This is a genomic window from Pseudomonas sp. E1BtOHC1 (assembly GCF_058744285.1).
In genome coordinates this window covers 4,204,254-4,433,835 of the sequence record NZ_CP196023.1, presented here as the reverse complement: position 1 = coordinate 4,433,835, position 229,582 = coordinate 4,204,254, and the positions used below count along the sequence as shown (strand labels likewise).

Here is a 229,582-nt window from a genome sequence, read left to right as displayed (position 1 = left end):
TCAGCCTGGCCACCGGGCGTCCGCCGCGGGCCATGCAGCAACAGATCGAGGCCCTGGGTGTGGATCTGCCGACTGCCGGGTTCAATGGTGGCAGTATCGTCAATCCCGATGGCAGCTTCCTGGTTCGCCATCATGTACCGGTGGAGGCGGCGGTCACCGCCTTGCTGCTGTTCCAGCCGTATCCGCAGATCGAAACCTGGGTCTTTGCCGACAACGAGTGGCTGGTGCGCGACCTCGACGGTCCCTTGATGCCCCTTGAGCGCCAGGCGCTGGGCTATGGGCCGAAGGTGGTGGACAGTTTCGCGGATTACCTGCCGCGGATCGACAAGATCGTTGCCGCCAGTAATGACCACCGGCTGCTGCTGGAGCTGGAAGCGCGCTTGCAGGGAAAAACGGCCGGGCTGGCCCAGGCCTCCCGTTCGCAACCACGGTTCCTTGATGTCACTGCCGTGCAGGCGGACAAGGGACAAGCCCTGGTGACCCTGGCCGAGCACCTCGGCGTGCCCCTGGAGCGTACAGCGGCCCTGGGGGATGGCGGTAATGACCCGGCGATGTTTCAGCGTGCCGGGTTGTCGATTGCCATGGGCCAGGCCGAAGAGCAGGTCAAGGACCAGGCCGACGTGATCACCGGCAGCAACCAGGATGATGGTGCTGCCGAAGCGATCGAGCGCTACATCCTCCTGCGTTAAAGCCAGTAACTCACCGCATACCAGCCCAGCAGGCCCATCACCACGGTGTAGGGCAGGGCCATCCACACCATCCGTCCATAGGACAGGCGCACCAGTGGCGCAATTGCCGAAGTCAGCAGAAACAGGAAGGCGGCCTGACCATTGGGGGTGGCGACGCTGGGCAGATTGGTGCCGGTGTTGATGGCGATGGCCAGGGTCTCGAAGTGTTCGCGACTCATCTGCCCGGAGACAAAGGCCTGTTTCACTTCGGTGATGTAGATGGTGGCGACGAACACATTGTCGCTGATGGCCGACAGCAGGCCATTGGCAATGAACAGCATGCCTGGCTGCTGGTCCGCCGGCAGCGCCAGCACCCACTGGATCAGTGGCACGAACAGCTGTTGCTGGTGAATCACCGCCACCACGGCAAAGAACACCACCAGCAGGGCGGTGAAGGGCATGGCGTCCTTGAAGGCGTTGCCCAGCCGGTGTTCGTCGGTAATTCCGGTGAAGGCGGTGATCAGCACAATCACCAACAGACCGATCAGCCCGACTTCCGCCACGTGCAGGGCCAGGCCGACAATCAGGATCAGCGCCGCCAGCCCCTGGACCAGCAAGGCTGCCCGTTGCCGTGCGGTGCGCTGGGCGTCGTCTTCGGCGGCGTAGTTGGCCAGTACCTGGCGCACGTTGTCCGGCAGTAAGGTGCCGTAGCCGAACCAGCGCAGTTTTTCCAGGAGCACACAGGTCACCAGCCCGGCGGCTAGCACCGGCAGGGAAACTGGCGCCACCTTGTGGAAGAAATCGGCAAAGTGCCAGCCCATTTCATGGCCGATCAACAGGTTCTGTGGTTCGCCCACCAGGGTGCATACGCCCCCCAGAGCCGTGCCCACGGCACCGTGCATCAGCAGGCTGCGCAGAAAAGCGCGGAATTGCTCCAGGTCGTCGTGGTGCAGGGAAGGCAGATGCTGATCATCGCCATAGCCGCTGTCCTGGCGTGGGTCATTGCCGGAGGCCACCCGGTGGTACACCGAGTAGAAGCCCACGGCGGCACTGATGATCACTGCGGTAACGGTCAGGGCGTCGAGAAAGGCCGAGAGAAAGGCTGACAGAAAGCAGAACAGCAGCCCCAGCAGCGCCTTGGACCGTACCCCCAGCAGCAGGCGCGAGAACAGGAACAGCAGCAGTTCCTTCATGAAATAGATGCCCGCCACCATGAACATCAGCAGCAGGATCACCGGGAAGTTGTGCACCAGCTCGTCGTACAGCGCCTGGGGCGTGGCCATGCCCAGCAACAGCGCTTGCACCAACAGCAGACCGCCGGGCATCAAGGGGTAGCACTTCAGGGCCATGGCCAAGGTGAAGATGAATTCGATCACCAGGCACCAGCCGGCCGCTGCCGGGCTGACACAGAAGAACAGCAGGGGGTTGAGCAGCAGGAAGGCGATGATGCTTGCCTTGTACCAGCGGGGTGAGTGGCCGAGAAAATTGTGCGCGAACGCCTGGGCCATTGAGCCGGACATGGGCTGCTCCTAGTAGTGAGAAGCGCGCAACTTGCCGCAAGCCGGATCGAGAATCAAGAATCCATGAAATCTTTTGCCACAATCTCCCCTCACCTGTAGGAGCCAGCTTGCTGGCGAAGGCCTTCTCAAGTTCGACATCGTCGTGAGCGCCATTCGCCGGCAAGCCGGCTCCTACGGTGGGTGGTGTTGCGGCCGGCTCCTACGGTGGTCGGTGCTGCGGCCAGCTCTTGTAGGAGCCAGCTTGCTGGCGAAGGCAACCTCAAGGTCGACCTCGTCGTGAGGGCCTGTTCGCCGGCAAACCGGCTCCTGCGGTCAGGTGGTGCGTTTGGCGACCAGGGTCAGGATGTCGTAGCTGGCCACCAGTTCACCCAGTTGATTGGTCACTTCCACGTCCCAGGCCACCACCCCTTGCGGGGTGCCCTGGGGGCTCTGTTTGCCCTGGTCGATCTTGCGCTTGCAGGTCAGGCGCGCCTGCAGGGTGTCGCCAATGCCCACCGGGCTGATGAAGCGCAAGGTATCCAGGCCATAGTTGGCCAGCACCGGGCCCGGTGCCGGGGACACGAACAGCCCGGCCGCCGCAGAGAGCACGAAGTAGCCGTGGGCAATACGCTTGCCGAATTGCGACTCCTTGGCGGCGATCTCGTCGAAGTGCATATAGAAGTGGTCCCCTGACAGGCACCCGAAGTTCACCAGATCGGCCTCGGTGACAGTGCGCCGGTGGGTCAGCAGGGATTCGCCGATCTGCAGGTCCTGGAAGTGCCGGCGAAACGGGTGGACCTGCGTCTCGATAACCTTGGCGCCACGCACGTGTTCGCCGGTTACCGCGGCCAACATGCTCGGGGAGCCCTGGACGGCTGCACGCTGCAGGTAGTGCTTGACCGCCCGCAGGCCGCCCAGCTCTTCGCCGCCGCCGGCGCGGCCCGGGCCACCATGCTTGAGTTGCGGCAGCGGCGAGCCGTGGCCAGTGGATTCGCCGGCGCATTCGCGGTCCAGCACCAGCAGCCGGCCATGCCAGGCTGCGGCCCGGGGAATGACCTGGGCAGCGATGCCCGGGTCCTTGGTCACCAGGCTGGCCACCAGGCTGCCCTTGCCGCGAGCGGCCAGGTCCAGGGCCTGGTCCAGATCGTCGTAGGCCATCAAGGTGCTGACCGGGCCAAAGGCCTCGATATCGTGGGCACCACCCTGTGCCAGGGGATCACGGGACAGCAGCAGGGTCGGGGCAAAGAACGCGCCCTGGCTGACATTTCCCCCCCGGGGTTCGAAGCCGTCCCGGGCGCCGAACAGCAGATCACTGCTGTGCAGCAGGCTTTCCAGGCGCGCGGTCACGTCCCGCTGTTGCTCATGGGAGGCCAGGGGGCCCATGCGCACGCCTTCCACCGACGGATCGCCCACCACCACCCCGGACAGGCGCTCGCGCAATCCCGTGGCCACGGCATCCAGGTGTTGTGTCGGGACCATGGCGCGGCGGATGGCGGTGCATTTCTGACCGGCCTTGACCGTCATCTCTCGCACCACTTCCTTGATGAACAGCTCGAACTCCGGGTCGTCCGGGGTCACGTCCGGCGCCAGGATCGCGCAGTTCAGGGAGTCGGCTTCGGCATTGAAGGGCACCGAGTGGCGGATCAGGTTGGGGTTGGATCGCAGTTTGCCGGCGGTGACGGCGGAACCGGTGAACGTCACCAGGTCCTGGCCTTGCAGGCGATCCAGCAGGTCGCCGGTGCCGCCGATCACCAGTTGCAGGCTGCCTTCTGGCAGCAAGCCGGATTCATGCATCAGACGCACGGTGGCTTCGGTCAGGTAGCTGGTGGCGCTGGCGGGTTTGACGATGCACGGCATGCCGGCGAGGAAGCACGGGGCAAACTTCTCCAGCATGCCCCAGATGGGAAAGTTGAACGCGTTGATGTGCACCGCCACGCCGCCACGGGGCACCAGGATGTGGGTGCCGGCAAAGCTGCCGAGCTTGCTCAAGGATTGCGCCGGGCCTTCATGCAGCAGGTTGCCCGACGGCAGCTCCCGAGAGCCGAGTCCGGCGTAGCTGAACAGGGTGCTGTTGCCGCCTTCGATATCGATCCAGCTGTCGGCCCGGGTTGCGCCGCTGTGGTGGGACAGGGCGTACAGCTGTTCCTTGCGTTCGCTGAGGTACAGCGCCAGGGCCTTGAGACGCTGGGCCCGCTGCTGGAAATCCAGGGCCAGCAAGGCGCGGCCACCCTGTTGGCGCCCGTGCTCCAGGGCCTCGGCGAAGTCCAGGGGCTCTTCGTGGGTGCGGGCCACTTCATGGCCATCGATGGCGCTGCGCAGTGCCTGGGCCGGGTGTTGGCCAACCCAGCGGCCGGCGATAAAACTTTGCAGGGTAGGAGACTGTGACATGGCAGAACGCTCCGAACGGTGAATTAAGGCCGGCGCGGAGTGCTCCGTGCCGGTGAGTGGACCCAGTGACTGCTGGCACCGGAGGCACCAGTGCCAATCCGGGATCTTCGTGAGGGCAGGGTTCAGAGCTGGTCGAAGTCCAGCACCACCTTGGCGCTGACCGGGAACGACTGGCAGGAAAGCACGTACCCGGCCGCCACTTCGTAGTCTTCCAGCGCGTGGTTGCTGTCCATTTCCACTTCACCTTCGATGACCTTGCATTTACAGGTGGAGCAGACTCCGGCCTTGCACGAATAGGGCAGTTCGGCGCCTTGGGCATTGCCGGCGTCCAGCAGGCTCAGGCTGTTGCGCGGCAGGTCGAAGGCCAGGGCCCGGCCATCGCTGATCACGGTGATCCGGCTGACCTGGGCGTCCAGCACTCGGGCGGCTTCACGGGCCTGGCGTTTGTGTCCGTCGCCGGTTGCATGAAACAGCTCGAAGTGGATTCGCTCGGCGTCCATGCCCGCGGCCTTGAGACTGTCGCGCACGCTCTCGGTCATGGCCTGGGGGCCACAGATAAAGGCCGCGTCCAATTGCCGGACATCGAGCCAGCGGGCAAACAACTGCTGGCATTTGTCCTGGTTGATATGGCCGTTGTAGAGGTCTATGTCCTGCTGCTCGCGGCTGAAGACGAACACCAGGTTGAGGCGCTGCAGGTAGCGGTTCTTCAGGTCCTCCAATTGTTCGCGAAACAGCGCCGAGGCGCTGGAACGGTTGCCGTAGAGCAGGGTGATGCGGCTGTGGGGCTCGGTTTCCAGGGTGCTCTTGATGATCGACAGGATTGGCGTGATGCCGCTGCCTGCGGCCACCGCCAGGTAATGGCCGCGACGCTGGGGGTCGAGCTCTACATGGAAACGCCCGGCGGGGGGCATCACTTCAAGAGACTGTCCGGCTTGCAGCCGCTCATTGGCGAAGGCGGAGAAACGCCCACCATTGATGCGCTTCACCGCGATGCGCAGTTCACCGTCATTGACCCCGGTGCAAATGGAGTAGGAACGGCGCACTTCCTCGCCATCCAGCTCGGTACGCAATACCAGATGCTGGCCCTGGGTGAAGTGGAACTGCTGCTGCAGGTGCTGGGGAATCTCGAAGGCAATGGACACCGCGTCGCGGGTTTCGCTGCGTACGTCCTTGATGGTGAGGCGGTGGAACTGGCTCATGGCGGTTCTCCTCTGAGGCGGCTGGCGGCTCAGATGCACTTGAAGTAGTCGAAGGGTTCCAGGCAGTCACGGCAGCGATACAGGGCCTTGCACGCGGTGGAACCAAACTCGCTGAGGCGTTCGCTGTGGGCACTGCCGCACTGCGGGCAGTGCACCGCAGGCGCTTCCCCCAGCAGGCTGCGCTTGCTGCTGCCCGAAGGTGGCGCGATGCCGTAGGCCTGCAGGCGCTGGCGGCCACGCTCGGTGATCCAGTCGGTGGTCCAGGCCGGGGTCAACTGGCGCAATAGTCTGGGTGCCGCGAAGCCTGCCTGTTCCAGGGCCTGGCGAATGTCGCTCTCGATCACTTCCGTGGCAGGGCAGCCGGAATAGGTCGGAGTGACCGATACCTGCAAGTGGCCCTGTTGCCAGCCAAGGTCGCGAACGATGCCCAGGTCCAGCACGCTGACCACCGGCACCTCGGGGTCCATCACCCGATCCAGGGTGGCCCAGGCCAGGTCCAGGTCCCCAGGCCGCATCGGCCGCGCGCCCTGGTCGCTGCCGATCAACTCACCAGACCGCATCGGGGTAGGCCCTCGGCAGGAATTGCATCTGGGCCAGCAGCGGGCCCAGGTGTTCGCTGTGCAGGCCCCGGCGCGCGTCCAGGTAGAAAGGGCTCGGGGCCTCGGGCACGGGCAGGGTCGCCCGGCAGAACACGGCTTCTACGGTGGCGCGCCAGGCTTCGGCAACCCGGGCCGGGTCCGCCCACAGACCCGCCTGATGCAGCTGGATCTCACCGGCGTGGTGCTCAATCAGCTCGCCAGTGAAGCGCCACAGCCGCGGGGTCGCCTGCAGCATGCGCTGGTGGCTTTCCTCGGTGCCGTCCCCCAGGCGCTCGACCCATTCGCTGGAGCGGCGCAGGTGGTAGGTGACTTCCTTGAGCGCCTTGGCGGCGATTCCGGCTAGGCGCGGGTCGCTGGACTGGCTCAGGCCCTGGAGGGTTTCCAGGTGCCAGGCGTCATAGAAGAACTGCTTGAGCATGGTAAGCGCAAAATCACCGTTGGGCTGCTCCACCAGCAGCAGGTTGCGGTAGGCCCGCTCGTCCCGGCGGAATGCCAGATGGTCGGCGTCGCGCCCATCGGCCAGCAGCTCGGCGGCATAGTCCAGCCAGTTGCGGGCCTGGCCCACTAGGTCGAGGCCGACATTCATCAGCGCCAGTTCTTCTTCCAGGGCCGGCGCCCGGCCGCACCATTCGCACAGGCGCTGGCCCTGGATCAGGGCGCTGTCGCCCAGGCGCAGCAGGTGGTCGATCAGATCGTTTGTAGGGTTCATGGCCGGCCTCACATGTGTCCGACTTCGGGGGGCAGCTGATAAAAGCTGGCGTGGCGGTAGACCTTGTCGTCCGCAGGGTCGAACAGCGGGTCCTTGTCATCGGGGGAGGAGGCGACTATCTGCGCCGAGGGCACCACCCACAGGCTTACGCCTTCGCTGCGCCGGGTGTACAGGTCCCGGGCGTTGTTCATGGCCATGGCGTCGTCGGCGGCATGCACGCTGCCGACATGCTTGTGATTGAGGCCGTGCTTGCTGCGCACGAAGACTTCGTAGAGGGTCCATTCAGACATTGCATTGACTCCGGATCAGGCTGGGCGCGCGCTCAGGCGGCGTTCTTGTTGGCTTTCTTCTGTGCATGGGCCACGGCGGCGGCCCGTACCCAGGCGCCGTCGTCGATGGCGTTGCGGCGAGTCTCCAGGCGTTCCTGATTGCACGGGCCATTGCCCTTGAGCACCTCGTAGAACTCTTGCCACTGAATTTCGCCGAAGTCGTAATGGCCGCGCTCGGCGTTCCATTTCAGCTCCGGGTCGGGGCAGGTGCAGCCCAGCAGCTCCAGCTGCGGGATGGTCTGGTCGATGAAGCGCTGGCGCAGTTCGTCATTGCTCTGGCGCTTGATTTTCCAGGCCATGGACTGGGCACTGTTGGGGGAGTGTTCGTCGCTGGGGCCGAACATCATCAGGGCCGGCCACCAGAGGCGGTTGATGGCGTCCTGGACCATCTCCCGTTGTGCCTGGTTGCCCTCGCGCATCATGGTCAGGAGGATTTCGTAGCCCTGGCGCTGGTGGAAGCTCTCTTCCTTGCAGATGCGCACCATGGCCCGGGAGTAGGGGCCGTAGGAGGTGCGCTGCAGCACCACCTGATTGACGATGGCGGCGCCGTCCACCAGCCAGCCCACGGCGCCCATGTCGGCCCAGTTCAGGGTTGGGTAGTTGAAGATGCTGGAATACTTGGCCCGGCCGCTGTGGAGTTTGGCGACTTCTTCGTCGCGATCGGCGCCGAGGGTTTCCATGGCGCTGTACAGGTACAGGCCGTGGCCGGCTTCGTCCTGGATCTTGGCCATCAGTTGCAGCTTGCGCTTGAGGGTCGGCGCGCGGGTGACCCAGTTGCCTTCGGGCAGCATGCCGACGATTTCCGAGTGGGCATGCTGGGAAATCTGCCGGATCAGGGTCTGGCGGTAGGCATCGGGCATCCAGTTCTTGGCCTCGATCTTGATTTCCCCGTCGATCTTTTCCTGGAAGGTGCGCTCCTGCTCGGACATTTCTGCCAGCGGCTTGATGCGCTTGACCCCCGTCTCTACCAGCTGTGCGTACATGCAGTGTCTCCCGGGTTGCAGGTGTGGGTGAGGCTGTGAATGTTTATATGTGATACATAAATAAATATCAAACACAAAATAACGTGTCATGTTTTGTTTCTGTATCGCTTTGCCTCCATACCCGAATGACAGACGAAAAAAAGCCCCGTCATCACGGGGCTCCAATGCTTGCGCTAAAGCTATTTACGGCTGTCGACCACCCGGCAGGCCTTGCCTTCCGAGCGCTTGATGCTGAAAGGGGGCTGCAAAACGATACGTGAGCTGATACCTATGTGGGTTTTTATGTGGCGACTCAGTTCGCTGCAGATGGCCCTTTGCTGCTCATCCCCCAGCTGCTGGTACTCGCTCTTGAGCTCGACGTGGATGTCGACGCTGTCGAGGTTGCCGTGTCGATACAGATGGATCTCGTAACAGGGGGCCAGGTGTACGGCTTTGAGCACTTGCTCCTCTACCTGAGTCGGAAACACATTGACCCCGCGAATGATCAGCATGTCGTCGCTGCGTCCGGTGATCTTGTCGATGCGCCGCATGGGCCGCGCCGTGCCCGGCAGCAGGCGGGTCAGGTCGCGGGTACGGTAGCGGATCATCGGCAGTGCCTCCTTGGTCAGGGAGGTGAGCACCAGCTCGCCCAGTTCACCATCGGGCAGTACCTGACCAGTCAATGGGTCGATGATCTCGGGATAGAAATGATCCTCCCAGAGGGTCGGTCCGTCGCGGGTCTCGGCGCATTCCATGGCCACTCCCGGGCCGATGATCTCCGACAGCCCGTAGATATCCAGGGCTTTGATGCCCAGGCGCTGCTCGATGGCGTCGCGCAGTTCGTCGGTCCAGGGTTCGGCGCCGAAGATTCCCAGGCGCAGGGCCAGCTTGTGGGGATCAAGGCCCTGGCGTTCGATCTCGTCGGCGATGTTGAGCATGTAGGACGGCGTGACCATGATGATGTCCGGCTGGAAATCCTTGATCAGTTGCACCTGTTTCTCGGTCTGGCCGCCGGACATGGGAATCACGGTGCATCCCAGGCGTTCGGCACCGTAGTGTGCCCCCAGGCCGCCGGTGAACAGGCCGTAGCCATAGGAGACATGCACCTTGTCTCCGGGCCGGCCGCCGCCGGCGCGGATCGACCGGGCCACCACCTGGGCCCAGGTGTCGATGTCGTTGCGGGTATAGCCCACCACGGTGGGCTTGCCGGTGGTGCCGCTGGAGGCATGCAGGCGCACCACCTCCTGCATGGGCACCGCGAACATGCCGTAGGGGTAGTTGTCCCGCAGGTCGGACTTGGTGGTGAAGGGCAGTTGGGCAAGGTCCTCCAGGCGCTGGATGTCCTGGGGATGCACGCCCAGGGCGTCGAAGCGCTGGCGATACAGGGGCACCTTGGCGTAGGCGTGGTTCAGGCTCCAGCGCAGGCGCTCCAGCTGATGCTGGCGCAGGTGGTCGATGCTGGCGGTTTCCATCGGGTCCAGCGGCACTTCGGGCACGGTTCGGGCTATCGGCATGTTCATGGTGTCACTCGTATTGTTGTTGTCTTTCAACCCGCCGCTGCGGGTTCTGAGTGCATGACCCGGGAGCGCCACGGCTGGCTCCCGGGAGAGTCCTGCAGGCGCGGGTTAGCGCCTCTGAATGATCAGGGTGATGGACGCTCGTGCCCCGGCAACGACTGCGGCAGTCTCTGCGATATCGGGCAGCGGGGCCATTTCAGCGTCCCTTGAACACGGGAGCGCGTTTCTCCATGAAGGCACTGACGCCTTCTCGGTAGTCGTCGCTGCGCCCTGCCAGGCGTTGCAGATCGCGCTCCAGCTCCAGTTGCTGATCGAAGCTGTTGTGCAGGCTGGCATTCAGGCTGCGCTTGATCAGCGCCAGGCCATAGGTAGGTTGGGTCGCCAGGTGCCGGGCCAGGCTCAGGGCTTCATCGCGCAGCAAGGCGTCGTCCACGCACTGGTAGATCAACCCCCATTGCTCGGCCTGTTCGGCGCTCAGGCGGTTGCCGAGCAGGGCCAGGGCCTTGGCCCGGGCCATGCCCACCAGGCGTGGCAGCAGCCAGGTGCCGCCGGAATCGGGAATCAGTCCGAGTTTGCAGAAGGCCTGGATAAAGCTCGCGGAGCGCGCCGCCAGCACCAGATCGCAGGCCAGGGGCAGGTTGGCGCCGGCGCCGGCGGCCACACCATTGACTGCACAGATCACCGGTAACGGCAGGTCGCGCAGCTCGCGCACCAGCGGGTTGTAGAACTGTTCGATGGATGCACCCAGGTCCGGCGCTGCGTCGCCGGGTGCGACGTTGCGCTCGCCCAGGTCCTGCCCCGCGCAGAAGCCGCGGCCTTCGCCGGTCAGGAGCAGGACCCGCACCTCGGGGTTGTTGCGCACGTGTTTGAGGGCCGCTTGCACCTCGCCATGCATCTGCGGGTTGAAACTGTTGAGCTGTTCGGGGCGGTTGAGGCTGAGGAGGGCGACGCCCTCGCTGATGGAGAACAGGATGGTGGCGAAGTTCATGGTCGGGACACTCTGTTCAGGGTTTTGACGGCAAGGTATTGAGGCATGGTGGATGTCCTCGGCGTGATGCGGCCGTTTGCCGGCTCGATTGTTGGGTCGGCCCGGGAGCCGGTTTTCGCCGAGTATATCGCCAATGCGATACATAAAATCAAGATTAAAAGATTATTAATGTGTCCTATTATTCGCTCTCGACTGCGACCTGTTCGGGACGGAAGGTCGACGGGATGCTGCCTGGCGCCCTTGATTCAGGCTGCATCCTTTATGGTTTGCCGGTTGTGGGGTTAGTGGCGGAGCAGGCCAGTGTTTTTCAAGGGCTGTTGTGTGCCGAGAATAATCTGATACAAAATGCCGTCCGCGTTGTATCGGTATCCTGGGGGGACTGGTGTCGTGCATTCTCGGCGGTGTATTCGCGGGTAAGTGGACCGCCTCCCCGGTCGCTCCAACAACAGCAGCTCCTGTTGATCAGAGAGAGAAACAGCATGACGTGCTACAGCCTTGACGGATTGACTCCGGTGGTCGATCCCAGTGCCTATGTACACCCTTCGGCGGTGCTGATCGGCGATGTGATAGTCGGCCCCCACTGCTATGTCGGCCCCCTGGCCAGCCTGCGGGGGGATTTCGGCCGGATTGTCCTCGAAGAGGGGGCCAATCTGCAGGACACCTGCGTCATGCACGGCTTCCCCGATAGCGACACGGTGGTGGAGCGCAATGGTCATATCGGTCATGGCGCTGTGTTGCACGGCTGCCGGATTGGCGCCGATGCGCTGGTGGGCATGAATGCGGTGGTGATGGACAACGCCTTTATTGCGCCACGCTCCTTCGTCTCGGCGGCAGCGTTGGTCAAGGCCGGCTTCGAATGCGCACCGCAATCGCTGGTCATGGGCGCGCCGGCGCGGGTCACGCGTCAGTTGAGCGACAAGGAAGTGGCCTGGAAACTGGCCGGCACCCGGGAGTACCAGCATTTGACCCGTCGCTGCCTGGAGCGGATGCAAGCCTGTGAGCCGCTGTCTCGGGTCGAGGTCGATCGGCCGCGAATCGCTGACGGCGGCTTTCGTCCCAAGGCAGGCCAATGAACCCCCATGAATACGCCGGGCCGCTGCAACGGCCTTAAACCGGCTATATTCCTTCCTTTTTTTCCGGTACGTCCATGTCGTCCCTAGCGCCACTGAATCACCTGATCAAACGCTTTCAGGAGCAGACCCCGATCCGCGCCAGTTCGCTGATCATCACCCTGTACGGCGATGCCATCGAGCCCCATGGCGGCACCGTCTGGTTGGGCAGCCTGATTCAACTGCTGGAGCCCATGGGGATCAACGAGCGGCTGATCCGTACCTCGATTTTCCGCCTGAGCAAGGAGGGCTGGCTGACTGCCGAAAAGGTCGGTCGCCGCAGTTACTACAGCCTGACCCTGGCCGGTCGCCGTCGTTTCGACAAGGCCTTCAAGCGGGTCTACAGCGCCGGTGTGCCGGCCTGGGACGGTTCCTGGTGCCTGGTGATGCTCGGGCAACTGCAGCCGGAGTTGCGCAAGCAAGTGCGTGAAGAGTTGGAGTGGCAAGGGTTTGCCGCGATGTCGCCGCTGATGCTGGCATGCCCGCGCAGCGATCGCGCCGATATCAATGCCACCTTGCTGGAGCTTGGCGCCCAGGACGACACCATCGTCTTTGCCACCACGCCCGAGGATGCGCTCGGTTCCAGAGCCCTGCGCCAGCAAGTGCGCGAGAGCTGGAACATTGATGAGCTGGCGGCCCATTACAGTGAATTCATCCAACTGTTTCGCCCCCTCTGGCAGGCCCTGCGGGAACAGGAGCAACTGCAGCCGTCCGACTGTTTCCTGGCTCGCCTGCTGCTGATTCATGAGTACCGCAAGCTGTTGCTGCGCGACCCGCAACTGCCGGATGAACTGCTTCCCGGCGATTGGGAGGGCCGGGCAGCACGCCAGCTGTGTCGCAACATCTATCGCTTGATCCAGGCCAAGGCCGAGGAGTGGCTGGCCACGGCTCTGGAGAGCGCCGATGGTCCACTACCGGATGTAGGCGAGAGTTTCTATCGGCGCTTCGGCGGATTGCTCTAGTTTAAATAAGGATTGACCTTGGAAATTGACCTGTTTTAGGGTCGCCAGGGGCTGCTGGGCAACTAAGTTTGAAATGTTTAAGCGTTGTTGCAGTTGGATGAAGTTCAGGTGATTGGCAGTAAGAGGGGCACGGCCGTGAGGGAGTATTCGGTCATGCAGGGAACGCAGGTAGATAAAGGACTTATCAATGAGATCGATACGCAAGGTGGCAGTGCAACTGTGTTTGGCCGGTCTGTTCATTACTAGCGGGAGTCTGGCTGGTGCCTCGCAACTTGTTCCGGCGCTGGGGCTGGCCAATGATCAATATGCCAAGTCGCCGGGGCCCTACAAAGTAACTACCAATGCGGTCCTGAGTGATTGTCGTGGTTTGTTGGGGGTGTTGGCGAAGATCATGCTGTTGGACAACAGCGTTCAATGTAACTCGTCCTTTCCATATGGTTTTTCCAGTCCGATTTCCACCAGCGTTTATTACCCGAGCAATATAAAGAATCTGGACAAGTTGCCGGTGGTCAACTTTGTTGGCGGCATCCTTTCCAATCAGGGGCAATACACCGATCTGCTGAGGCTGTGGGCGAGTTACGGCTTTATCGTGATCATCTCCTCCGACTTCATCAATACCGCGCCCAGCATGCATGTACTCGGCGCTCTTGAGTTGAGCAAGCTCAACCAGGACCCAACCTCACCGTTGTTCGGTAAGGTCGACCTGTCCCGCACCATAGTAGCGGGGCATTCCGCCGGCGGCGGGGCGTCGATCCTGTCGTCGAGTCTGCTGCCTGGCACCTTGAAGGACATCGATCCACAGCTGCGCTACATCGGCTCGCTGCCCATCGAGCCCGGGCCCATAGGCCTTGGCTCTACCGTCAAGACTCCGACCCTGGTGCTCACCGGGGCCGCGGATGTGGTGGTGCCGGCCTGGGCCTGGCCGCGGCTCTGGCAGGGTGGGTTGATCAAGGCAGTGCCGGGATGGAGTGCCACGGCCCATAACGCCACCCATTTCAGTCCGGTGCGAAGTGTCCGGGAAAACGAGTTCGCCGGTATTACAACGGCCTGGATTCTATATCTTGGCCAGAATGATCCGGAGGCCAAGGAGTACTTTGTCGGTCCGGACTACAAACTCGCACGGGACCCGCAGTTTATCCGGCTGGTATTCAATCCGTTGCGGGTTCAACGCAATGAAGTGGCGGACAATCTTCAATAAGGCCACGGGTCGATATTGTTCCTGGGTCTGGTTGTCCAAGACGGCTTTGCAAGCTCGGGTGTTTTATTCATGAAATATTCTTCTGCAACCTTGAGAACGTGGAATGTTTGTGAGGCAGCAGGCCTGAGCAATATCGACTTGATGCAAGTGCAATGACAATGTCACTGCATTGTTACTTGAGGTGAATACTTTTATTGCAGCGTCATATATCGCGCTGCAACCATAAGGATTCAATCACCCATGCCCAGTCTTTCACGCAGGAAGCTATTGCAAGCGGCCGCTATCGGTTCATTCTTTTCATCCTTGCCAGTGGCTATTCGCCAAGCCCTGGCAATACCGGCGAATAACCGTACGGGGACGATCAAGGACGTCGAACACGTAGTGATCCTGATGCAGGAAAATCGCTCTTTCGATCATTACTTCGGTACTTTTCCCGGGGTGCGGGGTTTCAGTGACCGCTTTACCATTCCGCTGCCCGGTCAGCGCGAGGTTTGGGAACAACAGGGCAAGGGCCGGTTGGTGATGCCGTATCACCTGGACAGCACCAAAGGCAACGCCCAGCGCGTCAGTGGCACGCCCCATTCGTGGGCAGATGCACATGCGGCCTGGGGCAACGGCCGCATGAATGCCTGGCCGACCCACAAGACCACCACGTCCATGGGTTATTACCGTGAGCAGGAATTGCCGTTCCAGTTCGCCCTGGCCAACACCTTCACCCTGTGCGACGCCTATCACTGTTCGGTGCACGCTGGCACCAACCCCAATCGGCTGTTTCTCTGGACCGGTTGCAACGGCCCGACAGCGGCAAAGGTCGCCGCGGTGGTCAACGAATGGGATGGTCCGGGCGCGGTAAACGTCGGCTACAGCTGGAAGACCTATCCTGAACGCCTGGAAGAGCAGGGCGTCAGCTGGAAGGTCTACCAGCACCTGCCGGACAATTTTGGCGACAACCCCCTGGCCGGCTTCCGTCAGTACCGTGCCGCCAGCGTGCAGGTGGGCAATCCGGCCCAGCCGCCCAAGGACTTCAATGCCTTTGTGCCCTACAGCGATGCCTTGAACGCCGTGGCTCCGCTGTACAAGGGCAATGGCAATACCTTGCCGGCCAGCAGCGGCAGCAATCTGGAGACCATCATTGGTGGATTTCGCAATGACGTGCAGGCCGGCAAGTTGCCCCAGGTCAGCTGGATTGTTGCGCCGGCCGCCTATTCCGAGCATCCCGGCCCATCGAGTCCGGTCCAGGGCGGCTGGTTCACCCAGGAGATCCTCCTGGCGCTGACCAGCAATCCCGAGGTCTGGAGCAAGACTGTGCTGTTGCTCACCTACGATGAAAACGATGGCTTCTTCGACCATGTGCCGTCGCCGTCGGCACCTTCCCAGCGCCAGGATGGCAGCTTTGCCGGCAAGTCCACGCTGGGTTTCGACAGCGAACTGTTCAAGCATCCGGCGCCACCCGGCTCGACCCAGCAACCACTGCCCGATGGCGGCGTGTATGGCCCTGGACCGCGGGTGCCGATGCTGGTGCTGTCTCCCTGGAGCCGGGGAGGCTGGGTCAACTCCCAGGTGTTCGATCACACCTCGGTGCTGCAATTTCTGGAGAAACGCTTTGGTGTGCGGGAGCCGAATATCAGTGCATGGCGGCGTGCGGTATGTGGCGACCTGACGTCGGCGTTGAATTTCGTCGACCCCAACCATGAGCCATTGCCGGCGCTGCAGACCACCACCCGCCAGGCCGCCGATGGTTTGCGCCAGCGCCAGGAAAAACTGCTTCAGGTGCCGGTGCCATTGGCCAGCCAGCAGCTGCCACCGCACCAGCCGCGGCTGGCCCGACCTTCACGGGCATTGCCTTATCGTCTGCATGTCGACAGCCAGGTAGACCCCAAGGCCAAGACGCTGTCACTGAGCCTGCAGAACACCGGCGGGCAGGGTGCAGTGTTCCATGTCTATGACGGCCTGCACCTGAGCGATATTCCGCGTCGTTACACAGTGGAGGCCGGCAAGGCGCTTCAGGACAGCTGGCCGGTGGTGGAACGCTACCAGCTGTGGGTATTGGGTCCCAATGGCTTCCACCGCAGTTTCAGCGGTCAACTGCAACAGTTGCAGCCGGAGCTGTTGGTGACGTCCAGCAATAACCAGCTGCAACTGACGCTGAGCAATCCGGGGACGCATGGGGTATCGGTCACTGTCGATCGCTGTCCCTACACTCAACAGGGGCCCTGGACCCTGGCCGTGCCTGGGGGAGCAGAGGTGCGCCAGGTCTTTGCCTGTGAATCCAGCGGTGGCTGGTATGACTTGACGCTGCGCAGTGACGCAGGCTGGTTGCGCCGGGTGGCCGGACGGTTGGAAACCGGGGCGCACAGCATCAGTGACCCACTGATGGGGCGGCCCTGAGAGGTCATTGGAGAGGCAAAGGGCACAACAGCTGGAAACAGCGAAGAGGTGGCGCTTCTGCAACAGCCAAAACAACCACTACCCTGAAGGTAAAAGTTGTAGCGAAGGGGAAATAGATAGCGTGCTTAGTTGTTTTGCTTAAATAGCGGATCACCTGTTCGGGTGATCCGCTAACAGCATCGCTTACTTGGGCATGGCCCAAGACTGCAAGATATAACCTTCCTGGCTCAGTTCAGCGCGGGCTTGTTTGAGCAGGTCTTCCAGCTGGGCTGGATCAGAGTAGGCACTGCTGGGAATCCGGGTTTGACCGATACGGGTACTGGTACGGTCGATGACGGTCAGGCTCAGCTCGCCGTTCCCGTCCTGTGGGGCCCAGGCCACGCATTGAAAAGGCTTGAATGCGCGGTCGGCGATCAAAAGTGCTTCGTTTCTACGGAGCGGGGCGTTCATGGGGTCTTCTCTCTATGTGCCCAATCAGATGATGTGCCGTCGGTTGGGCTTACCGTTCGGCTGGTCACTTGTACTGATGCACTGAGGTAGTGATCGGGTCACACGGAAAAACAAGTTTTTACAACTTTCGCGTCTGAGCCCTGTGACAGGGCCATTAGTTACGGGGTTTCTAAAAAACAACTGCGACAATCAGTCACTCTGGGCGAAGTTCTGGCGGCACCTTAGTTCCTTTGGGAAGAAGCGCTATAAGCAATTGGTACATTCACGCGTCAAGTTCTTGCTAGTGTTACAGCCAGGTTAGCCAAACCACTGTTTCTAATAACTTTTCCATCCTCTTGGCGCCAAGGTACAGTCATGCTCGAAGCTCCCGTGCAGCGCCGCTTGCTGGTGGTCGATCCCTGTGACGACTGCCATCGCCTTCTACCCGGTCTGCGCGCCATTGGCTGGGATGTGGATAGCTGTGACCTGGAGTCTGCCCGTGAGCGTTCCTGCGATGTCGGCTTGCTGCGCCTGCAACCCTTTCACCTGGAGCGCCCGGAAGCGGTCAAGGACCTGATCAGCCACAGCGGCACCGAGTGGATTGCGGTGCTGAGTCCGGAAGTCCTGCGCCTGCAAAAGGTCGGTGACTTTGTCTGCGAATGGTTTTTCGACTTCCATACCTTGCCGTTCGACGTATCCCGGGTTCAGGTGACTCTGGGCCGGGCCTTCGGCATGGCCCGCCTGAGGGGCCAGGGCTCGATCCATGTGGACCAGCCCGAGCACGAGTTGCTGGGGAACAGCCGGCCGATCCGCGACCTGCGCAAGCTGCTGAGCAAACTGGCGCCCACCGAGTCACCGGTCCTGATCCGTGGCGAGAGCGGCACCGGCAAGGAGCTGGTGGCGCGGACTCTGCATCGCCAGTCCCAGCGTCACGACAAGCCCTTTGTGGCGATCAACTGCGGGGCGATTCCCGAACACCTGATCCAGTCCGAGCTTTTCGGCCATGAAAAGGGCGCTTTTACCGGGGCACACCAACGCAAGGTCGGGCGCATCGAGGCGGCCCACGGCGGCACCTTGTTCCTCGATGAGATCGGTGATTTGCCGCTGGAACTGCAAGCCAATCTGCTGCGCTTCCTGCAGGAAAAGCACATCGAGCGGGTAGGCGGCAGCCAGCCGATACCCGTGGATGTACGGGTGCTGGCTGCGACCCACGTGGACCTGGAGGCGGCCATCACCAGTGGTCGTTTTCGCGAGGATCTGTATTACCGGTTGAACGTGCTGCAGGTGATCACGGCGCCGCTGCGTGAGCGTCACGGCGACCTGGGGATGCTGGCCAGCCACTTTGCTCACTTCTACAGCCAGGAAACCGGGCGCCGGCCTCGCAGTTTCAGTGAGGACGCTCTGGTGGCCATGGGCAAACATGACTGGCCGGGCAATGTCCGCGAACTGGCCAACCGGGTGCGCCGGGGCCTGGTGCTGGCCGAGGGGCGACAGATCCAGGCCAGTGACCTGGGATTGCAGGGCCTGCAAGCCCAGGATCTGCCCATGGGCACCCTGGAAGACTACAAGCACCGCGCCGAGCGTCAGGCCCTGTGCGACGTGCTCAACCGGCACAGCGACAACCTCAGCGTGGCTGCCCGGGTGCTGGGCATCTCGCGTCCGACTTTTTACCGTTTGTTGCACAAACACCAGATCCGCTAGGGCGGCGAAAACGCCAAGGCCCGCTGCGATTGGGCAATCGCAGCGGGCCTTGGCGTTTTTGCCGATGGATCAGAAGTAGTAGGGGAACTTCAGGCTGAAAGTGAAGGCCGGAGCGTCCTCGGTCATGCCGATGGACAGGTTGGGCACAATGGTCAGGTTTTCGGTGGCCGCGATGGTCATGCCGACGTTGAAGTAACCGGCGTTGGCGTCACTGGAGACCACCGATTGCCAATCGCCACCGTCCTGCTTGAGTTTGCTCTTGCGCTGCACCAGGTCGGACACCGAGAAGGACATGCTCATCTTCTCGTTGAGGGCGAAGGCTACACCGGCACCGATCTGGAAGCTGTCACCCAGGCGGACCTTGCCGGGGGTCTTGCTGCCAACCGTGGAGCTGATGTCATCGAACGACTCTTCCAGGTTGTGGGTGTAGGCCAGGGTCCCGAACAGCACGGCCGGATCGAAGGTCTTGACCAGGGAGATCCCGGGGGTGACCGACCAGACGCCGTTACCGGTGGGCAGGCTTTCAGGCACGTACAGGTTGTTGTTGCCTGCGGATCGAACCAGCTTGATGCCAAACGGTTCCTTGCCGGTGGGTGCCTTGACTCGCAGGGTGGCCACGGCGTCGGGCCAGAACTCCGATTCGTCGAGGAACTTGTAAGCCACGCCGAAGTTCACGTCCCCCAATGTCGGGTCACGGGTCACCGATTCCTCGGTGGTCTGGGTGCCGGAGCCGCCGCCACCACCGGACTGGAAGGTGGACTCGCGATACAGCACGGGTGCGTTGATGTCGAATTGCCAACGGTTGTTGAGGTTGTAGCGCGCGGTCAGGTCCAGGGTCCAGGTATCGGATTTGATCCGGTCCAGGTTGATGTTGCCGAGAAAGATCGAGTCCAGCGCGAGGAAGCCGTTGACCGTGAGTTGTCGGGCGTCGTAGCGGGCGTAGGTCAAGCCGGTCTCGACGCTGAACTTGCCGCCGCCGAAGAAGCCACTGGCTTCGTCGTAAAGGTTGCTGACGCTTTGTGCCGGAGCCGAATCATCCTTGAGCGACTGACCATAGGAAGCGCCCCCGGCTGCTCCTCCGGACGCCGCTCCGGCGCCTGTGCCGGCAACCTGTTGATTGCCTTTGAGGTCCGCCGGCGACTTGGCCAGGCGCTTGGGCGGTGGCGCTGCTGGCTGATCCTCTACCTGACGCACCCGTTGCTCAAGTACCGCCAAGGCCTTCTGCTGTACTTCGTAACGTTGCTTGAGCTCCAGAAGTTCGCGTTTCAGGGTCTCTACATCGGCATCCGGCGCTGCTTGGACCAGCGCCGCCGGTAATAGAGTGCTTAAACACATTACTGCGCGCAGTGAAACCGATCGATACATGAAATAAACCGTCCCTTGTGAACCCCAATGGTCGAGAATCAGCGTAGTTCAAGATCAGAATTTGCGTAGAGCGTCGAGCGTAGTCAGGTTGCAGTCCAAAGCACCGTTGCTGGGACCGTTGTTTCTGAGTACCACATTGAGTTGAGTCAGGTTGTTGACCAGGTTGCTGTTACCCATCAACTGGGTGTTTTGCAGCAGATTGCCCTGGGCCACCTGCTGCAGTGCATTGCCCTGATTGCCGTTGGCCTGTATCGCCATCTGGATACCGCCATTGAGGGCCGATACCGCCACGCTGCCGGCGGCGTTGCTGCCGGTGATGGTCTGGCCGCTCATCAAGGCCTGGCCGACCCCGGCGGCCAAGGCGGGTGCCTGGTTGGCCTCTGTGACATTGATGCTGATGTTGTTGTAGGCAGAGTTGCCGTCGCCGGCAGCCCTCACGCTCTGGGTCACGCCCTGGCTACTGGCCAGGCCTGCACCGCCGATCACGTTGCCGGTGCCTGGGGGCGGCGTAGTTCCGTTACCGGTCTGGGTGATGGTGGACACGTAGAATTCCGGTTTGATGGTGGCTTGCTGGATCTGCAGCGAGGTGGTCGCACCGATCAGGTCACCGCTGGCGTTGCGCCAGGTACTGCTCATGACAATGCCGAAGCTGATAATCCGCCCCGGCATTACGTAACGGCCCCGTAACTGCGATAACTCCTGATCCTGGATGAGTTCGGGCTTGAAACCAGCATGGGCTGGAAGAGCTGCTGCCAGGCAGGCGGCTGCCAGCCAGTATGAAGTCTTCATCTGCTTGCTGCTCCCGGAGCGTCCTGCCCCTTTATGATTGTTCGGGCTTCTAGAACTGCTAGAAGAAGTCACTCTGGATAAAACCGAAGTCCATCAGGTCCGCGTCTTTGACCGGGTAGAAACCATCGAACTTGTTCTTCGCGGTCAGCGGGGCAGGTGGTTCGAGCAAGGCGTTAGTCTTGTCGTAGCCGGGGCCGATGATGGCGAACACGATTCCATTCCAGCCTTTGACGAAGTCTTCGTGGGAGTAACGCTTGTGGCCCAACACCGGGTCACCGATGTAGACCCAGTCTTTCTGGGCCCGCTGCATCACCACGAAGTGCTTGTAGCCGCGAATTTCCATCAGTACCACCACCGGAATGGTCACCGCTTCGAGCTTGTCGGGCGGAATCCGGTAGCCTCGGGCGCGCATGCCGATGCTTTCCACGTAGCGCTTCATATCGAGCATGGAAAAGCCCTGGGTGCGAACCAGGCCCTGATCCGAATTGACCAGCATGCCCTTGATGACGTGCTCCTCATCGACATCAAGCCAGTAGGCTTGACGCAGAATGGTCGCCAGTGCGGCGGCACCGCAGCTGAAGTCGGTCTTCTGTTCGACGATGTCGCTGAACTTGCGCTCACGCACGCTCTGCACCTGTTTGAAGATCAGGTTGCCACCGGGCAGGCCGGCGACGGCCATCTGCGCAGCCTGGACGGGAGCACAGAGGCAAAGCAAGAGAGAGAGGATCGCAGTACGCATGATCGTTACGCCTGAGTCGGACTGTGGAAAAGCCCCGTTTCCGGGGCTTTCGTTACGATCGCGATTACATGCAGGCTTTGCAGCCAGCAGCGATGGACAGCGAGTTGCTTTGTTGGTTGCCCACACCGGCCGAGACGTTGGCGCCGCCGTTGCCGGAGAAGCCGTTCATCGAGTTGGTCATGCTGGCGTTGTTGACCACTGGGTTTTTCCAGCCGTCTTTGGTCAGCACTTGCTGGGTCCAGTAGCCAGCCAGTTCGATGGTGCCTTGTTCCTTGAAGGTGAATTTTTGATCGTCGTTGTCATGACCACCTTTGTTGTCGTGGCCATGGCCGCCGCCATGATCGTCGCCTTCGATTTTGCCGCTGCCGGTACCTTTGTAGCTGCCATGGGCTACGAAGCCGCCAGTGAGGGTGTCTTTTTTGTAGGCTTGGACACCTTTGTTATCCACGACCAGATTGGTCGACTGCTGGTTGGCTGCAGCGGCGGCAGTGGCTACACGGCCACCGGACACGGCGATTGCCAGGTTGTTTTTCTGTTGGTTGAAGTCGCCGGCGGTAACGTTGATGCCGATGTTGCCGGAACCGTTGTTGCCGGAGTTGTTCAACACAGCGTTGTTCTGTGTCGAAGAGTTTTTCACATAGTTATTGTTGTTGACCTGGGTGGCGCTGGAAGCAGCCACGGCGCTGCCGAAGATGAAGCTTTCGTCAGCGGTTGCCAGGGCGGCGGCGTTGTCTTGTTGGTTGCCGTCGCCGGCGGCGACGTTGGCACCCATGTTGCCGTTGGAATTGTTGAGGGAGTTGTCCATCTTGGCGTTGTTGTTGGTGCCTTGGTTTTTCACCACGTTGGTGTTGCTGTTCTGCACGTCGATCACTGCAGCACCGGCCCCGGCGGTGATTTGCAGCAGGGTGCTGAGGTCTGGACCTTGATCATGATCGCCATGGCCATTGCCATGACCGCCGTTGTGACCGTTGTTATTTCCACCTGCCTGGGCGGCCATTGCCATGACTGCGGCCAGTGCGAAAACCAGTGGTTTGAGAGCCATTGTAGGTTTCATGGTGTTTCTCCGGTGCTTATTAGTTGGTTAAGTGTTGGTACTTTCTAATTGCACTACGAGGGGTCAATCTGCGACCCGGATACTCAGGGTGTTAGCCATGCGGTTCCCCACCCCGGCACTCTGGTTCACCTGAATCACTCCGCGGCTGCCGGTGAAGGCCTGGTCGCTGGTAACGACCTGGCGGCTGCCTTGTTGAGTGCCAGTTGCTCCCGAGTTTGGTAACAGCGCCACGTTCTGTTGGGACAGGGCGCTGTCGTCAATGCTTTGCGGATTGGCACTGATGCTGATCCGCAGGGCATTGGCCATCTGGTTGTTGGCCCCGGCCGACTGGTTCATGCCCAGTGCGCCGCTGCCGTTGCTGAAAGAGTTGCCGCCGATGGTGCTGCTGGCATTGACCGAGCGGTCGGCTGGCGTGGTGATGCGTTGGGTGATGCTGGTGGTGGCCGTGGCGTTGGTGCCGATGGCAATGGCCCGCACGTTGGTCTGTTGTTGCTGGTCGCCGGCTGCCTGGTTGACGTTGAAGTTGCCGGTGTAGCCGGCGCCGGAGTTCTGGATGCTGGAGGTGTCGGCGACTTGACTGGCAGAGTCGGCCATGGCCCCGGAGCAGGCGAGCAAGGCAAGGAGCAGGACTGAGCGATTCATCTTATTGGCCCCCGATATTGTTCAAGGGAGCCATGCCGGCGTTGATGCTCCGATTGATCGAGCCGGAAATGCTGGCCCCGGCGCCGCCACCATGACCGACCGCCATGCCGGGCAGGCCATTGCTATTGCTGTTGCTCAGGACATTCATCCCCGGTACACCGTTGTTGCCGGACAGCACGGTGCCGCGGATCAGCGAGCCGGTCCTGATCCCGGCGAAATCGCCATCGGTCATTTCATTGCCGGTCATTTGATTGACCAAAGCCGAAGGGTTGGTATTGACCGATATGGGATTGGGATCTTTTTGCAGAGGCGCACGGCCAATGGGCTGTGCCTGTACGGTGCGCTGGATGATGATCTCGCCATTCCCCGCCGCCAGAACCGGAAGGCTGGACACCGCGCTGACGGCACAGCCGATCAGCAGTAGGCGGGTGAAACTTTGGTTCAGAGTGCCCACGGCGGTATTCCTTCTTCTCAGTGCTGGCCCTAGTCAGCGTTGAGAGGGAGAGAGCAGAAGCCGTGCCGCTTTTGATTTCTTTTGCAGAATCAAGGGCTTGTGAAAATGCAGAGGGGAAGGGCGCAGCAGGTGTTTCAGGATTGAGACAGACGCCGCCGACGGCCATTGGCCATAACCGGGACAATGCTCTGGAACGGGGGTTGCTGCGGGGGTGTATCAGTAGCGCAACAGTTTCGCCGACAGTTGGCCGGGCCCCGGAAAATGGCGGCCTGATCGCCAGGGAGGTGTTTCAGGAATGGACACGTTGGGGGGCGCACGCGCCCGCTACGGGATCAGTCCAGCAGCAGTTGCTGGACCAGGGCGAAGGCCTGCTGCCGGCGCTCCTGCCAATCACCGCGAATGACTCGGTAAGGTTGCGCGTGCAGGTCCAGCCATTGCCGTGTGGCTTCGAAGAAGGCCTGGCGTTGCGCCAGTTGCGGCTGGCAGCGCTGGCCGTCGTCGCTCCAGGCCACATCCTCCGGGGACAGCAACAGGTGCAGGTGGTAATGCCGGGCCAGCAACTGGGGCTCCAGCCACGACGGGCAATCGCCGAACAGGATCCGGCTCCACAGCAGGTTGCTCAGCAGGTGCGTGTCGAGAATCAGTAGGGCGGGTTGCCGGGCCCGGGCCTGGTCCTCCCATGCCAACTGGCCACGGGCGATCTCGGGGATGTCCGCCAGGCAGGTATCGCGGCGCTCCTGCTCAATGAAGTGGCGCACGTACTCACCCACCTGGATGCCGCCGAAGTGCTTTTGCAGCTCGGCCGCCAGCCAGCTTTTGCCACTGGATTCGGGGCCGGTCAGTACCAGTACCTTCACGACTGCAACGCCGGGTCGGCGCGCCAGGTGCGCCAGCCCTGGACTGCCAGCAGGGTGAACAGGGCATAGAGCGCCGCGGTCAGGTACAGCTCCTTGTAGAGGAACAGACCGACGAAGATCACATCCACGGCGATCCACAGCGGCCAGCACTGCACGCGCTTCTGTGCCATCCACCATTGGGCCACCAGGCTGAAGGCGGTCAGGGCGGCGTCGAGCCAGGGTTGCGCGGCATCGGTCCAGTGGGCCATGGCCGCCCCCAATAACAGGCTGCCCAGCGCGCCGAGGGCCAGGCCCTGGAGCAAGCCAACGGCCTGCAGCTGGCTGACCGGGCGCCCCTGATGCTGCTCGCCGCCCCGGGTCCACTGCCACCAGCCATAAAGCTGCAGCACGGCGTAGACCACCTGCAGCAGCATGTCGGAATAGAGTTTGACCTCGTAGAAGATCCAGCTGTAGAGCAACACCATGACCAGGCCGATGGGCCAGCACCAGGGATTCTGTTTGACCGTCAGCCAGACGGCGATGACGCCTAGCGCAGCGGCAAACAGTTCAAGCCCGGACATGGCGGTTCCTTGGGGAAGTGGAGGAGGGGGCGGATTGTACCCAGTCTGGGCCCTGGGCGTTAGCCCGGGGCCATGACCCTGAGGTGACTCAGACGCGGAACTGGCGCAGCAGGTTGTTGAGCTGTTCCGACAGCTCCTTGAGGTGGCGGCTGGCGGCGCTGGAGTGTTGGGCCGCCAGAGCCGTGCCCTGGGACAGGCCAGCTGCCTGACCGACGTTGTGGTTGATGTCTTCCACCACATGGGCCTGTTGCAGGGTGGCGCTGGCAATCGAGGCGTTCAGGCCGTTGAGGGTGCGCAGGGCCTGGCCGATGGCGTTGAGGCTGGCCCCGGCCAGGCCCGCCTGCTCGATGGTCAACTGGGACGCGCGGCTGCTGTCGCCAATCACCTTGACCGCCGCTTCCGAGTGATTCTGCAGGCGCTCGATCATGCCCTGGATTTCCGCGGTCGATTGCTGGGTGCGCTGGGCCAGCAGGCGCACCTCGTCGGCCACCACGGCAAAACCCCGGCCTTGCTCCCCGGCCCGGGCCGCTTCGATGGCGGCGTTCAGGGCCAGCAGGTTGGTCTGTTCGGCAATGGAGCGGATCACTTCCAGCACGGTGCCGATCTGGGTGCTTTCTGCCGCCAGGGTGCGGATCACTTCTACCGCCTGGTCGATGGTGCCCGACAGTTGTTCGATCTGTTGCAGGCTGCCGTCGATATTGACCTGGCCTTGCTGGGCCTGGGCTTCGGCCTCGCGCACTTCACCGGCGGCGTGCTCGGCGTTCTTCGCGACATCCTGAACGCCACTGGTGACCTGACTGATGGCCGCGGCCACCTGTTCCATCTGCTGGGACTGTTGCTGGCTACGCTCCTGGGCCTCGGTGGCATTGCTGCCCAACTCGCTGGAGGATTGTTCCAGAGCGGCGGCGCTGGTCTGTAACTGCGTGACCACGCCACGCAATTTGGCGGTGAAACCGTTGAAGTGCCGGGCCAGCTCGGTGACTTCATCCTGGCCGTGGGTATCCAGGCTGCGGGTCAGGTCGCTTTCGCCGCTGGCGATATTGGCCATGGCGTGTACGGTTTCGCGCAGTGGGCTGACGATGCTGCGCACTATCAGTACCACCAGCCCGGCCATCAGCAGGGCAATCACCAGGCCGATGGAAGAGGCCCGCAGTACCTGGGCATAGAACTCCTGTTGCAGGTCATCGATGTAGACCCCGGAACCGATGATCCAGCCCCAGGGCTGGAACAGCTGGATATAGGAGGTCTTCTGCACCGGCTGCTCGGCCCCGGGCTTGGGCCAGCGGTAGTCCACCATGCCGGCGCCCTTGCTTTTGGCCAGGGCCACCATTTCGTTGAACACCTCGAAGCCGTCCGGGTCCTTGACTGCCGCCAGGTTTTGTCCGTCGAGCTTGGGGTTGGCCGGGTGCATGATCATCACCGGCGTCAGATCGTTGATCCAGAAGTAGTCGTTCTGGTTGTAGCGCAGCCCGCGAATCACCTGCAGCGCCTGCTTCTGCGCCTGTTCGCGGCTCAGGCTGCCGGCGGCCTCCAGGCCCTGGTAGTAGTTCAATACACCGGCGGCGGTCTGTACCACGTGTTGGGTTTTCTGCGCCTTGGCCTGGTACAGGTCACCATGAATCTGCTTGAGCATCATCACGCCCAGGGTCACCAGGGTCAGCACCGCCACGATCAGGATCAGCCACAAGCGCTGACTGATGGACATCTTGCGTAAGCTATTCATCATCCGGTCACTCCAGATTCTTGTTCTTGTCATAAAAGGCCGTGAGCATCCAAGCACGCCTGCCTTCGAGCGCCAACCCTACGGAAGTCCAATAACATCGCGGCGCATTTTGCGCCTGTCTGTTAGGATTTCGGCGCCTTCGCGCAAAACCTGAACCTTTCTGAAGTTTTCACAGAATTTTCATGGGTTTGTGTTGATCTTATGGGCGCCGAAATCTCGGCTACGCTCGTCGCAGTGAACGCTTTGAATACTTAAAAAAGAGGCATGCCTGGTGCATCGCCTTATGGGGGATTGATGGATCTTTGGACCGCCGCGCAGGCATTGATACTTGGGATTGTCGAAGGCCTGACCGAGTTTTTACCCATCAGCAGCACCGGGCACCAGATCATCGTCGCCGACTTGCTCGACTTCGGGGGCGAGCGGGCGATGGCTTTCAACATCATCATTCAGCTGGGGGCAATTCTCGCGGTTGTCTGGGAATTTCGCCGCAAGATCTTCGATGTGGTGCTGGGCTTGCCCACACAACCCAAGGCCCAGCGCTTCACCGTCAACTTGTTGATCGCCTTCCTGCCGGCGGTGGTGCTGGGGGTGATCTTCGCCGACCTGATCCACGCCTACCTGTTCAACCCCATCACCGTGGCCACGGCCCTGGTGGTCGGCGGCATCATCATGTTGTGGGCCGAGCGCCGGCAGCATCAGGTACACGCCGAAACGGTGGACGAAATCACTTGGAAGGACGCGCTCAAGGTAGGCTGTGCCCAGTGCCTGGCGATGATCCCGGGCACCTCGCGTTCCGGCTCGACCATCATTGGCGGGCTGCTGTTCGGCTTGTCGCGCAAGACCGCCACCGAGTTTTCGTTCTTCCTGGCCATGCCCACCATGGTGGGGGCCGCGGTCTACTCCGGCTACAAGTACCGCCACCTGTTCCAGCCGGATGATTTCCCGGTGTTCGCCATCGGCTTCGTCACCGCCTTCATCTTCGCCATGATCGCGGTCAAGGGCTTGCTGAAATTCATTGCCAGCCACAGTTATGCGGCGTTTGCCTGGTATCGCATCGCCTTCGGCCTGCTGATCCTGGCGACCTGGCAGTTCGGCTGGGTTGACTGGACGGCGGTCAAGCCGTGACGACGGGCCGTAGCGAACCGCGTGCCGGCAGCGGCGCGCGTGTCCACAACCTGAAGCTCAAGTTGCTGGTCTTTGTCCTGCTGTGTGCACTGCCGTTGTTCGGCTCGTTGTCTCTATGGTGGCGAGGAATCTCGATCATCCCCCTGGTCGCCTATGGCGCCGTCAGCCTGCTGACCTTCCTGCTGTACTGGCACGACAAGCGTCGGGCCAGGGCCGAGGGGCAGCGCACGCCGGAGAAGGTCCTGCACGCTCTGGAACTGGCCGGTGGCTGGCCCGGCGCCTTGCTGGCTCAGCAGCTGTTGCGGCACAAGACCCGCAAGGTGTCCTACCAGACGCTGTTCTGGCTGATCGTCGCCCTGCATCAGGTCTATTGGATTGATCGGCTGTTCCTGGAAAACCGCCTGCTGAGCCTGTTCTAGAGCAGCAGGCCGACCTGGGTGCGCTTGGGCAGCTTGCTCACCACTAGTTGATGGGACGTTTGCAGCAAGGCCTTGAGTTCCTCGGCCCCCAGCGGGTAGGGGCTGTGCATGATGATCCAGTGAGCCCGGGCCAGATAGGGCGCCGGGGCAATGCCCGGACGGTCGACATGGCCAAGAAACAGTTCCCGGTCGACCTTGAAAGCCAGGGAGTCGCCCCGCAGGTTCTGCAGCGCAAACATCTTGTTGCCGGCAATCGAGAACACTCGTACGCCGCCCCATTTGTAGTCTTCCCGCGCGCCTGGCAGGCCCAGGCAGAATTGCGCCACTTGCTCTTCATTAAGGGTTGCGGCTTTCACAGGGCACGTTCTCCACAGCGTTCAAAGGATTCACTCAGGTGTTCGATCCAGGCCCGCACGGCCGGCAGCACACCCCGGCGGTGAGGATACACCGCTTGCAGCCAGCCGCCGGGCAGTGACCACTGGGGCAGTAGTTGCACCAGCTGACCGCTGGCCAGTTCCGCCTCGCAGTACAGCATTGGCAGTACGGTGCAGCCCAGGCCGGCGAGGGCACAGGCGCGACGGACGATGAAGTCATCGATGCCCAGGCGCGCTTCCAGGGCCAGGTCGCAGGCGTTGCCCTGTTGATCCAGCAACCGCAGGTGCACCAAGCGGTCGGCCTCAAGGGCGCCCAGTATCGGCAGGCGCCTCAGGTCTTGCGGGTGGGTCACCGGGTTGTCCCGCAGGAAGGCCGGGGAGGCGACCACCGCTGTCTGTGCCGGGCGCAGGCGTCGGGTGACCAACAAAGGATCTTCGTCGCCTTGCTCGCGCACCCGCAACGCCACATCTATGCCTTCGGTCACCAGATCGACACGGCGGTTGAGCAACAGCATCTCCAGCTGCACCTGAGGGTATTTCTCCAGAAAACTGCTCACCAGTGGCGTCAGCAATTCATGGGCCAGGCCCACCGGGCTCGACACCCGCAGGCGTCCTCGGGGCTCGCTGGCCATGCTGGCCACGGCCTCGTCGGCCATTTCCGCTTCCAGCAACATGGCTTGGCAATGGCGCAGGTAGCGTTCGCCCACGGCTGTGAGCTTGAGCTGCCGGGTTGTGCGCTGCAGCAGCCGGGCCTTGAGACGCTCTTCCAGTTCGGCGATGCGCCGCGACAGGCGCGACTTGGGAATGCCCAATTGGCGTCCGGCGGCGGCGAAGCCACCGGCTTCCACCACCTTGGCGAAGTAATAGAGATCGTTGAGGTCTTGCATGGGGAAGGGCTCGATTGTCCTGCTGATGGGACGAACTATCGCATTTATGCCGACTAATCAGCTATTGAATTCATCTGTAGGATTGCCAGCATCCGATCGCCCAGTGGCGGTCCTCACTTGGAGATCCCACATGAAACTTTTGCATATCGATTCCAGCATCCTGGGTGACAACTCGGCATCGCGCCAACTGAGCCACAGCGTGGTCCAGGCGTGGAAAGCCGCCCAGCCTGACCTGGCAGTGACCTATCGTGACCTGGCCGGCGATGCCATCAGCCACTTCTCGGCTGCGACCCTGGTGGCCGCCGGCACCGCCGCGGAACTGCGTGATGCCGCGCAAAAACACGAGGCCGAGCTCAGCGCCCAGGCCCTGGCCGAATTCCAGGCCGCCGACGCGGTGGTGATCGCGGCGCCCATGTACAACTTCACCATCCCGACCCAGCTCAAGGCCTGGATCGACCGCATCGCCGTGGCCGGCCAGACCTTCCGCTACACCGAAGCCGGTCCACAAGGCCTGTGCGGCGGCAAGAAGGTCATAGTGGTCTCGACCTCCGGCGGCCTGCACGTTGGCCAGGCCACAGGGGCGGCTCATGAGGACTACCTCAAGGTGCTGTTCGGCTTCCTCGGTATCACCGATATCGAATTCGTTCGTGCCCACGGCCTGGCCTACGGTGAAGATGTGCGCAACAAAGCCATGAGCGACGCTCAGGCTCAGATCAGCGAGCAGCTCTTCGCCGCGGCGTAAGACTTGTGTAAAGACGCTTTCCTGCACGGCAAGCGCCACTAGACTCTGTATTCTGATCACTGTTTGAAGTGATCGGAATGCGGAGTTTTTTTGTTGGCGGTTTTCAGTGTTTCTGGCCCAGGTTATGCAAGTTTTTCGCGGCGGGGAGTCCTGCTCCCTGGCGGTGCATCCGGAGTGACGGGCCAATCTCGCTTCAAGGCCTTGGCGGCAAGGGATGGCAGGGGCAATGGGCTTTCTCGATCCAGCGGCAAAGGTGGGCGTGTGATGAAACGTCTTTGTGCAATGTTACTGATCTGCCTGCTCAGCAGCCTGATTTCGGTGCAGGCCGCCCCTGCGCCACATCCGCACTGGAGCGTGGGCTTTCATGAGATGAGCTTTCTCGATCCCCTGGACCAGCAGCCGATGCGCGCCATCGCCTTTTACCCGTCCACCGGCATCGAGCACCCCAGTCAGGTCGAGGGTTATCAGATCGCCGCATCCCGGGATGCCAAGATCGCCATCGGCCGCTTCCCGATGCTGATGCTGTCCCACGGTAATACCGGCACGCCCCTGGCCCTGCACGACCTGGCCACGTCCCTGGCGCGCAAGGGCTTTGTCGTGGTGGCGGTGATTCATCCCGGTGACAACTCCAAGGACCACAGCCGCCTGGGCACCTTGAGCAACCTCTATGGACGGCCGATTCAGATTTCCGAAGCCATAACCGCCACCCTCGGCGACCCGATGCTGTCGCCCTTCGTCAATGCCGATCAGGTCGGGGTCATCGGCTATTCCGCCGGTGGCGAGACCGCCTTGATCCTGTCCGGCGCCACGCCTGACCTGGACCGTCTGCGGCGTTACTGCCAGGAACGTCCCGATGATCGCGATGCCTGCAATACCCAGGGCGAACTGATTGTCGACCGCGACGATCTGCAACCGGTGGCCGACCCGCGGGTGCATGCGTTGATGCTGATGGCGCCCCTGAGCCTGAAGTTCGGTCGCCAGACCCTGGCCGGGGTGCATGTGCCCGTGCTGCTCTACAGCGGCGATGGCGACAAGCTCGTGGCCCTGGACAAGAATGCTGCGGCCCTGGCGCGCAAGTTGCCCGTGGCCCCGGACTTCAAGCTGCTGGCCGGTGCCGGGCACTTCGTGTTCATGGCGCCGTGCACCGCCCAACAGTTGGCGGCCATGCCGGCCCTGTGCACCGACGCCGACGGTGTCGACCGCGAGGATATCCATCGCAACCTGATTGCCGAAGCCGGCAAGTTCTTCGCCCATACCCTGGGCCGGCCGAGCCGGGCAGGGATGCAGACCGCCGACCAGTGATTCAGGCGCCGGCCCGGCGCTTGAGCAGCAAGGTCAGTCCCAGGCCCGTGATCGAGAGCAGGGCGGCGCAGAAGAAGATCCACGAGTACCCCAGGTTCAAGGCCACCGCTCCCATCAAGGGGCCGGCGATGGCCAGGGCCAGATCGAAAAACACCGCATAGGCACTCAAGCCGGCACCGCGGCTGCTGTTGGGCACTTGCTTGATGGCTTCCACCCCCAGCGCCGGATACACCAGCGACAAGCCGAAGCCGGTGAGCCCGGCACCGATCAGCGCCCAGGCAGTGGAGGGCGCCAGCCATAGCAGGGTCAGCCCCAGGGTTTCGACGCACATGCAAACAATGGCCGAGCGAAAGCCGCCAAAGCGGCTGATGCTGGAGATGAACAGCAGCCGCGAGCAGATGAAGCACACCCCGAACACCGTCAGGCAATAGGCGGCGCCGGTCCAGCCGCGGCTCAGGTAGAACAGGGTGATGAAGGTCGTCAGGGTGCAGTAGCCGATGGAGGCGAGGCTGAGGCTGGCCCCGAAGGGAGCAATGCGTCCGAAGACTGCCCAGAATGGCAGGCGCTCGCCGCGAATCACCGGCACCGAGGGTTTGTTGCGGATCAGCAGCAGGGCCAGCACTGCCAGAATCGACAGGGCGAAGCCGAGGCTGGTGAAACCGTATTGCTGAACCATCACCACCCCCAGCGGCGCGCCAATGGCAATGGCGCCGTAGGAGGCGATGCCGTTCCAGGAAATCGAGCGGGCGGTGTGTTCCACGCCGACCTGGCCCATGCACCAGCTGATGGTCCCGACCCCGATCAAACCTTGGGCCACGCCCAACAGCAGGCGCCCGCACAGGAGGATGGTCAGGCTCAGCAGGGGCAGTTGTTCCAGCAGTACCGACAGCAGCGTCAGCACCCCGCTGAGCAGAATCCCCACCAGTCCGTAGATGATCGAGCGTTTGGTGCCGACCGTGTCCGACATGCGCCCGGCCATGGGGCGGCTGAGCAGGGTGGCCAGGTATTGCGAGCCAATGGTCAAGCCGGCGACCACGGCACTGAAGCCCAGTTGTTCGTGCACATACCCGGGCAATACGGCAATCGGCAAGCCGATGCAGAGGAAGGCGATGAAGGTATAGATGACGATGGAGACGATCTGCAGGGTGATCGCCATGGAGCTTTGAGCGGGGCTGTGTGGCTCGGGCATGAAGGCTCGTTCGCGTGCGGCGGTTAGAGAACCGCATCATCGCGTGCCGCGATAATAAAAGGAAGCAGGCTAACGATATCTCCCCACCGTCCCGTAGGAGCTGGCTTGCCAGCGAAGGCGCCGGCAGGGGCAATGCCGACTCAAGGGCTTTTTCGCCGGCAAGCCGGCTCCTGCGAGAGGAGGGGCAAACGAAAAAGCCCCGTCACAACGGACGGGGCTTTGCTTGACGCTTGTCGCTTGAAACGGCCTGCTGCTTTAGAACATCACGCCCTGGCTACGCAGGTAATCGTCGTAGGTGCCGCTGAAGTCGGTCACGCCACTTGGGCTCAACTCGATGATGCGAGTGGCCAGGGACGATACGAACTCACGGTCGTGGCTGACGAAGATCAGGGTGCCCGGGTAGTTTTCCAGGGCCAGGTTCAAGGCCTCGATGGATTCCATGTCCAAGTGGTTGGTCGGTTCGTCCATCACCAGTACGTTGGGCTTTTGCAGGATCAGCTTGCCGAACAGCATGCGGCCTTGCTCACCACCGGAAATCACCTTGACCGACTTGAGGATCTCGTCGTTGGAGAACAGCATGCGGCCCAGGGTGCCACGGATCATCTGCTCGCCCTGGGTCCACTGGCCCATCCAGTCGAACAGGCTGACGTCGTCTTCGAAGTCATGGGCGTGGTCCTGGGCGTAGTAGCCGAGTTCCGCGCTTTCGGTCCACTTGACGGTACCGGCGTCCGGGGTCAGTTCGCCCACCAGGGTGCGCAGCAGGGTGGTCTTGCCGATACCGTTGGGACCGATGATCGCCACGCGCTCGCCGGCTTCGACGGTGAAGCTGAAGTTCTGGAACAGGGTCTTGCCATCGAAACCCTTGGACATGCGTTCCAGGGTCACCGCCTGGCGGTGCAGCTTCTTGGTCTGTTCGAAGCGGATGAACGGGCTGACCCGGCTCGACGGCTTGACTTCAGCCAGCTGGATCTTGTCGATCTGCTTGGCCCGGGACGTGGCCTGCTTGGCTTTCGAGGCGTTGGCCGAGAAGCGGCTGACGAAGGTCTGCAGCTCGGCGATCTGGGCTTTCTTCTTGGCGTTGTCCGACAGCAGCTGCTCGCGGGACTGGGTCGCGGCGATCATGTACTCGTCGTAGTTGCCCGGGAACAGACGCAGTTCGCCGTAGTCCAGGTCGGCCATGTGGGTGCAGACGCTGTTGAGGAAGTGACGGTCGTGGGAAATGATGATCATGGTGCTGTTACGCGCCGTGAGAATGTTTTCCAGCCAGCGGATGGTGTTGATGTCCAGGTGGTTGGTCGGTTCGTCCAGCAGCAGGACTTCCGGATCGGAGAACAGCGCCTGGGCCAGCAGCACCCGCAGCTTCCAGCCTGGAGCGACTTCGGTCATCGGGCCGAAATGCTGTTCCAGGGGAATACCCAGGCCCAGCAGCAATTCACCGGCGCGGGATTCGGCGGTGTAGCCGTCCATCTCGGCGAATTCGGTTTCCAGCTCGGCCACAGCCATGCCGTCTGCTTCGGTCATTTCCGGCAGCGAGTAGATGCGATCGCGCTCGGCCTTGACCTTCCACAGCTCTTCGTGACCCATGATCACGGTGTCGATCACGGTGAATTCTTCGTAGGCGAACTGGTCCTGGCGCAGTTTACCCAGGCGCACGTTCGGCTCCAGCATGACCTGGCCGCCGGACGGCTCGAGGTCGCCACCGAGGATTTTCATGAAGGTCGACTTGCCGCAACCGTTGGCGCCGATCAGACCGTAACGGTTGCCACCGTTGAACTTGACCGAAACGTTCTCGAACAGTGGCTTGGCGCCGAACTGCATGGTGATGTTAGCTGTGGAGATCAATTACTTACCTACCAATGATTTAGCGCCGGCCTGAATCCACGAAGCGCGATCTGGAGCCTTCCAGGTCGGGCCGGTCTGGGTGTGGAGCTGAGCCAGCGGGCGTACGTCGAGCGCAACATTCCGGCGACGGGGCCGGGTTGCTGAGCAAAGAGTGCGGGGTGCATGTTGGAATTTGTGCGCATTGTCGCATATGTAACCGAGCAGTTGTATGACGCTCGGGTAGGGATTTTTGCCGCAATGGTCGATGTTCAACGGCCGTCGACCGCAACTCGGATCTGTGCCAACTCGTGCATGAACCGCAGCAGGTGCTCGGCGGCCTCAGTCGGTGCGGCCTGGAGCAGGCAGTGGGGGCCGTTGATGGCCACCAGTTGGGCATCGTTGCGCAGTTGCCGGATCAGGGTGGACGCCGAGGCAGGCACCAACCGGTCGTGGCGGGCCTGGAGATACAGCAGTGGTACCTCCGTGGCCACCAGCGCCTGGCTTGCATCCACCGCCATCACTGACTGCAATCGGGTTCGCAGTACCCGGGATTGCACCTGGGCGATGGCTGCGGCCAGTGCGGCGCGTAGCGCGGGCGTGGAAAAACCACCGAGCAACAAGGCATCCATGGGCCAGAACGGCAAGTGTCGCAAGGGCAGAAGCTTGAGCAACGGAGACAGAGGGGCCAGTGCCGAACGCGGATTGCGCACAAAACTGCTGCACAGCACCAGCCCCTTCAACCCGGCTGGACGCCGAGCGGCGATGCTGACGGCCACCGGGCCGGAAAACGACTCGCCCAGCAATACGAAAGGACGGTCCAGTGGCAATTGTTGCCCTACGCGTTCCACCAGGGCGGGGTAGTCCAGCACCTGATCGGCGGGGTAGCGCAGGACCTGCACCGGTACGCTCGGGGGCAGGGCCTGAAGCAGCGGGTCGAACAGCCTGCCGGTGCCATCCATCCCGGGTAGCAGGACCAGGGTCGGAAGTGGGGTGAGGTCGATCAATTCAGCGGTCCTTGCCAGGCAGAAAGGAAAAAGGCGCCCGGCAGGATACCTCGGGAACCCGGCCAGCACAGCTCGATTGTGCCGGCTAGAGGGCTGGAGGGCATTCTCTTGAGCTGAATCAAAACCTGGCGCAATACAGGCAAATTTCGACAGAAGTCGCGCAGCTTTTCACAAATTTGAGTTAACCATTGGTTACAAACTGTGGCTAAAATGCCAGCCGACGGCCGGACGCCGAGGGTCGGATCGGCGACGAAGACGTTCGCCGATTGCGCTTTTTTCAACTCAGACGCTGCCATTTGCCTTTGGCCCTTCGGGCTTTCAGGGGCGCAGCATGCTCTCTTCTGAAGTGTGACAATTTCCGTGAAACTCATCATTGCCGCTGTATACGTTTTATCCATTGCGTACGTACACCTGCGGGGGCGCGTGCGCCATAAGCTGGGTCGCCAACTGAGTGATCACTCCACCTTCCTGGCCCCCATCAACTGCTTTCTTTACCTGTTCTCCAGGTTTCCCAACCGGCCCTACCTGGACCCGGCCGACTTTCCCGAGATGAACAAGCTGCAGGAACACTGGGAAGAGATTCGCACCGAGGGCCAGAACCTGTTGCAGGCCGGTGAGATCAAACGCTCGGACCAGTACAACGATGTGGGTTTCAACTCGTTCTTCAAGACCGGCTGGAAACGCTTCTATCTGAAGTGGTACGGCGACAGCCACCCTTCGGCGATGAAACTGTGCCCGCGCACCACCGAGCTGGTGCAGAGCATCGGCTCGATCAAGGCGGCGATGTTTGCCGAGCTGCCACCGGGCTCCAAGCTGGTGCGCCACCGTGACCCTTATGCCGGTTCCTATCGCTACCATCTGGGGCTGTCCACGCCGAACAATGAAGGTTGCTACATCGAGGTCGATGGCGAGCGCTATCACTGGCGCGACGGCGAAGCGGTGATGTTCGACGAGACCTACATCCACTACGCGGAAAACACCACCGATCAAAACCGCATCATTCTGTTCTGCGATGTCGAGCGGCCGATGAAGTATCGCTGGGCTGCAGCGCTCAATGGCTGGTTCAGCCGCACCGTGATGTCCGCTGCCGGCTCGCCCAATGATGCCGGAGACAAGACCGGTGGCCTGAACCGGGCCTTCAACAAGCTGTACAAGATCCGCCTGCGGGGCAAGGAACTGAAAAAGCGCAACCGCACCCGCTACTACCTGGAAAAGTGGGCGATCTTCGCCGCGCTGCTGTTGCTCTTCATCTATATCTGATCGGCCCATCCTGCCTCTTGGCCTGCTCCAGCGTCTGGATGCGGGCCTGCGACTTGTGTAGGGGCTGGCTTGTGTAGGAGCTGGCTTGCCAGCGAAGGCGTCGGCCCGAGCAATGCACGGCTCAGCGGACTCTTCGCCGACAAGCCGGCTCTTACGCCGCGGCGACTATGGCGCGCCGTGGATACCGGGTGTTACATGTTCTGCAGGATTATTTAATTAACAAAGCCGAACCCTGGGCGTAGCGTGGAATCGAATTCGATACCTTGTCGCTCTTCAGGAGGCTTGTCATGAACAGTCTGGCTCGCGGGTTTGCCGCATTCATCGCGCTGACTTGGGCCAGTGGCGCGATCTGGGCCGCCGTCCCTGAACCGCTCCCATCCCCGCAGTTGCCCAGTGCTCTGTTGCTGGCGCAGACCCTGCCCAACAGCGGCAACAACGATCCCTACAGCAACCCCATTCGCCGGGCCAATCCCAACAGCATGCAGGGCACCCAGCCCAGCAGTCCGCCTGTTCGTGGCCCCAGCACAGCACCCAGCGGACGGCCGCCGACCCTGGAGAACGGCGGTATCGGCAACGGTTACCCCCGGGGCGGTGTACAGCGAGCCAATCCCGATCCCCGAGTGCAAAGCCCCCGAGAAAACGATCCGAGCAACCGGCGCTGAGGCGCCTGTGCACTGCGTTGTCGACCGTCGCCTGTGCGTGGCGCGCGAGGGATTTTCTTGATCCACAGAAGGAAGCGAGCATGTTGCGTAAAACCTTTTTCGCCACCTTGTGCGCCAGCGTCCTGCTGGGCAGCGTGTTGCCGGCCTCGGCGGCGGGCGAACAGTCGTTTCCCAGCGAGCAGGGTACTCTGAGCCTGACGCCGTTGGTGCAAGGTTTGAACCATCCCTGGGCCCTGGCCTTCCTGCCGGATCGCCAAGGGATGCTGGTCACCGAGCGTCCCGGCAACCTGCGGGTGGTGAGCCCGGATGGCAAGCTTTCGGCCCCCTTGAGCGGCGTGCCCAAGGTCTGGGCCAATGGCCAGGGCGGCTTGCTGGACGTGGTGCTGTCGCCGGACTTCAGGCAGGACCGCATGGTGTATCTGTCCTATGCCGAAGGCGGTGGCGAGAACGGCACAGCCGGCACCGCGGTCGGCCGGGGCCGATTGGCCGACGACCTGAGCGGGCTCAAGGATTTCCGGGTGATCTTCCGCCAGGAGCCGAAGCTGTCCACCGGCAACCACTTCGGCTCCCGCCTGGTGTTTGACCGCGACGGCTACTTGTTCATCACCCTGGGCGAGAACAACAACCGGGTCACCGCCCAGGACCTGGACAAGCTCCAGGGCAAGATAGTGCGCCTGTATCCGGATGGCCGGGTGCCGGACGACAACCCCTTTGTCGGTCAGTCCGGGGTGCGTCCGGAGATCTGGAGCTACGGCCACCGCAATCCACAAGGCGCGACGCTCAACCCCTGGAGCGGCACCTTGTGGGAGAACGAGCATGGACCCAAGGGCGGTGACGAGATCAACATCATCGAACGGGGCAAGAACTACGGCTGGTCCCTGGCAACCCACGGGGTCAACTATTCCGGCCAGCCGATTCCCGAGGCCGGTGGCCAGACAGCGCCAGGCACCGTGGCCCCCCATCATGTCTGGGAGAAGTCCCCCGGCATCAGCGGCATGGCGTTCTATGACGGTGATCGCTTCAAGCCCTGGCAGCACAACCTGTTCATTGGCGCCCTGGCCAGCCGCGAACTGATCCGCCTGCAATTCGACGGCGACCGTGTCACCCATGAAGAGCGCCTGCTGGGCGACCTCAATGCGCGCATCCGTGACGTGCGCCAGGGCCCGGACGGTTATCTGTACATCCTTACCGACGAGGAGCAGGGCGGCCTGTACAAGGTTGGCCTGGAATAATCCGCCCGCCCGACACCATTGCTGTAGGAGCTGGCTTGCTAGCAAAGGCGTCAACGAGGACAGCACAAAATCCGAAGGCCTATTCGCCGGCAAGCCGGCTCCTACGGGTTAGCACCGTGCTGTGTAGGAGCTGGCTTGCCAGCGAAGACGTCGGCGAGGGCAGCACAAAATCCGAAGGCCGCTTCGCCGGCAAGCCGGCTCCTACGCTTGGGCGCGCTGGGAGAGGATGACGGCGGCCCGCAGTTTGCTGCTGCCGAAGCTGCACATCTTGTCGAACTCGCTGTGGCTGACCGGCAGGTGCTGGCAGTCCATCGGCTGGCGGTGCTGGCTATGGTCGACATCCGGGTCGTGCAGGTAGACGAAGTCCTCGTCGCAATCGGTGACTATCACCCAGTGAGGCGCCTTGGAACGGGTCAGGCGATAGCTGCTGATCAGCACCAGGGGCTGGCCGCCCTCACTCAATAACCTCGGCAGGTCCAGAGGGCCGCCCAGTACTTGTTGCACATCGCTGGTATCGAGTTCCTTGCAGAACTCGTCGTGAACCAGACGCATGACGTCCTTTTTATGCTCGTCGCGCACGCCGCTGAGAAACAGTGGCCCGGCGCTGTTGACTTGCAGGCGCACGCCAAAGCCCCGGCGCCAGGCGGACAGGGCCAGGCCCTGAGGGCTGCAGCCACCATGGCCGGCGGTCATGAATACCGTGGTGGCTTCACGCCAGATCTGCAGTTCCTCACGTCGCTCCAGGGGCCGCGACGGTTGCAGGGCCGCCATGGCCATCAGCAAACAGGCCGGACCGCAGGTGAAGTCGGTGGTCTGCTGGTAATAGGGCACGCGGATGCTGCGGGTCTCACGGTGCTGGAGAATGCGTTTCTCCAGACGCAGCGCGTCGGCGTGGTCTTCGTAGTAATCATGGATGCGGGCAAAACGCCGGTAGCCGTGGCGTTCGTACAAGGCAATCGCTGCCGGGTTGTCGGTGCGCACTTCCAGGCGTAGATAGGCGCAATCATGGGCCAGGGCACAGGCCTCGATCCGTTGCAGCAGGCGCCGGCCCAGGCCAAGGCCGCGGGCGTCTTCGGCGATAGCGATGGAATACAGCCGCGCCAGGGAGGTGCCGCGATGAAACAGCACCACGGCATAGCCCAGCAACCGCGCCTGATGTTCGGCCACCAGCAGTTGCCCGTGGGCGCGGTTGATCATCCACTGGAAGCTGCGTGGAGTCAGCCGGTCGCTGGTGAAACATTGCTGTTCCAGGGCCACCAGCGCCGGCAGATCGTCGGGGGTTGCAGTGCGAAAGACAAGATCCATATAACCGCCGTAAAAGTTGCGTAACGAAACGAGACTTCGAAAAAAGTTCGTGCTTAATAGAAAGGGTCAGGTTCTTAAGCGAGAGCGAACTTTATGTCAGCGGTACAAGGTCATTGGCGAGAAGTATCCGAGCAAAGTTTGCCGGCGACAATCACTTCGGCAAGTTATTTTTCCCCTGGGGATAAAGTTTCAAGTCAGGTGATTATCATTGTCGAACGCAAGGAAGACTGGGCCTCCTACTTTCCCAGTGAAGATATTCTCACGGCCCAGGAATACCTTGAGCAGAGCCGGGAACACGCCCCGGGAAAAAGGGTTCAGGTGATCAATCTGTGCCGTAGTTACAAGTACCTGGGACACGGTTACTACTGTTCGCTGCTGGCTGAAGCCCGCGGCCACCGGGTGATTCCATCTGTACGCACCATCAGTGAACTGACCCGCAAGGCCCTCTATGGATTGGCCCTGGACGACCTGGACAAGACCCTGGAAAAAGCCCTGAGCAATCACCTCTACAGTGATACCGAAGGTTTTACTCTGACGCTGTATTTTGGTCGGACCCATATCGAGCCGTTGCAGGAACTGGCTCGTCAATTATTTGAGCTCTTTCCTTGTCCGATCCTGCTAGTTGATTTCAAGCGCACTAACACTTGGCATATCGAAGGGGTGAAGTCCGGTGCCCTGCACAAGTTGCGAGAAGATCAGGAAGATCAATTTGCCAACTCCCTGGACAGTTTCAGCCGCAAGGTCTGGCGTATTCCACGCTCAAGGCAGTTGGCCCGTTATGACTTGGCGATACTCCACGATCCCCACGAAATCCTGCCGCCTTCCAATGCCCGGGCACTGGAAAGCTTCATTCGGGTCGGCAAGGGGCTGGGCATCGATGTGGAGTTGATCGAGAAGAAGGATTACTCCCGTCTTGCCGAATACGATGCGCTGCTGATCCGCGAAACCACCAGCGTCGACAACCACACCTATCGTTTTGCCAAGAAGGCCGAAAGTGAAGGTTTGGTGGTGATGGATGACCCCACCTCGATCCTGCGTTGTACCAACAAGGTCTATCTCACCGACCTGCTCAAGGGCCATCAGTTGGGGATGCCCGCCACCGAGATCCTCTACAAGGAGCGACCGGAAGACTTCGAACGGGTCGGCGAACGCCTGGGCTTTCCCCTGGTGCTGAAGATTCCCGATGGGTGTTTTTCCCGCGGGGTGATCAAGGTCGAAAGTCAGCAGGCGCTGCTTACGGCCACAGCCGAACTGTTCGAGCACTCGGTGCTGCTGCTGGCCCAGGAGTTCTTCTACACCGAGTACGACTGGCGCATTGGCGTGCTCAACCGCAAGCCGATCTTTGCCTGCCAGTACTTCATGTCCAAGGGCCACTGGCAGATCTACAACCACAAGGCCAAGGGCCAGGACATCAACGGTGAATGCCGCACCCTGGCGGTCCATGAGGCGCCGCGGGCCGTGGTGGAACTGGCCGTGAAGACCGCCAACCTGATCGGCGACGGTCTGTACGGGGTTGACCTCAAGCAGTCCGGCGACAAAGTGGTGGTGATCGAGGTCAACGACAACCCCAATCTCGACGCCGGCATCGAAGATGCCTACCTGCAGGACGACCTGTATTCCCTGGTACTGGAGGAGTTCGTGCGCCGCCTGGAGCTCAAGCGTCGCGGCCAGGCCTGGTGAGGCGGCGATGATCCACAGCTATCGACTGGCCCATGGCGGCCTGCAAGCCGTCCCTGAACTGGACGCCCAGGTCATGCTGTTCAGCAACCCGGACCTGGCGGAGCGCGACTTGCTGCACAGTGCCTTCAAGCTCGATGAGCACGCCCTGGCTTCGGCGCTGGACCCGGACGAGGTGTCGCGCATCGAGTTTCATCCCGATTACCTGTTCCTGATCTGGAAGCGCCCGGAAAACTATTCCGGCGGCGGCAGCCTGTCCTTCGAGGTGTCGTCCTGCGGCCTGCTGTTTTCGCCAGACCGGCTGCTGGTGATCGCCCCCGACGATACGCCGCTCCAGGGGCTGGGGGCGCGGCACAACCTGCACACGCCGCTGGATGTGCTGCTGGACCTGCTGTTCAACAACATCCATCACTATCTGGGCCATCTCAAGGTGATCAAGCTGGTGGCCCGGGAGCTGCAGCACAAGTTCAACAGCTCGATGGAAAACCGCCACCTGATGCAGATGTTCAATCTCAGCGAGAGCCTGATCTATTACCTCAATGCCTTGCACAGCAACGGCGCGCTGCTGACCCGCCTGCGCAACCACGCCGAGAAGGAGCAGTTCGGCAGCCAGGCCATCGGCCTGATCGACGACCTGATCATCGAGAACAACCAGTGCTACAAGCAGGCGGAGATCTACTCCACGGTGTTCGCCGGGCTGATGGATGCTCGGGGCAACCTGATGAACAACAGCACCAACCAGTTGCTGCGCAAGCTGACCCTGATCAACGTGGTGTTCCTGCCGCTGAACCTGATCGCCAGCATCGGTGGCATGTCCGAGTTCAGCATGATGACCGCGGGCACGCCGTGGTGGATTGCCTACGCGCTGTTGCTGCTGGCCATGTTGCTGGCCGCCGGGGCCATGTCCCTGGGGCTGCGAAGGCTCACCGGCCATGGCGACAAGGTCATATGAGCCTTATTGCGCTTGCAGGGTCAGCACTTCGAAGCCGTCACGAGTCACCGCCACCGTGTGTTCCCACTGGGCGGAAAGGCCATTGTCGCGGGTGACCACGGTCCAGCCGTCCTTGAGCCCGCGGACCCGGGCACTGCCCTGGTTGAGCATGGGTTCGATGGTGAAGACCATGCCTTCGCGCAGTTCCAGGCCGGTGCCTGGGCGGCCGAAGTGCAGGACCTGCGGTTCTTCGTGCATCTGCCGGCCAATGCCGTGGCCGCAGTATTCGCGGACCACGCTGTAGCCCCTGGCTTCGGCGTGAGACTGGATGGCATGGCCGATATCGCCGAGGCGCGCCCCCGGGCGCACCACTTCGATCGCCGCCCACATGGCCTCGAAGGTGGTGTTCACCAGGCGCTGAGCCTTGGGACCGACCTGGCCGATCAGGTACATCTTGCTGGCGTCGGCGATGTAGCCGTTCTTCTCCAGGGTGATGTCGATGTTGACGATGTCCCCGTCCTTGAGCACCGCCTTGGGGTGAGGCATGCCGTGGCACACCACCTCGTTGATCGAGGTGTTGATGCAGTAGGGGTAGTTGTACTGGCCCTTGCTCGCCGGGCGCGCCTTGAGCTCATGGCGGATAAAGTGTTCCACCGCGCTGTCCAGCTCCAGGGTGGACAGGCCCGAGGCGACAAAACCGTCGAGAAAGGTGAACACCTGGGCCAGCAGGCGCCCGGATTCGCGCATCAGCGCCAGTTGTTCCGGGGTTTTGATCAGGGCTTGGGTCATGGGCGCCCCCTGAGCAGGTCGGGTTTGTTCAGCAGCAGTTTGTTGATCAGGTCGTTGTAGGCCAGGTGTGGATTGAGCTCGGCCAAGAGGCCGATCTTGATCCAGAATTCAGCCTGGGCATTGATCGAGCGGTCCATGGCGGCACTGGCGACGCGGATCTGCTCGTGCAGCTCATCGGAGATTTTGACGATACCCATGTTGATAGGGTCTCTCTTGAGGGAATATACGAATCATATATGTTTCGTATAAAGCGACTCAAGCGGCACGCCCTGGGGACAAGGGAGAAATTCACTGCTGGTGGCTTGCGGCTTGCCGGCGAATTCGCTAGTTTCCGTCCATGACTTTGCAAACCCTTCGCTCCCAGCCAAGCATTATTACCGCCATTCCTTATTGGCGGGCTTGCTGACGACTGCACCCAACCCGCCCTCGAGGCGGGTTTTTTCTTTCCGTCTCCCGGGCTCCGAACATAGCCAGGAGATCCATCATGCATTGCCCCAGCCGTCTTGCCAGCACGCCCCAGCCCAGCGCCGACATGGCCCTGCTGGAACGCTATGTGAAGATGATTCTTGCGGCGCCGGTCTACGACCTGGCGATCTGCACGCCGCTGCAGGCGGCACCGGCGCTGTCGCAACGGCTGGGCAACCAGATCCTGCTCAAGCGCGAAGACCTGCAGCCGACCTTTTCCTTCAAGATCCGCGGCGCCTACAACCGTCTGGCCCAGCTCAGCGCTGAGCAACGGCAGCGAGGGGTGGTCACCGCGTCCGCCGGCAATCACGCCCAGGGCGTGGCCCTGGCGGCGCGGGAGCTGGGGATCAAGGCCCGTATCGTCATGCCCGCCAGTACTCCAGAACTCAAGGTGCTGGGCGTACGCAGCCGTGGCGCCGAGGCGATTCTCCATGGCGAGAGTTTTCCCTTTGCCCTGGCCCATGCCCTGGACCTGGCGCAGCGCACTGGGGGCACCTTTGTTTCACCTTTCGATGATCCCCACGTGATTGCCGGCCAAGGCACCGTGGCCATGGAGATCCTGCGTCAGCAACAGGGCGCGCTGGATGCCATCTTCGTCCCCGTGGGCGGGGGCGGACTGATCGCCGGGATTGCTGCCTACGTCAAATACCTGCGGCCGGAGATCCGCATCGTTGGCGTCGAATCCGAGCACTCCAATTGTCTGCAACAGGCGCTCGCGGCGGGGGAGCGGGTGGTCTTGCCCCAAGTCGGGACCTTTGCCGACGGTGTTGCGGTGGCGCAGATTGGCGAGCATGGCTTCCAGATCTGCCGGCATCACGTGGATCAGGTGATCAGCGTCAGCAATGACCAACTGTGCGCCGCGATCAAGGACATCTACGACGACACCCGTTCCATCACCGAACCTTCTGGCGCCCTGGCGGTGGCTGGGATCAAGGAGTATGTGGCCCGGAGCGGAGCCAGGGGCCAAACCCTGGTGGCCATCGACTCGGGCGCCAACATCAACTTCGACAGCCTGCGGCACGTAGCCGAACGCGCAGCCGTGCACAGCGCCCCCTTGTAGCAAGCGTCGACCGGGGCGATGCATGTCTTGCGCGCCTCTTCGCCGGCAAGCCGGCTCCTACGGGGAACTGCAGGGTGTATCCGGCTGCTGTAGGAGCTGGCTTGCCAGCGAAAGCGTCGGCTGAGGCGATGCAAGGCTTGAGGGTTTGTTCGTCGGCAAGCCGGCTCCTACGACGGATTGAGGATCAGGACAGGAGAGGGCGCAGGAAACTGCGCTCGTAACTGAGGATGAATTTCTTCTCCATCACCGATGCCACCAGGGCCACGCTCTCGGCGTCGCTCAGGGCGCTCTGGCGATAGGCTTCGTAATCGGCCAGGGACGGGAAGCTGAACAGGCAATAGGCAATGTTGCTGGCGCCTTCGGACGGCAGGAAGTAACCGTGGTGGGTGCCGCCCAAACGCCTGACCACGGCAATCCAGGCCTTGGAATAAGTTTCAAACTCAGGCAACTGGTAGGGATCGATGACATATCTGACGTGACAGGTAATCAAGGGCGGTACTCCGGTGAGAGGGGCAGGTCATGCCTCGCGGGCTGGCTCTAGATTGCAGGTCTTGCCCCAGGAGCAGAACCGCCATCCGTCTGGATGCAAGCAAAGGAAAAGCCTCGCCGAGGCATTTCGAAGGGCGTCAAAGCACCCATGCAATCCGGTTGCATGACAGGGCATTTTGCAAGGCGAACCAGTGCCTCTATTGCACTTTGCATGGCTGCGGCCATCGCGGCACCGAGCAAGTGGTTGATTTGACGACCCTGTCACGGAGTGCAGCGTGGGCACGTTTCCTGCTCCTTCCAACTGCGCCCGCGAAATCGGCCGAGCCTTGAGACGGGAGGCCTGCGTTCCAAAGGCTGGATCGACCGATTGCTCTGAGAGCTTTGCGCCCTTCAGGCGAAAAAGCCCGGAGCTCAGAGCGAAATCGAATTTAGCGGCGCCCGAAAAGCGGCTTAGTCTGTAACTTGGCCCCGTCTGCAAGGACAACCAAGACTGAGCCGGGAGCGTAGACGAACACGGAAGTCAAAGCTGTGTGCCCATTGATTGGCCGTCTCGAATAAAAGGAGAGAGTCGCCATGTTTTTATCTGCCCTGGAACTGCGCAACATCATTGAAAGCAGTTTTCTGCCCAAACGCTGCCAATGCACCTTGAGTCCCGATCTGTCGATGACGGTCAAGGTGTTCGGTGACCATCAAACCGACCGCGTCGATCTGGTGGTCAGCGGCATTGATGCTTCCCTGCTCAATGGCTGCCGTGAAATCAACGAGCTGATCGCCGAGTTGCGCTACGACCTGGCCCATTCCCCAAGTCAACTGTCCGAGCTCAAACGCAAAGCGCATTAAGCCGGGAAGGTTGGCAGTCCCGATCCTGTCTGGCACAGCCCCGACCCAGCGTGCTGCTTCAGTTCTCGTACATGCAGGCATGGGCATGTTTCTGGTAGGAAATTTCCGCCAACTCCCCGGACTTGTCGATGTAACGCATGTGCGCGGTCACTACCTGGCATTGAGTGGTGTGGGGCTCAGTCATCGACACGACCTTGGCGATGTCCAGGCGCATGCCGTACTGGTAGGGCACGGTTTCGACGTTCGGGGCGTCCGATGCCTGGGCCAGGCCGGCAAAACCCCATACAGCCAGAGTGCCCAGGACCCACTTGATACGGTTATTCATGGTGGTATCTCCGCTACAGATAAAGACGGTTCAGCGTGGTCGCCGAACCTGCTGCACGAAGCGCCAGAAGCATTCCGGGCCAGTGCTGTCCGGAACAGAGTCGATATCGAGGATTAATCTATCGTTAAGAGCTGATCGATAGATTTTGTAAAAAAAATCTTTCGAATTGGCCGATAGGACGGGGGGCCGTCCTATTGGTTAGCGATTTGGCGGGCCTGGGCAGCGGGTGGATCAGTTCTGGTTGCTGCAGGCGTCCGACAGCTTGCTGTAGGTGATTTCCGCGGGCTTGCCGGCCTGGTCGATGTACTTCATATCCGCCGTGATCACCTTGCAATCCTGGGTGTCAGGCTCACTCATGGAAATCACCTTGGCCACATGCAGCGGCATGCCGTAGTGGTAGGGCACGGCCGTGGTGCTGTCCGCCTGGGCCAGGCCGCCGAGGGCACTGAGCAAGAGGGCGGCGGTCAATCCGGTACGCAGGTTCATGGGGGCTCTCCAAAACAGACTGAACGTACAGTTCTGTACCTGATGAGGTGCAGGACTTGCCGCGCAGCTCTTCAGAAAGATCTGATTCGGCGCGGTCAAGCACACTGTTGAGCCGCAGGATTAACGGTTGATTAAATTAGGTAGGGAGCTAATCAATATGCTGAAAATAACCTCCCGCCTACAGCGGAGTTCACAGCTCGCTGTAGGCAATCCGCTGATGGCTGGGCAAGGTGCGGTTCAACAGTTGCTCCAGGGATTGTCCCGGGGGCAGGTAATCGTCGCCAAAATCTCCGTCGGCCAGCTGCGTCGGGTGAGCCACCACTTCGACCACCCCCGTGGGGAGAAAGCCGTCCAGCAGATCCTTGGGCGTGCACACCGCGTTCACCCGGCGTCCGGTGAGCCAGCCAATGCGTCGGTTCAATGCACTTTTGAACAGGCGCTTGAGGGGGCCGATATTGCCGCCAACATTGCGCGCCAGGCGCACAGGCACTCCTTGGCGGGCGGCGAAGCGGGCAACGATGGCCGCCACCGGCCACAGATTGTGCACGTGCTGGTGGGAGTCGATGTGACTGGGCCGCAGGCCCTGGTCGACACAGCGCTGCCATTGCGCCGCCAGCTCTTGCCAGACGGCATCGGCGGCTGCCGACGGCAGGTGCAGGACGGAGCGCGGCAGGTTCAGGTCGAACTGCCCCTGGGCATTGCAGAACAGCGCTTTGCTGCGGATGCCCTGACTCAGGGGCGCACCGTAGGTGAGGTTGAAATGCAGGCCTATGCGTCCCAGCAGGGCGTGCTCGTGGGTGAGGCGGCAGGCATCCTCAAAGGCCGGCATGTTGGCCATCAGGGTGGCGGAACTGATCACCCCGCGCTTGAAGGCACGCAGGGTCAGTTGGTTGTAGTCCAAGTCGAGGCCGAAGTCGTCGGCGTTGACGATGACCCGGTGCGGTCGGGTGACAGCCAGGGTTTGTTTCATGGGCGAGCCCCTTGTGCGGTGGTGGCCTGGCGGCGTTCGCGCCAGGCCTTGAGACGAGGTTTGAGCTGCTGCCAGAGGCGCTCGGCCATACCGGCCAGCAGGCCCCGAGGGCGCCAGGAGTAGAAGCTCCAGCGCTGGTGCTCCACCACGCCGCTCATGCGTTCATGCAACTGATGGCTGGAGCGGCTGAGGCTGACCCGGGAGGCATCCACCCACTGCCAGCCTTCCTCCAGGCCCCAGCGAATCCATTCGTCCAGCAGCAGACGGCCACTGCCCAGGTTGGCGTAGTCGGCGAGGAAGGCGATGTTGTAGTCATACAGGCGACCCCGTTCCAGCAGGCCCAGGCGATAGCTGATGCAGCGGCCCTGGTGTTCCAGCATCACCACCCGCACACAACCCTCGGCAGCCAGGCCGTGCAACGCCGTGTGCATCCATTGTTGGCGTTGTGCTCCCGAGAAGATCCCCAGGCCTTCGGCACCTTTCCAGCTGGCCTGTTCCACCCCGCGGAGCATGTCCAGTACCGCGTCGATGCCATCGGCCTGGGGCGCCACGCGGATCACCCGGGCGTCGATTTGGGCGCAGCGTTTCCTCGCCCGGCGCAGCTCGTAACGCAAGGTGCCGCTGGCTTCCTCGTGGTCGCTGGGGACGATCAGGTGTTCTGGCGCGCGGCAGCTCAGGGACTGATCGCTGTACCCGCTTGCCCGGCGCCAGGACGCCAGCAGGGGGGCGGCATCCACCAGTTCATGGAGTTGCAGCAGGTCATGGGGCAGTTGTCTGCGGATTTCCCGCAGGACTTCGGGCATGGCGCCTTGTGCTTGTGCGTCCACCAGCAGCGCCAGGCGGTCGCTCAAGGGATGGCCCAGGTGGCGCACCACCTGCAGGTTCAGCCCGGCCCTGGGCTCGCGGCCGCGGATCAGTGGCAGGCACAGCAGCAGGCGCTGTTCCTGCCAGCCCAGCAGAATCTGCAACTGCTGATTCTGCAGTGCCTGTTCGGCGCCCCGCAGCCAGCTCAAACGATTGAACGGCGTGGCCTGTTCGACTGTTTGTCGCAGCTGTTCATAAGCCTCCACGGGGAAGTCCTGGGCACTCAGGCTGGTGCACCATTGCCAACGCAGCTTCACATCCGCTCCTTGTCTGTTTGAGTGGCCGGGACCGCTGATTCGGCCAGGCGGCCCCGGCGCAGGTGATGCAGGCGCGTCTGGTGATAGGGGCGACGTCGGTGGAAATGCAGGCAGCGCAACAGGCAATAGACGTGCAGGGATTCGCCGACTTCCTGGAAACCCAGGCGCATGTGCATCTTCAGCGCCGGCTCGTTGCGCACATTGACCAGGGCCCGGGTGGCTTTGAAGCCCCGCTCGCGGTACTCGTCCCAGAGCATCTTCTGCGCCAGGATCACCACCCCCGAGCCGCGAAACGGCGGCGCGCATTCACCGGCGAACTGGTACAGGCAGCCCGGCGGCATGCGCATCCAGCAGCGGTACAGCTGATCGTCGTAGTAATCGCGCTCACTGACCCAGACCATCATCATCACGTTGCCGTCCGGGTCCAGGTGCGCGCTGCCGCGGTTGCCCTTGTCCAGCAGGCCGCGAATGGCCGGCAGCTGGGCCTTGAAGTACTTGTCGAAGGCCGGCAGCAGCTCCCGGGTGATGCGCACCTGGGGCCAGCGGCCGGGGTTGATGGGGCAGGGCACCGGCAAGCTCAGTGAGCGTTCCAGGGTCAGCAGCTCCCAGTGGTAATAGAAGAAGCGTTCAGAAAAGACCCGCAGGCTGCCCCGCAGGCCCTTGCGGCGGATTTTGGCCAACAGGCCGGTCAAGCGACTCATAGGGTTTTCCAGGTCAAGGCAAACAAGGTTTCACCGGGCAGTTGGAAGCTGGCCCGGCCATCGCTGCAGTGCAGCGTGGTGTGACGGCTGCGGCCTTCGGGGCCCAGCAGTTCGAGGGTGGGGTTCGATTGGCAGAGGGCGCTGGCGTCGCCCAGCTCGACGTCTTGAGTACGGGGCGTCTTGGCCACCCCCAGCAGGCTGTGGCGCTGACCGTCCCGCAGGGCCAGGGCATCCACTTCAAAGGAGGAGTTGTCCAGGGCCTGGACCTCACCCAGCCAATGCTGCTGGATGAACTGCTGAGCCACGGCCACCGGCTTCAGGCTGAAGCGCTGGGCATCCTGCTGGGACAGCATGCCCTTGGGGTATTCGGGTTCGTCGGCGGCCTGGAACCAGTTGAGCATGTCCAGCAGGCCATCCTGGGAGGCGTTGATCACCACCGAGGCCCACCACAGGGCGGCGTAGTGCGTGTCCTGCTGATAGGGGCTCAGGTCCGGGCCGCTGGAGATGTTGGTCTGGCTCAGCAACAGCGCCTTGCGTGGCCGGCGCTGCTCATCGAGCCCCACCAGATCGGCGGCGGCACGCACGCTGGTGCGATAGCGACGGGTGGCCAGCAGGTCGCGGACCATCCATTCGTGCCAGGCCAGGGCATCGATGTCGGCACCGTGTTCGGCCAGCAATTGCCGCGCCCAGTCGATGCCCCGACGTTGTCCGGCGCCGATGCGGAAGGGGCCGTCCAGCAGCCGCGAACTCACCGGCATGGCGATGCGCACCCCGGCTGCGCGGGCATCGGGGTTGGCCTTGGTGTGCTCCAGCATCCGCGCAAAATAGTCGGCAAACACCGCGTAGCTGGGGTAGTTGAGGTTGGGTTCGTCGGCAAAGGCCAGGTAATGCAGACCCTGGCTGCCCAACTGCACGCTGTCCGCCAGCCAGGCGTCGAGTCCGGCGAAGCTGGTGCTGTCGGCGTCCAGCACGGCCCGGCGCCCGGTGCCGGCCAGCAAGGTGATGTCGCGGTCGATCTTGAAGTGTTCGCGGTACAGCCGGCGAAAGGTGATTTCCCGCTGGGGTTCTTGCTTGATCACATCGACGAAGCTGTAGAAGTTGGCGGCCCGTGGGCCCAGGGCTCGTAGCAGTTCGAAGGTCGACGACGGTGGCTCGGCATAGGGCAGGGCGATCCCCAGGTGCGGGCTGGGGCCTCGCACTTCAGGCTTGAGGCGCAGCTCGACCCGGGCCGGGGTCCATTGCAGCGGGTGCAGCTGGCGCAGGTCCTGGGCGAACAGGTTGGCGGTGCCATCGAGCCAGAACGCCACCTTGCCGGAGCCGCCCAGGGACAGGCGCCAGACTTCGTCCTGCTGAGCCACCGGCAGGGCGGCCTGGTCGAACTGCCCGTATTGCGCGTGCTCCACCAGCTTCAGGCGCACCTGCTGGCCGTCGCTCAGGCGCGTGGCTTGCAGCACGCTGACGCCGCCGTAGTATTTGCCCGCCAGCAGCGCCTGCTCGCCAGCGGCCACGTGAAAGTACAGCTCGACGCCGCTGGGCACATCGGCACTGAAATGCACCTTGGCCGGCTCGAACTGGGCCAGGGTCGAGCTGTCATGGCCGACCTTGAAGTTGCGAAAGCTGTAGCCCGGCACCTGCAGGCGATAGTCGCCGCGGGCGGCGGGCAGTTGGATCTCCCGCTGGCCGTAAGGCTGGTCGGCGCGGATCTCCAGCTGTTGCAGCAACTGCCCGTTCGGTTGCAGCAGGTACAACTGCTCCTGGTTGGCGTCGCTTTGCCAGGCCGGGCTCCAGCGCAGTTGCAGGGTGTCGGCGCTATCGGCTTGCAGATACAGGCTGCCGTCGCGGATATCCCCCCATTGCATGGGGGCTGCGTGCAGGGATGAGGCCGCCGCGATCAGCATCAGGGCGAGCAGGGAACAGGGTTTCATCAGGCCGTTTCCTTAGGGCGCAGCAAATGGCGCACGTAGACAATGTCTCCAGGCAGCAGGATCAGGGTGCGATACCAGGCCACGCCGCTGAGGTGGCAGTACAGGCCGAGCATCACCAGGCTCACCGCCAGGTAGGCAATCGACGAGGCCAGGCCTGCACCGACTATGCCCAGTGGCCCAATCAATACGGCATTGAGGATCAGGTTCAGCAGTGCGCCCCCAGCCAGCAGCAGTGACAGGCTGCCGGGGCGCTGTTTACCCAGCAGGTCCAGGCGCAGGATGCTGGCGTAGCACAGGCCGAACAGGCCCGGCAGCAGGGCCAGCAGAGCGCCGTAGGCCGGGGCGTAGGCGGCGCCGAACAGGGTGACGATCAGCCATTGGCCGATCAGCGCCATGCCCAGGCAGGCCCCCAGCATCACCGTGGCGGTCAGGCGCAGGGCCAGGGCGGTCAGTTGCTCGATGCCGGAGCCCTGTTGCAGCAGGCGTTTCATCAAGGGGGTGGTCACCGCTTCCGGGATGATCAGCAGCAGTTCGGCGGCGGCGCTGGCCATGGCGTACCAGCCCAGGGCGGCCGGGTCCAGCAGGGCGCCGATGAACAGGTAGTCCGAGCGCAGCATCAATTGCTGGGACAGCACCCCGGGATGGCTCTGGGCGCTATAACGCAGCAGTTGGCGTTGCTCCCCGGCCTGCCAGCGCAGGCGCAGGTCATGCCAGCGCCGCATCCAGCACCAGCCCACTATCACCACCAGCAGGGTGCCCCCCAGCCAACTGACCAGCGCCGCCGACAGCGGCTGGTCGCGCCAGATCCACCACAGGCCGACGAACAGCAGCAGCGGCACCAGGGATTCCAGCAGGCGCAAGGCATTGAAGGCCTCGACCCGGCCGTCGGCGTTGTGCAGGGTCAACAGGCCGCTCTTGAGTACGGTGATCGGCACCGCCAGCAGTAACAGCCAGGCCAGGTCCCCCAGTTGCAGACTCAGGTCCCACTGGCTGCCCAGGGTGTTCATCAGGGTCAGGCCCGCCAGGGTCAGCAGGCTTGCCAGCAGGCAGCCATAGACCAGCACTTGGGTCAGCAGCAGGCCCATGGGCCGCTGGCGCGCAGCCTCATAGCCGACGGCGGTGTTGAGGCCGCCGCTGGTCAGGGCCGCAATCAGGTCCGGCAGGGTGCTGAGCAGGGCGAACAGGCCGCGATCGGCCGGGCCCAGGAGACGCGCCAGCAAGACGTTGCGCAGCAGGCGCAGGCCGATCATCGCCAGTCGGGTGCCCATGCTCAGGGCCAAGTGCCAGAGGTAGCTGCCGCGCTTCATGCCCGGGCTCCCTGGAGCAGGCGCCAGGCCAGCAGCCCGGGGCGGCCGGCGCTGGCGTGGCTGACATCGATGCGCGGCAGGGCCAGGTGCGGATTGCCATCGGCCTCGATCAGGCCCGGACGGGTACCCAGGGCATAGCGATAACCCAGTTCGGCCACCGCGGCGCGGACCTCGGGATTGTGATCGCCGTTGGGGTAGCAATAGACCCCCAGCGGCGCCTCACAGTGTTCTTGCAACGCGTGGTGAGAGCGTTGCAGATCGGCCCGCAACGCGGCGCCGTCGAGACGGGTGAGAATGCCGTGGCTGGCGCCATGGGGTCCAAAGCGCACCAGTGCCGAGCGCTCCAGGCGCTGGACCTGGGCCCAGTCCAGGCTGTGGGGCGCGGTGTCGTCGGGGCAACTGTCGGCCAGGGCTTGCAGGGTCTGGGGCGACAGGCCTTTGAGGTGTTGCAGATAGCCCCCGAGGGCGCGGCTGCGAGCGTGACCGGTCCCGGGCTGCAACAGCTCCGGTGGCGGTGCCAGCGCCAAGGCCCGCAACTGTGCCAATAGCGGTTGGGCTGCGGCGCTGTCGACCTGTTGCCACAGGGTTTCGCCGATGGACTCCCACCAGAAGCCCTGGCGACTGCCGATGAAGTCCGTGGACAGGAAGATGCTCGCCGGCATCTCGTAGCGCTCCAGCAGGGGATAGGCGACTTCGGCGTTGTCGCGCCAGCCATCGTCGAAGGTCAGGGCCACCCGGGGCCGGTCGCCACCGGGGAACTCCAGCAGGTGCTGCAAGGGCACGCAGTCGAAGTGCCGGCGCAGCCAGCGCAGCAGGTGTTGGAAATGCTCCTGGCCGATACACAGCGGCGCTCGATGGGGCAGGCTGGCGGCCGCGGAATCCGCCAGCACCCGGTGCAGCATCAGCACCACTCCGGCTTCGCTCAGGCGGACGCGGCCGAGGCTGTGCAGATAGGCGCTGCCCAGCAGGCGCTTGAAGGATTGTTTGATGGCCATGTCAGCGGTTCTGTTGTGGGTTCCACAGGGCGTAGCGCTGCCCGCGGAGAAATTGCCAGAGGCCCATGCTCATGCCGGCCAGGGTCACCAGCACGAAGCCGGCGAGACGAAATACCTTGGGCAGGCGCCCGCGACTGTCCAGCAGCCCCAGCACGCCGGCCGCGTAACCCAGCAGTTGGGCCGCCAGGCCCAGGCTGTAGAAGGCGCCGGCGTTCCACAGCCACAGATTGCACAGCAGCAACGGCAGCAACAGCACCGGGGCCAGGCGGCGGATCAGCTTGTGGCTGATCAGGGCAATGGCGTAGGCACCGTGGCGCAAGGGGTTCATCAGCTCGCGGCGCTGAGCCAGACTCTGCAGGCCGCCGACCGTGACCCGCAGGCGCCGCCGATACTGCTTGCCGGCTTCGTCCACGCCCTGATCCAGGACCTGGGCCTCCTCCACATAGACGATGCGTTTGCCCGCCACCGGGGCGCAGGTGCTGATGAAAAAGTCATCGTTGACCTCGGCAGGAATCCGCTGGAACAGCTCCCGGCGCAGGGCCAGCAGCGCGCCGTCGGCGGAGACCATGCAGCCGGTGCGGTTCTCGGCCTGGCGCAACCAGGCTTCGTAGTGCCGGTACAGGCTGTCGCCCAGGCTCAGGTTGTGCCCCGGGTTGGGGATGATCATGTGCCCGCCGCAGGCGCCGACCTGTGGATCGGCCAGGGGCGCCAGGAGCTTGCCCAGGGTGTCGCCGGACCATTGGTTGTCGGCGTCGGTGAACACCAGGATGTCGTTGCGTGCCAGTTCCACCGCGGCGTTCAGGGCTCCGGCCTTGCCCACCCGCGGCAGGTCCAGGACCAGCACCCGCGAGTCACGCACCGCCAGGGCGGTGGCCACGGTGTCGTCGCTGGAGCCGTCGCTGGCGAGGATGATCTGCAGGTCCGTGGCCGGGTAGTCCTGTTGCAGCAAGGTGCGCAGCTTGTGCTCGATGTGCGGGCCTTCGTTGTGGGCGGCGATGATCACGCTGACCGACAGCGGCTCGCCCGCTTGCAGCGGACGCGGCCGCACGAACAGGCTGAGCAGGGCCAGCAGTACGGGATAACCGATCCAGGCATAGAAGGGCAGTAACAGGCACAGCCAGAAAATTGTTTTAGCCACGGTCAGGTCTCACGACAGAACGGTTGAACAGACCCTGAACCAGGGCCACGGCGCCCAGGTGCAGGCGCACCCAGTGCAGCAGCCAGAGTTGCAGGACAAACAGCGGATCGCGCTGGCGCAAGCCCTGGCGCAAGGCCAGGACCAGAGGCGCCAGGGAACCCAGCAGCAGGCACAGCGCGGCGCCGCCCGGCTGGCCCAGCAGCAGGCCGAACAACGCCAGCAGGCTCAGCAAGGCGCAGGCCAGGCACAGCAGGGGAAAGCGCAACAGACGCAGGTTGAGGCCACCCCGCTGGAGCAACTGCAGATGGCTGCCCTGGCGCCAGCGCTCCTTGCCGGCCCATTCGCCCCAACTGCCTTCGAAGCCCCAATGCAGCACCTGGGGCTCAGACAGGCTCAACTGGCGGGCGCCGGCAGCGTGCAGACGCAGACCGAAGTCCTTGTCTTCGCCGGTGCGCAGGTGCTCGTCGAAGCCGCCGACCCGCTCGAACCAGACCCGTTTCAGGCACAGGTTGGGGGTCGGCATCCAGTGCAACAGGCGCGCCTGCCGACTGCCGGCGAGGCTGCGGCGCTGCCAGGCCCGGGCGTACCAGGGCGCGCAGTCCGGGGCGGCACAGTCCAGGGCAAAGACCTCGGCGCGGTTATCCGCCAGGGTCTGTTGCCAGAGTTGCAACCAGTTGCCGGGCACCTCGATGTCGGCGTCGAGAAACGCCAGGCAATCGCCGGTGGCCACGCCAGCGCCGCGATTGCGCAAGGCCCCGATGCCCAGGCCCGGGCACAGCAACACCCGCGCCCCCAGCTCTCGGGCCCGTTGCGGCCCCTGGTCGGTGGAACCGTTGTCCACCACGATCAATTCGTAGTCGATGGCCGCAACCCGGGCCGCGAGGATCACGCTGTCCAGGGTCCGGGTGATGTGACGCGCCTCGTTGTACATGGGCACGATCACGCTGATCCTTTGCATCTTTGCCTCCCTTGGCCAGATTTGCATTTATGGGGCGGGCGCTGGCGCGGCTTCGGCCTCGAGCCGCAGCACGCTGGACAGGGCCAGGAAGATCCACAGGTACTTGTGGTTCGGCGCGCTGAGAAACAGCAGGAACACCGCCATGGCCAACAGGCTCAGGCCCAGGTGGGTGGCGATATCCGCCTGTTCTCGAGCGCCCCGGGCGAGGAACGCCTGGCGTGCCCGCTCGAAGTTGCGCAGGCCCATGAGCATCAGCACCACGAAGCTCAGGCCGCCGGGAATGCCCAGTTCGCTGAACAGCTCCAGGTAGGTGTTGTGGGCCCGGCGGAACAGGTCGGGCTCGTTCATGTTTTCCGAGAAGCTGCTGGCGAAGCCGGTCTGCGCGTAGTGGATCGGGAAGGTGCCCAGGCCCGAGCCCAGCAGTGGGTTCTCGCGGATCATCTGGCCGCCCACCACCAGGTAGGAGGTACGTCGGCCCAGGGAGGTGTCCGCCGAATGCGCGCCGGACTTGAGCATGCTCAGGGACTGAATCCGCGCCACGTAGTCCGCCGGCAGCACGGCGATGCCCAGGGGCACGACGATCGCCACGGCGAACATGGCGAACCCCAGGTGCTTGGGCCGCAGGCCCTTGAGCCGGTCGCGGTAGTGCCAGGCGCCGATGACCAGGGTGAACAGCACCACCAACAGGCCGGAGCGCGAGTCGGTCTTGGTCATCCCGGCCATCAGGGTCAGACTGATGCCGACCCAGAACAGCCGCACTGGCCAGTAGGGCGAGCGCAGGGCGAGGAGGATCGCCGGCGGTACCGCCATGGCGATCAGCAGGGCGAAGTAGTTGGCGTCCTGCAGCAGGCCGATGGCCCGGCCACCTACCTGGTACTTGGCGGAGATCAGCGCGATCACACAGGTGATGGCCACGCTGACCGCCAACAGGCGGCAGAGCATCAGCAGGTTGGTTTCCCGGGCGATCAGCAAGGTGACGAAGAACAGCACCAGGCCCACCGCCAGTTCCCGCAGGCTGTCCAGGGACACCATCAGGTTCTCGCTGTACATCAGGCTTAGCAGCAGGCACAGCAGGAATGGTCCCAGGGCCCGCCACAGGTTGCTGCGCAGGCGGGTGTCGGGGATCTGCCGCAACAGCAGCTTGAACAGCATGATCAGGATCAGCGAGGCCCCCAGCAGCTTGGCCCCGGAGAACGCGCTGTCCTTGAACAGGCCCTCGAAAGGCACCAGGGCGCAGATGCCCAGCAGGCCCCAGCCCGGGCGGCGATAGAGCAGGGCCAGGCCCACCAGCCCGACCACCACCAGCGGCGCCAGAAACGGCCAGGGGCTGGCAAGCAGCAGCAGGCTGGCAAGACCCAGGAAGAGGCCGAGAAAAGGGGCGGCGATCATACCGGGATGCTCTCCCTGGCCAGGCGATACAGCTCATCCCAGCTTCGTGCCAGGGTGGGCAGGTGATAGTGCTTGCGCTGGGTGACGCGGGCGGCCTGGGCCAACTCCTCGGCCAGGGCCGGGTCATCCAGCAATTGGCCGATGCGCCGTTCCAGGTCGGCGCTGTCCAGGGGCTTGGCCAGCAAGCCGTTCTGCCGGTGTTGCAGGACATCGGGAATGCCTCCCACGGCAAAGGCCACCACCGGAGTGCCGGCCTGCATGGCTTCCAGCAGGATCATCGGCGTGCCTTCGGTGCGCGAACTGAGCACCAGTACATTGAGGCGCTTGAGCCAGGGCTGCATGTCTTGCTGGTAACCCGGCAACAGAATGCGCAGCGACAGCCCGGCGGCGTCGATGCGTTGGCGCAGGGCCTGGTTCTGTTCGCCGTCACCGAGCAACACCGCCTTGAGCGCAGGGCGCTGCCGGCACAGGCTGATCAGTGCGTCGAGAAACAGGTCCGGGCCCTTTTCCGCACTCAGGCGTCCGACGAAGCCCACCAGTGGCGCCATTTCGTCGCGGCGCACTTCGGCCTCCCGCAGCGGTGGCCCATCCTGATTGACCGGCAGCACCAGCCTGGGCTCCGGCAGCCCGTTGGGAATGACCCGCAGCTTGTCTTCGGCCACGCCGGCTTGCAGGTGCAACTGGGCAATGCTCTGGGCCACACAGGCCACCCGGCGCACCTGAGGGCTGCGGCACAGGCGCAGGCTGATCCAGGTGTAGAGCTTCTGTTTCAGGCTGCGCGGCGTGAAGCCGTGCTGGGTCACCACCAGGGGCAGTTGCAGACGCCGGGCACAGACCCAGGCAAACACCTGGGCCTTGAAGTTGTGGGCGTTGAGTAGGCCGGGCTGCTGCCGCAGATGGGCCAGCAGCGCCTTCAGGCAGTGGCAGTTGTGGCTCGGCACGCCGGCCTCGATGAACCGCTGCAGCAAGGCTTGCGGGGCATTGATGAACACCACCCGGTGCTGCCCCGGGGTGATCCGGCAATGATCCAGCAGCATGCGTTCGGCGCCATAGAAGCCGCCGCTGTGGATCAGGTGCACGATAGGCTGTGCAGCCAGGCTCAGGTCGTTCACTGTTTGGCCCAATACCAGGCCCAGCGCCAGGTCCAGCGTGGATAGGGGTTGACCTGCTGCTCTTCAACCGCGTTGAGCACCATCAGCACCGGCAGGCCGAGGTGATCGCTGACCTGGGCCGGGTGCTTGAAGCGGTGATCGAAGAACTCGTAGACATACCCCAGGGCAATTGCCAGCAGCAGGCCGGTGAGCAGGCCCAGGGGAATGATCAGCATCGGCTTGGGAAAGGCCGCTTCGCTGGGTTCGTAAGGCTGGCTGAGCACCCGGGCGTTGGACAGCTCGCCACTGATCAGGCGCTCGCCGCGGCTCTCTTCGTAACGCTGGGTGTAGGTGAAGAAGGCTTTGTGCAAGGCATCGATCTCGGTGTCCAGCTGGCGCAGCTTGCTCAGCACTTCCTGCAGGTCGCGAACCCGGGCCTTGTAGTCGTTGATCCGCGCGGTTTTCTGCGCGATCACCGACTGGGTGATCTGCAGGTCGCTGCTGCGCTCGCGAACACGGTTTTCCACCACCTTGAGGAACTGCGCCCGGGCCCGCACGATCTGCTCGCGCTGCTGCTGCATGGGCACGCTGTCGGAGCGATAGGTGTCGGCGGTGGTGCCGTACTGGCTGACCAGATTGGTCAGTTGCTCGCCCAGTTGCTTGATCTCGCGGTCTTCGTAAGCAACGTTGTCCACGGTGTTGGCGAAGGCGAAGGGGAAGGTGTAGTCGGTGATGCCGGCCTTGCGTGCGGCGCTCAGGTTCTTCTGCAGGTAATCCAGGCGACGCTGGTTCTCCAGGGCCTGGTCGCGGTAGCCGTTGAGGGACTGTTCCTCGGTGTTGATGGCATTGAGACGGAAGGTGATCTCTTCCTTGGGGTCGGAGGCATGAGCGGCTTCCAGCAGGGCCTGACGCTTGCCTTCCAGATCATCCAGGCGCGACTGGTACTGGGCCTTCTTCTGTTCGTAGAAGGCTTCGGGCAGTTCGTTGGATTGCAGGTCCTGGCGGCTCTTCAGGTAGTTGGCCAGCAGGCGCTCGACGAAGCGCGTGCCTTCGGCGGCATTGGGGCTGGCGTAGACGATGGAGATCACGTTGGAGCCGGGCAGGGTGCCGATCTTCAGGTCCTTGACCGCCTGGTCGGTGAAGGCATCCAGGCTGGTGTCGCGCACCGGGTCCACGGCCAGGCCGAAGAAGCCGCGCACCGGGTTGATCACATGGTTGCGCAGCGGATCGATCAGGCCGTTGCGGATCGGCTTGACGATCAGCCTGGTCAGCAGGCCTTCGCTGCCACCGAACTGGCCTTCGCGGCGCAGCTGGTCGATGGTGTCGCGGATCAGAGTCGGCGAGCGCAGGATATTGCTCTCGGTCTCCATGTCCGCCAGGGATGGCGGGATGAACTTGTCGCTGTCCGGGGTGAGCACGGTATTGGCGTCGGTCTGGGACAGTTTCTTGGACTGCACAATGACTTCGGCGGTGATCTCGAAGCTCTGCTTGAGCACCAGCGGCAGCAACAGCGCAATCAGGGCGAAACCCAGGAACACCCGCTTGATCAGGCGTCGATTGACAAAGAACACGAGCAGGAACTCGTGCAGGTAGTTTTCGATCTTGGTCATCAAGAGGGAACTCAGTTGTTGTTCGTTTCTTTGTTGTCGACGCGGTAGCCGAAGCTGAACCCGACACCCTGGAACATGATCACGTCCGCCAGCTGCTTGCTCAGGGCGCCGGCCTTGGCCAGGCGGGTCTTGGGCACGTAGAGCATGTCGTCCGGTTGCAGGTAGGCGAACTGCAGGGCCTTGCCATCCAGCGCTGCATCGGCGTCATAGACCCGGGCTTCGACCTGATTGCCCTTGCGCCGCATGATCACCACCGAGTCCAGGCGCGCGGTGGGGCCGGCGCCCTTGGCCAGGGTCAGGGCTTCGAGCACCGAGATCGGCCGGCGGATCGGGTAGGCCCCGGGCTGGCCCACTTCGCCCATGACGAACACTTCGTTGGCGGCGGTGGTCTTGAGCAGCACATCGACGCTCACCTGTCCCACTTCCTTGGCATAGCGCTGGTTGATCAGGGTCTGCAGCTCGCTCAGGCTCTTGCCCTGCAAGGACAGGCTGCCCAACAGCGGGAAGCTGGCGCGGCCATCGGAACCCACCACGATCTCCCGGCTCAGGCCGGTGGCCGGGTTGGTCAGGCTGGTGCGCAGGTTGTCCAGCTGGGCCATGGCATGGGAGATCGAGAAGGTGATCTGCGGCTTCTTCAGGACCTTGGCGTACTGGGTTTCCAGGGCCTGTCGCGCCTGTTCGGCGGACAGCCCGGCGACCTGGATGTTGCCCACGTAGGGCATGTCGATGCTGCCGTCGGGCAGGACCAGCTTGCTGCCCCCCAGTTCCGGGGCGGTGAGGAAGCTCACGTCCACCTGATCGCCGGGCTGTACGAGGTAGCGTTGCTGGCTGGTGGTGCCGATATGGAAGATCACGTCCAGCACGTCCTGCGGGCGCAGCACCTGTTCGATGGGCATGACTTCGGTGAGCTGGGCCTGATCGGCCGGGGCGCTGAGGATCTGCACCGGCATCTGCTGCGGCTCGCGGTTGACGCAGCCGCCGAGGGCGGCCAGCAACGACAGGCCCAGCAGGGAAAGTCTTGGCTTGTTCATGGTTACACGGTCCTTGTGCCGGTCAGAGACGGTCATAAACCCACTTGGGCATGTAGTACTTGCGGGCGTTGAACACGCTGCCGATCAGCTTCGCCTCGGCCTGGATCAAGCGCTGCGCCGCAGCCTGGGCCACTTCCCAGCGGGTTTCCTCGCTGCGCACCACCAGCACCACACCGTCCACCTGGGTGCTCAGGGTGAGGATGTCGCCGCTGCTGTACACCGGGTCGCCGTCGATGATCACGAAGCGATAGTCCGAGGCCAGCTCCTGCAACAGTTCCTGCAGCAGTTCCGGGGTCAGGCGCTCGGCGTATTGCTGGCGACGGCCCAGGGGCAGCAAATCGAAGCCCAGTTCATCGCTACTTTCGATGCACGCCGCCAGGAGCGGCGGGGTTTCGGCCAGGGCCAGATCGAGAAAGCCCGGACGCTCGCCAAGGTTCAGGCGCCGGGTCAGGCTGTTGTCCGAAAGGCTGGTGTCCACCAGCAGTACCCGGCCGCGGCTGGTGCGGGCCAGTTCACTGGCCATGCTCAAGCTGCTGCTGGTGATGCCGCTGTTGCGGTTGGCCGCCGTCAGCAGGATCACCCGCAGTTCTTTGTCGAGCACGGTCACCGCCAGGTTGCTTTCGCTGGGACGCTGGATCTTCAGACTGGCAAAGGTTGCTGCCGCCATTTCAACTTGCTCCATGGCCATTGAGGACCTTGAAAGGGGTTTTGATCAGGATCTTCAGGTCGAGCCAGGGGCTCTGCTGGAAGATGTAGGTCATGTCGAGGGTGACCCGACCGTCGAAGTCCACGTCGCTGCGTCCGGACACTTGCCACAGGCCGGTGATCCCGGGGTAGATGCTCAGGCGGCCGAGGTGGTGTTCCTTGTAGGTCTGGGCGTGGAACGAGGTGGGGCGCGGGCCGACGATGCGCATCTGGCCGAGCACCACGTTGATCAGGTTCGGCAACTCGTCGAGGCTGGTGCGCCGCAGGAAGCCACCAATGCCGGTGATCCGCGGGTCGCGATCGATCTTGAAATCCACCGAATCCGGGCCGTGCTTGTTCAGGTGGCGCACCGAGTCCTTCAAGGCTTCGGCGTTGACCACCATGGTGCGGAACTTGTATATGCCGAAGCGCCGACCACGAAAACCGGTGCGCAGCTGCACGAAGAACACCGGCCCGGGGCTGGTGAGCTTGATCAACAATGCGATCGTCAACAGCACCGGCGACAGCAGCACCAGCAGCGTGGCCGCCAGCAGCGCCGAGGTCAGGCGCTTGCTGCGCGACAGGGTCCAGGGCCGCCCGCCGTCGCGGCCACTGATCCAGCCGTGCTGTTGCAGCTCGATGGCGGCCTGGACCTTGCGCCGGAACGGATCGTTGCGCCGGTCGATGCGAGCAGGCGCCGGCACCTCGATTGCAGGCGATGAGAAGGGTCTTTCCATATCCACCGGGAATACTTCCATTGCAAATGGTTGGGTAAAAACGCCCAGGGGCGTGGGCTCAGGACGCGCCGCCCGGGTAGTAGCTCAGGTACCACTGGACGAAATGCTTCAGGCCTTCCTCCAGGGTCACCTGGGGGCCGAAACCGGTGAGGTTTTCCAGGGCGCTGACGTCGGCGCAGGTGTTGAGCACGTCACCGGGCTGCAGAGGCAGGTACTCCACCTGGGCCTGGCGCCCGAGGAGTTTTTCCAGGGTCGCCACGTACTCCTTGAGTTCCACCGGGCGCTGGCCGCCGATATTGAACAGGCGCCAGGGCGCCATGCTGGTGGACGGGTCCGGTTGCTCGCGGTCCCACAGCGGGTCGCGTACCGGCGGCTTGCCCAGCAGGCGCACCAGTGACTCGACGATGTCGTCGACATAGGTGAAGTCGCGCTGGTGCAGGCCGTAGTTGAACAGCTTCAACGGCCGGCCCTGGCTGATGGCATCGGCGAACAGGATCGGCGACATGTCCGGCCGGCCCCAGGGACCGTAGACGGTGAAGAAGCGCAGGCCGGTGGCCGGCACCCCGAACAGGTGGCTGTAACTGTGGGCCATCAGTTCGTTGGCTTTCTTGCTCGCCGCATACAGCGACAGCGGGTGGTCGACGTTGTCGCTGACCTTGTACGGCGTTTGCTGGTTGGCCCCGTACACCGAGCTGGAAGAGGCGTAGATCAGGTGCTCCACCGGGTAGCGTCGGCACATTTCCAGCAGGTTGAGGAAGCCTGAGAGGTTGCTGTCCAGGTAGGCCTTGGGATTTTCCAGGGAGTAGCGCACCCCGGCCTGGGCGGCGAGGTTGATCACCACCTGGGGCCGGATCTCGGCGAACAGCCGCTCCAGGCCCTCGCTGTCCGCCAGGTCCAGGCGTTGCAGGGGGAAGTGCCCCGCTTGCTGTTCGACCCAGCGCACCCGGTCGCGTTTGAGCTGGGGGTCGTAGTAGTCGTTGAAATTATCCAGTCCGGTGACCTGATGCCCATCCTTGAGCAAACGCAGTGCGGTATGGGCGCCGATGAAGCCGGCGGCCCCGGTGATCAGGATATTCATGCGCGCAACGCCTCCGGGACGCGGTAGGGCAGGCCGATGCTCAGGTAATGCAGGCCGGCGTCCGCTGCCTGTTGCGGGTTGTACAGGTTGCGGCCGTCGACGATCAGGCGATCGCTGAGGGTGTCGTGCAGCAGCTTGAAGTCCACCACGCGAAAGGCTTTCCACTCGGTGCAGATCACCAGGGCGTCAGCGCCTTGCAGGGTGTCGTCGCGGGTCGCGCACAGCTGCAGGTCGTCGCGGTAGCCGTACAGCCGTCGGCATTCGGTCATGGCTTCCGGGTCGTAGGCATGGACCTTGGCTCCGGCCTGCCACAGCGCTTCCATCAGGTAGCGGCTGGTGGCTTCGCGCATGTCATCGGTGTTGGGTTTGAAGGCCAGCCCCCACAACGCAATGACCTTGCCCTTGAGGTTGTCCCCCAAGTGCGCCTTGAGCTTGCGAAACAGCACATGGCGCTGCTGTTCGTTGACGTCGCGCACGGTCTTGAGCATATGCGGCTCCAGCCCGTGGCTTTCTGCGGTGTGGATCAGCGCCCGCAGGTCCTTGGGGAAGCACGAGCCGCCGAAACCGGCCCCGGGGTAGATGAAGTGGTAGCCGATGCGCGGATCGGCGCCGATGCCCTTGCGCACCGCGTTGATGTCCACCCCCAGGCGTTCCGCCAGGTTGGCCATCTCGTTCATGAAGCTGATACGGGTGGCGAGCATCGCGTTGGCGGCGTACTTGACCAGCTCGGCGCTGCGGTTATCCATGAACATCAGGCGGTCATGGTTGTGGTTGAACGGTGCATACAGCTCGCTCAACTGCTGGCGCGGCCGCTCGTGGGAACAGCCGACGACGATCCGGTCCGGACGCATGCAGTCGGCCACCGCCGAGCCCTCCTTGAGGAACTCCGGGTTGGAGGCCACGTGCACTCGCAGCTGGGATTTGCCCAGGTCCGCCAGTTGTTCGGCGACAGTCTCGATCACCAGGTCGGCCGTACCCACCGGCACGGTGGACTTGATCACCAGGGTCTTGTCGCTGTGCATCAGACAGGCAATGTTGCGGGCCACCGCCAGGACATGGTCCAGGTCCGCCGAGCCGTCTTCGTTGGAGGGAGTGCCGACCGCGATGAAAATCACCTGGCCGTGGCCCACTGCATCGCTGGCCTGGGTGGTGAAATGCAGTCGGCCGGCCTTTTGATTCTCTTCGATCAGGGTCGCCAGACCCGGCTCGTGAATCGGAGGAATGGAACGTTGCAGCTGGGCAATCTTATGGCTGTCGATATCGACACAGACCACGTTGTGCCCGACATCGGCGAGGGCAACTGCTTGCACCAGACCGACATAGCCAGTACCAAAAACGCTGACTTCCAAGGGAACGACCTCGTCCATGATGAGTGTTGGGTGAGAGAGTTACTCACCTTCTTTAAAAGGCGTATGGCACATGGCCGCTATCGCGCTCTTTTTTTGACACTACCATAGGTGCGAGACGTTTAATTGACGTTTTGCGGTGTTACATAAATGACACAGGTGCTTTCATTGATTTTTATATTGGTAAAAACATCAATAAAAACAATATCTTAGGATTGCTCATGATGGTCATCATGGAAAGCGTCAAATACTTGATCAGGTGTTCAGAAAAAATAATAAAACCGACGAACGGTAGATAAAAATCACAAAAAGATGATGCTTTTTCGCCACTATCGACTACGGCACTGTCCTCGTCAGGTGGCTTTCTGATCATGGCGTCAGGTTTTTTGACAGGTTTTTTCGTGGCAAAAATTAGCGAAATTGATAGGTTTTTTCCTGATTATGCCTGCTTTGTGGCGTAGAGGAATGGCTGCCGGCGCTGCGACCGAGGAGTCAGACTAAAGTCGAGTTGGGGTGGGTGGGGCCATCTGCCATCATTGGCGGTCTTCATTGATTCAATCAATTCAACTTGTGATCGCTGATTCGCAGGATGGATTTCACCTGGGTCTTTCTTTACCTCGCGTCACTGATTTTCTGCTGGAGCCCGTTCATGCGTCCCCCTTTTCCTTTACTCAATCCGTGCCCACTCCTGGGCCTCGGAGCGGTCGTCCTGTGCGCAGGATTTGCCCCGCTGGCCCAGGCCGACGGCTTTTTCGAGGACAGCAGCGCCAAGCTGGAGTCACGTACGGTCTACTTCAATCGGGATTTTCGCGACGGTCACACCAGCACTGACCAGGGCGCTTCCAAGCGCGAAGAGTCGGCCCAGGGTTTCATCCTCAACCTGCAATCGGGGTACACCGAAGGCACCGTGGGTTTTGGCCTGGATGCCTTGGGCATGCTGGGCATCAAGCTGGATTCCAGCCCGGACCGCAGCAACAGTGGTCTCTTGCCTTCCAGCGGACATGACCCACGGGGTTCTGCGGATCAGTACGCCAAGTTGGGCTTGACCGCCAAGGTGCGGATGTCCCAGACCGTGTTCAAATACGGGGCGCAACTGCCGGACCTGCCGTTGCTCAAGTACAACGACGGGCGCCTGCTGCCGACGATGTTCAACGGTGCCGTGCTCACCTCCAAGGAGGTCAAGGGCCTGACCCTGACGGCCGCGCGCCTGAACCAGTACACCGCCCGGGATTCCACCGATGCCCAGGACATTCGCGTGCATTGCAAGAACAAGCGCTATGCCTGCAACACCACGGCGGACCACTTCGACACCTATGGCGTGGACTACAAGTTCAATGAGCGCCTGACCGGCCAGTACCACTACGCCGAACTGGAAGACATCTACCGCCAGCATTTTGTCGGCCTGTTGGCCAACCAGCCGCTGGGCCCCGGCGTATTGAAGGGCGACCTGCGCCTGCTCAAGAGTGCCGACAGTGGCGCCGAGCGCGCCGGCAGCATCGACAACCGTGCCTTGAGCACCCTGCTTGGCTACAGCCTGGGCGGCCATGTGTTCAGTGCCGGCTGGCAGCGTATGTATGGCGACAACTCGATGCCTTACCTCGATGGCAGCAACCCGTACCTGGTGAACTACGTCCAGGTCAACGACTTCGCCGCGATCCAGGAACGTTCCTGGCAACTGCGCTACGACTACGACTTCAAGGCGCTCGGCCTCAATGGCTTGAGCTTCCTGACCCGTTACGTCAGCGGTGACCACATCAAGGTGCCGGGCAGCCTGCGTGAAGGTCGTGAGTGGGAGCGCGACAGCGAGCTCAAGTACGTGGTGCAGAGCGGCACCTTCAAGGACGTGAGCCTGCGCCTGCGCAACGCCACTTACCGCAGCAACTACCAGAAGATTGCCCGTGACATGGACGAGACCCGCCTGATCGTCAGCTACAACTTCTCGCTGCTCTGACCAAGGCCCAGGAAAAGCACCACGGTGGCACTGAGTGTTGCAGGCGCTGGCTTGCCAGCGAAGGCGGCGCCTAGAGTTGATGACGGTAGGGCAGGTCGGGACCGGTCTTGCTGCAGGTGAGGGCCGCGGCGCGCACGGCAAAGCGCAATTGGGCGTCGATCTGTTCGCGGCTCAGCCGTTCCAGGCCTTGCGGTGAATCCAGCCCGTGCTCGGTGAGCCAGGCGATCAACGCCGCCTGGAAGGTGTCACCGGCGCCCACGGTGTCAGCCACTTGCACCTGGGGCGAGGCCACCGACCAGCTGCCATGCCGTGCACTGAATACTGTGGCGCCCTGGCTGCCACGGGTCAGGAACACCAACTGCGCATGCTCTTGCAGCCAGCCCTGGATCAGTTCCTCGGGCGCCTGCCCGGGATACAACTGGGCCAGGTCTTCGTCGCTGACCTTGATCAGGTCGGCATGCTGCACCAGTTCACCGATACGTTGACGCCACAGCTGGATATCCGGCTGCGGGTTGAGGCGCACATTGGGATCGAGACTGATCAGGCGCCGCCCCCGCTCGCGGCGCACCAGGGTCAGCAGGGTGTCGGCAATCGGTTGCACCACCAGGGAAAACGAGCCGATATGCAAGCCGCGCACGCTCGGGTCCAGCTCCGGCAAGTGCTCCTGCAGAAGCTGGCGATCGGCACAGCCTTCGCCACGGAAGCTGTAGTGGGGCGAGCCGTCGGCGCCGACCGCCACCATGGCCAGGGTGGTGGGGGCGTCGAACTCGTGCAGGTATCGGGTGTTCACCCCTTCGTCCTGCAGCACCCGTCGCAGGCGCTGGCCCAGGTAATCCCGGGACAGCCCGGCCAGCAGCGCCACGTCAATACCCAGGCGGCGCAGGCCCAGCGCTACGTTGAAGGGTGAGCCCCCGGCAATGGCCTGGAACTGCACTTTATTGGCTTGGGTACTTGCGTCATCGACGCTGAAAAAATCGAACAGTGCTTCGCCACACACCAGATACATAGTCATTCGCTCTTCAAAGGGTTGCCAGATGCTGTTGATAGCGTTCATACGCGGTCTCGTAGGCCTTCACCTGTTCGGCCCGGGGCCAGGTCTGGCTGTCGAGGTCGAGGCTCACGCAGCGTTCACAGAGTTGCGCCAGGCTAAAGGCCGGGTCCGTTTGCCGTCCATGGCACCAGGCGGCCTGGATCGCCGCACCCAGGGCGGCGGCTTCGGCTTCGCGGGTGCAGATCACCGGGGTGTGCATGATATCGGCGACCATCTGCCGCCACAGCGGACTTTTTGAGCCGCCGCCGATCAGGCGGATGCTCTGGCTTTGCAAACCATTGGCCCGCAGCAGGTCGAGGCCGTAGCGCAGGCCGAAGGTGGTGCCCTCCAGCACCGCGCGGCACAGGTTGGCCTGGGTCAGGTTGTCCAGGGTCATGCCCTGCAGGCTGCCACGGGCGTGGGGCAGGGCGGGGACCCGCTCGCCATTGAAGAACGGCAGCAGGCACAAGCCCTCGGCGCCGATCGGCGCCTGGCCCGCCAAGCGGTTGAAGCTGTCCAGGTCCAGGTCCAGCAGTTGCCGCACCAGGGTGGTGGCGTTGGTCAGGTTCATGGTGCAGACCAGCGGCAGCCAGCCACCGCTGGAAGAGCAGAAGGACGCCACCGACCCATGGCTGACCAGCGGCTGCTCGGCATAGGCATACAGGGTGCCGGAAGAACCCAGGCTCATGGTGATGATGCCGGGCTCGATAGTGCCGGTGCCGATGGCCCCGAGCATGTTGTCGCCACCGCCGCTGGCCACCAGGGCCTGGGGGTTGATGCCCAGGAGCCCGGCTATCTGCGGCAGTATCCGACCCACCGGCTGCTGGGCCTGGATCAGTTCCGGCAAGGCACGTTCCAGGCGTCCGTCGGAGTCGATATGGGCCAGCAGGGCCCGGTCCCAGTCACGGCTGCGGACATTGAAGTAACCGGTGCCGGAGGCGTCGCCGTATTCGCTGCAGCAGCGCCCGGTCAGCCAGAAGTTGAGGTAATCGTGGGGCAGCAGGATATGGGCGATGCGCTGGAACACGGCGGGGTGCTGCTCCCGGGTCCACAACAGCTTCGACAGGGTGTAACCCGGCGCCAGGGCGATACCCAGGCGCTCCAGGGAGCCTTGCTCGCCCCCCAGGTGATCCAGCAGGCGCTGGTTCTCGTCCACGGTTTCGGTGTCGCACCAGAGCTTTGCCGGGCGCAGCACCTGGCCCTGATCATCCAGCAGCACCAGGCCGTGCTGCTGGCCGGAGACCGCGAGGCCAAGAATGTCCCGGCCATCGACTCCGGCCGCTTGCAACGCCTGGTGGGTGGCACTGATGCAGGCTTGCAGCCATTGTCCGGTGTCCTGCTCGCGACGGCCGTTGGCGCCGCTGATCAGGCTGTGGGGCGCGGCGCCCAGGCCCAGGACGGCGCCGCTCTGGCTGTCGAGGATCAGGGCCTTGGTGCCTTGGGTGCCACAATCGATACCCAGGTACAGCGCGGCGGTGCTCATCATGCGCTCCGTGATGGACGCGCCGGCTTCGCCAGCAGGCGTTCCAGGGTCTGGCTGACGCCGTACTCGCGCAGACTGTTGAAGCAGCGCTCAAAGGCTTCGACGAACTCGGCGGACCTGGGAATTGCTGGGCCGAAGATTTCCTCCACCCCCAGCAGGCGCTGGGTCAGCAGGGTATCGTCCGCCACCAGGGCCTGGCAGAACTCGGCCCGTGGATCGGGAATCCTGTAGCTCACGCCGTTTTCGTCCACGCCCCGCAGGTACAGGGCCCAGGCGGCGACCACCAGGGCCGCGCGTTCGGTATCGCGGCCATCGGCGATCAGGCGGTTGAGGGTCGGCACGGTGAACTTTGGAAACTTCGACGACCCGTCGCTGCACACCCGTTCCAACTGGTCGGCGATGGCCTGATTGGAAAAGCGCTGGACCAGCGTGTCCTTGTAGGCCGCCAGGTCAATGCCCGGCACCGGCGCCAGTTGCGGGGTCACGTCCAGGTCCATGTAGGCGCGCATGTAGGCGACGAACAGCGGATCGTTCATGGTTTCGTGGACGAAGCGGTAACCCTTGAGAAAGCCCAGGTAGGTCAGGGCCAGGTGGCTGCCGTTGAGCAGCTTGATCTTCATCTCTTCGTAGGGCGTGACGTCGTCGGTGAACTGCACGCCCACCTGTTCCCAAGCCGGGCGGCCGTTGACGAACTTGTCTTCCAGGACCCACTGCACAAAGGGCTCGCACACCACCGGCCAGGCGTCGTCGATGCCGTGCTGGTCGTGCAGTTGCAGACGGTGGGCGGTGCTGGTCATGGGGGTGATGCGGTCGACCATGGCATTGGGAAAGCTCACCTGGGTGGCGATCCAGTCGTGCAGGTCGGCGTCGCGCCGGGCGGCAAAGGCCAGCAGCGCCTTGCGGGTCACGGCGCCGTTGTGGGGCAGGTTATCGCAGGACATCAGGGTGAAGGCCGCAATGCCCGCGGCGCGACGCTTGGCCAGGGCAGCACAGAGGAAGCCGAACACGGTGCGTGGCTGTTGGGGATAGGCCAGGTCGTGCTGGATCTGCGGCAGGTGGATCATGAACTCGCCGCTGCTGTCATCGATGCAGTAACCACCCTCGGTGATGGTCAGGGAGACGATGCGGATCTGTGGGCTGGCCAGCTTGTCGATCAGCGCTTGGGGGCCGTCTTCGGCCAGCAGCATCTGGCTGATGGAACCGATCACCCGCACTTCATGGTCGTCACCGTCCCCCAGTTCGAACAGGGTGTAGAGGCAGTCCTGGCCCGCCAGATCGTCCCGGGCGCGGCGGTCTTCGGGGCGCAGGCCGACCCCGCAGATGCTCCAGTCCAGGCCCCAGCCCTGGTTCATCAGGGCGTCGGTGTAGTAGGCCTGGTGCGCCCGGTGAAAACCGCCGACGCCGATGTGCACGATGCCCTGGCGGGTGTCGGCGGCACTGTAGGCAGGCACCTGCACCTGGGGCGGGAGCTGGTTGAGGTTGAAGCGATTGAGTTTCATGCATGGGCTCTCGGTAATCAGGCGGCGGCGCGCAGGGAACGGGGAACAGCGACGCCTTGGGCATCGAACAGGTGGCAGTGCTCCGGGTCCAGGCGCAGGTGCAACTGCTCGCCGTAGCGGCTGGCCAGATCGCCGCGGATGCGCAGGGTCAGTGCCTCGCCGGAGGCGCTGAGCACATGGCAGAAGGTGTCGCTACCCAGGCGCTCGGCAACATCGGCGGTGACGTGCAGGCTGCCGGGGCCGGGCTCGCCCAGTTCCAGGTGTTCGGGACGGATGCCCAGGGTCACCGGGCTGCCGACCTGGAGTTGCGGATGGCTTTGGCTCAGGCGCAGGCGTGCCCCGGCCTGCAGTTGCACCTCGCAACCCTGACCGTCCACCTGGCTGACGCTGCCCTTGAGAAAGCCCATCTTCGGCGTGCCGAGAAAGCCTGCGACAAACAGGTTGGCGGGGTGGTGATAGAGCTCCAGGGGCGAACCCACCTGTTCCACCCGACCGCCGTTGAGCACCACCACCTTGTCCGCCAGGGTCATGGCTTCGACCTGATCGTGGGTCACGTAGATCATGGTGGCCTGCAGCTCCTTGTGCAGGCGTGCCAGCTCCAGGCGCATCTGCACCCGCAGTGCGGCGTCGAGATTGGACAGGGGTTCGTCGAACAGGAAAATCTTCGGGTTGCGCACAATGGCCCGGCCGATGGCCACGCGCTGGCGCTGGCCGCCGGAGAGTTGCTTGGGCTTGCGTTCGAGCATCGGACCCAGTTCGAGAATGCGCGCCGCTTCATCGACCTTCTTCTGCACCTGGGCCTTGTCGACCCCGGCCAGGTCCAGGGCGAAGGACATGTTCTTGCGCACGCTCATGTGCGGGTACAGGGCGTAGGTCTGGAACACCATGGCCAGGTCGCGCTTGGCCGGGCTGACTTCGGTGATGTCGCGCCCGTCCAGTTCGATGCTGCCGCCGCTGACTTCCTCCAGGCCGGCAATCAGCCGCAACAGGGTGGACTTGCCGCAGCCCGAGGGGCCGACGAACACCACGAATTCCTTGTCGTTCACCTCAAGGTCGATGCCCTTGATGATGGAAAAGCCTTCAAAGCCTTTTTGCAGATTGTTGATTTTCAGATGGGCCATGACGGGCCTCCACTTTGAATGGGTTATTTCACTGCGCCGAAGGACAGGCCGCGCACCAGTTGCTTCTGGCTGATCCAGCCGAAGATCAGGATCGGCGCGCAGGCCAGGGTCGAAACCGCCGAGAGCTTGGCCCAGAACAGCCCTTCGGGACTGGAGTAGGACGCGATCAGCGCGGTCAGCGGGGCGGCATTGGAGGAGGTCAGGTTGAGCGACCAGAAGGCTTCGTTCCAGCACAGGATCAGTGACAGCAGCGCGGTGGAGGCCAGGCCGCCCTTGGCAATGGGCATAAGCACCCGCAGCATCTCCTGGGCCAGGGTGGCGCCGTCCAGGCGAGCGGCTTCGAGGATGTCCCGGGGGATGTCCTTGAAGTAGGTGTAAACCATCCACACCACGATCGGCAGGTTGATCAGGGTGTAGATCAGGATCAGCGCGATGCGGGTATCCAGCAGGCCGAAACTCTTGGCCAGGAGGTAGATGGGCATGAGCACCCCCACCGGTGGCAGCATCTTGGTGGAGAGCATCCACAGCAGGGTGCGCTTGGTGTTGCGGGTCTCGTAGAAGGCCATGGAGTAGGCCGCCGGCACCGCGATCAGCAGGCACAGAGCCGTGGCGCTGAAGGAGATCACCACCGAATTCCAGGCGAAGGACAGGTAATTGCTGCGTTCGTTGATGTGCAGGTAGTTCTCAAGCGTTGGCGTGAAGATGAACTGCGGCGGTGTGGCGAAGGCATCGATCTCGCTCTTGAAGCTGGTCAGCACCATCCAGAAGATCGGGAAGAAGATCAGGATCGCGATGGCCCAGGCCAGGGTGCCCAGTAGCAGGCTTTGCAGGCGTCGGGATTGTTGCAGGGTCATGGCGGGCACCTCAGCTCTGGTCAGTCAGGTTCTTGCCGATCATCCGTACCAGGATGATCGCGGCGATATTGGCGATGACCACGGCGATCAGGCCGCCGGCGGAAGCCATGCCTACGTCGAACTGCACCAGCGCCTGGTTGTAGATCAGGTACGCCAGGTTGGTCGAGGCGTAGCCCGGGCCGCCGTTGGTGGTGGTGAAGATTTCGGCGAAGACCGAGAGCAGGAAGATGGTTTCGATCATCACCACTACGGCGATGGGGCGCGCCAGGTGCGGCAGGGTCAGGTGCCAGAAGATTGCGATGGGGCCGGCACCGTCCAGGCGCGCGGCCTCTTTCTGTTCCTGGTCCAGAGACTGCATGGCGGTCATCAGAATCAGGATGGCGAACGGCAGCCACTGCCAGGAAACGATGATGATGATCGACAGCAGCGGGTAGTGGGCCAGCCAGTCCACCGGCTGGGCGCCGAACAGTTTCCACAGCGCTGCCAGAATCCCCGAGACCGGGTGCAAGATCAGGTTCTTCCAGATCAGTGCGCCCACCGTGGGCATGATGAAGAACGGCGAGATCAGCAGTACCCGGACAATGCCCCGGCCGAGGAACTCGCTGGCCTCCAGCAGGGCGCTGATCAGCACCCCGAGTACCACGCTGATCAGCAGCACGCTGCCCACCAGCAACAGGGTGTTGGTGGCTCCGGGCACAAAGCCCGAATCGCTGAGGAAGTAGCTGAAGTTCTCCAGGCCCACGAACTGGTTTTCGCCGGGGTACAGCAGGTTGTAGCGGATCAGCGAAAAGTACAGGGTCATGCCCAGGGGCACGACCATCCACAGCAGCAACAGCGCCACCGAGGGGCTGACCAGGAACCAGCCGGGGTTGGCCAGGCGACGCTTGCGGGGGGCCGCCTGCGCTTGCAGATGGAGCTTGGCAGTCGAGGTATTCATGGTGATCACAACCCGTTGGGTACAAGAGTGCGCGACAGCGCGCTGGCATTGTCGGCGGACGGTAGGAGCTGGCTTAAGGGCCACGCAAGGTTCACAGGCCCCTTCGCCGGCAAGCCGGCTCCTACAGGAAGCGCCGGGTTATTTGGGGTAGCCGGCGCGCTTCACTTCCCGCTCGGTGGTCTGCTGCGCCGCTGCCAGGGCCTGGTCCACCGTGGTCTGGCCGATCAGCGCCGCGGAAAACAGCTTGCCGACCTGGGTGCCAATGGCCTGGAACTCGGGAATGGTCACCAACTGGATGCCGATGTAGGGCACCGGCTTGAGGGTCGGCTTGCTCGGGTCCACCGCCTTCAGCGATTCCAGGGTGATTCGGGCGAACGGCGCGGCGCTCATGTAGGCCTGGCTGTAGGTGGAGGCGCGGGTGCCCGGTGGCACGTTGGCGATGCCGTCCTTCTCGGCCACCAGGGCTGCGTATTCCTTGGAGGTGGCCCAGGTGGTGAAGGTCTTCGCGGCGTCCTTGGCCTTGGAACTGGCGGGGATCGCCAGGGACCAGGAATACAGCCAGGCGCTGCCCTTGTCGGTGACCTGATGCGGCGCGTAGGTGAAGCCCACGTGCTCGGCGACCTTGCTCTGGCTCTTGTCGGTGACAAAGGAGCCGGCCACGCTGGCGTCGACCCAGATCGCGCACTTGCCGCTATTGAACAGCGCCAGGTTTTCATTGAAACCGTTGCTCGAGGCCCCGGGCGGGCCGGACTTCTTCATGTTGTCGACATAGAAGCTCAGGGCGTTCTTCCATTCAGGCCCGGCGAACTCGGGCTGCCATTGTTCATCGAACCAGCGTGCGCCGTAGCTGTTGGCCAGGGTGGTGATCAGGGCCATGTTCTCGCCCCAGCCGGCCTTGCCCCGCAGGCACAGGCCGTACTGTTCCTGTTCGGGCTTGTTGAGCTTGGCGGCGAATTCGCCGATCTGCTCCCAGGTCGGCCGCTCCGGCATGCTCAGGCCGGCCTCCTTGAACAGGTCGGTACGGTAGTAGGTCATGGAACTTTCGGCATAGAACGGCAGGGCGTAGAGGGTGCCCTTGACCGACAGCCCTTCACGGACCGAAGGGAAGACATCGTCCAGGTCATAGGCCGCGGGCAGGTCCTGCATCGGTTGCAGCCAGCCCTTGGCGCCCCAGAGCGCGGCTTCGTACATGCCGATGGTGAGTACGTCGAACTGACCGCCCTGGGTGGCGATGTCGGTGGTCAGGCGCTGGCGCAGGACGTTTTCTTCCAGCACCACCCAGTTCAGCTTGATCTCCGGGTGCCGGCTCTCGAAGGTTTTCGACAGCCGTTGCATGCGGATCATGTCACTGTTGTTGACGGTGGCGATGGTCAGGGTCTGGGCGCCGAAGGTGATGCTGCTGAGGGTCATGCAGGTGCTGAGGAGCAGGGCTTGGGTGCAAGTTTTCATCGGTCACTCCACTTCTGCGCCAGTGCTGGCGACAGAAGGACGGTTATTGTTGTTATGTCTTCCGCCAGAGAGGAAGAATGTGGGCTGATTACAGCCCTCAAACGCGGCGCTGACAAATCGTCCATGACACTTGAATTGATACTATTTTGCACTGACGTGAGGCGGCGCTCAGGCATCGGATGCTGGTTTGCGGGGCCTGTCTCGGGTTGAACCCGCTATGGAGTCCGTGAATCCGTATCGGTTTCAAGCTGATCCGGAAGGCGACACTTAGCCCAAAGCCCACTGGCTTTTTCCCGATCACTGCCTAAGATGGCCGTCCTAACCCCAGATCCAGGAAAGCCTTGGTCCCGATGTCCGAAAAAGACACCATCTCCATGCAATTGGTGCGTGAGGCGCTGCTGCAAAGCTGCGCTCCAGGCGCGGCCACCGATGAAGTGCTGCTCAAGGTCGGCATCGACCCGGCGGGCTTGCAGCAGGGCAGGGCACGGGTCCCGGCCAGTGCCTATGCGCGGCTCTGGCGCCTGCTGGCCCGGCGTCTGGACGATGAGTTCTTCGGTATGGACCCGCGCAAGCTGAAATCCGGCAGCCTGGCCTTCCTCTGTCGCTCGGCCATGGCCCAGCCGACCCTGGCCACGGGGCTGGACTCGGTGCTGGGCTTTCTGTCGCTGATGTTCGAGCGCCTGCCGGCGCAACTGGTGCACCAGCAGAGCCTGGCGGAAATCGTCCTGCTGGAGGATGAACACGAGCCGCAGCGGGCCTTTACCTACTTCACTTACTGGATGATCGTCCACGGTGTGGCCTGTTGGCTGGCGGGCCGGCGGATTCCGATCCTGGCCATCGAACTGCGTTGCCCCCAGCCGGATTTCTGCGACGACTACCGGGTGATGTTCTCCGACAACCTGCGCTTTGACCGGCCGCGCACGCGGATGATCATCGCCGCCGACTGCCTGGACCTGCCCATCAAGCGCAGCGAGGCGGAGCTCAAGCGCTTTCTGGCCCATGCCCCGGCCAATATCCTGGTGAAATACCGCGATCCCGAAAGCCTGGCCAGCCGCATCAAGCAGCAACTGCGGCAACTGCCGGGGGAACAGTGGCCGGAAAGTGAAAGCCTGGCCCAGAGTCTGTGCATGTCCGCCTCGACCCTGCGCCGGCGCCTGGCGGAAGAGGGCCAGAGCTACCAGGCCCTCAAGGACAGCGTGCGCAAGGAACTGGCGATTGTCTGGCTGGCGGAGCCGCAACTGAGTTTCGCCGAAATAGCCGGGCGCCTGGGGTTTGCCGATACCAGCTCGTTCTACAAGGCGTTTCGCAAATGGTCCGGTTCCAACCCCGGACACTACCGTAGCCTGATCCTCAACGACCCGGACCTCTCGTAGGAACCGGCTTGCCGACAAAGGGGCCGCGCGCCCTGCGCCGCCCCGGCCGACGCCTTCGCTGGCAAGCCAGCTCCTACAGCAGTCAGATACACCGTGCAGCTCCCCGTAGGAACCGGCTTGCCGGCGAAAGGGCCCTTGAGCCCTGCGCCGCCCCGGCCGACGCCTTCGCTGGCAAGCCAGCTCCTACAGCAGTCAGATACACCGTGCAGTTCCCTGTAGGAGCCGGCTTGCCGGCGAAGAGGCCCGCAAGCCTCGCACCACCCCGCGCTGCCCCGGCAATCTCGCCGGGGCAGCGCGGGCGCTTGGCCAAACCGGTCACGCAACTTGATAGCTTTGACCATTGTTCCGCGAGGGCTCTGGCGCCAGTATTTCCCTGATTTTCATGAGGTTCCCATCCTAATAAGAACAGTGAGGGATTCTGGCAATGCGCAACTACCTGTCCGCTATCAAAGAGTTCAACTATCAGCACACCGTCGAGGCCGCCCTGGCGGGCTCGCTGTCGGCACTCAATGCCTGTGTCGAATGTTGTGACCGGCATGCATTGCCCGGTCGTATTGCGCTGTTCTGGGAAGGCCGGGACGGCAGCAGCGCTACCTACACCTTCACTGAACTGCAGGACCAGGCCGCACGCCTGGCCAACTTCCTCTTGGCCCAGGGGGTCGGCAAGGGCGACAAGGTCGCCGGACTGTTGCCGCGCAATGTCGAACTCTTGATCACGGTGCTTGCCACCTGGCGTATCGGCGCGGTGTACCAGCCGCTGTTCACCGCCTTTGGCCCCAAGGCCATCGAGCATCGCTTGAACAGTTCGGGGGCCAAGGTGGTGGTCACTGACGGGGTCAACCGAGCCAAGCTCTTGGAAGTCGCCGATTGCCCCACCGTCGTCACCGTGGGAGGCGCCAAGGGCCAGGGCATCGTGCGCGGCGACTTCAGTTTCTGGGCCGAGCTGGAGCAATACCCGGCCCAGTGCGAGCCGCTGCTGCTGAGCGGCGAAGACCCGTTCCTGCTGATGTTCACCTCAGGCACCACCGGCCCGTCGAAAGCCCTGGAAGTGCCGCTCAAGGCCATCGTCGCGTTCCAGAACTACACCCGCGACGCGGTGGACCTGCGACCTGAGGATGCGTTCTGGAACGTCGCCGACCCGGGCTGGGCCTACGGCATCTATTTTGGCGTCACCGGGCCCCTGGGCCTGGGCCATCCGATCACCTTCTATGACGGCCCCTTCACCCTGGAAAGTACCTGCCGGGTGATCAACAAGTACGGCATCACCAACCTCACTGGTTCACCTACGGCCTATCGCCTGTTGATTGCCGGTGGCGACCGGTTCGCCGCTTCGATCAAGGGGCGTCTGCGCATCGTCAGCAGCGCCGGCGAGCCGCTCAACCCGGAAGTGATTCGCTGGTTCGCCGAGCAACTGGACGTGGTGATCCATGACCACTACGGCCAGACCGAGCTGGGCATGGTGCTGTGCAACCACCATGGCCTGGAGCATCCGGTGCATGTGGGCGCCGCCGGTTTCGCCTCGCCGGGCCACCGCATCGTGGTGCTGGACGAAGAGTATCGGGAGCTGGGCGTGGGCCAGCCGGGGATTCTCGCCATCGACCGCAGCCAGTCGCCGATGTGCTGGTTCGCCGGTTACGCCGGGGTGCCGACCAAGGCCTTTGTCGGCGATTACTACCTCAGCGGCGACACCGTGGAGTTGAACCAGGACGGCAGCATCAGCTTTGTCGGCCGCAGCGACGATGTGATCACCACTTCCGGCTACCGGGTCGGCCCTTTCGATGTGGAAAGTGCCCTGATCGAGCACCCAGCGGTGGTAGAAGCGGCGGTGGTGGGCAAGCCCGACCCCGAGCGTACCGAGCTGGTGAAAGCCTTCGTGGTGCTCAGCGAGCAGTACCGCGCCACCCCGGAGTTGGCCGAGGAGTTGCGTCAGCACGTGCGTAAGCGCCTGGCGGCCCATTCCTACCCCCGTGAAATCGAATTTGTCAGCGACTTGCCGAAAACCCCCAGCGGCAAATTGCAGCGCTTTATCTTGCGCAACCAGGAAATCGCCAAGGCTCAAGAGGCCGCGGCGTCAACAGCTACCGCATGAACAGGATTTGAATGATGGACATTGCAAACCAGGTGTTTCTCGTCAGTGGCGGTGCGTCCGGCCTCGGTGCCGCCAGCGCCGAAATGCTCGTCGCCGCCGGCGCCAAAGTGATGCTGGTGGACCTCAACGCCGAGGCCGTGGCGGCCAAGGCCCAGCAACTGGGCTGCCAGAGCGTGGTGGCGGACATCAGCCAGGAAACGGCGGCCGAAGCGGCGGTGCAGGCCACGGTCAAGGCCTTTGGCGGCCTCAACGGGCTGATCAACTGCGCCGGCATCGTGCGTGGCGAGAAGGTCCTCGGCAAGAACGGCCCCCACGCCCTGGCCAGCTTCAGCCAGGTGATCAACGTCAACCTGATCGGCAGTTTCAACCTGTTGCGTCTGGCGGCGGCCGCCATCGCCGAAAGCACCGCCAATGCCGAAGGCGAGCGCGGGGTGATCATCAATACCGCCTCCATCGCGGCCTTCGACGGGCAGATCGGCCAGGCCGCCTATGCCGCCTCCAAGGGCGCCATCGCCAGCCTGACCTTGCCGGTGGCCCGTGAACTGGCACGTTTCGGCATCCGGGTGATGACCATTGCCCCGGGGATCTTCGAAACCCCAATGATGGCCGGCATGAGCGATGAAGTACGGGCCGGTCTGGCCGCTGGCGTGCCGTTTCCGCCACGCCTGGGCAAACCCGCCGAGTACGCCGCGCTGGTGCGGCATATCATTGAAAACAGCATGCTCAACGGCGAGGTGATCCGTCTCGACGGTGCCTTGCGCATGGCCGCCAAGTAAGGAGGATTCATCATGTCCATTGCCCACGATCCGATTGTCATTGTCAGCGCCGTCCGCACCCCCATGGGCGGTTTCCAGGGTGAACTCAAAGGCCTGAGCGCTCCGCAACTGGGGAGCGAGGCCATCCGCGCCGCGGTACAGCGGGCCGGCATTGCGGCTGACGCAGTAGAAGAAGTGCTGTTCGGCTGCGTGCTGTCTGCCGGCCTCGGCCAGGCCCCGGCGCGCCAGGCCGCCCTGGGCGCCGGCCTGGACAAGGGCACCCGTTGCACCACCCTGAACAAGATGTGTGGTTCCGGCATGGAGGCCACCATCCTCGCCCACGACATGCTGCTGGCCGGCAGTGCCGAGGTGGTGATCGCCGGCGGCATGGAAAGCATGTCCAACGCCCCATACCTGCTGGACCGTGCCCGCAGCGGCTACCGCATGGGCCACGGCAGGGTCCTCGACCACATGTTCCTCGATGGCCTGGAAGACGCCTACGACAAGGGCCGCCTGATGGGCACCTTTGCCGAGGACTGCGCCGAGGCCAACGGTTTCACCCGTCAGGCTCAGGATGAGTTTGCCGTGGCCTCCCTGACCCGCGCCCAGCAGGCGATCAAGGACGGTCTGTTCAAGGACGAGATCGTTCCCCTGCAAGTGATGATAGGCAAGGAATCGAAGCTGATCAGCGATGACGAGCAGCCGCCCAAGGCCAAGCTGGACAAGATCGCCACCCTGAAGCCGGCGTTCCGTGACGGTGGCACGGTCACTGCCGCCAACTCCAGTTCGATCTCCGACGGTGCTGCGGCCCTGGTGCTGATGCGTCGCTCCGAAGCCGAGAAACGCGGCCTCAAGCCCTTGGCGGTCATCCATGGTCACGCGGCCTTCGCCGACACTCCTGGGCTGTTCCCTGTGGCTCCAGTGGGCGCCATCGAGCGATTGATGAAAAAGACCGGCTGGTCCTTGCAGGACGTGGACCTGTTCGAGATCAACGAAGCCTTCGCCGTGGTCAGTCTGGTGACCATGAGCAAGCTGGAAATCCCCCACGCCAAGGTCAACGTGCATGGCGGCGCCTGCGCCCTGGGCCACCCGATCGGTGCTTCCGGTGCGCGGATCCTGGTGACCCTGCTGTCGGCCCTGCGCCAGAAAGGCCTCAAGCGTGGCGTGGCCGCGATCTGCATCGGCGGTGGTGAAGCCACGGCCATGGCCGTTGAATGCCTGTAACGAGGAATCCCGATGTTGCCCAATGACGAACAACTGCAGATCAGCGACGCGGCCCGGCAATTTGCCCAGGAACGCCTCAAGCCTTTCGCCGCCGAGTGGGATCGCGAGCACCGATTTCCCAAGGAAGCCATCGCCGAGATGGCCGAGCTGGGATTCTTCGGCATGCTGGTGCCTGAACAGTGGGGCGGTTGCGACACCGGCTACCTGGCCTATGTCATGGCCCTGGAAGAAATCGCCGCCGGTGACGGCGCCTGCTCCACCATCATGAGCGTGCACAACTCGGTGGGCTGTGTGCCGATCCTCAAGTTCGGCAGTGACGAGCAGAAAGAGCGTTTCCTCAAGCCCCTGGCCAGCGGCGCCATGCTCGGGGCCTTTGCCCTGACCGAGCCCCAGGCCGGCTCCGATGCCAGCAGCTTGAAGACCCGGGCCCGCCGCGACGGCGATCACTATGTCCTTAACGGCTGCAAGCAATTCATCACCTCCGGGCAGAACGCCGGGGTGGTGATCGTGTTCGCGGTCACCGATCCGGCGGCGGGCAAACGCGGTATCAGCGCCTTTATCGTGCCCACCGATTCGCCGGGCTATAAGGTCGCGCGCATCGAGGACAAGCTCGGTCAGCACGCCAGCGACACCTGCCAGATCCTTTTCGAGGACGTCAAGGTGCCAGTGGCCAACCGCCTGGGGGAGGAGGGCGAAGGCTACAAGATTGCCCTGGCCAACCTTGAAGGCGGGCGCGTGGGCATTGCCTCGCAGTCGGTGGGCATGGCCCGGGCGGCGTTCGAAGCGGCTCGCGATTACGCCCGTGAGCGCGAGACCTTCGGCAAGCCGATCATCGAGCACCAGGCAGTGGCGTTCCGTCTGGCGGACATGGCTACCCAAATCGCCGTGGCGCGGCAGATGGTGCATTACGCTGCGGCCCTGCGTGACAGTGGCAAGCCGGCCCTGGTGGAAGCCTCGATGGCCAAACTGTTCGCCTCGGAAATGGCCGAGAAGGTCTGTTCCGCGGCATTGCAAACCCTGGGCGGCTATGGCTATTTGAGCGACTTCCCGCTGGAGCGCATCTACCGCGACGTGCGCATCTGCCAGATCTACGAAGGCACCAGCGACATCCAGCGCATGGTCATTTCGCGCAATCTCTGACTTTTAGCAGGAGCTGATTCATGAGCTACGAAACCATTTTGTTGGACATCAAGGACCGCGTCGGTCTGATCACCCTCAACCGTCCCCAGGCGCTGAACGCCCTCAACGCGCAGATCGTCGGTGAAGTGAACCAGGCCCTGGATCGCCTGGAAGCCGACCCGCAGATCGGCTGCATCGTCATCACCGGTTCGAAGAAGGCCTTCGCTGCCGGTGCCGACATCAAGGAAATGGCCGAACTCACCTACCCGCAGATCTACCTCGACGACCTGTTCAGCGACAGCGACCGCGTGGCCAACCGGCGCAAGCCGATCATCGCCGCGGTCAACGGTTTCGCCCTTGGTGGTGGCTGTGAACTGGCCTTGATGTGTGACTTCATCCTGGCCGGCGACAACGCCAAGTTCGGCCAGCCGGAAATCAACCTCGGCGTATTGCCGGGCATGGGCGGCACCCAGCGTCTGACCCGCGCCGTGGGCAAGGCCAAGGCCATGGAAATGTGCCTGACCGGACGCTTTATCGACGCCGTGGAAGCCGAGCGTTGCGGCATCGTCGCGCGCATCGTGCCGGCGGATGAACTGGTGGATGAAGCGCTGAAAGTCGCTGCGTTGATCGCCGGCAAATCGATCCCGGTGAGCATGATGATCAAGGAAAGCGTGAACCGCGCCTTCGAAGTCAGCCTGTCCGAAGGCGTGCGCTTCGAACGTCGAGTATTCCACGCCGCATTCGCCACCCAGGACCAGAAAGAAGGCATGGCCGCCTTCATCGCCAAGCGCGACCCGCAGTTCAAGGACCAATAAACCTCCGTAGGAGCTGGCTTGCCAGCGAAGGCGTCCGCAAGACGGGTGCAAGACTCAACGACGCCTGCGCCGGCGAGCCGGCTCCTACAGTGGAATCCGGAAAAAAGATCGCAGCCTGAGCTGCGATTTTTTTTGCCTCGGCGGCACCTGTGATCATCAGGCGACCCTAGTCCGAGTGCCTTTCAGAGAACTCCTACATTTATCGTCCGGGTCCTTTGTTATGGTGCGGCGCCCGCTTTTTTTTGCGCAGCATCAGTGCCACCAAGGAGGACACGCACGATGAATGACGCCGTACGGATGAGGACCATTTGCACCGGTGAAGCGATCACCCTGCCGGGCGGTGGCGACGTACACCTGATCGCGCCTCCCCCCAAGCCCTGCGTGACCATCGTGGTGCATGGCGTCAACGACCTTGCTGGCTGCTACGAGCGCATCGAGCGCGGCCTGTGCGAGGGGCTCAACGAACGCCTGGACATGTCACCGACCCTGCCCAATGGCGTGAGCAATCCAGGCTTGCTGCGCCCGGCCGGCTACAGCTTGCCCGAGGACGATGATGGCAAGGCCAGCAACCCCGACGCGGTGTACTACCGGCGCAAGTTCGGCGCCTCGGCCAACGGCGCCGACAGCCGCAGCGTGGTCATTCCGTTCTATTGGGGCTTTCGTGAGGAAGAGCAGCACATCATCAAGGATGCGCCCCACGGCGAGTGGATGGATCGCAATAAAAACCGCCTGGACAAGGCCGGCACCCTGGAGGGGGGGCATTTCGTCAATGCCACCACCAACCTGCCGGACATGTGGGGCAAGGGCTTCAACGGCAAGCTGTTTGGCTTCATTTCCCTGAATCTGCTTGCCGGAGAGCTGACTCACCCATTGTTCTCCGCACCTGGACGTCGCTACATGGTGCTGGCAGCGATGCGTCTGGCGATGCTGATCAAGATCATCCGCAAGCGCTACCCCAACGACACCGTGAATGTGGTGGGCCACAGCCAAGGCACGCTCATCACCCTATTGGCCCATGCCTTTCTCAATGAAGACAAGGTGCGGCCGGCCGACGGCGTGGTGATGATCAACTCGCCCTATAGCCTGCGCGAACCCAACATGGAGAAGCTTCAGGGCTTTGGCGCGCAGCAGACGGCCGAGGCCCGCCTGGCGACCCTTGATGCCATCCTGAAGTTCATGACCGCAGCGCCCAATCCGTACCCGGCCTTGTCGAGTATCGCCCTCAAGAACTGCCAGGGTTATGGCGCTATTGGCGGGCCTGGCTGGAGCAGTGGCAGCGCCTGTGAAACCACGATTGACGCCAAGCGCATTGCCTTCAACGAGCGCGACAACCGAGGCAGCGTCTACCTGTACTTCACCCCACAGGACCAGACCGTTGGCCTGGCCAACGTCCAGGGGATCGGCTGGCAGGGCGTTGACGAGCACCTGTATGGCAAGCCACTGCGCCGGACTTTGCCGATGAGCTTTCACCAACGAATCTTTACCCTGCGCAAGCGCGGCGGTGAAAAGGAACTGATCGGTTTGCACACGCCGCCCTATGTCTACCCATTGCTGCTCAAGGGGGAGGACACCTGGGAAGACGCCGGTCTGCCGTACAAGCAGCGGATGTCCGTGGCCCGCGCCTCCCTTGAGCAAGGGAAGTCGGTGATGCTGACCGCGCCGTTGTTGCCGGTGCCCGTTGCAACCAACTTTGACGCCGATGGCACGGTGGTCATGCCGGGGGCGGACTCAAACAGTGGCGTCTATCAGGTCAAGGACAAACTGGCGCCTATCGATGCAGCTATCGCAGTAAGCAACAAGGCCTGGTCTCCCGAAAGCGCCAAGCACACCCGGCTGGAGTCGATCGACGAAACCGTCGCCTTCAAGCACGGGCGTGATATTGGCAGCGTTCAGGAGGCCCTCAATGAAGGCAAGGAAATATCTGAAATCACCCACGTGTTTGCCGCCCGAGCGACAGACAGCGGCAAGGTGCTGGTGACGCGTTCAGAGACACCCTACGAGGCACGTCTGCGCCTGCAAAGTGGAGGCAAGAACAAGGAGCACGAGGAAGCGCTGTCTTTTCACTCGGCCATTCCAAACAACCCGGAGCATAGCCGGCGAGTGTTGGCGTATGACGTGGCGATAGGGGCGGGGGAGAGCGTGGATGATGTGACGTTCTATGCGTATTTGTGTCGGGTGGCGGATTGGCGGTTGGATTGGGAGAGAACTAGAGGGGATATCTACAGTGAGGAAGATGTGGATATTGACCTTCCAGACGAAGATGTGGAGGCACTCTATCTTCAAGAGGAGAGTAGTAATCGCGAGCTGATTAACTCAACAGTAACGTACCGAATAAGCGGTGCATTACCAACTACCGTCAAGGACAAAATGCCTTCTCTGGTAGCTACCCAGTCTCTGGCGGGACGCAAAGCGGGAATCCCCGTCAGCTTTGGAGAGACCGTCTGATGCGCCGCGTGCTTACGTACTGGTCTCTTTCCAGCCTGCTACTGACCAGTCACTTGACTCAGGCTGCTGAACCCGAGTTGACATCTATCCGTTGCTTTGCCAGTCCGGCCACGGCCGTGACGGCCTATACCTCAGCCAGGAAGGCTACCACCATGACTGTTGAACCTCGTTACCGTGCCCCCACTACATCGCCGCAATTGGAAACTCTAGATGTGCTCAGCCTCGGTGTAAGTCTGGATGTTTTCCGTCAGGGGCAGATTTGGCAAGCATTGCAAGAGCAGAGTACAAAACAGACGGAGTCACTGCACGTAGGCAGTGTTCTGCCTACGGACCCGAAGCAGTATCCCCAGACTGCTGATGAGAAGAATATGGCCTATGACAAACGGGAAACGGATGCATTGGAACTGGGGTTAAGGGACTTTCTGGAGAAGTGGCCGATTCCTACCATCACTGTGGTTCGAAGTTGGAATCCTAAAACCCCGAACCTTCGCTTTACGCCCGAAAGAACTCGTCGCAGCTTGTCTGTCATGGTCAATGACATGCGAACACCCGCAGGATTGCATTGGCACCGTATTCGTAGTTTTCAGGATGGCATTATCTGTAATGACACGCCTGAGGGAATGATGGAGTCGCTGTTCCAGATATTCGAGAGTAGCCCCGATCTTCCTGCACTTTTGGTGTATGTCAATGAGGGAATAAGCATGGCTGGCGCTCTATCGAGCAGAGATGTTTCTTTGAAGTCGCTAGGGGCTGTCGCGGGCCCACGCCAGCCTGACAAGTTAACCGACGCCATGGTCGCCCTGGTTGTCGGCCGCCCCGAACGTGTCGAATGGTTGCGCTATTACGCCCCCTTCACCAAGGTCAACAAGAACAAGATCGATCCTGAATTCACCGGTTGGGGCTGGCGTAAACCGGCGGTGGAGTTCCAACCTTCGGCGTTCATCCCGCAACCCTGGACCGAGCGCGCTTTTGAACAGTGGGACGCCTTGCCGGTGCTGGCCAGGATTCATCGTCCGGTCACGGTTTCCCTGCAGCGCCCGGACAACGGCGAGCGTCTCAAGCGCGAAGCCTTGACCGCTCAACTGGCTGCTGGCTGGAAAAAAGCCACTGACACAGTTACACCAGCACCGGCCCGGGTGTTCTACGACGGCGGCCTGAACAGCACGCCATTGGCCGAGTTGCTTCCTGCTCTGACGGCTGCCCACAGCTCCCTGGACCTGCTCGATTCCCGCGAAGGCTACGACCTGACCCAGCGCCTGGGTGATACCGGTTCGGCGTCGCCCTTCGTGGGGATTGCCTTGGCTACCATGGCCAGTTACCTGAATGCCGATACCAGCGTGGTCATGCCCATGCGCCGTCAAGACCAGGCGACGATTATTGCCATCACCTCGCCGACTCCGGGAGAAAAACCGGCTAATCAGTATTTTGGCGTGAGGTTGATGCCACAGACCGCCAGCAGTGACGACAGTACCCCTAAAAAACCAGCCTCTGTGGCTTCAGCGTCCCCACTCATGCCGATCGCGGGAGAGGACTATGCGCTGGAAGAGTTTCTGGCTGAACTGAGACCTAAGGACAATTGGATGGATGATCTCTAGCACTAACCCCCGGTAAAAAGCCCCTTGGCAGTCAGCACTTTGGGGTGAAGTTGCAGCCGTAGATCACCGGCGCTGACGGCAAGTCCAGTACCGCCGGTTGTAGGAAGCGGTTTGCGAAGGGGCTGGCTTGTGTAGGAGCTGGCTTGCCAGCGAAGGCGTCCGCCAGGGCGATACCACGCTCAAGGGCCTCTTCGCCGGCAAGCCGGCTCCTATGGGGAGCCGCCATAAAAAATCGCAGCCTGGGCTGCGATTTTTTTGTGGGCGGCGCTGGTGCCTAGAGCTGATAGTGCTTCAGCTCTCGGGCAATCAGCAGCCGCTGGATCTCGCTCGAGCCTTCGTAGATCTGGGTAATCCGTGCGTCACGGTAGTAGCGCTCCACCGGATAGTCCTCCAGATACCCATAGCCACCATGAATCTGCATCGCCGAGGAGCAGACCTTTTCGGCCATTTCCGAAGCGAACAGCTTGGCCTGGGAGGCTTCGGACAGGCACGGCTGGCCGGCGCTGCGCAGGCGCGCGGCATGCAGGATCAGCAAGCGCGCGGCATTGAGTCGGGTGTGCATGTCGGCCAGCAGGTTGGCGATGCTCTGGTGCTCGATGATCGGTTTGTCGAACTGCACCCGTTCCCGGGCGTAGGCCAGGGCCGCTTCGAAAGCCGCACGGGCGATGCCCAGGGCCTGGGCGGCAATGCCGATGCGTCCGCCTTCGAGGTTGGACAGGGCAATGGCCAGGCCCTTGCCGCGTTCGCCCAGCAGGTTGGCTTCGGGGATCGTGCATTGGTTGAGGGTCACGGCGCAGGTATCCGAGGCGCGGATGCCCATCTTGTGTTCGGTGCGGTCGACGATAAAACCCGGGGTGTCGGTGGGCACCAGGAACGCCGACAGGCCTTTCTTGCCCAGTTCCGGGTCGGTCACCGCAAAGACGATGGCCAGTTGTGCACGCTTGCCGTTGCTGACGAACTGCTTGGCGCCGTTGATCACCCACTGGCCGTCCCGCAGTTCGGCGCGGGTGCGCAGGTTGTGGGCTTCCGAGCCGGCCTGGGGTTCGGTCAGGCAGAAGCAGCCGATGGCTTCGCCGCTGGCCAGTCGCGGCAGCCACGCATGCTTCTGCTCCTCGCTGCCGTAGTTGAGGATTGGCCCGCAGCCCACCGAGTTGTGGATGCTCATCAGGGCCCCGGTAGCGCCGTCACCGGCAGAGATCTCCTCCACCGCCAGGGCGTAGGCCACGTAGTCCAGGTAGCTGCCACCCCATTCTTCGGGAACCACCATGCCCAACAATCCCAGTTCGCCCATCTTGCGCACCAGGGTGTCGTCGATCCAGCCGGCCTTTTCCCAGGCCTGGGCATGGGGCGCGATTTCGCCCCGGGCAAAATCCCGGGCCATGTCGCGGATCATGACTTGTTCTTCGGTCAATTCGATGTCGTGCATGAGTTCAGCTCCCGCTGCCGTCGAAACCGCTGAAGAAGCTCGCTACCCGTTCAGCCTCAAGGGCTGCCAGGGTCGGCGGATTCCAGCGGGGGGTCTTGTCTTTGTCGATGATCAGGGCGCGTACGCCTTCCATCAGGTCACCACGCTCGAACCATTGACGGTCCAGATGCAGCTCCAGGGCGAAGCATTGTTCCAGGCTCAACTGGCGGCCGTGGCGCAGCATCTGCAGGGTCACGGCCATGGCCAGGGGCGAGCGGCTTTGCAGCAGGTCAGCGGTGGTCTTGGCCCACTCGTGGCTGTCGGCAACCGTCACGCTGCGCAACTGCTCGACGATGCTGGCCATGTCCGGCAGGGCGAAGAAGTGGTCGATGGCCGGGCGCAAGGCTTGCAGGGGCGCATCGGGCAATGACTGTACCGCCAGCTTGGCCAGCAGGCCCTGCAGGTCCTTGAGCGGTGAGTCGCTCCAGTGCAGGCGATCCAGACGCTGGTCCAGCAGGCTCAGTTTGTCGCTCTCCAGGTGCCAGTCCGCGAGGCCGCAGTACAGGGCATCGGCGGCGCGGATCTGCACGCCGCTGACGCCGAGGTAGATGCCCAGCTCGCCGGGAATCCGTGAGAGGAAGTAGCTGCCGCCCACATCCGGGAAGTAACCGATGGCCACTTCCGGCATCGCCAGGCGGCTTCGCTCGGTGACCACTCGCAGGTCGGCGCCTTGCACCAGGCCCATGCCGCCGCCGAGGACAAAGCCGTCCATCAGGGCCAGCACCGGCTTGCGGTAATGGTGGATCGTCAGGTCCAGGGCGTACTCCTCGACGAAGAAGTCCTCGTGCAGGATATTGCCGCTCTGGTAGCTGTCGTACAGCGAGCGGATATCGCCGCCGGCGCAGAAGGCCTTTTCACCGGCGCCGCGCAGCACCACCGCGTGGATCAGCGGGTCCTGGGCCCAGGTGTCCAGTTGCTGCTGCAAGGTACGCACCATCGACAGGGTGATGGCATTGAGACCGGCGGGGCGGTTGAGGGTCAGGTGACCGATGTGGTTGCGCACCTCGACCAGCACTTCGTCGGGGGTGGCGTCGAGGTCCTGTGTCGCCTGGGATGAAACCTGAGCAGTCATCACTAACTCCCTGCTTTTATTGTTTTTTATATGAGGCTCGCGCGCGAGCATCGGCGGATCGTAACAGTGCAATTTTGCCCAGTACAACCCCGAAAACTGCAGGTTGGCTGTGCATTTTTGCATGTTGAAAAAGCCTCTATCGATCTCGCGTCGGCGCTCTGGCCCTTGGCTTAGAGCGTTGACGACAGAATCGGCTGTGAAATAGCCGTGATCAGCCGATCCCGGCTGTTTCAGGAGCCCCTTACGACACCTGGGTGGGAGTGGCTGTTGGCATTCTGGCGCTCCGTTGCAGCGTAGACCGCGGCAATCAGGTACAGGTCCGGCTCTGCGCGCCGAGCTTGTTCAATCACAACAAGAAACCGACTGCGGTGACCCCGCACACACTCTCTGCCCCTGTCACAAGTGGGGTCCGGCTTGTTCGTCGGACCGCTATAAATCCAAATAATCCGGGACTCTGAAGATGACTAAACAATGGCTGGCCGTGCCGTTACTGGCAATCGCGTGCGTTTCCATGGGCGCCAGTGCCAAAGAGTGGAAAGAACTGCGTTTCGGTGTCAATCCAAGCTACCCGCCCTTTGAATCCACCACCGCCGATGGCGGCGTGCAGGGGTTTGGCGTCGATCTGGGCAATGCTATCTGCGCTGAACTGAAGCTCAAGTGCGTCTGGATCAGTAACGACTTCGACGGCCTGATTCCGGCACTCAAGGCCGGCAAGTTCGACGCCATCGAGTCGTCCATGACTGTCACCGATGCACGGCGCAAGCAGATCGACTTCAGCGATCGCCTGTATGCCGGGCCCACCGCCATCGTCACCCGCAAGGGCGCAGGTCTTGAGCCAACCGGCGAGTCCCTCAAAGGCAAGACCCTGGGCTATATGCAAGGCACCATCCAGGAGACCTACGCCAGGGCCAAGCTGGGGCCGGCAGGGGTCAAGCTGCGGGCCTACCAGAATCAGGATCAGGTCTACGCCGATCTGGTCTATGGGCGCCTGGACGCCTCGATCCAGGACAAGCTGCAGGCACAGATGAGTTTCCTCGCATCGCCACAAGGCGCGGATTTCGAGAACAGCGCCGGGATCAGCGACCCCCTGGTGCCCTCGGAGATCGCCATCGGCCTGCGCAAGGACCAGGACGAGCTCAAGGCCATGCTCAATGGCGCCATCAAGGCCCTGCATGAGAAGGGCATCTACGCCCAGATCCAGCGCAAGTACTTCGGCGACCTCGACCTCTACAACAACTGATTGCCCCTGGCCGGTCCCGGGACTTGCGTGGGCGGTCCCGGGCCGGGCTGCGGCGCCTGCAAGGTGAATGGCGTGAATACCTCGACGACTCTTTTTGGCCTGGACCTGACGGTCCTGCAAGGCTACGGCCCGCTGCTGCTACACGGCACCTGGGTGACCCTGAAACTCTCGGCCCTGGCGCTCCTGGTGAGCATGGCCCTGGGGTTGCTGGGCGCGGCGGCCAAGCTCTCGCCACTGCGCCTGCTGAACCTGCCGGCGACCTGCTACACCACCCTGATTCGCGGGGTGCCGGACCTGGTGCTGATGCTGCTGATCTTCTACAGCCTGCAGGGCTGGCTCACCGCCCTGACCGAACTGCTGGACTGGCCCTATATGGAGATCGACCCCTTTGTCGCCGGGATCATCACCCTGGGCTTCATCTACGGCGCCTATTTCACCGAGACCTTTCGCGGGGCGATTCTCAGCGTGCCCCGAGGCCAGCAGGAAGCGGCGGCGGCCTTTGGCCTCAATCGCTGGCAGCGGTTCCGCTTCGTGGTCTTCCCGCAGATGATGCGCTTTGCCTTGCCCAGCCTGGGCAATAACTGGTTGGTGCTGCTCAAGGCCACTGCGCTGGTGTCGATCATCGGCCTTTCGGACCTGGTCAAGGTGGCCCAGGAAGCCGGCAAGAGCACCTTCAACATGCTGGATTTCCTGCTCCTGGCAGCCGCTTTGTACCTGCTGATCACCAGCGCTTCGAACCAGTTGCTGCGGCTGTTGGAGCGACGTTACAACCAAGGCGAGCGAGGGCTGTCGCGATGATCGAACTGATCCAGGAATACTGGCGTCCCTTTCTGTTCAGTGACGGTGAAAGCCTGACCGGCCTGGCCATGACCCTGTGGTTGCTGGTGGCGAGCCTGGCCATGGGCTTTGTCCTGTCGCTGCCCCTGGCGATCATGCGCACCTCCCACTGGGCTCTGGTGCGTTGGCCGGTGCAGTTGTTCACCTATGTGTTTCGCGGCACGCCTTTGTATATCCAGCTGCTGATCTGCTACAGCGGTCTTTACGGCATCGCCGCCATACGCGAGCAACCGCTGCTGGAAGCCTTCTTCCGCGATGCCATGAACTGCACCTTGCTGGCGTTCACCCTGAATACCTGCGCCTACACCGTGGAAATCTTCGCCGGGGCTATCCGCAGCATCCCCTACGGCGAGATCGAGGCGGCCCATGCCTACGGCCTGAGTGGCTGGCGCCTGTACTGGCGGCTGATCCTGCCTTCAGCCCTGCGCCGGGCGCTGCCGTACTACAGCAATGAGGTGATCCTCATGCTGCACGCCACCTCCGTGGCCTTCACCGCGACCATCCCGGACATCCTCAAGGTGGCTCGGGACGCCAATGCCGCGACTTTCCTGACCTTCCAGGCTTTTGGCATCGCCGGGCTGCTGTACCTGGGTCTGTCCTTCGGCCTGGTGGGCGCATTCCGCCTGGCGGAGCGGCGTTGGCTGAGCTTTCTCGGCCCTGCCCACTGAGTGCATTCATCCCTATTTATCTGTCCAGAGCGTCGTTGACCGTGGCGACGCTCCAGGAGTGTCCGATGTACAAGTTGACCGTTGAAAATCTCTACAAGCGATTTGGTGACAACGAGGTGCTCAAGGGCGTCTCGTTGAAAGCCCGGGCCGGTGACGTGGTCAGCATGATCGGCGCCAGTGGCTCGGGTAAGAGCACCATGCTGCGTTGCATCAATTTCCTCGAGCGGGCCGACGCCGGGGCCTTTACTCTGGATGGCGAAGCCGTGGTCACCCGGGAGGCTCCCGGGGGCATGCAGGTGGCCAGCCCGGCCCAGTTGCAGCGCTTGCGCACGCGCCTGGCCATGGTGTTCCAGCACTTCAACCTGTGGAGCCACTTGAGCGTGCTGGAAAACATCATGCTGGCGCCGTGCCGGGTGCTGGGCAGCAGCCGCAAGGACGCCGAGGCCAGCGCCCGGGCCTACCTGGACAAGGTGGGTTTGCCGCAGCGGGTGGCCGAGCAATATCCGGCGTTTCTGTCCGGTGGCCAGCAGCAACGGGTGGCGATTGCCCGGGCCCTGGCGGTGGAGCCCCAGATCCTGCTGTTCGACGAGCCGACCTCGGCCCTGGACCCGGAGCTGGTAGGGGAGGTGCTCAAGGTGATCCAGGCCCTGGCGGAAGAGGGGCGGACCATGCTCATGGTCACCCACGAAATGGGTTTTGCCCGGCAGGTGTCGAGCCAGGTGGTGTTCTTGCATCAAGGGCGAGTCGAGGAGCAGGGTAGCGCGGCGATCCTCGACCAGCCCCAGAGTGAACGTTTGCAGCAGTTTCTATCCGGCCGTTTGAAGTGAGGGAAGGCATCCATGGCGGACATCCGCGACTTGTCGATCGTGCTTGATCGAATCGACCAGGCGATCATCGAGGTGCTGCGCCACGAAGGGCGCATCACCTACCAGAAACTCTCCGAGCGCGTGCACCTGACGCCCAGGCCCTGCCTGGAACGGGTGCGCAAGCTGGAGCAGCTCGGGGTCATCCGTGGTTACGGCGCGATCCTCGACGAAAAGAAACTCACCCCGGGCCTGTCGCTGCTGGTGTTGGTAGCCCTGTCCAACCAGAGCGGGCGCGCGGCGCAGAAAGCCTTCGAAGCCAAAGTCCGGGGCTGCCCCCAGGTCCTGGAGTGTCGTCTGATCAGCGGCGCCTTCGACTACAGCCTGCGCATGCGTTGCCGGGACATGGAGCATTACCGGGTGCTGACCGAAGTCTGGTTCGACGACCCGGACCTGCACATCGACAAACTGGTCAGCCATCCCGAGCTGGCCATGGTCAAGACCGGCATGGAATAACCGTCGCCCCCCTGTAGCCGGCTTGCCGGCGAAAGGGCCCGCAAGCCTTGCACCACCCTCAAGACCAGCCTTCGCTGGCAAGCCAGCTCCTACGCGTCTGTCGCAACATCCGTGAACCTTGCGTAGGAGCCGGCTTGCCGGCGAAAGGGTTCGCAAGTCTTGCACTGCCCTCAAGACCGTCTTCGCTGGCAAGCCAGCTCCTACGTGCCTGGTGCGCTGATCCTCGAGGGCGGTGTTTGGGGCTGGCGGAATCGGCTGAGCAACCCGCCGCTTTCAGCCGTTTCCTGCCGTGCAGCCCTTGGGATCAGCCGGGTTTTGCCCGCGTACAAAACCACAATGAGCACCTCTGAAACCTCATTGATTGCGTGCCCCATGCAGACCACCCATAGCCTTTTGATGATTCGTCCCACGCGCTTCTCGTTCAATCAGGACACCGCAGGCAACAACAGCTTCCAGCGTCCGGCCGGCCTTGCCGAAGACGTCCAGGCCCAGGCCCTGGAGGAGTTCGACGGTTACGTCGCAGCCCTGCGCGAGCAGGGGGTCCAGGTGCTGGTCCACGAGGACGGTGCCGCGCCCCATACTCCGGATTCGATCTTCCCCAACAACTGCTGGAGCAGCCATCCGGACGGCACACTGGTGCTGTACCCGATGCAAGGCCGCAATCGCCGCCTGGAGCGCTTCAAAGGCGTGCTGGCTCATCTGCATGAGCACTATCAGGTGGCCCGCACCCTGGACCTGACGCCCCTGGAGCAAGAGCAAACCTTCCTCGAAGGCACCGGCAGCATGGTCCTCGATCGCCAGCAGCGGATCTGCTACGCCGGCTATTCGAGCCGCACCCACGCCCGGGCCCTGGATCAGTGGGTGGACCACCTGGGCTACGAGCTGTGCGCCTTTCATGCTCGGGACCGGCATGGGGTGCCGATCTACCACACCAACGTGATGATGAGCGTCGGCAGCCGCTTGGCAGTGGCTTGCCTGCAGTCACTGGACGTTGCGCAAGAGCGTGCCGCTCTGCGCCAGCGTCTGGAAAGCAGCGGCAAACAGGTGCTGCCCTTGACCTGGGCCCAGCTGGAGTCCTTCGCCGGCAATATGCTGGAAGTGCACAACCGTGCCGGTGAACCGCTACTGGTGATGTCCCGCACTGCCTGGCGCTCCCTGGACGCCCAGCAGCGCCAGCTGATCGAGCGCCATGTGCAACCCTTGCCCGTCAACATCGACACCATTGAACGCATCGGCGGCGGCAGCGCCCGCTGCATGCTGGCGGAAATCTACCTGCCCGAACGTCAACCTCAGCTGGAGCATTCGCGATGATTGTCCGTCCCGCCACCCAGGCCGATCTGCCGGCCCTGCTGGCCCTGGCCCACAGCGCCGGTGCCGGCCTCACCACCTTGCCCGCCGACGCCGGGCGCTTGCGTTCACGCCTGCAGTGGGCCGAGCAGACGTTCGCCAGGCAGGCGTCCCGCGCCGATGCCGACTACCTGTTCGTGCTGCAGACGCCCCAGGGCGAAGTGGTGGGCATCTGTGCCCTGGCCGGCGCCGTGGGCCTGCGCGAGCCCTGGTACAACTATCGTCTGGGGCTGTTTGTCGCCGCCTCGAAGAACCTGGGTATCAATCAGCAACTGCCGACCCTGTTTCTCGGCAACGACATGACCGGTCAATCGGAGCTGTGCTCGCTGTTTCTGCATGCCGATCACCGTCAGGGGCTCAACGGCCGGCTGCTGTCCAAGGCACGTTTCCTGTTCCTGGCCGAGTTCCGCGAGCATTTCGGCGACAAGGTGATCGCCGAGATGCGCGGCTATTCGGATGAGCAAGGCGTGTCGCCGTTCTGGGAAGGACTGGGGCGGCACTTCTTCAAGATGGACTTCGCCGATGCCGACTACCTCACTGGCCTTGGCAACAAGACCTTCATCGCTGAGCTGATGCCCAAATTCCCGCTGCCCACTTGCCTGCTGCCAGAGTCGGCCCGAGCGGTGATCGGGCGAGTGCACCCCAACACCGAGCCGGCCCTGGGCATGCTCAAGGCTGAAGGCTTCGGCTTCAAGGATTACATCGATATCTTCGACGGCGGGCCGCTGATCGAATGCGCCACCGGGGAGATCCGTGCGGTGCGCGACAGCCAGATCTTGCAACTGAGCATCGGCACTCCAGGAGACCAGGCCGAAGCCTATCTGATTCACAACCGCCAGTTCGCCGACTGCCGCATCAGCGCCGCGCCGGCACGGGTGGCGGCCGGCACGCTGATTGTCAGCGCGCAGAGCGCCAAGGCTCTGGGGCTCACAGCCGGTGCCTCGGTGCGGGCCGTGAGCCTGGCGGTGCCGGCCCGGCAAATGTCCGCGGCCTAGGGGCACAGCGGGGCGAGCGCCGCTACAATGGCGCTCGAATTTTTTGCCGGCGAGGCACCATGGACATCGATCTGGCCCGCACCTTCCTGGAAATCGTCCGCAGTGGCAGCCTGATTGCCGCCGCCGAGCGCCTGCACCTGACCCAGACCGCCATCAGCGCACGGGTGCAGAACCTGGAAGGCCAGCTCAACTGCAAGCTGCTGATACGCAACCGCGCCGGCGCTCGACCTACCGCCGATGGCGAGGCCTTCATCGCCTATGCCAATCAGCTGGTGCAGACCTGGGAGGCCGCCCAGCGCGACCTGCCGCTGCTGGCGGGTTACCGCAATGTGCTGCACATCGGTGGCGAACTGAGCCTGTGCAACCCGCTGATGCTCAATTGGGTGCGAGGCCTGCGCCAGGCGCTGCCCAACCATGCGGTGCGCACCCAGATCGCCGAAGGCGCGAGCCTGCAGCGGCAACTGGAGTTGGGCGTGCTGGACGCGGCGCTGGTGTTCCAGCCGCTGTATTGCGCGGGATTGCAGGTGGAGCAACTGCTGGAGGAAAAACTGATTCAGGTCCGCCTGGCCGGTCGTCCGGAGCCTTATGTGTACATCGACTGGGGCGATGATTTTCGCCGTCAGCACGACGCCGCATTGCCGGAGCAGGCCAAGGCCGCGGTGGGTTTCAACCTTGGGCCCCTGGCGCTGCAGTTCATCCTCGATGCCGGTGGCAGCGGCTATTTCCGCACCCGGGTGGTGCAGAGCTACCTGGACAGCGGGGTGCTGGAACGGGTGGAAAAGGCTCCGGAATTCAGTTTTCCCACCTATCTGCTGTATGCCCGGGACCGGGATACAGCAGTGTTGCAGCAGGCGTTCGCGGTGCTGCGCGAGGTGATCGAGTGCGACCACGATTGGTCCCAGCGCTGGTCACCGATGGTTTGAACCGGCTGACTTGAATCTTGCGTTGCGCTTGAGAGTGCCTTCGCTGGCGCAATACCGGCGATGCCCTTGCAGGAGCCGGCTTGCCGGCGAACAGGCCATTGAATCTTGCGCCGCTTCTGAGGCTGTCTTCGCTGGGCCGCCCGCGCCAGCAAAGGGAGAGGGTTGAGGCGGTATCAGGGGCGTGAGGACAGGACTTGGCCAATACTGCGCCGGCGGGCGTGGGCTTCGCTGGCGTGGATCAGTTGCTCGAGGTCTTCAGGGGTGACATCAAAGAACTCTTCCATCTCCGCCAACGCCCGCTTCAGGTCTTCGGCGGTGATCGCCAGGCTGTCGGCGGGGGCCGCCGAGGGCAGCATTACCGGAGCTTCGCTCGGGCCCTTGGGGTACCGAATTCGCGTCAGGTTGTTGTAGAGCAGGGCACTGGCCAACAGGCTGGCCGCTGCGAGCATCACCGGACCCAGTTCTCGCCACTCCAGGGCCGCGCTGACCGGGTCCGCCAGCACCAGGGTCAGGGCCAGAGCACCGGCCGGGGGATGCAGGCAACGCAACCAGCACATCAGCACCAGGGCCATGCCCGCCGCAAGGCAGGCGCTGCCCAGGGTCCGGCCCAGGACATGGGCCACCAGCAAGGCCACGACCCCGGCGCACAGGTAGCCGCCCAGGATCGACCAGGGTTGGGCCAGGGCGCCGGAAGACACGGCAAACAACAACACCGCCGAAGCCCCCAGCGGGCCGATCAGGTGCAGCGCCACTGGCATGCCGAACACCTGGGCGCAGAGCCAGACACTGAACAGGGTGCCCAGGGCCATGCCGACAGCGGCGCGGCTCCATTCCAGGGGGCGGGTATTGATGGCGGCGGGTTTCCAGCGGGCAAACATCGGCAAGAACGGTCCAGGGCTAAACGACGGGCAAAAAGAAGGGCTTGTCTGGATCGCCAGAAAGCCCTTGAACGTTCCAACATTTGGGGGAGGAACGGGCACAGTGTGCCGAGCATTCGTGTAGCTGACAAATTCATAATAATGCTGTTTAAGTGCATTTATTTTGAGGTATTGCGCCCCGCGTAGGAGCCGGCTTGCCGGCAAAGGGGGGGGCGAATTGGGTAGCTGGTCTTGAGGGCGCTTTCGCTGGCAAGCCAGCTCCTACAGCCAGCTTCTGCAGCCAGTTCCATAGCCAGCGGTGGCGGTGCGCTTTTTACACGCTCAGGCGCATGGCGCAGCGGCGTGGTGCGGGCAGGCCGTGCTGTGTTTCATCGGCCAGGACCTGGCGCAACCGCGGGCCAAGCTGTGCCGGTTCGAGGGTGACAAAGCCCTGGCGCTGGTAGAAGGGTTCGTTCCAGGCCAGTTCGCGGAAGGTGCTCAGGGTCAGGGCTTCAAGCTGCTGCTCCTCGGCGTATTGCCGTGCCGCCTGCAACAGGCGCTTGCCGATGCCTTGGCCCTGGTGGCCGCTGGCGACGGAAATCTCCCAGACATGCAGTTCCCGGTCACAGATCTGGGCGTTGAGAAAGGCACAGCGGTCGCCGTCCACTGTCACTGCAACCCAGACCGGGTGGTGCTGGATGTTCTCGCGCTGGCTCTGGGCATCGGCCACTTCGGCGTCTGCCAGCCAGGCCAGTTGCGGATCACTGCGAAACAGTTCCGCAGCCGAGGTTTCAATGGCGGGGAGGAAGGCCGCATCGGCCACTCGCGCCCGGCGAATCTGAATAGTCATGGGCGCGAGTGTAAGGAGGCGGCAGGGGCTGCGCAACGCTTTCAGGGTTGTGCCTGAGTGGCCTTGGGCAGGTGCAGGAGCACAAAGTCATTCTTGTCGAAACGCCCGCTCAGCACCGGTTTCAACCCGGCCAGTGGCGTGCCTTGCAGGCTGGGCAGGTCGCTCTGGTCAAGTATCACCCAGGCCGGGGCCGGCACTTGTGCCAAGGCGGTAGCCTGATCGGTGAACTGTGGCTGCAGGTCCCGATCCAGGTTGACCATGAACTTGATCGCCTTGGCGTCCTTGCCCATGCGGTGCAGGACCACCGGCGCCGGTTCGGCATCGATCAATTGCATGGCATCGCGACTGAACGCCTGAGTGTCATAGAGCCGGTGCTCCACCGGTTCGAACACCCCGATGTAACAGGCCCAGACTGCCAGCACCGCGCTGTAGGCCAGACCCACGGCGCGCCACTGGCGCTTGAACAGCAATCCCAGGGACACCGCCTGCAGCAGGCCGAGGATCAGCAGCATGGGCGTGAGTGCCGTGAGTTGTTCGGGGAACTTGCGGCGCAATACCAGCAGCCCCACCATCAGCAGCCCCACCATCAGCAACCCCGGCAGCAGCAACCACAGGCCCTGGATCAACACCCGCAGCCAGCCCATGACCCGCCCGCGGCCGGCCTGGAACGGATACGCCGCGATGATCGCCGCCATGGGCAACATCGGCAGCAAGTAGCGGGCTTTCTTCGCCTGGGGAATCGACAGGCCGATCATCACGATCAACCCGGCAGCGGTGCACAGGCGCAGCAGTTTCAGGGCTGGGCCCTGTTCCGTGGGGCGACTCAGCAGCACCGCGACCCAGGCGAGGATCGCCAGGGGATAGGCCAGGGCGTAGTTGCCCAGGGAGCTGGTGAAGTAATAGAAGACATCGCTGGAGCCTTCGCTGCCGTCCATGCGCCCCATGAACTGCATGCGGATCACATCGTCGACAAAGGCCTGGCCACCGCTGAGCTTGGCCAGCCACAGTAGCAGGCCTACGCAGGCCACCAGCAGCAACAGTGCGCCCAAACCGACGCTGAACAGCCGCCGCCATTGGCCGTTGAGCAAGTAGTAGCTGCACAGCATGCCGGTGGGAATCACCAGGCCGATGGGTCCGCGAATGGCAAAGCCCAGCACCAGCAGCAGGAAGATCCAGCCCAGGTGCCGGCGGGCTCCGAAGTGGTCGTGGGCATAGCCGAGGTAGAACACCGCCAGGGACACCGCGGCAAGCATCTGGTCCAGGGAGACGGCACGGGTTTCGCTGATAAAGGTATTGCTCAGCAGCAGTAAAGCGACGCTGAGCAGGGCCCAGGTGCGGGAGTAGGGCGCCAGCAGGCGATAGATCAGGCTGACGATCAGCGCCGAAGCAATGGCCGTCGGCAGCCAGGCGCTGAAGCTGCTGACCTGCCCGGTGGGCAGGGAGAGCAGCCACACCAGCAGGGTCGAGGCGCTGGAGTAGTCAGCGTAGGGCTGGCCATAGGTGGTGGGGAAGAACCCCGGCCCATGGCGCAGCATTTCCTTGGCGAAGAGCACGAAGCGCGAGTCGAAACCGATGGCCGAATCGTGGCCGGTGCCGGCGCAGAACAGCAGCAAGGCCAGCAGCCCCAGCCCCAACGATTGCCAAAGTAATGTGTTCGAAGGGGAGCTGGAGTGCGGGTTCATTCAAGCCTCGGTGGACCACTGCTGGTAAGGAATCGGCAGGTGGCGCGATTCACCGCGACCGATCGGGAAGTAAGTGAACCCGTTGCGGGCCAGGCGCTCGGCGTCGTACAGGTTGCGTCCGTCGAAGATCACCGGGGCCTTGAGCCGCTGTTGGATCAGGTCGAAATCCGGGGCCTTGAACTGCTGCCACTCGGTGCAGATGATCAGGGCGTCGGCGCCGGTGAGTACCGATTCCGGCGTGCCCATGAGCATCAGGCGCGACTCGTCCGGGTACAGACGTTGGGTTTCCTGCATCGCTTCCGGGTCGAAGGCTCGGACTTCAGCGCCGGCGGCGAACAGCGCGTCCAGCAGCACCCGGCTCGGGGCGTCGCGCATGTCATCGGTGTTGGGCTTGAACGCCAGGCCCCAGAGGGCAAAGGTCTTGCCTTTGAGGTCGCCTTTGTAGAAGGCCTTGATGCGCTCGAACAGCTTGTGTTTCTGCCGCTCGTTGATGGCTTCCACCGCTTGCAACAGGTCGCTGGAGCAGTGGGCTTGCTCGGCGCTGTGGATCAGCGCGCGCATGTCTTTGGGGAAGCACGAGCCACCGTAGCCGCAGCCCGGGTAGATGAAGTGATAACCGATCCGTGAGTCGGCGCCGATGCCCAAGCGTACCGATTCGATGTCGGCCCCCAGGTGCTCGGCCAGCTCGGCGATCTGGTTGATGAAGCTGATCTTGGTGGCCAGCATGCAGTTGGCCGCGTACTTGGTCAGCTCGGCGCTACGCAGGTCCATGAACATGATGCGGTCGTGGTTGCGGTTGAACGGCGCGTAGAGATCGCGCATCACATCCTGCACCGCTTCGCGCTCGCAGCCGATGACGATCCGGTCCGGGCGACGGCAGTCGCTGACCGCCGAGCCTTCCTTGAGGAATTCCGGGTTGGACACTATGTCGAATTCCAGGGCGCGGCCTTCCAGGGCTTTTTCAATGTGCGCCTTCAGGGTGTCGCCGGTGCCCACTGGAACGGTGGACTTCTCCACCAGAATCACCGGTTGCTGGCGGTGGCGGGCTACGGCGTCGCCCACCGACAGCACGTAGCGCAGGTCCGCCGAACCGTCTTCGCTGGAAGGCGTGCCCACGGCGATGAACAGCACCTGGCCGTGTTGCACCGCGAGCTTTTCGTCGCTGGTGAATTGCAGGCGCTTGGCTTCGAGGTTTTCCTTCACCAGGCTGGCAAGCCCGGGTTCGAAGATGCTCACATGTCCCTGTTGCAGTTGCTTGACCTTTTGCTCGTCGATGTCCATGCAGATGACATCGTGGCCGACTTCAGCCAACACGGCGGCTTGTACAAGGCCGACGTAACCACTTCCAAATACGCTGATTTTCATGGGGTATTCCTGGGACTTGTCGCGGGTGCAGATCGAGAGTTGATGGTGATCACGCCGAGGATGACCAAGGCCACTCCAAGGCTTTTGGAAAGCGTGAAGGGTTCGTTGAACAGCGGCAGGCTGGCGGCCAGCAGGTAGACCAGCGCGTAGCTGATGCTCAGCAGCGAGTAGGCCCGGCCCAGGGGCAGATCGCGTAGCGCCAGCAGCCAGCAGAGCATCGACAAGGCGTAAGCGCCGATCGCCGCAACCACCACCGCCAGAGCCGCCAGGTCGACGCTGCCGGCACTCAGCGCCGACAGCCACTGGTCCGGGGCGGGCAGGCGGGTCATGCTCCAGCGCATGCCCAGCTGGGCGCCGCTGACCAGGGCCACACTGCCCAGGGCGAAGGCAAAGCCCTTGACCCGGCTCATGCGTGGCGACTCAACAGCAGCACGCCGCCAATCACCAGGGCGACACCGAACCAATGGCGGCGGTCGATGGGCTCATGGAAGACGAAGCGTGCAATCAGGGTGATGAACACGAAATTCAGGCTGAGCATCGGGTAGGCCACGCCCACCTCCATGCGTTGCAACACCAGGAGCCACACCAGCAGGCCCAGGCCGAGACTGAACAGGGCCAGCCACAGCCAGCCGGAACGCAGTTTTTGCAGGGCGCCGGAAGGTTGGTCACGCCAGCTTTCCACGGCGAATTTCTGCGCCACCTGGCCCAGGCAGGTCAGCCCGCAGGCCAGCAATAGCAACAGCAGGCTCATGGCTGACTCTGGGGAATGATGAAGATCACGATATTGCCTTGCTCGTAGCGCTTGGCATCCTTGGGCAGCAGCTCGACTTCATGTTCCTCGTCGCTGCTCTTGACCCGCATCACCACGCCCACCGAACCCTGCTTGCGGGCTTGGGCGATCCACGGCTGGACCTGGTTCAGGTCGACCTTGCGCGCGACGCTGTCTTCATAGCCCAGGCCGTATTTCACTTCGCCCTCGGTGTTGTACAGGGTCACGTCAGGGCGGCGCAGACGCCAGGCCAGCGCGGAAGCCGCGCCCAGGTCGTTGCTCAGCAGGGCCTTGGCCTGGCCCAGCTCGGCCACGTGATCGATGATGAACTGGTCGGGAATCTTGTTGTAGACCACCTTGTTCGGCAGCGCCGCCGGGGCCAGGGCCACCAGCAGGAAGCTGCCCAGGGCCGGGGCGGCCCACAGGCTCAAGGGGCGCATGGCCTGCAACAGGTTGCTGATGATCCAGCCCAGCAACAAGACGTAAACCAAGACCAAATGCTGGGGTTCGTCCACATACACTGGCTTCTTCAACTGGAAGTACACCAGAGCCAGCAGGGCCACCAGGCCCGCCAGCAGGTTGAGCACACCATTGAGGCTGACGATCCGGGTCTTGCCGGCGGCCAGACGGTCCATCAGGGTGTGGCCCATCAGCAGGGCCAGGGGCAGCAGGCAGGGAAGAATGTAGGCCGGCAGCTTGCCTTTGCTCAGGCTGAAGAAGGCCAGGGGCAGCACCAGCCACAGCAGCAGGAAGCCACTGCTGTTCAGCCGTCGTTGTTCCCAGGCCTGCTTCAGGCTGGCCGGCAACAGCAGCACCCAGGGCACGCAGAAGCCCACCAGCAACGGCAGGTAGTACCACCAGGGGGAGGCGTGTTGCGCGTCTTCACCGGCAAAGCGGCGGATGTGCTCGTGCCAGAAGAAGAACCGCCAGTAGTCCGGTTCCTGGGCGTGCACTGCCAGAGCCCAGGGCAGGCTGACCAGAATCGCCACCAGCACGCCGAGGCCGCCGTAAATCAGCAGCGAGCGCAGGCGCTTCTGCCACACCGCGTAGGGCAGGGCCACCAGCACCGGCAGCAGCCAGGCGAGAAAGCCCTTGGTCATGAAGCCCATGCCGCAGGCCAGGCCCAGCAGTACCCAGGCGCCGATCTGTCCGCGCCGGGTCTGGCAGTCGAAGGTGAACCACAGCGCCACCAGGCTCAGGTTGACCCAGAAGGTAAACTGCGGATCGAGGTTGGCGTAGCCGGCTTGCAGCGCCACCACGGTAAAGCTCATGTAGAGCAGGGCGCTGGCCAGGCTCTTGCGCGGATCGTTCCACAGGCGTCGGGCCAGCAGATAGGCCAGGACCACGCTGAGGCCGGTGCTCAGGGCCGAAGCCACGCGCACGCCAAACAGGTTGTCGCCAAACAGCGCCTGGCCGATGGCGATCATCCAGTAGCCGGCCACGGGTTTTTCGAAATAGCGAATGCCCATGAAGTGCGGCGACGCCCATTTACCGCCGAGGAGCATTTCCTGGCTGATCTGCGCGTAGCGGGTTTCATCGGGAATCCACAGGCCGTGGGTGGCCATGGGCAACAGGTAGAACAGACCGAAAGCGATCAGCAGCAGCGGCAGGGCCCAACGTCTGGTCATGCGCCTTGCACTCCCAGCCAGCCTTCACGGCCTTCCAGCACACCACGCACGACTTTGCCTGCAGGCAGGCTGGAAAGGTCCGTCGGGAGCATTTCGCCCAAGGGCTGGAAATGGATGTCGCGCTGCTTGGCACTGGCCAGCAGCTGGCGGAAATCGTTGGCCATGAGAATCCCTTCTACTTCTGCATGCACGGTGTAGACGTTGAGCTTGTCCGGGCTGAACCGGTCGAGGATGTAGCGATTGAAATCCTTGGCGGTCACCACCGGCCCGACCACTTCGTCGAAGGTCGGCAGGTCCACCGGAATCTGTGGGGCGCCCAGGCTGCCATCCGCCAGTCGCGGCTGGAACAGGCTCTGGCCGCGGCAGTCGCTGTTGTAGCGAAAGCCGAATTGTTGTTTGGCTTCGATAACGCGTTCGTCGGCGCGCCAACCGGCGGACGCCGAGCAGCTCACCGCTTGCCCGAGAATATCGTTGAGGCTGTCGACGCCACGGCGGATCTGTTCGATCAACTGTGCCTGACTCCAGCGCCCGGTGTTGGCCTGCCAGCCGTGGTGATCCCAGGCGTGCAGGCCGACTTCATGGCCGGCGGCCAGGGTCTGGCGCATCAGATGCCCCAGGTCCCGGCCAATGGGTTTACCCGGCCAGGCAGTGCCGGCCAGGAGTATGTCCCAGCCGTACAGGCCCGCGGCATTGGAGCGCAGCATTTTCCAGAGGAACTGCGGACGGATCAGGCGCCACAGGTGGCGCCCCATGTTGTCCGGCCCGACGCTGAAGAAGAACGTGGCCTTGACCCCGGCTTCGTCCAGCGATTCGAGCAGCCGTGGCACCCCCTCCCGGGTGCCGCGGTAGGTATCGACATCAATGCGCAGACCTGCCTGCATCAGCGAGCTTCTTCTTTGGAACGATCGGCGATTTCCAGCATGGCTTCACGCAGGAAGAAGTCCAGGGTGTTGCCGATGGTTTCGCTCATCTCCACGGTCGGCTCCCAGTTCAGCAGGCGCTTGGCGTTGTCGATGCTGGGCTTGCGGTGTTCCACGTCCTGGTAGCCGGCACCGTAGAAGGCCTTGCTTTCGACGTCGCGGAAACCGGCGAACGGCGGGAAGTTGCTGCGCAGCGGGTGAGCTTCGAATTGACGCAGCAGCTCTTCGCCCAACTGACGAATGCTGGCTTCGTTGTCCGGGTTGCCGATGTTGATGATCTGGCCGTTGCAGCAGTCGTTGTCGTTGTCGACGATGCGTGCCAGGGCTTCGATGCCGTCGGCGATGTCAGTGAAGCAACGCTTCTGCTCGCCACCGTCGAACAGACGGATCGGCGTGCCTTCCACCAGGTTGAGGATCAGTTGGGTAATGGCCCGGGAGCTGCCGATACGGGCCGAGTCCAGACGGTCCAGGCGCGGACCCATCCAGTTGAACGGACGGAACAAGGTGAAGTTCAGGCCCTTGGCACCGTAGGCCCAGATCACCCGGTCCAGCAGCTGCTTGGAAACCGAGTAGATCCAGCGTTGCTTGTTGATCGGGCCGACGATCAGGTTGGAAGTGTCTTCGTCGAAGTTCTTGTCCTGGCACATGCCATAGACTTCCGAGGTCGACGGGAAGATCACGCGTTTGTTGTATTTGACGCAGTAGCGAACCAGCTTGAGGTTCTCTTCGAAGTCCAGCTCGAACACGCGCAGTGGGTTGCGGGTGTATTCGATCGGGGTGGCGATGGCCACCAGCGGCAGGACCACGTCGCACTTCTTGATGTGATATTCGATCCACTCGGAGTGGATGCTGATATCGCCTTCGACGAAGTGGAAGTTCGGATGGCTGCGCAGGCGCTCGATGGCGTCGGAGCCGATGTCCAGGCCGTAGACGTCGTACTTGTCGTCGCGCAGCAGGCGCTCGGACAGGTGGTTACCGATAAAGCCGTTGACGCCGAGGATCAGCACGCGGGTGCGACGTGGCTTGCGCCCGGACTCGGCACCGCGCAGCAGGGAACCGTCCACCAGGCCCAGTTCGTTGGCCAGTTGCGGGCCGCCCAGGTACAGGCCGTTGGCGTTGCGCTGGCCGGAGGTGATCACCAGGGAGTCTTCGCCACAGGCGATGCGCAGCGGGTCGACACTGATGACCCGGCCCGGGGCCTGGCCTTCGTTGCCTTTTGCAACTTCGGCGCTCCAGACGATCAGCTTGTGCTCGCCGACGGCGCAGAAAGCGCCCGGGTAAGGCTGGGTCACTGCGCGTACCAGGTTGAACAGCTCTTCGGCCGGGCGTTTCCACTCCAGCTTGCCGTCCGCGGCGGTACGACGACCGAAGTAGCTGGCCTTGGATTCGTCCTGTGCGGTCTCGGTGATCTTGCCCTGGGCCAGTGCCGGCAGGGTGTCGCGCAGCAGGCTGGCAGCGGCGTCACGCAGTTTGTGGTGCAGGCTCAGCGCGGTGTCGCTGCGCTCGATGGCGACGCGTTCCTGGGCAATGATGGCGCCGGCATCGGCGCGCTTGACCATGCGATGCAGGGTCACGCCGGTCTCGGTTTCGCCCTTGACCAGTACCCAGTTGGCCGGTGCGCGACCACGGTAGTGCGGCAGCAGGGAGCCGTGCAGGTTGAACGCGCCCTTGCGAGCGGTGGCCAGCAGGGGTTCGCTCAGCAGGTTGCGGTAGTAGAAGGAGAACAGATAGTCCGGGTCGAGCTTGCTAATGCGCTCGATCCACAGTGGGTGGTTGGCATCTTCCGGGGCGTGCACGGCAATGCCCTTGCGTGCACACAGCTGGGCGACGGACCCGTAGAAGGTGTTTTCCTTGGGGTCGTCGGCATGGGTGAAGACCGCAGCGATCTCATAACCTGCATTGAGCAGGGCTTCGATGCCTGCACAGCCAATATCGTGGTAGGCGAAGACAACAGCTTTATTGCTCATGGCGAAACCTGATCAGTATGAGTGGAAGATAAACCGTCGACAGTCACAGCAGGGGCCGGGGCCGCAGGCTGGCTGCGCAAGACTTTTTCGATGAAGAAGCGCGGGCGGGCCCGTACGTCGCTGTACATGCGTCCCAGGTATTCACCCAGCAAACCCATGCCGATGAACTGGCCACCGGTGAACACGAACAGCACCGCGAACAGCACGAAGGTGCCGTCGCCGGCCCAGGTGGCGCCGAAGATCAGCCGCAGGACGATCAGCATCAGGGCGAACAACGCGCCGAGGCCGGCCATGCCGAAGCCGATGATGCTCAGCAGCCGCAGGGGGGTGGTGGTCATGCAGGTGATCAGATCGAACATCAGATTGATCAGGCGCATCGGGCTGTACTTGGAGTCGCCGTGCTCGCGCTCGGCGTGCTCCACCAGCACCTCGGTGGTGTGCCGGGCGAAGCTGTTGGCCAGGATCGGGATAAAGGTGCTGCGCTCGGTGCAGGCCAGCATCGCGTCGATGATGGTGCGCCGATAGGCTCGCAGCATGCAGCCGTAGTCGCTCATGGCGACGCCGGTGGAGCGCTGCACGGCCAGGTTGATCAGTTTTGACGGCCAGCGACGGAACGCCGAGTCCTGGCGGTTGTTGCGCACGGTGCCGACCACGTCATAGCCGAGCTCGGCCTGGGCCACCAGGCGCGGGATTTCTTCCGGCGGGTTCTGCAGGTCAGCGTCGAGGGTGATGACCACATCGCCGCGGCACTGCTCGAAGCCGGCCATGATCGCCGCGTGCTGACCGTAGTTGCGGTTGAGGATCACCGCCACTACCGGGCTGCCTTCGCGTTCGGCGGCTTCTTGCAGGATGTTCGCCGACTCGTCGCGGCTGCCGTCGTCCACCAGGACGATTTCAAACTCGTGCTTGAGCTCGCGGCAGGCCGCTTCGGTACGCCGCAGCAGCTCGGGCAAGCTCTGTTCTTCGTTGTAGACCGGAATGACGATCGACACGAACTGGATTGGATAAGGTTTCAAAGGCTTCAGTCCAGGAGGTTGGCAATGGCACCGGAGACCCGTTCGACATCGTCGAGGGTCATGTCCGGGAACAGTGGAATCGAGCATAGACGCGCCGAGTTCCATTCGGTGTGCGGTAGCCGCACATCGGGGAAGCGCTGTCGGTAATAGGTATGCAGGTGAGTGGCGATGAAGTGGATGCCGGTGCCGATGTTCTGTTCCTGCAGGCCCTTCATGAAGGCTTCACGGTCCAGGCCGCAGCGTTCGGCGTCGATACGCAGGATGAACAGGTGCCAGGCGTGCTGCTGCGGGTACTGGGGCAGGTGCAGGGGCTGCACCGGCAGACCTTTGAGGCGTTCCAGGTAAGCCTTGGCCAGCACTTCGCGCCGGGCGTTGATTTGGTCCAGGCGCTGCAACTGCACCAAGGCGATGGCCGCGTTGATGTCCCCCAGGTTGTACTTGAATCCGGGTTCGATCACTTGGGCCTGGGGCTTGCGGCCGTGGGTCAGGCGATCGTAGGCGTCCACGCCCAGACCGTGGAACTTGAGCATGCGCACCCGGTCGGCCAGGGCCTGGTCGTCGCTGACGAACATCGCACCTTCAGCGCAGGTCATGTTCTTGATGGCGTGGAAGGAAAAAATCGCCGTGCCCTGGGCACCGATGGCCCGGCCGCGATAGACGGTGCCGGCGGCGTGGGCGGCATCTTCGATCACCGGGATACCGTGCTTCTCCGCCAGGGCGTACAGCGGGTCCAGGTCGAAGGCGGCGCCGGCGTAGTGCACCGGAATGATGGCCTTGGTTCGTGGCGTGATGGCCGCTTCGATGGTGGCCGCGTCGCTCATCAGGGTGTCGGGGTCGACATCGACGAATACCGGGGTAGCCCCCAGCAGGCAGATCATGTTGGCCGTGGAGACCCAGGTCTGGGACGGGGTGATCACTTCGTCGCCGGGGCCAATGCCCAGGGCCAGCAGGGTGATGTGCATGGCGCCGGTGGCCGAGGACAGGGCCACGGCATGGCGAGCACCGACGCGGTCGGCGAATTGCTGTTCCAGTTCCTGGTTTTTCGGGCCGGTGGTGATCCAGCCGGAGCGCAGAACCTGCTCCACTGCAGCTATCTCTTCGTCGCCAATACTCGGACGCGAGAAGGGAAGGAAAGCCTGGTTCATGGTTACCTCGGGTTTAGCTGATGCCGGAAATACGGGGTGTTGCGCGTGAACGAACGGTTCAGGAAAAGCGGGGGAGGTCATGCAGTCATCAAGGCTCATCCAGTTATTGGGCCGGGGTGGCGATCCATGCAGCGTTTGAGTAAAGACGATGTTTGTTAAAAGTAAATGCGGATCAAGATGTTATCTTGGCAACCTGAGAAAACACTGCGTTTGGCAGGTGGCGTGTTGGTGGCTGAGATTAAGCGGAAAAATGTGAAACGAATATGAAAAATAGGGCAAAAGTCCGTTTTTCTGCGGGCCAGACAGCTGCTGTTCAGTTTGTTTATATCGTTGTGAATCAATCCCCTGGCAGCGACTGTTTTAGCTGTTCTGCAGCGACTGTTAAAGGGACTGCCAAGCTTGTTCTTTTCGGCTTGCTCCGGGTGTCACCGGGTGCAACCTGGGGGCTGGAGTACCGATGAATAGCCAGCAACATCAACCCTGTGCTGCCATTGCCAACCCGTTGCGCCTGTACCTGGCCCGTTTGGCGCCCTCCAGCCAGTCGACCCTGCGTTACGTGCTGCAGGACGCCGCCGACCGCCTGGGGTATGACGAACTCAACCTCGAGGACATCCCCTGGCACCAACTGCAACCCGAACAGGTGACCGCCCTGGTGGCCACGTTGCGCCGTGACGGCTATGCCCCGAGCACCTCGTCGCTGTACGTCAATGCCCTGCGCGGAGTGATGAACGAAGCCTGGCGCAGCAGCCTGATCAGCCAGGATCACCTGCTGAAAATGCGCTCGGTCAAGGCCATGGGCGGCACACGCCTGTCCCGGGGGCGCAATCTCAAGCGCGGCCTGATCCAGGAACTGATGGCGGTGTGTGCCGCCGATCCGCGTCCCCAGGGCGTGCGCGACGCGGCCATCATTGCGGTGCTGTACGGCTCGGGCATGCGCAAGTCCGAATCGGTGAACCTGGACCTGGCCCAGGTGGACTTCGCCCAGCGCAGCCTGCAGGTGCTGGCCAAGGGCAACAAGCAACTGATCAAGTACGCTCCCTCTTGGGCCTTCGACAAGCTGCAGGCCTGGTTGGAACTGCGCCGTTCGTACCTGCCCGAAGGCCTGGAGGACGATGTTTTTCTGTTCAACCGGATTCGTCGCGGCGGTCATATCACCCGTGAACGCATCAGCAAGCACGCCATCTACTACATTGCCCGCCAGCGGGGCGCCCAGGTCGGCGTGCGGATCATGCCCCACGACTTTCGCCGTTCGTTCATTACCCGGGTGATCGAGGAACATGACCTGTCGATCGCCCAGAAGCTGGCGCACCACACCAATATCCAGACCACCGCCAGCTATGACATGCGTGACGACAACGAGCGGCGTCGGGCCATCGATCGCTTCGACCTGTGAGTGTCAGCCGTTCAGGAGGTCGGCAGGGAAGGGGACAGATGCCCGGTAAAATCCCAGGCCTCTAGCATTTTCGCGTATTCAAACGCGTGGCTGGGATCGCTCTGCAGCCAGTCTTCGAAAGCCCGGCGTTCCTCCAGGCTGCAATCGGCCTCGCGCAGGCGTATGCACCAATGGGCGGCCTGCATCATCAAGTATTCATCTGCTTCGCTGGCAGGACTGTTCATCGCTCTGTCCTTGTTCAAAGTGGCGCGGGTCATGAGGGCGACGTGCGGCACGTAGAAATCACTTGCAATCTAGAGTGTATAACGAGAAAAAAGCGTCAATTTTTTGCGTGAGATCAGTCATTCGTGTCGGCGCACCGGTCTGAGGCAAGGCCTGGATGCTGCTCTATAATCGGCATGTTTCACCTGTGGCAAATGGAATCGACCAGTCAAATGAGGGAGCAATCGTGAGCGCCAAACTGTGCAACAACACCAATGCCGTCACCTTCGTCAGTAAATACAAGGCGGCTTGCCAGCCGATCGCCGATCAACTGGACCTGCCGGTGGAAAACATCCTCGGCCTGGCAGCCCAGGAGAGCCAGTACGGCGCCGGACGCATTGCCCGCGAGCTCAACAATTACTTCTCCCTGCATGCCCCGGCGCCCCTGCAAAGCGGTGCCGAGGCGCCCCAGGGCAACGCCAGCATCAAGGTGGCGAAGTTCGACTCTTTCCAGAAATGCGCCCAGTCCTTCGCCTTGCGCTATGGCTCGTCGGTCCGTAGCAAGCGCGACCCCATGGAGTTCGCCCAGGCCCTGGTGCGCAGCGGCTACAACAGCGGCGACGCGGCCACCGGTGGTCGCAACGGTTTCGCCGAGTACCTGGCGAAGATCATCGTCGCGGTCAGAGGGCGCATGGCGTGCTGAGAAAAAATCCCCACTCATGGTTGCTGGGCCTGCCCCTGGCCTGCGCCGCGCTCGTCGCCTGCGCCGGTAACGCCCTGCAGCCGGCCGAGGTCAAGGCCACAGGCCTGACCCGCGAGCAGGCCCAGGAAGTGCTGCTGGTGGCCTTGAAGCATCAGGACTATCAACTGAACAAGCCCGGGGTCTTTGTCGATGGTGACCTGCAGGACGACAGCGGCCAGCCGCCGCATCCGGGGTACTTCGACTTCAGCCTCGGCTACAACGACCCCAAGGCCGGCGCCACTGAGTACTGGGGCCTGTTCTCGGTGAGCACCGCCACCGGCGATGTCTGGGAAATCAACAGCTGCAAGCGTCTGGACGGCAGTGAGTTGCGGGCCTTGCAGGGACAGATCATGGCCCGTACCGGCAAGACCCTGGTGGATGAAGAACCCCAGCGCCAGGGACTGGGTTGCGAGGATGAACAATAGTCCCGGCACCGGCCTGCATCAGGCCGCGGCGGTCAGGTGCAGCACCGCAAAATAGGCCGCCGTACCGATCACTGCGCTGCTGATCAGGCCCAAGCGGTTGCTCAGGGCGATGGCCCCCACCAGCAGCAGGGACACCGAGGCCGCCAGGGGCTCGCGGCTCATCTCGCTGAAGGCGATGTACACCGCGAAGTTGATGAACACCGCCACCGGCAGTACCCGCTCCAGGCAACGCTGCAGGCCGGGCTGCAAGCGGATGCTGACGAACGCCGGAATAATCCGTACCAGGCAACTGGTGGCCAGCAGTGCAGCGATGGTGACCCAGGCCGAATCGCTCATAGCTTGGCCCTCGTCAGCAAGGCTGTGGTGATCAGCACACTGGGAATCCAGAAATACAGGGGGCCCAGGAACATGATCAGTACCAGGGTCACCGCCACACAGAGCGCCACCATCGACAAGAAGGCCAGGCGGCGTTCGTGCGCAAGGCTCAAGCGGCTGCGCAACTGCGCCAGCGACAGGTACATGAGCACTACGCTGGCGGGGTAGCCCAGGTTGACCTCGGTGCCGATCCACTGCAGGGGCAGCCATTTGCCCAGCAATGCCCCCAGAACCCCGGCCAGTGCCCAGGTCAGGAAAATCGTCCCGCGTATCATCAGCAGCGTGGCCGGACTGTCCCGTTCGTGCTCGGTGGCGTAGGCCTCGTCCCCCAGCATATGGGCCGCACCGACCTTCTGCAGGAACCCCCGGGGCAACCGCGGGCTCGAGGTGAAGGCAATGGGCAGGTAGCGGCTGTTGATCGAGGCCGAGACCAGCAACAGGGTGAAGAACCCGGCTCCCGACTGGGCCAGGGGCAGGGCGGCGAACTGACCGCTGCCGGTGAATCCCAGGAGCCCCACCAGCGCCACCTCCAGCAGCGACCAGTCGGCGCGACCGGCCAACAGACCGAACAGCATGCTTACCGGGACAATCGCCAACGCGGCCGGGGCCACCCTGCGCAGGGTGGCTGGCGTGCTTTGCGCTAACGGCATCTGTTGCTCGACCTGCATAGGTTTCTCCACCTTTGAATCACTGCTGCAATAAACAGACAAGAACATCATCTCTTTGAGCTTTCTCCCTGAACTATCTCCCCGGCGCGACCTCGTCGAAATCGTACGAGGCCGATAGTTCCTGCCCGAGGTCGTGACGAATAACGACCGTCTTGGGACGCCTGAAAGCGTCCAGTGCCCTGGGTGCCAGGTCGTCGAGCCAGCGGTTGCCATCAGTGGTGCTGTCGCCAGTGAGCGCCTGGTTGACCCGGACCCGAGTGGCCAGGAGCCGTTGGCAGGCCAGCAGCGCTTGCGCCGGATCATTGGAAAACAGGGTCGCCTCAACGCTTGCGGGACAGTCGTTGGCCAGTTGCACGGCTTCGCCAAGATCGGTCACCCGGCGAATGAGGGCCACCGGCCCCAGGCATTCTTCCTGGGTAATGGCCATGTCGTCGTCGATCTCGGTGAGGATCACCCACGGATGGAACCAGCCGAGCACCGGCGCATCCGGGCATTCATCCCCGCCTGCCACCCGTGTCGCGCCTTTGGCCAGGGCATCGTTCACCAGCCGCATGACCTTTTGCTGCGCCGCTTCGCTGATCAACGGGCCAATGGAGCAGGCCGCCTTGTGCCCCTGACACTGGACGCGGCTGTGCTCGATGAACTGGCGGACGAACTGATCATGGATCGATTCTTCGACAAAGAAGTGCTGGATCGACAGGCAACTCTGGCCACTGCGACCGAAGGCGGCGCTCACGCCGCAGGCAGCGGCAAGGTCCAATCGGGCATGCCGGGACACGATCATCGAGCCGCGCCCGGCGCTCTCGATCACACAGGGTTTGAGCAGCTCCGCGCAGGTCACCGCCACCGCGCTGCCGGCGGCGACACTGCCGGTGAAGGCCACGGCGTGGGTGCCGGAGGACTGCAACAGCCATTGTCCGGTGCGCGCGTCTCCGGGGATGCAGGACACCAGGCCCGCCGGCAGGCCGACAAAGTGCTGCATGAACGCCAGGGTCGACAGGGTGGCGTGTTCCGCAGGTTTGACAATGCAACTGTTGCCTGCGGCCAGTGCTGCCGCCACCGTCCGGCACATCAGCTCGATGCCCTGGACAAACGGCAGGATGTGCACGCTGACCCCGTAGGGCTCGTAGCGCAGCTGGCACAGTGCCGCGCCGGGCGTGCCGTGGGCTGGAGCAGGGCTGCCGGCGTCGGTCAGATCCGCGTAGTAGCGCAAGATCCCCGCGCAGTGGCTCAGCTCGCGGTTGGCTTCAGCCGGGGACAGCGCCTGCTCGAGGATCATCAGCTGGACAATCTGTCGGTTGAGGGCGCTGGCGGCTTCGATGCTGTCCGCCAACTGATGCAACAGTGCCCTGCGCTGATCGCCGTCCAGCAGGCGCCACAATTCATGGGCGACGTTGGCCGCATCCACGGCCAGGCGAATATCGCTCTTGTCGCAATAGGCAATCTGCCCCACAGGCTCCAGCGTGGCCGGATTCACCGCCTGGCGTGAATCACTGCCAGACGCCGGAAGGAACAGCGGATTGATATAGAACTGCGGGGTCCGGGGTTGAAAACCGTGCATTGGAAGGTCCCTTTCCAAGTGTGCCGGGACTGGCAACTGTGTGGACGCCGCACCGTTGAAACCTGGGCGTTGATGGCCTGGGCAAAGACCCGGGGCGGCGCCGCGGTCATTCGTCGGGGGAGTCTAGGAAAGGGACTGGGACAGCGTCTTGTACGATTGTGCGACTTTGCCGGGTGCTTAGAAGCGATAGCCCACGTTGACCATCACTGCTGCAGCGCCCAGCACCACCAGTTCAGTGCCCACCGGCCCGTAATGCACGCCCAGCGCAGGAATCAGCACCGGCGCCACGCCAAAGTGGTTCAGCGGGATCTTGTCCTTGTAGTCGCCCTTGTAGCCCTGGATCAGGCCGCCGCTGAGCTTGGCGTAGACCGGCCAGTCCGCATGCTCCCAGGCCTTGCCGACGTAGGCGTAGTAGGAACGCTGGGAGAAGGAGTTGCGAAAGGTGCTCACGCCCCATAATTGGCCGTCGGCGTAGTTGTGCTCCAGGCCGATCAGGTCCTGGTGGTTGTTGTGGTCGGGATCGTTGCTCCAGTGGTTGGTGTAGACGCTGGTCTGCACGTACCAGTAGTCCTGTTGCTCGGCGGCTTGCAGCGTCTGGGTGGCGGCGGCCAGCAGCAGGGCCAGGCTCGCGGCTTGGGTTCGAAGCATGGGTTTCATCAGGATTCCCTGCCATCACGGCAGTCGTGCCCCCTCGCAAATCAAGGGGGAAAAGGGCGCTGACGCTAACACCCGACCATTCAACGAATCAATGACTGAACTGTTGCTTGATCTATATCAGCTTCGATGCGCTGCATCAGGTAGGGGAAGAACGGGTTGGCGGTCAGGCGCATCAGCTCATCCATGGGTACCACCAGCACGCCGCGTTCGCCGCGGGCGGCGATGGTGCCCAGGTGCACGCCGAAGTCTTCTCCGGGGTTGGGCTGGGTCCCGTACAAACCGTCGTCCACAGGGAACGGCAAGGCCACGTGGGACAAGGAAAACACCCCGGCCGGATAGGCCAGGTCCAGGGGCCGCCGACGGCTGTCCAGGCTCAGGGCTGGGGTGCTGATCTCGTCCAGGTTCGCACCGCCGGCGCCTTCATTGGTCAGCACCCGGGTGCTGTAGTTGCGCGGCGGTGCCGGCAGCAGGCTGGCCAGGGAGGTGAGACTGGCGGGGTCCAGCAGGCCTTCGAAGTCGCGGTCCCGGTTGAGGTCGAAAATCACCAGTTCACTGCCATTGGCCGGCAGTTGCCGGTACAGGCCGGTGACCAGGGCGGGGGTACTGACCGTAGCATCGGTCAGTGACTGGAAGCTGAGGATCGGCGGCAACCGGTCCAGGCGTGGATCGCCCACCCTGGCCAGCAGCTGGCTTTGCAGGGCGTCGGTCAGCAGCCAGGACTGGCGCGCACCATTGACCGGAAACGAGTTGTACTTGAACGGGTTGTACTCAGGGCGCAGGTTCAGCCAGGCCGCCTTGCTGAAGGCCGGAAACACCGCCGGCCAGCCGGCCAGACCGGCAAAGCGCGCCGATGGGGCCACGCCGATCATCGGCGAAATCAGCACCAGGCGCTGGGCTTGTGGCAACTGCGGATCGTCGAGGGCGTCCAGGGCGTACTTGACTGCCAGGGCGCCACCGTTGGAGTAACCGACGATATGCAAGGGCCCAGGCGCCGGGACTTCGGCCCGGGCGGTACGCAGGGCCAGGCGGGTGGCGGCCAGCCAGTCCTGCCAATGGGCGTCGGTCAGGCCCGCCGGCACGGTGCCGTGGCCGGGCAGGCGCAGGCCGATGGCCAGGTAGCCGTGTTCGACGTAGCGCCGTGCAACGTGGCGCAAGCTGTAGGGCGAGTCGGTCAAACCGTGCAGCAGCACCACCACGCCCCGTGGCGTGCCTGGGGGCCGCAGCAGGTAGGAGCGGTTCCAGTCGGTGGCAAAGCGGGGCGGGTAGACCCGGCTGTCCACGCGATAACGGTTGAAAGGCGGGACCTGGGTCGGGTCCAGGCGGTCGCTGACTTCATGCCGGACTTCGGCAAACAAGCTGTCCTCGGCCTGCAGCCAGGCCGCCCAGTCAGCGCTATCGATCTGTTCGATGCTCAGTTCATGGGGCACCCGCAGGTGCCAGGGTTGCAATGCCGGACCGCGCTCACTGTCGAAGGCGCGCCAGGCCAGCAGGGTGAATGCGGCAACGCCAAGGATCAGCGCGCCGCGCTTGAGCAGGCGGGACAGGGCAGGAGCGATCACGGGCAGGGACTCGGTTGAGTGGCACAGATGCGATAGACGCAGCGTCGATCGCCAGTAATCAGGTGTTCCACGCGCTGCACCTGGCCCAGCTCGCCAATGGCGGCCTGGAACACCTGCAGTTCGGAGCGGCAGAAGCCCTGGCACTGCTGGGCGGCGACACAGATCGGGCAGTGACTCTCGATCAACAGCCAGCCGTCGCCGTCGGCCTCGACGCTGGCCATGTAGCCGGCGACTTCACGGATCTGCGCCAGGGCCCGGACCCGCTCTTCCAGGGTCGGCAGCGGGGCGCAGACGTCGAGGTACTGCGCCGTGTTGACCCGCTCCATGTCAGTGACGATGCGCTCCACGCCGTCGGACCCATAGACCGCGCGAATCGAGTCGATCAGTTGCAGGGTCAGGTGGGCATGGGTGTCGGGAAAGCGGGCCTGGGCCTGCTCGGTCAACACCCATTTCTGCGACGGACGCCCGGCGCCCTGGGCCGGCATCATCTGCCCGGCGATCAGTTCACCGTCCAGCAGCTTCTGTAGCTGCTGGCGGGTGGCTTCCAGGGAGACCTTGAGCAGCGGGGCCAGGTCGGCGGTTTTCAAGGGGCCGCGGGTTTTCAGCAGAAACAGAATCCGCTCGGCGGTAGCTCCGGGGTTCTTCTTCTCGGCAGGGGAGGACATCGAGGACATGCTGGGCCATTAACCAATGCGCAAGTGGGGTATCAAGGGCGTACAGGACGCGGCAAACCACGCAAGCATAACAGGCTGCAGCCTCGGGACCCGGCCATTGTCGCTCTTCGAACGGCGGATTGGGCAAGGGGGCTAAGCCATGAAAAATTAATTATCAAAGTAATTGCTTGTGTAATACAGTGCGGCTTCATCGAACAACCCGAAGGGAGCAAAGCATGGCTTCGACAAGCGGATGGTCGGCACTGTTACTGGGCAAGAACGGACTGCGCTCGGCAGCCCTGGCCGGTGGCGTGGCACTGCATGCAATCAACGTGTACCTGGTCACCACGCTGTTGCCTTCGGTGGTCAAGGATATCGGCGGCCTGGACTATTACGCCTGGAATACCACCTTGTTTGTGGTGGCCTCGATCATCGGCTCGGTGCTGTCCACCCGAGCTCTGGGGGTACTGGGGCCGAAAGTCGCCTATGCCCTGGCCGGGCTGGTGTTCATGCTCGGTTGCGGCCTGTGTGCCCTGGCCCCGGACATGGGCTGGCTGATCTTCGGGCGCAGCGTCCAGGGGCTGGGCGGAGGGCTGTTGTTCGCCTTGCCCTACGCGATGATCCGGTTGGTATTCGATGAGCCGCTCTGGCCCCGGGCAATGGCGCTGATTTCCGCCATGTGGGGCGCGGCCACCTTGATCGGCCCAGCAGTGGGCGGGGTCTTCGCCGAACACGGAGCCTGGCGTGCGGCGTTCTGGGTGCTGCTGCCGTGCACCTTGCTGTTCATGCTGTTGGCGATCGCCCTGTTACCGGGGAAAAGCCGTGAAGCGGCGCCGCGCAGTCCTATTCCCGGCCTGCAACTGGTGTTGCTGACGGCGGTGGTGCTGGCGATCTCCATTGGCAGCATTACGCCTTCACCCGGGTACAACGCCTTGGGCCTGGGAGTCGGCCTGGGCCTGCTGCTGGTGGTGGGGCTCGTGGAAAACCGCTCCCGCAAACGTCTCCTGCCCCGTGACAGCCTGAAGTCCGGCAGCCCCTTGCTGGCGCTGTACCTCTCCATGGCGCTGCTGGTGGTGGGCATGACCAGCGAGGTCTTTGTGCCGCTGTTCCTGCAAGTGCTGCACCAGCAGACTCCCTTGCTGGCGGGTTACATCGCCGCGCTGATGGCGGCCGGTTGGACCCTGGGGGCGATCTTCAGCTCCGGCCTGAGCCCCCGGGGTGCGTCCCGCGCCATCGCCAGCGGGCCATTCCTGGTGGTGGCCGGTCTGCTTCTGGCCTGCCTGTTCATGCCCGCTACGGCTACGCCAGTCCTGAGTCTGGGGGCGGTGTGCCTGGCCATGTTGCTGGTGGGCACAGGGATCGGCCTGGCGTGGCCGCATCTGTTGTCCCGGGTCCTGGAAAACGCTACCGATGATCAGAAGGAGCTGGCAGGTGCCTCGATCACCACCGTGCAACTGGTGGCCACGGCCCTGGGCGCGGCGCTGGCTGGGATGATTGTCAACCTGGCCGGCCTCAGCTCCACCGCAGGCGTTGCCGGTGCGGCCCAGGCCGCGGCCTGGCTGTTCGGTCTCTATGCCGGGGTGTCGGCACTGCTGTTTATCAGCATGCGCCAGGTCCGGCGCAGCCATGCCCGGGCCCTGGCCGAGGCTTGAAGCCTACCTGGATTCATCACTTGGCAAGGACGTACAGATGAACAGCCTCAATACCGCAAGTCAGGAACAGGGTTGGCTTTTCGATCCGGGTGTCGCCCCAGTATTCGCGCACCTGGACCTCAGGCTGCTGGGAGGACGCGCCATCGGCATTGCCGACAATCAGTTCACCGATCTGCTCAGCGTTCTCGGCGGCCCCGGCTGCGGGGTGCGCAATGGCAACCCCAGGGATTTGCGCCAGGAGAATCTGCGCCAGTTCAGTTATCGCCTGGACGGTTCGGGGGAACTCAAAAGCGCAACGCCGGCGCTGCGGGAGCTGCCCCAGAGACTGACCTCCGGCGCCGGCGAAGCGCCGCTGGAGCTTGGCCTGCAACCCTGGCGCCTGGGGCCCCACAGCCCCTACGGATTCCTGCCCCTGGGCCAGACCCGCAGACGGGACAATATTTCCCTGGACTCCATCGACAATCCGGCCACTGTGCTGACCCTGTCCCATTGGCCGGCCAACAAGACCCCCAGTGCCTACAAGGCCAACCTGTCCACCGCCAGTGCCCTGATTTTTCTTCAGCAGGGGCTCAGGGTGGAGCCGGCGCAGGTGATCACCAGCGACCATTTCGATCTTGACGGACTGGCCTCGGTCTACGCCTTCCTGGCCCCCGAGCATGCTCTGCGGCACCGTCAATTGCTGATCGATATCGCTCGACTCGGCGACTTCACCCGGGGCACTTCGCCCCAGGCCCTGCACTGCGCCTTTACCCTGCATGCCCTGGCCGCCCGAGTGCGCAGCGACAGTCAGGGTGGCAACGACCGGCAACTCATGGCGCGCTTCACCGCACTGCTGCCGCAACTGGCCGATGTGCTGGATAACACCCGGCGTTACGCCGAACTCTACCGTCCGGCCATGCAGGACCTGCAGCGCAGCACGGCGCTGGTGGAGCATCCCGCCACACGGATCGAGGAATACCCGGATATCGATTTGGCGATCTTTCGCCTGCCGCAAGGGGCATGGCAGGGCGAGGGCGAGTACTTCGGCCTGTCGCCGGTGGCCTTGCACAATCGCAGTCGCTGCGCGGTGCTGGCCATCGTCAACCAGGGGCGCATCGAAATCCGCCAGCGTTACGAAAGCTGGGTCGAGCGCAGCAGCGGCATTCCCCGGGCCCGTCGGGACCTGGCGATTTTCGCCCGGGCCCTGCAGGAAACGGAGCGTACTCCAGGGCAGTGGCACTACGACGGGGTGCAGGCAATCATGCCGAGCCTGAGGTTTGTCGCCGACCGGCCCAGCAGCCACTCCAGCGACAAGCTGCTGGCCGAACTGCGCCAGTTCCTCGACCAGGCCCCGGTGGCCTGGGATGCCAACCTGTAGGAGCCTGCTTGCCGGCGAAGCGGCTTTTGAGGCTTGTGTTGCTCTTGCGGGCGTCTTCGCTGGCAAGCCAGCTCCTACCAAGCCAGCTGCGGTACAGGCCGGCTGCGGGTGGGTTACCAGGTGTCGATGAAGCCTTGGGGGCGCTCGGTCCAGGGTAGCGGCCGGGGTGCTGCCTGCAGGCCGCGAAGCAGCCAGGAGCGGCTGTCCAGGGGGTCGATCACGGCGTCGATCTCCAGGTAGCTGGCCATGTTCAGGGCCTTGCCCTGGGCGTAGGCCTTGGCCACCAGTTTGTCGAACAGCGCCTGACGCTCCAGGGGCTCGGGCTGGGCTGCCAGTTCCTTGGCAAAGCCCAGGCGTACCGCACCCTCAAGGCCCATGGCACCGAACTCGGCGCTGGGCCAGGCCACGGTGAACATCGGGTTGTGGAAGCTGCCGGCCGCCATGGCCTGAGCTCCGAGGCCATAGCCCTTGCGCAGCACCAGGGTGAAGAACGGCACCGTCAGGCTGGCGGCGCTGACGAACATCCGCGACACATGGCGCACTGTGGCTTGCTGTTCCGATTCGGGCCCGACCATGAACCCCGGGGTGTCGCACAGGGACACCAGGGGCAGGCCGAAGGCTTCGCACAGGCGCATGAAGCGCGCGGCCTTGTCGCCGGCCGCGGCGTCGATGGCGCCCCCCAGCACCGCTGGGTTGTTGGCGATCAGGCCAAAGGCCCGGCCCTCGATCCGGATCAATGCGGTAATCAGCCCCGGAGCGAACTGGCGCCGCAACTCCAGCACGCTGCCACGATCGGCAAGGGTCTGGATCACCCGGCGAATGTCGTAGACCCGCAGGCGGTTTTCCGGGATCAGCTGGCGCAGTTCCCGCTGGTCCGCGCAGTGCCAATCCTTGAGCGGCCCCTGGAAGTAGCCCAGGTATTGCTTGGCCACCGCCACGGCTTCGGCCTCGTCCTTGACCAGAACATCGATCACGCCATTGGGGCCTTGTACCGATGCCGGGCCCACTTGCTCGGGAGTGAAACTGCCCAGGCCGCCGCCCTCGATCATCGCCGGGCCGGCCATGCCGATGCTGGCGTTGGCCGTGGCGATGATCAGGTTGCAGCAGCCCAGCAGCGCGGCGTTGCCGGCAAAACAGCGGCCTGAAGCGATGCCCACCGTCGGCACCCAGCCGGAGAGCCGGGCCATGGCGGCAAAGGTATGGCAGTCGAGCCCCGCGACCCCGACAAAATCGCTGTCGCCGGGGCGACCGCCGCCGCCTTCGGCAAACAGCACCACCGGCAGCCGCCACTCCTGGGCTAGGCTCAGCAGGCGGTCGGTTTTCTTGTGGTTCATCACCCCCTGAGTGCCAGCGAACACCGTGTAGTCGTAGGCCAGGGCCAGGCAACGGGCAGACGGGCCGTCAAACAGCTCGGCATTGACCGTGCCGATGCCGCCCACCAGGCCGTCGGCGGGGCTCAAGGCTTGCAGTTCCTCGAGGCTGCGCCGCCGGCGCTGAGCCGCCAGGGCCATGGCGCCGTATTCCATGAAACTGCCCGGGTCCAGCAGGTCGTCGAGGTTCTCCCGGGCGGTGCGCTGGCCAGTCTTGCGGCGCTTGGCCAGCGCTTCCGGACGCTGGGCGTCCTGCAACAGGGCGTGGCGTTGGCGGACTTCGGCCAGATCGGCGCGGATCAACTCCAGGTCAATCTGCTCTTCGCTGCACAGGCCGCTACCGGCGACTTTGGCCGGCTCCAGGAACAGCAGCGGCTGACCTTCGCTGACCGCGTCACCGACCTGGGTTGTCAGGGCCCGGACGATCCCGCTGCACTGGGTCTTGACCTCGAACTCCATCTTCATCGCTTCCAGCACCGCCACTCGCTGGCCGACCTGCAAGGTATCGCCCTCGGCCACTTCCAGGGTCACCACAACGCCGGTGCTCGGGGTCTCCAGGGCCAAGGTGCCCGGGGGCGCCTGTACGTTGGCGCGGATCTGCCCAGGGGCCAGCGGCTGTTGGGCAAAGAACAGCGACCGGTGCCCATCGGGGGCGACTTGGGCCAATGTGGCCCAGTGCTGCTCGACGAAGCCGGTGTTGACCTGATGCTCGGCCACCGCCGGATGGCGCAGCAGGTTCTGCAGTAGCCCGAGGTTGTTGGCCACGCCTTCCAGGCGGAACTCGCAGAGCCCGCGATAGGCCCGCCCCAGGGCGCTGGAATAGTCCGTGCCATGGGCGATGAGTTTGGCCAGCAGCGAGTCGTAGCTGGGGTTGACCGGGTACCCGGCATAGCCGTAGCCATCGACCCGCAACCCGGGACCGCTGGGGGGCTCATAGGCGCTCAAGGTTCCGGCCACCGGGCGGGTGCCGCCATTGGCCAGCTGTTCCTCCAGATTGATCCGCACCTGCAGCGCAAACCCCTGGGGCGTCGGCGCTCGGGTCAGGCCCAGGCTGTCCAGGGACGCACCGGCGGCCAGGCGCAGTTGGGTGTGCAGCAGATCGATACCGGTCACCGCCTCGGTCACCGTGTGCTCCACCTGGATTCGCGGATTGGCCTCCATGAAGTAGAAGCGCCCCGGCCGCTGCTGATCGAGGAGGAATTCGAAGGTGCCAATGCCCTGGTAGTGCACCCGACTGGCCAGTTGCAAGGCGGCGTCGATCAGTTGTTGGCGCAGCTCGGCGGGCAGGTCCGGGCTGGGGGCAATCTCCACCAGCTTCTGATGGCGGCGCTGCAGGCTGCAATCGCGCTCCCACAGGTGGCTGACCGCGCCGCTGCCGTCTCCCAACACCTGGATCTCGATGTGCCGAGCGCGTTGCAGCAACTGTTCGACATAGAGTGCGCCATTGCCGAACGCCGCCTGGGCTTCGGATTGGCAGCGGGCAAAGGCCTGTTCCAGTTGGCCGCTTTCGGTGACTGCGCGCATGCCCCGACCACCGCCTCCGGCCAGGGCCTTGAGCATCAGCGCGCCGTGTCGCGTAAAGAAGGCGGTCGCCTGTTCCAGGCTCACCTGATGGTTGATCCCGTCCAGCAGCGGCACCCCGCAGTCCTGGGCCAGGGCCCGAGCCGCGGCCTTGTCGCCGAACAGTTGCAGCACCTCGGGCGCCGGTCCAATGAAGGTCAGGCCGGCCTCCAGGCAGTCCCGGGCGAAGTCGGCGTTCTCGGCAAGAAAGCCGTAGCCGGGGTGAATCGCTGTACAGCCGTGCACCTGGGCCAGGCTGATCAACTGCTGCCGATCCAGGTAGGCGGCTACCCCGCGCCCTTTCAGGGGCAGGGCCAGATCGGCCCGGCGCAGGTGCAGGCTGGCAGCATCGTCCTCGGCGTACACCGCGACGCTGCGAATGCCCAGGTCGGCGCAGGCCCGGGCGATACGGATGGCAATCTCGCCGCGATTGGCGATCAACAGACTCTGAAACATGGCAATTCTCACAATGGCAAAGGGCGGCTCAGGCGTTTCACACAGTCGCTCAGAGCTGTTGTTCCAGCTCGTTTTTCTTGACCTTGCCGGTGGCGGTCATGGGCAGACTGCTCACCAGGCGGATCTCCGGCACCTTGTAGGCGGCCATCACCTGCTGGCACCACGCGGTCAGGGCCAGCGGGTCCTGGGGGGCGTCCGGCTTGAGCACCACAAAGGCCACCGGCTGCTGGCCGCGACGCTCATCGACACGGCCGATCACCGCGCTGGCCAGCACCTGGGGATGCTGGCCGAACAGCGCCTCCAGCTCGCTGGGAAACACGCTCATGCCATTGACCTTGAGCATCTCCTTGCGCCGTCCCAGGTAGCGGATAAAACCCTGTTCGGTGATTTGCCCCAGGTCGCCGGTGTGCAGCCAGCCGTCGCGCAGCACCGCTGCGGTTTCTTCCGGCCGTTGCCAGTAGCCCTGCAGCAGGGACGGGCTGCGCACGCAGAGTTCACCTTCGCTGCCCAGGGGCAACAGGGCGCCGCTGACAAAGTCGCAGACCTTGAACTCGGTGCCCGGCACCGGCAGGCCGACAAAGGTCGGAGGGCTCTTGAGGTCGAAGTCGTCATGCTGCAGACCGGCGGTGAAGGTGTCGCAGGTGTGGGTTTCGGTCATGCCGAAGCTGAATTCGAACAGCGTGCAGCCGGTCAGTTGCCGCCAGCGCCGACGGTAGTCCGGGGTCAGCTTCTTGACGAAGGAGATGCAGCCACTGGCCCGCAGCGAGCCGAGGTCAAAGTCGGCAACGGCGGGGTGCTCCAGGACTTCGGCGGCGCTGTCCACCAGCAAGCCGCAATGGCTGACTCGGTAGTGTTCGATCGCCGCCATGAACGCCAGCGCGTCCCAGCGCGCTAGCAACACTAGGCGGCAACCGGCGTAGATGGGAAACAGCAGGCCGGCGTTTTCCCCGGCGATCCAGAACTCGGGAAGGAAATTCAACATCACGCTGCGCTGCTCCAGGCCCAGGGCCATGGGCACGTAACTGGCGCAGGTGTAGAGCATGTCGCCGTGGGTATGCACGCAGCCCTTGGGCAGGCCGGTGGTGCCGCCGGTGTAGTTCAGGGCGGCGATGTCCTCAAGGGCAGGGCGGTGCCCGGGCGTGGCGGCGCGGCAGTTTTCCAGGGCAGGGTAGAAGTCCAGAACCCCGGCATCCAGGCGTTTGGGCGCCAGCAGCAGGTCCGGCACCGGAATGCTCGGAGTCGCCGGGCACAGCTCCGACAGGCTGGTGGCCAGGATCCGGGTCAGGGCGCACGTCGGCGCGACGGCGTGGACCACATCGAGCAATTGATCGAAGCACAGGATCACCCGGGCACCGCAGTCCTTGAGCTGGTATTCCAGCTCCAGCGTGCGGGCCAGGGGGCTGACCGGGGCGTAAACCGCGCCGCACTTGAGGATGCCCCAGAAGCCGATGTGCAATTGCGGGCAGTTGGGCATGTACACCGCCACCCGATCGCCAGGGCCGACCCCCAACTCGCCGAGCAGGGCGGCGCAACGATCGGAGAGCCGATCCAGCTCGCTGTAGCTCAGGCTGTGACCGTAGAAATCCACGGCCACGGCATCTCCTCGCAGCTGGGCCCAGGTCCGCAGGTACTGGGTGAGCGGTTGCCGGCCGTGGGGATATTGCGCAGTACGCGGTGCTCCCTCGGGCCAGGCGGCCTGCTGCAAGGCGTGAAGATGCTGCTGATAGGCCGCGAGATGCTGATCCGCAAGGTCCATGGTGCCTCCTGATTTTTGTTATGGGCGGGGCCATCTTAGGCAGCCCCCGCGGGGTCACAGAACCGACGGTTATTCATCGAGATTCATGAATGCGCTACATGGTTCGGTCCGCCATGGCGGACTGTTAGCCTGCACCGGGTCGAGACTGCGAGGACGCAACCATGAACTCACCGCATGAATGGTCGGGGCTCAGCCGCCTGGACTTGAACCTGTTCCGGGTCTTCGAGGTGGTGTACCAGGAGCGCAACCTGACCCGCGCCGCCTCGGTTCTGCACCTGAGCCAATCGGCCATCAGCCACGCCCTGGCGCGCCTGCGGGCGCAACTGGATGACCCGCTGTTCGTTCGCGAAGGCTACGGCGTGGCGCCTACGCCCCTGGCCAAGCAACTGGCGCCGGGCATCCAGGACGCCCTCAGCGGCCTGCGCCGCAGCCTCAACCCGAACCAGGCCTTCGACCCCCAGCGTGACCGCCGGCGCTTCACCCTGAACATGCCGGAACAACTGGAGCCGGTGATCCTGCCGTTGATCCTGGCGCACCTGAACCGCGTCGCTCCGCACCTGGAGGTGCGCAGCACCAGCGTGCATTGGGCCGACCTGAAGCTGGAGATGATTGCCGGACGCATCGACCTGGCGATCGAACTGTCACGCCTGACCGATCCGCAGTTGCAACAGCAATTGCTGCTGCAGGATTCCTTCTGTGTGATGGCCGGCCCCGGCTTCAGCGGCGAGCTGACGGTGGAACGCTACCTGGCGGCCGAACATGTGGCGGTGACCTCCCGGCGCCGAGGCATCTGCGTCGAAGACCTGGCCCTGGGGCACCTGGGGGTGGTGCGGCGGATCCGCCAGCACTGCCAGCATTTCCTCACCGCCGCGCAACTGGTGGCCCAGGGCGACTTCCTCCTGACCCTGACCCGCAACAATGCGCAACTGATCAATGCCGGCCTGAACAACCGCATTCTCGACATGCCCCTGACCCTGCCGCAGGTATGCCTGAACCTGTACTGGAGCAAGCAGGTGCAGAACGAATCGGCCAACCGCTGGTTGCGTGGGCAACTGCTGGAGCTGGCGGGGCGCACTTGAAGCGGTCTTTTATCAAGTGGACAACACCGGGGACAGCCGTTTCGCGGCCCGACGGTACCACCTACTTCGCCTTGCCCCCTGCTGCTGTGCTGTAATCCGCAGCCACCGAACAGCACAAGGAAGCCCGTGGATGCACGAATCCGCTCGTCACATCGTCGATCTGTACCAGCGTCATGCCCAGGCCTGGGACCGGGCGCGGCAGGCCAGCACCCAGGCCTTTCACAGTGAACAAGCCTGGTTCGAGCGCTTTCGCCAGGTCATGGGTTCGGGCCGACAGGTACTGGACCTGGGCTGCGGAGGTGGCGAGCCGGTAGCGCGCTATCTCATCGAGCAGCAATACGCGGTCACCGGCGTCGACAGCTCCGCTGCCTTGCTGGAGCAGTGCCGCCAGCGCTTTCCCCAGCAGCAATGGATCAACGCCGACATGCGCGGTCTGGCCCTGGACCAGGACTTTGCCGGCATCCTGGCCTGGAACAGCCTGTTCCACCTGAGCCCGGATGATCAGCGCGCCATGTTCGCCGTGTTCGAACGCCACGCCGGCCCGGGCTGCGCCCTGATGTTCACCAGCGGACCTGCGGCAGGAGAGGCCATCGGCGAGTTCGAAGGCGAGGCCCTGTACCACGCCAGCCTGGACCCGGGGGAATATTGCACCTTGCTCGACACCCATGGTTTCGAGGTGGTGCAGCAGGTCAGTGAAGACCCGGAGTGTTGTGGGCTGACGGTGTGGTTGGCGCGGGGGATTTATTGAGGTTCCGGCGGCCCCGTCTCTTGGCAAGGCACAGGGCAAAAAAAAGCCGGTTTCCGTTGAACAGAAACCGGCTGTATCAGGTCTTGGGAGCGCTTTCGCTCACCGCACTTTAGTGTTTCATCATGCTGTGATCCGGCGCATTCAGCGCTCGGGCTTGGGCTTCGACCTTGATGGTTTCCTTCTCGCCCTTGGCATTTTCCACGGTCAGGGTCAGGGGCACTTTGTCGCCGGCCTTGATCTGGCCGGTGAGCTCCATGAGCATCACGTGATAGCCGTGGGTGTCCAGGCTGACTTTCTGCCCGGCCGGCAGAGCCACGGCGTCCACTTGCTGCATGCTCATCACGTCGTTGTGCATGCTCGACTGGTGGATCTGCACGTTCTTGGCCACGGGCGATTGCACTTCAACCAGCTTGCTGTCGCTGCTGGCGGTGAGGTCCATGAAGGCGCCGCTGGCGTGCTGGCCAGGAACCGTGGCGCGGACCCAGGCATTGTCCACCTGGGTCGCGGCGCCGGCGGTGCCGGCCAGGCCCAGCAGGGAGAGCATCAGCAGGGCGGATTTAATCCGGGATGGGCGACGTTGCGAGTTCATTAGCAGACCTCCATGACGGTGAGCAGATCTTCCGCGCACTCTTGGGCGTTGAGGGACTGGGACAGACCCAGGCGCAAGGTGCCCCGGGAGTCGTAGACGAAACTGGTGGCGGTGTGGGACAGGGTGTAGGTCGAACCGCTGGGGATCTTCTCGTAGAACACGCCGAATTCCTTGGCGGTGGCCGCGGTTTCTTCCAGGGTGCCGTAGAGCGCCTCGAAGCTCGGGTCGAAGGCCTTGACGTAGGCGTCCAGCACCTCGGGCGTGTCGCGCTCGGGGTCCAGGGTGATGAACACCACTTTCAGGCGTTCGCCGTCACGGCCCATGAGTTTCTTGGCCTGGGCGGCGCGGGCCAGGGTAGTGGGGCAGATCGCCGGGCACTGGGTGAAGCCGAAGAAGATCATCGGCATCAGGCCACGGTAGCTGGACAGCGACTTGGTTTCGCCCTGGGAGTCGGTGAGTTTGAAGGTGCGGCCAAGAATCTGATTGCTCAGGTCCTTGCCATATTTGAAGGACAGTCGGGGACTGTTGTCGCAACCGGCGAGCAGGCCCAGGCCGAGCACCCCGGCGCTGGTAAGCAGGGTGCGGCGAGTCAGCAAAACACTCATGAAATAACGCCCTTTGAACAGCCAGACAGGCAAAAACCCGCGCATGGTAACAAACAGACGAAAGCGGCGGCGGGCTAATTAGACCAATGCCTGCGGCCATCGGTCGCAGCCTGGGCTGAGGATTGTGCCGACTCAAGGGCAATGTCGATCGTGGTCGGGAGGCGCGCAGCGCTGTTGCCGCCAGGCCCTGGACGAGCAGCCTCAGGGCCTTGGGCGATATGCGCGTTCAATCTTCCAGCGCCGCGATCTGCACCAGCGCCCGCACGGCGACGCGGGTGGCCAGGGTCAGGGGCTTGGGCAGCCGGTCCAGCTCGAACCAGGCGATATCGCTGTGCTTGTGCGGCTCGTTGTTACGCGGCTCCATGGCCGGGGCCGAGGCCAGGTACACCGGGGAAACCCAATGCTCCTGCCGTTCGGGGTCGATCTGGTCCGCCACGCATAACAGGCTGACGCCTTGCAGGGTCAGTCCGAGCTCTTCGAAGATTTCACGGCGCATGGCCTGCTCCGCCGGTTCCAGCCAGTCGACCTTGCCACCGGGCAATCCCCAGCAACCGGCTTCGGGGTCCCGCAGGCGCTTGACCAGAAGTAACTGGCCGTCGCGGACGATGGCGGCGCCGCATCCCAGGCGGGGCTGTTGAGACATGGCGGTGCTCCTGTGCGTTGGGGGAGGGGCAAGGCCCGTGGTCCTGCCCGGCAGTTGCTGTGCGGTTCGCACACTATCGACTGTCGAGGATGACAACCGCGTGTTGCATTGTTGTTTATTTGTAACTATCAAGGCACAGGGCTCTAAGCCGCTTCAGTCCCCGGCCTGGAACCCGACTGCAGTGCTCGACTCAGTGGCGAAAAAGAGTGGCCGTGATCACTGCCAGTGCCAGGAAGATCAGGATCACCCCGGTGATTCGTTCCAGCCAGGGCAGGGCCCGAGAGAAGCGTTCCCGCACCCGGCCATTGCCAATGGCCAGTGCCACCAACAGATCCCACAACAGCACTACGCTGAACATCCACAGGCCATAGACCAGTTTCCAGCCGGTGCTGGTCTGGGTACCCACCAGGGAGGCCAGGCTGACATAGAACAGAGCGTTCTTCGGGTTGAGCAGACCCGAGAGCAAGCCCATGCCCAGGCCTCGCCACCAGGTGGCCCGGGGCAGCGCCCGGGTGTCGCCCTGGGCATCCACCGCTGCCAGGGAGCTGGCGCCGGCATGACGGATGAACAGCCAGCCCAGGTAAAGCAGGTAGCCACAACCGGCCAGCTGGATCACCAGGAACAACCCGCCGTCGGGACGCAATACCGAGACCCCGCCAAAGGCCAGGACAATGAACAGGCCGTTGGCCAGGGCGATGCCCAGGCAGGCACCGGTGGCCGCTTTCCAACCGGTGGCCATGGACAGGCGCGCCACCAGGAAAAAGTCCGGCCCGGGGGAGAGCAGGGCGAGAAAATGTGCAGCGGCGACCAGCAGGAACTGTTGCAACATGGAGGCAGACTTCCAGAGACGTGAGGGGCTGGAAGTGTGCTGGGCGTGGGGACCGGGGTATTGAAGAAAATTGCGCGGTCTTCAGCGCTTGTACAAACCCGGTGTGACACCGACATGGGCCTTGAACACGCGCTGGAAATGCGCCTGGTCGGCAAAGCCCAGGCGCTGGGCCAGGGCCGCTGGGGGCTCGCCGGCCTGCAGTGAGGTCCGGGCCTGGATGATGCGCTGGTTCAGTTGGTAGGCGTGGGGTGTCATCCCGGTGGCGGCGCGAAAGGCCCGGATCAGCTGGTAGCGGCTGATGCCGGCCAGCGTCGCCAAGCGCTCCAGAGGGTGAGCCTGTTGCGCCTCCTGTTGCAGAAATTGCATGACCCGTCGCACCCCGACGCTGGCCCGTGCCGGGTCGGCGGCGTGGGCAATCACCGGCTGCCCCTGGAGTGGAAAATCGCCAATGAACTCGATCAGCGCAGCTTCCTTGTCTTGCCAGCTGGCAGCGCAGAACAGCAGGTCGTTGAGGCGGCAAAAACGCTGGTACAGCTGCTCATCGTGGCTCAATAGCACTTGGCCAAGCGCCGTTACCGGCTGCTGCTGCGCTTCCAGGCGCACGCCTTCGACCCAGCGCGGGTCCAGGTGCAGCATCTGGTAGCTCCAGGCAGTGTCGGGCTGGGGATTGCAGGCATGAGCGCAATGGGCCGGGACGATTACCACGCTGCCGGCCTTTATCAGGGTTGGCCCCTCGGCACCGCCGCTGAACAGGCTGACACCCCGGTCCACGGCGCCGATGGACACTGTCGGGTGGCTGTGGGCCCTGTAGTTGGCGCGGCTGTCACAGGCTCGACGGCTTTCTACGTAGGGCAGGTTCGGGTCGCGCCAGAATTGCGCTGAAGGCGTCATGGTGCAGGTCTGCGGTAAGGGGAGCGGGCGGGTAGGCTAACAGGGTGGATTGCAAGGGTGCCAGTTAGCGCTGAAGGAGGGTTCACCGGCATGCCGGGGTCTACGCAAGTAGAGCGTTGAAAAAAACCGTGGCTGGGTTAGACCGTTTATTTCTCTGGGTTATGTAGATAGCTGTTTTTCACATATCCAAAGCAGGCGCAATGACGCTGCAAAACCATTTCCATCCGCTATGGAAGACAGGTCGATGCAACAGTGGAAGTTCTCGGCTGCGCCACGCTGAAAAGCGGGTCGCGACAGCCGTTGCCGCTGCTGGACCGGCCTCTTGCCGACCCTGCGGCGTTCCATAGAATCCGCTCCATTCGCTTCATCCAACTATCGATACTTCAGGGAACAAGATCATGATGAACGCCATGCAGATGCCAATGAACACCGCCATGCCGATGATGCCGATGATGGGCATGCCGATGATGATGGCGACCATGAGCTGCGAGATGCTTGAAGACGGCATGCAGTGCAAGATGATGCCGGCCGCGGGCATGGACATGGCCATGTTCAAGAACAGCGCCGAAATGCTGCAGATGATGATGAACTGCGGCATGCCGATGATGATGCACTGCGCCAACATGAGCATGCTGTGCATGTCCCAGACGGCCATGGCCATGCCGATGATGAACATGATGATGCCCATGCCGATGATGGGCATGCCGATGCCCTCGATGAAGTGCGTGATGGAATGCACCCTGATGGCTGACGGCATGCTGTGCAAGCTGATGCCCATGGCCGGCATGAACATGGACATGATGAAGAACTGCTGCGCCCTGATGATGAAGATGATGAACGATTGCAGCATGCCGATGATGATGAGCTGCAATGGCATGCCGATGATGTGCTGCACCTGTTAAGCCAGCAGCGGTTGCATGCAAAAGCCCGGCGGGGATGACTCCCTCGCCGGGCTTTTTATTGCGTGGGCTTATTGCGTGGGCTGATCAGTCCAGGCACTCGGGATGGGTCACCACCAGATAGGCCACGGCCTCGCTGTCCGCCGGGTTGCGATAACGATGGGGCTGGTCGGCGTAGAACAGGATCGAATCCCCAGGAGACAGTAGATAGCGCTCCTCGTTGACGCTGATTTCCAGCACGCCCTGGGCCACCACCAGATTTTCCTGAACCCCCGGGCCGTGGCCTTCGCAGCGGTCTTCACCCAGGGGCGCGATGCGCAATTCGTAGAATTCCGATTGGCGCGCCACATCGAAGGGAAACAGCGCACGGCTGACGAAGGCGCCATTGGCGCTGACCAGGCGTTTGCTCTGGCTCGCCGTGAGCAGCGCGACCCCTTCGAAGGCCCGATGCTCGAGAAAGGCCGCCACTGAAACTTTCAGGCCCTTGGCGATTTTGCACAGCACCTTGATCGACGGCACGCTGCGCCCGGACTCGATCTGCGCCAGCATCGCCCGGCTCACGCCGCACTGGCGGGCCAGGGCATCCAGGGACAGATGGCGCTTGCCACGCAGGCGCAGCAGGTTCTGCGCGACTCGCTGGCTGATGGGGTCTTCGTCCTGGGCATGCAGGGGCGCAAGGTCCAGCAGCGGCGAGGCATCGCTGGCCAGAAAGCGCGAGGGGTCTTGAGCGTTCACCCGTGGCGGGTCTCATTGCCGTGCTGGGCCTGAACCCATTGCATGGCCTGGCAGGCGGCATTGCGCGCATAGATTTCCCACATCAGCCGTGCCCGTTGCTGAGCCTGTTTGCGTTTGCGGTAGCTGGCCAGGTCGATGAGGTTGTCAGTCGGCTGCATGGTGGGCACTCACTGTGATGACGAGGAGTCGGTGGAGCAGAGAGTACGTGGATATTCATATAGCCATAAATAATCAATATTCATTTATTAATTCTTTTCGGGTCTATATCAGTCGTAGCGACTCTTGCGCCGAAACCCGAGCAACGGCGAAATTAAAAAATATTTTTGAATGTATATTTTGAATTCGCTCGAAGTGTGATGCTATCGCGTACCTCCTGGCTGCCCCTGCGCAGCGGTAATAGCTCTGAAATTTGGCTGGAAAGGGATGTCCTGCCGTTTCTCGTGACTTCTCGATCACGGCCATTACCCGGCGATCTCCATCGCCCTATCTGCGAGGAATAACAATGAAAAACCTGAATGGTCTGTTTGTTGCCAGTACGCTGATACTGGCTTGCACAGTCGCCTCTCCCGCGCTGGCCGACCCGCACTTCACCCCTGTGGTGTATTTCCAGGGGCATGGCACCATCCGTTTGCAAACCCCCGCCACGCTCCAGCAGACGATCGTCTGCAACATCAGCATCGACGGCTCGGTCAATCCGGTGTACAGCGCCAAAATCACTTCGGCCAGGTTCGCGGGCAGCTCGCCCTTTTGCTCGTTGCTGGTAGCCAAGAGCCTTTCCTGGCCGATGTACATGGATAGCCAGCTCAGCGGCGGCATTTCGGAGATGGGGCTGGCCCTGACCGGAACCTCCTCGAACTGCGGGATCAATACCATCCGTATCCAATGGAACAATGCCACCTCCAGCTTGAACGCCTCCAACCAGTCGCTGGGCGGCTATTGCAAGCTCATCTCCCTGGATGTGGTGATTTCACCGCAGTTGATGGTGGTGTATTGATCCCCGGTCGCGGCTAACCCGGTTGCACCTGCCCTGAGGCCTTCGGTCCCGGGGCTCTGGACGCCAGCTGCGGTCCGCTGCTGGCCAGGGCGCGCTCAAGGCTCTCTTAGCTTATGCAAAAAGAGAATTTCAGGACGGCCTGTAAAGACCGTTATGGTCTATGCGAATCCCTGATCCCAGTCCAAGGAACCGCCCCCATGAACCTCTCACGACGCCTGCGCGAATTGCTCGCCAGCGCCTTGCTCCTCACTCCTCTGGCCCAGGCCGCCGAACCTCTGGTGCTGAATATCGGCGATCAGAACTACTACAACATTCGCGCCTCGGTGGAGGCCTCCGGGGTACTGCAAGGTGCACCCTACAAGGTCGAGTGGAGGCACTTCCAGGCAGCGGCACCGCTGGCCGAGGCCCTGAATACCGGCGCGCTGGACCTGGGTTTTCTCGGTGACTCGGGTTTTCTGTTTCTGGCGGCCAAGCAGGCGCCAGTGAAGCTGATCGGTGTTTCCCGACAGAATCCGGACACCATTGCGCTGTTGGTGCCCAAGGATTCACCGGTAAAAAGCATCGCCGACCTCAAGGGCAAGAAAGTCGCCTATTGGCCCGGCGCCTGGAGCCAGCAACTGACCCTGCGCGCCCTGGAGCAGGCCGGCCTGCCGGAAAACCATGTGGACTTCGTCAAGCTGATGCCCATCGATGCTGCAGCGGCCTTTCCCCAGGGCGGTATCGATGCGTTCCCGGTGTGGGAACCCTACATTTCCCAGCAGATTGTGTTCTCCGGTGCGCGTCCGATCCTCACCGCCCGCAACCTGATGCCCGGTCTCAGTGCCGTGGCGGCGTCCACCGCGGCCGTGGACAGCAAGCACGCGGCCATTGCCGACTTTCTCGTGCGCCTGAAAAAGGCCCGGCAGTGGGTCGACACCCACACCGACGAGTACGCCGATCTGTGGGCGAAGAAAGCCAACCTCGACCAGAGCGTATCCCGCCACTGGTTGCGCCAGGCCCACCTGACCCTGGGCCCGGTGGACCCGCAGGCAGCCTCGGACCTGCAAAGCACCGCGGACTTCCTGTTCAAGGTCAAGGCCTTGCCGGCGCCTTTGGCCACCGCGCCGCTGATTGATCATTCGTTCCAGCAAGCCCTGGCGGATTGATTCCTCGATTTCTACCGGCGCTGGCTGCCAGCCAAAGTGCCTGCGGGACCGGCGCAAGGCTCAAGGGCTGCTTCGCCGGCAAACCAGCTCTTACGGGTGTTGTTTGAGGTAAGCGCGCCAGCCCCCCAGGTGGCTGATATCGACGGCGCCCTCCAGGCCACAGGGCTCGCAGATAAAGCCGGTCTCCCAGCGGCCGTCAGCCAGTTGCACCTTGCCCAGTCCCAGGGGCGCGGGGATGCCGTTGAGCAAGGAGCCCAGTTCGCTGCTGGGCAATTCCCAGACTTCCACGGCAATCGCTACACCGCCTTCCTTGACCCGGACCATGCCCGGGCGCCGGACGGGACCGCCCGCCAGGGCGTGCAGGCGATAGTCCGGGGAGCTGTGGATGGCTTCGATCAGCCGGGCACCGCGCCGGGTCAGTTGGCTATTGAGGGGCAGGCCTTCCAGGTGTGCGCCGCACACCACCAGTTGCACCCGGTCATGGCGCGCCGGGGTGGACGGGGCAGGGGCCGGTAAGCCTTGCCGGCGCTGCATCGCGTCAGCCAGGCTCAGCAGGTACTGATCGGTAAAGGCCCGGCCAAACAGGGTCACGCCCCAAGGCAGGCCGTTGTTCATGAAACCACTGGGCACGGCGACGGCGGCGTAGTCCAGCAGGTTCATGAAGTTGCTGTAGTAACCCAATTCAGCGTTGCGCAGCACGGGCTCGGCCTCCAGTTCGGCCAGGGTCACCGGGCGGCCGAGGGTGGGCGTGAGCACACAATCGAGACCGGCCAGGAGTGGGTCGCACCGGGCCTTCAAGGCTTGCAAGCGGTACTGGGCATTGAAGGTCTGCACGCCGTCCACCTTCGGGGCCTTGGCCAGTACCTGGTGAATCACCGGCAGCACGGCATCGGGTTGCTGCTGCATCAGTGTGCCGGCGACGCTGTAGCGTTCGGCAACCCAGGGGCCGTCGTAGAGCAGGCGCGCAGCCTCCAGAAAGGGCGACAGATCCAGCTCCTGCGCTTCGCCGCCCAGGGCCTTGAGTTGTTCAATGGCGTCGTTGAACAACTGCGGGCCTTCACTGCAGCCGAAGAACTCCAGGTCCTGGGCCCGAGGCACGCCAAAGCGAAAAGGCCGTGGCGCGCCAAAGGCTGAGGCGTCATTCCACTGAGGGTTGCGGCGGCTGTAGCAATCGCCGGGATCGAGGCGGGCGCACAGGGCCAGCAGCTGGCTGGCTTCCCGCGCTGTGGCGGTGAAGGTGGAGACGCAATCCAGGGTGCGGCAGGCCGGTACCACACCTGCGGTGGACAGCAGCCCCTTGCTGGGCTTGAGCCCCAGTAGATTGTTGAGCGCCGCCGGTATCCGGCCGGAGCCGGCGGTGTCGGTGCCCAGGGCGAAGCTGCAGACGCCCAGGGCCACCGCCAGGGACGAACCGGCGCTGGAGCCGCCGCTGGGATACTCGCCCAGCACGCTATTGGGGCAGGCGCCATAAGGCGAGCGGCTGCCATTGAGCCCGGTGGCGAACTGGTCGAGGTTGGTCTTGCCCAGGGGGATCGCCCCCAGGTCCAGCAGTTGCTGGACGATGGTGGCCGAACGCTGCGCGACATAGGCGAAGGCCGGGCAGGCGGCCGTGGTGGCAATACCGGCCAGGTCAATGTTGTCCTTGATGGCAAAGGGCACGCCATACAGGGGCAGGCTGTCGAGGTCGCGTTGCTCCAGAGCGGCCAGGTAGGGCTCGAGTTCCGCGTTGCTGAGCAGGTGGATGAACAGGTGATAGTCGGGGTTCAACGCTGCGGCCTTGTCCCGCAGGTGCGTCAGCAGTTTGCGAGGGGTGGTGCGACCGTCACGGTAGGCGGCGCGCAGGGCATCGAGTTGCAGATTCACAGTCATGGTCAGGGTCCATCGAATAAGGGGAAGAACGACTCAATCCAGTTCCAGCACGGCGACCCGCTGCCCGGCGCGTACCGCCGAACCGGGTTGCCCACGGATCTCCCGGACCACGCCGGCCAGGGGCGCCACGAGCGCAATTTCCATCTTCATCGACTCCAGGATTACCAGCACGTCACCGGCGGCGACCCGAGTGCCCGGGCTGACCCGGACCTGCCAGAGATTGCCGGCGATCTGGCTGTCGACACTGTGCTGGCCGCTTTCCAGAGGCGGCTCCAGGTCCTCTTGCACCGCCACGTCCTCTGCCTGGTAATGGGCCTGGCCATTGGTGATCCAGCGTTCGCGCTCGGCATTGAACGCCGTCTGCTGCTGGTGCCGGAAGGCCTCGATGCTGCCGGCTTCGCGGTCCAGGAAGGCCTGGTAGTCGGCGAGGTTGAGCTGACTGGGCTGGATCTCCAGAGCATAGCGCCCCAGGGGGAAGTCCCGGCGGATGCGCGCTAGCTCGGCGGCGCTCACTGGGTAGAAACGGATCTGGTCGAAGAAGCGCAACAGCCAGGGCCGGCCCTGGAACGCCGCCACCTCGCGGTAGCGATTCCACATCTGCAGGGTGCGCCCGACGAACTGATAGCCGCCGGGGCCTTCCATGCCATACACGCACAGATAGGCGCCACCGATGCCCACCGAGTTCTCCGCGGTCCAGGTGCGGGCCGGGTTGTACTTGGTGGTCACCAGTCGATGACGCGGGTCCAGGGGCGTTGCCACCGGTGCGCCAAGGTAAACATCTCCCAGGCCCATTACCAGGTAGCTGGCGGCGAACACGGTGTGCTGCACCTGGGCCAAGTCGGGCAAGGCGTTGATGCGACGGATGAACTCCAGGTTGCTCGGGCACCAGGGGGCATCCTTGCGCACTGTGGTCATGTATTTGTCGATCGCCAACTGGCAGGCCGGATCATCCCAGGACAGCGGCAGGTGGACGATCCGTGACGGCACCTGCAGGTTCTCGGTGGCGCATACGGCGGTCCATTCGCCAGCGATGATCGCCAGCAATGCAGCCAGGGGCAGTTGTTCCGGCCGGTAGTGCAGTTGCAGCGAGCGGACGCCCGGGGTCAGGTCGATCACCCCCGGCAAGGCCTTGGCCTCCAGGGCCTGCATCAGTGCATGGCCGCGAAAGCGCAGCACCAGGTCCAGCTCCGCGGCGCCGATTTCCAGCAGCAGGTGGGTGTCACCGGACAGGCGCGCCACCAACCGGCTGGCGTCCTCGCCGATGTCCAGCACCACCGGGGAGCGCAGCGGTTCGGCGGCGGGATTGTCCGCCAGTTCCAGGTCATGCAGCGCAGCCTGCCGGGCCTGTTCCAGGGAGACCGGGAAGAACTGCAGTAGGTCCCCGGCCTTGAGCTGACCCAACTGCCACAGGTCGGCCTCGATCACCGTCACCGGGCAGACGAAGCCGCCCAGGCTCGGGCCGTCCGGGCCGAGGATCACCGGCATGTCCCCGGTGAAATCCACGGCGCCGATGGCGTAGGGGTTGTCATGGATATTCGACGGATGCAGCCCGGCCTCGCCACCATCGCTGCGGGTCCACTCGGGCTTGGGGCCGATCAACCGGACCCCGGTGCGGCTGGAGTTGAAGTGCACCTGCCACTGGGTGTTGAAGAAGGTGTCGATGTAACCCTGGGCAAAGTATTCCGGCGCGCCGTGAGGGCCATAGATCACCCGGATTCGCCGGACTGTGGGGAGCACGGTGACCTGTTCCAGGGGCAGGCTATGGCCACTGGGGCCCGCCTTGAGCGGCAGCAGGTGCAGCACATCGCCGGCCCGCAGGGCGCGGCCGCCGTGACCGCCGAACTGGCCCAGGGTGAAGGTGCTCTTGCTGCCCAGGTAGTCGGGAACCTGCACGCCACCACTCAGGCACAGGTAGCTGCGGGCGCCGGGGCCGCTGATCTGGCCGATGCTCAGGGTGGCCCCCGCAGGGATCGACAGCACGCTGTTCATCGGCTGTGCAACGCCGTCCAGGCTCAGGGCAATGGAAGCGCCAGTGACCACAACCCGCGCTGTGCAGTTGAAGCGCAGCAGGGGGCCGCTCATGGTGATTTCCAGGGCCGCTGCACCTTCGGCGTTACCCAGCAAGCGGTTGCCTGCACGCAAGGCGCGGCTGTCCATCGGCCCGGAGGGCGGTACGCCCACGGCCCAGTAACCAAGGCGTCCCGGGTAGTCCTGGACGCTGGTCTGGGTGCCGGGGCTGAGCACCTCGAAGGTCGAGGCGCGGTACACCAGGCCATCCAGGCAGCGGGTCCAGGGCTGGCCACTGGCGAAGGGCGTATCGACGAGGATCTGCCGCAGGTAGTCGCGGTTGTGTTCCACGCCGTACAAGCGGCTCTCGCCCAGGGCGTGATGCAGGGCCAGGCGTGCGCTTTGCCGGTCCTCTGCCCAACTGATGAGCTTGGCGATCATGGGGTCGAAGTAGGGCGGGATCTCACTGCCGCTTTCCACCCAGGTGTCGATACGCAACTGGCGGCCATCGGCGGAGGGGAACTCCACCTGGGTGAGCAGCCCCGGGCTGGGCTGGAAATCCCGGCCCGGGTCTTCGGCGTACAGCCGCGCCTGGATTGCATGGCCGCGGGGTTCCAGGTCTTCTTTCAAGGTGCCCAGAGGCGGCAGTTCACCGGCCGCCAGCTGCACCATCCAGCGCACCAGATCCACGCCCCAGACCTGCTCGGTGACGCCATGTTCGACCTGCAGGCGGGTGTTCACTTCCAGGAAGTAGAAACGCTGGTCGTGGCTGTCGAAGACAAACTCCACGGTGCCGGCGCTGCGGTAGTTCACCGCCTGGGCCAGGGTGATGGCGGCGGCGCACAGAGCCTCGGCCATGCCCTGGGGCAGGTTCGGCGCCGGGGTTTCCTCCAGGACTTTCTGGTTACGGCGCTGCACCGAGCAGTCACGTACGCCCAGGGCGATGACCTGGCCCTGGCCGTCGCCGAAGACCTGCACTTCCAGGTGCCGGGCCCGGGGGATGTATTTCTCGATGAACACGCCGCTATCGCTGAAGTTGTTCTGCCCCAGGCGCTTGACCGCCTCGAAGGATTCCCCCAGCTCGTGCGCATCATGGCAGACACGCATGCCGATGCCGCCTCCGCCGGCGGTGCTCTTGAGCATCACCGGGTAGCCGACCTGCGCGGCGGCGTGCAGTGCGGCGTCGAGGTCGTCCAGCAGGTCGCTGCCTTCCAGCAGTGGCACCCCGTATTCCCGGGCCAGGGCCCGAGCGGTGTGCTTGAGGCCAAACACCCGCAACTGCTCCGGGGTCGGGCCGACAAAGGCGATGCCGGCCGCTTCGCAGGCTTCGGCGAAGGCAGCGTTTTCCGAGAGGAAGCCGTAGCCCGGGTGAATGGCGCTAGCGCCGCTGGCGCGAGCGATGGCGAGGATTTTTTCCACGTCCAGGTAGGTCGCGGCGGCCGGGCCTTCACCGAGGCTGTGGGCCTGGTCTGCCTGGCGGATATGCAGGCTGGCGGCGTCGGCCTCGGAATAGACCGCGACCCCCTGGACTTGCAGCTCGCGCAAGGTCCGCAGGATACGGCAGGCAATGGCACCACGGTTGGCGATCAACAGTGTTTCGAACATGGCATGACCCCTGGGGGCGAGTGCTGGACTGCCCCCCACTGGGATGCGGGCCGTCCCGCAGTTTTCGAGTCAGCCCCCGGGTCGTCCCGGGGGCCAGGGTGCAGTCAGCTGGCAGGGCAGGGCCCTAGCGCTTCAGGCATTGAGCGGAACGGCTCTGGCACAGGGTGTATAGCCAGCGACGCAGGCGCGCGATCTTCAGTTCCATACCAGTAGCTCCGCAGGGGTGGGGTTGTAGGCGTTGCAGGGGTTGTTCAGTTGCGGGCAGTTGGAGATCAGGACGATGACGTCCATCTCGGCCCGCAGGTCGACGTACTTGCCCGGCGCGGAGAGTCCGTCTTCGAAACTCAGGCCGCCGTCGGCGGTAACCGGCACATTCATGAAGAAATTGATGTTGGGCCCCAGGTCGCCCTTGGCCAGGCGACCGTCATGGACACAGGCCCGCAGGTAGTTGTCGCGGCAGCTGTGCATGTGGCGCTTTTCCAGGGCGTAACGCACGCTGTTGCTCTCCTGGGCGCAGGCACCGCCCAGGGTGTCGTGGCGGCCGCAGGTGTCGGCCACCAGGGTCAGCATGGGCCGGCCGAGGTTGGAATAGAGCACGCTGCCGGTGCTCAGGTAGACCCGCTGCTGCCGGCGCAGGGTGCGCTGTACGTCATAGCGCTCCTTGGGATTGGCCAGGCTGTAGAACAGGGTGTCCACGGCCTGGTTGCCTTCCAGGTCGAGGATGCGCAGGGTCTGCCCGGTCCTGAGTTCCATCAGCCAGGGTTCGCCGGCGGGAATGGTGGCGCGGTACTGCGCGGTGTCCGGTGAGCGTTCAAGGGCGGCAAGTGCTAGCGACATGGGGCGATCCTCAGGCGAACAGGCGGTCGGTATTGATGAAGCCGCGCTCGTTCTCCGGGCGCGAGGTGCGGCAATGCTCGGCGACGTCGGCGCCGGCATGCATCCAGCTGAGTTTCAGCGGCTGGGGTGCGTACTGTGGGTTGGGATCCATGGGGTGTTGCAGGGCGGTGAGTACCACCAGGGTGTCCATGGGGGCGTAGAGCTCGATGCAGTCACCGGCCCGGGAGTTGCCGGGGACGAACTGCAAGCGGCCGGCGTCGTCGACCCGGACCCGGCTGAACAGGTTGAGGGTCATCGTCAGGTCCGACAGGCCCAGGCCCCATTTGCCCAGTTCCACCAGCAGGTTGTCGGTGCCGTTGCGGTAGTAGCCGTTGCGCAGCTCCTGGTAGCGGCCCTGGCCGTATTTCTCGGCAACCTCCTCGGCACAGAGCACGCCGCCCAGGCTGTCGCTCCAGCCGCAGGTGTCGCGGGTAATAGCGGCCAGTACCCGGCCCATGTCCGAGTACAGGCAATGCCCGGCGGTGAGCTTGGCGGTGTGCTGGCACTTGAGACTGTCCGGCAGGTTCAGGCGCTCGGTTTTCTCGTTGGCATTGAGCAGGGTCAGGCTGACATTGGCGCCACCGCGCAGGTCGGTCAGGCGCAGCAGTTGGCCGCGCTTGAGGATGAAGGAGCGGTGGCCGCCACCGGGCAGCAGTTCCTCGGCGAAGGGCAGCAATAGGCGGGTATCGAGCATGGGAAAGGTCCTTTCAGGTCCGGAGCAGGGAGTCCGCCAGCGCGGGCGGCAAGGTCGGCACGGCGGCGCGCAGGGCGCGGCGGTCGCTGTTCAACGGGATGTCGTAGGTGATGCGGGCGCCATAGGCACCGGGGGCATGGGGATCGACGCGCACCTTGTCGAACACCAGCAATCGGGTGCCGAGGCTGAAGCCTTCCGCCAGGTCATGGGTGACCATGAACACGGTCAGCGGAGTTTCTTGCCACAGCTCCAGCAGCAGGTGGTGCATGTCCTTGCGGATGCCCGGGTCGAGGGCCCCGAAGGGCTCGTCCAGCAGCAGCACACGGGGGCGCATGATCAGGGCCTGGGCGATGGCCAGGCGCTGCTGCATGCCACCGGAGAGTTGGGCCGGGTACTGGTCCAGGGCGTGACCCAGGCCTACTTTGTGCAACAGTGCCGCGGCCTGTTCCCGGGCCTGTTGCTTGGTACGGCCCAACAACCGGCCCAGCAGTGGTGAGCGTGGCAGTTCCAGGCCCAGGACCACGTTGTCCAGCGCCGACAGGTGGGGGAATACCGAATAACGCTGGAACACCACGCCACGGCTGGGGTCCGGCTCCCGCGCCAGGGGCTGGCCATCCAGCAGGATCTGCCCGCGGCTGGCCTGCTCCTGGCCCAGCAGCAGGCGCAGGAAGGTCGACTTGCCACAGCCCGAGGCACCCACCAGGGTGCAGAACTCGCCTTCTTCGACTTGCAGATTGAGACCTTCGAGCACCACCTGACCGGCGTACTGCTGCCACAAGTTGCTGACCTTGATAAAGCTCATGGGCGAGCCTCCCCATGCCAGGGAAAGGCCACCAGAGTCAGGCGCTTGAGGCCCCAGTCCATCAGCCAGGCCAGCAGGGTGATCCAGGCCACATAGGGCAGGATCACGTCCATGGCCAGGTAGCGACGGACCAGGAAGATGCGATAGCCCAGGCCGTCGGTGGCGGCGATGGCTTCGGCGGCAATCAGGAACAGCCAGGCCGAACCCAGCATCAGCCGCAGGGATATCAGCAGCCGCGGCAGCAACTGTGGCAGCACCACCCGCAGGATAAGGGTCCAGGTGGAGGCGCCCAGGGTCTGGGCCTTGATCAGCAGTTCCACGGGAATTTCCCGGGCCCGCTGTTCCAGATCCCGGGCCAGGCAGGGGGTGATGCCGATGACGATCAGCATCACCTTGGACAACTCGCCGAGGCCGAAGACGATGAACAGGATCGGCAGGATTGCCAGGGGCGGCACCATGGACAGCACCGTCAGCAAGGGCGACAGCGGCGCGCCCAGCAGCGGCAGGGTGCCGGCCGCGACCCCCAGGCACAGGCCGGCGAGGGCGCTGATGCCCAAGCCCATGGCCAACCGTCCGAGGCTGGCGGCGCTGTCCTGCCAGAGCAGGTAGTCGCCGGTGCGAGCATCGGCCTGCAATGCCATGCGTTGCAGCGCATCCATCATCTGCACGGCGCTGGGGAGCAACTTGTCATTTGGGTTGGCCGTCAGGCGTTCGGCCGAACCCAGGAAATAGGCCAGCAGCAACAGGGCGAAAGGCAGGATCACCAACAGCAGTCGGCCGGGACGATCCGGGTGACGATTGATCAGGCGCATGGCCAGTTCCTCTTGTCGAAACGCGGCCCGGGTCACAGCTTGCCGTCGGCGGCCATCTGCACGTAGCTGGGGTCGAAGCGCAGCTTCAGATTGTCCGCAGCACCGCTGATCACGGCATTGGCGAAGCTCATGCCGACGGCGCTGCTGTCCCTGGCGCCTTCCCCCAAGAGGCCGTGACGAAAGGAGAAATCGGCGACCCGGGCCATGGTGTTCGGCAGTTCGGGGCTGGTGGCGAAGGCCAAGGCTTCCCGGGCACTGGCGAACAGCCGAGTGGTGGCGAGCTGGGCCTGGAAACCGCCGAGATCGGTGCCCGAGGCCTGGGCCATGTGCTGCAGTGCGGCCTGGCTGTCGGCGTTGCCGGCATTCATCAGCGCCACCACTTCGAACCAGGCTCCGGTCAATGCCTTGCCCAGGGCCGGGTTGTCTCTGAGGGTGGCGCTGTTGACCACCATCATGTCCATGATTTCGCCGGGGATCTGACTGGAGTTGAAGACTTCGCTGACGCCGCTGGTGCGAGCGTTCGACTGGGCCTTGATCTCGGAAAGCATCGGATTCCAGGTGGTGACCGCCTGCACCTGATCGGTGTTGAAGGCGGCGACGATGTCAGCGTCGGAGGTGTTGACCACCCGCAGGTCCTGCTCTTTGAGGCCCACCGAGTCCAGGGCTCGGGCCAGCAGATAGTGGGAGACCGAAAGCTCCACCAGATTGACCGACAGGCCCTTGAGGTCGGCCAGTTGCCGGTCCTTGCCCTTGAGCAGCACCCCGTCATTGCCGTTGGAGAAGTCGCTGATGATCAGCGCCGTGCTGTCCACGCCACCGGCTGCGGGAATGGTCAGGGCGTCCATGTTGGTCATGGTGCAGCCGTCGAATTGGCCGGCGGTGTACTGATTGATGGATTCGACGTAGTCGTTGAGCTGCACCACATCGATGCTGATGCCGTACTTCTTCGCCCATTTGTCGACGATGCCCTGGCTGCCGGCGTATTCCCACGGCATCCAGCCGGCATAAATCGTCCAGCAGACACTGAAATGATCCTTGGTCGCAGCCGCAGACGAGAGGCTGACGAGGGCCGCAAAGGCGGCAACAAGCAGGGCGGGTAGACGCAGAGGGGGCATAGGGAGTTCTCCAGTTGATCAAGGGCGGACAGGAGGCAACGCGGCACCGCTAACGGTGTCTTGTCTCCCGGGCTTTTTTCCCGCCGTGTAACCTCAACTGGAGGTCGCCGACTCTCGGACCAGTCACTCGCAGTTGCGAGCCGGAACCCTAGTCAGCCATTGAAATTGTGGTGCCGCGAACCTGTAATGCTCCTGCACAACCCAGAGATAGCGAGATCCATGCCAGCTTTGCCTGGAGGGCACAAAGATCGCTGCATTAGCTGTTGCAGAGCGCTCGAAGCGTGGTTGGCAAAACCGGGCAAGGGGCCTGACTCAAGCGTTCTGCCGGCGCGAACTTGGTGCATGCGCACTCAATTCGGGCGTCAGGTCCGGTGAGCACCAAGAGAAAAGCCAGGGCTGCCTATACTGCAATCCGGATTTCGTTCAACCGTGCCACGACCTGCAACAGGAACTGCCATGAACTTCAAGGAAATCGCCTACGAGCAACATGGACCCGTAGTGGTCATCCGCTTCAATCGCCCCGAGCAGCGCAACTGCATCGGTCCTGTGACCCACCGTGAACTGATCGACGCCTGGACGCGTTTTCGCGACGACGACACAGCCTTGGTGGCGGTCATTACCGGCACCGGCGATCGGGCCTTTTGTGCCGGCGGCGACCTCAAGGCTGCCGCGCAACTGGTGCCGTCGAGCGCCGAGGAAATCGCCGCCCATGATCGCGGTGAGCGTCCCGGAATCATCGGCCCCAGTCGCTGGGTCGATGTCTACAAACCGGTAATCGCCGCGGTCAATGGCGTGGCCTATGCCGGTGGCCTGGAGTGGGCCTGTTTTGCCGATATGCGCATCGCCGAAGAGCATGCCTCGTTCGGTGTCACCTGCCGCCGCTGGAACATCGGCCTGGCGGACGGCGGCACCCAGCGCTTGCCGCGGATTATCGGCATGGGGCGGGCCATGGAGCTGATTTTGACCGGCAAGGTGATCGATGCCCAAGAGGCGTACCGCATCGGCCTGGTCAACGAAATAGTGCCCAGCGGGCGCTCCCTGAAGCGCGCGCTGGAATTGGCCCAGGTGCTTGCCGGTCTGCCGCAACCGGCGATGCGCTCGGACAAGGAAGCGGCCATCCGCGGTTACGGATTGCCCTTGGCCGAAGGCTTGAAGATAGAAGCCCAGTGCTTCAATCGCTCGATCCACGCCCCTGAAACCCAGGAAGGATTGCGCCGCTTCATCGATCGCGATCACCCAGATCGCGGGGCTCGGCAAGCCCCCGGCACGCCGGGCATTGTCAGGGATTGAGGCCCGGCGCCGGGTTTCAGGCTTTCTGCGAGGCGCTGTTGTACGCCGTGGTGTCGGCGCTGGAGAGTACGTCCACTTCTCCGGCGACCCGCACACCTTGCAGCGAACTTTCGAAGGCATCGAGCTCTGCATCCCCCGGAGGCCATTTTGATTGGGTGCGGCTCCTGTAGTCATCGATCACCAGCGAGATATCGCTGGGACAGGCCTTGACTGTCTCGCGCCAGGTTTCCCTGAAGAGCTCGTGCAACGCGCCCAACGCCACCAACCGATGCTCGCTCACTGCCCGGCCGCGTGACTTGTGAGCGCCGGGTTGGCGTTTGAGCAGTTCGTCGATGAAAGAGCGATCCAGTTTCTCTCCCTGTTGCAGCATGGCCAGGTAGCGAATGCGATTGATGAAGCGCTTGATCGCTCTGGGGGTGGTGTGGCGTCTGCGCACCACTGGCAGCCATACGCTCAGGGCCTCGTTGAACGCCCCCGAGTCGTGCACCTGGCGCATGCTCGTGCGCAATCGGTACAAGCCCAGACTGCAACTGAAGAGCACAAACAGCAGCAGCGCCGCAGCCAGGCTCCAGATAGCCAGTGGATGAGCGGCGCTCTCTTGGATCTGCAACTCACGCAGGGTGATGGGTGCGGCGCTGTCATCGGCCACGGAAGACGGACTGGAAAGCGCCGCGTCGGGGGCAGGGGAGGAGGGGGCCGTCAAGGTCGGGGCAGGGGGCTGCTGAAGGGGCGCCACCTTCGCAGGGGATGTTGGGGCAGGGGCTTGGGAGCTGGGCAGTTGCACGAATTTGCCAGCAGCAAAACCCAGTGGAATGACCAGGGCGAACAGATAAAAAGGCCAGAAATGCAGGCTTTTCTGGATAAAGCTCTTGGCCTGGGGGTTATCGCCCGGGGTCGAGTGCAGCAGAGGCGACAGGTCCTTATGCTGGGGCACCTGGATTTCCAGATTCACCAATTTTTCCAGGTAGTTGCCGGCATAGTTCCAGCGGCGTTCTGCCGCCGAGGGTTCGGGCTCGTCGGGACGGTCGCGCTTCTCACACAGCGCCAGTTCATCGGCAAACTTCTCGAAGTGCAGCCCCAGGGCGGTGCGTATGTAGCAGGTGTCCATGCCAAAAATCACGAAACAGCTACCGGAGGTGACCAGGAAGTTCACCGCTTCCATGATGGTCAGGATGATTTCCGGGCGACACCGATCCAGGTCGTCGATAACGATCACGGTGCGATACGGCAGGGCCTGGGTCACTTCAGAGAACTGGTTGGCGAAGGTGGTGCGAAAGCTGGTCTGGTTTTGCGCGGTGCTGGTGCTAAAACGCGAGGCTGTACTGGACAGCAGCGTGGCCGGACTGACCCCGAAGGCGGTCATGGAGGCGAACAGTGACTTGAAGGTGACGACGCCGGTGGCCAGTTGCCCGAACAGCTTGCCGATATCGCCGCCGCTCAAGGGCTGAGCCTTGCCTTCATGGGCAATGAGGCTCTGGATCGACACCCACAGGTTTGTCCATTCATTAAGGGGGTGGGTCAGCAGGTAGCCGACCAGGCATGAGGCGGACGCGACCAGCACCAGGGCCAGCATCAGGTGCCGGCGTGACCTGATCCACAGCAGCCGCAAGCGAAACGCCCAACCGTCCAGGGACAACAGTGAAGGCAGGCCCTGTTTGCAGATGGCGTTGAACAGCGCTGCCAGCAGTTGCTCTTCGCTTTGGTGATGCCAGGCGTTGAACCAGTCAGGGCCATCAGGCTGCTTTTGCCTGAGCCCCAGCCACCGGATATGGCCAGGGTCAACGGGGGTTCGGTCCGTGTGTTACGCAGGAAACGGGAGATGCCTCGAGCCAGGGGCGACACCCCCAGGGAGTCCTTGTCACTGTCCTCGGTGGGCGCGTCGGTGGCGGCGATCGCGGCGGCACCGGTTTCGCTCTCAGGGGGGCCGGATTTGAACATCAGCCACACCAACAGGGCGCAAAGCGCTACCGCGAACCAGAACCAGGGTGCCGGGTATTGTCCATGACGCAGTGGCCAGCTCATGGCTTTCCAGGTGTGGCCGTTATCGGTGGTATGCAGCAAGGCTGGAGGGTAGCCGACCGCCCAACCGGTCTTGCCAGACTGATCCATGGCCAAGGCCAGGCGTGTCGAGCCGGCTGCGCTCTGCGCCGGGCTCCAGGTTTCCCCCCCATCCTCAGTCGCCAGGATCAATCCGCCATTGGCGCTGACCCAGCCCTGCCGACCGTCCTTGTGCATATGCAGATCGGTCAGGGAAATCCCCGCCAGTCGATGCTTGACTCGCCAAAGGCCTCCACCGTCGAGGGTCTTGGCAATCATGCCGTTGTCACCGGCGACCCAACCGGTACGGCCATCGGCCAGGAACTCGATGGCGGTCAGGTTCATGGCCAAGGCTTCAAGTCCTGCATCGGAAGACATCATCAAGGGCGATGGCAGCATGCTGATCACCCGCCAGGTTTCGCCGGCGTCTTCACTGCTGGCAATCAAGCCCTGGTCACCCACTGCCCAGGCCTTGGTTCCATTTGCATCCAGATGCACCGCCTTGAAGGCGCCGTCTTCAGGGATCGGGCTCTTGTCGTTTGCCTTCTGCAACGCGGCCTGGTGCCAGGTAGTGCCGCCGTCACGAGTAAAAAGCAGGCTGTGGTTGCGCCCGGCCGCGACCCCCACGGTACCGTTCTGCGCAAAAGCAATCTGCAGCAGATCGCTTTGGGTGGGGCTGGACTCTCCAACTGGCCCCGGCGTCGTTGCTGGCCAGGATCTTGCCGTTGTCGCCCACAGCCCAGGCTCGGGTGCCGTCGTCCAGCAGGCTCAATCCATTCAGGCGGTTGTGGGCAATAGGCGTACTGCTGTCCCAACTGCTCCCGGCGTTGTTGGAACTGAGGATGGCACCAGACTCGCCGACCGCTACAACGGTGTTGCCGTCGGCACTGACCTGGACACTGCGCAACAGCATATGCGCGGCACTGGTTACAGGCACCCAGGAGGACGAGCCGCTGCTGGCGCCGGTGATTATCGTGCCCGCGTCACCCACGGCGATGCCGGGGCCACTTCTGGTGGCTTGCGCCAGCAGGTTCCGATCCAGTTGCAGGTCCTTGGGCGCGGGTGCCATGGGCTCCGGTACCGGCGGCATGATGGATTCAGCGGAATCTGTGGGTGAGGGCGTGGGCACCGCAAAGGGGCTGTTGCCCGGCAGGTTGCGACCATCACACATCAGCCGATGACGCTTGGCCGCATGGGATGCCGGCAGGTACGCACTGGTACTGGAGTCCTGGCGCTGGGGGCCAAAGAACGACAGGCTTCGCAGATCTGCGTAGGTTCCGCTGTCGATCAAGCTCCAGGTAAAACCATCGGCGCTGAACAGCAGGGTGCCTTGGTCCCCGGCGGCCCATAGTCCTTCAGCGCTTCCAGTGATGGTGTTCAGAGTGGCCCGGGTTTGAGTGACATGGGGCGTCGACCAACTGCGACCGTAGTTTGAGGAACTGACAATGGTGCCGTTTTCGCCCACCGCCCAGCCGTACGGTCCGACGAACCACAGGGCCTTGAATTGGGGGGCAAGCCGGTCAGGTGTGGCGAGAGGCAGCCCCACGAAGGACTTATCCCATGACCGGCCCTGATTGAGGCTGAACAAGATGGAGCCTTTGGCTGTAATCCAGCCATAACGACCATCTGCGCTGAAATGTATCGAAGAAATCCCCGAACCTTTGACGCCTCTTCGCGTCCAGCTTGCTCCTTCACCGTCCGCTTCACGGGACAATAGAACGCCAGAGGCACTGACGGCCCAGACTTGACCATTGCGCGGGTTGACTTCGACGCTGACCAGATCGATCAATCCATCACGCTTGGGATTCAAGGACTGAACCTTCCAATCGGCTCCGGCATTGTCGGTGCTCAGAATGGTGCCGCCGTCACCGACTATCCAGCCCCGTTGCCCGTCGGACTGGAAGCTCACGCTGCGCAGATTGGCAGCTACAACAGGCTTATGAGGCTTCCAGGTCTTGCCGGCATCGGAAGTACTCATGATGCTGCCGCCCAGCCCCACAGCCCACGCTTTATCGGGGCCAACCACGCTGACCGAGGTCAAGGAGGAGGGCAGCGCAGGCAGGCGAAGGGGGGCATTTCGTTCAATGGGCGTGGTGAGCCACTCGAGGAAGGTTGCGTCATGCCGTACGGGATAAGCCGAAGGAGCCTGCCACCATGCCGTGACCGCGGTAACGCCCAGCAACAGCAACGCGAGAAAACCCAGAGAGGGGCGCATATTCAGCGGCGATCTTGCCCGTTGCCCAGCTGGCGTTTCCTTTCGAACGTCCATGTTTTCGCTCCCTGCATCAGTTGTCCTGAAACAACGAATCAGCCCGGTCAACTAGTAATAGTTGACTTTGGCGCAGATGCACCGAACGCACTGGAAAGCCATGCGGCTATATAACTAAACTAAATGGTTGTTTGGGTGGGTTATACGTAAAACCTATAAAGTGCAAAGCGAGAGGAAATGTAGAGAGTTTATTCAGTTGCCGAGTCAATCGGGAGATTGACTCCCACTTCAACGTGAATTTGATAAAGGCCGGATCGACGCTATTCTCACCAAGGAAAGTAATCTTAATTATTTCCAAATACGTGTTAAATATCTGGGCAGGAGCCAAGAGACATGACAGGGGAAGAACTGATTAGCGCGATAGTAAGCAACCCAATACTCATGGGGTTGGAAGATTGTCCTGGTGTGCCAGCTCAGATGAGCTGCGCTGTTTACGGGAAGGTGCAAGATGACGATGGAAAAGATGTCATTACAGGTGTCATTGCAAATGATACGAGCATGAAGTACCAAATCGGCCAGGCAATTTTATTTAATGATGATCGCTCGAAGACAGCTGTCTGGCACTTTGCTATAGAATCACCGGTTCATCACTTTGTCGTTATCCCTTGGTATAACCCGTCAAGTGGAGCGATGTATACAAAAGTGTATACGGTGTTTATGGCCTATGAGCTTAAAAAAGAGACCGGCAAGAAAGGATACACGGTGCGTGAGTATGTCGAGAAAGCACCTCCAGCCCCTAGCGGGACTAAAGGCTACAAGAAAAGTTGGACGGAAACAGAATTAAGCACCATGCTTTCTGACTTACTAACTAAGGAAAACGCTTGGGAAGACTATTTCGGCAAGGTTGGAAAAGCTCAGGCAAAAAAAATCCACTACTATAAATACAAAATAACAACACTAAACTCTGCAGTTTCCAACGTGAATCAATACCGAACGCTCTGTAAGAAGACTACTTGACCATCCTGGCGACCGCGTCACGCTTGGCCTGCGGTTACCCAAAGCCCACTTTCAATGCTGCGATATGCAGGTGGGCCTCGGCCAGCAATCTCGATCTTTATCCGGATGCTTTCTTGGCCAATGAGGATCACGCGTCCTACCTCTATGACATGAATCGCTACGGTGAGGGCGGGGACGAGGGCCGCTGCTGGGTCGAGACGCATATCACTTCGCCGACCCGGTTCCTTCAATTCGCACAAGGGCAGATCAACATCCGCACTTCGCACTGTGGCGGCAGCATTACCCGTGCCGACTATATTTCGCCTAGTGCGTTGGAGCAGATGCTGGGGCTGTCGCGCTGTGCGGAGTGGATGCTAAGGCTCGATTCAATCGAACTGAGCGAAGCAGAGTCCCGAACGTTGGCATTGGCCAAGGATGCCCAGGCTCGACATGCGCGAGGTGAGGCTACAGAGGATTAGATTGGTCAGTCCGAGCGTGCTTTGGTCAAGGCACTCGCCCAAGGGGTAGCGAAATTGGCGGGGCAGCCCATCGCGGGGCAAGCCCAGTATCACCGGTGCCTCCAGGACGGTGGGGGGAGCTGTAATTGCCCGATCATTGTTGCCGATCACCAGTCCATAGCGCTTCATTGCAGATATCCAAGTTCAAGATGGTGGAGTTTCTGCGAGCGCGGAGCCAGGGGCAAGTATGACGTGGACGCGCACCGAGAAAAAAAGGTCGACTCAGATAAGGGTTGGCAATGCCGCATATAACTAAACTAAATAGATGTTTAGTTTAGTTATAAGTAAGACCTATCAAAGGCAGAGTGAAAGGGGATGTATAGAGTTTATTCAGTTACCGGGTCAATCAGGAGATTGCCGTGCTGTTCGGCTGTTGTCATCATCCGCCCACTTCAATCATTGCCAGGACAAGGACCGCCACACATGCCCATTTATCTAGCCGCTGACAGTCAACTCAAGGTCGGGAGCGCCTTGGTGCTGGAAGCACCCGCAGAGTCAGGAACCTGCGTCGTGGTTTTTGAGGACGATGAACACACCGGCTATTTCTATGCCCTGGATACCGCCAGCGGCGACAACCCGATTCAGGACGCGCTGCATATCTACAACGTCACGGACGTTTCGGACCGTGAAAAGCCATCCGTTGTGAAAGTTGGCTGGTCCACCGATCACCGCAAGGCGGTGTTGCTGATCAATGATTATCCGCACGCGGTTTTTGATTTCGACGCTCAGCAGGGATATTGCCGATCCGGATTTCCACCCCAGATAGGCAAAGGTTGGTCCGAGGCCGGTCATCAGTGGGACGAGGCTGCATTGGAGCTGTTTGCCTGAAAGGCCTGGGTAGCCAGGCTGTTTTTCCTTATGAGCCAAGCCGGTGAAAATCTGCAGGCCGGAGCTTCAAATCTGGCCTGCACTGACCTTGATAGCGCATTACATAACTACACATAATGTATATTATGTTAAATTACGTATTATGCCGGCATTGATCTGCTGCTCGCTCACGCGGTTAAGCATCTGTCGCATTCAGGGCATTGATGCGCCAATCACGTTTTGAGTGGCCTGGTCATAAACCAGCTCTGACCAGCCCTCCCAGATCAACAAGCAAGAGGCTTGTGATAAACAATCGCCACATCTCTCAGCGCCAACAACTGGATGACTCCACTGCTCCATGTAACACCTACAGTGCTACGGACTGAACCTTACCCAGGCGCCAAAGAAATTTCTCATCTTCATCGAACAGACGAGTTCTTTGCACTCAACAAGTCCTGGGAACAGCAAAGACCCTTACAATTTCCTCAGCGCAAACGGCGTCATGAAATCTGCTTTCATAAAAATCAAAAGCAGTTTCTACCCCGCAGTTGGAAAAAAGCCTTTTTACTTCCTGCATCTCCCGTGACTCAAGACCTTCATCATTTCCTCGTACCTTTTCCAAAAAACCGACCGAGGCCGGCTTTGGATAAATAAATATATTAGGTATGAGGATGCCTTGTTCCTCCAAGCCCTCAAAGTCTGTAAAAGTCACGGCAAAAAACACACGTTCACTTCTTGATACTTCTAGAGCTCTTAAAGTATTCAAAAGAAACACAGCAAGCCCTGTCAGAAAGCTAGAAGCCCCGCTGCCGCTCAGCTCATCCTTCAAAAGCTTTAAGCGGCTGTATCTTGATACAAGCGGAATTTCTTCAAAGCTCTCATAGTTCTCAAAGAACACATCCATGTCATTGTACGGTTCTTCGCTGATTATTTTACTGTAGATATCTGTAAGCTTCATCTTTAGGACGGGCTCCATCCGCACTTGTTAAGTCATTAATTTGTTTTTTTTGCTCTGCTATAAAACTTTAAAACTGTTAATGAAGTTCGGACTTATATCAGGAACTTAAGTACCGCTTACCCCGTCACCGCCTGATAAACAACCCGGTGCGCCTCGGTCGGCAGCGGCACTTCCCACTTGAACAGCATGCGGCGGATATCGTCGTTGCGCAGTGAGGTGTCGCGCTTCTGGTTGCGCCGCATGATCTCGTTCTCGGGGCGCTCCAGGTAAAGAATCTCCACCTCGGCGCCGTAGCCGTAGAGCAAGTCCAGAGTGCGGTTGCGCATCTGCGCCGACAGGTGCGTCGAGTTCCACACAAAGGGTTTGTGCTCGCGCAACAGCGCCTTGGCCCGGTCGATGGCGTAGTGCGCAGCGGCGCCCTCGTTCTGTCCATGGCGCAGGCCAAGGGCCTGGCGCGCGTCGTCGAATGACACCACCGGCAGATCCGGGTAGTGCTGTGCGGTCCAGTTGTCCTTGCCACTGGCCGGCAGGCCCGAGAGCATCACCACCGACGAACCCTGCGGCGCATGCAACGGGTAGTCGGGATGTACCCGGGCGCCACGCAGGTACTGAATACGTGTGTAGTCGTCGGCAAAGGCCCGCGGCCCGTGCAGGCAGCCCTCCTCCTCCGCCAGTTCGCGCCACAGTTCGATGGCACTCAGCACATCGGCCTTGCCGGCGTAATCGCGGCCCTGCATATCGGCCTCGGCCACGGCACAGAGCATCCACAACGGCAGTTCCCAGGACAGTTTGTGCAACAGGAACTCAGCGCTGCGGCCGCTGCGATCACCCTGTAGGGCGAAGAACGGCACCTGGTGCACGGCGATGATGCGGCAGATCTGCTCGCGCAACTCGAACGGCACACCGGCGCGCCACAACAGCAGCCGCGCATCCACCGCGCCCCGGCGTGAATGACCGGGCTGGCCGATACGCCCGGTATCCGGGTCGATCACTGTGGTGTCAGGCTTGGCGATGTCGTGCAACAGGGCAGCGAAGAACAGCACAAAGCGCTGCTCGGCGCTGGCCTGCTGGTAGGCGGGTTGGGCCAGTAATGCTTCGACCACCAGGCAGGTATGAATCCATACATCGCCCTCGGCGTGGTAGATCGGGTCCTGCGGTGTGTCGGCCAGGCGCGCCAGGGCCGGAATGGCCGCCAGGCAGGCGGCGGTGTCCATATCGCGCCCCGGCTCGGGGACCAGTTGTTGCAGTTGTCGAATATCCATTTCGGATGCTCCTTCAGTAGCCGTGGCGTGGGCCCTGCCAGTCCATGGACAGGCGCGGTGCATAGAGATCGACGCCGTCGGCCAGTTGATTGGGGATAAAGGGTTGGTTGGCATGGTGCTGGTCGGCATCGAGGATGGCCTGGACAAAGTCCTGGCGTACCCACTTGAGCCGGCCAAGGGTCTGCTGCTCGTCCTCGAGCTTCAGGTACAGGCCCTCCATGCGACTGGAGCGGTCGCACTGGCGCCAGGCACGGGCCAGGTCGAGGCCTTCGCGGCGCACCACCTGCTCGAATACCTGGCGCCAGTGCGCGGTCTTGGCCAGCGAATCGCCCACCAGCGCTAGCAGCTCGGCATGCCGGCGCGGCGCCGGGCCTTCGTACAGCACAGGCACCGACAGCACCGGCCCACCCTCGAGCAGGCACCGGCGCGCCGCGGTGGAGAGGAACAGCCCTGTGGCGCGATCCCACACATCGAACTCGCAGAAGTAATGTGGCAAGTGGTCGTAGAACACCGAGTGCTTCTTGTGCAGCCACTCGCCATACAGCACGAAGCGATCTTCCAGGCGTTCCAGCAACCAATGCTCGTGGGCCGAGGCCCACTGCTTGAACAGATTGAACTGACGCTCGCGCCCACCGCCGGTGAGGTAGTGACCGCGAGATTGCAGGCGCAACTCGCCGCCTGCGCTAAAGCTGATGCCGGTGTTGGCACCATCGAGTTTTTCTTCCACCACCAGCCACTGTCCGGCCAAAGCGGCATAGCGCATCTGGCCAGTATCAGTGTCGCCATCTTGCAGGCGCGAGCCTTGCAGGTGGGGCGTACGGGGGTATTTGAGCAGTTCCAGGTTGTGCGCGGTGGCACGAATATCCGTGTGCATGGGTTTGTCCTCGAAAAAAGAGAAAAACCAACGACAGGATCAGGCAGGCATGGCAATGAAGCGCCGCCGCGCACAAGCACGGGCAGCCATCAGGCAGGATGGACCGTCGTCGGTATCAGGCGTGTTGGCTGGCGTAGGGCACTGGCTTCACCACTTGGAGAATAGGTTGCAGAGGCTTTAGGGCGCGCATTCAACAGCAGATAGCGGCATCAGGTCAAGCCCCGAAAGGACAAAACCCCAGCGTCCCTGTCTACGCGAAACACCCGAGCTTTTGTCATGAAAAAAACCGCCTGGCGCTCATAGGGTGCAGCCAGTCATAACCCGATAAGGAATCGATCATGAAACTTTCAGGCGTGCTGATGGCTGGAGTCATTGGCCTGGCACTAGCACCTTTGGCCCAGGCTTCGTCCATGGCTGACAGCGAAGAAAAAGCCCAGTTACGCAAACTCTTCTGCGAATCGAAGGGCGGCGCCGATATCACTGCGCTGGGGGAGTTGAAGAAATCCGACGACGTCGGCGCCGTGGTGGTGTGCAAGCTCCCGCCGTCGCCCACCACCGTGGTGGAAAACCAGGCGGCATCGAGCCTTGCCCCGCTGCCATTGACACCTGTCACGGCAACGCTTGCGCCACCGTCCGGGGTCTACAAGCTCGCCCCGGGAGCCAGCAGCGTCAACACTTCATGCTCGGCCAACCTGGCCATCGCCAAATGGGCGGGCTTTCCCAATACCAGCAACGGCAACGCCACCTTGAACTGTCGCGGATACAATGCCGGCGCAGCAGGCGGTACGCTGGGGTGCAAGATCGAATGGACCGGGCCGACCCAGGTTGCCATCGGAGTCACCCCTTACGGCGGCCAGGTGGCGGTGAACTTCAATTGCCAGGCCCTGTACTTCGGTTCCGTCGGCACGGTGATGGATTTCAGCTACGCCGATCCGACTTATCCGCGCATCCGCTACGGCTCAGTCCAGGCCACCAGCAGCATGACCATCACCCAGTGAGGCCTCGCCGGCTCGGCTGAACGTCGCTCCAGCGCCGGCAGGGTCGCTCCCTGCCGGTCACCCTCCTCTGCATCACTGCTTGCCGCGCATGCTGTTGCGCCATATGCGGTAGGTCCTGATCCCCGAACGCACCGAACCGAACAGCAACTGGCTGTCCATTTCCCGGGTCATCCCCGAACGTTCCAGCATCGCCAGGAAAGTACCGCGGGCACGGGCGATTGCGAAGTAGATGCCCTGGGCGGCCAGGGTCTCGCGGATTTCCCGCAGCACCGCGATACCGCTGACATCGATATCGGTCACCGCCTCGGCATCGAACAGCACCACCTCGGGCTGAGTCTCGCGCTGCACGGTGTCCAGCAGGCGCATCTTGAAGTAGTCGGCGTTGAAGAACAGGATCGCGTCGTCGAAGCGATACACCACCAGGCCGGGCACCGTGCGGGCTTGCGGGTACTGGCGGATATCCACCTGGCCTTCGATGCCCGGCATCCAGCCCAGCACCGCGTCGGTGGGTTGGTAGATGCTGTACAGCAGGCGCAGGATGGCCAGGGTCACGGCGAACATGATGCCCGGCAGCACGCCCAGCCCCAGCACACTGACGGTGGTCAGCAGGCATAGGCAGAACTCGAAGCGGCTGAGTCGGTAGATTTGCTTCAGAGACTTGACGTCGAGCAGGCCCCAGCCCGCCATCAACAGCACCGCGCCCAGGGCCGGCTGCGGAATCCACGCCATGGGCGCGGTAAAAAACAGCAGAATCAGCGCAATCGCCAGGGCAGCGATGATGCCCACCAGCTGGCTCTTGCCTCCGGCCATGTCATTGACCGCGGTACGCGAATCCGCACCGCTGATGGCAAAGCCCTGGGAGGCTCCGGCCGCCAGGTTGCTCAGGCCCAGGGCGATAAATTCATGGTTGGCGTTGATCGCGTAGCCATGGCGCGCAGCGAAGCTGCGGGCAGTGAGCATGGCGCTGCAGAAGCTCACGGTAGCGATGCCCAGCGCGTCGCGCAGCAGGCTCTTGCTTTCCTCCAGGGTGGTCTTGGGCCAGGACAACTCCGGCATCCCGGCCGGCACATGACCGAGGATCGCCACTCCGAGGCGGTCGAAACCCAATAGCCCGGCCAGCAAGGTGAACAGCGCCACCGTCAGCAGCGCTGCTGGCAGGCGCGGGTAGCGTCGCGGCAGCCAGATCAAAAGGCCCAGGCTGGCCAGGCCAACGACCAGGGTCAGGCCATGGATCTCCCCCAGACGCTGGAGAAAGTCCACCAGCCCCAGAATGAAGCCGTCGCCTTCGATCTTGAAGCCCACCACCTTGCCCATTTGTCCGGCGATCAGGCTCAAACCGATCCCGTTGAGGTAGCCGATGAGGATCGGCCGCGAGAAGAAGCTGGCGATAAAACCCGCCCGGGCAATCCCGGCGGCAATCAGCATCAGGCCCACCAGCACCGTGACGATCATCGACAATTCGACAGTACGCTGCAGGTCGCCCATGGCCAAAGGCGCCACGGCCCCGCCGAGCATGGCGCAAGTGGCGGCATCGGGGCCGACCATCAGTTGCCGCGAGCTGCCGATCAAGGCATAGACGATCATCGGCAGCACACAGGCGTAAAGCCCGTACTGCGGCGGCAGGCCGACAATCTGCGCATAGGCGATGGCGATGGGGATCTGGATAGCCGCCACGGACAACCCGGCCCGCAGGTCGGCGCGCAACCATTCGCGGCGGTAGTGCAACAAGTTGGACAGGCCAGATAGACAGCGGGATAACGACATGCCGGGTCCTTTCGAAATATTCCGTTTTGTTCTTTGGCTGCGCTCTTGTTTGGCAAGGCGACGCGGGGCGTTATTCAAGCGAATCGGGCAACTTAGCGCCATGAGCTGGAGCAGCTTTTGCTTCGATTCACCCAGGTGATTGGCCATGGGCAACCCGCTGAGGCGGAGCTGGTGGTGAGCTTCGGCCGCTATAGATGAACAACCACCCCCATTCATGGGACGCCAAGCCAGCTATAACGGCGCGTTGCCTTGATGACGCGCCACCTCCCGGTGCATGTCGTCGCGCTCGTAGCCAAGCAGCTAATGACCGTCGGTCACCTACCTTGAAACGTCTCGGTGTTCGCTCCATTGGTCGGAGAGTTTCTTGACTAGCATTAAACCGCGCTAAGACTTTAACCGGAATTGTTAGAGGTGATGCCCAAGTGGCTCTGGACAGAAGGTTAATCCGCAGGAAATGGATTGACTCGTACGTTCGCTCTGACCTAGTGCCTATGAGGCCGATATGGAGATCATCTCTGTGGTGGATGTACCGCGATGGATGGACACGATTTCCCCTGACCCCCTCGAGACGGCCGACTGACGCCCGAACACGAGCCAGAGGAAGCCGTTTATGGCAATAACGCAAAACAACCGTTTGGTACAGGTTGACAGTCCCCTCGGCGGCGATGTCCTGTTGCTGCAGAGCATGGAAGGCAGCGAAGAGCTGGGGCGGTTGTTCCACTACGAATTGGACCTCACCTCCGAAAACCGAGCGATCACGTTCGACCAGTTGCTGGGCAAGCCGATGGGCCTGACCCTGGAGCTACACGACGGCAGCAAACGCTATTTCCACGGCATTGTCTGCAGCTGCCGGCAAGTGACCGGCCACGGTCAGTTCGCCGGCTACCGCGTCAGCCTACGGCCCTGGTTCTGGCTGCTCACGCGCACTTCGGACTGCCGGATTTTCCAGAACAAAACGGTGCCGGAGATCATCAAGCAGGTGTTCCGCGACCTCGGGTACTCCGATTTCGAAGACAGCCTGAGCGGCAACTACCGCGAGTGGGAATATTGCGTGCAGTACCGCGAAACCAGCTTTGACTTCGTCAGCCGGTTGATGGAGCACGAAGGCATCTATTACTACTTTCGCCATGAGCAGGCGCGTCATGTACTGGTGTTTGCCGACGCCTATGGCGCCCACTCCACGGTGGCCGACTATGACTCGGTGCCCTTCTTCCCGCCCGATCGGCAAATGCGCGAGCGCGACCATTTCTACGATTGGCAACTTGAGCGGGAAGTCCAACCCGGTTCTCTGGAGCTAAACGACTACGACTTCAAGCGCCCCCGCGCCAGACTAGAGGTGCGCTCCAGTGTGTCGCGCAGTCACAGCAACGGCGACCACCCGCTCTACGACTACCCCGGTGAATACGTACAGAGCAACGATGGCGAGCACTACGCGCGTACCCGCATCGAAGCCATTCACAGCCAGTTCGAGCGCGTGCAGCTACGCGGCCGCGCCCGGGGGCTGGGCTGCGGCCATTTGTTCAAGCTGACCGGCTACGAGCGCGAGGACCAGAACCGCGAATACCTGGTGGTGTTCGCACGCTATCAGATCCGCCAGGAACTCTATGAAAGTGCGCAGTTGGACCTGTCCGAGCAGTTCACCAGCGAGCTGGACTGCATGGATGCCAGCCAGGCCTTCCGCCCTCTCCCCCTGACCCCCATGCCCATTGTTCGCGGGCCGCAGACCGCCGTGGTGGTCGGCCCCGATGGCGAGGAGATTTGGACCGACCAGTATGGCCGGGTCAAAGTGCATTTCTACTGGGACCGCCACGACCAATCCAATGCCAATAGCTCCTGCTGGATGCGCGTGTCCCAGGCCTGGGCCGGCAAAAACTGGGGGGCGGTGCAGATCCCGCGGATCGGTCAGGAAGTGATCGTCAGTTTCATCGAAGGCAACCCGGATCGGCCGATCATCACTGGCCGCGTCTACAACGCCGAACAGACCGTGCCCTACGCGCTACCGGCCAATGCCACTCAGAGCGGGGTGAAAAGCCGTTCGAGCAAGGACGGCTCACCGGCCAATTTCAATGAAATCCGCATGGAGGACAAGAAAGGTGCAGAGCAACTGTTTATCCATGCCGAGAAGAATCAGGACATCGAGGTCGAGAACGACGAGACCCACTGGGTCGGCCACGACCGCAGCAAGACCATCGACAACGACGAGACTGTGCACGTCAAACACGACCGCACCGAAACCGTCGATCACCACGAGACCATCACCATCGGCGTCAACCGCACCGAAAGCGTGGGCAACAACGAGGACATCAGCATTGGCGTCAACCGTACCGAAAGCGTCGGCAGTAACGAGACGATCAGCATAGGCCGCAACCGCACGATCAGCGTCGGCGCCAGCGAAACCGCGACCGTGGCCCTGCAACGCACCCATGCGGTAGGTATCAACGAGACGATCGCCATCGGCGCCGCGCAGGAAGTAGTCATCGGTGCCTTTCAAACGGTGAATGTCGGGGCCTACCAAAACGTCAACGTTGGCCTCTACCAGTCGACCAATGTGGGCGCCGACCGCTCGGTGGACGTCGGAGCCAATCTTTCAACTACGGTAAAAGAAAACGAATCGCGCCAGGTCGGTGCAGGACGCACGACCGATATCGACAAGGACGATGAGCTGACGGTGGGCAAGAACCTTGTCATCGATGCCGGTGACTCGGTGACTATCAAGACCGGCAAAGCCAGCATCGTCATGAAGAAGGACGGCACCATCAGCATCAGCGGCAAGGACATCACCATAGACGGCTCTGGTGCGATCAACATCAAGGCCAACAAGAACGTGGTGATCAAGGGACGCAAGATCCTGCAAAACTAGGAGTAACGCGTATGACGGTTCAATACTCACTGCCCGCGCAGGCCCGCATCGATGGCGTAGTCGTCGGTGTACTGCTCGACCTGCCACAGGCCAGTGCGCCCTTGGTGACCTACCCCGGCTGCCCCGAGCAACAGAGCATCGCCGCCCGCAGCACCACCCTGCTCTCCCCTGAAGACATCGGCAGCCAAGTGGCGCTGATGTTCGAAGATGGCGACCCTTCCCGCCCACTAGTGATCGGCCGCCTGCTGAGCCAGGCCATGGCGCCCGAACCGCTTGCCAGCGTGCAACTGGACGACCAGCGCCTGGAACTGCGCGCCGAACGCGAGATCGTGCTGCGTTGCGGCAAGGCCAGCATCACCCTGACCCGCGCGGGCAAAGTGATCATCCAGGGCGCCTACCTGTCCAGTCGCTCCAGCGGGGTCAACCGCATCAAGGGTGGTTCGGTGCAGATCAACTAGACAGGTAGTCGCCTATGGAACTGCTCAACGCCAGCAAACTGCTTGCTGCCTATACCCAGGGCATGGAGCCCGATGGCCGCGAATCGCTGGTGGTGGTGGCCAAAGGCACGTTTAATCTGCCGCTGGACGGCCGCCCGGCGACCCTCGCCGAGACCCCGCAACCGCTGCTGATGGCCGATACCTTCCTCGGTGAACCCGGTCTCAGCGCCCCGCTGCAGGAAATGGACTTCGCCCCGGTCAAGCCGTTCTGCGATGTGCTGGTGCGCGGCAAGGCCTATGCCCCAGGCGGGCGACCGGTCAGGCAGCTGGCAGCGGGCATTCGCGTCGGTCAGATGAGCAAGGCCTTTTCCGTCCTCGGCCCCCGACAATGGCAATTGGGGCTACTGGGCGTTTCTCCCGGCTTGCCGCAGCCCTTCATCGAGCAGGACATCTCTTATACCCAGGCCTTTGGCGGCAGCCATCCGATAGCCAAAGACTCCGAATTGCGTCACTGCTACCTGGACAATCCGAGCGGTTGTGGCTGGTTCCCAAGCAGCATGGGGAGTGCTGCCATCGTCGGCATGCCGATGCCGAGCACCGAGGAATTGGGCAAGGCGATCGACAGTCCCTCTGGCGACTTCCGTCCTATGGCCCTTGGCCCCATCGGCCGCAGCTGGCCGCAACGTGCTCGCTTCGCTGGAACTTACGACGATGCCTGGCTGGCCGACCGTTTTCCGTTTCTACCGGGTGATTTCGACCGTCGCTACTTTCAGGCAGCCCCTGACGATCAGCAGATTCCTTACCTGCGTGGCGGCGAGGAGGTGTTGCTGCTCAACCTCACACGCCAGGAGCGCGCGGGCTTTCGCATCCCCGAAATGGAGGTGCCGGTGACCTTCTTTCTGAAAAAAGGCGGTCACGAGACTGTGCAAGCGGTGATCGACACCCTGCTGATCGACACAGACGCACTCCAGGTGCAGCTGACCTGGCGTGTCTCCCGTGCGCTACGACACAACATTTTCGAGATCGCTCAGGTGCTGGTCGGCACTATGTCCACAGGCTGGTGGCGCGCTCACGAACTGGGCAAGGATTACTACCCGTCGCTCTCCTCCCTGGTAAAAGCCAAGCACGCCCCCGAGGAGACAGACTGATGACTACTGCACTTTGCATCATCGGTTCCGGCATGGTCAGCGCCGTTGGCCTCAGCGCACCCGCGAGCTGCGCGGCGATCCGCTGCTCTATCGATAACTTCCAGGAGACCCGCTTCATCGACTGCGGCGGCGAATGGCTGATCGCTGCCAGCGTGCCTCTGGAACAGCCCTGGCGTGGGCGCAGCAAGCTGATCAAGATGGCCGCCTGCGCCATCGCCGAGGCGCTGCAAAGCACCCCTAACGTCGATCCGGAAAAGACCCCGCTGCTGCTGGGGGTGGCGGAAGTCGAGCGCCCCGGCCGCCTCGACGGCCTCGATAAGGGGTTGATACACGCCATCGAAGCCGAACTGGGCCTGCGCTTTCATCCCAGTTCCAACGTCATCGCCTATGGACGGGTCAGCGCTGCCGTGGCCCTGCTTGATGCGCGTACGCTGATCTACCAGGGCGGCCATCGCCACGTGCTGATTGCCGGCGTCGACTCCTTCTTGAGTGGACCGACGCTGGCCGCTTTCGAAGCTCGCGATCGCCTGCTCACTAGCCAGAACTCCAACGGATTTATCCCCGGCGAAGGCGCCGCCGCCGTAGTGCTGGCCGCCCCCGTTGCCAGCGAAGAGCCGCAATTGGCCTGCCTCGGCCTGGGATTCGGCGTGGAGAAGGCCACCGTGGAGTCTGAAGACACTCCCCTGCGCGCCGAAGGTCTGACTCAAGCCATACGTGCTGCCCTGAGCGAAGTCGGCTGTGGCTTGGAGCAAATGGATTATCGGCTCACCGACATCTCCGGCGAGCAGTACTACTTCAAGGAAGCCTCCCTGGCCCTGAGCCGTACCCTGCGGGTGCGCAAGGAGTTCTTCCACCTCTGGCACCCGGCCGACTGCATCGGCGAAGTCGGCGCCGCCATCGGCCCGACGATGCTGGCCGTGGCCTTGGCCGCCAGCCGCAAGGGTTACGGTGACGGCCCGAATATCTTCTGCCACCTCGGCAACGACGCCGGCCAACGCGCCGCCGCCCTGCTCAGTTACCAGACCGTGAGGGCTGCCTGATGGCCAACGAGGTGTATGCCAACAATATGGAGATTTCCTGCAAGGCGGCCGATGGCAAGTCCGTCGCCTGCTTTCCGGATGTCTGCTTCACCCCGCCCGTGGCTCCGCCGACACCGATAGGGGTGCCCATTCCCTACCCCAATACGGGTATGTCCAAGGACACCACCCGGGGCACACGAACGGTCAAGATCACCCGCAAAGAGGTGATGCTCAAGGACAAGAGTTACTTCAAGACAAGTTATGGGGATGAGGCTGGGAATGCTCCCAAGAAGGGGGTCATCACTAGCAAGATCAAGGGGAAGGTGTACTTCACTTCCTGGTCAATGAATGTGAAGTTCGAAAGTCAAAACGTAGTACGGCACCTTGATATCACGACGCATAACCATGCTTCACAGCCAGGTAATACCCCTCCCTGGCCTCACCTTTCCAAGATGTCGCCGAGCACCCAGGGAAAATGCAAAAATGAGAAAAAAAGAGAAAGAAAATCCTGCCAGGAATACAAACCGTACGGTGAAAAGAATGTGTGTAAAGAGGCCGATCTGAGCGGTGAAATGGTCAATGAAAGCGCTTGGGCCAGCAAAGCAGCGACAAGAGCCAAAGCAAACAAATGCTTGTCGGCTCGCCGCTGTCAGTTAGTACCGTACCGTCCTAAGGACGAAGCAGGTGTAGCTGGATGCTGTCCAGCACAAACACCTGACCATGTCATACCGAAAAGCTCATTTTCTGTAGGAGCGTTCAGTAACAACAAGCGCCAGCCTGGCTGGGAAGAGTATTCGAAAGATTCAGCACCTTGTATGTGCGTTGAGGGCTGGGGGAACACTCATGGGAGTCATGGTGTACGACACAGCGAGCATAAAGCTCTGGGGGTTATCGCTGGGGTCAAGAAAGGCGATATGCGCGAATTCAGTAAAGAGGCCTCCATGGCGGCCCAAAGTACTCGTGGCGCGTTTCCCGAGTCAAACTGTAGCGAACGCTGCCTAACGGCACAGTTGGCCGACGGGCATAAAAAAATGCTACCGCCAAATACCAAGCCCCCTAAAGTAAAACATTCACCAAGCGGAAGAAGTAAGCCAGCGGTATTGAACCGTACCGCGAGAAGACCCTCCCCTTGAGCCACCACCCAATAAACGGATATTCATATGGCTGACGAATGGCTGGAAGATTATTACTATGCTTATGTTGCCGCCGTAGACGCAGAGAAATCTTTTTTCGCTTTTCGGGAAATAGGACTAGATGCCCAGGACGTTTCGCACACGATTTTCCTGGAGTACAACTCTGGAAAGTGGCGAGAAGTTGGCGAGGCGACTTGGGATACCGTTGCCATGACCACCGACCGGTCACAACAAATGCTGGCAATATCCGAAGAGGGTGAAATTGGCGAAGGTTATCTCGGCTCGACCCTCAGCTTGTCAGAAATGGATCCGCCACCGCTAATGCTCAGAGGGATAAGCTCGATAGGCGAATATACCTACATATGCGGAGTGTCCCGAGAGGTGTATGTACGCCATGGATCTTCTGCTTGGCAGCCTATACATGCCCCAAAGCCTACGAGTAAAGACAGTGTTTTTGGCTTCGAAGCACTGGGCGGTTTCTCCAATGATGAAATCTATGCGGCCGGCTGGAAGGGAGAAATATGGCTACGGGAGCAAGGTAACTGGCGGCAAATCGACAGTCCAACCAACTTTAAAATAACTGCATTGATATGCGCCTCTGATGGTTATTGTTATTTATGTGGCCGCCAAGGCACTTTGCTGCGTGGTAGAGCTGATACATGGGAAATTATCGATCTCGACGAGTTCACCGATGATTTCTGGAGCATTGCTGAACACCAAGGAAAAATATATTTAGCCACCTTGTTCGAAGTATTCGTTCTCGATGAAGATTCTTTGCAGCCAGTCAACTGGAACATGCCGAAGCCCAATACTTGCTACTGTCTATCCGCTAAAAACGGGGCGCTTTGGTCTGTCGGCCAAAAGGATATCTTGGTACATGATGGGCAGCGCTGGAGGAAACTTGCTTAACTCACTATTTCTCAAGACTTTGAAATGTACTCGAATTTGATTCCGCTGATTTTGGATCAACATGTCGAAGAAGCCAGCTTCCTCGCCGTCCTGCGGGACTATGCCTTGGGCGCACCGCACTACGACTTCGACCACCTCAGCCAACTCGACGACCGCATCGACGCCCACCTTGACGGCCTTCGAGTCGCCGGCACCTGCGGCCTGGAAACCCTGCTGGCTCAACTTGGCCCACACGCCATTGGCGAGCTGTTCGCCAGTGTGGTGCTGGCCTTCGAGGCGGGTAACGCACAGGTGTTGTCACGGCTTAGCGAGCATTTGCGAAGTGCCGTAGAAACGGAGAGCGGCTACCTGATGGCCTTGGGTTGGCTCGACTGGAAGTGGGTATCGCCCTGGGTTGATCGCCTGCTCGCCTCCCCCGACCCCCTGTTTCTCCGCCTCGGCCTGGCCGCCTGTGGCATGCACCGCCACGACCCCGGCCCTGCCCTGCTTAGCGGACTTTCCCACGCCGACCCAAGCGTCCTGGCACGTGCCGCCCGCACTGCCGGCGAGCTGCGCCGTCGTGACCTGATGCCGACAATTCGTACCCACCGTCAACACCAGGACACCGCCACGCGCTTTTGGGCCAATTGGGCCACCGCACAGATGGGCGACGAGGAAGCGCTGGAGCCGCTGCGGCAGTTCGCCGAGCAACCGGGCCAGTTCCAGTACCGCGCGCTCTGTGTATTGCTGGCCTGGCAAAGGCGTGAGCACAGCATCGCCTGGATACGCCAGTTGATACAGAACCCTGAGCAGCAACGCGTCGGCATCCAGGCCGTTGGGCTGCTGGGCGATCCGGTCAGCGTGCCCTGGCTGATCCAGCAGATGAGCGACCTGCCTCATGCCCGCGTCGCCGGCGAGGCCTTCAGCCAGATTACTGGGGCTGACCTGGCGTTACTCGATCTGGAATTGCAGGACCTGCCGGATTTCGCTGCAGGCCCGAACGACGACCCTGAGGATGCCAATGTGGCCATGGACCCCGATGAGAATCTGCCCTGGCCCGACCCGCAGTTGATCGCAGCCTGGTGGCAGGCCCATGGAGGCGATTTCCAGGCGGGCGTGGGCTATGTGCTGGGGCTGGCGCAGCGCGAAAGCAGTTTTCAGCAAGCGCTTGTCCGGGGCCAGCAACGCCAGCGCATTGCCGCCACCTACGGCATCGCCCGCTTCCGGCCGACCGAGGTGCTTTTTCCCACCAGCGCACCGGCCTGGCGGCAAAAGCGGTTGTTGTTCGGAGGATGAGCAGGCGATTCATTCTCTTCTTTCGTGCCGACCCCCCCTGCAAATGCCCTGCCCCTCCTCCACAGCCAACCGTTCCAACAACAACCCCACGACACAGTGACTGCGGCAGCTGGACGCTAGGTGCCAATAAACCAAATACGCTAGACTGCCGGCCTATTTTGTTCAGGCCCCTCGTCATGCCCGCAGAGCATGCTTCCAAGCCCTATACCCTCCTGGCGATCGACGACGATCCGCAGTCGTTGATCGTGCTGTCGAAAACCCTGACCACCGAATACGAAGTGCTGCTGGCGAAGAACAGCGAGCGTGGCCTGGCCCTGGCTCGCAGTGCCAGCCCCGATCTGATCATTCTCGATATCCTGATGCCGGAGATGGATGGCTTCCAGGTGCTCAGCGAGCTCAAGAGCCATCCCGCCACTGCGGCCATTCCGGTGATTTTCCTGACCTCGCGCAGCAGCGTCGAAGACGAACGCCTGGGGTTGCTGCTGGGCGCCGCCGATTACATCGCCAAGCCGATTTCGCCGCCGGTGGTACTGGCGCGGGTGGCAACGCAACTGGGCTACCGCAACAAACCCCTGCATGGCCTGCAAGCCGTTGCCGGACCCTGCGCCGGCAGCGACATGCGCGACGGTTTTGTCAGTGCATTGTCCCTGCAACTGGCCGGCAATCCGCAGATCCGCCTCCAGGCCCTGCTCGATACCCTGTCGATTCTGCTGCGTAGCAGCCCGAGCCGGCGCGACCCCGCAGCCTTGCGCAGCGCTGCCTGCCTGGCGCTGATGGGCCTCAATCAGCCGGGCAGCCGCATCGATCAGGCCCTGGGCAACAGCAGGCTGCTGATTGAAGAGATTCTTGCCCACGCCGAGCCGGAAGACCCGATCCTCAACCTGGCCTGGAAACTCACCCACGCCGATGCCTTGCTCAAGGGCCCCAGCGAGCTGCACCTCTGCGAGCAGTTGTCCCTGTCGGCCCGTCTGTTCGCCCTGGCGCTGAACTACCACCTGAGCCTGCTCCAGGCCAGCACCGAGGACCTCCACAGTCGACATGCGCAAGCCATGGGCCAGATGTATCGCCAGCCCGGGTTCGAGCAATGCATCGCCGGCGACCCGGAGCTACTGTCGTCGGCCTTGCTGAGTTCGTCACAGAGTTTTCTCGGCCTGTGAACGGATGGTGAGCCTGGCCAATGCCTAACTTCGCAGATCTGGAGCTGTTCATTCTGATCGCCGAGCTGCAGGGCCTGTCCCCTGCCGCTCGTGTCATGTCGATCACCCCGGCTGCCGCCAGCCTGGGGCTCAAGCGCCTGGAAAACCGCCTCGGCGTGCGGCTATTCACCCGCTCGACCCGCACCATGAAACTTACCCCCGAGGGCGCACGCTACCTGGAAAGTGCCCAGCACGCCTTGAAGATCCTGGCCAACGGCAAGCGTTCGCTGCGCCACGATGACGGCATGCTGGAACTCACGGTGTCTTCCGACCTGGGCCGCAACCTGTTGCTGGACATGCTCGCCCGGCTCAAGCAGGAGCGGCCGCGCATGTACATCAAGCTGGCGCTGAGCGACAAGGAAGAGGACCTGCTCAAGGGCCGCTTCGATGCGGCGTTGCGCTACGGCAAGAACCAGGCCCTGGATCTGGTCGAGCTGCCGGTGCTCAAGCAGCATTACTTCATCGCCTGCGCCGCGCCCGATTACCTGGCTGAGCATGGCCAGCCTGAGTCGCCGGAACAGCTGAGCGAGCACGAATGCATCATCTGCCACAGCATTGGCCGCCCGGAGAGCCGCTGGCGTTTCCATGGGGCCGGCAAGGTCGAGGACGTGCCGGTGCAAGGGCATTTTTGCTGTGATGATGGCGATGCGGCGCGGCGCTGGGCCGTGGCCGGCCATGGCGTGGTCAACCTGCCGCTGCTGAATGTGGTCGAGGACCTGCTCGCCGGTCGCCTGCTGCCGCTGCTGCCCGGCTGGCAGTCCGACGCGGCGCCGCTGAATCTGGTGGTATCGCACCGCTCGCAGATCACTTCGTCGTTGCGCGCCTTGCATCAATGCCTGGTCGAGCACTGCACCGACCGTATGGCTCGCTATCAGGCCCTGACCCAGAACACCCGCTAGCCCTCAAAGTCGACAAGCAGGTCATGGGCCTGCTGGAACTCCAACCGGTAGATCCGCTCTTGAATGGCCCGCAGAGGGCCGCACGGGTATTGCTCGTAGAGCTCATCGATCAGCGCCAGGGCCTGGGCATTATGGCTGCGCAGCAGCTTGGCCAGACGCGCCAGCGCCAATACTTGTTCAGCGTCCAGTTCCCGGTGTTGCGGTGCCTGATCCCCGTCCGCCGCCGCTGGCAGGGACGCCAGGCCGGCCAGCACCGGTTCCAGGCACCGCGCCAGTTGCTCGATCAGCGGCTCCAGCTCCGCCGGCCCGTCCGCCTGTTCCTCCAGTTGTCCGGCAGCCTCTTTGACCGCCGTGGCACCGATGCTCCCGGCATTGCCCTGCAGGCTGTGGGCCAGAAAGCCGATGGCGGCCAAGTCGCCTGCGGCATGGGCCTGCCACAAGCGCTCGATGACCTGCTGCTGGCTGTCACGAAAGTCGGCCAGGAGTTTGCGGTGCAGGGCCAGGTCCTGGTTCACCACCGCCAGCCCGCGCGCGGTGTCGATTCCTTCATAAGTCGAGTTCAAGACGCTTGTACCCGGAGGCGCCGGAACTTGCGCTAGCGGCACGTCCGTCGCTTTGATCCAGCGCACCAGGGTCCGATAGAACGCCGCGACCTCCAGGGGCTTGCTCAACAGATCGCTCATGCCGGCCGCCAGCGCCCTGCCCTGCACATCGGTCTGGCTACTGGCGGTCACGGCGATGATCGGCAGCGACTGCAGGTGCGGATAACCGCGAATCTTGCGGGTCGTGCCGAAGCCGTCCATGACCGGCATCTGGCAATCCATCAGCACGGCGTCAAAGCGCCCTTCCTCAAGCAGCAGACGTAGGGCCTCGGCGCCGTTCACCGCCAGCACCACCTGTACCCCGACGCGCTGCAGCAGGCCCTGCAACACTTCCTGGTTGAGCCGGTTGTCCTCGACCACCAGCACCCGCGTCCCCGCCAGCCAGCGTGCCGGGTCATTGATCGCGCCCTGCCCCGCTGCGGCGCCGCTCGATGGCCCGGCAGGCGCGGTGCAGTTTGCCTCACGCGCTACCGGCGGCAGGCTCAACTGCACGCTGAACTTGAACGTAGCGCCCTGCCCCGGCCGGCTTTTCACCCAGATATCGCCTTGCATCAGTTGCACGATTTTCTTCGAGATGGTCAGCCCCAGGCCGCTGCCGCCGTAACGCCGACTGATGGACCGGTCGGCCTGGACAAAGACATTGAACAAGCGGGCCTGCTGCTCGTCGCTGATGCCCACCCCCGTGTCGGTGACGCTGAAGCACAGCAGGGCCTGCTGATCCCACTGCCGCATCAGGCACACCCCGATACAGACATGGCCGGCCTCGGTGAACTTGATCGAGTTGTCCACCAGGTTGGTCAGCACCTGGGCCAGGCGCAGTGGATCCCCGACATAACGGCGCGGCAGTGAAGCGGGAATATCCAGCTGCAGCCGCAGCGCCTTTTCTTCCGCGCGCTGGCGGACCAGCAGCAACACATCGTCCACCAGCTCCCGCAGATCGAAGCCCACTTGCTCCATGCTCAGCTTGCCGGCTTCGATCTTCGACAGATCAAGCACGCCGTTGATGGTGCCCACCAGGTGTTTGGTCGCACGGTCGATCTTTTCGATGTAGTCGCGCTGCACCGGCTCCAGCGGCAAGTCCAGTGCCAGATGAGCCATGCCGATGATTGCGTTGAGCGGCGTGCGGATCTCATGGGACATGCAGTCGAGAAACTCCGACTTGGCCTGGGTCGCCCGCTCGGCATCCCGTCGTGACTGCTGGATTTGCGCTTCCACCGCCTTGCGCTCGCTGATGTCCTGCAGCACCCCGGTGACCCGCGTCGGCGCCCCATTGGCGTCGCGCTGCATGATCTTGCCGATGTCCAGCACCCACAGCCATTGCCCCGCCTTGTTGCGCATGCGGTATTCGGCGCGGTACTCGCCGACTTCATCGTTCAGGTGCGCCTTGAGCCGGGCCATGACCGGCTCGTAGTCGTCCGGATGCACCAGAGCGGTCCAGCGCTCCAGGCCGTGGCCGAAAGCCTGTTCCATCTGCTGTTTGCTGTAGCCGAGAATCTGCAGCCAGACATCGTTGTTGATGACCGTTCCCAGGCTGAGGTTCCAGTCCCACAACCCCAGGGCCCCGCTTTGCAGGGCCATGTCCAGACGCTGTTCGCTCTGCTCGATCTGCGCCACGTCGCGCTTGTGCCGCCGGGCATCGGCCAGACGCCGCAGGCCGCCCCATAGCAAGAGCAAGAACACCAGGGCACTCAGCCCCTCGATCAACAGCACCTGTTCCCCCGGCAACAGCGTATCCAGGTCGCCCAGGGTGATCAGGGTCCAGGGACCGCTGGGGTCATTCCAGTCGAAATCCACCCGGGACAGGCTGTAGCGCCGGCCGTCCAGCCGAACCACCGGCTGATGGGCATCGAAGGGCAAGCGCTCGGGCACCCCGTTGGCAAACCGGTAGTCACTGAACTGGCGACGGATCTCTCCGGTGAAGCGGTTCCAGGGCCAGGCCCGATCGGACTTGAGCACAAAGGCCGGGGAACTGGCGGCCAGCACCACGCCACTGGGTGACAGGATCAACTTCAGGTCGTCGCTGTACGGCTTGCTCAGGCTGGCGTCGAGCCTATCGGCATCAAAACGCGCCACCAGCACCCCGATCACCTTGTCCTGACGCGTACGCGACTCGAAGATCGGCACCGCCATGTAGAACATGCGAGTGCCGGTGGTGGCACTGATGGCGCCGTAGACACTGCTGCCACCATTGAGGGCCACCTTGAAGTAGGGGCGGAAGGCCACATTCAGCCCCAGTGGCGTCTGCCCCTGCTGGTCATGGGCCGCCACCACCACCCCGTCGCGGTTGAGGACAAACGCATGGTTGGCGTCCACCACCAGGGACAGGGTCTTGAGGGGAATGGTGGCCCGTTGCATCAGGTCGGCAGAGGGCTTGGGCTCCAGGACGATGCGTTTGAGCGAGGGGTTGTGACGCCCGAGGATCGACAGTGCGCCGATGGCAAAACCGTTGGATTTCCATTGTTCCAGATCCTGGGCCTGCTCCCGGGTCTGCATCCCGATGCTCGCGCGGTAGACGTCTTCGACCTGCACACGGTAGTAGTTGCCCAGCGCCACTGCGGCGCCGACCGCGATCACCACGCCCAGGGCATAACAGCAGCGCCTGTGACTGTCGAAGAAGTCCAAAAAACCGTACAACCGTTTGCCCCTTTGCCTTAAAAAAACCGTGCCCGCCAACCCTTGCCTGGGGCATTGCCAGGCCCTGTCAGCGCTTAGCCAGCCGGCGTGGAAACTCCGGCGGCAGAAAATCGCGGTCCGGATCGTAGTCGGCCTTGAGGTAATCACCAAGCGCCTTGAGGTCCTGGGGCGACAATGTCCCCACCGCTTGCTTGAGCCGCAGGGTGTCGAGAATGTAGTCATAGCGGCTGTTGTTGTACTGGCGCACGGCGTTATAGAGCTGACGCTGCGCCTCCAGTACATCGACGATATTGCGGGTTCCGACCTGAAAGCCCATCTGCGAGGCCAGCACCGCGCCCTGGTTGGAGATGATCGACTGGCGTCGCGCCTGTACCTGGTCGACACCGCTGTTGAGGCCACGATGCAGGTTGCGGGTCTGCTCCACGATTTGACGCCGCAGGCCGTCGTTGAGGTACTCGCGCTGGTTCATCCGCTGGTGGGCTTCGCGCACCTGGGAGCGGGTCTGGCCGCCACTGAACAGCGGAATGTTCAACTGCAGCCCGACTGTGCGCTGCTCGACATTGCCGCCGTAGCCATTGCCACGGATATCGCTGTTGCCGTAACCCAGGGTGTCGTTGTCACCGGTCTGGTAGCGCAGCACCGCGTCCAGGGTCGGCGCGTGCCCGGCCTTGCGTGCGCTCAGGGTCTGCTGCGTCGCCTCCAGGGCAAACTGGCTGGCCTGCAGGGTCAGGTTCTGGCGCACCGCCGTGTCCACCCAGCGCCGGGCGTCGTTGGGTTCGGGCAACAGCACCGGCATGTCGTGGCGCAGCCCCTGGATCGCCTGGTACTGCTGATGCGTCAGGGTGTCCAGGGCTTCGAAGGCATCGTCGGTCTGCTTCTGCGCCACGATGCGGTTGGCCCGCGCCGTGTCATGCCCGGCCTGGGCCTGCAGCACATCGGTACGGTCCGACAGGCCCAGTTGCAAGCCGCGCTCGGCCAGTTGCTGCTGGCGCTTGAGCGCCGCTTCTTCGGCCTTGGCCGCCGCCAGGGCGTCCTGGGCCTTGAGCAGGCCGAAGTAGGCCTGGGCGCTGTCGAACATGAGTTTCTGCTCGGCGGCGGCCAGCTCCAGCTGGGCCTGCTGGTCTTCGGCTTGCGCCGCCTTGAGGCTGAACCAGCGATCGGCGCGGAATATCGGCTGGTTCAGCACCGCCTGATAACTGGTGCCACTGCGCCGGGTGTCCTGCCGCGGCTGCTCCAGGGAGGTGCTGGTGGCATTGAGATCGGCACTGGCGGACAGCGTGGGCAGCAGACCGGCCCTGGCCTGGGGCACCGCCTCGGCGCGGGCCGCCTGATCGGCCTGGGCCGCCGCCAGCTCGCTATTGTTCTGCCGGGCATCCAGGTACACCCGCCACAGGTCACTGGGCAGGGCCTCGGGCCGGTGTTGTGGCGGATGTTGTGCTGAGTCTTGTAGCGGGTCTTGCCGGTGCAATGGGGCCGCCTGCGCCAGAGGCGCCACCAGCAGCGGGACGGCAAGCAGCCAGCCGGCAAGGGCTCGCTGCCGCGAAATCATGGGTTTGCTCATGGTTGGTTCTATACCCGAAAAAAATGGGCCGCAGACAGGAGAGGCTTTGCGCCCCTCCTGTGTTTCTCCTGCGAGGTCAGGTCAGTGAAGGCACCAGCACCGCCTGCGCGGCCTGATGGTTTTTCGGCAGCTGTTCGCGAGCGCCGCCAGTGTCAGCGAAGGCCGCCATGGCCCCGCTGAGTTTTGCCAGGCTGGGGCCCCGGCCATCCGCCGCCGAGTCCAGCCCATCCGCCGCCGAGCTCAGTGCGTTCGCCGCCGGCAGCGTCTCGCGCTGGCTCCAGGCCAGTTCGAACACGCTGTCCCTGGTCGATCCGCTCGGGCCAAAGCCCTTGAGCAGTTGCTCGACGCTGATCATCGACGAGTCGCCCTTGAGCTCGATCAGCAAATGCCCGTGGGCGGCCGCCTGGCTGCCCAGCACCTGGCGCAGCACCAGGGCCGTGCCATTGCCCGTGTCGGTCAGTTGCACGTCCTCGCCCCGACGGCTGACGAGGATGTTCTTGCCATCGGCCACCGGCAGGATCACCCGATCCAGGGCCAGGCCCGGATCATCGTTGTCGATGACCACCGAGCGGTAATGCGCCCACATCGCCGGACTGAAACGATAGGTGTCATCCCCGGCGCCCCCGTGCAGCACCACACTGTCGACCCCGGCAATCAACGGCGGCGTCAGGTCATCCTGACGAGCATTGCCGCTGGCTCCCTGAATCAGCAGCGAGGAGCCGATGCGCTCGATATTTGCGTAATGGCCCAGCTGCAGTGCCTTGCCGTCCTTGACCTGATACAGCGCCTGCTCCGTCGGGTTGTAGACATAGGCCGAGTGCGGCGCGCCGGCAGCGACTCCAATAAAGCGCAGGTCGCTGCCGCCCGGGATGCCGTTGCTGGCAAACATCTGCCCACTGGCGATATCGAACCAGCCGCGGGTGTCGCCGTCCTGCAAGGTCAACACGCCTTTGGCGCCCCACTGGCCGGTCACCGTTGCCAGTGCTTGAGGCAGATTACCCAGCCGCGCCTGCTGCCAGCCCTTGTCCACGGCCACCAGTTGCACATCGCCGTTGTTGCTGCGCAGCAGCACTTCGCCCTGCACCGTGGTCAGGCGCAACCCGGCATCGACCTGGACGGCCGAACGCAGTGGCTGCTTGGGCATCCAGTCAATGGCGGCCGGCAATTGCGCCGAGGCCTCGAGCACCTCGTCGTTGCCAAACGCGGTGGCCAGTGCTTGCGATGTCAGCGGCGGCTGCAGATAGAGCTTGCCGCTCTCGGGCTCGAACAGCCGGGCACTGGCGCTGGCACTGTCGAAGCCGAGAAACTGCAGCGGCTTGCCTTGCAGCGCGGACGAGGCCACCACCACCTGACCGTTGTGGTACCACACCGGCAGCGCACGCTTGCCGTCGGCGGTCTTGACCCCGAATACCGCCAGGGTGGCGTTGCTGCCGGCGACCTCGGCGAGGTTCGTCCACCAGTTATTGTGGCTCTTGAGCCAATGCTCGTTGACCGCCTCATAGCTCAGTCGTCCGCTCGCCTCGATCCGGGCCATGCGCCCGTCCTCGGTCACGGCCAGCAGATGGCCGTTGAGGTTGAGCACATTGGCCAGGGGCGGCGTGGTCAGGCGCAAAGCGCTCGGCTGGCCGGCATCCAGCACCTTCTGCCCCGGCCCTTCCTGGCGGAACAGCACCTGCTGCGCCTTGCTGTAGAAATAAAACACTTCCTGGCCACCGGGCTGCGCCAGGCTGCCCGCCAACACCAGATCCGCCGGAATCTGCCAGGCGCTTTGCGCTTGCCCCGGGGCATCGGCACGTGGCGCCTGCCCGGCCGGTGGCGCCAGGTTCGGCTTGATCACGATGCCGTCGCTGCTGCGCACCCAGTAGCGGTGCGCGACCTTGGCGTTATCCAGACCAAACACCGTGATCAGTTCTGCCGCGGTCGGTTCCAGCATGGGGGCACCCAGGCTGTACAGCGGGGTGTCGCGCTCGGTGGCCTGCGTCTCGTAGCCCTTGAGCAGGGTCTTGAGGCCGTCGCCATGCTGGCCGGTGCGCGCCGACAGCTGCAGCAGCGACTCATCGCCGACCACCCCCACCAGCTCCATCCGGTCACCGAGGATACGGAAGCTCAGTTCGGCTTCCCGCTCCTTGAGCTGATAGCGACGGGCCAGATACAGCGCATCGCCCTCTTGCCAGAACCGGCTGATCTGGCCGGCGCTCTGGTTGAACGAAGGGGCGAACTGCGCATCGACCTTGCCGCTGGCAATATCGACCCGCCAGGCGGCGGCGTTCTCGGCATCGACGAAGTAGGCATGCTCGCCGATGACCGCCCCCAACTGGGCGTTGTGCGCCTGTTGCACATCGGTGTCGGTGAACAGCATGCGGTCCTTGGCGACGTCGTAGTACGCCCGGCCGACATTGCGCTCACCGTGCTTGTAGTTCTCCACCAGCACGTATTGGCCGTGCAACTGATGGGCCTGGGCCAGCTCCTTGAGGTGCTGTTCGATGCGCTGCCCGGGCACTTGCCATTGGCTGGCGTCTTCTTTCACCACATAGGTGGTCTGGCCGGCAAAATCGGCTGCCCGCACTTCGCCCTTGGCGTTGACCAGCAGCACCTGGCCGCTCTGGGCCGGATCGAGCTTGACCTTGACCCCACCCACCAGCAAGTGGTCCTTCGCCACGGTGATGCTGTCGCTTTCAAGCTGGCTGCTGTCGATGATCCAGCGTGACGGCTGAGTGCCGGCCTCGTTGCTGAGCCTGACCTCGGTGCCTTCGTTGAGGCCGATCAGGTATTCCCCGCCTGCGCCCTGGATGTCGTAGCGCAGGTAGCCGTACAGCTCTTTGGGCAGCTGCGGTATCACCAATTGCCGGCTGTGCCCATCGAGCAGCACTTCTACCGGCGTCTCGACGTACTCCTGGTGAATGCGCCGGATCGTCTCCTCGCTCGGGAAGATGTAGAAGTCGTAGTCGAAGCGCCGGTCCTGCTCGAGCTTGCGAATCACATCGAAACCCGTGTCATGCCGGGTGGTGGCCCCCGGCAGGATCATGTACTCGTAGCTGATGTAGGACTTGGGCGTGCCCGGCAGGATCACCGTCCTGCTGTCGCCGTGTTCGAGTTTCGGCGGCTTGGCGCCGTGGCCAATGCCGCTGCGCACCTCGATCGCCTGGGCGCGGTCGTGGATCATCCGCGGAAAGTCCCCGACCCAGAAGAAGTAGTTGATCGCCCCGGAACCGGTGGAGCCGTGGTGGGTGCGGTAAATGTACTGGCTGTCGAAACCGACCTCGTTGGCCCGCAGATCGAGGCGCTTGACCACCGCCCCGGGCAGCGGCACCAGCACCTGCTGTTTCTCGTCATAACGGTAGCCGTTGCCCTGGTAGGCCTTGTCCAGGGTGTCGAAGTAACGCCCCACCGCCTTGGCGTCTTCGGCCACCGCGCCAAAGGCTTGGGCCAGTGCCGTGAACCCTACCGCCAGGCCACCGAGGATCACCCCCGCGCCGCCCAGCACCGCCGCGGTGGTCGAGGCACCGATCAGCCCGGCACCGATACCCGCCGCGCCACTGACGAAGCTCGCCGAATCAAACGCCAGCTGGGTGCCGAATACGGCTTTCTGCACATCGTTCTCGGCATGGGCCAGTTCGTAGGCATCCAGGCCAACCATGGCCCCGCCAAACAGCACGCCTGCACCCTCGTTGACCGTGTGTCCCAGGGTCGAGGCAAAATCCTTGAGCGAGGATTCGGCGGCCAGGGCTTCGCCGCGCAACGCGGTTTGCACCAGTTGGGTGACCTTGGCCACATCTTGCAAGGTGCCATGACCGATCTGCGCCAGACCCAGGTAGCTATGGATCTTCAGGGCGGTGGCCAGGTCCGGTGAAACCACGCCTTGGGCCGCATCCTTGCGGTTCTTGTCGGCAAACCACTGGATCAGTGTCTGGACCGCAAAGCCCGCGTTCAGGCCGTCCACATGCGCCACTTCGCCGACCCCGCCGCGTGGCCGGATCTGCCCGTGCTCCAGGGTGAAGTGCTCGTTGAGCACGCTCATGTGCTCATCGACGAAACGACGGAATTCGACAAAGGTGCCATCGTCGGTGCTCAGCCAGCGGGTCTGATCGGGCTGGTCACGGTTGATGAACTGCACTCGATAGCCGCCCTCCGGCTGTGGCTCGGTGTTGGCGATGATCGGTATCCACTGGCTGCTCAGCTGGTGTTCCCGGGCCAGCCGGGTGCTGGCGGCGTCGAAGCGAGCCCCCCATTGCTCGGCGTCGAAAGTGGTCAGCGCCGCGCCCAGGCGCAGGTCCTGGCTGACGCGCTGCTGGGCACCCACCGCCTGCTCCACCTGGCGGCGTTGGCCGATGACGCCGGCCAACTCCTCGGGACGCGACAGATCGGCAACGTTCAGCCCGCTGCCCACCGGCACCTCGGCCATCTTGTGGGTGTCGATCTCGATCAGGTTGAAGGCCGGCTGCGACTGGCTGCCGAACGAGCCGTAGTGCGCCGCCAGTTTTCGGCGCACCAGATGCTGCTCCATGGCCTTGGCCAAGCCCTTGCTGGAGTCGAAAGCGAAGATCCCCACGTTCGGGTCGTAGAAGTAGAAACGACGGCCTTCGGGGCCCTGGGTACTGCCCACCATCATCGAGTGGTTCTGGGTGTTGAGGGCAAACATCGAGTCGCTGCTGCTGTTGGCCAGCCGTGCCACCACGTCGGACAACTGGAACTGCCCCAGCTCCTTGGACGCCTGGACCGCGTCGACATTGGAATGCAGCCGGATCAGGCTGTTCTTGAGCAAGGTCGAGCTGCCCGCCTGGGGATCGGCCGAGGCCAGGAACAGCTTCTGCACCAGGCTGTTGACCCCCGCCTCGCCGCCCCTGGCCAGGGCGACGGCCATGGCCCTGACCAGCGGGTAGCAGCGGCCTCCGGAGCGGTCACCCACCAGCGACAGGTAGAAATCCTGGGGCGCCAACTGGCCGAAGACACTGCCGGCGCCCCGGAAGTCTTCACTGAAGGTCGCGGTCTGGCGCAGCACCTTGTCGATGTATTCGGCCTGGCTGGTTTCGCTGATGCGGGCACTCAGGGCGCCACGCTGTCCAGGTGTGAGCTGGCCGTCGAGAAACAGTCGCTTCATCTCCAGAGCCGACTTCTTGTCGTCCAGCCCAGGAATCTTGATCTCGCGAAAATCGCGCACGCCGTCACTGAATGCCGTGCCCCGGGCCCCGCGCTGATAGGCCTCGGCAATGGCGTAGCGCTCGCCCACGCTGGTGCTGCGCTCATCGCCGCCGCCCTGGATCGCCGTGTCGTCGGTGCGCACCACCGCAGCGCTGCCCTGCTTGGCCTGGATCTGCTGCCAGAGCCAGGTCTTTTCCACCGAAGCGGCCTCACGCAACACCGGTTCGTACTGCGCCCGGTAGAAGTCCTGCGTGAGGTTGAGCTGCTTGATCTGCTGGTCGATCAGGCTCTTGTCGCTGGTACCGCGCCGCTGCTCCTGGAGTTGATAGCGCTGGTCGCTGAGCTGCTCGATGTCGGCGCTGACCTTGGCCTGGACCGCTTCGCGCAGCCGGTTCCAAGCGGCAATGGCCGGATGCTCGGGAGAAAAGTCGCCGCCGCTGTAGACGCCATCGGCCACCCCTTCAGTGGACACGCCGAACTGGGTCGCCACCTTCTTCAGGTTCTGGTGCACCAGTTCGCGGTAGTCGGCGAACTGGCTCCGGTTGCGTTCCTGCACCTGGCTGTCGGCGGTCTGGATGGAAAGAGGCTGGGCACCGTCGCGCAACTTCGGCCAGACCATCTGCCCCTCGCGCTGGTACTCCTGGCGCTGGAACACCAACTGCCATTGGCCGTCGACGACCTGCATGTACGCCGCAGCCAGGCCCTCGGCGGTGCCGGCCACTTGGTAGTCCTTGTAGTCGACCGCCATCACCACGTTGTCGTACAGCAGCGAACTGTTGACCCGACCGTCGTGATAGACCCGATAGGTATTGGCGTCCAGGCTGGTCACCACCAGCGAGCAGCCCGACAAGGTGCCGGTAAAGAGGAAGCTGCCCGCACGCCCCTGCTTGGGAATGTCCACATAGGCCGGTGCGGCGTTGGCCTGGTTCGGCCCGTTGTAGCCGAGGAAATACGCCGGCACGCTGTCCGGGCTCGCGGCACTCACGGAGTTGGCGTTGTGCTCGGTGTATTCGAGCTCATACAGCTTGGGCGCGACTTCCACCAACTGCACGTTGCCCTGGGCCGGCAAGCGCCCGGCCTTGACCAGGGCCTCGGCGCTGAGGGTGTGAGTCTGGGCGAACTGCACCGGGTCGGCGGCAAACTGATGAATGTCGGCGCTGCCCTGGCGCGGTTCGAAGCCGGCCCCGTGCCCTGCCAGTCCGCTCTTGAGTTGCTGGTCCCTGGCGGCCTGCCCCAACAGCGCGGGCAGCGGACCCAGGTCGGTGAAGCGCGGTGGATGGAACTCCTCGCTCGGCGCCAAGCCTTGATTGACGATAGGCAACACTCGGGCCATCACGGCGTCGTACAGCTCTCCGTGCAAGGCCTCTCGATGCCCTTGGGCACGGTAGCGGTCGAAGGTCTGCAGCAGGTCCTTGCCGATGCTGTCCGGCCCTAGTGGTTCATAGCGGGCGGCGACATACAGGGTTTCGAAGAACGAGTGATAGCCGTTGCGGATCATGAAGGCCGCGTTGGCCATCTGGAACTGCCAGTACTGCTTGACGCTCGGCGCACTGCCGAACAACTCCGGCAAGGCATTGCTGACGGTCTGGGTGGTCCCGGAGATGCCCCCCACGAACGGGGTGTCCAGGTCGTTCATGTAGCGCGTGGCTTCATTGTTCGGATCGGGACGGAACTGGCTGTAGCTGCGGTACTTGTCGTCCTGGATCAGCAACGCGGCAGCGGTCTGGGCCTGCTCCGGGTGGGTATTGAGGATCAGGTAGGGGTCGGGCTGATTCAGCCGGTTGTTGATCATGACCTTGTCGGCGCCGGTTTTTGGCGCAAGCGCGACATGGGCATTGACCGGCACCGCGGCCTTGGAAAAGCTGTCGGCCACGGGGCGCAGGGCATGGAACAACGCCTGTTTGCGCAGGCTGCGGCCCTGGTCGCCGGACAACAGCGCCTCGACCGTCGGCCGCAAGGCACCGTCGGCCGGCGCCAGGCCCTGGGGGCCGCTCAACAACAGGTTCAGCAGTTTGCTGTCCAGGCCGCGCTCCACTGCCACCTGATCAAAGACATGCACCTTCGGGTTGCCTGGATGCTGCCCGGCGTTGGCGCTGGCCACGCGCTGTGTTTCCACCTCGATCGCCTGGGCACGCCACTGTTCGTACAGCGGTGCCAGCAGCAGTTTGGCCTGGGCAATGTCGCTCTGCAGATAACCGCCTTGCAGGACCTTGTCCAGTGCCTGGTTCTTCACCAGATTCTGCCCCAGGCCGAACAGCAGCTCATCGTTGTCGTGACTCTGCCAGACCGACGCGGCGAAGGCCTGTTCCCACAGCACCTTGTTCAGGTTGTTGCCCTTGATATCCCGCAGGCTCGGGCGGCTGTGTTGCGCCAGCAGCACCCCGGCCGGGGTGATGTGGTTGCGTTCGAGCAGGCGCGTCAGCTGCTGCACGAAGGTGGCGCGCTCGCTGCTGCCTGCAAACAGCCGGCTGGCCTTGAAGCCCTCGCCGCGCAGTTGTTCCAGACGCTCAAAAAACGCCGCGTTGTATTGATACAGAATCTCGGTCTGGGCCTTGCTCAGGTGGCTGCTGCTGACCTTGTCGCCCTCGACGGTCATCAGGGCAAAAGGTGTCGCCGAACGGTAAGCGTCGCCCTGGGGCATTTCCAGCAGGTACTGATGCTCGGCAAAGCCGACCGAGCGCTCCAGCTCGTGAATATTGACGAACAGGCCGTCGCGGTCCGGGTGGTAGCTGTTCTGTCGATAGTCTTCGACACCCAGGGTCTGGAAGCTGGTGATGTCCGCGTTCTGATTGATCAGCTCGCTCAAGGCGCCGGCCAAGGGCACTTCGCGACTCACGCTGGTGCCGGGCGACTGGCCCGATACCTGGATGCCGATCTGGTTGGGCACTTTGCGATCGACGCTGGTCAACAGCAGCTTGCGGCCGTTGCTCAGCACCTGGGCCTTGAAGCCTTCGCGCAGGGAGCTTTCCGACACCAGGTGGTTGGCGAAGTACTGCTCGACGAACCCGGTCTTGACCAGCACCGAGCGAATCGGTGCATAGGTCGGCGAACGCATGGACGGCGGCTCGCTCTTGAGCCGGTACTGTTGCTGCCAGGCCAGGGAACGGGCTGCGGTGCCAAAGGAAAAATTCAGCACGCCGTCGGTGGGCACCACCAGCAGGCCGTGTTCCAGGTAGAAGTCCTTGAAGCGGCCATCGGTGCTGGCATTGACCAGCGCCACGTTCATGCGGATGTAGCCCGGGCGCTCCTCCATCATCAGCAGTGACAGGTTCACCGGCAGCTCGTCGGAGGCCCGGGGCGCCTTGGCCAGTGCGTCCAGGCTCGCGGCCTGCTGCTGCGGGGCGGCCTTGAGCCAGGCGTTGTAGCGAGTACTCACTTCCTTGTAGGCCTGCAGCTCGGAGAACAGGGTCACGTAGGACTGACTGAAGGTGGAGTCGGCCACCTGCACGCTCAGGAGCTTCTCCAGGCGATTGATCCGGCCCTTGAGCTCTTTCTGCTTGGCCGGCGCATCGGCTTGCAGGACCTCGGCCTTGGCGCCGCCGGGACTGAGCAGCCGCAGGGCCTTGTTCCAGGTGCTGTCATAGTGGGTGATCGCCGTGTGCTGGCGGCTGTACAGCACAATGTCACGGTCCAGTTGCTGCTTGTAGGCACGGGTGGCCGGGGTGTCGGCGATGGTGTTCATTTCTTTGCGGCGTTGTTGCAGCACCTGCAACTGGTCGCCCACCGAGACCGGGTTGTCCTGCATCTGGTAGTGCTGGGCGGCCAGCACGCTCAGGGTGCTCTGCTGCATTTCCAGCAAGCGGTCGCCGACCTGGCCGATGTACGCGGCACGCTCGTCGGCGCTCATGTTGAACCATTCGGTTTGCCGCCCTGCCGTCTTGATCTGTTGGTCGATCAGGGAATTGAGCAGGCGCGTGAAGTCCTTGGACATAAAAGCCATTGCAATGATCCTTTGTCTGTTTTGAGCAAAGCCCTGCGCGTCGCGAAAGGCTGCCTATGGGTATGGAACTGCGGGGTGGGGAGACATGACGGGTGGGCGAGTCCTCCTGCCGTCGGTGGGGTCAATCCTTCATCTGCAGCGCCCACTGCCGGGCATACAACCCGTCCAGGGCGAGCAGCTGTTGGTGTGTGCCTTGTTCGAGCACCCGACCCTGATCGATGACCAGAATCCGGTCCGCATGGCGCAGGGTATTGAGGCGATGGGCAACGCTGATCACCGTGCGGCCGCGGACGATGCCCTGCAGGTTGGCCATCACCGCCGCTTCCGACTCGTAGTCCAGGGCACTGGTGGCTTCGTCCAGCAACAGGATGCCGGGGTTGGTCAGCAGGGCCCGGGCCAAGGCAATGCGTTGACGCTGGCCGCCGGAGAGCTGGCCGCCACGCTCGCCCACCTCGGTCTCGTAGCCCTGGGCCAGGGCCTCGATAAAAGGCGCCGCCCCGGCCAGACTGGCGGCGTGCCGCACCTCGGCGTCGCTGGCCTGAGGCCGGCACAGGCGAATGTTCTCGGCAACGCTGCCGGCGAACAGCACGCTTTCCTGGAGCACCACGCTCATGTTGCGGCGCAGGGCCACCGGGTCGGCGATGGCCAGGTCGATGCCATCCACCAGCACTCGGCCGTGCTGAGGCACATAGAGGCGCTGCAGCAGGCGGGTCAGGGTCGATTTGCCGGAACCGGAGGGCCCGGTAATGCCGACGAACTCGCCCGGCTGGATCTCCAGATCCAGCTGGCGCAGCACTTCCTGGCCGTCTTCCTCGTAGCGAAAACGCACCCCCTGGAAGCTCACCCCGCCCTGCAACGCCGGCACCGAAGCCAGACCGCCGCTGCCGCTTTCACAGTCGCTGTCGAGAATGTCCCCCAGGCGGCGCAGGGAAATCAGCGTGTGCTGAAAGTCCTGCCAGACCTGGGCCAGGCGCAGGATCGGCTCCACCACATGCCCGGCCAGCATGTTGAAGGCCACCAGTTGGCCGGGGCTCAACTGGCCATCCAGCACCAGCATCACGCCCCACCACAGCAACAGCGCCGCGGTCAGCTTCTGGATCAGGCCGATGCCCTGCCCGGCCCAGATCCCGACGACGCGGGTGTGGAACGCCGCACGTACATAGGCTGCCAGCTGGCGCTGCCACTGCTGCTGAAAGGCGCTTTCGATGGCCCCGGTCTTGATGGTCTCGATGCCGGTCACGGTCTCGGTGAGAAACGCCGTGTTGGCCGCATTCAACTCGTATTCGCGCAAGGCCCGGCTGCGCAGCAAGGGGCCCACGCACAGCCAGAAGAGGAAATACAGGGCCAGGGAGCCCACCACCACCCAGGTCAGCAGCGGTGCGTAGCTGTACATCACGGCGATGAACAGCCCGCAGAACGCCAGATCCAGCACCAGGGTCAAGGCCGAGCCGGTGAGAAACTGGCGGATCTGTTGCATCTCACCGACCCGGGCGATGATCTCGCCGCTCTGGCGCCGCTGGAAATACCCCAGCGGCAGCTGGATCAGGTGCTGGTACAGGCGCGCGGACAGCTCGGCGTTGATCTTGCTCGCCACATTGCTGAACAGCCAGGATCGCAAGAGGCCGAACAAGGGCTCGAACAACGCCAGGGCCAGCATGGCGATACCCAGCACTTGCAGGCTCGACAGGCCGCGACTGACCAGGACCCGGTCGATGATGTTCTCGAACAGCAGCGGCGTGACCAGTGCTACTCCTTGCAGCATCAGCGACACTAGCAGCACGCTGCGAAACTGCCGCCCATGCTTGAGGATCGACGGCAGGAACCAGGAGACGCCGAAACCACTCGTCTTCAGTTGCACATGCCGCTCGGCCAGCAGCAACACCTCTCCCTGTCCCTGATCATGGCCTTGCCAGAGCGTCGCCAGCTCCTGGCGCGAGAGAGTCTGGCATTGCCCCTGCAACGGCCAGAACACCCGGACCCGATCGCCCTCCACCGCGTCCAGCACCGCCCAGCCCCGAGTGGTATCCAGCAGCGCTGGTAGCGGCAGGTGATGCAGGCGCTGCACCCGGCTCTGTACTGCCCGTGCGCGCAGGCCGATCCAGCCGGCGCAGCGCCGCAGGTCAAGGCTGTCGGCCGGGCCTTCAACCCGTCCCAGGCGGTGAGTCAGCTGCGCCACGCTGATGCTCAGGTCGAAGCGCCGGGCAGCCCAGGCCAGGGCGTGCAGGCCAGTGTCGAGCATCGTCGATGATGGTTCAGAAGCCAGATCGAAGGCGTGGGTCATGTTCAACGCTCCCGCAACGCTTCGGACTGATACTCGCGAATCGGGCTCAGCAGGTAATTGATCACCCGTCGCTCACCGGTGCGAATCTCGCCGGTCACGCTCATGCCGGCCTGCAAGGGCATCCAGCCCTGCCCCGCGGCGATGGCCGCACGCTCCAGGCGAATCCGCGTAGGGAACACCAGCCCCAGCTGTTCGTCCTTGATGGCGTCACCGGAGACATGGGCCACGGTGCCGCGCAAGGTGCCGTAGCGGGTATAGGGAAACGCATCCACCTTGATCTCCACGGGCTGGCCGGCCTTGACGAAACCGACGTCCTTGTTCAGCACCATGACCTCGGCGTCCAGCTCGGCCCCCTCGGGCACGATCACCAGCAACTGCTGCGCCGCTTGCACGGCGCCGCCCAGGGTATGCACCGCCAGTTGCTGGACCACGCCGTCCACCGGCGCCAGCAGGGTTTGCAGGCGCTGCCGGTCGCGGCCACGGATCAGTTGCTGCTCGAGCACGGCGATCTCCTGCTGGCTGCGGTTGAGCAATTCATGCTGTTCGCGCTGGGTTCGGGCCAGGAAGCTGTCGCGCTGCTCCCGACGGTTCTGCGCCTGGGCCTTGAGCACCTGCAGCTCGGCCTGTTGCTGGGCCAGCGAACGCTCGACGTCCAGTTGCTCCTTTTCCTGCTCAAGCAATTCCACCAGGGGCATCAGTTGTTCGGCGGCCATCGCCCGGCGTGCATGGAGCCGTTTGCGCACATTGCTGGCCAGCTTGCCCAAGGCGCTGATCTCGCTGCCCCGAGCCCGCTGATTGGCCTGGTTGATGGCGATTTCGGCGTTGAGGCTGTCCAGGTTGGCGCTGATTTCCTTCCAGGTACTGAGCAGTTGCTCCCGGGCCGCCGCGGCCTGCTGTGCATCCAGGCCAGCAGGCGTCTGGTAGCTGTGCAAGGGCTCCGGGGTCAGCAGTGCGCGAGCCCGGGCCAGTTCCAGGCGCTTGAAGTCCAGTTGCGTGCGCAACTCACTGAGTTCGGCGTCGATACCGATCGGGTTCAGCGCCACCAGCACCTCGCCGGCCTTGACCCGCTGCCCGTCACGCACATGGATGGCCTGAACTTCACCCGCCTCGTGCGCCTGGATCACCTTGGTGTAGCTGGAGACCATGAGGCGCCCGGCGGCACTGGCATGAATGTCGAGAAAGCCGAGGATCGCCCAGCCCAGGGCCAGCAGGATCGCCAGGATCAGCAGCAATGCCGTGCCCCGGGCCCAGGGCGCGGGTGGCCGCTCGACAATTTCCAGGTAGCCGGGCTGAAACTCGTACTCGTCGCGGCTGCGCTTGAGCCGCGTCCGTGCGTCACCCAGGCGCTGCCAGGCGCGGCGCCAGCGAGACAACAGAGCGTCGAACATCATGACGCCTCCTTGCACAGCGCCTGCTGCAGCGCCCACAGCCGTGAGTAGCAACCGCCGTTGGCCAAGAGTTGCTGATGGCTGCCGGATTCGCTGATGCGCCCCTGTTCCAGGGCGATAATGCGTTGGCAATGCCGTACCGCAGACAGGCGATGGGCAATGATGATCACCGTGCGTCCCTGGGCGATGCTCGCCATGTTGTCCTGGATCAGCGCCTGGGATTCGTCATCCAGGGCGCTGGTGGCTTCGTCGAAAATCAGGATGCGCGGGTCGCCCATCAGTGCCCGGGCAATGGCGATGCGTTGCCGCTGGCCGCCGGACAACGAGCTGCCGGCTTCGGCCAGCACCGTGTCGTAGCCCAGGGGCAGGCGCAGGATGAAATCATGGGCACCGGCCAGCCGTGCTGCAGCGATCACGCTTTCCAGGGAGGCCGTGGGATGCCGCAGGGCGATGTTGTGGCGCACGCTGCGGTTGAACAGGTAGTTTTCCTGGAGCACCACGCCAATCTGGCTGCGCAACCAGGCCGGCTGCAACTGATCCAGGGGCAAGCCGTCGATCAGGATGCGCCCGCCATCGGGGGTGTAGAGTTTCTGCAGCAAGCGGGTCAGTGTGCTCTTGCCGGACCCGGACGGCCCGACGATGCCCAGGGTCTGCCCCGCGGCGATCTGCAAGTCCAGGCCGCGCAGCACCCACGCAAGTTCCGGACGGTAGCGGAACACCAACTGTTCGATGCGCACTTCGCCGCGCAAGGCCTGTGCCGGGCGCAGATCCCCCTCGGCCTGCTCCACCGGCAGGTTGAGCATGTCGCCCAGTTTGTCCACCGACACCCGCACCCGGACGAACTGCTGCCAGACCTCGATCAGCTTGGCCACAGGCTGGCTGACGTGGGACAGCATCATGTTGAAGGCAATCAATTGGCCGATGCTCATCTGCAAGTCGATGACACGGCTTGCGCCCCAGCAGATCACCGCCACCGCCGTGACTTTCTGCAACAGCATCACGGCCTGGCTGATGGCGCTGCCCAGGGTCTGGCTGGCAAACCCGGCCTCGACCATCTGCGCCGTCTGCGACTCCCAGCGACGCTGCATGCGCGGCTCCACCGCCAGACTCTTGATGGTTTCGCTGCTACTGACGCTTTCATTGAGAAAGGCGGTGTTGCGCGCCGCACTGTAGAACTGGCGCTCGATGCGTTTCTCCAGCGGGCCGGTGCTGAACCAGGCCAGCAGCGCATACAGTGGCAGGGTCAACAGCACCAGCAGGGTCAACGGCCAGGAAATCCAGGCCATGACCGCAAAAAACACCAGGGTGAAGGCCACGTCGACACACAGGGTCAGCAGCGAGCCGGTGAGAAAATCGCGGATGCTGTCCAGCTCCTGGACTCGGGTGATGATCGCCCCCACCTGGCGTTGCTTGAAGTACAGCAGCGGCAGGCCCAGCAGATGGCGCAACAGCTTGACCCCAAGGCCAATGTCGATGCGATTGGCAGTGTGCGCTGCCAGGTATTCACGCAAGCCCTTGAGCAGCACCTCGAACAGGCCCACCAGCACCAGGGTCATCACCAGCACGTCGAGGGTCGACAGCGCCCGGTGCACCATGACCTTGTCCATCACCGCCTGGAAGAACAACGGCGTCGCCAGGGCCAGCACCTGCAGCAACAGCGAGCACAGCAGCACTTCGCCCAGTATCCGCCGATGGCGCAGCAGCTCCGGAATGAACCACGACAGATCGAAGCGCAGACCGCTCTGGCGCAGGCGAATCACCTCCCCGCTCCACTGCTCGGCCAACTGCGGGCGATCGAGCATGTCCGGGGTTGGCACTGCAGGTCGCTGCACCAGGGCCTGTGTGTCCGAGAGCCGCGCCAGCAAAATGAAGTCGCCGCTGTGGTTGCGCCAGACAAGGGGCAGCATCTTCGGGGTCAGCCGGGTCAGCGCCAGACGTTCAAGGCGCAGATCGACGCCGGCGTTGCGTGCATAGTCCCTGACGGCCTGGCGCAGGTCCCGTGAGGGATACGGGTGCAGGGCTTGCGGGTCCACGGCTTGCGGCACGCGTTCCTGGGTCAGTTGCAGCAGCAGATGGCAGCAGGCCAAGGCTGAGTGAACGGCCGTATCGGCCGCGGCTGATGGGGCAGACAGCGCTGTCATAGCGGAGCATCCGCTGAGGACGGGCTGCGGGTTGTTGCAGTATTGACTGGCATAGACCGCTCGTTTCTTGCTCCAGGGAGCATGGAGGCACGAACGCAGTCTGAGTCAGCCAATTACGAATGATAATCAGCAGTTTGATTGAAGCGTTTTAACTAAAACTTAAGGCTGTCCCGTAAATCCCCTGCATGCTCATACGGCGCATGCAGAGAGCCTGGCCCCAGACTGGTGAGGGTGGCGAGGCTACTGATATAGCGCTGCTCACGGCTGTTCAACCTGAGTATCAGCGCGTGCCCGTCAATGCCCTCACCGGTTGCGCGAGCCCTGAACCGTGATGGCTATCAGAGGTCAAAAAAATCCGTCAAACCCATCCATCTCTGCGCATAACCCTCTAATCTTGGCGGCACGTTTTGCAGGTCGTTGCGGGTCGGTCTCTGTACGTGTCGAATACGCAGCGTTAATCCGAGAGCATGAAATGCCACTGTTTGTTGAGTTACTGCCATGACTCATGTGAGTCAAACGTTGCGCCAGCGGGGGGCGCTGATCCTGACGACGCTGCTCGCTCTGATGGTCTGGGTGCCTTCAGGGTCTGGCGCAGAGTCCCCTAGCCTCGACCTGTACGTCGTCGACGCGCCGCCTTTATCGATGCTGGACCAGGCCGGCCTGCATGGCATCGTCGGCGACGCGACGCTGGAAGCGGCGACCCGCGCCGGTTATACCCTGCACTTCATAGAAGCGCCTTGGGCCCGAGCCCAGCAAAACGTGCGCAAAGGCGTCGACAAGCTGATCATTCCCCTGTCGCGCACGCCAGAAAGAGAGGCTGATTACACCTGGATCGCGCCCATCATGACCATGGACAGAGCGTTTTTCAGCCTCGATAAACGCGTCCAGAGCATGCAGCAAGCGCGGGAAACCTTTGCCCGTATCGCCGTTGGCCGCGGCAGCGCCCAAGAGCAAAAACTGCGGGCAGAGGGTTTTAGCGATACCCAGATTTATCCGTTTGAGATTGGTGAGAATCCGGCGCAATTGCTGCTGATGGGGCGCGTCGATGCCTGGTTCAATGGCATTCCTGAAACGCAAGCTATCTGGCGCAACGTGTCAAACAGGACGTTGCAGGTCAGTCCGTCCTTGATGAAGACCGATCTGTATCTGGCCTGCTCCAAACAGTGCAACGCGGTGTTCGTGCGCCACTTGAGGGCGGCAGTCGAGACGCTGCGCAAGGACGGCACGCTGGAGCGAATAAAAGACGCTTACCTGAAGCAGCCGTGACCCGTTGCCCCGGCGCAGGTCCATCAGCACCCCGCGCCAAGGATCTGTTCGCGCAGTGCACAGCAGCACCTCGGCCCAGTACCAGGCTTGCGCTGGCGTCATGAACGCGAGCCTGGATGGGTGATCGTGCACGCCTCAACGCGAGAGCATGAAGGTCTCGTACTCCAGGTCATCCAGCGCCGTCGACAACCGCGCCAGCCCCAGCAATACGCAGATCAGCAGCGACAGGGTAAAGCCATAACCGAAATAACTCGGCCCCAGGTGCAGGCTCAGCAGGGTCAACGCAGCGTTGAGAGCAACGAAGAACAGGCACAGCTCCAGCACGATCGCTCGTTTGTCGAGGTAGAAAAACACGTTGAGGATCGCCATGAACACCACCTGGATGCTCACTCCGATCAGGTCGATGTAGAACAGCGGCAGGTAGTAGCTGGACATTCCCAGCCACTCCAGCAGGCGCGGGCCGAAGAGAAACAGCAGTACCACCGTCAGCCCCTGGACCTTGCAGATTTCCAGCAGGCCCTGGCGGATCGAGAAGGTCATCTCGGCTTTCAGCGAGCCGATATGCTGCAGGGTCTCGCCATCGCGCACCGCGCGGAACAGCCGGTCGTACCACTCGGCGAAGTCGGTTTCGATCCTGACCAGAAACACCGCCATGCCGGGAATGATCGCCAGGTAGGCGAGGAAGATCGGCAAGTCGTACAGAATCGAGGCACGCATCGGCCCGATCACCTGGCTCGAGGTGTCCGGGTTGAACCAGAAGATGAACTTGTCGATCCAGATGCCCAGGTTGTAGCAAAACCCGGTCAACAGCAGGCTGAGGAACACCTGACGGCGGTCGAGGAAGTCGAAGGCCACCAGCTTTTCGGCCCGGTACTCGCGCAGGATGTCGTAGAGAAACAGGAACAACAGTGAGCTGTGCCCCAGCAGCAACGCCAGCAACAGGCCTTCCATGCCCATGTGCCGGAGGAAGAAAGCGCTGCCGACCATCAGTCCATAGCCCACCAGCATCACCAGCAGGATGCGGTTATAGGCCTTCATCCCCGAGAGGAAGATGATCACCAGCCACAAGTTGCACAGCACCACGAAGTTGGCCAGGGTCAGCAGGCGGTAGATCAGCGGCTGGTCGAACAAGCTGGTCAACAGGAGAATGCCCAGCACCCCGGAGCCCAGGGTCACCAGCAGCAGCACACCCACCAGGTTCGGCAGGATCTGCTCGTACTTGCGCTCGAACAGGCGGTCGGAGACAAAACGGGTGAAGAACAGCTGCAAACCGCCGGTGAGGATCAGCGACGTGGCCATCAGGTAGGTCACGGTGATCAGGAACTGGCGGATCAGCACCTCCGGCACCACCAACCCCAGGCTGATGACCCCCACCAGCATCACGCTGAGAATCGACAGCACCCAGGGCCCGGAACTGATCAGGCCGGCATAGACGTAGGCGTGCAGCGTCGCCGTGTAGGAGTCGCGCGAGAGAATCTTGCGCAGTTCGAAACCAATGCCGGCCATTTACACAGCCTCCTTGTGTGCGGTGCCCATGGCCGTTTGATACAGCGCGCGATAGCGCTCGATCATCAGGGTTTCGCTGTAGTAACGGTGAACCCGCAACAAGCCGGCGGCCTGGGCGGACTTCCAGCGTTCGGGGCTGCGCAGCAGGTCGATGATCGCCTGGGACGTGGCCTGGGGATCGGCGATTGCCACCACCTCCCCGGCCAGCCCCAGATCGCGGTCGGCCGCCTCGCCGCCCTCGATCAGCTCACGGCAGGAGCCCACGTCGCTGCTCACCACCGGCGTACCGGCGGCCCAGGCTTCGAGAATCACCAGGGGCTGGGCCTCGCTGATGGAGGTCAGCACCATCAGGCCCAGTTGCGGCAGGATGTCCTGGATCTTCTGGAACCCGAGGAACAACACCTTTTGCTCCAGCCCGAGACTGGCCACCAGGCTGCGACACTCGGCGACGTATTCGGGGTCTTCCTCTTCCGGCCCGACGATCCAGCCTTCGACCTCGGGCATGACACTGACCACCCCGCGCATGGCCCGCAGGAAGGTCTTCACGTCCTTGATCGGCACTACCCGGCCGATCAGCCCGACCACCGGGGCGATGCCATCGGCCCGGGACTCCAGGGCCTGGGTCCAGACGTCCAGGTCGATGCCGTTGGGAATCACCTGGGTGCGCTCGGCCGGAGCACCGTCCTTGATCTGGCGCTGACGGTTGCCGTCGTACAGGGCGATGATCTGGTCGGCGCTTTCATAGACCAGATGACCGATGCGCTCGAAGAAGCGCACCCAGAGTATGCGGATGTACCCCGAGCCGGTGTCCATGCTGTCGTTGAGCGCCTGGTTGCTGCTTTCGGCGATCCAGCTGGCCTGAGCCAGGTCGATCTTGCGCTCCTTGGTGTAGATCCCATGTTCGCTGAGCAGCAACTGGCAGCCCCACAGTTGCTTGAGAATGCAGCCCACCAGCCCGGCATAACCGGTTGAAATCGAGTGCAGGACCCGAGCCCGCGGCATGCGCCGCGCGGCATCGGCCAACATCAGCAACGGCGACTGCATGGTGCGCAGGGTCCAGAAATAGTTGACGAAGGACGGATCGGCACAGTGCTGTTCGTAACCTTCGGTCAGTGCCTCCCAACTGGGGCGACTGTAGAGCACGTCATCCAGGGTGATACGCGCCTGGGCCAGGGAATCGAGCACGCCAATGCCCAGTTCGGCGGCCGGCTTCTCCGGGTTGTGCAGGTAACGGTACAGGTTGCTCAACTCGTCCAGGGACGCGGTGTGGGCGACTCGCTTGTGCTTGGGATTGCGCCAGGCCTCCTCCAGATACACTTCTTCGATGTGCACCACGTTGACTGGAATCTCATAGCGGCGCTGACCGTAGGCTTCGCGCTGGCCACCAATGAACAGTACGGAAAAGGTCAGTTGCGGCAGTCCGAGGATCATCTGGTGAATCCAGCTGGACACACCGCCGCGCACATAAGGCCAGGTGCCCTCGAGCAGCAGGCAGACATCGGCAATGGGCGTTGGGTTGACGGCGGTTTTCATGTCCAGGTCCTTACCAGCCCGGCAAAGGGCGGACGTTGTTGCATCTGCGGCGGCAAGCTTTTCAACAGCGCGGGAATCTCTGAATAGTTTCCGGTTTCAAAGGCGATTTCGGCACGGAACGGCAAGACCTTGGCCGGGTCCATGCCCGCTTCCTGGGCCTGGTGCATATGCAGTCGCGCTTTGCCGATGTCGCCACGCTCAAGGGCAATACGCCCGGCCAGCAACAGCAACTCGCCGCCCTCTCCCGCCTCCAGCGCCAGCTCGGCATGCTCGCCGGCTTGCCCCAGCACGTGCTGCTGAACGCTGCCCTGGGCCAGGCCCAGGTAGGCCAGTTCCCAGTACCAGCGCGCCAGGGTGGCATGCAAGGCGCCGGCCTTCTTGGGCGCGGCACCGGGCAACTGTTCGAGGGACGTCTGGATGCGCTGGTTGATGTCGGTTTCCTGCTTGTCGAGCATCGAATACGCCAGCAGGCGCACATCGTCGCTGGGATCGCCCAGGGCCAGCTTGAGGATCGGCACCGCTTCCTTGCCCGGCATCTTGCGGGTGGCGAGCAGCGCCGCCAGGCGCTGGTCGGGGTCCGGAGCGTGGCGCAGCACGTCCTGCAAGCCGCTGTCGCCGAAGGTCGGCGAATGCAGATGGGACTGTGCGCGAAACGGCAGGTCAGGAATGCCAACCGCCTGCCACATCTGCGTCTCGCGCTTGCGCGGCAGGTACAGCGCCGGAAAGATCGCGGCAATCACCCCGACCGAACCCAGCAGCGGCACAAAGAACGCCAGGCTGAAAATGAACAGCGGGCTCCAGGGCAGCGGCCGGCGATAGCGCGCCGGCAACAGCAGCCACACCGCCGCCGTCAGCAGGCCGCAGGCGATACCGTGGGACATTGCATACAGCAGCGCGGTCTGCAGGTCGGGCAACTGCGCCGTCAGGCTGGCCCAGCTCCCCACCTCGAAAAACAGCGCTCCGCTAAACAGCCACTTGCTGATCATTCAGGCCACACTCGTTGTACAGAAAGTTACGCAGCCCATCGCGTTGCCGGGCCGACTCCAGGTCGTAAGGCAGCACCGTGACCCCCAGGCCGGCCAGGTCCACGCTCATGCCGAAGTGCTCGTGAACCAGCTTGCCCAGGCGCGTCAGGTAGCCTTGGGCCCCTTCGGCACTGGTCAGAGGCAACAGCACCAGCAACAGCCCGTGCCCGCGACTGTTGACAAGGCTCAGGTGCAGGTCCAGTCCGCGCTGGCTGCGTTCGAACAGCCGCGCCAGTTCATCGTTGGGCTGGGTCAGTTCAAAGGCATAGAGGCATCCGGACAGGCCGTGTTGCTCGACGTCCACCAGCGAACGCTTGAGCTGGCGGGTGAAGTGCTGGGCATCGGCGTTTTCCAGCTGCAGCACCTGTGAGTCAGGGTGCAGCAGGTCGGCGATATGCCCCGCCAGCAGCGCCAGCAGGCTGAGGGTGCGCTCCTGGAAGGCAAAGAACGGCATCTGCCGCACCGCGAGGATCGCCAGCACCCGCCCCTGGGTGTCCACCAAGGGAATACAGGCCTGCAGCGACGACACCGAAGCCTGTCCGCCGCTGTCGAGCAGTTCTTCACGCACACTCACCAGCTCTTCACGCTCCAGGCACAAGCGCACCAGCAGGTCCTTGTTGTCCAGGGGGCCCATGGTCCCGGTGGAGGCCAGCAAGGTCAGGGTGGGTGGCGCGCTGCCGGCCTGCTCCACACGGTACAGCCCGGCCACTCGCAACGAGCCGTACTGGCCCAGCAGGGTCAGCACCGGCTCGGCCAGCAGGGTCAGCGAATCATCGCCATTGGGCACCGCACGCAGGCGCTCGCGCAGGCCCAGCAACGAACTGCGCAGGCTCTGGTCGCTGCCGGCCAGGCGCTGCTCCAGGCGATCATGGGACACCCGCAGGATCTGGTGCGCCCGGGTGAAATCGTCGAGCCGGTACTGGCGATACTCGTTGGCCATCTGCAAGCGCAACAGTCGTCGCTCCCACAGGTCGCGCACCTCGCCGACGAGCATGCCGCAGACCAGCACGCCGACAATGTAGGACGGCGCGATCTGCGCGTAACCCGCCAGCCCCGACTGACGCAGAATGAAGAATGCCGCCACCAGCAGGCTGGCGCTGATCAGGCCGCGGACAAACCCGTAGCGCACGCCCAGCAACAACGGCGCCAGCACTGACCAGGGAAACTCGCCCTGCACTTGCAAAGGGTCCTGTGGCGCCAGCCACAGTCCCACGCCGATGACTAGAGCCGTCACCAGGAATGTTTCCAGCCATGACGCCGGACCGCTGGCGCGGGGCGCCAGCGCGTAGTCCATGTGTGGAGAGCTCATGACAGTTACTCGATCCTAAGGCCACCGACAAGCTTGTCGAGCACCTTCTGCGCGGCGCCAGCCAGGCTTTCGCGGGACCAACCGGCGCGGGCGCCGCTATTGCTCCAGAGCACTTTGCCGGTGCCCGCCTCGACCACCCGCAGGCTGATGCCCACCGCCGGCTCGCCATCCAGGCCATTCTTGTACTGCCACTCTTCAACGCTGCCGGACACCACATAGTCGAGCTTCTGCTCACGGGCCCAATCCATGGCGCCGGCCAGACGCTCGTTGTCGTCGAGCAGGGCCTGCTCGCCCTGCCCCGGCGCGCCGCTATAGACCTGGGGTTGCAGGCCGCGGCTGCTCAGCACACTCAACAGAATCTGCTCACTGCGCTCCCCGGCCTGGGGCGTCTGGGAATAGTTGACCAGCGGCAGCACGCCCCAACGCGCACTCTTCGACAGCTCAGGGCTGTCTTGACCGGTAAAGCTCGTGCAGCCGGCCATCAGCAAAGCGGCCATCGCCAGACTCACGCAACGAATGGATTGCATAAGGTTCACTCCTCTTTTAATTCCATGATCAGCGTCCGAAACGCACGCTGTAGCTGACACCTGCGGTGCCGCCGGACTGGCCAGTTCCGCCTTGAGGCGCCGACTGGTAGCCGAAGGTCACTGCCAATTCGTCATCCCCTATGACCTCGGTGCCGATACCGGTACTGATGGCGTAGTTGATGGTGTTGTCGGTCCACTGCCAGCCGGAGCTGACGTCCACCAGCCAGGTGTACTGCCCACGTGTGCGGTTCAGTGCCCCCGGGAAGCCGCGGCGCCACGAACTGCCAAAGAACAGTTGGCCGTAGCGTTTCTGCAGCAGGGTCTGGCTGTTGATCTGGTTCGGATTGTCGAGTTCGGCCCCGATCAGGTCGATGCCTCCGCCCAGGGTATTGGCCAGGTTGGGCAGCGAGCGGTTGTTCAGGCTGTTTTGCTGGTAGTCGATACCGCTGCGCAATTCCCAGTTCGGCCCCTCGAACTGCAAGGTGTGGTCGAACTCGATCTTCAACGCCTGGCCACTGCCCAGGTCGTCGCCACTGCGGGTCGAGAACCAGCGCTGGGCCAGGCTCCAGGACAACTGGTCACGGGCCGAATAGCGATGCCGGCCGCCGACCCAGACATCATCCTGTCGGCCGAAGGTGCGCATGTATCCGCTGTCCTCGTTCTTGCGATGCCAGTCGGCGCCGACGTCCAGTTCGTTGCCGCTGTCCACCTGCCAGGTGCGGCTGGCGCCCAGGCCGTTGCGGTCATCGTCCTTGCGCAGGCTGCTGTCGAAGATCAGCTTGTAGTTGCCGTTCTCCAGTTGCCGCTGCAAGGTCAATTCGGTGTTGGTCTCATTGCCCAGGCGCGATTCATCGAGGACATCGCCACTGTATCGGCCCTGCTCCAGTACCAGCTTGGCGTACCAGTTGTCGTTCAAGTAACGCGCCGCGGTGAGGCGTGGGCCGTTGAACACCAGTCCGCCGTAGTCCTGGCGGTCCCAGGCGATTTGCACACCCTGGGGCGTACGCTCGGTCAGCTCGATGGCCTGGCGCCGCAATTGCTCACGGAGCGCCGCTGGCTGGTCCTCGCCCAGCGCCGACAGGTCCACGGCCAGTGCTTCGCCGCTGCGCCCCAGGCTGTTCAGGGCCTCGGCCTGCTGCGCCGGGTCCAGATCGCCGCTGGCCACCAGTCGTTCCAGGGCCTGGCGGTTGTTGCCGCGCAGGGCTTCCTGGATCTGCTCGTAGCGACTGATTTTCAGGCCGCGGGCGCGAGCCCAGGCCAGCCATTCATCCTTCTGCGCCGACTGATTGATGTCGTCCAGGCGTGCCAGCATCTGGTCGAACCACAGCTGCAGCATCGGCTTGGAGCCGTCCTGCCATTGCATCGCCTTGTTCTGCGCCTTGCGCGACGAGTAGCTGCTGGCCACCAGGCGCAGCCAGGTCGCATAGCCCTGGGGCGTGGCGCGGATCTGTTCAGGCGTCACTTCGCGATTGAGCTTGAGCCGCAAGCGCTGGGCCGAATCGGCATAACCTGCGCCTTCCAGGGCATCGGCGTAGGCTGCCTGGACCATCCAGTCCTGAGGGTTGGCCTGCAGGTAGAGGCGGTACCAGGCCAGGGCCTCGGTATTGCGCCCGAGCAACTGACTGGCCGCGGCAAACGGCAGCCACAGGGTGCTGTCACCACGGGCCAGGGAGCGCCATTGCTGCAACAGCGGCTTAAGCTCGCCGGTGCGACCCAGGTCGACATACAGCCACATCAGGCGTTCGCGGAAGGTGTTGTCATCCGGGAAGCGGCTCAAGCCCAGGCGATACAGGCGCAGGGCCTCGTCGGTGTGGCCCTGCTGCACCGCCAGTGCACCGCGGGCGGCCAGGACCTGGGAGCGGTCGGAGGCATCCGGGTACTGATCGGCTTCCTTGAGCAGGTCGACCACCAGTGGCCAGTCCTGAAGCTCCTGGGCCAATTGCAGGGCCGCAATCAGGCGCTGCGGATTGTGCTCCCGGCGCCAGCTGTCGACGGTCAACTGCAAGGCCTTGCGCGGATCGCGGACGCGATATAGAGCGATCAATTCACTCTCGTCACCGCTATTGAGCGAGCCCTTGATGGCCAGCATCTTCTCCAGTGCCAGTTGCAGTTCATCGTCCAACTCCAGGTCCCAGGCCAGGGCGGCACGGGACTGCCAGTAGTTGAGGTCGTCGATCTTGTTGCCGTCGACTGCGGTGATCACCTTCCAGGCCGACTGGCTGTCAAACAGCTTGAGGTGGTTGTTGGCCCAGTCCACCCGCTCGGTGCTGGTCAACGGATAAAGGCCGGAGAAGCGCTTCCAGACCACCAGCCGCTCCGGGTACTGCTCGGTGTTTTCCAGGTTCTGCAACAGGCGGACCCAGGCCAGACGGTGTTTCGGGTATTTGGCGACATAGCGGCGCAGCCACTTTTCCCCCTGCTCGGGCGTGCCTCGGGATTCTTCGGCGTACACCAGGGCATCGAGCTCGATATTGCTCAGGGCCCGGGTCTCCATGATCCCCGCCAACAGCGGAATGCCCCGGTCGAAATCGTAGGTCTGCATCGCCAGGCGCCAGGTGTGCTCGAACTCGGCCGGGTTGTGACGCAGCTTGCTCAGGCTGATCCAGTAGCCCAGCGCCGAGGCCGAGTCGCCCTGCCATTCGGCAAGATGGGCCATCTGCTCCAGCAGCACTGGATCATCCGGATGCAGTTCAAGCAGTTGCGTGCCCACTGCATGCGCACCTTCGAGGTCGCCGAAGGCCAGGCGCTGCTTGAATTCCTTGGCCAGGATTTCCGGGCTGTCGGGCTGCAATTTGCGCCAGGCGCTAAAGAATTGTTCGGCCAGGTCCGGGCGGTTGTGCGCTACCGCCACATCGACGCCCTGGTCAAGCAGTGCCGGGTCCAGTTCCCCCGGCTGGGCAGCCAACTCCCGGGCCAGCAGCTCGGCGGCCTCGTCGCCGCGATCCGCGGCCACCAGGGTCTTGAAGGCTTGCTCAAGCAGCGGGCGACGGGCTTCCGGCGTCTGGCTGGCGTCGAGCAATTGCACATAGAGATCGGCGGCGCGCCCGGGTTGCTCGCTGGCCTGGTACCACTTCGCCGCCTCGGGCAGCCATTGATCGCGCTGCTTGGGATCGCGGCGCGCCAGTTCGGTATAGACATCCGCTGCCAGTCCCGGGGCCTGGGCACTCAGGGCCAGCGTCGCCAGGCGCTCGAGCTGCGGGCTGGGCAGTGTCTTGTAGTCAAAGGCCTTGAAGCGCTCGGCCAGGGCCTGCAACGCTGCGCTGTCGGTGCTGTTGTTCAATGCCAGGGCATCGAGCTGCAAGCGGTAGTAGGCCTTCAGCGCAGGATCGGGCTGTGGCCACTGCGCCAGGTGTTTTTCCGCTCTCGAGTAATCGCCCAGCTGAATCAGCAGGTCGAGCAACTGGGTGCGCAACTCGTTGTTGTCCGGGTGGGCCGCCAGCAGCACCTCGGCATAGCTGGCGGACACTTCGTCCGGTTGGCCGCCCTTGGGACGGAACGCATCTTCGTTGCGATAGGTCGCCCACAGCAGCACGCCGACGACAATCGCCACCAGCAGCAATGCCCAGGGATTGAGCAGCCGCGCGCGTGGGGCCTTAGTTGCAGAAGAGTTGGGCATCACTCACCTGCTTCATGGGAAGTTGGAAATGCCACAGGCCCTGCTCGGACTTGCCGGCATAACGTTGGCCCTGGACCTCGACCCGACAGGCGCTGGCCGAGCGCACCGAAAACTCCAGGTTGAATTGACCGGCAAAAGAGAACGTCACCTGTCGGTCGCTCACATAACGCCAGTCCCGCAGGGGAATGTTCGCCAGCTCCAGTGCCGGACGTGGATCACGCTCAGGGCGCAGGGCCAGCAGCGCATGCTCGCGGCTCAAGGCCACATAACGCCCCTGAGGCAGATCGCGGACCCCCGCTACGCCCTGGGAACGGCCAAGGTCCGGCCAGCCCAGCGCCGGGTCCAGGCGCAGGGTGCGCAAGCCGTCCATGCCGCGAACCTGCCAGTCACCGTTGACGGTGCGGGCCAGGCTGGCCTGGTACAAACCATGGACCCGATCGAGGTAGTCGCTCATCCACAAGGACATGGGCTGCTGGCCACGCATGAACTGGTAAATGTCGGTCATGGCCTTGATCGACGCCTGTTTGGTCCCCGAATAGAAGTGGTAGTACAGGTGAATGCCCCGCAGGCGCCGTGGGCTGTCGGTCAGCTCGAAGGTGTCGATCACATCGCGAAAGCCGTAATACGGACCTTTCCAGAGGTTGGTGTACATGTTCTCGTTGATCACCGGTGCGTAGTACTGCAAGCCGCCTTCGGTGGGACGCAACAAGGGGTACAGGCCGGTCAGCGACGAATTGGCCTTGGTCAGGATGGTCTGCCCGCCGTTGACGTTTTTCAGTCCGGCGTCGTAGGCCAGCTTGATGGTCTCGGCGCTGGGCAGCGCATCCCCCGGCCAGAAGACCAGCTTTACCGGTTTTTGTGCGGTGGTCAGGCGGCTATTGATGTAGTCCCGCGAGCCAAGGATCTCGCGCTTGTAATCCAGGTTCTTGTACCCCGGGATATTCAGGCGCAGACCGTATTCGGCGTGGAAATCCTCGTCCTTCTTGGCCTTCTCCGGCTGCATGTAGAACGGGTGACTGTAAGTGTGGGTGGCCACCTCGACCTTGGGGTCGGCAAAGATCTCCTGGGCGATCGGCTCCAGTTCCCTGGCGAGGAACGGCGACATGCCCTTGGGGCCGATTTCCCCTTCGATGATCGACACCGAGGTCAGGTACGGGTTGGGACGAATGTAGTCATCCAGCACCTGGCGCCCGGAATACGGGGTGCCGCGCACTTCGGCATGGGAGGGAAAGCCATCGCCGTCGATATGCACGGTGGCGATCCGCCGGCCGTTCTCGGTGGTGGTGTCCGGGCGCGGTTGCGCCGGCAGACGCAGGGCCTTCTGGATAAAGGCGAAGGGGTCGAGAATCCAGCGGCTGCGCTCGACGTTGGCCTCCACCACATAAGGTGCCAGGGCCATGCCGCCCCAGCTGCCGATGGCCACGGGGGCGTACTTGCCGCCCTTGTCATCCCCCAGCAACAGCGCCGGTTTCGGCCCATCGGGCAGCAGCGTCACTCGGGTCAATTCACGGGTACGGGCCACCACCGGTGCTTCGAAGCCACCGATCAGCGACTTGTCCTGGCTCAGCACGTGCAGTGCTCCACGGGCCCCCGGCGCCGCGAGGTTCAACCCCAGGCGCTTGAGTAATGCGCGATCCTCGATCGGCAGCCCGGCCATGATGGCCAGCGGCACCTGTTCGTCCAGGCGCTGGCCAAGCCAGCTATTAAAGGCACGACTGTCCTGGGGCGGGCCGCTGGTCATCCACAGCACCACCCCGGCGTAGAGGCCGGCGAAGCTGTAGGACGGCAGACTGTCATCGGCCGGCAGGTAGTCGACCCGATAACCCAGGTATTCCAGCAGGCCGCCCAGCATCCGGTGTCCGGCGTGATCGTAGAGTTCGCCCTCACGCGGGTCGTAGAGCATGGCGATGCGGCGCGGCTGCACTTCCACGGTGCTCATGCTGATGGCATTGAGGTCCGGGGTGGTGACCACCGGGATAAAGCCTTCCTGACTCAATTGGCGCACCAGCTTGCGCGCCTCTTCACGACGGTTGGGCGGCAAGTAGTCGATGGCCACCAACGGAATGTTTTTCGCACGCAGCGGCTTGAGCTCGCCTTCGAGCCAGTTGCGATCGGACTCGGAAACCGGGCGATAACGCTTGGCCGAGGCGTCCCAGCCGGCGTGGATCGATTCCACGGCCACGGCCGAGGCGACACCATCGAGCTCGCCCAACACCTCGAACCCCCGGTTGAAGAACAGCTTGAGGTTCGGCTGGCGGCTGTGCAGTTCCCGCAGGAACGAGGCCAGAGCCTGGCGTTGCGGTTCGCGATTGGCTTCGGGGAGCAACTGAAAACTGTCCAGGGTGTCGAGGAACAGACCGGCATAACCCTGGTCCTGCAACGCCTTGGCACGCTTGAACAGGTGTTCGCGCCAGGCCGGTGTGGCGATATCCATCACCTGGCTGTTCCACGCCTTGTTGCGGGTGGCGCTGGCCCCCTTGCTCAAGGCTTCCTTGTCCAGTGCAGCGCGGTCACCGTCGAACTCACCCACCGACAGGTAGGCGAACGGCTGGCTGCCCAGCTTGCGCAAAGTGGCGACATCCCCGGGGGCCATATGGCCGGGTTCGACCACCGCCCATTCGAACTGCGCCAGCTCCGGCAGCGGCGGTTGCTCGGCGTACCAGAAGCCGACGCTGGCGGGAGCTGCCGGTGCGGCCTGCACCAGCGAATTCGTGGCACACAAGGCTAATGCAGTAAACAGACGCCGTACCACTGTGCAGACACTCCCCCGGCGAAACTCCATGTCCATAACTCACTCTTCAAGTAGATCAATCCGCACAACATCAAACTCTCAAGCGCCCTCAAGCGGGCCCCCGCAAGACCAGGAAGCTAAAGACTGCGGTAGAGCCGGGCCAGGCCTTCGGTCAGGCTGGTTGGCGTCCCCAGGTCGAAGCGCTCCAGCAAACGCCGGTTGTCGGCCTTCGAATGACGGATATCGCCGGAACGGGCCGCCCCATGGCTGACATTCAGTGGTTGGCCGCTGATCTGTTCCAGCGCGGCAATCAGGTCGTTGAGCGAAGTCACGCCACTGAGGCCGACGTTGGTGGCATCCACTGCAGGTGTCGGGCGTTCGAGGCCCTGGACCAGGATCTTCACCAGATCCTCGACATAGACAAAGTCGCGGGTTTGACCGCCGTCACCGAACACGGTGATGGGGCGTGCGCTCTTGGCCCGTTCGCTGAAGATGCTGATCACGCCGGAGTACGGCGACGATGGGTCCTGGCGCGGGCCGAAGATATTGAAAAAGCGCAGGATGACCGGCTCCAGGCCATGCTGACGACGGTAGAAATCCAGGTAGTACTCGCTGGCGAGCTTGTCCGCCGCATAGGGCGTAAGGGGAGACTTGGGCGTGTCTTCGTGTATCGGGGTGCCCTCCCCGTTATTGCCATAAACCGCCGCACTGGACGCAAACACGACTCGGCGGATACCGGCAGCGACCATGGCCTCGCACACTCGCAGTGTGCCGATGAAGTTGCTCTGGTGAGTACGCACCGGGTCTTCGACCGAAGCCTGGACCGATGCAACAGCTGCCAAATGCACCACCGCACCACAGCCCTGCATGGCTTCCGCCAGGGTCGCGGCCTCGGCGACATCGCCGACCACAAGCTCCAGCGCCGCATTGTCCATCGGCAAATTGCTGACCTTGCCGGTAGAAAGGTCATCCAGAACCCGGACCCCATAGCCTTTGGCCAATAGCGCATCGACCAGGTGGGAACCGATAAAGCCCGCGCCCCCTGTCACCAGTATCCGTTCAGTAGACATAGATCATCCCGAAGAAAAATATCGCTGCTACGCCGTTTGAAGCTAGCACACCCACTGAATACGCCATGGCTATCAGCCCCTATGGCCAGTATTTCCCTGGGTACTTGCTCTCTTTCAAAGGCTAAACCGCCTTTTTGGCAGAACTTTCGAAACGCTGACGTCAAAAAAACATCAATAGAATCAAGCGCTCAGGGCCGGGATACTGGGATAAAAATGCCATTGCGTCAATATTGCGTCGATTTATTATTTTTTCAGTTACACGGCCAAAAATAGGCCAATATATTGACGACTTGGGGTTTCAAGGCTCTGGATCAAGGCGATCAGCCCTGAGGGTGATGGCCCAGGGGATCATCACAACGGGTTGGGGGGGGAAATTAAATCACTCACCAGGGGCAGAATCACCACGAAGCGACTGCCTTTGCCACTGCCTTCGCTCATGCCTGTCACCGTTCCGTCATGGGCTTCAACCAGTTCGCGCACCACCGTCAGGCCGATACCCAGGCCGGCGCCATTGAATCCGATCGCATGGGCGTCCTGAATGAAGGGTTCGAAGATAAACGGCAGGGCTTTGGCAGAAATGCCAATACCGTTATCGCAAACCGTCATGTGCACGACGTCGCCCTGAGTGCTGACCGTCAGCGTCACCTGCCCCTCTGCCGGGGTGTATTTGGCAGCGTTGCCCAACAGGTTGCCGAGGATCTGTTTGAGGCGCACCGGATCACCGTCGACCGGCAACGGGTCATCCGGTCGCTGGGCACTGAAGTGCAGATGCCGTGCATTCATCACCGGTCTACAGGTCTCGATGGCGTCATCGACAACCTGCCTCAGGTCCACCACACGGCGATCCAGATGCAGCTTGCCGGTGCTGACCCGGGAGACATCCAGCAGATCATCCACAAGCCGCGACATATGCTGCACCTGGCCTTCGATCAATGCCTGCATTCGCGGCAGTTCTTCACTGGGGACCCGGGCCAGGCGCCCGGCAATCATGCTGATGGGGGTGAGCGGATGGCGCAGTTCGTGGGCCACCAGCACAAGGATGTGCCGCTGTTGCTCCAGCAGTTGCTCGGCGGTGGCCTGCAGGTGTTGCGCGCTGAGCGCTGCAATCACCAACTGTTCATTGGCTTCGCGCATCTCCAGGTTCAACGGGTGCTCTTGCTGGGTACGCAAGGCTTCCTGCGCGTTGGATTGCGCCAGCAGGATTGCCTGCACCAGTTGCTGATTGGCCTCGATCAACTGCTCGATGTACTGGTTATCGACGAGCCGGGTGTTGGCTTCACCCAATTCATTTTGCAACGACGCCAGTACCGCGCGCGCCTGGACGATCTTCTGTCCGAGGAGGAACAGTTCGCGTGCCGCCGTGGCGGCCTGGTCAGTCTTGCCATTGACCTCGTCCATTTTTTTTACTCACACCTCACCTTTGTCCAAGTATTTGCGGGTGGGACGGCCGCCGAGCAGGCCTTCCTGATCAGGCAGCATTTCGCCGATCTGCAAGCCGTCATCATCAATGCGGTACAGGCGCAGCTCATCCGAATGAGCGCTGGCCCGCACCTTGACCACCGCCATGATGCGCTGCAAACGGCTTTCCACTTCGATGTAGCGCTGGACGATGATGGCATCGGTGAGAAACGCCGTACCGTAGGGGCTGAAGCGTAGGTCGGTATAGCGATCTTCCAACTCCGAGGTCATCAGCACGGTGATACCGGCGCTGGTCAGCGCGGTGACCATCCGAGCCAGTGACTCACGAAAATCCTCGCGAAAGGTCGGCGCCAGGGCCAGTTCGAAACCGGACAGTGAGTCCACCACCACCCGGGTCGCCTTGATCCGGGTGATCTCGGTCAGCAGTAGATGGACTATTTCATCGATCGACAAATCAGCGGCCCGGCTGTCCACCAGGCCAACCTGGCCACTCTGGATCAAGGCGGCCAGGGTGGGGTTTTGTGAGTGGTTGGGCCGTTGCTCGAACACCGCAATCACGCCGGTTTCACCGTTGCGCGCGCCTTCGGCGAGGAAGGTGGCCGCCAGAATGCTCTTGCCCGAGCCCGACGGCCCGGCAACCAGCAGCGAATAGCCCTGCGGCAGTCCGCCACCGAGCATGTCGTCAAGGCGCGCAACCCCCATCTTCAGGCGTTTGATGGGGAACTCCAGTGGCGTTTCAACGACGCTGGTGGCCGCCGGTGCAAAGACCCGGACTCCCGAGGTGGCGATGCGAAAGGTGTGCAGCCCCGGCAGCGTCGGCTGGCCGCGCATCTTCATGATTTCCATCTTGCGCACCATGGAGTTGCGCTGAACGCTCTGGCGCAACCAGATCAAGCCGTCGGCAACGGTGAACACCGGGTTGGTGTCGGTTTCATTGAAGTATTCACCGATAAGGAAGGTGGTCGCCTGCCACGTGGTCATCAACATACCCAACTGCTGGACGAACAGCGGCAGATTATTGTTGGGGTTGTCCTGGGTCTGGCTTGCAAGCACCACCGAACGGAAGGAATCGACGAACACCAACCCCGGCGAGTGAGCCTGGACCTCGCTGACGATGCGCCGCAGCACCTCATTGAGGTCGCCGGCCTGGGTGTCGTCGGCCAGGTTGATGTAGTGAATCGACTGGTTGATCGCTGCGCTATCGAAAAAATCGAACTGTTGCTGATACCGGAGCATCTTCAGCGGCGGCTCCCCGAGCACCGTAAAGAACAGCGCCGGACGCTCCGGCGTCGCCAGGGCAAACATCATCTGGTGAGCCAAGGTGGTCTTGCCGCAGCCCGGCGGGCCGGCGATCAGGTTGAACGAAAACTCCGGCAATCCTCCGCCCAGCACCTCGTCCAGTCCTGGCACGCCAGTGGCCAAGCGGTTGATCGTGACTTTGCTGCTCATGGCGTATGTTCCTGCGAGGGGGGATCGCTCAAGAAAGGCTCCCACACGCCACTCAGCAAGCGTGCAGTGAGCGAGGGACCAATCAGCGTGGTCAGCAATTCGTAGAAGGTGGTGAGCATCACTTCACCGAAAAACAGCGCCTCGGCCGGGCTTTGCTCAATGAGTACCGACTTCAGGGCCGCCAGGTTCAACTCGCCCTGGAGCCCGTCATAGAGGCCGGCCAGGCGCGGTTGCGCCGAGGTACACAGATGAAGACTGCGGCAGTAAAGAGCAGCAAGCCCCTGCTCGCCGATGATCGGCGTAAGGGCGCTGCTCATACCCTGCAAGGTCGAGACAATCGCCTGGGCGATGCTGGCAATGTCAGCCTGAGGGCCAACACTTCGCGCCAGAGAAGCTACGATCTGGCGGCTCTCTTCGCTTAGCGTGGACATGATGGGCTGATAGTGGGTGGGAAGAGTTCGATAGTACACCCTATATCCGCGTATAGAAGCGCTATTGGCTGCGGCCCCGTTCCGGCCCTTACAAACAGGGCTCCGAGGCCCGACTTTCGAGAAACAGCGTCCAGGCCTCATAAGCCTGTTGGTGCCTGCGGGTTGCGTTCGCCCACTCAGGCCCGCAGGCCTGTCGTGCGGAAACCAGCATCATCATGCTCGTCGTTGCGGCATCCAGCTCAAGTAGCAGCTTGTACGCTTCAAGCCGGAAATCGTCGTCGGATTTCATGGTTTTTCCCTGGTGGCGACCCATCTGCACGAAGAAATCTTGTCCCTTCTGCCGTTGAGTGCCTGCAAAACCACTAGTTCAAATCGATGCTGTTCGGGGATCCGGCGCCAACGGCAGCAGCTGCAGATCCCTCACTGCCATCACCGACACTCTCAACGTCCTGGTTGAGTAAGCCGGAGCCGACTCCAGCGGCGGCCTCACCCTGGAGAATTTCCAGCAGGAAATCGCTCAAAAACCTGTACAAAACAAGACTTCATGTACAAATATAAATCATGAATTTTTGACTGTTAGAGCAAGGAGCCAGACCGGCTGTGGCATCTGTCTGCGTGAGAAACACAATGAGCGATTCCCTGAACACGAACGTCCTGAGCGATGTCCTGACGCCGGCCGAAAGCGGCCAGCTGTTTGCCTGTGATGGCGAGCGTCTGCCGTGGTAGCCGTCTCCTCTGCCGGCCGGCTGGGCCTGGTGCTCGGCGACCAGTTGTCGTTCGACCTGGCAATGTTCGAGGCGCTGGACCCAGCCTGCGACGCCCTGCTGATGGCCGAGGTCGACAGCGAAGCGCGTTATGTCCGTCATCATCCGCAGAAAATCGTGCTGGTCTTCAGTGCCATGCGCCACTTCGCCGAGCGCCTGCGCGAGCAAGGCTGGCGGGTGATCTACGTGAAGCTGGACGATCCCGACAACAGCGGCAGTCTCCCGGGCGAGCTGCGGCGCTGGCAGGCCGCCCTTGGCGTGGATCAGGTGCATGTCACTGAGTGCGGCGAATGGCGGCTCGAACAGGCGCTGCGCGATTGCGGCCTGCCCATGACCTGGCATGTGGACCGACGTTTCCTCTGCTCACGGGAGCAGTTCCGCCACTGGGCCGCCGCTCGCCCGTCGTTGCGCATGGAGTTCTTCTACCGCGAGATGCGCAAGCAAAGCCGCCTGTTGCTGGAACCCGATGGCCGCCCCTGCGGCGGCACCTGGAATCTCGACGCCGACAACCGCAAGGCCCTGCCCCGCGGCCTGCGCGGGCCCTTTCAGGCCCGCTTCGGCCACGACCGGATCACCCGCGAGGTGCTGCAGCTGGTGGGCCAACGCTTCAGCGATCACTACGGCGACGTGGAGCATTTCGACTATCCGGTGACTCACGAGCAGGCACAGGAACTCTGGCAGCATTTCCTCGACTTCTCCCTGGCCGCCTTCGGCGATTACCAGGACGCCATGGCCGAGGGCGAGCCCTTTCTGTTCCACGCGCGCATCAGTGCGGCGCTGAATATCGGGCTGCTGGATGTGCGCCTGCTGTGCCGTGATGTCGAGCGCGCGTACCGCGAGAAACGGGTTGCCCTGAATGCGGCGGAAGGGTTTATCCGCCAGCTGATCGGCTGGCGCGAATATGTGCGGGGGATCTACTGGCTGCGCATGCCTGAATACGCCGAACTCAACGGTTTGGGCAATACGCGGGCGCTGCCGGAGTTCTATTGGAGTGGCGCCACCGACATGCGCTGCATGTCCCAGGTCATCGGGCAGACCCTGGAACTGGGCTATGCCCACCATATCCAGCGGCTGATGGTCACCGGCAACTTCGCGCTGCTGGCCGGGATTGCGCCCAAAGCCATCTGCGACTGGTACCTGGCGGTCTACCTGGATGCGTTTGATTGGGTCGAACTGCCCAATACCCTGGGCATGGTGATGCACGCCGACGGCGGCTACCTGGGCTCCAAGCCCTACTGCGCCAGCGGTCGCTACATCCAGCGGATGTCCGATTACTGCGGCGGCTGCCGCTACCGGGTGGACCAGGCCACCGGCAACGATGCCTGCCCGTTCAACGCCCTGTACTGGCACTTCCTGATGCGTCACGAAACACAACTGGGCGGCAATCCACGCTTGGCCATCAGCTATCGCAACCTGCAGCGCATGGACGAGCCACGCCGGGAAGCCATCTGGCAACGCGGCGAGGAGCTGCTGGCGCGTCTGGATGCAGGGCAAGCCCTATGAAGAAATCCGAACTGCCAAGAAAGGACTGCGCCGCGTGCGGCCGGCCCTTCACTTGGCGAAAACGCTGGGCCCGTTGCTGGGACCAGGTGCGTTGGTGTTCCGAACGCTGTCGGCGGACCGCCCGCGCCAGGACGCAATGAGCCTCAGGGGCGGATTACAGACAGTCTTGTGCGGTCTGTTCGAAGCTCGACGGGGCGAAGCTGGAGGCCAGCAAATGCCGCTCATAGAGGAATACCTTGCCACCATTGGGCGCCTTGTAAGCCTCCAGCACGTTGTCCGCTGCGACTTTGCTGGTGACCACGATCCGGTAGCCGCGCTGTGATTGCGAGACGCTGGCCGTCTGGGCGCGGCTCTGCAGTTTGGGGACCACACATTCGGCGTATTCGGCCGGGGTCTTGTGGGTCTGCATGACCAGGGTCGGGTCGTTCGGTGCAGTTGCGCAGCCGGCCAGCAGCAAGGAGGCCAGGGTCATGGCGGGAATCAATGGAAGGCGCATCGGTGAAGTCCTGAAATAAAGCCGGGTTCGGTGCGCAAGGGGTCGGCGTCACGGGCGCCGCCCTTGCGATCATGGTTTTTCGTCGGGGGCAATTGTCCATGCTTATCGACCCGGGCAGAACTTGTGTTGCTTGATTGTCACTATTGCTTGAACCAATAGTTGTGCCCCGTGCAGACTGGCTGACAGCCGAACTACAACTAAAAAAAGGATTTGCATGTGAGAACTTTTGATCTGATCCGTGATGCCGTCCTGCCGGAATTTCGCGAGCGGGTGGCCGACTATCTGGTCGAGTATGAAAGTGTATTGCGTGACAACAGCACAGAACCGCAGACGCTGCAGGCGGTTGCCTACCAACTGCGCGGCTATTTGCGTGGCCTGAACACCACTCGGGTGCTGGGAATGGCTGACTGGGAAGAGCTGGACCGGCGGGTGGTGGCGTCCTGGCTGACCCTGGACGCCGGTGAAACCCTCGAATAACCCGGGTTCTCAGGGTGCCGGCGGCGCACCCTTGCTGGCAGCGAGGTAGGCGGACAAACGCTTGCCCATTTCCTCTCCCAGGGCTTGCAACCCGCTCATGGGCCGCACCATGACCTCGAATTCGACAATCTTGCCGCTCTCGTCAAAGCGGATCATGTCGATGCCCTTGACCTGTTTGTCGCCGACTCGCGCGCTGAACTCCAACACCACGTTCAGGCCATCGGCGCTGGCCAGTTCACGGTGATAGGCGAACGCCTCGAAAACATTGAGCACCGTGCCAAGGATGGTCGCCACGACCTGGGCCCCCGGGTAGGCGGTATGGGCCATAGGCGAACGAAATACCACCTTGGAGTCCAGCAGTTCGGGCAAGTCACCCAGGTCTTGCCCGGCGACCATGGCGTGCCAGCGTTGCAAGGATACGGCGGCCTGGGGTTGCAGTTTCAGTTCTGACATAGGGGGGCTTCCTTGAGTGGTCTTGTTGTTGTGGCGCCCAGGCTACGAGCCAATCTTAGCGCCGTCAAGATCATTGATCATGATAAGATTCCGGCGTTTTTTTGCCTTCCAGTCGAAGCCATTCAGGGCCTCCCAGACATGACCAAGCACTCCTCACGCTCCCGGGATTCCTACCACGTGGGCAATCTGGCACCGCAACTGCTCGATGCGGCCCGGGACATGCTCGAGGAAGTAGGCCCGACCAAGCTGTCGCTGCGGGCTGTTTCCGAGCGAGTCGGGGTCAGTGCCACCGCGGCCTATCACCATTACGCCAATCGCGCGGAGCTCATCGGTCACTTGGCGGCTCAAGGCTTTCACGAATTGGCCCAGGTGTTGCCCCGAGACAGTACCCAGAGCGGCCTGCAGAAATTGCGCGATGCCTGCCTAGCCTACTTCAGCTTTGCCCGCGCCAACCCGGCGCTGTACCAGCTGATGTTCGGCCCCGAGTTCGCCAACGGCCAGATGCCTCCAACATTGCTCGATGCCCGCAACCAGGCCTTTGGCGAACTGCGACGGATCATTGCGCAGATCCTCGAACTGGACATCGAACACCCCGAGGTCCGCCGGGCCGCCCTCGCCGGCTGGTCCTATACCCACGGCCTGGCATCACTGGTGATCCATGGCGTCCTGCACTTTCCTGCCGGCACCTCGGACCAGCGCTTCGTCGACAGCACCCTGCAAGGCTTCCTGCAACTGTTCCAGGCCGGTAACCGGACATGAAGAAGGCCATCGCCCGCTGTCTGTTCCGAGCGCTGGCGGATCGCCGGCCTGGATCGGTAACGCCCGCTGCCGGCCTGCACATAGTGGTCCCCCGGTGGGATGCCAAACTGGGCGATTCGATCGTCTCCTCGTTCTTCTTTCGCGAGGCGCGCAAGCTCAATGCCCGGATCACCGTGTTGACGGTGCCGGAGCTTGCGCCCTTGCACGTACAGGACTTTGGCGTGGACCGCGTCATAGTCACCCAGGCCAATCCCGGGCTGCTGGAGCTGTGCAAGATTGCCGGGCAATTGGGCCAGGTGGATGTAGTGGTCCATCTGGTGGGCCGGATTCAGCCGGCAGAAATCGTCTTTCTGCGGTTACTGCGGCCGTCGCGGGTCTACTCCTTCGATGACGAGCTGCGCTGCGTCAATCGCAAGTTCGGCGCCGCGACCCTGGGCCTGAGCTACGCCCAGTGCCTGGAGCGCGTGCTTCTGGATCTGGGAGCACGCGCGGTCGAGTCTCGGTACATCGTCCCGCTTCCCAAGCACTTCCAACCACCCGCCGCGCCGCAGATCCTGTTCAACCCCTATGGAAGCCGGGCGGACAAGAGCCTGTCCCAGGCCCAGTCGCTGGCACTGCTGCGCGCCATGGCCGATGCCTGCCCCGACAAGTCCCTGGGGATTCTCTGCAGCCCCGCCACCCGCGCAGACGCCGCGCAACTGGCGGCCGCCGTGGCCCGGAACAATGTGCATGCCCTCGAGGACCTGGCCACGCCCAGAGACGCTGCAGGGTACCTGCAACGCACCCAGGTGGTGATCAGTGTCGATACCGCGATCGTGCACATGGCCGTCGGGCTGGGGACCCGGCTGATTGCCATCTACCCGGCCATGGGGGCCGAACACAATCCGTGGTTGCCACCGCCCGCGTCTTCCACCCTGGTGGTCTACAGCCAACAGGACGTAGCGCAGTACCGACGTACAGGCAGGAAGGACATGAACCGGTTTGCCATCCAGGAGGTGGTCGATGGCCTGCACAGGCTACTGGCCGACGCGCTTGATCCCGGCCCGCAACTCGTGCTCCAGGCTCGCATTGTTTCCGGCCTGGGGGTGGCCACCGGCACCCTGGCCCGCCAGCTGCCGCTGCTCAGCCGGGATTTTCCGGAAGTCGGCAGTTGCCACCCCGGAACCATCAACCTGGAGCTGCAACGCCCGCTGGTGATCAGTGCGCCCGATCACCGCAGCGCGCCCCTCGCCTGGACGCCCAGCGGTCGAACCACTGAAGTGTTCGACCTGCTGCGCATCGAGTTGCAGCTCGATCAACGCCCCCTGCGCATTCCTGCCTGGCTGTATATCGCCCACGGTTCTCCCCACCGGCAGACGCCGACCATCCACGAAGTGATTGCCCCACGCCTGGATCTGTCCGGTGTCTCCAGCTGTCGCGTCCACCTGCGCGCCAGTGCCGTGGCTGCGCTCGAGGCGTGAGCCCTGTCGCAGGCCCGTAACGGCATTACTGCTCGCAGCTCTGGATCAGCCGCTCGGTCTCCTCCAGCCAGTAGCCGGAATCGGGCTCGATATGCAGGAACAACCTGGCCAGTAACGTGCCGCCGGCCAGGAACTGCGCCACCGTCTCGATACGCTGGGCGGTGCGCTTGAAGTAGGTGTTGTAGAGCTTGAGCAGGGCCACGTCGGCCAGCAGGAAGTCGGCGACCGGCAAATCCTGGCGGTGCATCACCTCGCAGCTGGCGAAGTTGTACTGTGGGTGGTAGCCGGGGTCGACCACGGCGGGGGCAATGGGCACCAGCTCTTTGCTCCGGCGCTGCACGATGTCCTTGATGCCTCCCGGATTGCCCCAGTGATGAGTGCCGCCCGCCAAGGCGGCAGTCAGGGCCTCGGCCAGCAGCGCATTGCCCGGCTGTGAGGCGAACAGGCTTTCGCTGTACCAGTGCAGCCCGGGGCTGAGTCCATCCGGAAACAGGATGGGGGTTGGGTCACGCAGGAAGATACTGTCGGCATCGACCCAGGCACCGCCGTACTGGTGGACGTAGGCCATGCGGATCAGGTCGCTCTTGGCGACGATGGCCTCGATGCCCGCTGCCAAAGTGAAGGCCAGGGGCTCGAAGCCCCATGCCTTGCCGAGAATCTGTGGGTCAATGAGCCTGGCCGCCGTGGCGGGGGTCAGCAGCAGGAAGGCGTCGCCCAGTGCCCGCCGGATCGAAACCAGCCCCAGTGCAACGTAGGGCGGCATCGATTGTCCCGGGGCCGTCTCCCAGTAGCTCACATAGCGCACGGCACCGGAGTTCATCGGCGCACCGCCATGCCATTGGGGCTGAGCAACCCGGCTTCGGCCAGGTACTGCTTGAGCAGCGCCAGGGACGGCGCGCACTCGTCCTGCGCGAGGAACTCGTTGCCCAGGGCCGACTTGTACAGGCGCAGCCAATTGTCCATGGGCACCCTGGGCAGGAACCCAGCGAGGGCCTGCCGATTACTGGCGCAAAACAGCAAGCGCAACGTCCGCAGGATCGGTTGGTAACCGGCTTCGGACAGCAGTGCGGCCAGGGTCTCGTCCAATGCCTGCTTGATCACCACATGATTGAGCCGCTCTTCAATCGTGGCGTCCGCCAGGGCGACCCGTGGATCGATGGCCGCCGGGTAGATCGCCTGGAACGACTTGGCGCCGTTGCTCAGGGACTCGTACAGCACCTTGTCTGCCGTCGAACCGGTGACCAGCACATCGTCGCCAAAAATCACATGCACCCCGCTCCAGCGATAGAAATTCGCAGCGGGAATGACATGGTCCTGGACCAGATTCACCCGCTCACGCTCCTCGGTACTCAGGCTGGCGTAATTCTCGCAAGGCGGCGCAATCCGCGGGAGCTTGACGTTGATGATCGTCGGCAGCCCCATGTGCGCCAGCTTGACGTTGATCTCCTCCACCACCAGGTCGTACAGCACGTTTGCGGTGGACGGCACATTGCGCCAGCCGGTGGTCATCATCACCACGTTGTCGCCGCTCGCCTTGGCGCTGCGAAACAGCCGCGCCCAATGGGATTGGGGTTGGTCCAGTTGCTCGCACAAGTGCTCGATCAACCGCCACGCCAAGTAGCGGATGTCCTGCATGCTGCCGTACTTGGCCCGGCTGTAGGCCTGTACCAGAGGGGTGGCATCGGCGCCGCTGGCCATGTCGCGGAACGAACCGGGAGCGCCCGGCGACAGGCAGTTCAAGGCGTGGCCACCCAACACCGACACGTACTCCGGCATGTCGATCAGGTTGCGGGACAACAGGTCCGCGGCGAATGCTCGCAAGCCCAGCTTGACGTCCTGGGGACGGCACTGTGCCGACGCCTGACGGAACCGGCGCAACTGCAGATCGACAGGCAGAGCGTTCAGGGTGCTCCATTGAGCCTCGGTCCAGGTATCGGACAGGGTCGTCTCCATAGTCAGACCTCTCCCTTCATGTTGATGGCCATGGCGTCCCCAAGGGGCACGTCGATGCGCCGACGGTGCTGGAAATAGCTGATGCGCTGCAGCCCCAGGGGTTGCAGTGCGTGCAACAGTTCGCGGATGCCCTCACCAGCATCCCGAGGATCGTGGGCATCGGAGCCGACAGTGAAGGCCACGTCGTGTGCGATCAATTGCGGCAACAACAACCGTGACGGGTAGGACCACAGCCCCTGCACCTCGCACCCCGACTCAGGGTCCAGGCTCGATTTGCGCAGCCCCGAAGCATTCAATTCATAGGCCACGCCGTTGCGCGCAAAAAGCCCCAGCAGCGGTTCCAGTCGGCGCAGCACAACCTCCTCGGGCACGCCCCGCAGCAAGGTGTCGGCATGCCCCACGGCATCGAACAGGCCGCTGTCCAGCAGCGCCTCCAGATCGGCGAAATAACGATCGAGGAACGCCTGACCGGCCAGCCGGGGCAGTTCCCAGACCTTGACCATGGGCTCGCCGGGCACTTCGACGTAATGGATCGAACCTATGGCGAAGTCCAGTTCGTAGCGGTCCAGCAGTTCACGGTTGTAGACGTCGGAACCGGGCATGTAGTCGAACTCCAGGCCACGCAGGATCTGGATCTGCCCCTGATAGCTCTGTTGCGCCTGGAGGATATCGGCGAAATAACGGTCGAGTTCGGACAGCCGCAGGCGGTTGTCGCGGTCCACGGTAAAGGGTGCGTGATCGGTGATGGTGAGGATGCTCACCCCGGCCTTGATCGAGGCGCGAACCAGTTCATCCACCGTGCCGACGGCGTGCTTGGAATAGAAAGTGTGGCTGTGGGAATCGATCATGCGGGCACCAGTTGTTCGAGCAGGCCATCGTGGTTCGCCAGTTCCTTGACCAGCCAATAGGGATTGTTGGCCTTGGCCAGGATCGACTGCATCGGTTCCATCTTGTCGAAGCGTGCCAGCAGGTCGGCCAGGGGCTGGGTATACAGGGTGCGCACCAGTGGTGTTTCCCGCACATGGGCGGCCAGTTGCTCCCAGCACACGCGGTCAAAATGCAGGTTGCCCAGGCGCTGGTTCTCGATGCCGTAGAGATAGACATCGCCATTGGGCTTGACGGTGACATCCATGCCGTTGCTCAGCGGTGGCTGGTTCAGACTACCGAAGGTGAAACGCTTGTTGATCTTGGCCTCGATGGCCTCGATGTAGTCGTGCAGGTTCAGATAACCCGGCGCAGTGTCCGCTGCCGGGTGTACCAGATTCTTGTAGTCGATGCCGAAGCGCCCGTCTGCCGTGACCAGTACATCCTCAAGAGCGTTGCGCGCCTCGATACTGCCGTGGATGCCCCACTGGGCCAGTTCGCTCAGCAGGTAGTCCCGGGTGAACTGGCGATCGGTGTCAATGGAGCGAAACGAAAACCCCAGGCCGGCCGGGCGCTGCTTGCGCAGGTAATCCAGGCTGAGGCCGTGGGCGCGCCATTTGACTTTCTCGATATGGTGGCTGTCGGCACTCAAGCGGATATTGCAGGTATCGCCGTTGCCCACCACGATGCGATTGGTGGTCTCGTAGAAGTCGAGCATCTTGTCGTGGGGAAAAAAACCACTGGTGATGAACTCGAAGCTCCTGCCGCCCTGGGACAACCCGAGGATCTCGTGGAACACCTTGGCGTTGTTCAGAGGCTCGCCTTCGCCGCTGATGGAAATCCGTTTCACGGCGGGGGCATTGATCAGGGCCGCGAGGTTCTCCCGGGCCAGGGTCGAGAGTTCCATGCTCATGCCCGACTTGTGCTTGTCGGCGTACATGCAGAACGCACAGCCGATGCCACAGATCTGGGTGATGTCGATGTACAGCAGATGTCCTTGGAGGTCCATGCCTGTTGACTCGTTCCAATGGTTTGCAAATACCTGGCCCCAGGATCACGCAGATCCTGTGAGCAGGTCGTCAAGGGTCTTGCCGATGCCGGTCAGTACTGGAGATTGATCTGCAGTTGCTGAATCTGTACCGAGCGTGGATGGATGATGTGGGTCAGCACCCTGCCCTCGCGCACGCTGGCCATTTCCGGGAAGTCCGCATAGCGGTCGTTGCTGATGACGTAGGCGCTCTCGTCGAATTCGGCGGCCGCCAGAATGGCTTCGTCGGCCTTGGCCTTGTCGTTCATCACCACCACGGTGGCGTTGGGAAAGGCCGCTTGCAGGGCGCCGTCGTCCATCTTCAACTGCTGGCGGATACCTGGATCGAACACCAGGGTCACTTTGTAAGTGGCGCACAGGTGGCTCACCAGCGCCTTGAGTGCCACAAGGCCGATAAAGCGCCGTTGGCCGTTCTCCATAGGTGCGTAACACAGGTTGTTGCCGTCGACGATCAGCGTGCCGATCTCGTTCTGCAGAAGACGGACCACGTCCCGCAGGCGCAGCTGCAGTTTGTCAGCATCCTGGGTCACCTTGCGCTGCTCGTACTTGAGGTCTTTGAGGAGGCTGCGCGGGCTGCTGTTACCCGAGCCAAAGTGCCGGGCGCAGGCTTCGTGGATCTGCGCGCGCTCCCGAGCGCTCTGGGCCTGATTCAAGGCCTCATAGAATACGTCGGCCTCGGCAATGTCCCGTTCGAGTCGTTCCAGGGTGCTCTTGGCCCTCTGCCATTCGCGGGAAACCTGGCCGGCGGCGGCCTCCCAGCGCTCGCTGGCTTTGCGGGTCTGCTCGATGGTGAGCTTCAGTTGCCCCTGCTCATCGCGCAGTTGGGCCATCAATGCCTGGGCCTCCAGGGGGTCGAAGCTGCGGTAGCGCTTGAGGTCCTGCTCCAGACGCTGCTCCTGCGCACCGTGTTCGACGAGCTCGGCGCGAACGTCGATCAGGTTGCGTTGCAGCGCCTTGATCCGCACCGTCAACGTCTCCACCAGCCGTTTGGCGACACTGCGCTCGGTGGAGAACCAGTGGCCAGGATTGAATCCGGCGGCGGCCTGCTCCTGGGCACTGTCCAATTGGGTTTGATTGGACTTGAGCAGTTGCTCGAGTTGCCCCTGGCGCTCCCGGGAGGCCTGCATCTCGCGCTTCAACTGGGCCAGGCTGGAGTGGCTCTGGGCACTGTCAAAGTCGTTCAACCATTCCAGCTTGTCCTGGGTGCGCTGCATGCTCGAGGCAATGCGCTCGGCCTCGGTGTTGAGGAATACAAGTCGGGTCGCGTGGTCGTTGGTATACACGGTATCTGATCCTTATTTCACTCAATACGCCCAACGCAGACGGTCGAGCCTTTCAATGGATACAGGGCTCAACAGGCACTGTGCGCCGAGCGCCGGCCAGCGGCGTAGAAGGCCTTGGCCCCTAGGTAAATAGCGCCAGCCGCTGCCGCGCCCGCGGCGAAACAGATGACATTGACCAGCAGGAATTCGAGGGGCGAAATCGTAGGATTCATGGCGAACTCTTCCTTTATCGATGGCGTGGTAGACCAGGGCCGTGCGCTTATCCCGGGTTCAGCCGGGCACCGCAACGGCCACAGAAATTACTGCCTGGGGTGATCGGCGCGTAACAACCGGGACAGGTGCTCTTGAGCAGCATTTTCTGGCGCATGTGGCCGATCTGAATCACACAGGGCACCGTCACCCGATAAGCCGGGCTGGCCAGATCGAACGCGGTCCAGATGCCGGTGATGGCCCAGCCCACTGGCCCGGCGAGCACTGCAAGGCCCCGGCCCAGAGCGGTCGAGCCGGCCGCAAAAGCCACGCCCTTGCCCACCAGGCTGCTCAGGGTCGCGCTCGCCACCAGGGCGGCCACGTTGTAGGAACCCAGCCCCGAGGCGCTCAGGGTGGCAATCAGGGTCGCCAGGGCTCCAGGGCCCATGCCCGGACGGTAAGTGGTACCCATGGATTCAAAAAAGGTCGCCTTGTCCTCTTCGCTCATCCGGCCGATGGACTGTTCAAGCACCTTGCCGATGATGGTCATTTCCATCTGGGCGCAGGTGTCCGTGTCGTTCTTCGAGGCTTTTACATGACTGGCGACGTCGCTCAACAGCTCCCGGTACGGCACCCCGCTCCCACCCCGGAGGATGTTCATCATCGAGTTGCCGCCAAAGCGGGTCAGTTCTTCGGCCACCATGGCCCGCGCCAGCTCATTGAGCTCGCTGTCCTTGGCCGCCGTCAGTTGGCGACACACAGAGGACGACAGAGAGATACGACCCTTGCCGTTGTCGGTGATTACATCGATCAGCAACCTGACATCGTCGGCGGCGGCGCTCATCAGGACATCGGCAAGATCGGGGTCGTGGATGATGGGCATGCTGCGACTCCTCTTAAAAAAGTTTATTGGTCGTTGCTGGGGTTATGTGGGGTCGCTCGGCTCACCAGCGCACCGGCGATGGCGGTCAGCATGACCCGAGTCCGCGGGGCACGAGTCTGGCGCAGCATCAACGCATCGAACTTGAGACAGCTGCGCCGCCGCCATTCATCCCTGGCGTTGACCCGGCTGACCTCGGGCGATGCGCCCACTCCAATGGGCCGCGCATCCGGATGGACCTTGCATTCACGCAACACCTTCTCCACCGGATTTCTCGCCTCCAGGCGCTCCTCGCGCAGCAGTTTGTCGGCCGCTGCCAGGTAATCGCCGCTGTCGCCGATGGCCGCCGCCAACTGCTCCCAATCTTCCGGGCGCATGAGCAGGAAAGCCGGCGGCACACCCAGGGCATCGGCCAGGCGGCTGATGGTGCTCAGATCCGGATTGGCCTCGGCCGACTTGAGTGCGCGCAGGGTGCTGCGGGCGATCCCTGTCCTGCGCTGCATGCGCACCGCTGAAAAAGCACCCGGTGCGTGGTTGTCCCGGGCTTCACCGGCCACCGCCAGTACCGCGCTGAGGTTGTCGCTGAAGCATTGCCCCAGGGTCCTGGGCAGAGGCTGCGCTGATGCGTTGGTATCCATGGCTGTCGTCCTGCAACTTGATGGACGCACAATATCCGCAGCAGTGGCCAATGGATATCAAACTTGGAGCCTATACACTCCATTTGCTAAAGAATATGGAGTGCAAACACTCCATAAATGGCCAAAATGCTCGAAAACACGGCCTCTGGTGCCGACCTGCGGGCGCACCGCACGATAGCCCTGTGCTGTTATCGCACCGCAGCAAACCCCCTATACTTGCCACCTTTTCGCTGCCCCCGACCTCAATCGCAAAGGATTACGATGCTTCCTGCTGATATCCGGAAAAAAGTTGCCTCACTCTGGGACCTGGTTTCTGGCGCCGGGTTGGCCGCCTCGCCCTACGTGGCACTGGAACAGATTGCCTGCCTGATATTTCTCAAGCGCCTGGATGGCATGGCCGCTGAGCCGGATGAGGATGGGTTGCCGTCGATCTTCCAGTTGCTCATGCCTGATGATGAGAACTTGTTCGACGAGCGCCCTTCGTTCTGGAACACCTTGCTGCAACACCAGGACCCTGGCAGCTACCTGAATGACCGGTTGTTTCCGTGGCTGCGGGAACTGGAGTTGCTGATCAGTGACTATCATCCATCCCTGGCCAGGCGCTTGAGCTTGAACGGCATGCTGCGCGACGCCTACTTTCAACTTGATCCGAGCAAAAGCCAGGCACTCAGACTTCTGATCAAAGCTATCGATCAGCTGTTCCCTTATCACGGACGCCAGAACAAGGGCCGGTTTTCATCTGGTGAAGTGTTCGAGTACCTGTTCACCGAAGCCTCGGCCAGCAGCAGGATTGGCCCACTGGTCACCGCACGGCATATCACCCAGTTCATGGTGGCGCTGCTGGATCCAAAACGCGGACAGCGCATCGTCGACCCCGCAGCCGGCACCGGTGGTTTTCTCATCAGCGCCCTGCACTACATGCTGGCCGATGCGCCCGGGCCAATAGCCCGGAGTAAACGTCTGGAAACTATTGGCGAAGGTCTGGTGGGGGTGGACCTCAGTCACGCCCTGGCACGGATTGGCTGGGTGAACCTGCTGCTGCACGGCATCGAACTGCCGCAGTTCATGCAGGGCAACAGCCTGGTCATGACTGACTTCCAGGGGCCTGCCCAGCCGTTGCTCCGCGAAAGTTTCGACTTCGTGCTCTGTGACCTGCCCTTTGGTGGCCGCATCGATCCGGAGGAAGCCGCAGGTACTCAGTACTTGCCGAGCTACACCCGGGAGGATCAGGTCAATCAGTCCGACAAGATTGACCTGCTGTTTGTCTGGCGTGCACTGAGCCTGTTGAAGGTCGGAGGCAGCGCGGCGCTGATCATTCCCCAGAGCCTGTTGTACGGCAGCTCGAAAGCCGAGGTTGAACTGCGCCGCGAGCTGCTGTCCCGGCATCACGTGGAGGCGGTGATCCTGTTGCCGGGAGAGATTTTCAATCCCTATACCGGCATTGAGGCCGCGATTCTGGTGGTGCGCAAGGTCACCGGGCTCAATGGCGCATCGACTTCATTCAGCAAGGAACCGAAAACCGATGCGGTCTGGTTCTATGAAGTCACCCAGGATGGTTACTCGATGGACCACAAGCGCGATGAGCTGCCCGCTGGCGCGGATAACGACTTGTTCGATGCCCTGGTGCATTTCCGACAGCGTCACAAGGGTGAACATGTGTGGGATGCCGGCAAGGAGCGGTATTTCCGGCCGGACACTTGGCAGGACGCCAGTTGGGCGTCCCTCGATGCGATCCCCAAGCGCGAAGCGACCCAGCTCAAGCAGTGGCAGATTCCGGTACGCCGCTGGCTGAACAAACAGACATGGCGAGCTGCCGATAATCAGGCCCAGGGCTCTCACGATGAATATGGTCAGGTCCGCTCCGACTATGTGGAAAGGATGCAAGGCCGGCTCTATATCATCGACAAATTGCGCCCGGGCCTCCTGGACCCACACTGCATCGAAGGTAACGGTTGGAGCCTGGATCTCGAAGATTACAAAGTCATCGAGCAACCAAAACCCACGGAGGAACGTTCGGCCCTGGAACTGATCGATGAGTTGGAGGCCATAGAAGTCGGTGTCCTCGAGCGCCTGCGCCAGTTGCGCAAGCTGATTGGAGAGGTGCAATGAGCTTTCCTCCCTCTTGGAGGGAAGTCGGGCTGCTGGACGTCTGCGAACTCAACCCCCGTGCGCTGCGTCCGGGCCCTGAAGTGCTGGTGAGCTTCTACCCCAATTCGGCACTCGGCGATCTGGACGGACAGAGCCCGACCACCAGTATCCGCCCCTATGGCGAAACATCCTCGCAAGGCGCGCTGTTTCAGGAGGGGGATGTACTGATCGCCACCCGTGGGCGGGATGTCATGCAAGCCAGGATCATGTCGGGGCTGACCACCGAATTCGGGGTTGCCCAACACTTTCTCGCCTTGCGTCCGGGCTCTCAGGTGCTTCCGGCCTTTTTGCTGCATTTCATCCAGCAACCCTGGCTCAAGCAGGCCGCTCTGGATACCAACCGGGGAACTCAAAGCCAGCTGAGCATTCCCCTGAGCTTCTTCCGCAATCTGAGAATGCAGCTGCCGCCCCTCGATGAGCAGGCCTACCTTGTCGACCTCTTGCAGCAAGCCTCGTTGAGGCCTTACGAGGAAGCGCTGCATAAAGCCGCTCACCTGTCCGATGCCCTGGCATTGGAGCTGATGGTTTCCGGGGTCAAGGCCCAGGCCTGGCCCCGGGTCACCATGTCGTCCATTTGCAAGTTCAGGCCACCAAGGCACAGTCCCAGGGAGAGCCGCAGGCCGGCAAGAGTCCTTCTCTTCACCCCCGAAAGCATTGATCGGGCAACCGGGCAGGTGCAGCCCGCCAAGGTCAAGTTCGAGACGCTGAGAAAGTCCTGCATCGAAGTCCAGGCCAACGATGTGCTGTTCGCACTGACCGAGGGTTTTGGCGAAAGTGGCAGCGCCTTCGTTGTTCCCAAGGAGAAGTCGGCCACGTCTTTCGCTTCGGGCGCTTTCCAGGTGCTGCGGCCAAACAACAAAATCCTCCCGGAGTACCTGGCCTGCTTCATGGGGCTGTCCTGGCTCGGCAGGCAGGTGCAGAGCATCAACGTTCGCGGGCTGATCTCCCGGGCACTGTTCGAGCGCATGGAACTGCCACTCCCACCCTTGGCGCAGCAGCAGATCATTGTCGACCTGCTGCACAAGGTCCCACGCCAACAGCTGCACGATGCTCTGGAGAAGGCTCGGATGCTGGCAGCAGCCATGCTGACCGAGGCCTTCTCCGCAAGTCTTTCCCGCAAGTGGCGCAGCCAAACACGATCCACGCAAAACCCTGCTCCACACCGAGTCGAGCAAACCCCGCGCCTGGCTCCTCGCCCGGTGCTGGGGTGGGCAACACCCGCACAACGCACCGCGCGTGCACGGGTCGCTGCGCAGTTGTCGGTCTTTCAGGCGCGGGTCTGGGAGGCCTTGAGCAACTTGCCGTTCGCGCTGTTGATCGATGACCAGGATGCCGTCGACGCCTTCTGCCGCAATCCGCTGTTTAACCAGGAAACCCCGATCTCCGAGGTGTCCCTGCGCCGCGCCCTGGAGCAGATCACGGCCCTGGGGCTGATCCGCAAAGTCGGCATTCCCGGTGCCGGGGGCCACGGTGATGGCCGCTTCATGACCGCCTTCAGGGCCTGTCGACTCAACGCGTCGGGCCACGCCGAGGAAGACAACCGGGGAAGTGATCTGAAGCGTTTCACTGACAACCGTGCAAGCTCGGACAAGGGGCAATAAATGCGTTTGCGTTATTTGAGTCTGAACCTCTATGCACCCCTGAGCGACCTCAAGGTGAGCTTCGCCCAGGATGCCCCCTGGGACGCCTTTATCCAGGACAAGGCAGCGCCCTGTGCCATCCATTTTGTGGTGGGCCTCAACGGCAGCGGCAAGAGCCACCTGCTGCGCGCCATCGCCTCGATCTTTATCGCCCTGGCCGATGGCAAGCTGCCGGGGTTTGCCTTCACTCTGGTCTATGAACTGGGCGCCGCAGCCAGCGGCAACCTGCGCACGGTGATCTTCAAGAGCGCAGGTTCCAATGCGTCCACCAGCCTGTGGCTGGCGCAGGACGCGCCCTTTGCTAAAAGCGCCGACGGCAAGGCGTTCGAAGCGGCCATCCAGCGATTGGGCACGGAGCCGACCGCCCCGGAGCAACCACTGCCATTCATTGCCCGGGTCAGGGAAGGCAGCTACCCGCAGGCGGTGACGGACCTGCTGCCAAGGGTGCTGGCCTACACCTCCGGCTCATGGAGGGCCTGGCAGGATATCTGGCGTCCCCCCCTTGAGCAGTCGAGCAGCGCTTCGCGCTTCAAGGATGATGAGGACTACCCCTTCGAGCTGGAGCGTCCCGTAGGCTGGACTCACCATGACGAAGCATCGCTGGATGCCAGTGAGCCGGGCCCTCGGGAGCCCAGTCCCCTGCCCCACAGCACCGACGATGCCAGCGACCAGCTCAACCGCCCCATCCTGCTCAGCGACGGTCGCCCGGATGCAGCCTTGTTGGCCGTGGTCCTGCAGGACCTGATGCAGCAACGCAAGCCGCAACAGAATGATCGGGGGCTAGCCGGCCTGTTCGAAAAGGCCGGCTGGCATCGATTGGTCAGTGTACGTTTGTGCCTGGACCTGGAGCGGGCCCTGGCTGCCCCCCGGGCCTTGCAGAACAAAATGCATGACCTGATGCTGGTGGCCGGCGAGGTGCTGAACCAATCCGACCCCGCCAATCGGCTGCGGGTGCTGCACTTTGATGTGGGTGCCCCGCTACCGGCTCTGGGCAAAAACCAGTACCTGAACCCGCAACTGCAGCAGGCAACGACTCAGGAACAGGCCCTGACCCTGATGCTGGGCGAAGCCGGCCAGAGTGCCTTCAGTCGCTTCAACGAACTGTCGCGCTGGCTGGCTGTAGGCCTGATCGACGGCATCGAAATGTCACTGCGGCGCAACGAAAAGCCCGAGGACGAGTTCGCCAACGACAGCGGGGTCATGAGCTACGCCGACCTTTCCGATGGCGAACAGATGGTGTTGCGGCGCTGGGCGCTGTTCCACCTGCTGGCGGGCCAGCAGGACGCCCTGCTGCTGCTCGACGAGCCGGAAACCCACTTCAACGACGCCTGGAAACGCGAAATCGTCAGCAATATCGAGCAGGCCATGGGCGAGGACGCCAACAGCGTGCTGATCGCCAGCCATTCGGCCATCGTGCTGTCGGATGTGTTCGATGAAGAAATCATCTTTATCAAGAAGGGAGCGGACGGCAGTTCTTCAGCCAATCAGGTTGGCACCCGCACCTTCGCCACCGATCCCGGGGCGCTGATGATGAATCTGTTTCACACGCAAGACAGCATCGGCAGCCGAGCACAGCAGCGTATCGAGGCCTTTCTCGAGTATGTCAAACAGGTGCAGACCCCCACCGACCAGGACGTGGAACAGCTCAAAGCGGTGATCAATCGGCTGGGCACCGGTTTCTATCGCTCCGAACTACGCACCCGGCTCAACCGCTGGGAAGAGAATCAGGATACTCGGACCATCCATGCTCTGATCGAAAAGGTCGGGGCATCCGACCTGAAAGCGGGTTTGCAGGATCTGATCGACAAACACAAACTCAGCAAATCCAACCCGGATGGTGCCCTTGATTAAGCCCATATCTCCCATCGATTGCTCCAGGGCCTTGAGCGCCTGCCAGGTCCTGATTCAGGAGTTCGCCTTGTGGCTGTGCCGGCCCACCACTGGGGTGACAGATCTGACCCAGGCACAGCTGGAAGCAGAGATGCCCAGTAGAGAAGAAGGCCTGTGGCTCTGGGGCTTTCTGAACAAGAAGCTCAAGGAGCGCAAGCTTCTTGAGCGCGCCGAACATCTGGCTGGACTCGACACCACTCAAAAGGCTCGCTTGCAGGAATGGATTCATGCGACTACCCGGATCGGAGCATATTTCGAGTCGCCACCCATCACCGCGACCATTCCCTTGGAGTACCCCTTTACCGGCGATCCCCAAGGCGATGCCCACAAGAAAAATCTCCAGGACCTGATGGAGGCCTTTTACAACAAGGGGCTGAAGGACGGGCTGCCCTATCTGTCCAACGGCACGCCGACCAGCGACAAGAAGCAGTTACTGAAATATGAAGATTTCCGCGATGAGTTTCTCAAGTTTCATAAGGGCGACAAGCACTCGGACGCCCGGCATGTCTGCGTGATGTGTGGTGGCGAACTGCGCAATATCTCGGTCGATCACTGGATTCCCAAGAGCGCCTACCCTTTGCTTTCGGTGTGCGCGGAAAACCTGGTGCCCATCTGCGGCGAGTGCAACGGGCCGCAGAACAAGGCTGCACGCGCGGTACACAGCGCCGGTTCGTTCCAGGAGTGGTTCCACCCCTACAAGCGCAACCCTGCCGGAACCTTGAAGCTGGAATTCGATGACGACAAACTTGGCATCACCCTCAGCAGCACTCGCACCGCCGACACTCAAAGGGTGGCCAACCTGAACACCCTCCTGAACCTCGAAGATCGCTGGACCCGAGAGCTCAAGGGCGAGAACCGCAAGCTGTACAAATCCATCCTGACCCGTCAGCGAAAAAACGATGTCCCAACGCCGCTCCAAAGCATCTATCAACAGGTGAAGGACTGGACCGACGGGCTCAGTGAAACCGAACCCAACTATGAAGTGCACCAGGCCTTGGCCAAGGCCCTGTGTGACCCTCGGCGAATTGCCGCCTGGAAGCGCGACCTGGACGATGCATTGGTTGAGGACCGTAAAAAGATGCTCGCAACTTGAACTTCAGTCGGCACCCACTCATCCTTGCGAACCTTTTTCCCCTCGAACAAGAGATTCCCATGGCCAACCCAGACCTCGTCTTCACCCCCGACCCGGACGCCGACTCCATCTCCTCCGACGTCGCCGCGTTCAACGGCATCCTGGTCTCGACCCAGATCCCGACCCGCGCCGACGGCAGCCTGGAGCTGGGGGACATCACCCTGCAAAGCGAATGCACCCTGCAGGCACTGAAAGTGGCCCTGGAGCGCGCCGGCAGTTCCATGGACCGGGTCATGCACCTGACCATCTACCTCACCGACATGGCCGACCGCGCGGCATTCAATGCGGTCTATCAGCGTTTCTTCGCCAAGCCCTGGCCGGTACGCGCCGCCGTTGGCGTGGCCGCTCTGGCGGTGGAAGGCATGCGTGTGGAAGTCACGGCGATGGCCGCCAAGGCCTGATCCGTCGACGCTATCCGGTGGCCGCGCACCCGGCGCGGCCGCCACCTGGCAGGACACGGGTGCCGGGCAAGCGTTTCGCCGCTACAATGCGCGCCTTGACCCTGATAAGCCTGATTAAAAAAACATGTCCTTGCCCAAACATCACCTGGAACTGCTCAGCCCCGCCCGCGACGTCGCCATCGCCCGCGAAGCCATCCTGCATGGCGCCGACGCGGTGTACATCGGTGGCCCGAGCTTCGGCGCCCGTCACAACGCCAGCAACGAGGTGGGCGAGATCGCCCAGTTGGTGGAATTCGCCCGCCGCTATCACGCGCGGGTGTTCACCACCCTCAACACCATCCTCCACGACAACGAACTGGAGCCGGCGCGCAAGCTGATCCACCAGTTGTACGACGCCGGTGTCGATGCGTTGATCGTCCAGGACCTGGGAGTGATGGAGCTGGATATTCCGCCCATCGAGCTGCACGCCAGCACCCAGACCGATATCCGCACCCTGGAGCGGGCCAGGTTCCTCGATCAGGCCGGTTTCTCGCAGTTGGTACTGGCCCGTGAACTGAACCTGAAGGAAATCAGCGCCATCGCCGCCGAAACCGACGCGGCCATCGAGTTCTTCATTCACGGCGCCTTGTGCGTGGCCTTTTCCGGCCAGTGCAATATCTCCCACGCCCAGACCGGTCGCAGCGCCAACCGCGGCGACTGCTCCCAGGCCTGCCGCCTGCCCTACACCCTCAAAGACGAGCACGGCGGCGTGATCGCCTACGAGAAGCACCTGCTGTCGATGAAGGACAACAACCAGAGCGCCAACATCCGCGCCCTGGTGGAAGCCGGCGTGCGCTCGTTCAAGATCGAGGGACGTTACAAGGACATGGCCTATGTGAAGAACATCACGGCCTACTACCGTCAGCGCCTGGATGACGTTCTCGAAGACCGTCCGGACCTGGCCCGCGCTTCCAGCGGCCGCACCGCGCACTTCTTCGTCCCCGATCCGGACAAGACCTTCCACCGGGGCAGCACCGATTACTTCGTCAGCGAGCGCAAGATCGACATCGGCGCCTTCGACTCGCCGACCTTCACCGGGCTGCCAGTGGGCACCGTGGAAAAAGTCGGCAAGCGCGACCTGCAAGTGGTGACCTTCGAGCCGCTGTCCAACGGCGACGGCCTCAACCTGCTGGTCAAGCGTGAAGTGGTGGGTTTCCGCGCCAACATCGCCGAAGCCCGCGGCGAATTCGAAGAAGACGGCGAGAAACGCTACCGCTATCGGGTCGAGCCCAACGAGATGCCCGAAGCCCTGCAGCGCCTGCGTCCCAACCATCCGCTGAGCCGCAACCTCGACCACAACTGGCAGCAGGCCCTGACCCGCACTTCCGCCGAGCGGCGCATTGGCCTGTCCTGGCTGGCCCGTCTGCGCGAAGAGCGTCTGGAACTGACCGCCACCAGCGAAGAAGGCATCAGCGCCAGCGTCGCCCTGGACGGTCCGTTCGGCGTGGCCAACAAACCGGAGCAGGCCCTGGGGCAACTGCAGGACCTGCTGGGGCAACTGGGCACCACCCATTACCACGCCACCGACATCAAACTGGATGCGCCCCAGGCATACTTCATCCCCAATTCCCAGCTCAAGGCCCTGCGCCGGGAAGTCATCGAGGCCCTGGACACGGCCCGCGTCGCCGCTCATCCACGGGGCGGGCGCAAGGCCGAAAGCAACCCGCCGCCGGTGTACCCGGAGTCACACCTGTCATTCCTGGCCAACGTCTACAACCAGAAGGCCCGTGACTTCTACCACCGTCACGGCGTGCAACTGATCGATGCCGCGTTCGAGGCCCACGAAGAGCACGGCGACGTACCGGTGATGATCACCAAGCACTGCCTGCGCTTCTCCTTCAACCTGTGCCCCAAGCAGGCCAAGGGCGTGACCGGCGTGCGCACCAAGGTGGCGCCGATGCAACTGGTACACGGTGACGAAGTGCTGACCCTGAAGTTCGACTGCAAGCCCTGCGAGATGCACGTGGTGGGCAAGATCAAGGGCCACATCCTCGACCTGCCGCTGCCGGGCAGCGCCGCCGATTCCGTCGTCGGCCATATCAGCCCCGCAGACCTGCTCAAGACCATCCCTCGCGCGCCACACTGAGTGACGCACCGGCGCAGCCCTAAGGGATTGCGCCGGTTGCTTCAGTCGACAGTGCCTCACCCAGTACCTGCTCCAGAACCGCGAAACAGTGCTTGATGTGAGCCTGCTTCAAGGCTTGAGGCCGGGTTACCAGGTAGATCTCCATCGCTGGAAACGCCATCGACGCAAACAGCTCCACCAGATCGCTCGCCAGAATCCGCGGCATGACCGCAATCCCCATCCCCCGCCGTACCGCCTCGACCTGCGTCGTGAACGAACTGACCCTGATCTGCCGTCCCTCAAGACCAGCGGCCTTGGCCGCGCGCATCTGCGGCAGGTTATCCAGGGGAGGAAGCAGGCCGATGGTGGTGGCCGACGCCGGGGTGATGTCCGGGAACCTGTGCAACAGCTCCGCACTGGCGAACACGCCGTACTCCAGCTTGCCCAATGGCCGATAGATCAGCGAAGGTTCACCCTGATGCGCGGTGCGCACCGCGATGTCCGCCACGCCGCGGGCGAGCTTGTGAAACTCGGCGCTCACCTGCAGCTCCACCGAGCACCCTGGATGAATCGAGGTCACCCGATGAGCCGCCTCAAGCACCCAAGGGGTAAAGCCCTCGCCTGCACTGATCAGGATGCTGCCGCGCAATTGGCCCTGCGACTCCGGGAGGCCCAGCGTGCTCTGGCGCCTCAACCCTTCCTCCGCCGCCAGAGCGACTTCCACCAGTGATTGCCCCCGAGGCGTCAGCCAACAGCCCTCGACACCTCTTTGCAGCAGCGGCTCGCCCAGGGCCGCTTCCAATTGGCTCAAGCGACGGGATACCGTCGAGGCCGCTACCCCCAGAAGCTGCCCGGCCTGCAGAAAACTGCCGCGCCGCCAGACCGCCAGCAACAGGCGCAGATCATCCCAATTCGCTTCCAAAG

At 62.9% G+C, this 229,582-nt stretch carries 195 protein-coding genes, 1 pseudogene and 1 riboswitch (1 of these 197 running past the window's edge); of the genes and pseudogenes, 70 read left to right on the top strand and 126 right to left on the bottom strand.

Annotated elements, in window-relative coordinates:
- Positions 1-689, top strand: partial view of a Cof-type HAD-IIB family hydrolase gene (locus ACSSVC_RS19970; protein WP_346634358.1) — the 3' portion only. The gene continues 133 nt to the left of window position 1, outside the view; the window shows 689 of its 822 coding nt (coding positions 134-822); its start codon lies off the left edge, out of view; the stop codon is at positions 687-689.
- Here ACSSVC_RS19970 and nhaB read toward each other — a convergent pair.
- The 9 genes from nhaB to paaG form a co-directional block, all read right to left on the bottom strand.
- A complete protein-coding gene (gene nhaB, locus ACSSVC_RS19965; RefSeq protein WP_346634359.1) occupies positions 686-2,188 on the bottom strand; it encodes a sodium/proton antiporter NhaB in 1,503 nt (500 codons plus the stop codon). The two genes, ACSSVC_RS19970 and nhaB, sit on opposite strands and share 4 nt — an antisense overlap.
- A gap of 312 nt (positions 2,189-2,500) precedes the next feature.
- On the bottom strand, positions 2,501-4,555 hold the full coding sequence (gene paaZ / locus ACSSVC_RS19960; RefSeq protein WP_492611235.1) for a phenylacetic acid degradation bifunctional protein PaaZ: 2,055 nt from the start codon (positions 4,553-4,555) through the stop codon (positions 2,501-2,503).
- A 122-nt stretch (positions 4,556-4,677) separates the two neighbouring features.
- Complete coding sequence (gene paaE, locus ACSSVC_RS19955) at positions 4,678-5,754, bottom strand: 1,2-phenylacetyl-CoA epoxidase subunit PaaE (RefSeq protein WP_404936910.1); 1,077 nt, start codon at positions 5,752-5,754, stop codon at positions 4,678-4,680.
- 29 nt (positions 5,755-5,783) lie between these two features.
- The gene (gene paaD, locus ACSSVC_RS19950; RefSeq protein WP_492611234.1) at positions 5,784-6,314 is read right to left on the bottom strand and encodes a 1,2-phenylacetyl-CoA epoxidase subunit PaaD; all 531 of its coding nucleotides are present in this window, start codon (positions 6,312-6,314) and stop codon (positions 5,784-5,786) included.
- Positions 6,301-7,062: a 1,2-phenylacetyl-CoA epoxidase subunit PaaC gene (gene paaC, locus ACSSVC_RS19945; RefSeq protein ID WP_346634363.1), complete on the bottom strand. Its 762-nt coding sequence runs from the start codon at positions 7,060-7,062 to the stop codon at positions 6,301-6,303. The genes paaD and paaC overlap by 14 nt, the downstream gene beginning before the upstream one ends.
- 8 nt (positions 7,063-7,070) lie before the next feature.
- Positions 7,071-7,352, bottom strand: coding sequence for a 1,2-phenylacetyl-CoA epoxidase subunit PaaB (gene paaB, locus ACSSVC_RS19940; RefSeq protein ID WP_110597045.1), 282 nt, complete (start codon positions 7,350-7,352; stop codon positions 7,071-7,073).
- 32 nt (positions 7,353-7,384) lie between these two features.
- A complete protein-coding gene (paaA, locus tag ACSSVC_RS19935; protein ID WP_123725264.1) occupies positions 7,385-8,374 on the bottom strand; it encodes a 1,2-phenylacetyl-CoA epoxidase subunit PaaA in 990 nt (329 codons plus the stop codon).
- Positions 8,375-8,553: 179 nt separating this feature from the next.
- The gene (gene paaK / locus ACSSVC_RS19930; protein ID WP_446440513.1) at positions 8,554-9,873 is read right to left on the bottom strand and encodes a phenylacetate--CoA ligase PaaK; all 1,320 of its coding nucleotides are present in this window, start codon (positions 9,871-9,873) and stop codon (positions 8,554-8,556) included.
- Between the two features lie 193 nt (positions 9,874-10,066).
- A complete protein-coding gene (paaG, locus tag ACSSVC_RS19925) occupies positions 10,067-10,858 on the bottom strand; it encodes a 2-(1,2-epoxy-1,2-dihydrophenyl)acetyl-CoA isomerase PaaG (RefSeq protein ID WP_346634365.1) in 792 nt (263 codons plus the stop codon).
- Positions 10,859-11,337: 479 nt separating this feature from the next.
- On the opposite strand from paaG, the gene paaY reads away from it, so the two are divergent.
- The 4 genes from paaY to ACSSVC_RS19905 all read left to right on the top strand — a co-directional run bounded on the left by paaY (position 11,338) and on the right by ACSSVC_RS19905 (position 16,515).
- Positions 11,338-11,931 carry a phenylacetic acid degradation protein PaaY gene (gene paaY / locus ACSSVC_RS19920; protein ID WP_492611233.1) on the top strand — a complete coding sequence of 198 codons (594 nt, stop codon included), beginning with the start codon at positions 11,338-11,340 and terminating at the stop codon, positions 11,929-11,931.
- Between the two features lie 74 nt (positions 11,932-12,005).
- Complete coding sequence (paaX, locus tag ACSSVC_RS19915) at positions 12,006-12,929, top strand: phenylacetic acid degradation operon negative regulatory protein PaaX (RefSeq protein WP_346634367.1); 924 nt, start codon at positions 12,006-12,008, stop codon at positions 12,927-12,929.
- Positions 12,930-13,116: 187 nt separating this feature from the next.
- Positions 13,117-14,127, top strand: a complete 1,011-nt coding sequence (locus ACSSVC_RS19910) for a poly(ethylene terephthalate) hydrolase family protein (protein ID WP_346634368.1) — start codon at positions 13,117-13,119, stop codon at positions 14,125-14,127.
- A gap of 240 nt (positions 14,128-14,367) precedes the next feature.
- Positions 14,368-16,515 (top strand): phosphocholine-specific phospholipase C, encoded by a 2,148-nt coding sequence (locus tag ACSSVC_RS19905; RefSeq protein WP_346634369.1) that lies wholly within the window; start codon positions 14,368-14,370, stop codon positions 16,513-16,515.
- A gap of 183 nt (positions 16,516-16,698) precedes the next feature.
- Here the strand turns inward: ACSSVC_RS19905 and ACSSVC_RS19900 are convergent, their stop codons facing one another.
- A complete protein-coding gene (locus tag ACSSVC_RS19900; protein WP_346634370.1) occupies positions 16,699-16,965 on the bottom strand; it encodes a hypothetical protein in 267 nt (88 codons plus the stop codon).
- Positions 16,966-17,319: 354 nt separating this feature from the next.
- Here ACSSVC_RS19900 and ACSSVC_RS19895 point away from each other — a divergent pair, with 354 nt between their 5' ends.
- Positions 17,320-18,645, top strand: coding sequence for a sigma-54 dependent transcriptional regulator (locus ACSSVC_RS19895; protein ID WP_346634371.1), 1,326 nt, complete (start codon positions 17,320-17,322; stop codon positions 18,643-18,645).
- Between the two features lie 69 nt (positions 18,646-18,714).
- On the opposite strand, the gene fapF is transcribed toward ACSSVC_RS19895, so the two are convergent.
- The 9 genes from fapF to ACSSVC_RS19850 form a co-directional block, all read right to left on the bottom strand.
- Positions 18,715-20,010, bottom strand: a complete 1,296-nt coding sequence (gene fapF / locus ACSSVC_RS19890) for a fibril amyloid transporter FapF (RefSeq protein WP_346634372.1) — start codon at positions 20,008-20,010, stop codon at positions 18,715-18,717.
- Between the two features lie 54 nt (positions 20,011-20,064).
- Positions 20,065-20,799, bottom strand: a complete 735-nt coding sequence (gene fapE / locus ACSSVC_RS19885; RefSeq protein WP_346634373.1) for a fibril amyloid subunit FapE — start codon at positions 20,797-20,799, stop codon at positions 20,065-20,067.
- Between the two features lie 58 nt (positions 20,800-20,857).
- The gene (gene fapD / locus ACSSVC_RS19880; protein WP_346634374.1) at positions 20,858-21,538 is read right to left on the bottom strand and encodes a fibril amyloid maturation endopeptidase FapD; all 681 of its coding nucleotides are present in this window, start codon (positions 21,536-21,538) and stop codon (positions 20,858-20,860) included.
- Positions 21,539-21,602: 64 nt separating this feature from the next.
- Positions 21,603-22,592: an amyloid-like fimbrin subunit FapC gene (fapC, locus tag ACSSVC_RS19875; protein WP_346634375.1), complete on the bottom strand. Its 990-nt coding sequence runs from the start codon at positions 22,590-22,592 to the stop codon at positions 21,603-21,605.
- Positions 22,593-22,655: 63 nt separating this feature from the next.
- A complete protein-coding gene (gene fapB, locus ACSSVC_RS19870; RefSeq protein ID WP_492611232.1) occupies positions 22,656-23,234 on the bottom strand; it encodes a fibril amyloid subunit FapB in 579 nt (192 codons plus the stop codon).
- A 1-nt stretch (position 23,235) separates the two neighbouring features.
- Complete coding sequence (gene fapA, locus ACSSVC_RS19865; RefSeq protein WP_346634377.1) at positions 23,236-23,688, bottom strand: functional amyloid chaperone FapA; 453 nt, start codon at positions 23,686-23,688, stop codon at positions 23,236-23,238.
- Between the two features lie 332 nt (positions 23,689-24,020).
- Positions 24,021-24,545 (bottom strand): AAA family ATPase, encoded by a 525-nt coding sequence (locus tag ACSSVC_RS19860; RefSeq protein ID WP_492611231.1) that lies wholly within the window; start codon positions 24,543-24,545, stop codon positions 24,021-24,023.
- Entirely contained in the window at positions 24,542-25,105 is a 564-nt protein-coding gene (gene pnuC, locus ACSSVC_RS19855) for a nicotinamide riboside transporter PnuC (protein WP_346634379.1), read from the bottom strand. Before pnuC ends, ACSSVC_RS19860 begins: the two co-directional genes overlap by 4 nt.
- Positions 25,106-25,193: 88 nt before the next feature.
- Positions 25,194-26,828 carry a methyl-accepting chemotaxis protein gene (locus ACSSVC_RS19850; RefSeq protein ID WP_346634428.1) on the bottom strand — a complete coding sequence of 545 codons (1,635 nt, stop codon included), beginning with the start codon at positions 26,826-26,828 and terminating at the stop codon, positions 25,194-25,196.
- A 294-nt stretch (positions 26,829-27,122) separates the two neighbouring features.
- On the opposite strand from ACSSVC_RS19850, the gene ACSSVC_RS19845 reads away from it, so the two are divergent.
- Both ACSSVC_RS19845 and ACSSVC_RS19840 read left to right on the top strand, forming a co-directional pair.
- Positions 27,123-27,953: an undecaprenyl-diphosphate phosphatase gene (locus ACSSVC_RS19845; protein ID WP_346634380.1), complete on the top strand. Its 831-nt coding sequence runs from the start codon at positions 27,123-27,125 to the stop codon at positions 27,951-27,953.
- On the top strand, positions 27,950-28,372 hold the full coding sequence (locus ACSSVC_RS19840) for a DUF1294 domain-containing protein (RefSeq protein ID WP_492611230.1): 423 nt from the start codon (positions 27,950-27,952) through the stop codon (positions 28,370-28,372). Before ACSSVC_RS19845 ends, ACSSVC_RS19840 begins: the two co-directional genes overlap by 4 nt.
- On the opposite strand, the gene ACSSVC_RS19835 is transcribed toward ACSSVC_RS19840, so the two are convergent.
- A complete protein-coding gene (locus tag ACSSVC_RS19835; RefSeq protein WP_346634382.1) occupies positions 28,369-28,728 on the bottom strand; it encodes an MmcQ/YjbR family DNA-binding protein in 360 nt (119 codons plus the stop codon). The genes ACSSVC_RS19840 and ACSSVC_RS19835 overlap by 4 nt on opposite strands.
- Complete coding sequence (locus ACSSVC_RS19830; RefSeq protein WP_346634383.1) at positions 28,725-29,633, bottom strand: LysR substrate-binding domain-containing protein; 909 nt, start codon at positions 29,631-29,633, stop codon at positions 28,725-28,727. The genes ACSSVC_RS19835 and ACSSVC_RS19830 overlap by 4 nt, the downstream gene beginning before the upstream one ends.
- A gap of 130 nt (positions 29,634-29,763) precedes the next feature.
- Here ACSSVC_RS19830 and ACSSVC_RS19825 point away from each other — a divergent pair, with 130 nt between their 5' ends.
- Positions 29,764-30,375, top strand: a complete 612-nt coding sequence (locus ACSSVC_RS19825) for an FMN-dependent NADH-azoreductase (protein ID WP_346634384.1) — start codon at positions 29,764-29,766, stop codon at positions 30,373-30,375.
- Positions 30,376-30,639: 264 nt separating this feature from the next.
- A complete protein-coding gene (locus ACSSVC_RS19820; RefSeq protein ID WP_346634385.1) occupies positions 30,640-31,677 on the top strand; it encodes an alpha/beta hydrolase family protein in 1,038 nt (345 codons plus the stop codon).
- A gap of 1 nt (position 31,678) precedes the next feature.
- On the opposite strand, the gene ACSSVC_RS19815 is transcribed toward ACSSVC_RS19820, so the two are convergent.
- The 4 genes from ACSSVC_RS19815 to ACSSVC_RS19800 all read right to left on the bottom strand — a co-directional run bounded on the left by ACSSVC_RS19815 (position 31,679) and on the right by ACSSVC_RS19800 (position 36,089).
- The gene (locus ACSSVC_RS19815) at positions 31,679-32,866 is read right to left on the bottom strand and encodes an MFS transporter (RefSeq protein WP_492611229.1); all 1,188 of its coding nucleotides are present in this window, start codon (positions 32,864-32,866) and stop codon (positions 31,679-31,681) included.
- A gap of 255 nt (positions 32,867-33,121) precedes the next feature.
- The gene (locus tag ACSSVC_RS19810; RefSeq protein ID WP_159890447.1) at positions 33,122-34,708 is read right to left on the bottom strand and encodes an ABC-F family ATPase; all 1,587 of its coding nucleotides are present in this window, start codon (positions 34,706-34,708) and stop codon (positions 33,122-33,124) included.
- Between the two features lie 248 nt (positions 34,709-34,956).
- Positions 34,957-35,691: an alpha/beta fold hydrolase gene (locus ACSSVC_RS19805; protein WP_346634387.1), complete on the bottom strand. Its 735-nt coding sequence runs from the start codon at positions 35,689-35,691 to the stop codon at positions 34,957-34,959.
- Positions 35,688-36,089, bottom strand: coding sequence for a hypothetical protein (locus tag ACSSVC_RS19800; RefSeq protein WP_446440532.1), 402 nt, complete (start codon positions 36,087-36,089; stop codon positions 35,688-35,690). The genes ACSSVC_RS19805 and ACSSVC_RS19800 overlap by 4 nt, the downstream gene beginning before the upstream one ends.
- Here ACSSVC_RS19800 and lpxO point away from each other — a divergent pair.
- The 3 genes from lpxO to ACSSVC_RS19785 all read left to right on the top strand — a co-directional run bounded on the left by lpxO (position 36,052) and on the right by ACSSVC_RS19785 (position 38,845).
- Positions 36,052-36,951: a lipid A hydroxylase LpxO gene (lpxO, locus tag ACSSVC_RS19795; RefSeq protein WP_123725241.1), complete on the top strand. Its 900-nt coding sequence runs from the start codon at positions 36,052-36,054 to the stop codon at positions 36,949-36,951. The two genes, ACSSVC_RS19800 and lpxO, sit on opposite strands and share 38 nt — an antisense overlap.
- Before the next feature lie 287 nt (positions 36,952-37,238).
- Positions 37,239-37,613: a hypothetical protein gene (locus ACSSVC_RS19790; protein ID WP_404936903.1), complete on the top strand. Its 375-nt coding sequence runs from the start codon at positions 37,239-37,241 to the stop codon at positions 37,611-37,613.
- 80 nt (positions 37,614-37,693) lie between these two features.
- Positions 37,694-38,845, top strand: a complete 1,152-nt coding sequence (locus tag ACSSVC_RS19785) for a PQQ-dependent sugar dehydrogenase (protein WP_492611228.1) — start codon at positions 37,694-37,696, stop codon at positions 38,843-38,845.
- 201 nt (positions 38,846-39,046) lie between these two features.
- Here ACSSVC_RS19785 and rimI read toward each other — a convergent pair whose 3' ends face one another.
- Positions 39,047-40,150 carry a ribosomal protein S18-alanine N-acetyltransferase gene (rimI, locus tag ACSSVC_RS19780; RefSeq protein WP_404936902.1) on the bottom strand — a complete coding sequence of 368 codons (1,104 nt, stop codon included), beginning with the start codon at positions 40,148-40,150 and terminating at the stop codon, positions 39,047-39,049.
- A gap of 93 nt (positions 40,151-40,243) precedes the next feature.
- On the opposite strand from rimI, the gene ACSSVC_RS19775 reads away from it, so the two are divergent.
- Entirely contained in the window at positions 40,244-41,830 is a 1,587-nt protein-coding gene (locus ACSSVC_RS19775; RefSeq protein WP_492611227.1) for a RimK family ATP-grasp domain-containing protein, read from the top strand.
- Between the two features lie 7 nt (positions 41,831-41,837).
- A complete protein-coding gene (locus tag ACSSVC_RS19770; protein ID WP_346634392.1) occupies positions 41,838-42,779 on the top strand; it encodes a magnesium transporter CorA family protein in 942 nt (313 codons plus the stop codon).
- A 3-nt stretch (positions 42,780-42,782) separates the two neighbouring features.
- On the opposite strand, the gene map is transcribed toward ACSSVC_RS19770, so the two are convergent.
- Positions 42,783-43,547 (bottom strand): type I methionyl aminopeptidase, encoded by a 765-nt coding sequence (map, locus tag ACSSVC_RS19765; RefSeq protein WP_346634393.1) that lies wholly within the window; start codon positions 43,545-43,547, stop codon positions 42,783-42,785.
- Positions 43,544-43,744 (bottom strand): ParD-like family protein, encoded by a 201-nt coding sequence (locus ACSSVC_RS19760; RefSeq protein ID WP_123725234.1) that lies wholly within the window; start codon positions 43,742-43,744, stop codon positions 43,544-43,546. Before ACSSVC_RS19760 ends, map begins: the two co-directional genes overlap by 4 nt.
- Before the next feature lie 287 nt (positions 43,745-44,031).
- On the opposite strand from ACSSVC_RS19760, the pseudogene ilvA reads away from it, so the two are divergent.
- Positions 44,032-45,048, top strand: a pseudogene (gene ilvA, locus ACSSVC_RS19755) (threonine ammonia-lyase, biosynthetic); the annotation flags it as partial.
- Positions 45,049-45,256: 208 nt separating this feature from the next.
- Here ilvA and ACSSVC_RS19750 read toward each other — a convergent pair.
- Positions 45,257-45,562 (bottom strand): NIPSNAP family protein, encoded by a 306-nt coding sequence (locus ACSSVC_RS19750; protein ID WP_346634394.1) that lies wholly within the window; start codon positions 45,560-45,562, stop codon positions 45,257-45,259.
- A 572-nt stretch (positions 45,563-46,134) separates the two neighbouring features.
- Between ACSSVC_RS19750 and ACSSVC_RS19745 the strand changes: the two genes are divergently transcribed.
- Positions 46,135-46,401 carry a DUF1652 domain-containing protein gene (locus ACSSVC_RS19745; protein WP_346634395.1) on the top strand — a complete coding sequence of 89 codons (267 nt, stop codon included), beginning with the start codon at positions 46,135-46,137 and terminating at the stop codon, positions 46,399-46,401.
- 58 nt (positions 46,402-46,459) lie between these two features.
- Here the strand turns inward: ACSSVC_RS19745 and ACSSVC_RS19740 are convergent, their stop codons facing one another.
- From ACSSVC_RS19740 to ACSSVC_RS19655, 18 genes are all read right to left on the bottom strand, one after another.
- Entirely contained in the window at positions 46,460-46,726 is a 267-nt protein-coding gene (locus tag ACSSVC_RS19740) for a DUF2790 domain-containing protein (protein ID WP_404936900.1), read from the bottom strand.
- A gap of 231 nt (positions 46,727-46,957) precedes the next feature.
- On the bottom strand, positions 46,958-47,212 hold the full coding sequence (locus tag ACSSVC_RS19735) for a DUF2790 domain-containing protein (RefSeq protein ID WP_346634397.1): 255 nt from the start codon (positions 47,210-47,212) through the stop codon (positions 46,958-46,960).
- A gap of 190 nt (positions 47,213-47,402) precedes the next feature.
- A complete protein-coding gene (locus ACSSVC_RS19730; RefSeq protein WP_492611226.1) occupies positions 47,403-48,182 on the bottom strand; it encodes a ChbG/HpnK family deacetylase in 780 nt (259 codons plus the stop codon).
- Positions 48,179-49,303 carry a GNAT family N-acetyltransferase gene (locus ACSSVC_RS19725; RefSeq protein WP_346634399.1) on the bottom strand — a complete coding sequence of 375 codons (1,125 nt, stop codon included), beginning with the start codon at positions 49,301-49,303 and terminating at the stop codon, positions 48,179-48,181. Before ACSSVC_RS19725 ends, ACSSVC_RS19730 begins: the two co-directional genes overlap by 4 nt.
- Entirely contained in the window at positions 49,300-50,004 is a 705-nt protein-coding gene (locus ACSSVC_RS19720; RefSeq protein ID WP_346634400.1) for an N-acetyltransferase, read from the bottom strand. The genes ACSSVC_RS19725 and ACSSVC_RS19720 overlap by 4 nt, the downstream gene beginning before the upstream one ends.
- Positions 50,001-51,929 (bottom strand): hypothetical protein, encoded by a 1,929-nt coding sequence (locus ACSSVC_RS19715; protein WP_492611225.1) that lies wholly within the window; start codon positions 51,927-51,929, stop codon positions 50,001-50,003. The genes ACSSVC_RS19720 and ACSSVC_RS19715 overlap by 4 nt, the downstream gene beginning before the upstream one ends.
- The gene (locus ACSSVC_RS19710; RefSeq protein WP_346634402.1) at positions 51,929-53,236 is read right to left on the bottom strand and encodes an oligosaccharide flippase family protein; all 1,308 of its coding nucleotides are present in this window, start codon (positions 53,234-53,236) and stop codon (positions 51,929-51,931) included. Before ACSSVC_RS19710 ends, ACSSVC_RS19715 begins: the two co-directional genes overlap by 1 nt.
- Positions 53,233-54,231, bottom strand: coding sequence for a polysaccharide deacetylase family protein (locus ACSSVC_RS19705; RefSeq protein ID WP_346634403.1), 999 nt, complete (start codon positions 54,229-54,231; stop codon positions 53,233-53,235). Before ACSSVC_RS19705 ends, ACSSVC_RS19710 begins: the two co-directional genes overlap by 4 nt.
- Position 54,232: 1 nt before the next feature.
- Positions 54,233-55,369 (bottom strand): glycosyltransferase, encoded by a 1,137-nt coding sequence (locus ACSSVC_RS19700; RefSeq protein ID WP_346634404.1) that lies wholly within the window; start codon positions 55,367-55,369, stop codon positions 54,233-54,235.
- Positions 55,362-56,327 (bottom strand): glycosyltransferase family 2 protein, encoded by a 966-nt coding sequence (locus ACSSVC_RS19695; RefSeq protein ID WP_346634405.1) that lies wholly within the window; start codon positions 56,325-56,327, stop codon positions 55,362-55,364. Before ACSSVC_RS19695 ends, ACSSVC_RS19700 begins: the two co-directional genes overlap by 8 nt.
- A gap of 27 nt (positions 56,328-56,354) precedes the next feature.
- Positions 56,355-57,716: an O-antigen ligase family protein gene (locus tag ACSSVC_RS19690; RefSeq protein ID WP_346634406.1), complete on the bottom strand. Its 1,362-nt coding sequence runs from the start codon at positions 57,714-57,716 to the stop codon at positions 56,355-56,357.
- Positions 57,713-58,840: a glycosyltransferase family 4 protein gene (locus tag ACSSVC_RS19685; protein WP_346634407.1), complete on the bottom strand. Its 1,128-nt coding sequence runs from the start codon at positions 58,838-58,840 to the stop codon at positions 57,713-57,715. The genes ACSSVC_RS19690 and ACSSVC_RS19685 overlap by 4 nt, the downstream gene beginning before the upstream one ends.
- Complete coding sequence (locus ACSSVC_RS19680) at positions 58,825-60,417, bottom strand: GumC family protein (RefSeq protein WP_346634408.1); 1,593 nt, start codon at positions 60,415-60,417, stop codon at positions 58,825-58,827. Before ACSSVC_RS19680 ends, ACSSVC_RS19685 begins: the two co-directional genes overlap by 16 nt.
- An 11-nt stretch (positions 60,418-60,428) precedes the next feature.
- Positions 60,429-61,448 carry a polysaccharide biosynthesis/export family protein gene (locus ACSSVC_RS19675; protein ID WP_346634409.1) on the bottom strand — a complete coding sequence of 340 codons (1,020 nt, stop codon included), beginning with the start codon at positions 61,446-61,448 and terminating at the stop codon, positions 60,429-60,431.
- A 22-nt stretch (positions 61,449-61,470) separates the two neighbouring features.
- Positions 61,471-62,115 carry a CpsD/CapB family tyrosine-protein kinase gene (locus ACSSVC_RS19670; RefSeq protein ID WP_346634429.1) on the bottom strand — a complete coding sequence of 215 codons (645 nt, stop codon included), beginning with the start codon at positions 62,113-62,115 and terminating at the stop codon, positions 61,471-61,473.
- A gap of 1 nt (position 62,116) precedes the next feature.
- Positions 62,117-62,869, bottom strand: a complete 753-nt coding sequence (locus ACSSVC_RS19665; RefSeq protein WP_492611224.1) for a sugar transferase — start codon at positions 62,867-62,869, stop codon at positions 62,117-62,119.
- 58 nt (positions 62,870-62,927) lie between these two features.
- A complete protein-coding gene (locus tag ACSSVC_RS19660) occupies positions 62,928-63,947 on the bottom strand; it encodes an NAD-dependent epimerase (RefSeq protein ID WP_346634411.1) in 1,020 nt (339 codons plus the stop codon).
- Positions 63,944-65,296 (bottom strand): UDP-glucose dehydrogenase family protein, encoded by a 1,353-nt coding sequence (locus tag ACSSVC_RS19655; RefSeq protein ID WP_346634412.1) that lies wholly within the window; start codon positions 65,294-65,296, stop codon positions 63,944-63,946. Before ACSSVC_RS19655 ends, ACSSVC_RS19660 begins: the two co-directional genes overlap by 4 nt.
- Positions 65,297-65,942: 646 nt before the next feature.
- Between ACSSVC_RS19655 and ACSSVC_RS19650 the strand changes: the two genes are divergently transcribed.
- Positions 65,943-67,244, top strand: coding sequence for an OprD family porin (locus ACSSVC_RS19650; protein WP_346634413.1), 1,302 nt, complete (start codon positions 65,943-65,945; stop codon positions 67,242-67,244).
- 70 nt (positions 67,245-67,314) lie between these two features.
- Here ACSSVC_RS19650 and ACSSVC_RS19645 read toward each other — a convergent pair whose 3' ends face one another.
- From ACSSVC_RS19645 to ACSSVC_RS19615, 7 genes are all read right to left on the bottom strand, one after another.
- Positions 67,315-68,250, bottom strand: a complete 936-nt coding sequence (locus ACSSVC_RS19645; protein ID WP_404940020.1) for a carbohydrate kinase family protein — start codon at positions 68,248-68,250, stop codon at positions 67,315-67,317.
- A gap of 13 nt (positions 68,251-68,263) precedes the next feature.
- Positions 68,264-69,757, bottom strand: coding sequence for a xylulokinase (gene xylB / locus ACSSVC_RS19640; RefSeq protein WP_492611223.1), 1,494 nt, complete (start codon positions 69,755-69,757; stop codon positions 68,264-68,266).
- Entirely contained in the window at positions 69,757-71,256 is a 1,500-nt protein-coding gene (locus ACSSVC_RS19635) for a mannitol dehydrogenase family protein (RefSeq protein ID WP_446440523.1), read from the bottom strand. The genes xylB and ACSSVC_RS19635 overlap by 1 nt, the downstream gene beginning before the upstream one ends.
- Positions 71,257-71,273: 17 nt before the next feature.
- Positions 71,274-72,377: an ABC transporter ATP-binding protein gene (locus ACSSVC_RS19630; protein WP_492611222.1), complete on the bottom strand. Its 1,104-nt coding sequence runs from the start codon at positions 72,375-72,377 to the stop codon at positions 71,274-71,276.
- Positions 72,378-72,400: 23 nt separating this feature from the next.
- Complete coding sequence (locus tag ACSSVC_RS19625; protein WP_346634417.1) at positions 72,401-73,231, bottom strand: carbohydrate ABC transporter permease; 831 nt, start codon at positions 73,229-73,231, stop codon at positions 72,401-72,403.
- Positions 73,232-73,241: 10 nt separating this feature from the next.
- Positions 73,242-74,168 (bottom strand): carbohydrate ABC transporter permease, encoded by a 927-nt coding sequence (locus ACSSVC_RS19620; protein WP_404936888.1) that lies wholly within the window; start codon positions 74,166-74,168, stop codon positions 73,242-73,244.
- Positions 74,169-74,306: 138 nt separating this feature from the next.
- On the bottom strand, positions 74,307-75,578 hold the full coding sequence (locus ACSSVC_RS19615) for an ABC transporter substrate-binding protein (RefSeq protein ID WP_492612578.1): 1,272 nt from the start codon (positions 75,576-75,578) through the stop codon (positions 74,307-74,309).
- 389 nt (positions 75,579-75,967) lie between these two features.
- Here ACSSVC_RS19615 and ACSSVC_RS19610 point away from each other — a divergent pair, with 389 nt between their 5' ends.
- The 8 genes from ACSSVC_RS19610 to ACSSVC_RS19575 all read left to right on the top strand — a co-directional run bounded on the left by ACSSVC_RS19610 (position 75,968) and on the right by ACSSVC_RS19575 (position 87,032).
- On the top strand, positions 75,968-76,990 hold the full coding sequence (locus ACSSVC_RS19610; protein ID WP_346634419.1) for an AraC family transcriptional regulator: 1,023 nt from the start codon (positions 75,968-75,970) through the stop codon (positions 76,988-76,990).
- Between the two features lie 424 nt (positions 76,991-77,414).
- A complete protein-coding gene (locus ACSSVC_RS19605; RefSeq protein ID WP_404936887.1) occupies positions 77,415-79,079 on the top strand; it encodes an AMP-binding protein in 1,665 nt (554 codons plus the stop codon).
- Between the two features lie 14 nt (positions 79,080-79,093).
- Positions 79,094-79,855: an SDR family NAD(P)-dependent oxidoreductase gene (locus tag ACSSVC_RS19600; RefSeq protein ID WP_346634421.1), complete on the top strand. Its 762-nt coding sequence runs from the start codon at positions 79,094-79,096 to the stop codon at positions 79,853-79,855.
- 12 nt (positions 79,856-79,867) lie between these two features.
- Positions 79,868-81,058, top strand: a complete 1,191-nt coding sequence (locus ACSSVC_RS19595; protein WP_404936886.1) for an acetyl-CoA C-acyltransferase — start codon at positions 79,868-79,870, stop codon at positions 81,056-81,058.
- A gap of 12 nt (positions 81,059-81,070) precedes the next feature.
- Positions 81,071-82,198 (top strand): acyl-CoA dehydrogenase, encoded by a 1,128-nt coding sequence (locus ACSSVC_RS19590; RefSeq protein ID WP_492611221.1) that lies wholly within the window; start codon positions 81,071-81,073, stop codon positions 82,196-82,198.
- A gap of 20 nt (positions 82,199-82,218) precedes the next feature.
- Positions 82,219-82,992, top strand: a complete 774-nt coding sequence (locus ACSSVC_RS19585) for an enoyl-CoA hydratase (protein WP_346634424.1) — start codon at positions 82,219-82,221, stop codon at positions 82,990-82,992.
- A 279-nt stretch (positions 82,993-83,271) separates the two neighbouring features.
- The gene (locus tag ACSSVC_RS19580) at positions 83,272-85,437 is read left to right on the top strand and encodes a T6SS effector phospholipase Tle3 domain-containing protein (protein ID WP_492611220.1); all 2,166 of its coding nucleotides are present in this window, start codon (positions 83,272-83,274) and stop codon (positions 85,435-85,437) included.
- Entirely contained in the window at positions 85,437-87,032 is a 1,596-nt protein-coding gene (locus ACSSVC_RS19575) for a type VI lipase adapter Tla3 domain-containing protein (protein WP_492611219.1), read from the top strand. Before ACSSVC_RS19580 ends, ACSSVC_RS19575 begins: the two co-directional genes overlap by 1 nt.
- 274 nt (positions 87,033-87,306) lie before the next feature.
- On the opposite strand, the gene ACSSVC_RS19570 is transcribed toward ACSSVC_RS19575, so the two are convergent.
- Positions 87,307-88,458: an acyl-CoA dehydrogenase family protein gene (locus tag ACSSVC_RS19570; RefSeq protein ID WP_404936883.1), complete on the bottom strand. Its 1,152-nt coding sequence runs from the start codon at positions 88,456-88,458 to the stop codon at positions 87,307-87,309.
- Positions 88,459-88,462: 4 nt separating this feature from the next.
- A complete protein-coding gene (locus ACSSVC_RS19565; RefSeq protein WP_492611218.1) occupies positions 88,463-89,569 on the bottom strand; it encodes an enoyl-CoA hydratase/isomerase family protein in 1,107 nt (368 codons plus the stop codon).
- A 460-nt stretch (positions 89,570-90,029) separates the two neighbouring features.
- On the opposite strand from ACSSVC_RS19565, the gene ACSSVC_RS19560 reads away from it, so the two are divergent.
- The 8 genes from ACSSVC_RS19560 (at position 90,030) to ACSSVC_RS19525 (ending at position 96,898) form a co-directional block, all read left to right on the top strand.
- Positions 90,030-90,809: a transporter substrate-binding domain-containing protein gene (locus tag ACSSVC_RS19560; RefSeq protein ID WP_346633048.1), complete on the top strand. Its 780-nt coding sequence runs from the start codon at positions 90,030-90,032 to the stop codon at positions 90,807-90,809.
- A gap of 72 nt (positions 90,810-90,881) precedes the next feature.
- The gene (locus tag ACSSVC_RS19555; protein WP_492611217.1) at positions 90,882-91,607 is read left to right on the top strand and encodes an ABC transporter permease; all 726 of its coding nucleotides are present in this window, start codon (positions 90,882-90,884) and stop codon (positions 91,605-91,607) included.
- Positions 91,604-92,314, top strand: a complete 711-nt coding sequence (locus ACSSVC_RS19550; RefSeq protein ID WP_404936881.1) for an ABC transporter permease — start codon at positions 91,604-91,606, stop codon at positions 92,312-92,314. Before ACSSVC_RS19555 ends, ACSSVC_RS19550 begins: the two co-directional genes overlap by 4 nt.
- A gap of 65 nt (positions 92,315-92,379) precedes the next feature.
- On the top strand, positions 92,380-93,141 hold the full coding sequence (locus tag ACSSVC_RS19545; RefSeq protein ID WP_346633045.1) for an ABC transporter ATP-binding protein: 762 nt from the start codon (positions 92,380-92,382) through the stop codon (positions 93,139-93,141).
- A gap of 12 nt (positions 93,142-93,153) precedes the next feature.
- Positions 93,154-93,633 (top strand): Lrp/AsnC family transcriptional regulator, encoded by a 480-nt coding sequence (locus tag ACSSVC_RS19540; RefSeq protein WP_346633044.1) that lies wholly within the window; start codon positions 93,154-93,156, stop codon positions 93,631-93,633.
- 372 nt (positions 93,634-94,005) lie between these two features.
- Positions 94,006-94,944, top strand: a complete 939-nt coding sequence (ctlX, locus tag ACSSVC_RS19535) for a citrulline utilization hydrolase CtlX (protein WP_492611216.1) — start codon at positions 94,006-94,008, stop codon at positions 94,942-94,944.
- The gene (astA, locus tag ACSSVC_RS19530) at positions 94,941-95,975 is read left to right on the top strand and encodes an arginine N-succinyltransferase (protein ID WP_492611215.1); all 1,035 of its coding nucleotides are present in this window, start codon (positions 94,941-94,943) and stop codon (positions 95,973-95,975) included. Before ctlX ends, astA begins: the two co-directional genes overlap by 4 nt.
- 59 nt (positions 95,976-96,034) lie before the next feature.
- Positions 96,035-96,898, top strand: a complete 864-nt coding sequence (locus ACSSVC_RS19525; RefSeq protein WP_346633041.1) for a LysR family transcriptional regulator — start codon at positions 96,035-96,037, stop codon at positions 96,896-96,898.
- 173 nt (positions 96,899-97,071) lie between these two features.
- On the opposite strand, the gene ACSSVC_RS19520 is transcribed toward ACSSVC_RS19525, so the two are convergent.
- The 11 genes from ACSSVC_RS19520 to arnB form a co-directional block, all read right to left on the bottom strand.
- Complete coding sequence (locus tag ACSSVC_RS19520) at positions 97,072-97,776, bottom strand: HPP family protein (protein ID WP_492612577.1); 705 nt, start codon at positions 97,774-97,776, stop codon at positions 97,072-97,074.
- A gap of 313 nt (positions 97,777-98,089) precedes the next feature.
- On the bottom strand, positions 98,090-98,605 hold the full coding sequence (locus ACSSVC_RS19515) for a GNAT family N-acetyltransferase (RefSeq protein WP_404936878.1): 516 nt from the start codon (positions 98,603-98,605) through the stop codon (positions 98,090-98,092).
- Between the two features lie 41 nt (positions 98,606-98,646).
- Positions 98,647-100,287, bottom strand: coding sequence for an ArnT family glycosyltransferase (locus tag ACSSVC_RS19510; RefSeq protein ID WP_492611214.1), 1,641 nt, complete (start codon positions 100,285-100,287; stop codon positions 98,647-98,649).
- Positions 100,288-101,652, bottom strand: coding sequence for a UDP-glucose dehydrogenase family protein (locus ACSSVC_RS19505; RefSeq protein WP_346633038.1), 1,365 nt, complete (start codon positions 101,650-101,652; stop codon positions 100,288-100,290).
- On the bottom strand, positions 101,649-102,062 hold the full coding sequence (arnF, locus tag ACSSVC_RS19500) for a 4-amino-4-deoxy-L-arabinose-phosphoundecaprenol flippase subunit ArnF (protein WP_492611213.1): 414 nt from the start codon (positions 102,060-102,062) through the stop codon (positions 101,649-101,651). The genes ACSSVC_RS19505 and arnF overlap by 4 nt, the downstream gene beginning before the upstream one ends.
- Complete coding sequence (gene arnE, locus ACSSVC_RS19495; protein ID WP_346633036.1) at positions 102,059-102,403, bottom strand: 4-amino-4-deoxy-L-arabinose-phosphoundecaprenol flippase subunit ArnE; 345 nt, start codon at positions 102,401-102,403, stop codon at positions 102,059-102,061. The genes arnF and arnE overlap by 4 nt, the downstream gene beginning before the upstream one ends.
- The gene (arnT, locus tag ACSSVC_RS19490) at positions 102,400-104,049 is read right to left on the bottom strand and encodes a lipid IV(A) 4-amino-4-deoxy-L-arabinosyltransferase (protein WP_346633035.1); all 1,650 of its coding nucleotides are present in this window, start codon (positions 104,047-104,049) and stop codon (positions 102,400-102,402) included. Before arnT ends, arnE begins: the two co-directional genes overlap by 4 nt.
- Positions 104,046-104,930: a 4-deoxy-4-formamido-L-arabinose-phosphoundecaprenol deformylase gene (arnD, locus tag ACSSVC_RS19485; protein WP_446439840.1), complete on the bottom strand. Its 885-nt coding sequence runs from the start codon at positions 104,928-104,930 to the stop codon at positions 104,046-104,048. Before arnD ends, arnT begins: the two co-directional genes overlap by 4 nt.
- Entirely contained in the window at positions 104,930-106,936 is a 2,007-nt protein-coding gene (arnA, locus tag ACSSVC_RS19480; protein ID WP_346633033.1) for a bifunctional UDP-4-amino-4-deoxy-L-arabinose formyltransferase/UDP-glucuronic acid oxidase ArnA, read from the bottom strand. Before arnA ends, arnD begins: the two co-directional genes overlap by 1 nt.
- Positions 106,933-107,952, bottom strand: coding sequence for an undecaprenyl-phosphate 4-deoxy-4-formamido-L-arabinose transferase (gene arnC, locus ACSSVC_RS19475; RefSeq protein ID WP_346633032.1), 1,020 nt, complete (start codon positions 107,950-107,952; stop codon positions 106,933-106,935). The genes arnA and arnC overlap by 4 nt, the downstream gene beginning before the upstream one ends.
- A 5-nt stretch (positions 107,953-107,957) precedes the next feature.
- Positions 107,958-109,097 carry a UDP-4-amino-4-deoxy-L-arabinose aminotransferase gene (arnB, locus tag ACSSVC_RS19470; RefSeq protein WP_492611212.1) on the bottom strand — a complete coding sequence of 380 codons (1,140 nt, stop codon included), beginning with the start codon at positions 109,095-109,097 and terminating at the stop codon, positions 107,958-107,960.
- Between the two features lie 457 nt (positions 109,098-109,554).
- On the opposite strand from arnB, the gene ACSSVC_RS19465 reads away from it, so the two are divergent.
- On the top strand, positions 109,555-110,490 hold the full coding sequence (locus ACSSVC_RS19465) for a site-specific integrase (protein WP_492611211.1): 936 nt from the start codon (positions 109,555-109,557) through the stop codon (positions 110,488-110,490).
- A gap of 11 nt (positions 110,491-110,501) precedes the next feature.
- On the opposite strand, the gene ACSSVC_RS19460 is transcribed toward ACSSVC_RS19465, so the two are convergent.
- On the bottom strand, positions 110,502-110,714 hold the full coding sequence (locus tag ACSSVC_RS19460) for a FecR/PupR family sigma factor regulator (RefSeq protein WP_346633029.1): 213 nt from the start codon (positions 110,712-110,714) through the stop codon (positions 110,502-110,504).
- Positions 110,715-110,938: 224 nt separating this feature from the next.
- On the opposite strand from ACSSVC_RS19460, the gene ACSSVC_RS19455 reads away from it, so the two are divergent.
- The gene (locus tag ACSSVC_RS19455) at positions 110,939-111,394 is read left to right on the top strand and encodes a glucosaminidase domain-containing protein (RefSeq protein ID WP_346633028.1); all 456 of its coding nucleotides are present in this window, start codon (positions 110,939-110,941) and stop codon (positions 111,392-111,394) included.
- Positions 111,388-111,858 carry a hypothetical protein gene (locus ACSSVC_RS19450; RefSeq protein ID WP_346633027.1) on the top strand — a complete coding sequence of 157 codons (471 nt, stop codon included), beginning with the start codon at positions 111,388-111,390 and terminating at the stop codon, positions 111,856-111,858. The genes ACSSVC_RS19455 and ACSSVC_RS19450 overlap by 7 nt, the downstream gene beginning before the upstream one ends.
- Before the next feature lie 18 nt (positions 111,859-111,876).
- Here the strand turns inward: ACSSVC_RS19450 and ACSSVC_RS19445 are convergent, their stop codons facing one another.
- From ACSSVC_RS19445 to ACSSVC_RS19420, 6 genes are all read right to left on the bottom strand, one after another.
- A complete protein-coding gene (locus ACSSVC_RS19445) occupies positions 111,877-112,194 on the bottom strand; it encodes a hypothetical protein (protein ID WP_346633026.1) in 318 nt (105 codons plus the stop codon).
- Positions 112,191-112,901, bottom strand: a complete 711-nt coding sequence (locus ACSSVC_RS19440; RefSeq protein ID WP_492611210.1) for an AzlC family ABC transporter permease — start codon at positions 112,899-112,901, stop codon at positions 112,191-112,193. The genes ACSSVC_RS19445 and ACSSVC_RS19440 overlap by 4 nt, the downstream gene beginning before the upstream one ends.
- 73 nt (positions 112,902-112,974) lie before the next feature.
- A complete protein-coding gene (locus tag ACSSVC_RS19435; RefSeq protein WP_492611209.1) occupies positions 112,975-114,462 on the bottom strand; it encodes an aldehyde dehydrogenase family protein in 1,488 nt (495 codons plus the stop codon).
- 177 nt (positions 114,463-114,639) lie between these two features.
- Entirely contained in the window at positions 114,640-115,110 is a 471-nt protein-coding gene (locus ACSSVC_RS19430) for a sn-glycerol-3-phosphate transporter (protein WP_346633066.1), read from the bottom strand.
- Between the two features lie 89 nt (positions 115,111-115,199).
- Complete coding sequence (locus ACSSVC_RS19425; protein ID WP_404940012.1) at positions 115,200-116,684, bottom strand: alpha/beta hydrolase; 1,485 nt, start codon at positions 116,682-116,684, stop codon at positions 115,200-115,202.
- Entirely contained in the window at positions 116,675-117,343 is a 669-nt protein-coding gene (locus ACSSVC_RS19420; RefSeq protein WP_404936872.1) for a helix-turn-helix transcriptional regulator, read from the bottom strand. The genes ACSSVC_RS19425 and ACSSVC_RS19420 overlap by 10 nt, the downstream gene beginning before the upstream one ends.
- A 224-nt stretch (positions 117,344-117,567) precedes the next feature.
- On the opposite strand from ACSSVC_RS19420, the gene ACSSVC_RS19415 reads away from it, so the two are divergent.
- Positions 117,568-118,983 (top strand): MFS transporter, encoded by a 1,416-nt coding sequence (locus ACSSVC_RS19415; RefSeq protein WP_492611208.1) that lies wholly within the window; start codon positions 117,568-117,570, stop codon positions 118,981-118,983.
- 37 nt (positions 118,984-119,020) lie between these two features.
- Positions 119,021-120,340 carry a DUF6687 family protein gene (locus ACSSVC_RS19410; RefSeq protein ID WP_492611207.1) on the top strand — a complete coding sequence of 440 codons (1,320 nt, stop codon included), beginning with the start codon at positions 119,021-119,023 and terminating at the stop codon, positions 120,338-120,340.
- 113 nt (positions 120,341-120,453) lie between these two features.
- Here the strand turns inward: ACSSVC_RS19410 and ACSSVC_RS19405 are convergent, their stop codons facing one another.
- Positions 120,454-123,726: a carboxyl transferase domain-containing protein gene (locus ACSSVC_RS19405; protein WP_492611206.1), complete on the bottom strand. Its 3,273-nt coding sequence runs from the start codon at positions 123,724-123,726 to the stop codon at positions 120,454-120,456.
- Positions 123,727-123,775: 49 nt separating this feature from the next.
- A complete protein-coding gene (locus ACSSVC_RS19400; RefSeq protein WP_492611205.1) occupies positions 123,776-125,482 on the bottom strand; it encodes an AMP-binding protein in 1,707 nt (568 codons plus the stop codon).
- A 161-nt stretch (positions 125,483-125,643) separates the two neighbouring features.
- On the opposite strand from ACSSVC_RS19400, the gene ACSSVC_RS19395 reads away from it, so the two are divergent.
- Complete coding sequence (locus tag ACSSVC_RS19395) at positions 125,644-126,561, top strand: LysR family transcriptional regulator (protein ID WP_346633017.1); 918 nt, start codon at positions 125,644-125,646, stop codon at positions 126,559-126,561.
- A gap of 130 nt (positions 126,562-126,691) precedes the next feature.
- Positions 126,692-127,309, top strand: a complete 618-nt coding sequence (locus ACSSVC_RS19390; protein WP_346633016.1) for a class I SAM-dependent methyltransferase — start codon at positions 126,692-126,694, stop codon at positions 127,307-127,309.
- A 109-nt stretch (positions 127,310-127,418) separates the two neighbouring features.
- On the opposite strand, the gene ACSSVC_RS19385 is transcribed toward ACSSVC_RS19390, so the two are convergent.
- The 5 genes from ACSSVC_RS19385 to ACSSVC_RS19365 all read right to left on the bottom strand — a co-directional run bounded on the left by ACSSVC_RS19385 (position 127,419) and on the right by ACSSVC_RS19365 (position 130,866).
- Positions 127,419-127,898 carry a copper chaperone PCu(A)C gene (locus tag ACSSVC_RS19385; protein ID WP_404936866.1) on the bottom strand — a complete coding sequence of 160 codons (480 nt, stop codon included), beginning with the start codon at positions 127,896-127,898 and terminating at the stop codon, positions 127,419-127,421.
- Positions 127,898-128,503 carry an SCO family protein gene (locus ACSSVC_RS19380; RefSeq protein ID WP_346633014.1) on the bottom strand — a complete coding sequence of 202 codons (606 nt, stop codon included), beginning with the start codon at positions 128,501-128,503 and terminating at the stop codon, positions 127,898-127,900. Before ACSSVC_RS19380 ends, ACSSVC_RS19385 begins: the two co-directional genes overlap by 1 nt.
- A 226-nt stretch (positions 128,504-128,729) precedes the next feature.
- Positions 128,730-129,146: an NUDIX hydrolase gene (locus tag ACSSVC_RS19375; protein ID WP_346633013.1), complete on the bottom strand. Its 417-nt coding sequence runs from the start codon at positions 129,144-129,146 to the stop codon at positions 128,730-128,732.
- Between the two features lie 190 nt (positions 129,147-129,336).
- Positions 129,337-129,972, bottom strand: coding sequence for a LysE family translocator (locus ACSSVC_RS19370; RefSeq protein WP_346633065.1), 636 nt, complete (start codon positions 129,970-129,972; stop codon positions 129,337-129,339).
- An 84-nt stretch (positions 129,973-130,056) separates the two neighbouring features.
- Entirely contained in the window at positions 130,057-130,866 is an 810-nt protein-coding gene (locus ACSSVC_RS19365; protein ID WP_404936864.1) for an AraC family transcriptional regulator, read from the bottom strand.
- A gap of 398 nt (positions 130,867-131,264) precedes the next feature.
- Here ACSSVC_RS19365 and ACSSVC_RS19360 point away from each other — a divergent pair, with 398 nt between their 5' ends.
- Positions 131,265-131,768, top strand: a complete 504-nt coding sequence (locus tag ACSSVC_RS19360) for a hypothetical protein (RefSeq protein WP_346633011.1) — start codon at positions 131,265-131,267, stop codon at positions 131,766-131,768.
- An 84-nt stretch (positions 131,769-131,852) separates the two neighbouring features.
- Here ACSSVC_RS19360 and ACSSVC_RS19355 read toward each other — a convergent pair whose 3' ends face one another.
- Positions 131,853-132,452, bottom strand: a complete 600-nt coding sequence (locus ACSSVC_RS19355) for a helix-turn-helix domain-containing protein (RefSeq protein WP_404940007.1) — start codon at positions 132,450-132,452, stop codon at positions 131,853-131,855.
- Positions 132,453-132,496: 44 nt separating this feature from the next.
- Positions 132,497-132,658: a hypothetical protein gene (locus ACSSVC_RS19350; protein WP_185073897.1), complete on the bottom strand. Its 162-nt coding sequence runs from the start codon at positions 132,656-132,658 to the stop codon at positions 132,497-132,499.
- Positions 132,659-133,002: 344 nt separating this feature from the next.
- Between ACSSVC_RS19350 and praB the strand changes: the two genes are divergently transcribed.
- Entirely contained in the window at positions 133,003-133,494 is a 492-nt protein-coding gene (gene praB, locus ACSSVC_RS19345; RefSeq protein ID WP_346633010.1) for an alkane oxidation protein activator PraB, read from the top strand.
- A gap of 197 nt (positions 133,495-133,691) precedes the next feature.
- Positions 133,692-134,639, top strand: coding sequence for an ABC transporter substrate-binding protein (locus ACSSVC_RS19340; RefSeq protein WP_446439849.1), 948 nt, complete (start codon positions 133,692-133,694; stop codon positions 134,637-134,639).
- 90 nt (positions 134,640-134,729) lie between these two features.
- On the opposite strand, the gene atzF is transcribed toward ACSSVC_RS19340, so the two are convergent.
- The 7 genes from atzF to ACSSVC_RS19305 all read right to left on the bottom strand — a co-directional run bounded on the left by atzF (position 134,730) and on the right by ACSSVC_RS19305 (position 144,419).
- Complete coding sequence (gene atzF / locus ACSSVC_RS19335) at positions 134,730-136,508, bottom strand: allophanate hydrolase (RefSeq protein ID WP_446439850.1); 1,779 nt, start codon at positions 136,506-136,508, stop codon at positions 134,730-134,732.
- Between the two features lie 33 nt (positions 136,509-136,541).
- Positions 136,542-140,120, bottom strand: coding sequence for an urea carboxylase (gene uca / locus ACSSVC_RS19330; RefSeq protein ID WP_492611204.1), 3,579 nt, complete (start codon positions 140,118-140,120; stop codon positions 136,542-136,544).
- Positions 140,121-140,315: 195 nt separating this feature from the next.
- On the bottom strand, positions 140,316-140,957 hold the full coding sequence (locus ACSSVC_RS19325) for an urea amidolyase associated protein UAAP2 (protein WP_404936859.1): 642 nt from the start codon (positions 140,955-140,957) through the stop codon (positions 140,316-140,318).
- 10 nt (positions 140,958-140,967) lie between these two features.
- Positions 140,968-141,690, bottom strand: a complete 723-nt coding sequence (locus tag ACSSVC_RS19320; RefSeq protein WP_346633005.1) for an urea amidolyase associated protein UAAP1 — start codon at positions 141,688-141,690, stop codon at positions 140,968-140,970.
- 13 nt (positions 141,691-141,703) lie between these two features.
- Positions 141,704-142,492 (bottom strand): ABC transporter ATP-binding protein, encoded by a 789-nt coding sequence (locus tag ACSSVC_RS19315; RefSeq protein WP_492611203.1) that lies wholly within the window; start codon positions 142,490-142,492, stop codon positions 141,704-141,706.
- The gene (locus tag ACSSVC_RS19310) at positions 142,489-143,304 is read right to left on the bottom strand and encodes an ABC transporter permease (RefSeq protein ID WP_346633003.1); all 816 of its coding nucleotides are present in this window, start codon (positions 143,302-143,304) and stop codon (positions 142,489-142,491) included. The genes ACSSVC_RS19315 and ACSSVC_RS19310 overlap by 4 nt, the downstream gene beginning before the upstream one ends.
- A 32-nt stretch (positions 143,305-143,336) precedes the next feature.
- The gene (locus ACSSVC_RS19305; RefSeq protein ID WP_346633002.1) at positions 143,337-144,419 is read right to left on the bottom strand and encodes a putative urea ABC transporter substrate-binding protein; all 1,083 of its coding nucleotides are present in this window, start codon (positions 144,417-144,419) and stop codon (positions 143,337-143,339) included.
- Between the two features lie 62 nt (positions 144,420-144,481).
- Positions 144,482-144,582: riboswitch (guanidine-I (ykkC/yxkD leader) on the bottom strand.
- Positions 144,583-144,875: 293 nt separating this feature from the next.
- Between ACSSVC_RS19305 and ACSSVC_RS19300 the strand changes: the two genes are divergently transcribed.
- A complete protein-coding gene (locus ACSSVC_RS19300; protein ID WP_446439853.1) occupies positions 144,876-145,709 on the top strand; it encodes an enoyl-CoA hydratase/isomerase family protein in 834 nt (277 codons plus the stop codon).
- 16 nt (positions 145,710-145,725) lie between these two features.
- Here the strand turns inward: ACSSVC_RS19300 and ACSSVC_RS19295 are convergent, their stop codons facing one another.
- From ACSSVC_RS19295 to ACSSVC_RS19285, 3 genes are read right to left on the bottom strand one after another with little or no spacing between them, the layout of a single operon-like run.
- Positions 145,726-147,318, bottom strand: a complete 1,593-nt coding sequence (locus tag ACSSVC_RS19295) for a P-loop NTPase fold protein (RefSeq protein ID WP_492611202.1) — start codon at positions 147,316-147,318, stop codon at positions 145,726-145,728.
- On the bottom strand, positions 147,282-148,373 hold the full coding sequence (locus ACSSVC_RS19290; protein ID WP_492611201.1) for a WD40/YVTN/BNR-like repeat-containing protein: 1,092 nt from the start codon (positions 148,371-148,373) through the stop codon (positions 147,282-147,284). The genes ACSSVC_RS19295 and ACSSVC_RS19290 overlap by 37 nt, the downstream gene beginning before the upstream one ends.
- Positions 148,327-150,015 (bottom strand): WD40/YVTN/BNR-like repeat-containing protein, encoded by a 1,689-nt coding sequence (locus ACSSVC_RS19285; RefSeq protein WP_492611200.1) that lies wholly within the window; start codon positions 150,013-150,015, stop codon positions 148,327-148,329. The genes ACSSVC_RS19290 and ACSSVC_RS19285 overlap by 47 nt, the downstream gene beginning before the upstream one ends.
- A 333-nt stretch (positions 150,016-150,348) precedes the next feature.
- On the opposite strand from ACSSVC_RS19285, the gene ACSSVC_RS19280 reads away from it, so the two are divergent.
- The 3 genes from ACSSVC_RS19280 (at position 150,349) to ACSSVC_RS19270 (ending at position 152,297) form a co-directional block, all read left to right on the top strand.
- Complete coding sequence (locus tag ACSSVC_RS19280; protein ID WP_492611199.1) at positions 150,349-150,972, top strand: hypothetical protein; 624 nt, start codon at positions 150,349-150,351, stop codon at positions 150,970-150,972.
- The gene (locus ACSSVC_RS19275) at positions 150,969-151,430 is read left to right on the top strand and encodes a hypothetical protein (protein ID WP_492611198.1); all 462 of its coding nucleotides are present in this window, start codon (positions 150,969-150,971) and stop codon (positions 151,428-151,430) included. The genes ACSSVC_RS19280 and ACSSVC_RS19275 overlap by 4 nt, the downstream gene beginning before the upstream one ends.
- A 462-nt stretch (positions 151,431-151,892) precedes the next feature.
- Positions 151,893-152,297: a DUF2251 domain-containing protein gene (locus ACSSVC_RS19270; RefSeq protein ID WP_123728170.1), complete on the top strand. Its 405-nt coding sequence runs from the start codon at positions 151,893-151,895 to the stop codon at positions 152,295-152,297.
- Between the two features lie 424 nt (positions 152,298-152,721).
- On the opposite strand, the gene ACSSVC_RS19265 is transcribed toward ACSSVC_RS19270, so the two are convergent.
- From ACSSVC_RS19265 to ACSSVC_RS19255, 3 genes are all read right to left on the bottom strand, one after another.
- Complete coding sequence (locus ACSSVC_RS19265; protein ID WP_492611197.1) at positions 152,722-153,234, bottom strand: Imm15 family immunity protein; 513 nt, start codon at positions 153,232-153,234, stop codon at positions 152,722-152,724.
- A 116-nt stretch (positions 153,235-153,350) separates the two neighbouring features.
- Positions 153,351-154,496, bottom strand: coding sequence for an AAA family ATPase (locus ACSSVC_RS19260; protein WP_492611196.1), 1,146 nt, complete (start codon positions 154,494-154,496; stop codon positions 153,351-153,353).
- A 13-nt stretch (positions 154,497-154,509) separates the two neighbouring features.
- Complete coding sequence (locus ACSSVC_RS19255; RefSeq protein WP_346632998.1) at positions 154,510-155,370, bottom strand: RNA ligase family protein; 861 nt, start codon at positions 155,368-155,370, stop codon at positions 154,510-154,512.
- Positions 155,371-155,708: 338 nt separating this feature from the next.
- On the opposite strand from ACSSVC_RS19255, the gene ACSSVC_RS19250 reads away from it, so the two are divergent.
- Positions 155,709-156,368, top strand: coding sequence for a hypothetical protein (locus ACSSVC_RS19250; RefSeq protein WP_492611195.1), 660 nt, complete (start codon positions 155,709-155,711; stop codon positions 156,366-156,368).
- Positions 156,369-156,440: 72 nt separating this feature from the next.
- Here ACSSVC_RS19250 and ACSSVC_RS19245 read toward each other — a convergent pair whose 3' ends face one another.
- On the bottom strand, positions 156,441-158,132 hold the full coding sequence (locus tag ACSSVC_RS19245; protein WP_346632996.1) for a SulP family inorganic anion transporter: 1,692 nt from the start codon (positions 158,130-158,132) through the stop codon (positions 156,441-156,443).
- A 610-nt stretch (positions 158,133-158,742) separates the two neighbouring features.
- Between ACSSVC_RS19245 and ACSSVC_RS19240 the strand changes: the two genes are divergently transcribed.
- The 9 genes from ACSSVC_RS19240 to ACSSVC_RS19200 all read left to right on the top strand — a co-directional run bounded on the left by ACSSVC_RS19240 (position 158,743) and on the right by ACSSVC_RS19200 (position 169,008).
- On the top strand, positions 158,743-160,992 hold the full coding sequence (locus ACSSVC_RS19240) for a type VI secretion system Vgr family protein (RefSeq protein WP_346632995.1): 2,250 nt from the start codon (positions 158,743-158,745) through the stop codon (positions 160,990-160,992).
- An 11-nt stretch (positions 160,993-161,003) separates the two neighbouring features.
- Positions 161,004-161,450, top strand: coding sequence for a DUF6484 domain-containing protein (locus ACSSVC_RS19235; RefSeq protein WP_346632994.1), 447 nt, complete (start codon positions 161,004-161,006; stop codon positions 161,448-161,450).
- Between the two features lie 14 nt (positions 161,451-161,464).
- The gene (locus ACSSVC_RS19230; protein WP_492611194.1) at positions 161,465-162,577 is read left to right on the top strand and encodes a DUF2169 family type VI secretion system accessory protein; all 1,113 of its coding nucleotides are present in this window, start codon (positions 161,465-161,467) and stop codon (positions 162,575-162,577) included.
- On the top strand, positions 162,577-163,617 hold the full coding sequence (locus ACSSVC_RS19225) for a hypothetical protein (protein ID WP_492611193.1): 1,041 nt from the start codon (positions 162,577-162,579) through the stop codon (positions 163,615-163,617). The genes ACSSVC_RS19230 and ACSSVC_RS19225 overlap by 1 nt, the downstream gene beginning before the upstream one ends.
- Positions 163,617-164,729, top strand: a complete 1,113-nt coding sequence (locus ACSSVC_RS19220; protein WP_492611192.1) for a PAAR-like domain-containing protein — start codon at positions 163,617-163,619, stop codon at positions 164,727-164,729. The genes ACSSVC_RS19225 and ACSSVC_RS19220 overlap by 1 nt, the downstream gene beginning before the upstream one ends.
- Positions 164,730-164,756: 27 nt before the next feature.
- Positions 164,757-165,638: a hypothetical protein gene (locus tag ACSSVC_RS19215; RefSeq protein WP_446439860.1), complete on the top strand. Its 882-nt coding sequence runs from the start codon at positions 164,757-164,759 to the stop codon at positions 165,636-165,638.
- A 24-nt stretch (positions 165,639-165,662) separates the two neighbouring features.
- Positions 165,663-166,913: a TIGR02270 family protein gene (locus tag ACSSVC_RS19210; RefSeq protein WP_492611191.1), complete on the top strand. Its 1,251-nt coding sequence runs from the start codon at positions 165,663-165,665 to the stop codon at positions 166,911-166,913.
- A 176-nt stretch (positions 166,914-167,089) separates the two neighbouring features.
- Positions 167,090-168,070, top strand: a complete 981-nt coding sequence (locus ACSSVC_RS19205; protein WP_492611190.1) for a response regulator — start codon at positions 167,090-167,092, stop codon at positions 168,068-168,070.
- A 20-nt stretch (positions 168,071-168,090) separates the two neighbouring features.
- Positions 168,091-169,008 carry a LysR family transcriptional regulator gene (locus ACSSVC_RS19200; protein ID WP_236185959.1) on the top strand — a complete coding sequence of 306 codons (918 nt, stop codon included), beginning with the start codon at positions 168,091-168,093 and terminating at the stop codon, positions 169,006-169,008.
- Here the strand turns inward: ACSSVC_RS19200 and ACSSVC_RS19195 are convergent.
- From ACSSVC_RS19195 to ACSSVC_RS19170, 6 genes are all read right to left on the bottom strand, one after another.
- Positions 169,005-172,232 (bottom strand): ATP-binding protein, encoded by a 3,228-nt coding sequence (locus ACSSVC_RS19195; protein WP_492612576.1) that lies wholly within the window; start codon positions 172,230-172,232, stop codon positions 169,005-169,007. The genes ACSSVC_RS19200 and ACSSVC_RS19195 overlap by 4 nt on opposite strands.
- 79 nt (positions 172,233-172,311) lie before the next feature.
- Complete coding sequence (locus tag ACSSVC_RS19190; protein WP_492611189.1) at positions 172,312-173,805, bottom strand: TolC family outer membrane protein; 1,494 nt, start codon at positions 173,803-173,805, stop codon at positions 172,312-172,314.
- Positions 173,806-173,881: 76 nt separating this feature from the next.
- Positions 173,882-182,884 carry a TcdA/TcdB pore-forming domain-containing protein gene (locus ACSSVC_RS19185; RefSeq protein ID WP_492611188.1) on the bottom strand — a complete coding sequence of 3,001 codons (9,003 nt, stop codon included), beginning with the start codon at positions 182,882-182,884 and terminating at the stop codon, positions 173,882-173,884.
- A 121-nt stretch (positions 182,885-183,005) separates the two neighbouring features.
- Positions 183,006-185,165, bottom strand: a complete 2,160-nt coding sequence (locus ACSSVC_RS19180) for a type I secretion system permease/ATPase (protein WP_492611187.1) — start codon at positions 185,163-185,165, stop codon at positions 183,006-183,008.
- Between the two features lie 2 nt (positions 185,166-185,167).
- Positions 185,168-186,556 carry an HlyD family type I secretion periplasmic adaptor subunit gene (locus tag ACSSVC_RS19175; RefSeq protein ID WP_346632984.1) on the bottom strand — a complete coding sequence of 463 codons (1,389 nt, stop codon included), beginning with the start codon at positions 186,554-186,556 and terminating at the stop codon, positions 185,168-185,170.
- Positions 186,553-188,694, bottom strand: coding sequence for a type I secretion system permease/ATPase (locus tag ACSSVC_RS19170; protein WP_492611186.1), 2,142 nt, complete (start codon positions 188,692-188,694; stop codon positions 186,553-186,555). The genes ACSSVC_RS19175 and ACSSVC_RS19170 overlap by 4 nt, the downstream gene beginning before the upstream one ends.
- A 498-nt stretch (positions 188,695-189,192) precedes the next feature.
- On the opposite strand from ACSSVC_RS19170, the gene ACSSVC_RS19165 reads away from it, so the two are divergent.
- Positions 189,193-189,960 (top strand): substrate-binding periplasmic protein, encoded by a 768-nt coding sequence (locus tag ACSSVC_RS19165; RefSeq protein WP_492611185.1) that lies wholly within the window; start codon positions 189,193-189,195, stop codon positions 189,958-189,960.
- A 135-nt stretch (positions 189,961-190,095) separates the two neighbouring features.
- Here ACSSVC_RS19165 and pelG read toward each other — a convergent pair whose 3' ends face one another.
- The 12 genes from pelG to ACSSVC_RS19105 all read right to left on the bottom strand — a co-directional run bounded on the left by pelG (position 190,096) and on the right by ACSSVC_RS19105 (position 206,865).
- The gene (pelG, locus tag ACSSVC_RS19160) at positions 190,096-191,466 is read right to left on the bottom strand and encodes an exopolysaccharide Pel transporter PelG (RefSeq protein ID WP_346632981.1); all 1,371 of its coding nucleotides are present in this window, start codon (positions 191,464-191,466) and stop codon (positions 190,096-190,098) included.
- Complete coding sequence (gene pelF / locus ACSSVC_RS19155; protein ID WP_346632980.1) at positions 191,467-192,999, bottom strand: GT4 family glycosyltransferase PelF; 1,533 nt, start codon at positions 192,997-192,999, stop codon at positions 191,467-191,469.
- Positions 192,996-193,985, bottom strand: coding sequence for a HEAT repeat domain-containing protein (locus ACSSVC_RS19150; RefSeq protein WP_346632979.1), 990 nt, complete (start codon positions 193,983-193,985; stop codon positions 192,996-192,998). Before ACSSVC_RS19150 ends, pelF begins: the two co-directional genes overlap by 4 nt.
- Positions 193,963-195,333: a PelD GGDEF domain-containing protein gene (locus ACSSVC_RS19145; protein ID WP_346632978.1), complete on the bottom strand. Its 1,371-nt coding sequence runs from the start codon at positions 195,331-195,333 to the stop codon at positions 193,963-193,965. The genes ACSSVC_RS19150 and ACSSVC_RS19145 overlap by 23 nt, the downstream gene beginning before the upstream one ends.
- Positions 195,334-195,338: 5 nt before the next feature.
- The gene (locus tag ACSSVC_RS19140) at positions 195,339-195,860 is read right to left on the bottom strand and encodes a penicillin-binding protein activator LpoB (protein WP_102865063.1); all 522 of its coding nucleotides are present in this window, start codon (positions 195,858-195,860) and stop codon (positions 195,339-195,341) included.
- Between the two features lie 28 nt (positions 195,861-195,888).
- Positions 195,889-199,476: a tetratricopeptide repeat protein gene (locus ACSSVC_RS19135; RefSeq protein ID WP_492611184.1), complete on the bottom strand. Its 3,588-nt coding sequence runs from the start codon at positions 199,474-199,476 to the stop codon at positions 195,889-195,891.
- Positions 199,454-202,264, bottom strand: coding sequence for a bifunctional glycoside hydrolase/polysaccharide deacetylase family protein (locus ACSSVC_RS19130; protein ID WP_492611183.1), 2,811 nt, complete (start codon positions 202,262-202,264; stop codon positions 199,454-199,456). Before ACSSVC_RS19130 ends, ACSSVC_RS19135 begins: the two co-directional genes overlap by 23 nt.
- Positions 202,265-202,344: 80 nt before the next feature.
- Positions 202,345-203,277 carry an NAD-dependent epimerase/dehydratase family protein gene (locus ACSSVC_RS19125; protein WP_346632975.1) on the bottom strand — a complete coding sequence of 311 codons (933 nt, stop codon included), beginning with the start codon at positions 203,275-203,277 and terminating at the stop codon, positions 202,345-202,347.
- Between the two features lie 351 nt (positions 203,278-203,628).
- Entirely contained in the window at positions 203,629-204,675 is a 1,047-nt protein-coding gene (locus ACSSVC_RS19120; RefSeq protein WP_492611182.1) for a sensor histidine kinase, read from the bottom strand.
- Between the two features lie 9 nt (positions 204,676-204,684).
- Entirely contained in the window at positions 204,685-206,145 is a 1,461-nt protein-coding gene (locus tag ACSSVC_RS19115) for an ATPase domain-containing protein (RefSeq protein WP_346632973.1), read from the bottom strand.
- A complete protein-coding gene (locus tag ACSSVC_RS19110) occupies positions 206,142-206,576 on the bottom strand; it encodes a hypothetical protein (protein ID WP_404936822.1) in 435 nt (144 codons plus the stop codon). The genes ACSSVC_RS19115 and ACSSVC_RS19110 overlap by 4 nt, the downstream gene beginning before the upstream one ends.
- 88 nt (positions 206,577-206,664) lie before the next feature.
- The gene (locus ACSSVC_RS19105) at positions 206,665-206,865 is read right to left on the bottom strand and encodes a hypothetical protein (RefSeq protein ID WP_232642140.1); all 201 of its coding nucleotides are present in this window, start codon (positions 206,863-206,865) and stop codon (positions 206,665-206,667) included.
- Between the two features lie 430 nt (positions 206,866-207,295).
- Between ACSSVC_RS19105 and ACSSVC_RS19100 the strand changes: the two genes are divergently transcribed.
- Both ACSSVC_RS19100 and ACSSVC_RS19095 read left to right on the top strand, forming a co-directional pair.
- Entirely contained in the window at positions 207,296-208,843 is a 1,548-nt protein-coding gene (locus tag ACSSVC_RS19100; protein ID WP_346632971.1) for a cryptochrome/photolyase family protein, read from the top strand.
- The gene (locus tag ACSSVC_RS19095; RefSeq protein WP_080774193.1) at positions 208,840-208,983 is read left to right on the top strand and encodes a DUF2256 domain-containing protein; all 144 of its coding nucleotides are present in this window, start codon (positions 208,840-208,842) and stop codon (positions 208,981-208,983) included. Before ACSSVC_RS19100 ends, ACSSVC_RS19095 begins: the two co-directional genes overlap by 4 nt.
- Positions 208,984-208,997: 14 nt before the next feature.
- Here ACSSVC_RS19095 and ACSSVC_RS19090 read toward each other — a convergent pair whose 3' ends face one another.
- Positions 208,998-209,339, bottom strand: a complete 342-nt coding sequence (locus tag ACSSVC_RS19090) for a hypothetical protein (protein WP_404936821.1) — start codon at positions 209,337-209,339, stop codon at positions 208,998-209,000.
- A 216-nt stretch (positions 209,340-209,555) separates the two neighbouring features.
- Here ACSSVC_RS19090 and ACSSVC_RS19085 point away from each other — a divergent pair, with 216 nt between their 5' ends.
- Entirely contained in the window at positions 209,556-209,816 is a 261-nt protein-coding gene (locus tag ACSSVC_RS19085; RefSeq protein WP_346632969.1) for a hypothetical protein, read from the top strand.
- 9 nt (positions 209,817-209,825) lie between these two features.
- On the opposite strand, the gene ACSSVC_RS19080 is transcribed toward ACSSVC_RS19085, so the two are convergent.
- Complete coding sequence (locus ACSSVC_RS19080; RefSeq protein ID WP_346632968.1) at positions 209,826-210,269, bottom strand: nuclear transport factor 2 family protein; 444 nt, start codon at positions 210,267-210,269, stop codon at positions 209,826-209,828.
- Between the two features lie 138 nt (positions 210,270-210,407).
- On the opposite strand from ACSSVC_RS19080, the gene ACSSVC_RS19075 reads away from it, so the two are divergent.
- Both ACSSVC_RS19075 and ACSSVC_RS19070 read left to right on the top strand, forming a co-directional pair.
- The gene (locus ACSSVC_RS19075; protein WP_346632967.1) at positions 210,408-211,028 is read left to right on the top strand and encodes a TetR/AcrR family transcriptional regulator; all 621 of its coding nucleotides are present in this window, start codon (positions 210,408-210,410) and stop codon (positions 211,026-211,028) included.
- Entirely contained in the window at positions 211,025-212,488 is a 1,464-nt protein-coding gene (locus tag ACSSVC_RS19070; RefSeq protein ID WP_492611181.1) for a glycosyltransferase family 9 protein, read from the top strand. The genes ACSSVC_RS19075 and ACSSVC_RS19070 overlap by 4 nt, the downstream gene beginning before the upstream one ends.
- A gap of 25 nt (positions 212,489-212,513) precedes the next feature.
- Here the strand turns inward: ACSSVC_RS19070 and ACSSVC_RS19065 are convergent, their stop codons facing one another.
- The 8 genes from ACSSVC_RS19065 to ACSSVC_RS19030 all read right to left on the bottom strand — a co-directional run bounded on the left by ACSSVC_RS19065 (position 212,514) and on the right by ACSSVC_RS19030 (position 219,343).
- Complete coding sequence (locus tag ACSSVC_RS19065) at positions 212,514-213,308, bottom strand: glycosyltransferase (RefSeq protein ID WP_446439871.1); 795 nt, start codon at positions 213,306-213,308, stop codon at positions 212,514-212,516.
- Positions 213,305-214,441: a phosphoribosyltransferase family protein gene (locus tag ACSSVC_RS19060; RefSeq protein ID WP_492611180.1), complete on the bottom strand. Its 1,137-nt coding sequence runs from the start codon at positions 214,439-214,441 to the stop codon at positions 213,305-213,307. Before ACSSVC_RS19060 ends, ACSSVC_RS19065 begins: the two co-directional genes overlap by 4 nt.
- A 2-nt stretch (positions 214,442-214,443) precedes the next feature.
- Positions 214,444-215,289, bottom strand: coding sequence for a histidinol-phosphatase (locus ACSSVC_RS19055; RefSeq protein WP_492611179.1), 846 nt, complete (start codon positions 215,287-215,289; stop codon positions 214,444-214,446).
- Positions 215,286-216,314: a radical SAM family protein gene (locus tag ACSSVC_RS19050; protein WP_446439874.1), complete on the bottom strand. Its 1,029-nt coding sequence runs from the start codon at positions 216,312-216,314 to the stop codon at positions 215,286-215,288. The genes ACSSVC_RS19055 and ACSSVC_RS19050 overlap by 4 nt, the downstream gene beginning before the upstream one ends.
- A 92-nt stretch (positions 216,315-216,406) precedes the next feature.
- A complete protein-coding gene (locus ACSSVC_RS19045) occupies positions 216,407-217,636 on the bottom strand; it encodes a hypothetical protein (RefSeq protein ID WP_492611178.1) in 1,230 nt (409 codons plus the stop codon).
- Between the two features lie 68 nt (positions 217,637-217,704).
- Positions 217,705-217,848, bottom strand: coding sequence for a hypothetical protein (locus ACSSVC_RS19040; RefSeq protein WP_185073911.1), 144 nt, complete (start codon positions 217,846-217,848; stop codon positions 217,705-217,707).
- Positions 217,849-217,895: 47 nt separating this feature from the next.
- On the bottom strand, positions 217,896-218,708 hold the full coding sequence (locus tag ACSSVC_RS19035) for a ubiquinol-cytochrome C chaperone family protein (protein WP_123728234.1): 813 nt from the start codon (positions 218,706-218,708) through the stop codon (positions 217,896-217,898).
- Positions 218,709-218,731: 23 nt separating this feature from the next.
- A complete protein-coding gene (locus ACSSVC_RS19030) occupies positions 218,732-219,343 on the bottom strand; it encodes a helix-turn-helix domain-containing protein (protein ID WP_346632960.1) in 612 nt (203 codons plus the stop codon).
- A 261-nt stretch (positions 219,344-219,604) separates the two neighbouring features.
- Here ACSSVC_RS19030 and ACSSVC_RS19025 point away from each other — a divergent pair, with 261 nt between their 5' ends.
- The 6 genes from ACSSVC_RS19025 (at position 219,605) to ACSSVC_RS19000 (ending at position 228,679) form a co-directional block, all read left to right on the top strand.
- The gene (locus tag ACSSVC_RS19025) at positions 219,605-221,452 is read left to right on the top strand and encodes a class I SAM-dependent DNA methyltransferase (protein WP_492611177.1); all 1,848 of its coding nucleotides are present in this window, start codon (positions 219,605-219,607) and stop codon (positions 221,450-221,452) included.
- On the top strand, positions 221,449-223,092 hold the full coding sequence (locus ACSSVC_RS19020; RefSeq protein ID WP_492611176.1) for a restriction endonuclease subunit S: 1,644 nt from the start codon (positions 221,449-221,451) through the stop codon (positions 223,090-223,092). Before ACSSVC_RS19025 ends, ACSSVC_RS19020 begins: the two co-directional genes overlap by 4 nt.
- On the top strand, positions 223,093-224,982 hold the full coding sequence (locus ACSSVC_RS19015) for an AAA family ATPase (RefSeq protein WP_492611175.1): 1,890 nt from the start codon (positions 223,093-223,095) through the stop codon (positions 224,980-224,982).
- Positions 224,975-226,114 (top strand): HNH endonuclease, encoded by a 1,140-nt coding sequence (locus tag ACSSVC_RS19010; RefSeq protein ID WP_404939887.1) that lies wholly within the window; start codon positions 224,975-224,977, stop codon positions 226,112-226,114. Before ACSSVC_RS19015 ends, ACSSVC_RS19010 begins: the two co-directional genes overlap by 8 nt.
- Positions 226,115-226,173: 59 nt before the next feature.
- The gene (locus tag ACSSVC_RS19005; protein ID WP_232642144.1) at positions 226,174-226,554 is read left to right on the top strand and encodes a RidA family protein; all 381 of its coding nucleotides are present in this window, start codon (positions 226,174-226,176) and stop codon (positions 226,552-226,554) included.
- Positions 226,555-226,678: 124 nt separating this feature from the next.
- A complete protein-coding gene (locus ACSSVC_RS19000) occupies positions 226,679-228,679 on the top strand; it encodes a peptidase U32 family protein (protein WP_404939885.1) in 2,001 nt (666 codons plus the stop codon).
- 19 nt (positions 228,680-228,698) lie between these two features.
- On the opposite strand, the gene ACSSVC_RS18995 is transcribed toward ACSSVC_RS19000, so the two are convergent.
- The gene (locus ACSSVC_RS18995; protein WP_492611174.1) at positions 228,699-229,580 is read right to left on the bottom strand and encodes a LysR family transcriptional regulator; all 882 of its coding nucleotides are present in this window, start codon (positions 229,578-229,580) and stop codon (positions 228,699-228,701) included.
- Positions 229,581-229,582: the final 2 nt, after the last annotated feature.

Excerpts from the sequence above, each read along its gene's own strand:
- nhaB (WP_346634359.1), bottom strand. The coding sequence starts at position 2,188 with ATGTCCGGCTCAATGGCCCAGGCGTTCGCGCACAATTTTCTCGGCCAC.
- paaZ (WP_492611235.1), bottom strand. The coding sequence starts at position 4,555 with ATGTCACAGTCTCCTACCCTGCAAAGTTTTATCGCCGGCCGCTGGGTT.
- paaE (WP_404936910.1), bottom strand. The coding sequence starts at position 5,754 with ATGAGCCAGTTCCACCGCCTCACCATCAAGGACGTACGCAGCGAAACC.
- paaD (WP_492611234.1), bottom strand. The coding sequence starts at position 6,314 with ATGCGGTCTGGTGAGTTGATCGGCAGCGACCAGGGCGCGCGGCCGATG.
- paaC (WP_346634363.1), bottom strand. The coding sequence starts at position 7,062 with ATGAACCCTACAAACGATCTGATCGACCACCTGCTGCGCCTGGGCGAC.
- paaB (WP_110597045.1), bottom strand. The coding sequence starts at position 7,352 with ATGTCTGAATGGACCCTCTACGAAGTCTTCGTGCGCAGCAAGCACGGC.
- paaA (WP_123725264.1), bottom strand. The coding sequence starts at position 8,374 with ATGTACGCACAGCTGGTAGAGACGGGGGTCAAGCGCATCAAGCCGCTG.
- paaK (WP_446440513.1), bottom strand. The coding sequence starts at position 9,873 with ATGAACATGCCGATAGCCCGAACCGTGCCCGAAGTGCCGCTGGACCCG.
- paaG (WP_346634365.1), bottom strand. The coding sequence starts at position 10,858 with ATGAACTTCGCCACCATCCTGTTCTCCATCAGCGAGGGCGTCGCCCTC.
- paaY (WP_492611233.1), top strand. The coding sequence starts at position 11,338 with ATGACGTGCTACAGCCTTGACGGATTGACTCCGGTGGTCGATCCCAGT.
- paaX (WP_346634367.1), top strand. The coding sequence starts at position 12,006 with ATGTCGTCCCTAGCGCCACTGAATCACCTGATCAAACGCTTTCAGGAG.
- ACSSVC_RS19910 (WP_346634368.1), top strand. The coding sequence starts at position 13,117 with ATGAGATCGATACGCAAGGTGGCAGTGCAACTGTGTTTGGCCGGTCTG.
- ACSSVC_RS19905 (WP_346634369.1), top strand. The coding sequence starts at position 14,368 with ATGCCCAGTCTTTCACGCAGGAAGCTATTGCAAGCGGCCGCTATCGGT.
- ACSSVC_RS19900 (WP_346634370.1), bottom strand. The coding sequence starts at position 16,965 with ATGAACGCCCCGCTCCGTAGAAACGAAGCACTTTTGATCGCCGACCGC.
- ACSSVC_RS19895 (WP_346634371.1), top strand. The coding sequence starts at position 17,320 with ATGCTCGAAGCTCCCGTGCAGCGCCGCTTGCTGGTGGTCGATCCCTGT.
- fapF (WP_346634372.1), bottom strand. The coding sequence starts at position 20,010 with ATGTATCGATCGGTTTCACTGCGCGCAGTAATGTGTTTAAGCACTCTA.
- fapE (WP_346634373.1), bottom strand. The coding sequence starts at position 20,799 with ATGAAGACTTCATACTGGCTGGCAGCCGCCTGCCTGGCAGCAGCTCTT.
- fapD (WP_346634374.1), bottom strand. The coding sequence starts at position 21,538 with ATGCGTACTGCGATCCTCTCTCTCTTGCTTTGCCTCTGTGCTCCCGTC.
- fapC (WP_346634375.1), bottom strand. The coding sequence starts at position 22,592 with ATGAAACCTACAATGGCTCTCAAACCACTGGTTTTCGCACTGGCCGCA.
- fapB (WP_492611232.1), bottom strand. The coding sequence starts at position 23,234 with ATGAATCGCTCAGTCCTGCTCCTTGCCTTGCTCGCCTGCTCCGGGGCC.
- pnuC (WP_346634379.1), bottom strand. The coding sequence starts at position 25,105 with ATGTCCGGGCTTGAACTGTTTGCCGCTGCGCTAGGCGTCATCGCCGTC.
- ACSSVC_RS19850 (WP_346634428.1), bottom strand. The coding sequence starts at position 26,828 with ATGAATAGCTTACGCAAGATGTCCATCAGTCAGCGCTTGTGGCTGATC.
- ACSSVC_RS19845 (WP_346634380.1), top strand. The coding sequence starts at position 27,123 with ATGGATCTTTGGACCGCCGCGCAGGCATTGATACTTGGGATTGTCGAA.
- ACSSVC_RS19830 (WP_346634383.1), bottom strand. The coding sequence starts at position 29,633 with ATGCAAGACCTCAACGATCTCTATTACTTCGCCAAGGTGGTGGAAGCC.
- ACSSVC_RS19825 (WP_346634384.1), top strand. The coding sequence starts at position 29,764 with ATGAAACTTTTGCATATCGATTCCAGCATCCTGGGTGACAACTCGGCA.
- ACSSVC_RS19820 (WP_346634385.1), top strand. The coding sequence starts at position 30,640 with ATGAAACGTCTTTGTGCAATGTTACTGATCTGCCTGCTCAGCAGCCTG.
- ACSSVC_RS19815 (WP_492611229.1), bottom strand. The coding sequence starts at position 32,866 with ATGCCCGAGCCACACAGCCCCGCTCAAAGCTCCATGGCGATCACCCTG.
- ACSSVC_RS19800 (WP_446440532.1), bottom strand. The coding sequence starts at position 36,089 with ATGGATAAAACGTATACAGCGGCAATGATGAGTTTCACGGAAATTGTC.
- ACSSVC_RS19790 (WP_404936903.1), top strand. The coding sequence starts at position 37,239 with ATGAACAGTCTGGCTCGCGGGTTTGCCGCATTCATCGCGCTGACTTGG.
- ACSSVC_RS19785 (WP_492611228.1), top strand. The coding sequence starts at position 37,694 with ATGTTGCGTAAAACCTTTTTCGCCACCTTGTGCGCCAGCGTCCTGCTG.
- rimI (WP_404936902.1), bottom strand. The coding sequence starts at position 40,150 with ATGGATCTTGTCTTTCGCACTGCAACCCCCGACGATCTGCCGGCGCTG.
- ACSSVC_RS19775 (WP_492611227.1), top strand. The coding sequence starts at position 40,244 with ATGTCAGCGGTACAAGGTCATTGGCGAGAAGTATCCGAGCAAAGTTTG.
- ACSSVC_RS19770 (WP_346634392.1), top strand. The coding sequence starts at position 41,838 with ATGATCCACAGCTATCGACTGGCCCATGGCGGCCTGCAAGCCGTCCCT.
- map (WP_346634393.1), bottom strand. The coding sequence starts at position 43,547 with ATGACCCAAGCCCTGATCAAAACCCCGGAACAACTGGCGCTGATGCGC.
- ACSSVC_RS19760 (WP_123725234.1), bottom strand. The coding sequence starts at position 43,744 with ATGGGTATCGTCAAAATCTCCGATGAGCTGCACGAGCAGATCCGCGTC.
- ACSSVC_RS19745 (WP_346634395.1), top strand. The coding sequence starts at position 46,135 with ATGTTTTTATCTGCCCTGGAACTGCGCAACATCATTGAAAGCAGTTTT.
- ACSSVC_RS19740 (WP_404936900.1), bottom strand. The coding sequence starts at position 46,726 with ATGAATAACCGTATCAAGTGGGTCCTGGGCACTCTGGCTGTATGGGGT.
- ACSSVC_RS19735 (WP_346634397.1), bottom strand. The coding sequence starts at position 47,212 with ATGAACCTGCGTACCGGATTGACCGCCGCCCTCTTGCTCAGTGCCCTC.
- ACSSVC_RS19730 (WP_492611226.1), bottom strand. The coding sequence starts at position 48,182 with ATGAAACAAACCCTGGCTGTCACCCGACCGCACCGGGTCATCGTCAAC.
- ACSSVC_RS19720 (WP_346634400.1), bottom strand. The coding sequence starts at position 50,004 with ATGAGTCGCTTGACCGGCCTGTTGGCCAAAATCCGCCGCAAGGGCCTG.
- ACSSVC_RS19715 (WP_492611225.1), bottom strand. The coding sequence starts at position 51,929 with ATGAAACCCTGTTCCCTGCTCGCCCTGATGCTGATCGCGGCGGCCTCA.
- ACSSVC_RS19710 (WP_346634402.1), bottom strand. The coding sequence starts at position 53,236 with ATGAAGCGCGGCAGCTACCTCTGGCACTTGGCCCTGAGCATGGGCACC.
- ACSSVC_RS19705 (WP_346634403.1), bottom strand. The coding sequence starts at position 54,231 with ATGGCCATCAAACAATCCTTCAAGCGCCTGCTGGGCAGCGCCTATCTG.
- ACSSVC_RS19695 (WP_346634405.1), bottom strand. The coding sequence starts at position 56,327 with ATGCAAAGGATCAGCGTGATCGTGCCCATGTACAACGAGGCGCGTCAC.
- ACSSVC_RS19690 (WP_346634406.1), bottom strand. The coding sequence starts at position 57,716 with ATGATCGCCGCCCCTTTTCTCGGCCTCTTCCTGGGTCTTGCCAGCCTG.
- ACSSVC_RS19680 (WP_346634408.1), bottom strand. The coding sequence starts at position 60,417 with ATGACCAAGATCGAAAACTACCTGCACGAGTTCCTGCTCGTGTTCTTT.
- ACSSVC_RS19675 (WP_346634409.1), bottom strand. The coding sequence starts at position 61,448 with ATGAACAAGCCAAGACTTTCCCTGCTGGGCCTGTCGTTGCTGGCCGCC.
- ACSSVC_RS19670 (WP_346634429.1), bottom strand. The coding sequence starts at position 62,115 with ATGGCGGCAGCAACCTTTGCCAGTCTGAAGATCCAGCGTCCCAGCGAA.
- ACSSVC_RS19665 (WP_492611224.1), bottom strand. The coding sequence starts at position 62,869 with ATGGAAAGACCCTTCTCATCGCCTGCAATCGAGGTGCCGGCGCCTGCT.
- ACSSVC_RS19660 (WP_346634411.1), bottom strand. The coding sequence starts at position 63,947 with ATGAATATCCTGATCACCGGGGCCGCCGGCTTCATCGGCGCCCATACC.
- ACSSVC_RS19650 (WP_346634413.1), top strand. The coding sequence starts at position 65,943 with ATGCGTCCCCCTTTTCCTTTACTCAATCCGTGCCCACTCCTGGGCCTC.
- ACSSVC_RS19645 (WP_404940020.1), bottom strand. The coding sequence starts at position 68,250 with ATGTATCTGGTGTGTGGCGAAGCACTGTTCGATTTTTTCAGCGTCGAT.
- xylB (WP_492611223.1), bottom strand. The coding sequence starts at position 69,757 with ATGAGCACCGCCGCGCTGTACCTGGGTATCGATTGTGGCACCCAAGGC.
- ACSSVC_RS19635 (WP_446440523.1), bottom strand. The coding sequence starts at position 71,256 with ATGAAACTCAATCGCTTCAACCTCAACCAGCTCCCGCCCCAGGTGCAG.
- ACSSVC_RS19630 (WP_492611222.1), bottom strand. The coding sequence starts at position 72,377 with ATGGCCCATCTGAAAATCAACAATCTGCAAAAAGGCTTTGAAGGCTTT.
- ACSSVC_RS19625 (WP_346634417.1), bottom strand. The coding sequence starts at position 73,231 with ATGACCCTGCAACAATCCCGACGCCTGCAAAGCCTGCTACTGGGCACC.
- ACSSVC_RS19620 (WP_404936888.1), bottom strand. The coding sequence starts at position 74,168 with ATGAATACCTCGACTGCCAAGCTCCATCTGCAAGCGCAGGCGGCCCCC.
- ACSSVC_RS19615 (WP_492612578.1), bottom strand. The coding sequence starts at position 75,578 with ATGACCCTCAGCAGCATCACCTTCGGCGCCCAGACCCTGACCATCGCC.
- ACSSVC_RS19610 (WP_346634419.1), top strand. The coding sequence starts at position 75,968 with ATGTCCGAAAAAGACACCATCTCCATGCAATTGGTGCGTGAGGCGCTG.
- ACSSVC_RS19605 (WP_404936887.1), top strand. The coding sequence starts at position 77,415 with ATGCGCAACTACCTGTCCGCTATCAAAGAGTTCAACTATCAGCACACC.
- ACSSVC_RS19600 (WP_346634421.1), top strand. The coding sequence starts at position 79,094 with ATGGACATTGCAAACCAGGTGTTTCTCGTCAGTGGCGGTGCGTCCGGC.
- ACSSVC_RS19595 (WP_404936886.1), top strand. The coding sequence starts at position 79,868 with ATGTCCATTGCCCACGATCCGATTGTCATTGTCAGCGCCGTCCGCACC.
- ACSSVC_RS19590 (WP_492611221.1), top strand. The coding sequence starts at position 81,071 with ATGTTGCCCAATGACGAACAACTGCAGATCAGCGACGCGGCCCGGCAA.
- ACSSVC_RS19585 (WP_346634424.1), top strand. The coding sequence starts at position 82,219 with ATGAGCTACGAAACCATTTTGTTGGACATCAAGGACCGCGTCGGTCTG.
- ACSSVC_RS19580 (WP_492611220.1), top strand. The coding sequence starts at position 83,272 with ATGAATGACGCCGTACGGATGAGGACCATTTGCACCGGTGAAGCGATC.
- ACSSVC_RS19575 (WP_492611219.1), top strand. The coding sequence starts at position 85,437 with ATGCGCCGCGTGCTTACGTACTGGTCTCTTTCCAGCCTGCTACTGACC.
- ACSSVC_RS19570 (WP_404936883.1), bottom strand. The coding sequence starts at position 88,458 with ATGCACGACATCGAATTGACCGAAGAACAAGTCATGATCCGCGACATG.
- ACSSVC_RS19565 (WP_492611218.1), bottom strand. The coding sequence starts at position 89,569 with ATGACTGCTCAGGTTTCATCCCAGGCGACACAGGACCTCGACGCCACC.
- ACSSVC_RS19560 (WP_346633048.1), top strand. The coding sequence starts at position 90,030 with ATGACTAAACAATGGCTGGCCGTGCCGTTACTGGCAATCGCGTGCGTT.
- ACSSVC_RS19550 (WP_404936881.1), top strand. The coding sequence starts at position 91,604 with ATGATCGAACTGATCCAGGAATACTGGCGTCCCTTTCTGTTCAGTGAC.
- ACSSVC_RS19545 (WP_346633045.1), top strand. The coding sequence starts at position 92,380 with ATGTACAAGTTGACCGTTGAAAATCTCTACAAGCGATTTGGTGACAAC.
- ACSSVC_RS19540 (WP_346633044.1), top strand. The coding sequence starts at position 93,154 with ATGGCGGACATCCGCGACTTGTCGATCGTGCTTGATCGAATCGACCAG.
- ctlX (WP_492611216.1), top strand. The coding sequence starts at position 94,006 with ATGCAGACCACCCATAGCCTTTTGATGATTCGTCCCACGCGCTTCTCG.
- astA (WP_492611215.1), top strand. The coding sequence starts at position 94,941 with ATGATTGTCCGTCCCGCCACCCAGGCCGATCTGCCGGCCCTGCTGGCC.
- ACSSVC_RS19525 (WP_346633041.1), top strand. The coding sequence starts at position 96,035 with ATGGACATCGATCTGGCCCGCACCTTCCTGGAAATCGTCCGCAGTGGC.
- ACSSVC_RS19520 (WP_492612577.1), bottom strand. The coding sequence starts at position 97,776 with ATGTTTGCCCGCTGGAAACCCGCCGCCATCAATACCCGCCCCCTGGAA.
- ACSSVC_RS19515 (WP_404936878.1), bottom strand. The coding sequence starts at position 98,605 with ATGACTATTCAGATTCGCCGGGCGCGAGTGGCCGATGCGGCCTTCCTC.
- ACSSVC_RS19510 (WP_492611214.1), bottom strand. The coding sequence starts at position 100,287 with ATGAACCCGCACTCCAGCTCCCCTTCGAACACATTACTTTGGCAATCG.
- ACSSVC_RS19505 (WP_346633038.1), bottom strand. The coding sequence starts at position 101,652 with ATGAAAATCAGCGTATTTGGAAGTGGTTACGTCGGCCTTGTACAAGCC.
- arnF (WP_492611213.1), bottom strand. The coding sequence starts at position 102,062 with ATGAGCCGGGTCAAGGGCTTTGCCTTCGCCCTGGGCAGTGTGGCCCTG.
- arnE (WP_346633036.1), bottom strand. The coding sequence starts at position 102,403 with ATGAGCCTGCTGTTGCTATTGCTGGCCTGCGGGCTGACCTGCCTGGGC.
- arnT (WP_346633035.1), bottom strand. The coding sequence starts at position 104,049 with ATGACCAGACGTTGGGCCCTGCCGCTGCTGCTGATCGCTTTCGGTCTG.
- arnD (WP_446439840.1), bottom strand. The coding sequence starts at position 104,930 with ATGCAGGCAGGTCTGCGCATTGATGTCGATACCTACCGCGGCACCCGG.
- arnA (WP_346633033.1), bottom strand. The coding sequence starts at position 106,936 with ATGAGCAATAAAGCTGTTGTCTTCGCCTACCACGATATTGGCTGTGCA.
- arnB (WP_492611212.1), bottom strand. The coding sequence starts at position 109,097 with ATGAACCAGGCTTTCCTTCCCTTCTCGCGTCCGAGTATTGGCGACGAA.
- ACSSVC_RS19465 (WP_492611211.1), top strand. The coding sequence starts at position 109,555 with ATGAATAGCCAGCAACATCAACCCTGTGCTGCCATTGCCAACCCGTTG.
- ACSSVC_RS19460 (WP_346633029.1), bottom strand. The coding sequence starts at position 110,714 with ATGAACAGTCCTGCCAGCGAAGCAGATGAATACTTGATGATGCAGGCC.
- ACSSVC_RS19445 (WP_346633026.1), bottom strand. The coding sequence starts at position 112,194 with ATGAGCGATTCGGCCTGGGTCACCATCGCTGCACTGCTGGCCACCAGT.
- ACSSVC_RS19440 (WP_492611210.1), bottom strand. The coding sequence starts at position 112,901 with ATGCAGGTCGAGCAACAGATGCCGTTAGCGCAAAGCACGCCAGCCACC.
- ACSSVC_RS19435 (WP_492611209.1), bottom strand. The coding sequence starts at position 114,462 with ATGCACGGTTTTCAACCCCGGACCCCGCAGTTCTATATCAATCCGCTG.
- ACSSVC_RS19430 (WP_346633066.1), bottom strand. The coding sequence starts at position 115,110 with ATGCTTCGAACCCAAGCCGCGAGCCTGGCCCTGCTGCTGGCCGCCGCC.
- ACSSVC_RS19420 (WP_404936872.1), bottom strand. The coding sequence starts at position 117,343 with ATGTCCTCCCCTGCCGAGAAGAAGAACCCCGGAGCTACCGCCGAGCGG.
- ACSSVC_RS19415 (WP_492611208.1), top strand. The coding sequence starts at position 117,568 with ATGGCTTCGACAAGCGGATGGTCGGCACTGTTACTGGGCAAGAACGGA.
- ACSSVC_RS19410 (WP_492611207.1), top strand. The coding sequence starts at position 119,021 with ATGAACAGCCTCAATACCGCAAGTCAGGAACAGGGTTGGCTTTTCGAT.
- ACSSVC_RS19405 (WP_492611206.1), bottom strand. The coding sequence starts at position 123,726 with ATGTTTCAGAGTCTGTTGATCGCCAATCGCGGCGAGATTGCCATCCGT.
- ACSSVC_RS19400 (WP_492611205.1), bottom strand. The coding sequence starts at position 125,482 with ATGGACCTTGCGGATCAGCATCTCGCGGCCTATCAGCAGCATCTTCAC.
- ACSSVC_RS19395 (WP_346633017.1), top strand. The coding sequence starts at position 125,644 with ATGAACTCACCGCATGAATGGTCGGGGCTCAGCCGCCTGGACTTGAAC.
- ACSSVC_RS19390 (WP_346633016.1), top strand. The coding sequence starts at position 126,692 with ATGCACGAATCCGCTCGTCACATCGTCGATCTGTACCAGCGTCATGCC.
- ACSSVC_RS19385 (WP_404936866.1), bottom strand. The coding sequence starts at position 127,898 with ATGAACTCGCAACGTCGCCCATCCCGGATTAAATCCGCCCTGCTGATG.
- ACSSVC_RS19380 (WP_346633014.1), bottom strand. The coding sequence starts at position 128,503 with ATGAGTGTTTTGCTGACTCGCCGCACCCTGCTTACCAGCGCCGGGGTG.
- ACSSVC_RS19375 (WP_346633013.1), bottom strand. The coding sequence starts at position 129,146 with ATGTCTCAACAGCCCCGCCTGGGATGCGGCGCCGCCATCGTCCGCGAC.
- ACSSVC_RS19365 (WP_404936864.1), bottom strand. The coding sequence starts at position 130,866 with ATGACGCCTTCAGCGCAATTCTGGCGCGACCCGAACCTGCCCTACGTA.
- ACSSVC_RS19360 (WP_346633011.1), top strand. The coding sequence starts at position 131,265 with ATGATGAACGCCATGCAGATGCCAATGAACACCGCCATGCCGATGATG.
- ACSSVC_RS19350 (WP_185073897.1), bottom strand. The coding sequence starts at position 132,658 with ATGCAGCCGACTGACAACCTCATCGACCTGGCCAGCTACCGCAAACGC.
- praB (WP_346633010.1), top strand. The coding sequence starts at position 133,003 with ATGAAAAACCTGAATGGTCTGTTTGTTGCCAGTACGCTGATACTGGCT.
- ACSSVC_RS19340 (WP_446439849.1), top strand. The coding sequence starts at position 133,692 with ATGAACCTCTCACGACGCCTGCGCGAATTGCTCGCCAGCGCCTTGCTC.
- atzF (WP_446439850.1), bottom strand. The coding sequence starts at position 136,508 with ATGACTGTGAATCTGCAACTCGATGCCCTGCGCGCCGCCTACCGTGAC.
- uca (WP_492611204.1), bottom strand. The coding sequence starts at position 140,120 with ATGTTCGAAACACTGTTGATCGCCAACCGTGGTGCCATTGCCTGCCGT.
- ACSSVC_RS19325 (WP_404936859.1), bottom strand. The coding sequence starts at position 140,957 with ATGTCGCTAGCACTTGCCGCCCTTGAACGCTCACCGGACACCGCGCAG.
- ACSSVC_RS19320 (WP_346633005.1), bottom strand. The coding sequence starts at position 141,690 with ATGCTCGATACCCGCCTATTGCTGCCCTTCGCCGAGGAACTGCTGCCC.
- ACSSVC_RS19315 (WP_492611203.1), bottom strand. The coding sequence starts at position 142,492 with ATGAGCTTTATCAAGGTCAGCAACTTGTGGCAGCAGTACGCCGGTCAG.
- ACSSVC_RS19310 (WP_346633003.1), bottom strand. The coding sequence starts at position 143,304 with ATGCGCCTGATCAATCGTCACCCGGATCGTCCCGGCCGACTGCTGTTG.
- ACSSVC_RS19305 (WP_346633002.1), bottom strand. The coding sequence starts at position 144,419 with ATGCCCCCTCTGCGTCTACCCGCCCTGCTTGTTGCCGCCTTTGCGGCC.
- ACSSVC_RS19300 (WP_446439853.1), top strand. The coding sequence starts at position 144,876 with ATGAACTTCAAGGAAATCGCCTACGAGCAACATGGACCCGTAGTGGTC.
- ACSSVC_RS19285 (WP_492611200.1), bottom strand. The coding sequence starts at position 150,015 with ATGGACGTTCGAAAGGAAACGCCAGCTGGGCAACGGGCAAGATCGCCG.
- ACSSVC_RS19280 (WP_492611199.1), top strand. The coding sequence starts at position 150,349 with ATGACAGGGGAAGAACTGATTAGCGCGATAGTAAGCAACCCAATACTC.
- ACSSVC_RS19270 (WP_123728170.1), top strand. The coding sequence starts at position 151,893 with ATGCCCATTTATCTAGCCGCTGACAGTCAACTCAAGGTCGGGAGCGCC.
- ACSSVC_RS19265 (WP_492611197.1), bottom strand. The coding sequence starts at position 153,234 with ATGAAGCTTACAGATATCTACAGTAAAATAATCAGCGAAGAACCGTAC.
- ACSSVC_RS19260 (WP_492611196.1), bottom strand. The coding sequence starts at position 154,496 with ATGGATATTCGACAACTGCAACAACTGGTCCCCGAGCCGGGGCGCGAT.
- ACSSVC_RS19255 (WP_346632998.1), bottom strand. The coding sequence starts at position 155,370 with ATGCACACGGATATTCGTGCCACCGCGCACAACCTGGAACTGCTCAAA.
- ACSSVC_RS19250 (WP_492611195.1), top strand. The coding sequence starts at position 155,709 with ATGAAACTTTCAGGCGTGCTGATGGCTGGAGTCATTGGCCTGGCACTA.
- ACSSVC_RS19245 (WP_346632996.1), bottom strand. The coding sequence starts at position 158,132 with ATGTCGTTATCCCGCTGTCTATCTGGCCTGTCCAACTTGTTGCACTAC.
- ACSSVC_RS19240 (WP_346632995.1), top strand. The coding sequence starts at position 158,743 with ATGGCAATAACGCAAAACAACCGTTTGGTACAGGTTGACAGTCCCCTC.
- ACSSVC_RS19235 (WP_346632994.1), top strand. The coding sequence starts at position 161,004 with ATGACGGTTCAATACTCACTGCCCGCGCAGGCCCGCATCGATGGCGTA.
- ACSSVC_RS19230 (WP_492611194.1), top strand. The coding sequence starts at position 161,465 with ATGGAACTGCTCAACGCCAGCAAACTGCTTGCTGCCTATACCCAGGGC.
- ACSSVC_RS19225 (WP_492611193.1), top strand. The coding sequence starts at position 162,577 with ATGACTACTGCACTTTGCATCATCGGTTCCGGCATGGTCAGCGCCGTT.
- ACSSVC_RS19220 (WP_492611192.1), top strand. The coding sequence starts at position 163,617 with ATGGCCAACGAGGTGTATGCCAACAATATGGAGATTTCCTGCAAGGCG.
- ACSSVC_RS19215 (WP_446439860.1), top strand. The coding sequence starts at position 164,757 with ATGGCTGACGAATGGCTGGAAGATTATTACTATGCTTATGTTGCCGCC.
- ACSSVC_RS19210 (WP_492611191.1), top strand. The coding sequence starts at position 165,663 with ATGTACTCGAATTTGATTCCGCTGATTTTGGATCAACATGTCGAAGAA.
- ACSSVC_RS19205 (WP_492611190.1), top strand. The coding sequence starts at position 167,090 with ATGCCCGCAGAGCATGCTTCCAAGCCCTATACCCTCCTGGCGATCGAC.
- ACSSVC_RS19200 (WP_236185959.1), top strand. The coding sequence starts at position 168,091 with ATGCCTAACTTCGCAGATCTGGAGCTGTTCATTCTGATCGCCGAGCTG.
- ACSSVC_RS19190 (WP_492611189.1), bottom strand. The coding sequence starts at position 173,805 with ATGAGCAAACCCATGATTTCGCGGCAGCGAGCCCTTGCCGGCTGGCTG.
- ACSSVC_RS19185 (WP_492611188.1), bottom strand. The coding sequence starts at position 182,884 with ATGGCTTTTATGTCCAAGGACTTCACGCGCCTGCTCAATTCCCTGATC.
- ACSSVC_RS19180 (WP_492611187.1), bottom strand. The coding sequence starts at position 185,165 with ATGACCCACGCCTTCGATCTGGCTTCTGAACCATCATCGACGATGCTC.
- ACSSVC_RS19175 (WP_346632984.1), bottom strand. The coding sequence starts at position 186,556 with ATGATGTTCGACGCTCTGTTGTCTCGCTGGCGCCGCGCCTGGCAGCGC.
- ACSSVC_RS19170 (WP_492611186.1), bottom strand. The coding sequence starts at position 188,694 with ATGACAGCGCTGTCTGCCCCATCAGCCGCGGCCGATACGGCCGTTCAC.
- ACSSVC_RS19165 (WP_492611185.1), top strand. The coding sequence starts at position 189,193 with ATGACTCATGTGAGTCAAACGTTGCGCCAGCGGGGGGCGCTGATCCTG.
- pelG (WP_346632981.1), bottom strand. The coding sequence starts at position 191,466 with ATGGCCGGCATTGGTTTCGAACTGCGCAAGATTCTCTCGCGCGACTCC.
- pelF (WP_346632980.1), bottom strand. The coding sequence starts at position 192,999 with ATGAAAACCGCCGTCAACCCAACGCCCATTGCCGATGTCTGCCTGCTG.
- ACSSVC_RS19150 (WP_346632979.1), bottom strand. The coding sequence starts at position 193,985 with ATGATCAGCAAGTGGCTGTTTAGCGGAGCGCTGTTTTTCGAGGTGGGG.
- ACSSVC_RS19145 (WP_346632978.1), bottom strand. The coding sequence starts at position 195,333 with ATGAGCTCTCCACACATGGACTACGCGCTGGCGCCCCGCGCCAGCGGT.
- ACSSVC_RS19140 (WP_102865063.1), bottom strand. The coding sequence starts at position 195,860 with ATGCAATCCATTCGTTGCGTGAGTCTGGCGATGGCCGCTTTGCTGATG.
- ACSSVC_RS19135 (WP_492611184.1), bottom strand. The coding sequence starts at position 199,476 with ATGCCCAACTCTTCTGCAACTAAGGCCCCACGCGCGCGGCTGCTCAAT.
- ACSSVC_RS19130 (WP_492611183.1), bottom strand. The coding sequence starts at position 202,264 with ATGGACATGGAGTTTCGCCGGGGGAGTGTCTGCACAGTGGTACGGCGT.
- ACSSVC_RS19125 (WP_346632975.1), bottom strand. The coding sequence starts at position 203,277 with ATGTCTACTGAACGGATACTGGTGACAGGGGGCGCGGGCTTTATCGGT.
- ACSSVC_RS19120 (WP_492611182.1), bottom strand. The coding sequence starts at position 204,675 with ATGGACGAGGTCAATGGCAAGACTGACCAGGCCGCCACGGCGGCACGC.
- ACSSVC_RS19115 (WP_346632973.1), bottom strand. The coding sequence starts at position 206,145 with ATGAGCAGCAAAGTCACGATCAACCGCTTGGCCACTGGCGTGCCAGGA.
- ACSSVC_RS19110 (WP_404936822.1), bottom strand. The coding sequence starts at position 206,576 with ATGTCCACGCTAAGCGAAGAGAGCCGCCAGATCGTAGCTTCTCTGGCG.
- ACSSVC_RS19105 (WP_232642140.1), bottom strand. The coding sequence starts at position 206,865 with ATGAAATCCGACGACGATTTCCGGCTTGAAGCGTACAAGCTGCTACTT.
- ACSSVC_RS19095 (WP_080774193.1), top strand. The coding sequence starts at position 208,840 with ATGAAGAAATCCGAACTGCCAAGAAAGGACTGCGCCGCGTGCGGCCGG.
- ACSSVC_RS19090 (WP_404936821.1), bottom strand. The coding sequence starts at position 209,339 with ATGCGCCTTCCATTGATTCCCGCCATGACCCTGGCCTCCTTGCTGCTG.
- ACSSVC_RS19080 (WP_346632968.1), bottom strand. The coding sequence starts at position 210,269 with ATGTCAGAACTGAAACTGCAACCCCAGGCCGCCGTATCCTTGCAACGC.
- ACSSVC_RS19075 (WP_346632967.1), top strand. The coding sequence starts at position 210,408 with ATGACCAAGCACTCCTCACGCTCCCGGGATTCCTACCACGTGGGCAAT.
- ACSSVC_RS19070 (WP_492611181.1), top strand. The coding sequence starts at position 211,025 with ATGAAGAAGGCCATCGCCCGCTGTCTGTTCCGAGCGCTGGCGGATCGC.
- ACSSVC_RS19065 (WP_446439871.1), bottom strand. The coding sequence starts at position 213,308 with ATGAACTCCGGTGCCGTGCGCTATGTGAGCTACTGGGAGACGGCCCCG.
- ACSSVC_RS19060 (WP_492611180.1), bottom strand. The coding sequence starts at position 214,441 with ATGGAGACGACCCTGTCCGATACCTGGACCGAGGCTCAATGGAGCACC.
- ACSSVC_RS19055 (WP_492611179.1), bottom strand. The coding sequence starts at position 215,289 with ATGATCGATTCCCACAGCCACACTTTCTATTCCAAGCACGCCGTCGGC.
- ACSSVC_RS19050 (WP_446439874.1), bottom strand. The coding sequence starts at position 216,314 with ATGGACCTCCAAGGACATCTGCTGTACATCGACATCACCCAGATCTGT.
- ACSSVC_RS19040 (WP_185073911.1), bottom strand. The coding sequence starts at position 217,848 with ATGAATCCTACGATTTCGCCCCTCGAATTCCTGCTGGTCAATGTCATC.
- ACSSVC_RS19035 (WP_123728234.1), bottom strand. The coding sequence starts at position 218,708 with ATGCCCATCATCCACGACCCCGATCTTGCCGATGTCCTGATGAGCGCC.
- ACSSVC_RS19030 (WP_346632960.1), bottom strand. The coding sequence starts at position 219,343 with ATGGATACCAACGCATCAGCGCAGCCTCTGCCCAGGACCCTGGGGCAA.
- ACSSVC_RS19025 (WP_492611177.1), top strand. The coding sequence starts at position 219,605 with ATGCTTCCTGCTGATATCCGGAAAAAAGTTGCCTCACTCTGGGACCTG.
- ACSSVC_RS19020 (WP_492611176.1), top strand. The coding sequence starts at position 221,449 with ATGAGCTTTCCTCCCTCTTGGAGGGAAGTCGGGCTGCTGGACGTCTGC.
- ACSSVC_RS19015 (WP_492611175.1), top strand. The coding sequence starts at position 223,093 with ATGCGTTTGCGTTATTTGAGTCTGAACCTCTATGCACCCCTGAGCGAC.
- ACSSVC_RS19005 (WP_232642144.1), top strand. The coding sequence starts at position 226,174 with ATGGCCAACCCAGACCTCGTCTTCACCCCCGACCCGGACGCCGACTCC.
- ACSSVC_RS19000 (WP_404939885.1), top strand. The coding sequence starts at position 226,679 with ATGTCCTTGCCCAAACATCACCTGGAACTGCTCAGCCCCGCCCGCGAC.